Genomic DNA, 230686 nt, shown 5'->3' on the forward strand with positions numbered 1-230686 from the left:
GGAATCGTTACAAACTCCATTCCTTCATAATGAAGGCCATTAGAATCTGTCAGTTGCATGACACCATACGCGATTAAAAGAGAAACAAATGTACCTATTAAAGTTGAAATAATCGCTACATGCGTTTTTTCTTTATTACCGCTTACTAATAACAAAGAAATAACCGTAAAAAGAACGACAGCTACCATACATACAGCTAGCAAGCTCACATTTCCTAGTGCTAAATATACATTGAGGGCCCCGATTAAAAGAACAATATTAATAAATAAGCTAATGATTGAATAAAAACCTTGTTTTCTTCCAATAGCCAGCAAAATTAATATAAATAAACCAGCGACAGCGGTAACCTGCTTGTCCCGCTTCACTCCTTCAATCGTTCCATTTAGAGCATGCTGTGAATTCTTTTCTAAGGAGACAAAAAGATCTGTTCCGACAGTATACTTTTGATCATAAGCACCTGAATACGAGTACGTATTCTCTAAATGGATAAGCCTTCCTTTATATTTTCCGTTCATTATTTTAGCAACAATTTCCTGAGAGTATACGGTATCTTTGTTATGGTTTAAATCAGCAGATTTGTTTTTTTCTACAACATTCGTCTTCACTACCTCAGCTATTGGTTTTTTATAAAGAGAATAATTGTGGTTTGTTACAACGAGCGCTATACACAAACAGCAAATCCCTAATATGTAGAGAAAAATTTGTTTCCGTGATGACTTATTGGACTTTATTTTCGAAAAAAGGTTCCTTATGTGCTGAGCATACAAAGTAGACATAAATACTTTCCTTTCTGGTTATCAGTTGAACGCAGAGCTTTTGAACATGAAGAGACTGCAAAGAGATCCAAATTCCCTTTGCAGTCTTTTCATTCGTTTATTATGAGCGTTATAGAGCAAGACATACTCCAAGTACACAAGACGCTTAAACCTACTGTTTTTTCCCTTCCGTACTGTATCAGAGAAAAATGAAATTATAGTGAAAACATAGAACGATTTATCTACTTCACTAGTTTTTTATGACTATCTTATATAATCATAGGAATATAAAAACAAATAGAAAACTGGCTGCGCTATAATAAGTTGACTTTATAGCTACTAATTAGTTATAAAGCTCATGAAAAGCGACAAATAGTTGCTAAAAACAAGGAGGTTATTTCATGTTAACGAAAAAAACACTTGTCATGCTTTCTACTCTTACGCTTGCAACAACATGCGTAGCATTCAGCACTCCAACTACTGAAGCAGCTGCTAAAGATGCCTACTCACAAAAAATTGAAGCTAAAGCAGAAACGAGGCCTACGCTTCGTAAAGGTTCCCACTCTAGCTACGTAAGAGACTTACAGCAAAGTTTAAAGGATGTGAAGTATAACACATCAGTTGATGGAATTTTCGGTACGCGAACGCAAAATGTAGTAAAAGAATTTCAAACCGATCACCGCTTGTCTCCAGATGGTATTGTTGGTCCCTTAACATGGGCAGCTTTAGATGAGAACAAGGTAGAAAGAAAGCAATTTCCTGTCAGCACGGCTATTGCATTCGGTAAAAAAGAACTCGGTGACAACATTGTCTTCAGTACAGACGACCGCTTACGGAAAGATAACAACGATAAAGCTTACTATAGATTCGTAGCAAAAAATAAAGACTGGATGGATCAAGGGGGATCAGGTACCATAGGCTGGTATCATATTTACAAAAGTGGAGATGTGATTGAAGAATCCAATTAAATCTATTTGCAGATAACGGTTCGAAAAAAGCCTTTATAATCACTCTTTTGAGTGATTTACTGCCCGCCTTACAGAATGCTAAAATTTAAAGGAATCATTCCGTAGGTATTTTACTTGAACAAAAACAGCTGCTACTCCCCGTAGCTGTTCTTGTTATTTTTTTAAGTAAACATACAAAAAGCAGCATGTAAACATTCCACACGCTGCTTTTTGCAATTACATGACTACTCTGCGGGTCGAGGTCCTGCTTCTCGTCCTGAGCTTTCTACCGTTAGTATTGGCCGAACGGTGACATCTTCATTTACACGAATTTGGCATGATAAGCGCAAATGATCTTCAATTGAACTTTCTGAGTATGCATTTTTCTCTGCGTTTGTTAAGTCACAATATTCACCTTCGAGCACTTCTACCCTGCAAGTTGTGCATTTGGCTTTTCCGCCGCACCGATGAAGAATATTTATACCATTGTCTTCAAGTGCCAAGACAAGCTTTTTTCCTTTTTCCACTTCAAAACTTCCGTGTCCTAAAACGGTTACTCTTGGCATGTATCTCCCTCTTTCCCTCTACTGTGTACAAGCGATTTGAATTACACTCTATGCAGTTTTTTTATTGCATGCCTAAGTTGCAATCCATTATTTCTACTGATTGCGACGTCTGTTGTACGTTGCAAGCTCCTTTTACATGCCTAAATCCAATTAAGAAGACCATCATTTTGTAATACGGCCACTAAAACGACAAGCCCAAGTATAATAACAGGTATCAGTGCTTTTAAAATTTGGTACTTAGATAATTCTATGCGCTGAGGTTCCTTTAACAAATGACTTTGATTTAACTCAGTATTGGTTTCACTTTCTTTATGATTCATGTTCCTCTGCCTTTCTATTTTTTATAGTGCGATTCATGTCTACTTCTGCTGAAATCACAAAAATAGACATAGAATTTCTTCATAAAAACCATCTTAACCTTTTTAAGAACATGCTATACCAACAATGCTATTTTAAAACAAGTCCCTATCGCATGTTTCAAACAAACAAACTCACCTTGTTTCTTTTCTTAATAGCGTCAGATCAGAAGACTAGACTTTTTCACATGACTAAATGCATGAGCAAGGTCGTTATTTATAATCAAAAGTAAAACCCCATAACGAGTCATGGGGTTTTACTTCGTACGTTGATTTTTTGGAATTTTAATTTGTTTAATATCTCCCAGCACGTAAATATAAAAAATTAACCCTAGCAACAATACAATTCCCGCTACAATAAAGCTTAGATTAAAAGAACCAGTTTTATCCAAAAGATATCCCGTTAAAGCTGTCGCTATAATTCCACCAAACAAATTATTAGCTAAATTAACAATAGAACTGAGAAGAGAAATAGAGCCTGCAGGCGCAATTTCAGCGGAAATAGACCAGCCGATTGGTGCCGTTGCAGATATACCTGCCAGTCCAATCGAAATACAAATCATCGCTACGACGACATTATCGGTGAAAATAGAGCCTAAAAACACAAACCCTAAGCATAACCCTACTATAATGATCGTACGATATACGTTTTGACTGTTATACCCTTTTTTTATAAGGTAATCAACAAGCCAGCCGCCAACTAAAATGCCAGCAAATGTAGCAATTAGCCAAGGTACTGCCGTAAGCAGGCCCGATGACATGATATCCATACCGTATTTTTCTTTTAAAAAAGTTGGCAGCCACGTTAACAGTAAATTAAACGTATATCCATAGCCTGTAAACCCAATCATTAGCCCCCAAACTTTCCGATTCGTAAATAATACTTTTAAGGTATGTAAAAATTTTGATGTTTGCTCATCGTTTGCATTTAAATTATTTTCTTGAATATACTTCAACTCATCATCTGATATGCGTCTATGCTTTTCTGGCTTTTCGTAATAAAACCAAAACAGCAGCGTAAACAGCACGTTTATAATTCCAATGGATAAAAATGCTGTGCGCCAATCAAATTTGGTGATGAGAAATGCTACAAGAGGCGCGCCAAGTACATTTGAAAATTTGGCCGCTGAATCAAACAAAGAATTTGGTAAGCTTCTTTCGTTTGGAGGAAACCATAGCGACGTAGCTTTTGATGCTGCCGGAAATGCGGAAGCACTCATTATTCCTATTAAAAACCGGACAATATAGAGAAGAAGTTTTCCTTGCAAAAAAGCCATCGACATCGTTAATAAACTCCAAATAACCATACCGACTCTTGTCACCCATGCTACTCCGAACCGATCAAGCAAGCTTCCAGCAGGTATTTGCATGATCGTATAAGAATACGTATAAATAGAAAAGACAATTCCAAGCTCTGTTCCCGTTAAGTGAAATGCATCTTGTATTGCAGGAGCGGCCACTGACACCGCTACACGATCAAAATAGTTTAAAATAATCATACTGCTTAACAAAGATGAAATGAACCATCGTGTGCGTCCTGTTCGCTTTACTGTATGTTCACTCATAGCTAGCTCCTTTCATCAGTAGTTTGTTCGTTTTATTACCGTAGCATTCTACTTAATACCACAGCTAGAAGACACTACATAAAATCTAAGCTCACCATACCCATAAAAAATCCGAACAATGAATCGAGATTCTCAATCAAGAATCTTGATTCATCGTTCGGATCTTCTTTCACCAAAAATACTTTTGTCCAGCCTTTTTTCTCGCTAACAGTCTATTTTGCTGAAAGCTCATCTTCCGTTACCCACTTATGATTTTTCACTTTCTCTCCGCCTGTAGTCGGCGTGTAGTCTACCATATATACCGTTGTTTTTTCGGCTGAATCGATCGTTGCTTTTGCCCCTTTCATACCTTTCATATGATTTGCTTCAAGCGTCACTTCGCTACCTGGCTTTAACTGTTCGTTACCCGCATCTTTTATTTCTTCTTGAATAACCCACTTATGATTTTTTACTTTTTTTCCGCCAGTCTTTGGCGTATACGAAACGGTATAGGCCGTAGTGGCGTAAGCACCAACAATTGTTGCTTCAGCCCCGTTCATGCCTTTCATATGATCTGCTTTTATAACGGCTTTATCTCCAACTTTATATGTTGGATTCTCAGCTTGCTTTAATCCTTTTGGAACCTCTCCTGAACTAGAGTGATTCATCTCTGAATGATCGTGCATGGATTCGTTTTTGTCAGTTGAAGGCTTTTCATGACTAGAATCGTTTCCGCATCCGCTTAGTCCAATAATGACAGATGCACCAAGAATAAATAGCTGTTTTTTCATAACAGTCCCTCTTTTCCACATAATAAATTTTAAAATAAAAATCATTTAATCCTTAAAAACAACTTATCTTTGCCTACTCTTCTACTTTTCTTTATTGTAGCCAGACTTTGTGCAGATTTTGTGAAGATGAAGGTAATTGGGTACGAAAAATTCCTGTGCCTAAAAAAGGCCTTCGTATGAAACACTTACCACAAGGAAAAAGTATAAAAATAAAAGGAGGAAAGAAACATGCTAAAAATACGCTTTGCTCTATCCTCACTCTTACTTGCGTTTAGCTTGGTGATGGGAGCCCCCTTTGCTTCTGCACACTCCACGCTCTCATCCAGCGTACAAAAAATAGAAGTAACGTCCATTAAAATGAAAACGCTCAAAACATTTATCGATGAACAAGATATAAATGCATTCACCAATAGTATAAAAAAGGCACAGCATATGAACATTCTCTTAGATGAAGAATCTGCTGGGAGTATTGATTGCAAAATGACCATTACCTATGGAGATGGTTCTAGCCGTCATTATTTCATTTGGATTATGGATGATGGACGCGATGTGTTAATTGCTCATCAAAAGTATCCCGAGGACCTTCATCTTAAAGGGTATGAATTAAGCCAAAAAAATTCCTTGCACCTAACAAAGCTGCTAAAGAATATTCTTTAGCAGCTTTGTTTTACATCACTTTCACCGAGAGTGGCTCGATGACTCCAATATTTTTTAGTTTATATTGCCCACATAGCATATACTGCTATGACTGCGAGCACGTACAAAATAGCTGAGATGATCCACTTTTTCATATCTTATAGCCTCACTCTCTGCAATCGCAGTGCATTTAATACAACCGATACAGAACTAAAGGCCATCGCGGCTCCAGCGACCCAAGGAGCTAACAGCCCAACTGCTGCAATTGGAATACCAAGGGTGTTGTAGCCCATTGCCCAGAATAAGTTTTGCTTAATATTAGAAATCGTTTTTTTACTCATTTCAATCGCATCTGCAATGCTCATCAAGTCTCCTCGCATCAGCGTAATATCAGCGGCTTCCATCGCTACATCCGTTCCTGTTCCGATGGCCATTCCAATATCAGCTAACGCAAGTGCAGGAGCATCGTTAATACCGTCTCCTACCATTGCGACTTTTTTACCTTGCTGCTGAAGCTTTTTCACTTCTTCTGCTTTTCCTTCTGGCAACACTTCTGCTATAACATGCTCAATACCCGCTTGCATCGCAATAGCCTGAGCTGTTTGACAATTATCACCTGTAATCATCATCACTTCTAAGCCCATTTCTTTTAACCTGGAAACTGCTTCTTTAGAAGTTGCTTTAATGGTATCTGCAACAGCAAGCATGCCGGCATATTTTCCGTCAAGAGCAACGAGCATGGCCGTTTTTCCTTCTCGTTCTAAATTTGTCATTTCTTCTAAAGCTGCATCAATATTCACTTTATGTTGGTTCATAAGCTTTCTTGTTCCTACTAACAGCTCTCGTTCTTGTACAGTTGCCCTTACTCCATGCCCTGGAATCGCTTCAAAAGATAACGGATCTTGAATTTCTATACCTTTATTTTTTATACCTGCTACGAGTGCTTGAGCTAGAGGATGCTCCGATAAACGCTCAGCTGATGCAACTAACTGTAATAGCTCATTTTCTTCGTAGCCCTGTGCAATACGTACATCGGTTAGCTCAGGCGTTCCATTTGTAACAGTTCCCGTTTTATCTAAAAGAATCGTATCGATTTTATGCGTCGCTTCTAAATGCTCGCCGCCTTTAAACAAAATACCAAATTCTGCTGCGCGGCCCGACCCCGCCATAATGGAAGTTGGAGTAGCTAAACCTAATGCGCATGGACATGCGATCACTAATACGGCGATAAGCTTTTCTAAAGCCGGTGCAAATTCGCCAGGCACAATCCAAATGTACCAGACAAAGAACGTAAGAAGAGCAATTCCAACCACAATTGGCACGAATATACCTGAAATATAATCAGCTAATCTCTGAATAGGGGCTTTAGACCCCTGCGCTTCTTCTACTACTTTAATAATTTGCGCAAGCGCCGTCTCTTTTCCAACGTTTGTAGCTTTTATTTTTAGAAAACCATTTTTATTGAGTGTGGCTCCAATTACTTTATCTCCAATGCTTTTATCTACCGGTACGCTTTCCCCTGTCAGCATGGACTCATCTAAAGCCGATTGTCCTTCAATAATCTCTCCGTCTACAGGTACTTTTTCACCGGGTTTAATAAAAATAACTTCGCCTTTTTGCACTTCTTCCACTGGAATTTCAATTTCCGCTCCGTCTCTTACTACAACGGCCGTTTTAGCTTGTAAACCCATCATCTTTTTAATTGCTTCTGAAGAACGGCCTTTGGCATTGGCTTCAAATAATTTCCCTAAAAGAATCAGCGTAATTAATATAGCACTCGTTTCATAGTAAAGCTGAGTAGTATGAGCAGATGAGCCAAGCGATTTAAGAGAAGAGTATAAACTATAGAAATAAGCTGCGCTTGTACCTAGTGCTACTAAAACATCCATGTTGGCACTTTTGTTACGAAGAGCTTTAAATGCACCTATATAAAATTGCTTCCCTACGACGAATTGAACAGGCGTAGCTAAAGCGAGCTGAACCCATGGATTCATCAGCATATGAGGCAAAGGAATAAACGACGTAAACGTAAAATGACTAACCATTGCCCATAATAACGGTACGCTTAAAATAAATGAAAACCAAAACTTTCCTTTTTGTTTACTCAGTTCTTTTTCTCTGTAGCTTTGCTCTTCTTCTTTTTCTTCTGACTTTAGCTTGGCTCCGTATCCAAGCTTTTCAACTCGCTGCGTTATGTCTTGCGGATCTATTTGAGAAGGGCTGTATTCAACAGAAGCCGTTTCTAAAGCAAGGTTAACACTTGCCTTTGTCACGCCTTCTAATTTGTTTAACCCTTTTTCAATACGAGTCGAACAAGCGGCGCACGTCATGCCCGTAATAGCAAATTCGGCTTTTTCACTTACAACTCCGTACCCAAGCTTTTCGATTTTTTCTTCAAAGGCCTGTGGACTTGTTTTAGACGGATCAAATATGATAGTAGATCTTTCCAAAGCCAAATTCACGTTTGCTTCTTTTACACCTTCTATTTTTTTTAACCCTTTTTCAATCCGGTTAGAACACGCTGCGCATGTCATACCCGTAATTTGCAAGGTGGCTTCTTTTTGTTTGTCACTCACCGCGTTTCGCCTCCTGTTATATACCTACAAGGGGTATATTTTTCTCCTAAATCAAGCGTGCGAAGGTATTCGCACGCGATGCTGTTTATGCTACGTCATAACCTTGGTCATCAATAGCTTCTTTAATATCTTCGACCGTTACTTGACTTGGATCAAATGCAACCGTTACTTTTGCATCTTCTAAGCTTACTTCTACGCTTTTAACGCCATTAAGTTCGCCTACGCTGCCTTCAACAGCTTTGACACAATGACCGCAAGACATTCCTTGTACTGATAATGTTACGTTTTCCATTTCTAGCATCTCCTTTATTTCATTAATCGTTTAATGGTTGTTAATAATTCATCCACTACTTCTTCATCACCATCTTGCACACGTTCTACAATGCAATGCTTCAAGTGACCTTCAAGCAAAATTTTACTTACACTATTCAAAGCAGACTGCGCAGCTGCGATTTGAGTAATCACGTCGTCACAATACGTATCTTTTTCAATTAATCCTTTAATTCCTCGAATTTGTCCTTCAATTCGATTTAATCGGCTTGTTAGGTTTTTTTTCACTTCTGGAGAATGGTGACTTTTTCTTTCACTATTTATCGTACAACATTTTTCTTCACTATTCATGTGATTCGCTTCGACCATCTAACATCCTCCCTTCATAACTTCATGATACTATACCCCCCTACCCTATGTAAAGCGAAAAGCTGGCTTCTGCTTACTTTATCTTTTCACCAATTTCAGTAGCTATGCTCATATCATTTTCAACTAACATCAACCCACTTATAGCCTATTCCCCATACGGTTTGCAAGTATTCGTCTACGGGAAAGCCCGCTTTTCTAAGCTTATCCCGAACATTTCGCACATGGGAGTCAATAGTACGGTCTCCAATCTCCGCCTCATATCCCCACACTAACACAAGCAAGTCGTCTCGGCTGAACACACGATTTAAATGCTGAAGAAGTAACCCCACCAATTCAAACTCTTTAGGCGTTACTTGAATCTGCTGATCTTTATATTGTAATACGTGATTTTCCTTGCTCCATACTAACCCTTTGTAGGTGATTTCATGTTTTTCCTTTAACGAACGTCTAAGAACCGCACCGATGCGTGCAACCAATTCTTCTTCGCTAAACGGTTTGGTAATATAGTCGTCTGCCCCTATATTTAATCCTTTTACTACATCTAATGTTTGGCTGCGGGCTGTGAGCATAATGACAGGTAGATCAGACATTTTTCTTACTTCTTGGCAAATCTCCCACCCATCTTCGCTTGGCATCATAATATCTAATAACATCAAATCTGCTTTGTTACCTTCATAAAGATAGCGCAGCGCTTCTGTGCCTTTTTCAAATTTTATACATGTAAATCCGTTTGGCAGCAGATAAAGTTCTAGTAAATCCAGCATCCTTGCTTCATCATCTACTAATAAAATAGTTGCCATCCTATCCATCCTTTCTTAATACAATCTCTACAGTCGTACCTTTTCCCGTCTCGCTTGTGATTGTTATTTCTCCTCCATGAGCTTCTACAATCTCCTTTACAATTGATAAGCCTAATCCGTATCCTCCGCTTTTTCTCGAGCGGGATTTTTCCACTCGATACAGCTTGTCAAATACGTAAGGTAGATCTTTTTCTGGAATGCCTATTCCTTGATCTTTAAGAGTTATTGTCAATGATTCAGCTGATTTTTTTACACTTAAATCAATTTTGGTCCCTTCTTTTGAATAGTTCATTGCGTTATCAAGTAAATTGATAATCACTTGCTGAAATCTTTCAGGATCTAGTGAAACGTAAAGACCTTGAGGGCAGCTTATCTCCAGCTCCATCTCTTTTTCTTTTAAAGCTAAATGAAAATGCGCGCATACGGTGTGCAAATACATAGCTAGCTCTACTTTTTGTTTTTGAATAAAAAATGTATGCTGATCCAGCTGCGCCAGCTGAAACAAATCTTTGACTAACTGTGAAATTCTTCCTGCTTCTTCTTCCACAATAGCAAGGTACTTATCACGTTCTTGCGGTGTATTAGAAGGCCTTCTTGCTACGTCTGCATAGCCCTTTAAATACATCAAAGGCGTTTGAAGTTCATGTGAAATGCTGCTTAAAAATTCATTTCGCTCTTTTCGTAACCGCTGCAGCTCATTCGCTAACGACTGAATGGACATTCCTAATTGTCCAAGTTCATCTCTTGAATGAGCGCCAAGTTTCACAGACAAATCTCCTTGACTCAGCTTCTCAGTTGCTTTTTTCATTTTGATTAAAGGAGCGGTTATAAATTTAGACAGAGCAAAAATAGTCACAATGGAAAATAAAACGGACACAGCTCCCGCTACGTAAAAATGATGCTGTAGTCTCGCAATCATTTCGTGAATATCCTTTGTGTTTTTAAACATATAAACCATTCCGAACTGTTGATGGCCTTCTTTAATAGGTGATGCCGTGGCGATATAAGGTTTGCTTTTCCAGTCGCCTTGCATAATTTCACCTTTATATGTAAGAGACTTTCCTTTCCATTTCTCTACTGCTTTTCTTGCACCTTGAATTAAAGGTCTAGATGAACTGATAATTTTCCCTGTTTTATCCGTTATGATAACATCAGTTTCTGCTTCTGATTCCATCAGTGCAACATGGTTAAGCGTCGCCGAATCATGATGCTTCTCTAATACTTCCCGGTGACTGTTTCCTCTTAAACGCAAGCTTTGCAGCTCCTCTGAAATTCGTGTATTGGCAAGACCGCTATATAAATAGAAAAAGAGAGCGGCTTCAATTAGTAAAATGAACATTAAAAACAAGAGTCCAAGCTTAATAGAAATACGATTCATTTATTCACATCCCTTGCTTTCATTATAAAAGTAATAAATGAAGAAACTGTGCAGAATAAAACATACCTAATTAAATAACGGTTATTCTTTGACATTTTACCACGGGTATCTGACAGCTTAGCGTATGAAGTAAGTTTATCATACAGCAAATTTCGAACTTACGAAGCGTGCAGCAATACATAATCCAAAAGCAAAAAGAGATTGAGACATAACAAAATCACTCTAATCTAAAGACGAGCAAATTGGATAAGGGAGCTAGTATAAATTACTGGTCACACCGCAGTTGATTTCCGTGCAAGACTTCGCTTTCCGCGGGCGGCCGCTGAGCCTCCTCGTTGTTTCCGCTCCTGCGGGGTCTCACCTGTTCCGCTTTCCCCGCAGGAGTCTTCGTCTTACCCTCCAATCAACTGCTAGAAGCAACTATATACATGAAACCTACGTTCACCATACCAATAAAAAAATCCAAACGAGTTGGATTCTTCATCAAGAATCTCGATTCATCGTTCGGATTTTTCTTTAACTAAATTTGCCTCAGCCTCTTTTTATTTAACAATAATAACAGGACATTCTGCGGATTGAGCAACTTCGTGACTTACACTTCCTAGAAAGGTCTCTTTAACAAAGCCCTTTCCTCGGCTTCCTATTACAATGACGTCTTGTTGATTGTCACGTGCGTATTCAATAATTTTCTTTGAAGCGGTGCCTTCTACACCGTATGCCTCATATGGAATACCTGATTGAGTTAAATGATTGTGAGCTTCAGATAAAATATCGCGGTTTTCTTCTTCTATCAGTGCGTCCAAGTCAACGCTAAAAACAGGCTGCTGCAAGTGAATTCTTTCCTTAATATGTACAATTGTCAGCTTATTAGCATTTACGCTTTCAGCTAGTTTACTTGCATGTTGAAGAGCACGAATAGAAGGTGCGGAACCATCAAAGGCGACTAAGATTTTGTTATACATATCAAGAACCCTCTCTCTTTTTGTTCTTTCATGATGTATTACCATCTAGATGCTGTAGATGATAAAGCAAAAAATAATAAAGTAAGAGACTTCTTGATTTTTGCTTTATCATCCATACTATACTTTTACCGCTTTCAGAAAAAACAAAACATTTATCCGTTTTTTTCCATATGAAAAGCCTTTGCTCACTAGAAGCAAAGGCTGATTGTTTATGTTAGTAGGTTATTTAACAAACTTCTTTTAACTCTTCAGTTAAACGTAAAAAAGTTTCTTTATCTCTTTTTTCTAAAGACTGATCGATTTGCAGTAAAAGCTGTGCTTTTTTAAAGTCACGAAGAGATTTGTTTAGCACTAGTTGAGCTACTGTCGCGTCTGATACTTTTACTTCTTCTCGTGTCATTTTGCGGGACGTATAGTTTTCCATTACAAGTCAACTCCTCATCCTTTTCGCTATTATATAAGAAATCATATAATTATTCAAATATTTTTTCTTATTTTTCATTTTAAATTTGACCCCCAAAAACCGAGATTAAGACATAGCGAAATTAATTCAATCTAAAGACAAACAAATTGGATACATGAGCTGAACCGCTTGTGACACCGCTGTTGATTTCCGTGCAAGCGCTAGAAGCATCTACCCACATAAACGAAACCTACGTTCATCACAATAACAAAAAAATCCGAACGAGTTGGATCCTTTATCAAGAATCTCGATTCATCGTTCGGATTTTCTTTCCACTAAAATAATTTTGTCTCAGCCTCTTGTTATCACAACCACTCTGGGCGTGAAGAACCTCGAGGAACGAGAACCGTCTTATATTCCCCTGGAGTTTCCGACATTTCGATTTGTTCTGTAAGCCCTTGGTACAATCCTAAAGGTGTTTGGGCTGTAAAGAGATCCGGTGCAATGTACTCATGCTTCTCTGACGAACCAGCTGTTTGATGAGCATATGTTTTATCATAGATGCCCATTGATAAAATCCATAAAGATACGCGATCTAATGATACACGCACGCGGTAGCTGCCTCCTTCTTTTGCTCTTCTTTCTAGTGCCATTAAAGCACCAACTTCAAGCAGCCAAGAAACCGCATAATCATTTACCACTACAATAGGAGGCAGCTTAGGATTTTCTGGCGATCCTTCTAACGCCATGACTCCCGTTACGCTTCCCGCTGTTTGGTCAAATCCATTTCTTTTTGCCCAATCTCCTTGCGTTCCGTGCAGGTTAACGGTGCAGTGGATGATTCCAGGTTTTAATTTTGCACACTCTTCAGCTGTTAGACCGTATCTCTCTAGGAATCCGTAGCGACGGTTCGCAAAAAAGATATCTGCTCCTTGTAGAAGTTCAACCATTTTTTCTTTTCCTTCTTTTTCACCGATATCCAGCGTTGAAGAGCGCATACCGACATTAGACGTAGCGTAAATCGTATCATGCTCCCAATCCATTGGCTTCCAAATATTTAAGACGTCCGCACCGTGTAAAGCGAGAGCTCTACCGAATCCTGCTCCTGCAATAACGTGACCAAGCCCTAATGCTCGAATACCATCTAGCGGCGTTTTGGGATTCTTGGAAAAAGGAATTCGCTCACTTTCTCCAATCTTTTCAATTTCAATCAAAGGAAGCTGCGCTATTTCTTCATACACGGACTCATTCATAAACTCTTCAATTGTCCGCACAACAGGCATGATCACTCCTCGCTCCGCTGCAGCTTTTTCCAATTCTTCTGCATTCCATCCGCGAATCGCTTTTGCCACTGCATCAGAGTCTTCTATACAATTTAATAGCTTGAGCGTTTCATGCTTAGAGCGTGGATACGGATTCAGCGGCATTACCCATTTGCCGTCTTTTGTTTGATAAAAGCGAAAGCCTAATGGATTATAAGGATCATTTGCTTTACTCGGGGCATACCCATTAAGCTTTTCCCATTTTTTATCGTAAAAAGGTGATAATCTTCGGATCGCTTTTCGTAAATCCATATGAATATCTTGACCTTTTCCTCCGCATATTCTCCAAATTTTTGAGACAGCTACTGACTTAGCAACCAGTGCAATAGCTGCTGCTGAGGCAAGTCGCAGCGTACTAGGAACAATCGGATCTTCTCCGTAAAATGTAATGTTTCCTCCGCTGTCTTTTGCTGATAAGCCGACTCCTTGAAGCACATTTTCCAGCTCTTGATAGATATCAAAATCACTATTATCCGTTAAACGATTTTCATTTGCTTTCACAATAGATTTTGTTAGCTGACCTTTCGTAATGTTGCTCATGTGTAGTCCCTTCTTTCCTCATATAATTACCTCATTATGTCCCTGCTTGCTGAAGTTATGCCCTCATCGAGTTAAATCAAAACACTTTAAATATAACCTTTACGTTAACGTTAATATTATCTTAAAACGAATGTATCATATATCACTTGGGCGAACAAATAATTTGTTTCATAAACAAACAAAAGCGCTTTATGTTTTTGTACATAAAACGCTTTTTCCTATTTCATATTTTCTTTTTCGAACTACTTTTCGATTGGTTTTTTTAATGCATGTAAATTTTCTTCTGCAGAAAGCATGACCTGGTTCATAATATCTTCCGCATCTTTAATGGCTTGGTTATAAAAATGAGGACCTATATGTTCTTTAATAAACTCCAATACATTTTCCGCTGCAAATTCACTGATTTCTTCATCTCGTTCGTTATAAAAAAACGTTTGAATTTCATTCAGCATTTTATCTTTGTCTTCTTTTGAAAAATTAATAAACATAAACAAAACTCCTCTTTACATTGATATCTGTCTACCTGACATCATAGCAAGAGGAGCTGAGAAAATGCAGTCTTTTTTTCTTGTAATTTTTGTGTACAATGCTTGTGTTGATTTGAATTAGCTAGACACTTTCATAGCCGGTTTTTCTTTTATGCGGCTTGAGCGTTTTTTCATATCCTGTAAAATCTCTAAATATCTCTTTTCCGTCAACTCATATTTTACGAGTGGGACAAGTGATAACAAGCAAAGAATACCCGGAATAATCGTAAAGATTAAAGCAATCCAAATGAGCGTGCTGTGTGACTGAATTTGATTTGGCACGTACCCTACTGCTGAAAGGATGTACCCACCTACTGCTCCACCCACTGCTGAAGCGACCTTTGTTTTGAAAATATTCGTAGAAAACACCATTCCTTCTGCTCGGTTCCCCGTTTTCCATTCGCCGTATTCTACACAGTCAGCGAGCATAGATGTTTGAGCAATGTTACTAACCCCACCGCCAAAAGAAGCTAAAAAGCTTAAAATCATTACTGGCATAACGTGGAAACCCGTTGCAAACATTGTAAGAGTGGCTACAGCATTTAGGGCAATTCCCCCTATTGCTGCACGTTTCTTTCCAAATTTATTTGAAATGAAAGGAGACGCGATCGCTCCTACAATTTGTGCTGTAAAAAATAAGGTTAAATAAAGAGACGCGATATTCTCTGCATTTAAATTGTATTTAAAATAGTAAATAGAAAACGTAGTTCGAATTGTTAAAATCGTTTCAACTAAAAGCATTGAGAAAATTAGGTAGCGCAACGGTTTATTTTGAATAAATAAGTTCCAAACTGCTTTTGGCGTCTGCTTTTCCTGTCTTTTTACGGTATAGTTTTCTTTTACTCCTGAAAATGTAATAATCATTGTAATCATTAAGATACACGCATAAATAAGACTAAGCATAAACCAGTTTCCAAAATAATGAGCTAGTGGAAGAGTTAATAAACTAGCAAATAAAGACCCTACTGCTGCAATGGTTCTAGGAAAAGCCACAACTTTGTTTCGTTCTTTTACATCTTGTGTAATCGTTGCTGAAAGCGACCAATAAGGAATATCCATGATAGCAAAGCTTGTTCCCCACGCGATATAAGTGATATAAGCATAAATTAATTTTCCTGTGTGAGAAAGATCCGGACTAATAAAACACGCGACTGTAGCAACAGCTGCAAAAAATCCGCCTATTAAAAGATAGGGCCTAAACTTACCAAATCTCGTTTCTGTATTATCAACAATCATTCCGATAATAATGTCCGCAATCCCATCCCATATCCTAGCAATAAGAAATAAAGTTCCTACGGCTGCAGCATTTAATCCTACACTATCCGTATAAAAAATCATTAAATATGTACTTGTTAATGCATATATAATATTGTTTCCAAAACTCCCCATTCCGTATGATAATACGGTTTTGAGAGAAACTTTTGACTGTACCCCCATGTTCATGTAACCTAACTCCCTTCTCCTATAAAACGCTTTCATATCATATTATGAGTGACTAGAATCTCATTGCTTTATGAGATTCTAGTGTCCTGTTGCTACTACATGTTTTCTACAACTCGACTTTCGTAAGGCTGCAGAACAATATCTTTAAATACTTTTACTTCTGGCGTATGGTTCATAAGGAAGTAATAACTTGTCTCTCCAAGCTTGCGAGGATATACTTCAACTCCATCTTCACTTTCCGTATGCTCAATCTGCTGCTCTGTTACAATATCAAGCGCCATTTTTTCAAACGTTTTCCCTTCAATTCCACAGCCTACATAATAGACCGTCCCGCGACCAAACTGATTTTTTGTTACAGCCGCTTGATTATAAAATGGATCATCATACTCATACAGCACTTCAGCTGTTACAGGTGTGATAATGTCTCTCCACACGGACGCACTTGCTTGTTCTCCTTCATACGGTCCTTTTCCTTTAATAGCTGCTTTTTGAGTAGAAGACAGTGCTTCCACTTCATGAATTTCAATCCCTGTTATTTCTTTTACATATCCGGGCAGCGTCTGTTTAAAGTGAATATTATTTTGTTTGTCTTTAATGCCGGTTCTAAACGTAAAAACGATGACGCCTCCGTTTTCAGTAAATTCAGTAAATCTTTTACCTAGTTCTTTATCAATGATTTGCAAAGCCGGAACAACCAGTACTTTATAGCTTGAAAAATCTCTTGTAGCAGGAATAACATCAATGGGTGTATTCAACTTATAAAACGGTGTATACCCTCTAAGAAGCTCTTGCGTAAAGTCAAACCCTTCACTTTGCTGCTGAAAACGCCATGACCATATATTTTCATAGTCATATAAAACGGCAATCTCCGATTTAATATCAGACTCAAGCACATGTTCGTAATGAACGATTTCACTAAATAACGACTGAACTTCTTTGTAACGTTTTCCATAGTGATTATCGTGACCTACAATTCCGTAGCAGTATTGCTCAGCTCCTCTTGTCATTCCGCGCCAGCGAAAATACAGCATATTCGTGCATCCATGAGCAAAAGCTTGATAAGACCACATTTTTGCCTGATTAGGTCGCGGTAGATAACCGATGATATCATGACCTTGAGCACCCATTAATTCCTCTACAATCCAGAAATTTTTATGTAACAAGCCTCTATTAAAATCATGACCTAGTGCAATATGAGCCGGGGTAATCGGCTCTGTTTGACCGCCCCATACCGGATAATTATCATAGGATACAAAGTCCATTACTTCTAGGTTTTCTTCATGATCGAACCATTTATCAAAAAAGCCTCCTGATACGTTCGTGGTCAACAGCTGGTGATCACCTTTATATTTCTTCACAATCGCTGTTTGTTCGTGAGCGTATCTGTTTAACGAAAAAGAGCGAAAGCGGGCCCAGTCTAGCTTTAACGAAGGGCTGTGTGTCGTAATTGTTTTTACAGGCATAGGCACTTCGGTAAAGTCGTTATACGTTTGTCCCCAGAAAATAGTGCCATACTTTTCATTTAACTCATTAATATCTTTATATTTTCTTTCCAAAAACTGCTGAAACTCTTTATGACATTGTTCGCAGTAACACATATCACTGCCTTCATGGCCAAATTCATTGTCAACTTGCCATGCTACGATTGCTTCTTCTGAGCAGTAGTGCTTTACTAGTTGTTCTGTAATCTGAGCGCTATACTGCCGGTAAAGAGGAGAATTAAAACAATATTGACGTCTTCCTCCAAATGCTCTGACCGCCCCATTTTCATCTTTTGATAAAATAGAAGGATGCTGCTTCGCAAGCCAAGCCGGAAAAGTGGCAGTAGGGGTACCAAACATAACGTCAATACTCTGTTTTTTAAGCTTATTGATAACGCTATCAAAAAAAGAAAAGTCATATTGCCCTTCTTTAGGCTCCATAAGATGCCAAGCGAACTCCCCTATTCTCACCATATTTGATCCTAACTCTTTAATACCTTGGATATCTTCTTCTATCATATTCTCTGGCCAATGTTCAGGGTAATAATCGACGCCGATGTACATTTTTCTCTACTCCTATCTATTTCTTTATTTCATTAAATGAACGTTTTGCTGTTACTTGTTAAGGTATTCTTGGAAACGGTGATCAAAAGCAAAAAAATCACATTTCCTGTCTTCATAAATAATTCTCTATTCAACTTTTAAGATACATACTTTCTAATCTTTTAAAACGCTTACAAGTTTATTTTATGAACTTTATTCAAAATATTCAATGGTAAAAATTTAGAGAAAAACATCCTTTTTTTGCTCTTTATTAAAATAAAGAATAAAACGCTTACAAAGACAAATGTTTTTTATAATTCTTTTATATATCTTCCCTCACACTCCCCACATCCACATTTAGGTAATAAATTGCTTAAAAAACACTCTTCAAAAGTCATTTCTTTCATACATGTTATCTATCAATTAGTAAGAGTCATTTGACTTATCTATAAAATAGTAAAAATTCCAGAGCAGGTTTTTACCATTATTAACACATTGATCCTACGTTCACCATCACGACAAAAAAAAGACCGCACAATGAATCGATAATCTCGATTCATTGTGCGGATACTTCTTGGGCTAAAATACGTTTGTTCTACCTCTTACTTGCAGCTGATTATGAACACGCCCTTTTACGGATTTGTATTCATGCAGCTTCCATTTATACAAAACTCTTCAAACACAGGGTTCTTTACATTCTCCATTAACAATGGGGTTGCAACATGCTGGAAATTAGAATGACGAATTGTTAGGTTTGTAACGGGAGAACGTTCATAGGCTCGAATCCATAAGCCGTATTTCCCTCCATTACTTTGCAAATTTTCTATGTTGATATTACGAACAACGGGCGTAAAATTCCCTGTGTCTCCTTCTTCATAGTACATGTCTATTTGAATCACTTCACTGCCAACGCTTTTGACCGTATTGTTGCTAAAGTCGATATCTTCAATCGTTCCGCCGCGAACTGAATTTGTTTTAATACGCAGCGCCCGGTCTAGATTGGGACTGTCCATAACATTGTGCTGAGCAAATACGTTCCGGACGCTTCCTGATATTTCGCTGCCGATCACAACGCCCCCGTGGCCATCTTTCATTTCGTTTCCTTCAATAATAATATTTTCACTTGGTACGTTGATTCTTCTTCCATCTGCATTACGCCCCGACTTAATCGCAATACAATCATCTCCATTGTCAAAATAAGAATCTTTAATAAGCACATTTTTACTCGATTCAGGGTCTACTCCATCATTATTAGGACCATGACCTATAATTTTTACATCATCAATTAAAATGTTCTCGCTTAAGACAGGGTTGATTTGCCACATGGGCGAATTTAAAATGGTTACACCTTTTATCATGATATTTTTGCTGTGATAAGGCTGAATAAAACTAGGTCGCAAATAGTGCCCTTTGCCAAATACGCGCTCTTTAACAGGAACTTTCTCTTCTGCCATTTTAAACAGCAAATCGCGATCTTGCTGTTGATTGGGCTCGCCTTCTTTCCATCCAAACTCCTTTTTTCCTTTCCAGGGCCACCAATGTTCGTTATCACCCTGTCCATCTAACGTACCTTCTCCTGTAATCGCAATATTTTTTTCGTTATAAGCATAGATAAGCGGTGAATAATTATATAGCTCCACGCCTTCCCATCTTGTTAAGACAGCAGGTAAGTATTTGTCAGGATTTTGACTAAACTTAATGGTAGCTTTTTTCATTACATGAAGATTTACGTTGCTTTTTAAATAAATCGCACCGGTAACATAAGTTCCTGGTGGAACAACAACGCGCCCTCCTCCTGCTTTGTTAGCCGCTTCGATTGCTTTTTTAAAAGCAGCCGTTGAATCAGACTTTCCATCTCCTGCTGCTCCGTACCGCTTAATATTAAACGTACGGTTCGGAAATGAAGGAGGCTGAATTTGTTCTTTAACTGCTGTTATTTTTTCACTTGCTGAAAGAGCTTCTCCTTGGGCAGAAAACGGTAAAATAAGCATCAGAGTCATCACAAACAAAGAAAGCACATATTTTTTCACTAGCTTTTCCCCTTTCGTTTAACAATCTAGTAACCGACTTATTTATAAAGTAACGCCTGTTTTAAAAATGGCCATTTCTTTAAAATCATTTTTTTCGTTATTTACAAGCTCTCCGCTAGAAACCCCGATCATGTACTCAATAAAGCTTTCTAACGTAGCTTCTTCTGTGTCACCTTCAACCAGTACCCCTCCATTAAAATCAATCCAGTGCGGCTTCTTGTTATAAAGAGCGGTGTTTGTAGAAATTTTTATAGTGGGCACAAACGTTCCAAACGGCGTTCCTCGTCCCGTTGTAAACAGTACAATATGACACCCTGAAGCCGCTAAAGCAGTTGAGGCAACTAAATCATTTCCAGGAGCACTTAGTAAATTTAAACCGTTAGTTTGTAAGCGATCTCCGTAATTTAACACGTCTACGACTGGGGCCGTGCCTGCTTTTTGAGTACAGCCAAGTGATTTATCTTCTAACGTTGTAATGCCGCCTGCTTTATTGCCGGGAGAAGGATTTTCATACACCGGCTGTTTATGATTGAGAAAATACGTTTTAAAGTCATTAACCAGATGAACAATTTTATCAAATGTTTGTTCATCAACAGCTCTTTCCATTAGCAGGGTTTCTGCACCAAACATTTCAGGTACTTCTGTTAAAACTGTTGTGCCTCCTTGAGCAATGAGCCAGTCAGAGAATTTACCGAGCAGCGGATTTGCTGTAATACCAGATAATCCATCTGACCCACCGCATTTAAGACCTACTTTCAGCCTGGAAATATCAACGTCTTCTCTTTTATCATCTTTAGCAGCAGCATAAATTTCTTTTAACAAAGTGACTCCTGCCTCAATTTCATCCTCGACGTCTTGAGATTGTAAAAACTTCACTCTGCTTTCATCAATTGTACCTAGCGCTTGTTTAAATTCTGTTAAGCTATTATTCTCACATCCAAGCCCTAATACTAATACGCCTCCAGCATTTGGATGCTGTACCATTCTCGTAAGCATGGTTCTTGTATTAAGGTGATCATCACCGAGCTGAGAACATCCGTAATTGTGTTTTAAAACGGTTACATGTTCAAAAGGCGAGATATCACCTATTTCTTTTTGAAACTGTTTAATCATTTGTTCGGCTATACCATTTACGCACCCTACCGTTGGAATAATCCAAAGCTCATTTCTAATTCCAATGTCTCCGTTTTTGCGGCGATATCCTTTAAACGTTAGCGATTGTTTTTTTTCTTTAGGAGCTGCTAACTTTTGATGAAATTCATATTCGTTAACATTATTTAAATTTGTTTTTGTGTTATGCGTATGCACCCATTCACCAGGTGAAATAGAGTGCGTCGCATGCCCGATTGGAAAACCATATTTTATAATGTTGCCGCCCGCTGAAATTGGCGTAAGAGCTATTTTATGGCCCCTTTTTACTTCTTCTTTTAGAGAAATTTCTTTTCCATCAACCATAAGGTTCTCTTGTGCTAAAAAATCTCGTAAAGCTACTGCTACATTATCTTCCTCATGAATACGAATTACTTCTTTCATATGCTTCACCTCTTACTGTTTAGTTGCGGTTACATAGAGAATTTCTTTTATTGCCTGTTTCATTCCGAGAGTTTCAATGGCTAAGACTCCATTTGTTACGGCTTCTGTTAAGCTAGGAATCGTATTTAAATTCTCTCCCCAATGCTCTTTATATCCCAGTACTTCTTTTACAATGTAAGAAATGCTTTTTTCAGTACCGTCAAACGTATTCCAAAGAGATTCATACATTTCTAGAACTGCAGGGTCATCTGATAGTTCAATTTTTTCTCCTTCTCTTTTTCCTTTATAAAAAGAAATGAGGGCACTGAGAGAAAATGTAAGCAAAGCCGGCAGCGCTCCTTGCTTTTCAACGTACTCTTTAAGAGTTGGGATGTTTCGCGTTTTAAACTTTGTCATGCTGTTCAAAGAGATGCTCATTAATGCGTGGTGGATAAACGGATTTTGAAAGCGTTCTAATGCAGATTTAGCAACTGGCAAAGACTCTTCTTCCGAAACTGGTAAACTAGGAATAATTTCTTCATACAGACACTTTCGAATAAACGTTCCGATTACATCATCTTCGACTGCTTCTCTGACCGTATTTAGTTCCGCTAAATACGCAACAGGCATCATAGCAGTATGAATCCCATTTAAAATTCTGACTTTCTGCAGCGCATATGGTGCAATGTCGTCCACAAATTTCACATGTAAACCAGCTTCTTCCGCGGGAAACTCTTCTTTTACCCACTCAGGTCCCTCAATAACCCATAAGTAAAATGGCTCTGCGATCACAAAAAACTCATCTTCATAACTCAGTTCATTGAGCAGATTTTCATCGTTTGGATAACCTGGCACAATTCGGTCAACAAGCGTGCAGCAAAAAGCATTTGCTTCGTGTATCCATTCGGTAAACTTTTTCTCTAAATTCCATTTGTCGGCATAGCGCAATACCATTTTCTTTAACAAATCCCCGTTTCGCTCCACTAATTCACAAGGAAGGATAATAAGTCCCTTTGTTGGATCTCCTTGAAAAGCTTGAAACCGCTTATATAGAAATGCCGTAACTTTACCAGGAAAACTCGTTTGCGGTGCATGTTCCAAGCGGTCTTCTTCTAAAAATGCGATACCTGCTTCTGTTGTATTAGAAATAAGAAATCTTAGCTCTTCTTTCTCCGCTAATTGCATATACGCCTCATAATCTTCATATGGATTTAGACCTCGGCTAATAGATTCAATTACTTCATGTTCTTTGACTGCTTTACCGTCTTGAATTCCTTGAAGAGAAACCGTAAACAAACCGTCTTGCTCATTCAATTTACCTGCATTTCCCGTAATTCTCGGATTGACAGCTACTATACTGCCTTTAAATGCAGTGCGTTTGTTCATTTGATGAATTTGCCAATCAGCAAACCCTCTTAGAAATACGCCTTCTCCAAACTGCAGTACTTTTTCTGGGTATATACGTGTGTTAGCTTGCATCTGACGGTTTAACTTCATGTTAGCATCTCCTTTTTTGCACACATTAACATTGTTATTTTTATAGCTTTTTATATTGTTTTATTTCTTAAAAATGTTAACGTTAACATTTTTGGGCCGGTTATACTAAATAACCGGCTACATAGATGAGCGTGACTTTACAGACTGGCGAACCATTAATTCGGTATTAATTAAAACTTTATTTTGCAGCATCTTTTTGTCATCTTTGTCCATTAATGATAAAACTGCTTCTGCTCCGGTCATGCTGATTTTCTCGATTGGTCTTTTAACGGTTGTGAGTGAAGGAGTGGTGTATTTGGCTAATTCAATATCATCAAATCCAATAATTGAGATATCACTCGGTACGTTTAGCCCAGACTCGAATGCGGCGTTCATAGCACCGATTGCCATATCATCATTTGAACAAAAAACAGCAGTAGGCGGCTGCTTTAACCTTAACAGTGCTTTCATTCCTTCATATCCGCTTTGCATATCGTAATTTCCTTGAATCATATACTCTTGGCGAATGGAAACATTGTGATCAATTAACGAGTTAAGAAATCCTTCCTTACGCTGTTGAGTTGATTTAAAACCTTCTATTCCTTCTATGATTGCAATATGCCTGTGACCTAATTCAATCAAATATTCGCCGGCTTTGTAGGCTCCTTCTTTGTCATTTGACAAAATATTAATAATCGATGAATCGTCAACTTGACGGTTGAGCACAATCAACGGGATGCCTTTTTCTACTACGTTATATATAAAAGCGTTATCACGGTCGCTTTGACTCATTAAAATAATCGCATCAAAGCGTTTATTGTTGATGTACGTATAATCATCATAATCGTCAATGCCTCTTACAAATAAATTATACTGAACATCAATTACTTTACTTACCCCTCTAATACTATCTACTAAAAAACTTGGTGACGTACCGTTTGCCATGCTCGTAAAAAACAATCCAATTGTATGAGATTTTTGAAGCACTAAATTTTTCGCATGATAATCAGGAATATAGTTAAGCGTATTTGCAATCTCTAAAATTTTCTTTTTTGTTTTTTCTTTAATAAGCGGACTATTGTTTAATGCACGTGAAACCGTTGTATGTGATACGTTTGCTAGTTTTGCAATATCCTTAATTGTAACACCCATTTCATTTACCTTCCTTTAATGAATCAGTATCGATTTTTATTATAAGGATATCACAAGTTAGTAGGAATAATAAGCAAATGGTGAATGTTATGACAGTTTTGACTAAGACCTAGCATGAATATCTTGGACAATCTCCGCGTGTTTCTTATCCGTTAGCTTATACATAAAACCAATAATCACTGCAGCAATGGATAAAGCAATAGCAGGATATAGTAACAGCAAACTTTTAATTCCCACTAATGTACCTGCCTTTTGTGCCACGTTTGGGATATACCCAACTAACCCTAAACCAATACCTGATAAGAAGCCGGATAGCGACTGAGCAAGCTTTCGAGAAAAGTTGAACAATGAATACGTTGTGCCTTCTTTTCTTTCGCCTGTTTTCCATTCACCATAATCAATAATATCTGATACAAATGCCCATGTAATCCCGTTAGGAATGCTGATACCTATAAAGGCAATACTTGCTAAAATCGTAAAAATTATGACGTTAGAAGGCATAAAGAAATTTACTGTGTCCGCTGCAATACTGATTCCTAAGCCAATCATTGCAGCTTGCTTTTTTCCAAATCGGCTAACAAGCTTTGGCAGCATAATGACTCCTAGAAAGGATGAACCAATAATAATAAAGTTCATGTAAGCCATCAATTTAACATTTCCTAAATTATACTGTGCAAAGTAAATAAGCATAGCTGATTTAATATTGTAAGCTGAAATGGTAAATACCGTCATAAACACTAAAATTAAAAGAGGTTTGTTACTTACAAACGTTTTAAAAATAGACTTAACTGATAGTTTTTCTTTTGGACTCTCTTTTACGACAATGCGTTCTTTGCAATTGCGATAGCATACATAAAAAGCGATGATGCCAATGACCGACATAATTCCCATGACAACGGGATAACCGATTTTTTCATTTGGAAATAACAGAATGAGCGGTACAACAGCAATGCTGGTTACAAACAGTGCACCTAATGATCCTGTTTGACGAAAAGCAGCAAGAGACGTGCGATCAGAAGTATTTTGAGTCATGGATGCGCCTAGCGATCCGTATGGAATATTGACAAATGAATAGCCAATTCCCCAAATCATATAAGAAGTGTACGCATAAATTAATTTACCCGCCGGTGAAAGATTTGGCGAAATAAACGTGAGTACGGTTAAAATGGCTAACACCATACTTCCGAATAGTAAATACGGCCGGAATTTTCCTTTAGCTCCGATGTTTTTTCGGTAATCAATGGACGAACCAACAATGGGATCACAAACTGCTGCAAATAACTTACTTACTAGAAAAATCCCTCCCGCAGCCGCGGCAGGGATGCCTGCCACATCTGTAAAGAACTTCAACAAATAAAGCTGCCCTAAATCAAACATGAAACCGTTACCAAAATCACCCATACCATAAGATATTTTTTCTTTTACACTAAGATTTTTCTTTTCTACTTTTATTTCAACCTTTCTTTCTGTTGCCACAACACTCATGGTAATCCCCCTTCTCCCCTTGCAATTCTTTAAACTATTTTGCCCCTTTATTTTTGCAGCGTATAGGCTGGGAAGCTAAAGTAGTCTTTAGCATTTTCATAACATATTCCTTTTACAATTTGCTCAAGTAGCTGTTGGTCATTAGGTACTTCCCCTTCTTCTACCCACGTACCAATTAAGCTGCATACTAGTCTTCTGAAATATTCATGCCTTGTATACGAAAGAAAACTTCGGGAATCTGTTAACATACCGATAAACCGACTAAACAACCCAACATTTGATAACGCTTTCATTTGTTCTAACATACCTTCTCGTTGATCATTAAACCACCAAGCCGTGCCAAGCTGCAGCTTGCCAGGAATACCGTCTCCTTGAAAGCTGCCAATTATACTTGCTAATACATAATTATCTTTTGGATTTAACGAATATAAAATCGTCTTTGGCAAACTATTTTGTACGTCCATTTGATCAAGAAGCTGTACGAGAGGCTCTGCCACTTGTCCGTCATACATCGAGTCATACCCTGTATCTGGACCTAACTGACGAAACATTTTGGTGTTATTGTTTCTAAGAGCATGAAGGTGAAATTGCATTGCCCAACCTAGCTCATTATACAGCTTCCCTAAAAAGATTAACGTATATGACTTGTATTTACTTTCTTCTTCAGTACTTACGCCTTCACCTTTTAAGGCTTTTAAGAAAATCTCCGAAACTTCTTCTTTCGAAGTCTTCGTATATACCATTTTATTTAGTGCGTGATCAGATAAACGCCCTCCCATGGAATGAAAAAAACGAGCTCGACTTTCAAGAGCTTTTAACAAATCCTCATAGGTGTGAATGGAGCGGTTTGAACAATCTTGCAACTTTGCAATCCAGCTCTTAAACCCTTCTTGGTTGATTTCAAGCCCTTTATCCGGACGAAAACTTGGAAGTACTTGGGTCTCAAAACCTTGGACATCTCTTAGTTTCATATGATACTCTAATGAATCTGTTGGGTCATCCGTTGTACAGATAACTTTTACGTTAGAACGTGTAATAAGATCTCTTGCACCAAACTTACCGCTGCGTAATTTCTCGTTTGCTTTTTCCCAAATAAACGGTGCCGTCTGTTCATTTAATATCTCATCAATATTAAAAAAACGCTTTAACTCTAGATGCGTCCAATGATATAGTGGATTCCCAATCGTCATCGGAACTGTTTTAGCCCACGCGAGAAATTTTTCATAGTCACTCGCTGATCCTGTTATCTTTTCTTCTTCAATTCCGTTCGCTCTCATCAGTCTCCATTTATAGTGATCTCCATCTAGCCAAACGTTAGTTAACGTTTTAAACTGTTTATTCTCATAAACTTCCTGCGGGTTTAAGTGGCAATGATAATCAATAATCGGCATATCTTTTGCGTAAGTATTATACAAGTGTGCTGCTGTTTCATTTGTTAATAAAAAATGGTCATCCATAAACTGTTTCATTTCTACCTACTCCTTTACTTTTTTGTTAACGTTAACAAAATTTTATATGAGGATAAATAATCTTATTTATAGATAACTATTTTAATAAGATATAATCTTCAACAACAAAGATGTTAACGTTAACATTTTATTTAATTCTATTACTTATTTCTAAATTTTACAACAATTTATCTTTATATTTTTTCGATTTTTTTCTTTTCTTGTTTTCATATACTGATTCTTTAATTTTAAAAACACGATTTCTGACATGATTCCATAAGAATTAAAGCAAATTTTTTTACATAGAGCTTATAAGGTTACTAAGACGAATAGCTATCTTTAATGCTATAATTAGCGTCGGATGCGAAAGGAAAAAATATCACTACAAGCATTTAAATCATACATAGCCGCTCCACCTTGTTTTCGTATCATTTAAAATAAAGGAATTTTAAAGAGAAAAGTGAATAGTATAAACATGCACTTTATTTACTATCTCTTTTTAATTTTCATATATTCATTGCTTTTAAAGGAGAGGATATCATACCAGGAGCCACAAGCATGGTCGTAATCGGGATTACTGCCTTAATTGTATTTGGACCAAGTAAATTGCCGGACATAGGACGAGCATTTGGACATTCCCTGCGAGAATTTAAAAATGCAGCAGAAGGAATTATACAAGATGACGACAAAAAAACTCCAGAGGATACCACTAAAGATAAAGAGGAAAAAGCCTAATTTTTATTTAAATGAAAGTTATACAGACTAAAAAAGCCCACTTTTAACGTGCAGTGGGTTTCTTTTTTGATGTATGATAGTAAAAAATAGTAAAGAAAGAGGGTAACTTTTTGTTTAAATCGAAACTGCATTTTTGGACATTAGAACTATTAATGATTGCTTTACTGATTTACATTTGTAAACATATTTCGTTTGTTTTTCTACCAATCGGTGTGTTTATCTCCACTTTGTTTTTTCCTATTCTTGTAGCTGGTTTTCTTTTCTTTTTATTCGAACCAATTGTGTCATTTCTCACAAGAAAAAAAGTGCCAAAAACACTGGCCATTTTACTATTATACGTTGTTTTTATCGGCGTAATTGCTTCTATTGTGGGCGGTGTGGGACCTACCTTATCTAAACAATTAACTGATTTGGCTAAGAATATTCCGTCTTACATTGTAGAAACGAGAGAGTACATAAATGATTTATCTAACTCAAGATGGTTTAACTGGCTGGTTGAACAAAAATATGTGTCGCTCGATCATATTGAAGAGTCACTTTTAAACTACGCGTCTACTTTACCTACGAATCTCACAAACAGTATTTCATCTGTTTTAAGCGTCGTAACAAATATTACTCTTACGGTTGTAACCGTTCCTTTCATTCTTTTTTATATGCTCAAAGACAGCCATAAACTTCGTAAAAATACGCTGCGTATGGTTCCTGCTTCTTATCGAAAAGAAACGTTACGTACAATGAAAGAAACAACAAATACGCTAGCTACTTATATTCAAGGCCAAATGCTCGTTTGTTTGTTTGTCGGTATTAGTACATTCATTGGTTACCTCATCATCGGGTTGCCTTATGCATTAATACTCGCACTAATAGGAGCCCTTACTAATATTATCCCGTACGTCGGCCCTTTTATTGGCGTAGCACCCGCTTTAATCGTAGGCTTATTATACTCTCCTACAAAAGCGATATTAGTAATTATCGTCGTCGTAATCGTTCAACAGCTCGATGGGAACATTATTTCTCCGCTGGTAATTGGAAAGAAATTAAACACTCATCCTTTAACGATTATTATTTTATTGCTTGTTGCGGGTAATATTGCAGGAATACTCGGAATGATCTTAGCGATTCCGGCTTATGCTGTAACAAAAACAATTGTGATAAATATTGTAAGAATGATTCAATTCAGAAACAAATCTATCAAGTTATAAAATGCAAAGGCAATACAATAAAAGGACCTTCTCTTGAAGGTCCTTTTATTATTCCATAGGTTCAGCATTCACACACCATAAGATGATTTCCATCTGGATCTTTAAATATAAACCAGTGATCGTGTTCAATTCCTGTCGTTAGCTCTACTTTTTTCTGTTTCATATACTCATAAGCTTCTTTGATATCGTTTGTATTCAAATGAAAAGCCGGTGTTTTAAAAAGCGTATTTTTTGAATAAGTTTTGCTATCTAATACAATTCCTGTTCCATTCATAGGTATCACATATAAATGATCATATAAAATGTCTCCATCTACCGGCAAACCTAGCACGTCACAATACCAGTCTCGTGCTTTTTGTATATCTTCTACAGGAATAAAAATCGTGCCTACTTCATTTAATATAGGGTTCATTCATGACCTCCAGGATATGTTTAGTAGTTTTAGAAAGTATTCTCTTTTAACCGCTGATATCCTTTTATTTTAAATTGCTTGCTATTCATCCAGTAAACTCCGCAGCAGAATTAGCAGTCTTGCGAACAGAGTTACCCTCCTTACATAAGCTACGCAGCAAATGTATATACTTCATGACCAAATTTAGATTACGAAAAAAGAAAATAAGAAAATCCCCCCCTTCGCCCCCTTTGCACGTGTATAATGAAAAATAGACTATAGATAGTAGCCGTCTTTTGTTTGTGGCATCGAACTTTCGTGCATTACAATAGATTTAAAGCTACTATCCAACTAAGGATTAAAATGACTAACTTAAGATTAAGGAGGTTAGATGTGTATGGATTATTCATCTTTACTCATACGCGAAGTCATTGATAGAGTATCTAAATTACGCCTCTTATCCGTTTATAACGAAAGTATAAAAGGTGATTTAGAGAGCACCATCCTCCCTCTTTATCAGCAGCACTTTGAAAATAAAGATGTAAACGAAGCGTTGAGGATTTTAAAAAAAGACTTTCTCAATCGTACGAAACGCAGATGGTTAGATGCTGCTATACGCGACTATGAGCAAAAAAAGCCCAAGAAGAATAAAGAGCTGATTGGGGAATACAGAGCGCTAACAGCTTATTATAAAACAAACGGAAAAGAACTCTTTTGCAAACAGTTTGAAAACATACCGTCTCCGGAAGAAGTCATTAATAAACGAATTGATATCCTACGTGAATGGAGTCAAGAAGATAGCTTCTTCTTAACTGATTATCCTTATATTCATCAAAAAACCAAAACGCAGCGAGAAAAAGCAATTCATACGGATATATCTATTATTATTGGGCTGACTATACTGGACCCTAGCTTCCAAAACGGAAACCATAGTATTATTGAAAGCCCTTTTTCAACTGTAGAGAACCCTTTTTTCTCTAACTCAAGAGCAAAGCTTCTCGTCGAGCAACCCCTATTAGAGAAAGAAGGAAAAGAATATTTCTTAAGTACTTATAACTCTGAAGACGGGACAGATTACGAATTGTTAATAGAAAAAGAATACGCTGAAGAAAATGGAAATAAAATTAGTGATTTAGATCGGTTTGATTATAAAGTGTTTTTAGAGATCATGAGCCAACGCGACGAGTTGTTCGCTACACAAAAAATCATTAATGTAAAGATTGGTGACCTTGTGAAAGCACTTTATAAAACAGACAGTAAGCGCAATTACCAGATGATAGAAGAAAGAATTACAAAAATGAAGCACTACAGCATGTCAAAAGTACAGCATAATAAGACAATTGCCTATGGTATTTTTGACTTTGTGGATATTACTACGATGCCAAACGGAACGCGAATTGCTGAAATTCACGTCAATGAAGTGATATATAGAGACTATATTCAACGCCAAACGGTGCGTATTTACAAAAATAAAGTAGAAAAATTAAGTTTAGACGCCGCTTACCATTTGCTATTCGTTATGCAAAAAGAGCGTCTCATTTGCTATGAAACAAAATCTTCATACAATGTCACAAGAGATTATTTATATTTTTCGACAAGAGTCCGCTTTCGAAAGAGACGTAAAAAAGAAAACCTTGTCGAAATTGAAACAGCCTTAGATGAGCTAGTCGAACAAAAACTAGCTGTCCAATCTTATAAAAGAGTGGGCCAAGTGTTTCAGATCACCTTTATTCCTGTGGGAGAAAGTGAAGTAAAAGACTTATTAGCCGGTGATTACGAATATGCTCCCCTTTCTATCTATCAAAACGTAACAAGCTCTATAGGCTAAAAAAAGAATGCTCTTATGATCTTTATAAGAGCATTCTTTTTATCTGCCTACCATTAGTTACTGCATTTTTTGCTCCACATTTCCGTGCAAAAGTGTTTTTTTGCTCCAATTCTCCATATAAACATACTATTTCCCCTGCTGATATAGTTATTAAACTTCACCTTCCCTATCATTTTGTGAACTTTTTGTGTCTAAAAGAAGTGTTATAGCTAATTTTTGCTCCAGGTTCCCGTGCAAAAGTGTCGTTTTTCTTTCTATACTGCATTTACTATAAGTTTGGCTCCAATCTTCCGTGCAAATATGCCACTTTTACATAATTTTTCTTGAGACAGCGACTTTCCCCCTTCGTTTTCTGCATTTTTTGCTCCAAATCTCCGTGCAAAAGTGTTTTTTGCTCTAGATTTCCGTGCAAACATGCCACTTTTTTAAAAAAGCGCGATTTTTTCTGCAAATGTTCATTTATTCTTTGTAAAAATGTGAACTTTCTGTGTCTAAAAAAGGGCATTTTTTTGTTTTATGTCCCTATTTTCCGTGCAAATGTGTCACTTTGTTGCCCAAATCTTTATTTTTATCATTTTTGCTCCTATTCTCCGTGCAAATATGTCATTTTTACATCAAATTTTTTTTTGAATTTGTCACATTACGTGTATTTCATCCGTCATAATACGACATTTGTCTTAAGAATGCTGTTTTATCAACGTTTATGAAATGTAACGCTATTTTTGCTCCACATCTCCGTGCAAATATGTCACCTTGTAAATAGATGTCTCGTCCCTTGGTATCACTAGTCTTTTAAAAAAATGCACCATTTTTCCGTGCAAATATGTCATTTTACAGCCTATATGACTGTGTCTATACTGTAAAAGATGACGTATATAGTTTTGGAAAGGAGGTAACTACATGAGTATACAAAAGCTGGCACTAAAACGGCACACTCTGATAGCAAACAAGCTGCTGATTGTCATGAGTGGTTTAAATAGAGAGACGAAACGAGACAACGGCTATTACTATGAAAAACATTCATTTGGTCTAGCAAAAAACTTTGTAAACATAAAGTGGACGGGTTCTCTGATGAAGCAAATTTTAGCTTACGTAGCCAAATGTAACAGCCAAGGTCATATTTCAATTATTTCTGAGCAAGAACTGGCTAATACAATCCAATGTTCCGTTCGGACCGTTCAAAATAATAATAAGCTTTTAGAAGACTATGACATCATTCGCTGGGATCGTTTATGGGGAGACTATATTCAAGTTTCTTTAAACAACTATTTAGAGGATTTTTTAGATTTACATATAAAAGAAGCTGCTGATGCTCAAAACATATCATATACTCCGGAAATGCTTGATAAAGATCACAATACATATACTTCAAAAGGTGGTTACACTTCTGTTTCAATGGAAGTGATTTATCAATTGCTGGCTATCAAAAATATTAACATGCTGCGCCTGGCTTTACGTGCTTTGTATGTATACGAATCTGATGTAAACGTAAAGAAAGATTCAGAAGCCCTTTTATCTTACACCGAGGTAAAACACATTCTTCCGAAATACATTGGCTATAAAGCTGCTATTAAAGAAATGGCTAGTAAATTAAGTAAAATTTTCCGTATCGATGTACTAGAAAAAGATGATTGTGTCAAAACATTATTAGAAGAAAAGCAGCCAAGAAAATCGATTATTGAAAAAATCAAGGATGGTTTTATTTTAAGTTTCAATTTAACTGGTGCTCATGATAGTAAAAAACAAAAAGAAATCGAAAAAATCCGTGGAGAGCATGCATTTGCTCAGTTTAAGAATTTCTTTAAATCTTTTGGCCATTATTCTATTAAAAAAGAAGATATTCATTCCATTGTGCATGAGTTCGGTTTAGATATAATCGAAAAATCATTAACGTCCGTTCAGCGTTACCTACAACAAACTTACATAGAAGAAAGTATGGATGCATTTCGCCCTCTTGTGCATGAAATGGAGTCAAACTTCTTTACGTATATCCGCAAAATTGCCAACGGGTATTATCAGGCAAAAATTAACGCTCTATAATACTCTTTTTTGTTATGCCTTTTTTTCCTCATCTCTACTCTATTTCCCTCCTACTCTTCTTTTCTCTTTAACTTACTAAAACATATTTGTCTCTCAGCTATAATAAATCTCTTTAAATGATAATGATTTTCGTTTTCATGAAAAAAATCAACTAAATGAACAAAAAATACAATAAATAAACGTTATTTTCCGATCGACTGCGTAGAAAATATAGCTGTTATAAAAAAATCCTATATTTTTTCGTGAAAATTCTTGTAGTAATCTGCAGTTTTTTTGATTGCTTCATTCCCTATAACCTCAGTCAGCAGAAGGCTTTTGTCCATATAAGTTTTAGCAATGTTTATAATTTCTTTAATTTCTTTTTAATCTCTTATAAATGTATAGTAATTTCTATAAAATAATGAGCAGCAAATAAATAACATTTTTTATACATAGAGACATTAAGCTCATATACAAATTGTAATCATAAATTGCTTTAGTTTAATGATCATCAAATATAAAAACAGGATTTACAGCTTTTTTCTCTTCAAATAAAAAACACACAAAATTTGGAGATTTGTTTTGTGTGTTTTTTACTCATTCAAGCTATATAGGTTAAGAGCTTTTACATATTTTAAGGCAAGTCATTTAATTAGTTGGAGTTTAAATGATTTCTATCTACGGCTGCCGGTGGTGTTTCCATCCAGCCGTTTTCCATCATAATATCCGCTGCATCTTTTACAAACCTCGAGATATTTGTCATTGATTTTCCATATTCGATTTGTTTTTAGGTCGGTCTTTTCTATTTTATCTATTCTTACACTTTTGATTTAACATTATTAGGTGAGAAATGCAGGTTTTCAGTATTTCAATCTATAGTCGGACCTATTCGCTGTTTGTTTCCGTGCTTAACCTGTACGTTGACCTTCACGTTTATTGAGTCTTTTGTTAGAGGAATGGCCCCGTTGCTTTGAACAGCTTTCCATTTACGCAGTTCTTTTTTGTAAAGAACATGAGAAAGCCTGTAAACATCGCTGTTTATACTTAAGCCTTGCGCGTATGTTTCAATAATTTGTTTCTTAATTTTCTGTTCAGCTTCTTTTTTTATAGTTGATAGTTTTTCGTGCTGCGGCATAACTAAAATCGTTGCTTTTGCCCGAACTTTTATATTAAAGGTTAGATTACTACCTTTTAGAACAGGTTCGATCTTTACTTTTTTCTTGTCTACCACAAGATCAATATCGGAATGATCAGGTAGCCTTACCCGTAAACCAGCTCGTACAAATTCATCAGTTATCCATCTAAGCCCTTTGATTTTACTTTCAGAAAAAACTCCTTTTAATTCAGATGATGTAATAGCCACTGCTCCGTTTACTTGAATAGCTGTTTCACTTTTTTGATCCGTTGTTAAATGTTCTTTAGTCTGAACTAAAGGGATGTTTACTTCGTGACTTGGTTCATTAAGATGGATAATGAGCTCTCTTAAATCAACTGGTGGAATAAAGGAGTTTTGCTTGAAAATCACTTTAGGATCGCTCAAGCGAGAAAGAGCATTCGATACTTCGAACATCGGCGTAGCTAACAGCGTTTTTTTCAAAGGGCTTTTCGTAGCATACATCCAAATGTTATATCTCGTTTCCCGATAACGATCTAAAAAGTCCACCGCAGATTTGACAGCACCATGCTTTAACGCATCGTCCGTTAGAACAAGGAAAGCTAAGTGCCCAAAAAAGATTCTGCGCTGAGAAATTTGATAATATCTAAAAATAGCTTCATCAATGGTTTTTCCTGTTGCGTAGCCAACTTCTACTTTGACTTGACCCGCGCCAGCACCGCTTGCCTCAGATTTTGCCAATAAACTTAAATTGATTGTCTGCAGGTAAAGAACGTAACGATTATCTTTAAAATCTACCCCCATTCCCTGTGCGTATACCATTTGTTCCGGTTCATTCGTATCCCAGCACCCCGAAAGAAACAATAAAAAAGAGCTCATAGCAAGTATAAGTAAGTTCCTTATGGTCCTTTTCACTAACTTCCTCCTTCTTCGCGGGTGGAATCGTTTGGGTTAAGCATACTAGCTCTCGTTGCTTTTTTACTTTCGGGCAGGCGGAAGAGAGATTTTAAAATATTTTTCGCATCTAATCGGGTTGCTAATTCGAAATATGGCACACCAAACGTTCGAATGTTTGTAATATAGATCATGACTAAAAAGATGGAAATAAAAAAGCCAAAAAAACCTAAAATGCTAACACAGATAATACTAAAAAAGCGGATCAGTGAAATTGTTCCTATAAGGGACTGATTTGCTAGCGTAAAGGTAGCAATCGTAGAGCCTGCAATGACAACCAGCATGGCAGGACTTGTTAAACCGGCTCTAATGGCTGCATCACCGATAATAAGCCCTCCGATTACACTGAGTGTCTGCCCGACAGAAGTCGGGAGTCTAAACCCTGCCTCTCGAAACAATTCAAATAAAAGGAGCATTAATATTGCTTCAAGAGAGGTAGGAAACGGGACACCTCTTCTTGCTTCAACAATCGTAGCTAATAAGCTGAGAGGAAGCTGATTTTGATGAAAAGCCGTCATTGCAACCCAAAAACCGGGCAAAAAAGCAGCGATAGAAAGCCCGAAGATTCGAAGAATACGCTCAAAAGAGCTGTATAAATATGTATTTTCTTTATCCTCAGATCCTTTTAATAAGTAAAAAAGGTTAATAGGTGTAACATACGCATATGAAGTGCCATCAATTAATATAATGAACCGGCCATTTAACAGAGATTGAACCGCAAAATCAGGCCTCCCTGTATAAGCGTGGCGAGGAAAAAAGCTATACGGATTTTTATTAATGAGCTCTTCTAGCTGTGTTCCGCTGAAAATACCGTCGATATCGATATTCCCTAACTTCTCCATAATTTCGTCAAGTATCTTCTTGTCAGCTACGTCTTCCATGTATAAAATGCTTACTTTTGTTTTTGTTCGTTTTCCAATTTCTAAAGATTTTGTTAACAAGGAAACCGATTTAAGACGCTTACGAATTAAAGCAATATTCACAGGTAAGTCTTCAATAAAATTATCTCTAGGACCCAATATGGTTACTTCATTTTTCGTTTCTTCTGGACTTCTTTGAGGACGGTCAGAAATATCGATAGACACAACAGCGTTCGGTAATCCAAAATCAATGAATAATTTCCCAGAAAAAATTTCCGAAACTGCCTGTTCTTCATTTTGAACGATAGAAACTGAGGGAAGGTTTAATAATTTTATGATCTGGTCTCCTTCTACTTCCCCCTCTAGCTTAGCGCAGCATTCTTCTAATCTTTTAGGGATCATTCCATATAGCATTTCCGTACTCACTAAACCGGTACAATAAATCATAAGCACTCGTTTGTTATAAAAATAAACGGTCTCGAAGTTAATATCGCCGCATTTTCCAAATAAATCTCTTAACGTACGCTCATTGATGATCTGAGAACGAGAAGAACTTTCTTTTAAAAGACTTTCGCTCTCTTGTTTTTTAGAGCTGTAGTCTTTTTGCTTCTTAAAAAATTCCACTTTTATCCCTCCTTGTTTTATGAGAAATTAGAAAGACTATGACTACTAAGAAAAGAGAAAAAGCAACAAACAGCCAGAAAGTAGCCGGTATGATTGTAAAAAATAAAAGATTTGAAAAAGTAAAGTCTGTTATAGGAGCCAGCGTGCATACAGTGATAACCACTAAAATGAGTAAAAGAAACCTTTTGTGGCCTTTTTGAAATGGAACTAATTCTTTCATAATAAAAAGAAAGGTCGAAATGCGGATGAAGGTACCCGACAGCCACTGATAAATAGATAAAAAGTCGATATGCTCTATAAACTTTCCAAGTGATGCAATTCCCCATTCTTCATAGGGAGGGAAACGTTGCTTAGAGGCTTCTACAGGACCAAATTCAGTAATTGCCCCAATAAGAGGCCCAATTGTAAGGCCCGTTAAGAGAATTCCTGCCACCGCTAAATGCTTATAGCGTATAGGCTGCGGTACTTTGTGCTGCAAGAAAAGCAGCAGCAGCAGCTCTACCATCCCTGATCCTTGAAATACAATACTTTTAATAACCGGAAAATAGCCATTTTCTAAAACAGGCTGCAATAAAGAATAATCTTTAAATTGAAAGTTTGTAAAAGAAACAAAAAAACCTAATAGTACAATAAAAAATAAAAGAAACACGTTTACAACACTAATCGTTCTCATGCTCGTAGCGGCAAGTAAGCAACAGGTAAAACCAAATAGTAAAACGAGTATAATTAAAGGTGTTCGCTGAAGAAAAATAATATTGATCCACGTAATCGTCTCTCGTAAGGTGGCAATTTCCATAATGGTCAAATAAGCGATTATAAGAAAAATAACAACGTTGGTAAATGACTTATTCATATGTTTTTTCATCCATTGAAAAAGATGTTCGCCGTTTGTTTTTTTATTTACATATACAAGTAAAGGAACCCATATGAGTGTTAAAAGACAAGTAAGAAGAACGGTGATCCAAGCATCGCGCCCTGCCGTTTTAATTAATGGAGATATAAGCATCACATGAGTTTTTAAGCCAATAAACGTCATCGAAAGAAGGATCAGCTGAAAAACAGAAATTGAGTCTGACTTATTCATGGTAACCACTCCTTCTCTCCGGTAAATTTACTACTGGTAGCTTATCCTAAATTTCTCATAATATAATGGAGAATCATTATTCACAAAATAAAAAAGAGCTGTTTTATACGTCAAATTTCTCACGTATAAAACAGCTCGGTCTGTTATTTACTTATTTTCACGAAGTCCTATTCTCTGCCCATTATTAAGCGCGTTCAATTACTAGTTAGCTGGACTTCTTTCTTATCTTCATTTTCTTCTATTCCCGCTTCTTCTATATTCACAAAAGGTTGCTCAGCAACGGTCACTAGGTCGCCGCCACAAACGTGACGAACAACGGTTACGAGCTCTGGAAAATCGGGAAATTTTCCGTATAACGTTTTTAAAGGAAGTGCGCCTTTGCATATCTTACTGTTATGTGGTTCATACCCTTTGAGCGTGTCAAGCAATAATTGTTCTCCATTTTCAGTCAGTTTGATATAGGTGTTTCTTTTATCATTTTCTCTTTTGGATAGATACAGATACCCTTGATTTTCTAATTTTTTCGAAAAATTAAATGCTGTAGAGATATGCATAGCTCCTAAGTTAGCTAACTCTGACATAGAGATTTCTCCCGTGCTGCTAGCCAAACATAAAATATGATGCTCATTTACATTCAGACCATAAGGCTTCACCCATTGCTCCCAATCATCTTCTGCAGCTCGCCAGATGGCTTTACTTACCTGCATTAATTTAAATCCAAACAATGATGCATCTTTTATTGTGTATTCATTTTCTTGTTTCGACATACTATCATTCCTTATTTGTAGGCTATTGTAAGTTAGTTTATTTTTAAAGCGTGTAAAAACATTTTTATTTCATCTAATTTATCAGTATACCTACAAAATCAGACGAAAAAATACACGTGCAGTTTAATTTCTCAGCTTTATTCCACAATATCTCTGCAATTTTGAAGAAACGTCTACCAACTAAAAAGAGTTGCTTACCTTATTTTTATTTAAAAAAGTAATACATGTCTTTTTAATTACTAATAGGTGATGCAGATTCTAAGTGAGCAAATGCTTGTTCTAAGTCTGCAATTAAATCTTCCGTATCTTCAATTCCTACAGATATGCGAACCAGTCCTTCGGATATTCCAAGAGCTTTACGTTCTTCAAGCGTACATTCTACGTGACTAGTCGTTCTTGCCGGACCGTAAATCGTTTCAACTGCTCCTAAATTACCGGCTTTATTTGCATACGTTAACTTTGGCAGCAAAATTTTAATAGCTTCCATTTCTCCTTTTAACACAAAGCTTAATATTCCGCCAAAGCCTTTCATTTGTTTTTTGGCAATATGATGATGAGGGTGTGTTTCCAATCCAGGATAATAGACGGCTTCAACAGCTTCTTTCTTTTGAAGAAATTTAGCAATTTCCAAAGCACTTCGTTCTTGTTGACGTATACGCAGCTTTAACGTCTTCATTCCTCTTAAAATAAGATACGCTGACATAGGGTCCATGGTCGCGCCATTGATCTCACGGTAGTGATACACATGCTGCATTAATTCTTTAGAGCCGCATACTACTCCGCCTAAAGCATCGGCGTGTCCGCTTAAAAATTTTGTGGCGCTGTGAATGACAAGATCTACTCCTAATTGAAGAGGGTTTTGGTTAATTGGTGTCGCAAACGTATTATCAATAATGACCACTGCCCCTACCGATTTTCCTGCTTTCGCTATTCTTTCAATATCAATAATTTTCATCGTAGGATTTGTAGGTGACTCTAAATACAGCACTTTACATCCTTTATTTACTTCCGCTTCAATTTCTTCATGATTTCCCGTATTACATAAGGTTACATCCACTCCAATGTTAGGAAGGAACTCAGTGAAGATTTTATTTGTTCCTCCATATGTATCTTTTACCGATACGACTCGGTCTCCGGGTTTTAAAAAAGTGTACAATGTGCTGCTAATAGCCGCCATGCCGGAGGAAAATGCGACCGACTCTTCTGCTTCTTCAAGTATCCTTACTTTTTCTTCAAAAGCTTTAACCGTAGGATTACTCATGCGATTATACGTATAGCCTGGTTTGTTTCCTAACGCAACTTCTTGCCATTCGTCTACATCATCATAATTGTAAGCTACGCTGAAGACGACGGGAACTTGAGTGGCATTGTAAGCAAGCGATTCTTTTTCTCCTGCCCATACCGCTTTTGTGCCGTCTTGTACATTTCTAAACTGTTTGTCTGTCATTCACTCATCACCTCTGGTTTTGTTAATTAGATATTGATTAAATTATATATTGTATACAATATACTGTATATAGTACAGAATAATCTGATAATAAAATATGCGTACATTCTTCATTAAATTTAAAAAAGATCGAGATATAACGAAATCAATTCAATCTAACGACGAACAAATAGGATACATGAGCTGAACGCTCGTGACAGGTCAGTTGGTTCCGTGCAAGACTTCGCTTTCCGCAGTCGGCCGCTGAGCCTTCTCGTCGCATACGCTCCTGTGGAGTCTCACCTGTTCCGCTTTTCCCGCAGGAGTTTTCGTCTTGCCCTCCAATCAACTGCTAGAAGGGTCTAAACAAATCGAACGTACGTTCACCCTAAAAAAAAAACGAACCACTAATCGAAAATCTTGATCAATGGTTCATTTTTTACTTCGTCTAAATTTAAAACAGCTAAAAACTCTCAGCTTATAAATTGAATTTTTTTAGTCTGTTATAAAATGTACTTCTTGGTATATCTAACAGCTTAGCAGCAAGCGACACATTTCCCTGCGTTTTACGTAAAGCATCCATCATCAAGTCTTTTTGAACTTTTTCACGAAATGTGAGTGCGGATAGGGACGTAAAACCGTTTTCTTCTATTTCTTGTGAAGTATCAGAGTGAGAGATGTCCCTCTGACCACCAAGATGTAAAGAACTCAAATAACTCAATATTGTCTCTTTTTCTGTGTCCGCGTTTAGTGAAATTTTCAAGCGTTCAAGTACATTAAATAATTCTCGAACGTTTCCGGGCCACTGGTAATCTATCAATTTATCTACTAGTTCCTTGGGGAAATTCATATTCCAATCATTCGTTTGACAAAAGTACCGCATAAGATGCGGAATATCTTCTTTTCTTTCCCGTAAAGGTGGAACATGCACGGGGTACACGTGAAGCCGGTAGTATAAATCTTCTCGAAACTTCCTTTCATTGACAAGTTGGCGAAGATCTCGATGAGTAGCGGTAATAATCCGGATGTCTACTGGAATTTCCTGATTGCTTCCCACAGGCGTGACCTTGCGCTCTTGCAATACTCTTAACAAAGAAACTTGCATAGAATGAGGAAGCTCACCTATTTCATCAAGAAAAATCGTACCATGATTAGCCTGTTCAAACTTCCCTTGATATCCTTGACGCCGTGCTCCTGTAAAGGCTCCTTCCGCATAGCCAAATAATTCACTTTCCATAAGTTCCTTCGGAATGGCACCACAATTAAGAGCAATAAAAGGCCCGTTTTTACGCGAACTGTTTTCATGAATCGTTCTCGCCACTACTTCTTTTCCAGTACCTGTTTCCCCTAAAATATAGACCGTTGTATCCGTAGGAGCCGCCTGCTTTATTTCTTCTAATGTTCGCTGAAAGGATCGGCTTATGCCTGCTTCTCCTTTAAAACAAAATGATTGAGCAGAGATCTGTTTAGTTATTTGGTTATGAGTCGTTTCTTCTGATAAGTAAACAATCTTTCCAATAGAATGACCGTGTCTTTTTGAAATGACAGGCACTTCCATCACTATACGAAATCCCTGTTGTACAATCGTATTCAACTGTTGTCCTGACCATTTAGGTATACATTCCCGAACGGTTTTACTTGCTCCTACAATCACTTCTTTGTAATTGCAAAGCAGCAAGAGCTGCTTGCTATCGACAAAATTCATAGAAGCATGAACCAACTCAATTTCGTCTTTGTGCATTCGAATGCTTAACTCCCGTTCGATTGTATACGCAATGGATGTAACCATTCCAAGCATATAAGGATGCGCTCTGTTTACGGGACAGGAAATATTAATAATCCCAATTAAATTTCCGTCGTCATTTCGAACAGGCGCCGCCGAACAGCTCCATTGATGCGAAGCAATCGAATAATGTTCTGTACCTGTTATCATAATGGGTTCTTCCGTTTGCAGAGCCGTCCCGATTGCATTTGTTCCTACTTCTTTTTCTGTCCAACAGGCACCTTCCACAAAATTAATTTTTCTTGCTTCATTCAGTGTAAGTCTATTTCCTGTAATAGATAAAATATAGCCTTCTGGGTCAATTAATAGAGCAACCATTCCTAAATCTGCCGCTGATTGTCTGATTCTTTCTAAGTGCGGCAACGCCGTTTCAAGAAATAAAGAGTTCATTTGTTTTCGAGAATGAAAATCTTCGTTTCTTAAAATCGATCTGCCTTTATCTAGGTAAGGGTTAACATCTGCGCTTTTACAGCGGTGCCACGATTTTACAATGATGTCGTTTAACCTTGAAGATTCAAGTGCTCCTTCGTTTACAAAACGTTTCCATGTGTTTAAAGAAAGTGTGGATTCCATTTCTTACCTCTCCCCTATAAACTTAATTGAATATAGTAAATCAAGGCTTGTTACTATTATTATAAATCACAAAGAAAACGTTATCATTACCAAAGATAGATTCTTAAACTCACGTTATGTAAAAATTAATAGAAAAACTAGACGAGGATGCAGGAAAATCCCTATCCCTCTTTCATGATTCCTTCATCCTCTAGTTTACCTTTTTGAATCATTCATTTTTACTTTTCATTCTTAAAGAGCTTAATAACTTGAGCACTTGTATAATCATGAGTGAACGGCCTGACCCGCTGAATGCAAAAGAGCTTCATGAATCGCTTCGGATAATGTAGGATGAGCAGCGATAAAGTCTTCCATTACATCCGTGGTCAACTCCCCGTGCAGCATGATAGTTCCTTGTCCAATTAATTCTGTAGCATGTGCACCTACAATGGAAAGCCCAATAATTTCATTAAACTGCGGTTCTACGATTACTTTCACTTTTCCAACAGAATCATTTGCAATCATCGCTTTGCCGTTTGCCGTAAACGAAAATTCTCCGATACGAACATCACCGTATTTTTCTCGGGCCTGTTTTTCTGTCAAACCGACACTTGCAATTTCAGGATGAGTATAGATGCAGCGTGGTACAGCTCTGTAATTCACGCTCTTATCTTTTCCGCATGCATGCAAAGCAGCAACTGTGCCTTCATGAAAGGCTACATGAGCGAGCTGAATTCCGCCGACTACATCTCCACAAGCATAGATATTAGGTATATTCGTTTGCATATGCTCATTAACATCAATTCCTTGTTTTGAAAAATGTATGCCAAGCTTTTCTAAACCTAAACCTAGCACTCTAGGCTTTCTCCCAATTGAAATTAATGCATAGTCAGCCTGCAGTTCATGCAGTTCTTCTTTATGTTTAAATAGAGCCGTTTTATCTTCTGGCTGCATTTTTGTTAGCGAAGCGGATGTATAAATCGTTACGCCTTTTTTCTCTAACTCTTCCTGCAACATAAAGGCGATATCGGCGTCTTCACCAGAAAGCAGCTGATCTGCCGCTTCCACAATCGTTACTTTTGTTCCCATTTGACTGTAAATGCTTGCAAATTCACACCCAATTACACCTCCTCCTACTATCAAAAGAGATGAAGGGATAGCAGGCAGCGACATCGCTTGTCCACTGTGAATGATCCACTTTCCATCAAACGGAGCAAACGGCAGGCTAGCAGGTTCTGAACCTACAGCAATAATAAACTGTTCAGCCTCTATTTCTTCTACTTGATTTTCATTTCGCACGGCTAGGCGATGATTTGTCAAAAAAGAAGCTTCTCCTTTCATGACTTTAATACTGTTCTTTTTCATTAAATAGCCAATTCCCCTGACCAAGTTTTTAACAATGGCTGTTTTATGATGCTGAACGCCATCCCAGTTAATTTTCACTTGTTCTAAAGGAAGAGTGATGCCGAATTGCTCAGCTTGCTTTATTTTCTTATAGGCTTCCGCGCTTGCTAATAATGACTTTGTTGGCATACAACCCTCATTTAAACATGTTCCACCTAAATCTTTTTGTTCGATTAACGTAACTTGTTTTCCTTGCCGGGCGGCAGTGATTGCCGCCACATATCCTGCAGGACCGCCGCCAATGACAACTAAAGGTTTCATGGAATGCACCACCTTTCTATAAGAGTAGTAAAATAGGTTGCTCTAAGTATTGTTTAATAGTTCCAAGGAAATTAGCTGCAGGTGCTCCGTCCAGTACGCGATGATCAAACGTCAGGCTTAAAGGCAGCACGTTTCTTCTTTGTAAATCGTCTCCTATATACATAGGTACATCTTCAGTAGCTCCCACACCAAGGATTCCTGTTTCAGGCGGGTTCAATACAGGTGTAAAATACTCTACTCCGTAGGCACCGAGATTAGTAATAGTGAATGTGGAACCTTGCATGCTATCAGTATTCAACTGACCTTGCCGAGCATCCGCTGCTCGTGTTTTAATCTCTGCAGCTAATTCAACTAACGGCATTTTTTCAGCATGTTGCACAACAGGAACAACTAGCCCATTCTCTAAAGCCACGGCCATTCCAAGATGAACATGATGATAGAGATGAATTTCGTTATCGATATACGCACTGTTCATTTGCTTGTGTTCTTGAAGTGAAAGAACAACAGCGCGAGCAATAAAATCAGTTAGAGAGATTTTCACCTTATGGCGTTGTTGAATCACTTCTTTAATTTCTCGTTGAAGAGACAGCAAATCCGTCACGTCAGCTTTCATATTAATCGTTAATTGAGCACTGTTTAGTAAGCTATTATGCATTCGGCCTGCAATGACTTTCCTCATTCCCGCTACTGGAAGCGTTTCTTTTTTTGTAGCTTTATCTATTTCAACTGGTGGATGACTTGTTTCTGCAGCTTTTTCTGCCAGCACTTTCTCTACATCCGCTTTTGTGATTCTTCCTTTTGGTCCCGTGCCTTTAATCATTTCAATGTCAAGGTTTTCAGATTCTGCTATTTTCCGTGCAATTGGTGAAATGCGCACAGTTTCTTTGCTCTTCTTTGATGAAGCTACGTTTGCTGGTGGCTCTTCTAAAGAGATAGTGGCGGCTACCTCGTTTTTAGGAGCCTGAAGCTCATTTGCTGAACTGCTTTGCTCAGTAAGCTGCTCGTTTGGATTTCCAACATAACAGATAATCGTTCCAGGAGGCACACCTACATCTTCTTGCACAAGGATATCAAGAATCACACCGTCCTGCGGCGCTTCAATTTCCATTTCTATTTTTTCAGAATTAATACTTGCAATCATATCTCCTTTTGAAACGGAGTCTCCCACTTTTTTATTCCATGTCGAAACGGTTCCTTCTTTCATTGCCATACCTAGTTTTGGCATTACAACCTCTGCAGCCATTTGCTTCCTCCTCCTTTCTCTTTACTTACACGCTTAGAAGCGATTTATCTCCTAGCAACTCCGATACAACTTCAATTACTTTTTGCGGTGTTGGCAGATAAATATCTTCTAATGGAGGTGAAAATGGTACAGGTGTATGTGGTGCTGTAATTCGTTTAATAGGTGCATCAAGCATATCAAATCCTTTATCAGCAACTAACGCAGCAATATCTGTTGCGATGCTGCATCTTGGGTTAGCTTCGTCAATAATAATTAATCGGTTCGTTTTTTCTACAGAAGAAAGAATTGTCTCTTCGTCAAATGGTGATAGACTTCTAGGATCAACTACTTCTACGTCAATTCCTTTGTGAGATAATTGATCTGCGGCTGTAAGTGCAGTATTCACTTGTTTGCCAATCGCTACAATCGTTAAATCTGTTCCTTCGCGTTTCACGTCCGCTTTTCCTAATGGAATCGTATAGTAGCCTTCAGGAACCTCACCTTTCATGTTGTACAACGTTTTGTCTTCAAAAAAGATAACCGGATCATTGTCTTCAATTGCTGCTAATAATAAACCTTTTGCATCGTAAGGGGTAGAAGGCACCACTACTTTAATGCCAGGAATGCTAGTGAACAAAGCATACAAGCTCTGAGAATGCTGAGCCGCAGCTCTGAATCCAGCTCCATGAGTCGTTCGAATCGTGACGGGCACTTCTGCTTTTCCTCCGAACATGTATCTAAATTTTGCGCCTTGATTCAGCACTTGATCTAAGCAGCAGCCAATAAAGTCATTAAACATTAATTCTGCAACCGGTCTTAACCCCGTAGCTGCCGCTCCCATTGCAGCTCCTATATAAGCTGCTTCTGAAATAGGCGTATCAAGAATTCGTTCACGTCCAAATTCTTGTACAAGTCCCTTTGTCACTCCAAGGACACCGCCCCAAGCCTCATCATCTTGCAGGTGGTCAATTTCCGCTCCGCCAGCTACATCTTCTCCCAGCAGAATCACATTCTCATCTTTTCGCATCGCTAGTTTCATTGCTTCATTGATAGCTTCAGACATACTTAATTTTCTAGTCATTTTCTTTTCCCCCTTTAATTAGTAAGATACATAAACATCTGTTAATAGTTCGGAAGCATCAGGATAATCGCTTGTTTCTGCTAGCTCAACTGCGCGTTTTACTGCTTTTTCTACGTCACTTTCAATATCTCTAAGCTCTTTTTCTGTTACTACTTGTTCTGAAAGCAAATAGTTTTCAAAAAGAGCAATCGCATCTTTTTCCTGAAGATGTTCTTTCTTTTCACTGCCTGATTTATACGTTTGTGCGTCGCCTTCGAAATGCCCGTAATTTCGATACGTTACACATTCAATTAACGTTGGGCCTTCCCCTCTGCGAGCTCGTTGAATCGCTTCAGCAGCTGCTTCATAAACAGCCATCACGTCTTTTCCATCCACTCGTACGCCTGGAATATTGTAAGCTGCGGCACGGTCTGCAATCGTGCTGCAGCTTGAAGCATAAGAAAAGGGAGTTGCTTCTCCGTAGCCATTATTCTCAGCAACAAAAACAACCGGCAGTTTCCAAATAGCTGCTAAGTTAATTCCTTCATGAAACGTTCCTTCATTGCCCGCCCCGTCTCCAAAAAAGCAAACGCTTACATCTTTTGTCTTTTTATACTTAGCAGTTAAAGCAGAACCGCACGCAAGCGGAAATCCTCCTCCTACAATTCCATTTGCTCCTAAAATTCCTTTATCTAAATCCGCGATATGCATAGATCCGCCTTTTCCTTTGCCTAACCCGGTTACCTTCCCAAATAGTTCAGCCATCATTCCATCTAAATCGCCGCCTTTAGCAATACAATGACCGTGTCCACGATGAGTGCTCGTAATACTGTCACTGTCATTAAGGTGAGCGCACATTCCAACCGCTATCGCTTCTTCACCTGCATACAGATGAACAAAACCAGGCAGTACACCTTTTGCAAAAATTTGATGTACTTCATCTTCAAACTTTCGAATTTCTACCATTTTCTGATACATCCAGCTGGCTTTTTCTTTCGTAAGCTTTTCTGTTTTATTTTGAGCAGTTTTCATTATGGTAAGCCTCCTCATTTGATTATCAAACTTCACTTAATTACTCTTGCAAGTACCGTGCCAACATGAAAACCGCTTTATCTTAGCAATCCATTGTTTTATTTGTTCTCACAAAGTTAGACAAAATTGGACACTGTTCCAACTTTGTCTAACTTTGTCCGATATTAGAGGAATCAATTATGTAAACTGAATTTAAGGTGCATAATAAGCGTGTGGGTTGAAAATCACATGAATAATTAGCAAGAAAGCTTTTATGTAAATATGATATAATGCTGAAGGAATCGTCTGCATTTTGAAGAACACCAAAGCTTTTAAAGGAGGTTGGTTAAAGGAAAGCGGATTTTATAGAAGTTTCACCGTAAAGTTGGATGTAAATTAAACGATGAAAGATGAGGTGAAAACCTGGAAAACATCCAAAGTTTGCGTCATCTACACTTCGCGACGTCTAGATGACATATCGCCAGGTTACAGTTATGCACAATGCAATTCAACACATTACAAGTTTTCATGTATACGCAGCCATTATTATATTTATCATTACATATTTTCTGATTATGACTGAAAAGATCAATCGCGCTTCAGCAGCTCTTTTAGGTGCTATATTGATGATTTTGTTAGGTATTGTCGATTTTAATAATGCTATTACCGAACACATTCAGTGGGAAACAATTGTCCTTCTTATGGGTATGATGATTTTAGTCGGCATCACAAACAAAACAGGCGTGTTTCAATACGCAGCCATCAAGTCTGCTAAAATTGCTAAAGGTGATCCGGTTCGAATTCTAGTTATTTTATCGATTTTAACAGGCGTCGGATCAGCTTTTTTAGACAATGTGACAACCGTGTTATTAATTGTTCCCGTTACATTTTCGATTACTACTATCTTAAACATTAATCCTTTTCCGTTTCTTATATCAGAAGTGCTGTTTTCAAATATTGGAGGAACGGCAACTTTAATAGGCGACCCGCCTAATATCATGATTGGGGCAGCGAACCCTCACCTTGATTTTAATGCTTTTTTATTAAATTTAACTCCTGCAGTACTGATTATCGGTGTTGTTACACTGGGGATTCTTGTTCTTATCTATCGTAAAAAGTTAAAAGTAGAAGATAGTAAAAAGCAAGAGCTAATGAGTTTAAATGAAAAAGATTATATTCAAGATTCTGTTTTAATGAAAAAATCGTTAACTGTATTAGTATTAACGATTCTAGGTTTTACCCTGCATTCTGTTTTGCACATTGATGCGGCTATGGTAGCCATTACAGGTGCTGCTGTACTACTGGTAATTGGATTAAGAACTCATGATGAAGTAGAAAGCGCATTTGATTCTGTTGAATGGACAACCATTATTTTCTTTGCAGGTTTGTTTGTTCTTGTCGGAGGCTTAATCGATGTAGGCATTATTAAAAAGCTGGCTGCTGGCGCGTTGAACGTTACAGACGGCAATATCGCACTGTCAGCTTATCTCATTTTGTGGATTAGTGGCATTGCCTCAGCTGTTATTGATAACATTCCTTTTGTTGCTACAATGATTCCACTTATTCAAGATATGGCTCATGGAATGGGAATGAGCCCTGATTCTGCTCAAATCAATGTACTATGGTGGTCATTGGCTCTAGGAGCATGTTTGGGAGGAAACGGTACGTTAATTGGAGCATCTGCCAACGTCATTGTAGCTGGCATGGCTGTAAAAAAAGGACATAAATTTTCATTTATGGATTTCTTAAAAATTGGAGCTCCAATCACGCTCGTATCTCTTTTAATTTCAACGTTATATATCTTCCTTCGCTATCTTTTATTTCTGTAAGGGAGAGAGATTAAAATCTACACGATCAGTAAAAAAGACTTCTCAGCTGAGAAGTCTTTTTTGCTCTAGATATATGCGTTCAAGCAGCCCAGATGAAGTTGATAATAAAAGCGGCGCTAATGATGTACATAATCCAGTGGATTTCTTTCGCCTTGCCGGCTAACAATTTAACGAACGTATAAGATAAAAACCCTAGCGCTAAGCCTTCGCCGATACTAAATGTTAACGGCATCAAAATAATGGTGCAAAAAGCAGGTACAGCATCTGTTATTTCGTCGAGAGGAATGTTTTTAATTTCTGTTAACATGAGAGCTCCAACCATAATTAAAATAGGTGCTGTAGCAAAAGCAGGAATAATGCTGATCAATGGAGTGAACAAAATACTGACTAAAAACAGCATGGCAACAACCAGTGCTTTAAGACCCGTTTTGCCTCCTTCTGCAATTCCCGCAGCGTTTTCTACATACGCGTTCATTGCGGTAGATCCCATAGCAGCACTGGCTACAGTCGCAAGAGAATCTGCCATAAGCGCTTTATCTAACCCTTTAATTTCTCCTTTTTCATCCATTAGTCCAGCTTTTTTAGATAATCCAATCATCGATCCTAAATTATCAAATAGCTCCACAAGCGTAAATGAAAAAATAATAGAGAAAAGACCGTAATGGAGAGCAGATTTAATATCCATTTGTAAAAAAGTTTCTGACATGCTTGGCATTGAAAACGACACAACGCTGCTGATGCTTTTAGGTGCTTCTACTATGCCCAGCGCCATCCCTGCAATTGATACTAGTAAAATACTAATCAAAGCAGCTCCTTTAATTTTTCGAGCAGTTAATACAGTTACCGCGATAAAACCTAATAAAGCAAGTAATGGGCCCGGTTTTGTCAGTTGTCCAAGCGCTACTAAATTTTCTTTGTTGCTTACAATAATTCCAGCTTGCTTAAAACCGATAAAAGCAATAAATAGACCGATTCCAACGGAAATAGCACTTTTTAAAATAGCGGGTATCCCTTCAATAATCTTCTTGCGTAAGCCTGTTATGGTTAAAATAAAAAATACAACCCCTGAAATAAATACGGCTCCTAAACCTGTTTGCCACGTTAACCCTTCACCCAATACCACTGTATACGTAAAAAAAGCGTTTAGTCCCATTCCTGGTGCAACTGCAATAGGCATGTTCGCCCACAATGCAAACAAAAGAGTTGCAAAAACAGTGGCAAAAATTGTTGCCGCAATTGCCGCTTCTTTTGGAATGCCTGCATCTGCTAAAATCGTCGGATTAACAAAGATAATATAGCTCATCGTCACAAAAGTCGTAATTCCCGCAAGAATTTCTGTTTTTACATCTGTTTTACGTTCTGTTAAATGAAACAGCTTATCTACCCATGAAGGATTAGGTGCTGATTTTTTTGTTAGTTCCATATGCTGAGTTTCCATTTTTTCATTCATCGCCACTTGCTTTTCACTCCTTTAATGATCGATTGGATTTTTTTAACTAGTTTTTACAGCCGCTTTATCAACAAGTGTATATTCAGTCATTTCCCCACTCCTTTTTTATGAAAATATGTATAAAAAGAGCCGTGAAAACAGAAGGAAACCCTTCTATCTTCACGGCTCTTTGCTTCTGTAAACAGAAGATAAGCATCCGTCTTTTACGTTTTTTGCAAAACAAACGATTTCATCGAACGTTTTGCCATTTATATAGAGAAGTTATTTAAAGCAAATAACCGTACAAGAATTCTCAGTAGCAGGATCATAATCTCTAAATAAAGAAGTGACCTGGATATCGAATAATAGCTCCACTTTTTGCTTTAGCATTTTTTTATATTTAGTCGACAAAGCCGCATCAAGAGACATCACTAATTCTTTATATTCTTCACTGAGGGCGTCTAGCGCTGGCATTCTTTTTGATTGAGCTAGTATAAGAATTTTATTATCAATAATATCTATTTTTTGAGTATTCACGCCTACATTAAAAATTTCTTGGCTAATTTGAGTATACAAAGTAGCTATCTTCTTTTTAGAGATCGGCTCCATATGCTTCACCTTTTTCATTGTTAAAAATGTAGTTTTATTATGTTGTTTTCACTTGATTAGCGTCTTTTGACCAGCTGCCGATAAATTCAGGCTCATTATAGTCAAAGAAATTGGTTAAATTCTCATGGCGGTTATCAATAAAAAGCTGATTGGCGACTTCTGATACGAGCTTCGGTATCGCATATTTCAGCCCTGAAAGAGCGGAAGCAGAAATTCCACAGCTAATTAAAGCAGAATAATTAAAAGCAAAAAGGCCATATACCATTTTTTGACCTTCCCCATTGCGATTTGAAAAAGCAAAGCCATTACTAAGGTAAGGGTGGGCATCCAATACTGGATTGGCAATTTCATGCGGTGCTTTGTAATGATCGCTCCAGCGGGCGATGTGTTTTTCAACAAGACGTAATTCTGGACGAAGAGCCGGATCTGTTAGAAGGCCTGTGCTAATAATTAAATAGTCAAATGTAAAGACTCCCTGAGGAGTTGTTACAACTGCTTTGTCCTGTTTTCCCTCGACATCGAGCCACGGTGCATGTACGTGCAAATGAAAACCTGGCCATGAGGAAGCGCGTCCAAATGTATCATTCGTAGGCGGCTGATTGTATTCGAAAAAATGAGCCATTACTTCATATTTTTCAGCATCTGACAGAGCATGAAAACGCTCAATCATTCCTGAAGCTTCCATTTGTCTGATTGGATTAATACGCGGAAGTTCTTTTCGTCGAACAAATACATGAGCTTCAGCAACTCCTTCGGAAAGCGCATAGTTGGCGTTATCAAACGCCGAAGCTCCTCCTCCTAAAACAGCTACTTTTTTGTTCTTTAACGTAGTAAAATCAATCGTTTGTGAAGTATGAGAATAAAGATGAGGCGGCAATTTTTCAGAAATCATAGGCGGGACATGCCACTCTCCTCCTCCTTGAATTCCTGTAGCTAGTATAACTTTACGTGCCATCAGTGTAGGACATGCAGCTCCATTTCCTTCAATATGCAAGCGATGAATACCTGTTTCCGTCGGCTCAATTAACGTTAATTTTATTTCATTTGCCACAGGAAGGTTAAGAATACTCCGGTACCAGCGTAAATAATTCATCCAGTCTCCTCTTGGAATTTTGTCAAGAGCTTCCCAGCCCTCTGAGCCAAATTGTGCTTCCCACCACGATTGAAACGTAAGCGAAGGCATACCTAAATCGATAGATGTTAAGTTTTTGGGCGTTCTCAGCGTAATCATTCGTGCATACGTTTCCCACGGACCTTCTAAACCCGAACGGTTTTCATCAATAACAAGAATATTTGACACGCGTTCTCGCAGCAAGCCAAAAGCCGTTCCTAAACCGCTTTGACCTCCTCCAATAATGATTACATCGTATACGTGTCCACTTTTAGGGATAATTGGCTGTACTTCTGTTGGTTTCCTGAAAGAAAGGTAAGAAAGATCGGTTTCTACTCTTTTATTTAAAGCTTCTAAGCTCATCGTTATCTCTCCTTTCAATAAAGTTTCTCCGTGATAAAAAAGTTTATTTTATATCTAACATAAAATGATAGGTTTTATAACATCATTTGATTTATATTTATATTATCACTTTTGGAATATGATTGTATCTCCATTCTCTCTAAAGTTTTTTTTGCAAATTGTATAAAATCACTAATATAATTTTTTATATCTTATGTATGAAAGCATATTTACATTGTTTAAAAGGAAAAAACCATTACAAAGCTTAGTGAAGAAAGCTTTTCTGACATCAAATTTAAGGAAAACATGTGCGAGTTTGTGACAGTTATTTGTTAATTACGCTCTACTACTTGACTATCGTATTCATCAAATCTATAGTCATAATTAGTAACTCAACAAAGGGAGTCAACGTATGAGAAATTTATTTAAAATAACAGCTATATTTACAACGATTGTTATGTTTATTTTAATGATTGCCGGCAGTCTGGTCACAACCACAGGATCTGGATTAGGGTGCGGAAACGAGTGGCCATTGTGTAACGGGCAGTTAATACCCGAATACGCAGTAGCAACAATGATTGAATATACGCATCGTTTGATTACCGCATTTGCAGGTCTTCTTGTTTTAGCATTTTCTATTTGGGCTTGGATTCGTTATCGCAGAAACCGTGAAGTGAAAATTTTAGCGATCATGAGTATTGCATTTATCGTTATCGAGTCGTTGCTCGGGGCTTCTGCCGTTATCTGGCCTCAGTCAGCTGAGGCGCTAGCCCTGCATTTCGGTCTTTCGCTTATTGCGTTTACCGGTGTATTTTTACTTTCAATATTTGTTATTCAAAAGGACCGTTCGGATCATTTTATTAAAGGAGCCGTTACAGGCAAATTTAGATGGCTCGCATGGTTTACGCTTATATTTACCTACTGCGATATTTATTTAGGTGCATATGTGCGTCACAAAGGTGCAAGCTTAGCGTGTACAAGCTTTCCGGCTTGTTATGGCAACACTCTTATTCCAAAGCTATCAGGAACAACAGGCATTCACTTTGCTCACCGATTTGCTGCTCTTGTGCTGTTTGTTCTTATCATTTGGATTATGGTATCTGCTATCAAACAGTATAAAGAAACTCGCCGTGATATTTACTACGCGTCCATCATTGCAGTTGCTTTAACCTTTGCTCAAATATTTAGCGGTATCTTTGTTGTCATGTCTCGTTTAAATGTCTTTGCTACACTGTCTCACTCGGCATTTATTACAGCGTTATTCGCTACGCTTAGCTACATTTGTGTACAAACTTTAAAAGGTGAAAGACGATAAAACAAAAAACACGTGCAGTTATGAACTGCACGTGTTTTTTGTTTTAAGCTAGTTCTATTCCGCCTGTAATTCCGTAAACTTGAGCTGTTACGTAGCTTGCATCCGTTGAAGCTAAAAATACGTATACATTTGCTAACTCTACCGGCTGACCAGCACGCTGCAAAGGTGTATCTTGTCCAAAGCCTGGAATAGCGTCGCTTGGCTGCCCTCCAGAAATTTGAAGCGGCGTCCAGATAGGTCCTGGAGCAACGGAGTTAACGCGAATACCTTTTGGAGCTAATTGCTTGGCTAGTCCGCGAGTGAATCCGTTAATGGCAAACTTTGTAGCTGCATAATCTAATAAATTAGGACTTGGGCTATAGCCTTGTACAGAACTTGTGGTAATAATAGAAGCACCTGCCGGTAAATAAGGCAGCGCTGCTTTTACGGTCCAATATAAAGAGAATACATTTACTTCAAAGGTTTTGCGCAGCTGATCCGTTTCTAAATCAGCAAGATCTTCTACTGCCTGCTGTTTACCTGCTACGAGCGCTAAAACGTCTAATCCATCTAATTCTTTATAAGCTTTTTCTACTAGCTCCTTGCAAAAAGATTCTTCGCCTACATCACCAGGTATGAGTACTGCTTTTTTACTTCTTCTGCATCAGTTTGCTCTTGTGGCAAGTAATTGAGCGCAACGTCCGCTCCTTCTCTTGCGTAAGCGATAGCTGCTGCTCGGCCAATACCTGAATCCCCACCTGTTACAAGAGCTTTTCTGCCTTTTAATTTACCTGCACCTATGTAACTGTTCTCCCCGCAGTCTGGGATGACGTTCATTTCTTTTTGTACACCAGGCGGTTCTTGATACTGCTTTGGATAGTCTTCATGGAAATATTGAGTTAATGGATTATTTAACTTTGACATATTCGTCACTCCTTTATAAATCAACCTTAACCAACTAAGGAAAAGTTTTCTATATGCTTGTTCTTCCCCTCTTCTTCTTTCATAAACATGTTTGATGTGCTCTACTATCCTCACCTTTCTTTCTGCTATTCCCTTTCAATCAACAGCTAGAAACAGCTGGATACATGAAAACTACATTCACCATCACAATAAAAAAATCCGAACGAGTCACGTTCTCTCTTGAGAACCTTGACTCCTTGTTCGGATCTTCTTTTAACTAAAATACGTTTCCCCCCACTCTTTAAATAAATGAAATGGTGAGAGCTTTGTATTTTGCTGTGCACAACAAGCTTTATTTCTCGTCTGTACCTGTTACTCTGTTAGTTCTACTTGTAAAGGCTTTGATTCCTCTTCAGCTTCTTTAGGCGTGCGAACGATTAACACATCACATTTGGCATAGCGTAAAATATGCTGAGATACACTTCCGATTAAGATACGCTCTACCGCGTTTAACCCGGTTGCACCGCATACAATTAAATCAACGTGCTTATCGGGAGCAATTTTTTTAGATATTTTTGTTTTAGGAGAACCGTGTTCAATTAAGGTCTCGACTTTCGTTACTCCAGCCTTAATGGCTAGGTTACTATAGTTGGTTAAAAGTTCTTCAGCAAATTTCTCTGCATCTTGAAAGCGTGTATCCGTATAAAATGCATAAGGTGATGGACTTAACGCCTGTATATCGATAACGTGACAAATTATCAAATGAGCGTTATTTTTTTTCGCACTGTTAACTGCTTTTTTGAATGCCCACTCCGCTTCTACAGAACCGTCTACTGCTACGAGGATGTTACGATAAGCCATATTCATCATAATCTCTCCTTTAACATTCGTTTATAAAGAACTTTCTTTGCTACACTTTTATTGTACTTCTTGCGCAAGCGAAAGTATGTGATTTTTATCACAAGTTATAGAAATTAATAAAAAATGGAGCCGCGCACATCGTACACGGCTTCATTTTTATTGAACTTGAGAGTTAAAAGTCATTATCCAAACAGATCCTGCTACAATCGTAATAACAAAAACGATTCCAAGTATTAAAGCCATCACATTATAACGAGGCTTCTCTCCGTCTTTAATATGCATAAAGAAAAACAATTGAACGAAAAATTGAAGCACGGCCATTCCTAGAATGCTAGCTAGTAATATATTTTTAGCAAGTACGTGGTTTAATACCAGCAGCAGAGGAATAACGGTTAAAATAATTGAGAAAATAAATCCGGTTGTATAAGCTTTTAACGACCCGTGGTTCTCCATCTACATCACCCCCATTAAATACACAACCGTGTAAAGGAAGATCCAGACGGCATCAAGAAAATGCCAGTATAAGCTGATAATCGTCACTTTTCGTTTTGTTACAGAGGTAATTCCGTATCGTTTTAACTGGATTGTAATTGAAATCATCCAAATGATTCCAACCGAAACGTGCAGCCCGTGTGTACTAACTAGTGTATAGAAAGCCGTAAAAAATGCGCTTGTGGAAATGGTTGCTCCTTCGTGAACCATAGTTTGAAATTCATGAATTTCAAGGCCAACAAAGCATACACCTAAAAGCAGAGTTACGATCAGCCAGCCAATTAAAGACTTTATTTTTCCTTTGTGCATGCTTAACACGGCCAATCCGCTTGTAAAGCTGCTCGTTAATAAGATAAACGTTTCAGAAACAAATCCTGGGACTTCAAAAAATTCCTTTCCCGTAAGGCCTCCTGCAGTATGATTAACAAGAACAGCATACGTAGCAAATAATGCTCCAAATAAGATGCAGTCCGTTACGAGGAAAAGCCAAAAACCCATAACTTTGATTTCTTCATCATGTTCATGATGATGTTCTTCGTGGTGCGCTGTCGCATATGCCATGTTACCCGACCCTCCCTACTGAATTTTCTGTATGTCGAATTTCATCAACGGGAATATAATAATCCGAGTTGTATTGAAAAGAACGAGCTAGTAAACAAGCTCCGACTCCTGTCAAACCGAATATCGCCATCCATACCCAGTGGAACGTTAAGCCAAAACCAGCAATGAACCAAAAAACTGACATAATAAACGGGATACCTGAATTCTTTGGCATATGAATTGGAGAAAAAGCCGCTGCTTCCTTCGCTTTTTTCTTTTTTCTTTCTTCTTTTATCGTCCACCACGCATCTTGCCCGGTTACTGTTGGAATCACTGCAAAATTGTAGTGCGGCGGAGGTGAAGGAATGGACCATTCTAATGTGCGGCCATTCCAAGGATCTCCTGTTACATCTCGTTCTCCGTACTTAATGCCATGAAGAATCTGCCATGCTTGAAAGATAAACCCTATGCCCATAAAGAAGGCTCCCACTGTAGAGATAACGTTCAGCGGTCCCCATCCCATGTCAAAATCGTACGTATAAATACGGCGCGTCATTCCCATAAACCCTAGTGCATATTGAGGCATGAAGCATACATAAAAACCAATATTCCACGTCCAAAATGCCCATTTGCCAAGACGGTCATTTAACTTAAAGCCAAACATTTTTGGCCACCAATAGTACAAACCTGCAAAAAAGCCGAATACAACGCCTCCGATTAACACTTGGTGAAAGTGTGCAACTAAAAAGTAGCTATTATGATACTGATAGTCTGCGGGAGCTGCTGAAAGCATAACACCCGTTGCTCCTCCCACAACAAAGCACGGGATAAAAGCAATTGTCCATAACATTGGCTGGGTCATTTGAATACGACCGCGGAACATTGTAAATAACCAGTTGAACACTTTAACACCCGTTGGAATTCCGATAGCCATCGTCGTAATAGCAAAAAACACATTTACATTAGCGCCTGCACCCATCGTAAAGAAATGATGCACCCATGTGAAATACGATAGAACGCTAATAATCATCATTGAAAAAACCATAGATTTATAGCCAAATATCTTCTTTTGAGAAAACGTTGCAACGATTTCAGAAAAAATGCCGAATGCCGGAAGCACAACGATATACACTTCAGGATGTCCCCACATCCAAATTAAGTTAATGTACATCATCGGATTTCCACCGCCGGTCATGGTAAACAAGTGTCCGTCAAAGAAGCGGTCGATAAACAATAAAGCAAGCGTTACGGTTAATACAGGAAACGCGAAAATGATAATAATACAGCTTGCTAGAACAGACCACGTGAATAGCGGCATATGCATAAGTTTCATGCCAGGCGCACGCATTTTTAAAATGGTCATAATAAAATTAATTCCAGAAGCCAAGCTGCCAATACCTGATATTTGAATGCCCCAAATATAAAAATCTTGACCTGGTCCAGGACTGAACTGCATGCCAGAAAGCGGCGGATAACTCAACCACCCTGCATCTGGCGATCCTCCGATTACAAACGACAAATTGAAAAGCATGGCGCCAAAGAAAAATAGCCAAAAGCTTACCGCGTTTAAAAAAGGATAGGCGACATCTCTTGCTCCAATTTGAAGAGGTACAACAATATTAAAGAAAGCAAACATAAGCGGCATTGCCATAAATAGAATCATAATGGTTCCGTGCGTAGTAAAAATTTCGTTGTAATGATTAGAATCTAGAAAATGCCACTGAGGAAATGCTAGTTGCATACGCATCAATAATGCATCTACTCCGCCTCGAAACAGCATTAACAATGAAGAAAGCATATACATGATTCCAATTTTTTTATGATCCACCGTTGTGAGCCACTCACGCCATAGCCACTTCCACTTTTTAAGATACGTAAGAACAAAAATAATACCGGCTAGTGTTAACAATACGGCGACATCGGCTCCGTAAATCATTGGCTCCCCTGTCACAAAAAAATGAGATGAAAAATCTTTTAATTTGTCTAACAACTTAGTTTCCTCCTTCCTGGTGCTCGTGCTGTGTATGTGCTTGTTCATCAGAAGCCACATTCATTGTCTTCATGTCTTCATTTTTCATATGGTGATGCTGACTATAATATTGACCACCGTTTTTAATGACAGTTTCTTGGAACAAACCTTTAGGAATGGTAGAATACGATTTCTCTAAAGAAAGACCTTGTTTTGCAAGACTGTTATAATCAGCTTTTGTTAAAGCTGGTGCTGTTTCTTTTACTTGCCTTACCCACTGATTAAATTCTTTTGTCGATGTAGATTTAACTTTAAAGTTCATATGAGCGAACCCTTCACCCGTAAAATTAGCACCTGAACCAAAATATTCTCCCTTGTGATTAGCTTGTAGCCAAAGCCCCATGGCCATTCCCGGCATTGTATATAATTGTCCTCCTAGCTGGGGTACCCAAAAGGAATTCATAGGTGCATCTGACGTTAGCACGAATTGAACGGGCACATTCTTTGGAATTTCGACATAGTTGACTGTCGCAATATCTTGATCCGGATATTGGAATAACCATTTCCAATCAAGAGACGTTACTTCAATCGTTAGCGGCTTTACATCTTTTTTCGGCGGATCTACTAATTCATAAGTCGTCTTGGCCGTAGCGAAACCTAAAATGCCAATAATAATAATGGGGATGCCCCACCAAATAAATTCAAGACGCTTGCTATCGTCCCAATCTGGTCGATACGGAGCCTTGTTTCCAGGCTTATCACGGTAGCGTAAAACGATATACACAAGCAGACCTAAAACAGGAATAACGACAATTGCGCATAAAATTATGGAAAAAATAATTAACTGGTATTCTTTTTGAGCTACCGCCCCCTGTGGATTTAAAATCAAATAACGACTATCACAGCCTGCTAAAAAAATTGTGATGAATACGGAGAGAATGATTAACTTGACAATATGCATTGATTTTTGCTTTCTCACCTCAGCTCAGGCTCCCTTCCTTTAAATCTCTGTACATAATAATGGTATATAAACGTTCATATTAGAGATGCATCTCAACAGATCAAAAGGCTAAAAACCTCCTAACATATTGAAGTTTGTCATGACATATTGCTTACTCCTAAAAAATTATCATGTTGTATGTTTAAAAGGTGTGATATTTCTCACACTTGAAGCAATTTTTATTTAGTTTAAATGGCTTTACCATAATTTCGTCACATATTTGGTTAAATGTGGTGTGAAATATCTTTCTCCTAGCGCGTAGATTCTGATAAAAGTAAAAAAGCTCTTCCAGTTCTTATTAACTGGAAGAGCTTTTTGGGAGTAATGAAGTATGGAGCTTTATTTCTTACTAGTTTGTTTGCTTTACTTGCTGAAACATCCAATCAATCATTTTCTGATTCCGATACGTTGGAACCCATGAAGCATGGTCATACTTTAATTCTTTAGGATATTCCGTATATAGCGGATGCCCCCCAGATTTTTTGTAAATTCATTGCACCGTTATTTATATTTACGATAAAACACTCCTCATAAAAAAACTATATTTCTATTTTTAAAGAGGCTTATCACTATAGCAATATCCTTTAAAAAAGCTATCCACTTTCTTCATAAAGGTTACATATTAAAAACACCTAAAGATAGTTTAGGTGTTTTTGAAAGTTTTATATTCATCTTTCCTCTAAGCAAAAGCTTAATGGTTATATGGCCTTCTTACTCTTTGAAGCCTCTTGTTTTTTTCTCCACATATTTTCCATTTGTTCAAGAGTTCTACCTTTTGTTTCAGGAATAAATTTCCAAACAAATAAAGCAGAAAGTACACTCATTAAACCGTAGAAACCATATGTTAATCCTCCGCTATATTCCATCATCACAGGATACGTAGAGGAAATAAAATAGTTAGCTGCCCATTGAGCAGCTACGGCAATAGCTACAGCACGACCTCTAATTTTATTAGGAAAAATCTCTGAAATGAGCACCCAACAAATTGGCCCCCATGACATCATAAAGGAAGCTGTATAAATAATGATAAATACAAGCGTCCCTATACCAATGATGTTTGAAAAAGCCATGCTTGCTACACCGAACATTCCAATGGCCATTCCGATAGACCCTGTTATTAATAAAGGTTTTCTTCCCAAACGATCAACTGTCAAAATTGCAATTACTGTAAAAATAACATTTACTAATCCCATAATAATGGTTTGCAGCATAGAAGAACCTTTAGCTGCTCCCATGCTTTCAAAAATACGCGGAGCATAATATAGAGCTACATTGATTCCTACAAACTGTTGAAATACAGAAAGCAGTATACCTACAACGATAACTAATTTTCCATATGCCAATAATTTTCCAGACGAAACATTGGTAGAAATTGTTTGTTTAATATCTTCTAAAATTGATTTCGCTTCTGAAGACCCATTAATTTTAGTTAGTATGGCTAAAGCTTTTTGATCTTGATTCTGTATAGCTAAGTAGCGAGGCGTTTCAGGAACTAAAAACAAGAGTGATGCAAAGAGTAAAGCTGGAATAGCTCCTGAAGCAAACATGTATCTCCAACCCACATCATTAATCCATTCTAAGGTTTCCCCATTTGCAATACCCCAATTCACGAAGTAAACGACTAACATTCCAAAAATAATCATAAATTGATTAAATGATACCAATCTGCCGCGAATATCTGCCGGTGCAATTTCTCCTATATAGATGGGACAAATGGCTGATGCTAAGCCAACACCAATCCCACCTATAATGCGGTAGAAGTTAAAAGCTAGTAACAAAGAGAGTGTCGGTTCCCCTTTTGTGAAAAATAAAAACTCAGGATAAGAAGCTCCTAACGCTGAGACTATAAAAAGAATAGCTGCTAGTATAAGTGATTGTTTGCGTCCTAGTTTCGTCGCAAAATAACCAGATACCAATCCTCCAATAATACATCCTATCAAAGCACTTGATACAGTAACACCGTGTGCTAAAGATCCTAACCCTAAGCTGTCAATAAGATACACCTTTAATGATTCTTCAGCTCCAGATATTACAGCTGTATCATATCCAAACAGTAACCCTCCGATAGCGGCAACTAAGGTAATAGAAAAAATATATAATGAGTTTCGATTTTGTTTCATGCGTTGTTAAAAGCAGTTAGTTAAGAGTAACAGTAGAAGTTCTATTTCTAACTGAGTTCGCCCTTATTTGAATGCGTTTTCAAATTCTTGGAACACAAAAGAAATTTTCGTCGTCTATTGGACTAACTGCTCTTATCCTCCCCTCTAACGTACGTATTTTTCTATCGAATCAAATCTTACTACAGCATTTTCCATACTTCCTTTTGTGTCAGGTATATCGATATACAACCATAATCAAATAATACAAGCTACTTTCATATGAGGCTCCTTTTTAAAGTAAGGTTGTATATTTTGTAATCTATTACTTCCCTTTAAATTCATCTAGCTTTTTACTTAGGTCGTATGTTTGAAGATATACTTCTTTATATAATTCATAAAGCTGTTTATAGACTTGTACATGTTCTGCGTTAGGATAATATGTTTTTGAAGACGTAATAAATACGTTTGCACACTCTTCCAATGAGTTGTACCAGCCACAGCCATAAGCTGCTAGCATGGCTGCTCCTAACGCTGGGCCTTGTTCAGTAGATAACTTTACGATTTTTGCATTAAAAACGTCTGCTTGAATTTGAAGCCAGTGATCGTTTTTTGCTCCCCCGCCGATTGATACAATAGACGTAATTTCCTTTCCGTTTTCTCGAAAAATTTCAATTGATTCATTTAATGAAAACGTAATCCCTTCAATAACTGCCCGCGTAAAGTCTCTCTTTTTATGAGAGGCATCCATCCCTATAAAACTTCCGCGAATCGTAGCATCTGCATGCGGTGTACGTTCCCCGACTAAGTAAGGGGTAAATAAAAGGCCATTTGAGCCGATTGGGACATTTTTTAGGTCGGCCAACAATTCTTCAAACGTATCGTTTTCTGCGAAATTTTCCTTAAACCAGCTTAAACTGTGACCAGCGGATAATGTAACGCCCATTGTATAAAAGGCATTTTCTTTTCCATGATTAAAATAGTGGACTTTTCCACCAAAGTCTCTATTGCTTCGTTCCTCATAAGAAAGAACAACCCCAGATGTCCCAATGCTACATAGTGTTTCCCCTGATGATAAAATGCCGGCGCCGATTGCTCCGCAAGCATTATCAGCCCCGCCTGCAAATACTTTTGTTGAAGTAGCTAACCCCGTTTTTTGAGAGAATGATTCACTAATATTGCCTATGCATTCACTAGATTCGACTAGTGGCGGACAAAGGTTAATATTGACTCCTACTAATTGGCAAAGCTCACTATCCCATTTTTTCTTGCTGATGTTTAATAATAATGTACCGGCAGCATCTGAATATTCACTATGAATAAAGCCAGTCATCTTAAAACGCAAATAGTCTTTGGGTAGCATAAATACAGCTGTTTTTTTAAATATCGCCGGTTCATACTCTTTTACCCACAATAACTTAGGAAGAGTAAATCCTTCTAAAGCCTGGTTTTTTGTTATTTCTAAAAGACGTTTTTCTCCAATCACTTTATAGAGATGATGACATTGTTCTGTTGTTCTTGTGTCATTCCACAAAATGGCGTTACGTAATAGGTTATAGTTTTCATCCAGCAGCACAAGGCCATGCATCTGTCCAGAATAACTAATTCCTTCTATATCTTCGGGTTTTATATTAGCGTTAGCAATTAATTCATTTAAAGCACTAGCCGTCTGCTGAACCCATTCTTCAGGATTCTGTTCGCTATATCCTGTTTTTTCATGAAGGAGAGGATAATTTTTAGAAACCACAGCGCAAATCTCGCCTTTTGTATCAACTAAAACCGTTTTTACCGCACTTGTTCCTAGATCAATTCCAATTACATATTTCATCTTGATACCTCCGCGTTTATAAACGAGAGTAGAAATTGTTTCTACTCTCGTTTGTCCTTTAAACTTCTAAAATATATTGATTTAAAATGGCCTTTAACCGTTCTTGTCTTCCTGATTTATTCACAATATTCGGATTTTTAAACGCGTACTGCTCCAGTGTATGGAAGTTAGCTTTTCCTTCCACAATCTCAAGCCCAATTCCCTCTTTAAAGCTGCTGTAGCGCTCGTTGATAACGTTTTCGAAAACACGATCTTCTACTAATTTATGTGCTACTTTCAATCCTCGAGCAAACGCATCCATTCCTGCTACATGAGCATAGAGTAAATCGTCTTGTTCAAAAGAACCTCTGCGTACTTTGGCATCAAAGTTTAATCCTCCGCTGCCCAACCCTCCATTTTGCAGGATTTCATACATTGCTAGCGTCGTAGAATATAAATCCGTCGGGAATTCATCTGTATCCCAGCCTAAAAGAGGGTCACCTTGGTTTGCATCCACTGATCCTAATAAGCCTTGTACTCTAGCTACTCGTAATTCGTGTTCAAATGTATGCCCAGCTAACGTTGCGTGGTTAGCTTCTAGATTAAGTTTGAAGTATTTATCTAATCCGTATTGTCTTAAAAATGAAATAGTTGTTGCTGCATCGGTATCATACTGATGTGTCGTAGGCTCTTTAGGTTTAGGTTCAATTAAAAACTGCCCCGTATATCCAATTTCGGTTGCATAATCTACAGCCATATGCATAAATCTGGCTAAGTTATCTAACTCTAACTGTAAATTTGTGTTAAGCAGTGTTTCATATCCCTCACGGCCGCCCCAGAATACATAATTTTCTGCGCCTAGTTCTTTTGCTGTTTCAAGCCCCTTTTTTACTTGAGCCGCCGCATAAGCAAATACATCTGCATTACAAGAAGTAGCTGCACCATGAACGAACCGGGGATTTGTAAACATATTCGCTGTGTTCCATAATAACTTTACGTTACTTGTTTGCATGTATTCTTTGATCATAGTGACGATAACATCAAGATTTTTATTTGTTTCTTGCAACGTACTGCCCTCAGGAGCAATGTCTCGATCATGAAATGCGAAGAATGGAACATTTAATGTTTCAAAAAGTTGAAAAGCTGCCTCAACTCTCGCTTTTGCTAAATCCATTCCATCATATCTATCCCAAGATCTTTGCATAGTAGCTGCGCCAAAAGGATCCGTACCATCTGCTGTAAACGTGTGCCAGTAAGCAACAGAAAAACGCAGCTGATCTTTCATCGTTTTACCGCCTACTACTTCTTCAGGGTTATAGTATTTAAAAGCTAAGGGATTTTTAGAATCTTTACCTTCATATAAAATTTTGTTTACGCTTTCAAAAAAATTAATTTTATTAGTACTAGTTTGGACCATTTGTCATTTCCCCCTTTGATTTAAGTGAACAAGTTTATTCATCAACTATCTTATTTGAGTTAGTTTGTTTATCCAATAAACTAACTTTATCTCATCATATACAAAATAAATGTTTATTTCAATGTTTTTTTTAGAAAATTTAGTTATAATATTAGATATGATACTTTTAAATATCTAATTCAACCTTCTAAAAACACCAACTTAGTTCGATAGATAAACAAAGGAGTGGTTATTATTCAAATTGCAGATCAAGCTTTAGTAAAAAAAATGAATCAAAAATTAATATTAGATGAAATTTTAAAGAACTCCCCTGTCTCCAGGGCAACTCTCTCTGAGATTACAGGATTAAACAAGTCAACTGTCTCCTCCCAAGTAAATACCCTGCTTGAAAAAGATTTTATTTTTGAAATTGGGGCAGGGCAATCTAGAGGCGGCAGAAGACCTGTAATGCTTGTTTTTAATAAGAATGCAGGCTACTCGATTGGTATTGATATAGGAGTCGACTATCTTAACGGAATTCTAACCGACTTAGAAGGAAATATTATTCTCGAGAAGACTTCTGACTTGTCTAGTTCTTCCGCTAGTGAAGTAAAAGAGATTTTATTTGCACTTATTCATGGTTTTGTAACCCATATGCCTGAGTCCCCTTATGGTCTAGTCGGAATAGGAATTTGTGTTCCAGGCCTTGTAGATCGTCATCAGCAAATTATTTTCATGCCTAACTTAAATTGGAATATCAAAGATTTGCAGTTTTTAATTGAGAGTGAGTTTAATGTTCCAGTTTTTGTTGAAAATGAAGCTAATGCAGGAGCATACGGTGAAAAAGTATTTGGTATGACAAAAAACTATGAAAACATCGTTTACATCAGTATTAATGTCGGAATTGGAACTGGACTTGTTATTAACAACGAATTGTATAAAGGTGTTCAGGGTTTTTCTGGGGAAATGGGTCATATGACGATAGATTTTAATGGCCCCAAATGTAGCTGTGGAAATCGAGGCTGTTGGGAATTATATGCTTCTGAAAAAGCGTTACTGGCTTCGCTCTCTAAAGAAGAAAAGAATATTTCTCGAAAAGAGATTGTGGAACGCGCAAATAAAAATGATGTAGAAATGTTAAATGCACTTCAAAACTTTGGCTTTTATATCGGAATTGGATTAACCAATATTCTTAATACATTTGATGTAGAAGCTGTTATCTTGAGAAATCATATAATTGAATCTCATCCCATTGTTTTAAATACGATTAAAAACGAAGTTTCTTCTAGAGTCCATTCTCATTTAGACAATAAATGTGAACTACTGCCTTCTTCGTTAGGAAAAAATGCACCTGCTTTAGGAGCGGTTTCTATCGTTATTGATTCTTTTTTAAGTGTTACCCTTATAAGTTAGTTAAGTGAACGCAAAGGTTAGCAAACTATATCACGTTTGATCTTAAGAATGAAGGAGCTACTTTCGATTAATTGATTTTCTATAAAAGGGAAAGAATTACCCTCTTCTATTAAGAGTGTTATGTCTGTCTCCACCCTCACCTTTTCATCCCATGCAGCCAGTCACCTATCATAACGGCAACTGGCTGTTTATATGTTTTATAGGCAATCTTCTCTTTCTTATATGACGCAGAGCCTTGACTGTTAGTTTAGCTCATGTGCTTTTTAAATTATGAAGAATGTCTTGTCAGAGTAGTTACGACTTCCTTATATTCCTCTAGCTCTTTGGTCTGGGCGAGAGTATTGATTTTCTCTAGCGATAAAAGAGAACTCTGAATAATGAATGTGCGAGGCTCCGTATCATTTTGCAGCAATTCATCCGATATAAACGTAACAAATTCTAGACTTCTCTTTCGTTCCTCTTCATTTGTTAGTTTATTTTCAATCACCCGTTTTAACTTCGCAGTTACACGCGTCAGATCTGTCGAAAAATGACTTTCTGTTTTCTTATTAAATACCGCAGAGTAAACGGAAGGGTTAAATAACTGTTCTTTTTGTTCTGCTACTTCGATTATGATTTCCTCTGTACGCTTCATGCAATAATGGACAATTTGTTCAATAGGTAATGGATAGTCCAGCGCTTTGTTCATTTTAAACATATTGTTAAGCATTCCTTCTAGCAGCACAGCTCCATCAAATAAATAAGGAGAAGTCTTAGATGGAAAAACCTGCTGAAAACGTTCATATATCCAGTTGAATGTTGCAGCTTTTAATTCCTCTATATAATGAAATGTTTTAACTTCATTTAAAACGAGTGTACTTTCAATCATTTCAGGAATTTTGTTTTGCTCTGCAAAGTTCATCATAAAGATCATCTGTTCTTGAAATCCCTTCTGATTATCCTCTCTATATTCAATGGCTACTTTTTCTCTTTGTAGAATAAGTGATTCTTGCAGAGACGAAAGTAATGAAATAAGCAGTTCGCTTTTAGATGAAAAATATTTATAAAATGTTCCTTTTGAAATCCCGCTTCTTTCTAATATATCTTGTACCGAAGTGTCTACGTATCCTTTTTCCATAAAAAGCTGGTGCGTATGCCCTAAAATATCGAGCTGTTTTTGATTCATTTCTGTTACTCCTCTGTTTACAATTTACTTTTTATTTAGTATAACTTATCTGCCTTTTCCTACGTGAATTTTATCCTTTTTCCTTGATAACCAAGTAAAAATAATTATATACTATTAGTACATTTTTATACTACATGTATAAAAATGTACTAATAGTATAGGTTAATTCGACAAAGTAACTATTTATCTAGCAAGTGACAACTACTGAGCGCTATGTAGTTAGTAAATTCCAAATCTATACCTATTCTGAAGGAGGAATAAGATCATATGAACAAAGAAGTCATTCCCGTTACAGAAATTCCAAAATTTCAATCACGTGCAGAAGAGTTTTTCCCTATCCAATGGTATAAAGAAATGTTGAACAACTCCCCCGTTTATTTTCATGAAGAAACAAACACATGGAATGTATTCCAATACGAACATGTTAAACAAGTCTTGAGCAACTACGAATTTTTTTCAAGCGATGGACAAAGAACCACTATTTTTGTTGGAGATAATAGCAAGAAAAAAAGCACATCTCCAATCACCAACCTTACAAACTTAGATCCTCCTGACCACCGGAAAGCGCGATCTTTGCTTGCTTCCGCCTTTACTCCTCGCAGTTTAAAGAACTGGGAGCCGCGAATCAAACAAATTGCAGCAGACCTTGTAGAAGCGATACAAAAAAATTCAACTATTAATATTGTTGAAGATTTATCTTCTCCTTTTCCTAGTTTAGTTATAGCAGATTTATTCGGCGTACCGGTAAAAGACCGATATCAGTTCAAAAAGTGGGTAGATATTCTTTTTCAGCCTTATGACCAAGAAAGATTAAAAGAGATTGAACAAGAAAAGCAACGTGCAGGAGCTGAATATTTTCAATATCTCTACCCGATTGTCGTTGAAAAGCGCTCCAACCTTTCTGATGATATTATTTCAGACTTAATTCAAGCCGAAGTTGATGGTGAAACATTCACAGATGAAGAAATTGTACACGCTACCATGCTGCTTCTAGGTGCAGGCGTTGAAACCACAAGTCACGCCATTGCAAATATGTTTTATTCTTTTTTATATGACGACGAGTCGTTATACAGCGAGCTGAGAAACAATAGAGAATTAGCTCCAAAAGCCGTAGAAGAAATGCTTCGATATCGGTTTCATATCTCCAGACGAGATCGCACGGTTAAACAAGATAACGAGCTATTAGGCGTTAAACTAAAAAAAGGAGATGTCGTTATTGCGTGGATGAGTGCGTGTAATATGGATGAAAATATGTTTGAAAACCCTTTTTCTGTAGACATTCATCGTCCAACTAATAAAAAGCACTTAACGTTCGGAAACGGACCTCATTTTTGTTTGGGCGCCCCTCTTGCCCGGCTTGAAATGAAATTTATATTAGAAGCATTTTTAGAGACATTTTCTCACATCGAACCGTTTGAAGATTTTGAATTGGAATCGCATTTAACAGCTTCAGCTACCGGTCAATCTTTAACATACTTGCCCATGACGGTGTACAAATAAAGGTTATGTACGTAATAAAGCAGAGAAACGTGAAAGAGATTTACCTTCTCCGTCACGCTTCTCTTTTTGTTATTCCACTATTTATTGGATTTTTAGTATCTTTGCTAAGTATTTATGTAGTACACTTGAAGGTCTTCAATACCATTTACAATTGGCAGTAAGCGACACTTAAATGCCGATGAGCTCGTTAACGAACTATCACCTATTGCCTTCTCTGCCTTAATACATCTTCTATAAAATGCTGATACAAATAATTAATAAGAGCAGTCGCAATCGAGATCACAAAAAGTTGGAAACGCGTCATGTTGACCATTTTGTATACCTTTAGTTTTTCTGCCAGACTGGTCAAAGGGTAAGCAAATAGATAGTCAAATAGGACGTTAATTAACAAATATTTTTTGAAATTCCCATAGGTCAGCTTGAATACCCAAAAATTAGCTATAAAAAACGGTCCAAATATAAAAGAAACGTCGCTTGAAAGTTTAGGGAAAAGAGGTTTCCTTACTTTCCACCATGTAAAGCTTTTAGATAACTCACTGATAAAAGCAATAACTAATGAACTAAATGTCAAAACAGGTAGGTATCTTTTAAAGACAAATTTATCAACTTTTACTATAGACAGCCAAGGCAATACAAGTACTGCCAACAGCGTTAACTTTCCTTTCATTATGTACCCAACTCCTGCCGTTACGAAAGTGTAAGCTAAATCATATTCTTTTTAGTTTGTGTAATAGGTTCTTTTTTATGTGTTTATTACACTGCGTTAGTTCTTTTATTCGCCTTTTATTACAAGATTTTTTGCTTTCAGGAAATTATTGATTCTCATATTCTGCATGTGCATGGAGAAAATACGGAGGTGAATGTTTAAAGGGAGGAATTAAAAATGACCACAGTACGTGAAGTTATGACTCAAGATGTGAAAGCTTGTGCACCGCACGACCCAGTAACAGCTGCAGCAAAATTAATGCGTGATATTAATTGTGGGTCTGTGCCAGTGTGTCAAGAAAATCGAGTAATGGGAATGATCACAGACCGTGATATCGTGTTAAACTGCGTGGCGGATGGAAAAGATTGCAACACTGTGCATTGCCATGATTGTATGACTAAAGATGTGATTACTTGTTCTCCAGATACGGATATTCATGAATGTGCACGTATGATGGCCGATCATCAAATTCGCCGCATTATTGTAGTGGAGAATAATAATATGGTTGGAATCTGTGCAATCGGTGACCTTGCGACCGTGAACGTATATGTTGATGAAGCCGGTGCAGCATTAAGCGAAATTTCTAATCAAGTTCATTAAAACTTTTTAGCATATAAATCCTTAATGTTTGTACAAAATAACCCTGTCTGCAAGGAGGTGCTAATATGCCAAATTTAAACGATAACAAATTTAAAAAGATTCAGTCTGAGAGTCAAAAGCAAGGAAAGTCTCAAGAAGAATATGCGGCTGAGCTTGACGCTAATCGTGCAAAAAGCCAAAAGAAAAAGTAAGAATAAAAAAGGATTACAATCGGCAGAGGCTCGTTTGTAATCCTTTTTATCATTCCGTTTTGTTACAGGCTGCGATCAGTTATAAATGTATAGTGAGTAGATGCTTCATATTTCTCACCAGGCTTTAATACACAAGAAGGAAAATGCTTATGATGAATAGCGTCTGGTAAACCTTGTGTTTCCAAGCAAACACCGAGGTATTTCTCTGAGTGAACCCCTCTAATTTCAAATTCTTCGTCTAGATGATTTCCCGTATAGAGAACAACTGAAGGCTGATCCGTTTTGACTTCTATTTTGCGACCGCTTGCTGGATCAAATAATGACATCTGGTTTTCAGTTTCTGCTTCTAAAAGAAATGGATGATCGTATCCTTTACCAACTAATACATTTTGCGGATGTGTAGATTCCACTCCTTCCTTGAGGCTATGTCCTTCTCTAAAATCAAATGGGGTATCTGTGACACTTATCGTTTCTCCAGTAGGTAAAAGATCATCATTCAGCTCTAAGAATTCGTTACTTTTCAGCTTTAAAACATGATCTAAGACCGTTTCCTTTAGATTTCCGCTTAAATTGAAATACGTATGGTTTGTTAAATTGATAAGAGTGTCTTGATCTGTTGTTCCTTCGTAAGAGATATGAAACTCATTTTTATTAGTCAACGTATACGTAACTTTCACTTCAAGATTGCCAGGGTACCCTTCTTCTCCATCTTTACTTACATATGTAAATTCAACACCTACGTGATCACTTGCCTCGATTGTTTTTGCATGCCATATTTTGTGGCTAAACCCTTCTGAACCGCCATGCAAATGGTTGTTTCCTTCATTTTTCTCTAGACGATAGGTTTTATTATTAAGCTCAAAGGCTGCTCCACCTATACGCCCCGCTACGCGTCCGACCACAGCTCCGAAATAAGGAGAATACTTTTGGTATTCTTCTATTGAATCAAATCCCAAGACAACACTTTCAATCTTCCCTTCAGAATCCGGCATTTCAATATTTGATATCACACATCCATAGTCAAGGCAGGTAATTTTAAGCCCTTCATCATTTAATAAGGTATAAGCATGTACAGCTTGATTGTTTAGTTCGCCAAATTTCTCAAAATTCACTTTCATTTTTAATCAGTCCAATCCTCTTTTTATTCGTAAATTGCTTAACGGACCCTACATGTTATACACAGGGGATATGTTCTTATAGTTCCCTCTGCAATCCTTCCTGAATCTTCATTATTCTCATTTTATTGTAATCGTGTACATTTCCTAATTCAAGCTTGAATGATAAAGGCTGGCTACTGTTTGTCATTGCTATTTCTTTAGTATTCCTAAGTATTCTTCCCAAGGTCCTACATCTTCTCTGTATCGTTCTGCCATTACTCGAACAATTTGGGCAATATGCGTTAAATCGTGAGCAACCCAAGTCGAGAGCAACTCTCTGACTTTTACTTCCCCAAACTCCGGGTGTTCTCCTCTCACTTCAAGATGCTTTTCAGGCTTAATTAACAGCTTTAGTTGTTGTAAATTCTGCATTCTTATCATGTTGAATTCAAGAAGCTTTTCTTCAATAGAACTAGTAGATTCCTTGTGTAAATGAGCATAGCGATCAAATGGAGGGAAAGCTCCTCCTTTTCCTTCTTGAAGGATGAATTTTAGCCTTGGTATCCAATTGTTTTTTTCTGCTTCTATTAAATGTTCTATTATTTCCGAGGTACTCCAAGTTCCTTCTCCTTCATTACATTGCAGCCACCCTGCAGATAGACCCGACAAAAGTTTTTCTAGCGTCTTAGGCGTACGCTCAAGTATTTCGGTCGCTTCTTTTAAATTAAAATTCATGCTCATTCCCCTTTCTCAACGTAATGATGCTGAGCTGTCAGTTATGTAAAAATTCTTGCGATTCTAGTCAATTTTATCACAATTGACTTCTATTAAAGGAAGGAGATAATCTTCTCCTTCCTTTAATGCTTACTAAAACAAAAACAGAACACACGTTTGGTTTTTCTCTAGAAATATGATAAAATATATATAGGCTAAAACGCAGTGAGTATCAGTCTGAATAGATATTGCTCATCCGTAAAATAGATTACTAGATGCTTTTTCATCTTGAGCTTTCCGTGTGAATTGGAGTGAGACAACAGTGAGTAAAAATCAAAAACGATGGACACAAGAAGAAGATAGATTTCTCATCGAACATTACGGCGTGATGACGCTTCAAAAAATGGGTGAGCATTTACATAGAAGCAAAGAATCAGTTAACAAACGGCTTACTCGATTAGATCTTCGTGCTTCAGATACCGCTTTACGTAAAAAATGGACGCCGAAACAAGATGCTTTTTTACAGCAGAACATCGATACCATGAATAACCGAGAAATGGCAGACTCCTTAGGCAGAAGTCCTTCGTCTATTGCTACGCGCATAAAAGTCTTGGGTTTAACTCGAAAAACTGCGATGCGAAGATGGACCGTACAAGAAGACGAATATTTGCTAAGGTATTACGGAATAAAACCCCTTTCGCGCATATCAGCGAAATTGCAGCGAAGTGTGCAGGCACTAGAATCGAGGTTAAGTCGTTTAGAGGTGTATGGAGCTAAATCGCACGTAGGACATATCACAGCGTGTGAGCTAGCAGCCTGCCTTGAAGTAGATGTTCATACAATTTACAAGTGGATTCATAAAGAGGATCTACCGTATAAAATGATCATCGCCAAGACAAGAACATTCATGGGAATTGACATTCAATCTTTTTGGAAGTGGGCTGAACAAAATAAATCGTGCCTTAACTTTTTTAAAATACCTAAAAATACGCTTATTCCAGAACCAGCGTGGGTGAATGAACAAAGAAAACTAGATTATGTAAAGCGCCCTAAATACGAGCATAAAAAGTGGACAGCAGAAGAAGATGCTAAATTGTGGCGTATGTTTTATCAGGAAAAGCGCAATCAGCGAGAAATTGGGCAGCTGCTCGGGCGTTCGAGAAATAGCGTGCAGCGACGCTTAGAGCGTTTACGCAAAAAGAAACTAGCTAGTTAAACGATAAAAAGCTTGGAATAAGCTATGCTTACCCCAAGCTTTTTTTATTGATATGACTTTTGGTTAAGCTTTAACTGCTTTTTCCCAATCTGCTGCAAATTTTTCCATTCCTTGGTCAGTTAACGGGTGTTTTGCTAATTGCTCAATAACAGCGTATGGAATTGTGGCAATATGAGCCCCTGCAAGTGCTACGCGCGTTACATGATCCGGGTGTCTTACAGATGCGGCGATAATTTGAGAGTCGATGTTTTGAACGCGGAATAACTCCGCAATTTTAGATACTAGCTGTACTCCGTCTTCTGAAATATCGTCAAGACGTCCTAAAAATGGAGAAACATACGTCGCTCCAGCACGAGCTGCTAAAAGCGCTTGGTTTACTGTAAAGATTAGGGTTACATTTGTTTTTATGCCTTTTTTTGCAAGGTAGCGCGTCGCTTCCAAGCCAGCCAATGTCATAGGCAGCTTAATCGTAATATTTTTATCTCCGTCGTTAATTTTAATCAGTTCCTCAGCTTGAGCGATCATGTCTTCAGCAGAAAGTGCGTCAGGCGTTACCTCAGCGGAAACGGATTCAACCTCCGGTACCATTTGAAGAATTTCTTCGATGCGGTCTTCAAATCTTACGCCTTCTTTTGCTACTAAAGATGGATTGGTTGTTACACCTGCTAGAACACCAACTTTATATGCTTTCTTAATATCCTCAAGGTTTGCTGTATCAATAAAAAATTTCATCTCACTATTCCTCCTTATTGTTGTACATCAATCTGCATCTCAACTTGCGTGAACTATCGCCTAGCCAATTTGCTGCAGGGCATATAGATTTTCTATAGAAGCGTTTTCAATCTCTTTTGCAGTTAATACCTTTAGTTTTTCTAAAAATTGTATAGCGTCCACGCGGTCTTCGATGTCTTCCTCTGTACGAATATTCTCCGTTTTAATCTGATGGATACATTCGTTGATGACTTCTTTGTACGCATTTGTTTGGATAAACCATTCTGCTAACAGCGTTTTTGTTGCTTCTCTTTCTTCTTCACTTTTAACTGCAAACAAACTTTCTGTTTCCGTTTCACTCAGCATAAGGCTGCTAAAATCGTGATTCATACAAAGCCAAAAATAACCTTTTTGGCTATCGTAATACTTTCCTTCTCTTAAAAGAAAATACTTGATTCCAAATTTAATTTTATGAGATTGGTTCTCTGAACTCGGCATATGAATTTCTTTTATTTCTACGCTTTCTGGTACATCCAGATATGTTTCTAAACCGTACTTTGTATTCACTACTTTTGCATCCAATATGTCCATTCTCATTCTCCTTTTCTCAAGTTCTATTTATTTTTATAAAAAAACAGAGGTCTGATTTTATGTAATAACGAATCCAGTTTTTGTGGATGTTTTTCTTAACCAACCGACATGTTTTACTGTTTACGCTTTCATTATATATCAGATTATTCGAAAAATCATCAAAAACAATCAAATTCATTCAAAAAAAGTCATAAAATCGTAAAAAGTAGTCAAAAAAGGTCATATAACATAAAAATTACGTAGTCATAAAAGATTTTCACAATACAATTGTAAAAATTAGGGGTAAAGTAGCTAAACTCAACGATGTACTAATAAGCGTAGCACTTGAAACAAATTCTGGCTCAGTATCAAATTGCAGCGCATACATGGTTGTGTTTGCTGCTGTTGGCATAGCGGCCGTAATAATCATAATCTGTTTAACCATGTCATCAACTGGAAGAAACAAAGTAAGTAAATAAGCAACGGCAGGAGAAATGATCAGTTTAATTATAAGCGATAAAGAAACTTTGCTTTTGGCTAAATTTTTAACTGATATTTTTGCCAGCTGCATTCCGAGTACAATCATAACCGTAGGAATTGCTGCATTCGCAACTAAATCTACCGCTTCGAGGACTGATTTCCCTAAATGAATATTGGAAAATTGAAAAAAAGCTCCCAAAAAGGCGCTATATATAGCAGGCATGCGTTGAACAGCACGAATAGCTGAACGTATACCATTTCCTTCTGCACTTCCTTTTGCGGCGTAGTAGACTCCAATTGTACACATTGCCAGCTGTTGAATAACCATTAAAATGATTGCACAGTCAAGCCCTGAAACTCCAAAGATTAGTAAAACCACAGGAGTACCGTAATTCCCATTGTTCATAAAAGAAGAGGCTAATATCATTCCGCATGTCTCTCGAGTGGAATACTTCTGAATAAACGCCACAATATATACAACTATAATTAAAGTAAAACAAAGGGCAAACGTATAAAAAGCAAGATATAAATAATCCACCTGAAATTTTGTCGTATAAAACGTTCTAAAAACTAATATCGGAGACATTAAATAAAGCGCCATGGTGGATATCGTTTTTGTATCGAACCCTATTTTCTTTTGCCCAATAAAACCTAGTGTAAATATGCCGAAAATAGGTAATAGGATTGTTAAAAATTCCATTTTAATCACCTGTTTATATTCTATTCTTTAGAGAAACAATTGAAAAGCCTAGATAGTCAACTCTCTAGGCTTTTCATTCCCTAATTCATGTACGTTCCGCCATTCACATTAATAGATTCACCCGTTATAAAATCAGACATACTTGAAGCTAAAAACAAAACACTTTCCCCAACATTTTGAGGAGTTCCTAACTTATTTAACGGAATTCGCTTTGTTACTTCTTTCCTGTATTCATCTGTCCATTGATTGCTCATGTCCGTTTCTACAGGACCTGGACATACAGCATTTACAAAAATATTATGATGCGCCATTTCTAAAGCTAAATGCATCGTAAGGTAGTTAACTGCAGCTTTTGAAGCTCCGTAAGATGGCGCTGCATTTCTATGCGCTGTTTTGGCTGTTGTAGAACTTACATTGACAATTTTCCCATAGTTTCGCTCTATCATATAAGGTAAGACGGCTTTACAGAAATATAAAGTTCCATTCAAATTAACATCTAATACCTTTTTCCAATCATCCAAAGTCATTTCTAATGTTGAGCTGCGCATATTGATACCCGCATTATTTATTAAAATATCAATTTTTCCAAAACGCTCTACAGCAGCTCTTACAACCTCGGTTGCAACATTTGGATCTGCTACGTCCCCAGCTTTTACAATACATTCTCTACCTAAGTCCTCAACCTGTAAAGCTAATTCATTTAATAAAGTCTGATTCGTACCGTGTATAACTAATGAGGCACCATTTTTAGCTAAAGTTAAAGCGATAGCCTTTCCAATACCTCTACTAGCTCCTGTAATAATCGCAATCTTGTTTTCCAACAGCATACTTTATCCCTCCGAAGTATATGAAGCTATTAAGACTTTATGAATTCTTCTGACACACATACATATTTAATAGCTTGTCTAAAATACGTAAAAGCGATATGAATTTTTCCATCAGCGCTTTGTTTAATAGAAGGATATGAGTATTCTCTATTTAATTTTTCTTTTGAATTATTGGTCATTGCATAGCCATCCCCTATTTCAATATCCTTTTTATATGGCCATGTTCTACCTCCATCTTCTGAAATCGCAACTGTCATCGGTGCTCTAGGTGCTCCCCAAAATGCTTGTCTGCCTTCATCATCTTTTTCAGGCGTATCTTGATTAGCAGACAGAATATCCGTACCCTCTTCATCTTCAATTTCATCATAAAGCGACAGCCTGCGCTCCGTACAATTATCGGCGTTCATATTGTTAAAAACTAGCGCTAAATGCCCGTTATTTAATTTTGTGAATTGAATAGAAGAATTGTTATTAGGTAACTGCGTTGGAATGGGCTCGCTCCACGTTTTCCCGTAATCAGTTGAACGGCTGCTATAAATATGATCAGCCCAGCGGCTGCGGAATAATGCTAAAAGCGTACCATCATCTAATTTTTCAATATTCATATGAACACACCCTAAGCTATTAGGCACTTCATACTCTTCCCAAGACTCACCTTGATCTTTTGAGATTTTCACCGCGCTTATATCTTTATTTCCTGTCCACTTTTGTCCCGGAGGCGTAATGCAATAGAAAACAGGTAAAAGCCAATCACCGTTATCTAATACAACAATAGGCTGTCGAATAAAAGTACCTGGCTGATCAAATAAAGTCTCAATAGGTCCCCACGAATAGCCTTCATCTTCCGAAATACGATATCTTACAATCGCTGTGTCTTGATTACCGGATTTTTGTGCCGTGTACAATAACCATAATTTATTGTCTGGAGCACGAAATAAAATGGGGTTTTGCTCAGAACGAGCGGGATCATCTGAAAGTTTTACAGCTTTACTCCATTCTTTTTGGCCTTTTTTAAGTCTTGATAGATAAATGTGAATGTCGGCTATTCCCTCTTGTGTGCCGCCAAACCAAGTGCATAACAGGTCACCGTTGTCTAACACAAGTAAATTAGAAGCATGATTTTGTATACAATCAGAGGGAATATATGCCTCTACATGTTCCAATCCGTCTGGACACATTTTTAATTTTCCATCTGCTACAATAGTCGTTGATTGATTACTCATTACATATCTCTCCTTTTAACGTATTAACGTAAACTAAGCTATTTTCTACTTTGCATCTATATATTCTACAGTATTGGATTCAGTATTTTCAGACTTTTTATCTTTTCCACCGATAAATCGGTCAATTACCATCACAATAAATGGTGTAATGACAGCGACATACATATTGTCAATACCAAAAGGGTTTCCTAGCAAATACCATACAGTTGTGAAAATACCGGACATTGCTAAGCCGATAGTTGCACCTCGGTTTGAACTGAAAAATGGAAGATAAAATCCCATTGCAGCTACCACAGCAATAGATGTTCTCAATGCACGAGTGAAAAAAGATAAAGTTAATAGTTCTGGGGCTAAAACCACACCAAGTAAAGGAATGATACCAACAACTACAGAAATAATTCGAGTCATCTTCATCTGTTGTTCTGGAGATGGTTTAGCTTTTGGAACATAAAAATCGTCAACAATTAATGTTGTTGTAGCTAAAGCCACGGTTGAAACCCCAACGAAAATGGATGCTACTAAGGAAGTTGCTACAATTGCTGTTAATACTGGATTCATATGTTCTAAGAATACTGGAAACGCGTAGATAGGATCGATATTTGGATACAAATATCGTGCACATACCCCAATCACTCCGATTGCCAATGCAAGCGGCAAGCATAATAGTGCTGCATATAAACTTGATTTTTTAGCTGCTTTTGCACTTTTTGACGACGTAATGGCTTGAATAATAAATTGTGTAGAGAAAATAGCTCCCATATTCCCGATAAGCCATGCAAAAATAGTCCCTCCACCAATCGTTCCATCCCATGTAAAGTAGCTTTTTGGCAGTTCGTGCACGATAGGCTTGAACCCACCGCAAAGGTACAATGCCACTCCTACTGTGATCAAGACACCCGCATATTTCACGAATGAGTGAAGAATGGTTACCCAAGCAACCCCTTTCATTCCCCCAAATGTAAAATAAAATGTACTGACAATGGCTGTAATAATAGCACATGTCATTAATGGTAAACCTAACAAAGAAGCAATGGCCGCAGAACCACTCAAGTAGTTTCCTAGATTCACAAGTAAAAGAGCCGCTATCATAATAATTGATACAACCGTTTTTGTAGATCTTCCAAATTTCTGCTCAATTATACCGGAAATAGTATATTTCCCAGTCCCATAAAATTTATTAACCAAAAAGAATGAAAAGAGGAAAAAAGCAATTGTTACCGTAATAAGTGACCAAGAAGCCGCGATACCACCAGTAAATGATGATTCAGCAGTCCCTACTGTTGATTTCGTGCCGATAAACTCTGACATTAATAAGATTCCAACTACAAGCGCAGGCAATGTTTTGGCTGCGTTATTAAATTCCGCGCTGGATTTACTTCTTAATCTCATTGTTAACCATGTTGTAAATAGAATATATACAACAATTACTGCTAAAACAAAAACCAGGCTTGAAGGATTTAATGCTTTCATTATAGATTTCCTCCTATAATAACAACAGAATTTTGATATATGTCGATAAAACTTTCAATATTTTAGGATTTATTTTTCTCAATGCTTCTACCATTTTTTCTGTTCTAAAAAGATTCATTGGTCAGTAGTCAAACGTTTTTATGCGGACATTTATTAAGCGCTTTCATTTGTGTTCTGTGAAGAAGTAATAAAACATTACCAAATATAACTCACTGTCTTCGGAGTTCTTTGATTACAATTCATATTATTACTACTATACTCATAGTAAAAGATGTTCAAATTCCTCCGAAGACATTTTATAAAAAATTGATAACAACGCCACTTTTAAAACTTATTTAAAACCTTTTTAGGTGATAGCTCAGCAGCTGATTGAAGAGCAGCTAACATACTTCTTTCATCAGCAATTCCTTTTCCTGCGATATCAAATGCTGTACCGTGATCGACAGAAGTGCGAATAACGCCGCCGTTTAAACCAACTGTGATGTTGACACCCTCTTCTAACCCTAGGACTTTAATAGGCACATGTCCCTGATCGTGATAACAAGCGATGACAATATCGAAATCTCCGCGAACTGCACGGAAAAATAGCGTATCCGCAGGGTATGGACCTGTAACATTTATCCCTTCAGAAGCTGCAATTTGAATACCAGGAATTAGTTTTTCTTCCTCTTCTCCTTCTCCAAATAAACCGTTCTCTCCAGCGTGAGGATTAATTCCGCAAACGGCAATTCGCGGGTTTTTATACCCTGCGCGACTTAATGTTTCATGAGCAAGTTTGATAACGGTGTATGTTCGTTCCGGTGTAATAGCATCTATTGCTTTTTTTAATCCTACATGAGTAGTAAGGTGGATGACTTTTAGCTTTGGTGAAGATAACATCATGGAATAATCCTTTGTATTCGTAAGCTCTGCCAAAATTTCAGTATGGCCAGGGTAAGTGTAGCCGCCTTTATGTAACGCTTCTTTATTTAAAGGTGCCGTACAAATGGCCTGTATCTCTTGCTGTTTTGCTAATTCAATCGCTTTTTTAATAAATTTAAACGCTGCGCTCCCAGCTAATGATGAGATTTCTCCAACTGGAAGATCTTCCGGCACTAAGTCCAAATGAAGACAATCAATTACCCCATGAGTAAATTCTCCTTGATTTACCTCGTTAACGCGATGGACAGTTAACGAGGTTCGTGTCATTTTGATCGCTCTTTCTACTATCTTAGCGTCTCCTACAACAATAGGACGACAAGCTTCATAAACCGATGGATCTGCTAGTGCTTTTACAATAACTTCTGGACCTACTCCAGCTGCATCGCCCATTGTAATTCCGATAACAGGTTTCATCATATTCCTCCTTTAAAATTCACTTCCATTTTTATTGCACTGTTTAATTATTTGCTTAATCTTACAGAGGGTTCCCAAACATCTTTTTTCCCCTGCAGCTTCGACTTAGCTTTAAGCATAGCTACATCTGTACCAAAACTTCCTGCTTTCGTTACAGCAAAAATCTCTCTTTTATAATCTAACTTGCCAAGCGGTATACCAGGCTCCACTTCGTCAACCAAATGAAGTCTATGAACCTGTAATTGACTTAACACTTGTTGAGCCGTGTCTCCTCCTGTAAGAAAAAGATTAGTAATAGTACATTGATTAATTAGATCTACAGCTACTTCTCCCATGGCCATTGAAATATAGTCACTTATTTCAATAGCGCTATAGCCTTGTTTTTTACCAATCTCTTGTGTTTCTTTTACTTCTTCTGAAGAGAATAAAGCAATACTTTTTCCTGTTTTCAGAAATGTTAAAGCCCTCTCTATTACCTGATCTATTTCTTTTTGTCTGGAAACACCGTCTAAAATGATTTTTGATGGGTTCATTTCTACACTAATGGTGTCAGAGTATAGTAATAGTTGGTTCAGCTGATTTCTTCCAACTTTACTTACGCTTCCAATAACAAATAGCACAGGTTGATCATTTCTTAGAAAACTGACTTTCTTTGTGGATGGCTGTAGTCCATAAGCTTGAGGTAAATAGTTAATTAACCCGCTTGAACCGGACCATACAACAGAAAATTCCGTCTTTTTTATCGTTTCAACGAGACATTTAAGATCTGATTCATGAATTGAATCTACTGTGATGTATGAAATGTTTTGATTTTTGTATGCTTTAAGCTTTTTGAAGATAAATTCATATCCTGCATGAAGATCTTTGTACGAAAGATGGCCCACTTCCTTTTGCGCTTGGTTTTTAACCAGTCGGGCAATTAAAGAATCCTTTACGGGAGTTTTAGGATCGTTCGCTACTTCAGTTTCATCTAAACGTTTTTGATTCAGAAAATGTACGCCGTTAATCACTTGTCTTCCGGCGTTTGGAAAGGCTGGAGCGATAAAAACAAAATCAGGTTGAAATACGTCGTACACAGCATTAATTTCTTGTCCGATATTGCCTCTCATTGTGGAGTCAATTTTTTTGTAAATAACATCAAATGTTTCACCTTGAATTCTTTCACAAACGTTTTTAACTCTTTCGTAAGCCTCTTTCCCTGAAACAGCGCGGCTATCCGTATTAAATATAAAAGCTTCTTTTTTACTTAAATTACTATTGTCATTGGTTAAAACAACAGAAACATCTAACCCATAACGAACTAATTGTCCTCCGCAATCACTTGCGCCTGTTAAATCATCAGAAATAACGGATATTTTCATAGAATGTCATCACCTTTTTAAACAAGTAATTTACGGTAAATTCCTTCCATATCTTTCAAACTTACTTCTTTAGGATTATTATTTAATAATCGCGTTACTTTTGAAGCGGAAAGAGCTAGCTCTGGAACATCTTCTTCCTTTACTCCATATTCTTTTAGATTTTGTGGGATTTCTAAAACGTTTGTCCACTCTACAATACGATTTACTACTTTTTGAGCTACTTCCGTCTTTGAAAAACCCTCTATTTTAATTCCCATAGGCTCAGCTACGAGGAACAACCGATCTTCAATGGCATCCATGTTAAACTCCATCACATGAGGTAAAAGCATCGAATTAGCTACACCGTGAGGAATTTTAAATTTTCCGCCTAGCGGATATGCTAATGCATGAACCGCAGCAGTACCTGCACTTGTTAAAGCCATTCCGCCGTACATAGAACCTACAAGCATTTTTTCTCTCGCCTCGACCGAATTCCCATTTTGATAAGCTTCTATAATACTAGACGAGATGAGACGAATTGATTCTAATGCAACCATATCGCTTATTAAATTTGATTTATTTGAAATAAATGATTCTAATGAGTGAGTAAATGCATCCATCCCGGTTGCAGCTGTGATAGGTCTTGGTAAACTTAATGTTAGAACTGGATCGAGTACCACTAATTTAGGCAGTAAATACTTACTTACGATTCCAATCTTCAATTCTTCATCGGGCAGTGTAACAATCGCATTAGGCGTTACTTCCGAACCTGTTCCTGAAGTAGTTGGAATTAAGATAGTTGGTGTACCTGGGTTTTTAACTAAATCTGTACCTAATAGTTCACGGATAGATTGGTTATTTGTTTGTAAGACTGAAAGAATTTTTGTTGCATCCAGCACGCTTCCTCCACCAAATCCAATTAATACATCATACTGTTCTTTGCTAATGGCTTGAAAAACTTCTTCAATGTTTTCAACCGTTGGCTCTGGAAGAACATCAATATTCACATAGGCTGATACGCCTTTGTCAGATAACTGATGAATAAGCTTCTCGACAAAACCTAACCTTTTCATCGATGGTTGAGTAATAATTAAGGCTGACTTGACTTCTGTACCTAATAGAGAAAGGTATTCTCCTACTTTTTCAATTGAATTTGGTCCTGCGATAAGATGATTTGCTGTTTGAAATTGATAAAGCTTTTGCATCATTTTAACCTCTTTCCCTTATAGTTAGTTTATTTTAAAGTGCATTCTGTTTTTTATAGCCCGCAACCATTTCTTTTACCTTTTCAAGTCCCTCTCCTGATAGTTCAGAGACTGGCAGTTTAGGAGGGCCTACCGGAATTCCATATAGTTCTACAGCTTTTTTCAAAGCCGATGGAAGCGTACCGTATTGGAATGTGTCTCGAAGAGGCTGTAATTTTTTTTGAGCTTCTTCCGCTTCGTTATTAAATCCCTTTAACCAGCTGGTGTAAATAGATACGACAATATCAGGGACCATATTTGCAGTTGCAGCAACTGCTCCTACTCCTCCTGCTTCTAAGGTCTTTAGTATTAAAGAATCCGTTCCCGCAAACACGGAAAAGTCTTTGTCTTTTGTTACATGAATATAGTTTTTGATATTTTCGAAGCTGCCGCTGCTATCTTTAATTCCTACTATATTAGGAACGTCCGCTAGCTTGGCGACAGTATCGGGCTCTAAGCTCATTCCCGTTTTTGAAGGGATATTGTATAAAAGAACTGGTAATGATGTTTCTTCTGCTATTTGCTGAAAATGAACGATCACTTCTTCTTGAGTTGGTGTAACAAAGTAAGGAGTAATAACAGAAAGAGCATTTGCTCCAAGGTTTTCCATCTGCTTTGATAATTCAATAACTTCTTCTGTACTGTTCCCTCCCGTACCAACAATTACGGGGATTCTTCCTTTGACCTCATCAATGATCACTTGAGCAATTTTTAATTTCTCTTCTTTTGTGAAGAGATGAAATTCACCATTTGTTCCTAAAGCAAAAATGCCATGGACACCTGATTCAATAAGATGACTAGTTAATTGACGCAGTACCGGTTCGTTTATTTTCTGCTCTTTTGTTAAAGGCGTTAATAACGCTGGAATAATTCCTTTTAACTCCATATTCCTTCCTCCCTACACTATCTATTTGCATTTAGTTAATTGTTTATTTTTGCAACATTTATGTACAATTCACTTTTTTAAAAACGTTTACAATTTGAATTATATACATAAATGTTTAATTAATCAACAGTTAAAGAAAATAAAATTTAATATTTTCTGAATTGTTTAAAAATTAAACAACAAAAACCACTTTATCTTTACTAACTTATAGATAAAGTGGTTTTTAAATTTGACTCAATAGAATACATATAGGAAATTTTATTTTAGTTTCCGCCACAGAGTGGTTCGATTTATACCTAACCTTTCAGCTGTCTTTGTTTGATTCATACCCTCTTCTAACCATATTCTTTTTATGATTTTTCGTTCGATTTCTTCTAACGTTCCGTTTAAATCAATTTCCTGATTGTCACTTGTAACGCGAATGGTACTTATTACTTTCTTTAGATCATGAAGCTCTAAAAAAGCCCCTTCAGCTAATAGTACACTCTCTTTAATAATCTGTTTTAGCTGCTTTATATTACCAGTCCATTCAAAATTCTTTAAGTTTTCGTTTGCATCGCTACGTATCCCTACGATTTGCTTGCCGAATTTTATATTGTATTCTCCGATAAAGAAAAGAGCTAAGCTTTCGATATCTTCTTTTCTTTCTGTTAATGAAGGAAGATCCAAGGTTAAACTAGCTAATAAATAATACAACTCTTGATCAAAACGCTGTGTTTCAGTTAAGTATTCGATACTTTTACGCGATAAAGTTATAAAACGGCACGTAGTTGAATTCTTTTTTAAATAACTCGCTAATTGTTTTTGAGTATCCAATTCTAAAAAATCTATATTGTTTAAAATAACGCTTCCATGCGGATTATGGGCTAATAAATCATCATAGGAACTTTTGTCTAGAAGGCGCGCCCACTGTGCTTTTGAGAGAACTTCACAATCTATAATAAGCAGTGGATATTCACGTCTTTCACTATTAACATGAATAAGCTTTGCTAGTCGTTCTTTTCCAGTTCCTTCTTCACCGCTAATCCATACAGGTTCTTCCGTATTAGCATAAATAGTTGCAGCTTTTAAAACACCTTGCATTCTCTCATTTTTTGTGACGATAGTAGTAAGGTTACTTGCAGAGCTTGCTTCGTTTTGTAAAGACACAATTGAGATTCCATCTATACCTTGATTTTCATTGGACTTATATTGATTAATGCGAAACATAATCAATTTTGAATGTGAGGTTTCCAGAGGATATCCTTTTACTGTCCAAAAGTCATCATCCCTACTAAAGACTGTTTCAAAAGAACCTGTGTTACATACAGTCTTTACAGCCTCTTCTACATTGAGGTTTTGTTTAAAGCTGTCAATAAAATTCTTATTAAAATAAGGATTAGAAAAAATAGCTTGAGACGTTGAATTGTATACAACAATTCCTTCCATTTCATGTTGAATAATATCATAAGACATCAAGTAATTTTTTTTGAAAGACGAAAGAAATCCATATATTTTCTTTGCATTTTGAAAAGATTTTAAAACACTTTCTTTTCCAGAAGTCAGCAATATACCATTGAGTCCAAGCTTTTCAGCTATTTTTACCGTAATGGCATCTCCAATAATATTTGTATATCCATCTTGCTGTAATTGAACTAAAATAGGCTCGATTTCTTTCTCGCTTTTGACTTTGTATGCAGACATATTGATATCTAGTATTTCACAAATTGTAGAAGCTCCTTCTGAAATAGGAGAGAACCCAACAATTGCTTTTTTTCCTGGGTAACCCTTAGCAAGCGTCAGCACGCGAAGCATATCGTAACCAGAAACTTCAATTTCAACAACCGGGATAGTCAACTCTCTTTGGATGAGTTCCGCCGTTCCTCCTCGACTGATGATGATATCTATGCCATTATGTATTGCATCTTTAGCAAGAGTCAGGCCTTCTTCTAAATCACCTATCTCTACTTGCAACTCGAATTCTTCTTTTTCTCCTAGGGTAATCATTAGCTCTTTTAAACCGTTATAAGGAGCGATAGCCAGTACTTCCATTCAATCACCTTCTGTTGCATTTTTAAACACATCTATAATATATCAAAAAATTGTTTTGATGCAAAATGAATCAACTCACAAATATTTTAAAAAAAGCTTTATATCGATTAAATATAGGCAAGGCTTGAAAACACGGACAAAGGTTACCTGCTAAATGACCTCTTCTTTTATTAGTACAAACTTCTCTATATTGAAAATATATCCACTCATTTCACCGTTTTTTCACTTTAACATGATATCCTGTAGTATAATTTTGTTTCACGTGCTAATTCCCATGAATTTTTGCTATTTAAGGTTATTCGTTTTTATTAGTGGGAAAGTTACATAAATACAACACGTTATAGGGGGACTTTAACATGGATAAAAGAATTGAAACATTAAAAGAAAAACTGCCTGATAATCATAAGGAGGTTGCTGTTCTGACCTCTCATATTTTTGATGCGCTTGATAAATTAACAACTGAACATCGCAGATATGTTGATATTTCGGCAGCAGCCAAAATAAAGCCGAATCCGGATGAAGAGAAAGCTTTTTTTGATACCATCTATGAAGTAAAAACACTCATTATGTCAGAGCTCGAAAAAACCGTTGAAGATATCGAGCACAAAGGGGATAAAAACTGGCATAAGAACTATAAAGACGGAATCGAGTGATAGACAAATAAGACGTTTAAAAGCCTGTGCTTTTTGGAGCACAGGCTTTTTTCCATGAGATTCTCTACATTCTACTGGGTCGATTGGATAGCTCATGGAATTCAATCATTGAAGGTTTAATACCGTTACTTTTTCACGAGTCATCGATTCAATACTTTTACGAATACCTTGAGCGCCCATACCGGATCCTTTTACGCCGATAAAAGGAAAATGATCAGGGCCGCGTTCTGTGCGGCCGTTGATTTGAACGGAACCGACTTCCATTTTATTTGCAATTGAGAAGGCTTTATTAATATCTTTTGTGAAAACGCTTGCTTGTAAGCCGAATTCTGATTCGTTTGCGATGTCAATGGCTTCTTGGTCAGAAGCGACGCGGATAATTGGTAACACAGGACCAAATGGTTCTTCCCATGCTACGCGCATAGTATCATTCACGTCATCTAAAAGAGTAGGATAGATAAGGTTGCCTTCACGCTTGTTCCCAGTCACAACTTCTGCACCTTTTCCGAGCGCGTCTGCAATTAAAATTTGAATAAAGTCCGCTGCCTTACTATCAATTAATGGAACGATTGTGCATCCATCTTCAGGAGAACCAACTGATAGTTTATGTACTTCTTCTTTTAGGATGTCGACCAGCTCGTTTGCCACTTTTTCATGTACAAGTACACGTTTAATAGCTGTACAGCGCTGACCCGAATAAGAAAATGCTCCGCTTATAATATGTTTTGCTGCTTCCTGTAAATCTGCATCTTCACATACAATACCCGGGTCTTTTCCTCCAAGTTCTAGTACAAGAGGAATCATGCCTGCCTTTTTAGCTAACTGAGTACCCGTATTTGTTCCTCCGGTAAACGAAATCATGTTAATGCCTTTATGTTCAACCAAGTAATCACCAATTACAGATCCGCGACCCGTTACGACGTTTACAAGTCCTTGTGGAATACCTGCTTGATCAAGAGCTTCAATCATCTTAATACCGCTGATCGCTCCTTGCGTTGCGGGTTTGAAGATAACTGCATTTCCTGAAATAAGCGCAGGCGCAAGCTTAGCAGCTGACAAATTTACCGGATAATTAAATGGAGGAATCGCAAGTACCACGCCTAAAGGCACGCGTTCAACAATGGCAACTTTAGACTTAGAACCTCCAGGAAAACTATCTCCTTTCATGCTTTCTCCATTCATATGAAGGGCTTCTTCAACTGTATAGCGAATAAAATCAGCTGTGCGCACGACTTCATTCCTTGCATCTTTTAAGCTTTTTCCAACTTCTCTCATAATAATTTCGGCAATTTCACTCTGCATTTTTACCAGCTCATCTGCCCACTTATATAAATATTTGGCACGGTCTTGCAGAGAAGTTTCCGCCCACTCCTTCTGAGCTTTCTGTGCGGCATGTACCGCTTCATCGACTTCTTCTTTTGTGATAGCCTGCACTTTTCCAATCACATCATGACGGTATGGAGAAACAATATCGATCGTCTGCCCTGATTTGCTTTCTTTCCACTCACCGTTAAGATAAAAAGAATAAGTTGATACATTTAAAACCGTTGTTGTCATAAAAAGTCCCCCTTAATAAAAGTGAAATTTATTATCAAAATTTTCAGTCTTTTTTACGAATGAAAACTATGTGAATATTTGAGCAAAAAGAATTCTACTTGTATTCATTTCTATAACTTTTATATTTCGTGTAACTCCCTAATCTTATACTGCTTACTTGTTGCCTTTAAAGCAGCAGCTTCTTTCTTTTTAACTTAAAACAAACCCTCGTATAATTTAATGAATATTTCGTATTTTTAATATATATAAATTTCTTTCATTCGTACAATATAAATAAGTTATCTTAATGATTAATAATTTTAATGATTCATGCCCCGAATACGAAGAAATCTTTATGGTTTCCTACTTTTTTAAGTGAAATGTCTGTTTTAAGCTCCCTTGATTGTATTTACTTTGGATGGATATTCAGGCGATGCATACACTCTTTTTATTCTATGTGTTGAGAAAATAAAATAAGGGTATAAAATAAATATAGGAAAATGAAGATGAAAGTAGAATATATATTCTAAAGGGAGGGATTTATTGTGATTGTTACTTTAGGTTTTGTGGCATCAATTATTGCGTTGTTTATGCTTTTTACTAACCGGACGTCCAATATCCCGGAAGAAATAATCCATGAAACAACAAATGCCAATAAAGAAGAGCAGTATATGTATTATATATAAAGCGTCTTAACAGACGCTTTTTTGTTGCGCTTTTTACAAAGTCTATAGCGGTTAGAAACGGCCCTCACCTATCATTTATCTTTATTTGTCAGTGCCCGATACCCATAAATAGTTAAACAGAAACCAATAAATGAAAAAAAGATATGTTTTGGTTTAAAGTTGACTAACTTAAATAAGTCCAATCTTATGTTAACATGCCTAAATGTAATCTGATTATGCCTATATCCAAAAAACAGGGTAAGCTCTGTTACTCCGTCAGTTATTTACAACCGGTGGAACAATCATAATTAAGACAGAGCGCAGCTTCCAGCAAAACGTTTAAGAGTCAATTCTTTTTAAATGAAAATATCTGAATTCAAAATACGACAGACTTCGACACTATCTATTTGTTACTATATTTTTTAGGTTCTATTTTTAGATTTGAACCGTTTTTACATAAAAAATTCAATAATTTAAACCTTTAAAATGACGTGGCAAGTGGAGGAAACTTAATGTGTTTCAAATGTAGGCTACTGCTGATAAAGATAGAATTTATACGAAAAATGATGATGATGATTGCCCTAGAAGAAGGGTTTACAAGTAGTAATACGCTTAAAATCAGTCAGGATCTAGATGTATTGTTAAATCGGTTTGAAGCTACTTGTTAAGAAATGCTGGTTGATAACAGAAAAAGGATCTTTCGATAAGATCCTTTTTTACTGTTGATCGACAATTATTTGTTTCAAAAAAATGAAGGCAGATGTTATTTAGTAGTACATCTTGATCGTTCGTTCATATTTTATTTAATCATTCTGTGCCTCAAAAAAATCCCACATCATTTTTGAAGCATTAGGACCTTTTGAATCAGTATCTGATCCATTGTCATTTCCACCTGACCATGCATGCCCCATATCCTCTACCATAATTTTTTTCATCCAGATTTTATTTTCTGCATCTACGTAGTCATAAGTTATGTAACTATAATGATTTTCGTTTTCCCTTGAAGTGTAAGAAGCAGCATTTTCATGTAGGTCGATACCGAAATGCTTATATGTATAAATCCACTGCTGAATTAATGTAGACGCATTAATTGGATTAACTGTTGTATCTGATTGGCCATGAAACGTAATGATGGGAACAGGCCGTGCGTAAGGTCCCATTTTCTTATAAGCTTCATCACCGTCAAATTCAGGATTTAGAGATCCATATAGCATAACTTCTCCGGCTGTTATGAGGTCTACAGCATACGCATTACTGCCTGCTGAATGAATGCCTACCGCTTTAAATATATCAGGATAAGCAATAGCCATCACATTCGCCATAAAGCCTCCAGCTGACATGCCAGCAAGGTAGATATTAGTAGAATCAATCGCATATTTAGTGGTTATGTGATCAATCATATCTTTTATTATGTCTGGCTCTCCATTACCGCGAAACTGGTTATACTCATAAAACCAATTCCAGCACCCGTTGGAATTAGCAAAGTAATTCATTTGGGGATAGAGAACAATAAAACCTTTTTCTTCCGCTAGCTTATTCATTTCCGTACCCGCAGCAAAATCATCTGCGTCTTGTTGACATCCATGAAGCATAACGATTAATGGTACTTTACTTAACCCAGTATATGTACTTGGAACATATACCTTGTAGGTAAAGTAATCATCATAATTATACTCTTTCCAAATAGGGCGAAAGAACGCACTCTGTAATTCTATTAAAAAAGTTGAAGCGCTTAAAACTGGATTCATAAAAAAGGAACATAAAGTATTCACGGAGTTTACCCTCTCTCTATTTCTGATGTATATACTCTCTATTTCGTTATATCACAAAATAATCCTTTTATTATGTATCTTATCTTTCATATATGTCTTTCATTATTTTTCTCTTCACTCTTTAGTGGTACAAATTCATAGAGTAAGTTATGCTCTGCGTTGGGTAACAACTTTAGGTGATTTAGTATGTTTAATACAAGTATACGCGTGGAATATTAGACAAAGATAATGAACTTCATTTCGAATGCATCCCGCTGCTAATCAGTGGGATAAATTTGTGATAAAAGGAGACATACACATGAAATATACAGTCATCACCGGAGCAAGTTCAGGAATTGGATATGAAACGGCTCTCGCGTTTGCAAAGCGTGGCAAAAACCTTATCTTAGCTGCTCGCCGAGAAGATAAATTAGAAGAGTTAAAAACTGAAATTACAAGTAACCATCAGAACGTCGACGTTGTTATTAAATCTGTTGATTTATCAACTGCAGAAAACGCGCATGAGTTTTATAAGTCGTTGCAAGGTTATGAACTAGAAACGTTTATTAACAACGCAGGCTTTGGAGATTTTAGTTTGATTGCAGATCAAGATTTAAATAAAGTGGAGAAAATGCTTCATTTAAATATCGAGGCATTAACCATTCTTTCATCTTTATTTGTAAAAGATTATGAAAACGTTGAAGGCACACAGCTTATCAATATTTCTTCAAGAGCAGGCTATAACGTAGTAGCTACTTCCATTACGTATTCCGCCACAAAATTTTATGTAAGTGCATTTACAGAAGGCATAGCTCAGGAACTAAAAACAAAAGGAGCTAAAATGCAGGCAAAAGTATTAGCCCCTGCTGCTACGGAAACAGAATTTGCTCAGCGCTCGTTTGGTACAGACAGCTTTGAGTATAAGGGGAAAGTTGCTAAGTATCACACGTCAAAAGAAATGGCTGAATTTCTGTTAGCCCTCTACGATAGCGATAAAACAGTGGGTCTTATCGAAGAAGGCACGCGTGAGTTTAGCTTAAAAGACCCTATCTTTCCTTATTCTGAACCAACTACAAAATAAATATCTTTTAAGTGTATAAAAAAGGACTGGCTTTTTATACCCAGTCCTTTTTATGTTATCGAACGATTATTTGTTTAAGCAAAATTAAAAACTCACATTATTTGGCGGGATGTTGTCGTCTTTGTCATCTGTTTTCAACTCGGACTCTATGTATGAATCTTTAGAGGATTCTCCCATACGCCAATAAACAAGAAAGCTGATGGCAATACACCCTGCTACATAGAAGAAGAAAATTGATTCATGGCCAATACTTTTTAGCCATAGGGCGATAAATTCTGCTGTCCCTCCAAATATGGCAACTGTAAGTCCGTACGGTAATCCTACACCAAGAGCTCGAATTTCCGTTGGAAAAAGCTCAGCTTTTACAATAGCGTTAATAGATGTATAGCCTGTTACAATGATAAGTCCAACTGTCATTAATAGAAAGGCCATGACTGGGTTATGTGCTTGTTTCATAAAAAGAAACAGCGGTACAGTCAGCAATGTTCCCAAAATACCAAAGCTCATTAACAGAGGTCTGCGTCCAATTTTATCAGATAGCATCCCTGCTATTGGCTGAATGACAACAAATACAAGCAGCGCACAGAAGTTAATCCAGCTTACGACCCCTTTATCCAGCCCTACACTGTTTACCATAAATTTTTGTAGATACGTTGTATACGTATAAAATGCAACCGTTCCTCCTAATGTTAAACCAATAACGGTCAACACTGCTTTAGGGTGCTTCATGAGTGCTTTAATAGTCCCTGCATTTTCACGGCTTTCAGAGTCCATTTTAGAAAATTGCTCTGACTCATCCATCGTACGTCGCAGCCATAAAACGCTTAGCGCGCCGATGGCTCCAATAACAAAAGGAATACGCCAGCCCCATGAAATCATATCTGCTTCACTAAGAACGTTTTGCAGAATAATTTGAACACCTAATGCTACCAGCTGACCAGCAACAAGCGTTACATACTGAAAGCTTGAATAAAATCCTCTTCGCCCGCTGCTCGCCATTTCAGAAAGATAAGTTGCAGACGTTCCGTATTCTCCCCCTAAGGAGATTCCTTGAAGCAAACGTGCGAGTACTAGAATAATAGGAGATAATAACCCTATTGTGCCATAGCTAGGGGTACAAGCGATAATCAAAGAACCGCTCGCCATGATGGTAATAGATAAGGTAAGCGCAGCACGGCGACCATATCGATCGGCATAGCGTCCCATTAGCAAACTACCGATTGGACGCATTAAGAAACCAACAGCGAAGATTGCGGCTGTGTTAAGCAGCTGACTTGTTGGATCGCCTTCTGGGAAAAATTGCGATGAAAAATAGACGGCAAAAGCAGAGTAAACGTACCAATCGTACCATTCAATTAAATTTCCAACAGATCCTTTAAAAATATTACTTGTAACACGCCTGTTGTTTGCAGCTTCACTAGTATGAGCCATAATTAATCCCTCTTTTCTTTAAGTAGTGTTTTCTTCTGTACAACTTTATAGATAAAGATTTAGTTTATTTTATAATGCCTTTTTCTTCATAATACTTTTTTGCACCCGGGTGCAGTGGTAAAGGAAGTTGTTCTACCGCTTTTGCTAACGTTATTTTTTCAGCAGAGCTATTTGTTTGCTCAAGCTCTTCTATGTTTTCAAACAAAGCTTTTGTCAGTTCATATACTTTTTTTTGCGGCATATCTTTATTAGTAATCAAAAGGTTTTTAACCATGACTGTTTTTGTTTCTGTGTTGACATCCTTATATGTATCAGCCGGAATCATCCCACTCCCTAGTGGCGGGTATGATTTTTTTAATTTTTCTGTCACTTCTTCAGGCACTGAAATCAGTTCAATTTCGTTCGTTGAGGCTAACTCTGTAATTCCTGAGTTAGGATATCCAGAAGAAAGAAAAGCTGCATCTGCGGTTCCATTTTTAATTCCTTCAATCCCTTCAGAAAAAGGTAGAAACCGTGCATGAAAATTCTGAGTGCTGATGTCCATGCTGTTTAGAATTCTCATAGCCAATACCTCTGTACCACTGCCAAGCGCTCCTACTACCACGTTTTTCCCTTTTAAATCTTGAAGCGTATGAATTCTAGCCGACTTCAGAGCTACAATTTGCATATAGTTTGGATATAAAGAAGCTACTGCTCTTACATTGGATAAATCTTTCTTATTAATTACGGCTTTTTCTTTTCCCCGAGAACTTGCCAGCATATCTGCCATCGAAAAGCCGAGCTCGGCTTTTTTTTGCGCAATTTTACTAATATTTTCTACAGAAGCGTCCGTTGTCTCTACGCTGGCTTGGATTCCTAGCTTTTCTCCATAAACTCTGGCTAGAGCATTGCCTAACTGAAAGTAAACACCTGTTGGTCCTCCTGTTACAATAGTAAGCGGTTTGTCGTCAAACCCTTCACTAGCCTTTGCGTTAGAGTCAGTGCTGTTTTCTTTTTCCTTATGAATAGTTAGTAAATCTCTATTTAAGACGGCTATGATAAATAGTAAACAGAAAACGAGCGCCACCCCTATATATCTCTTCATTTATTCACCTCTATTTTCTTTGATGTGGGCGCTTACAATAATATGTTGCAATTTTCGTGCCAACAAAAAAACGCTTAAATGGCAGAGGAACTGACAAGAACCCGGCAAAAAATGCCGGGTAGAAACGGAAATATGTTCCTACTCGGCATTTTTTGCCTCCTTTTGTTGAATTGTGCGGTAAAGATGAAGTTTGTTACGGATACTTCGTTCACTGATACCGAGTGCCTGAGCTGTTTTTCTGCGGTTGCCTCCACACTCTTCAAGGACTGATTCGATAATTAGCTGTTCTGCTTCTTTCATCGTGTAGTTAATTGGAATATTAATTAATTTTGTTTCTTCGGTGAAATTTTCATTCTCATAGCGTGACAAAGAAATCTCTTGTTCGTGTTGAACAGTTATAGGTAAATCTTTTTCCATAATCGTTCCATCTTTGGTCATAGCAACTGCATATTCAAGAATGTTCCCTAGCTGTCTTATATTTCCAGGGTAATCATACGTTAAAAGCTTTTTATATGCATTTGAAGACAGCACACAAAGCGGTTTCTCCATTTCTTCTGAGTATTTTTGCAAAAAGTATGGAATAAGCAGCGCTATATCTTCCTTCCGTTCCCGTAATGGCGGTAGTGTGATAGGGATGACATTCAAGCGGAAATATAAGTCTTCGCGAAAGCCATTTTCTTTTACCATACGATTTAATTCTTTATTAGTGGCACTCACAATCCGAACATCTACTTTTCTTGTTTCCGATGAGCCAAGAGGCGTTATTTCTTTTTCTTGTAAAAATCGAAGCATTTTTGCTTGCAACGACGGAGGCATCTCACCAATTTCATCTAAAAAAAGAGTTCCTCCATCAGCTGCGGCTACTTTCCCGTTTTGATTGCGAGTAGCTCCTGTAAAGGCGCCTTTTACAAAACCAAAAAGTTCACTTTCAAGTAAAGTCTCTGGAATAGCCGCACAGTTAACGGAAATAAACGGTCCGTTTGCTCGCTTTCCCTGACGGTGAATCCCTCGCGCTACTAGCTCTTTTCCAGTACCGCTTTCACCGAATATAAGCACGTTCGAATCAATGTCTTTTACTCTATTAATAATCGAAAAAACTTGTTTCATAGCTGCACTTTCACCAATCATTTGATCGTAGCCTTTTATTTTCTCAATCGTTTCGCTTAATTCACGAACTTTATCATGAAGCTCCTGGTGTTCAAGCGTTTTTTCAATTAATATATGAAGCTCTTCAATATCAAGAGGCTTTGTAATGTAATGGTAAGCTCCTCTTTTAATAGCTTCTATAGACGATTCAATCGTCCCGTAAGCCGTCATCATAATAATGGATGTTTGAGGCTGAATGTCTTTAATTTTACTTAGCACTTCAAGCCCATTATATTCGCCGAGTCGCCAATCCAGCAAAACAACGTGGACAGGCTGACTGCGTAAAAATTGATAAGCTTCCGGTACTTCTGTAAGATTGGTCACTTCGTAGTTTGTTTCTAGAGCAAAACGAAGAGATGAACCAATAGCAGGTTCGTCATCGAGAATGAGAACAGTCGGTTTCATATGAATGGCCTCCTTTTTCTTTCGTAACAGGCAAGACAATCGTAAATGTTGTACCATTTCCTTTTTTTGTTTGCATCGTAATTTCTCCATTATTCTCTTCTATCCACTGATAGCATAGTGATAAACCAAGACCCACGCCCTGCTTTTTTGTTGTATAGAAAGGTTCCATAATATGTGGGACGTCTTTTTCATCTATGCCTTTTCCTGTATCACTAACATTAATAAAACCCAATCCATTTTCTGTTACAGCCCTGATAGAGAGCTCCTTACGAGGACTGCTTTCCATCGCGTCCAGCGCATTTAACATCAGGTTTAGCATAATTTGTTTAATTTGATCGGGATCACTGTAAAGACGCATACCCGGTTCAATATCAAGAGATAAGTGAACCGCTTTTTTTTTTAACGTAGGGCTAATAATAACCGCTACAGAGTTTATAAATGTTTCTACGTCAAAAGCTATTTTCTGAGGGTATTTAGGCCGGGCATAATCTACTAAACTTTCAACAATACGATTCATTCTTCTCAGTGCTTCTGGAACGTGCTTGGACAGTTCTTTTCGAAACTCTGGATTTTCATATTTATTTGGCAGCAAATCAATAAACGTTTTTACGGATGTAAGCGGATTACGAATTTCGTGTGCCACACCTGCGACCAGCTGACCTAACGCACGCATTTTCTCTTGAGTTGCTAACTTCTTCTCAAGCAGTCTTTCTTCAGAACGATCGGCTAGTGTCAGTAAATAACCGTTCATTTTAGTTGTATCTTCATAAAGCGGAATTACTCGATACAATACAAAATAGACTTCTCCATTTTGTTTGTGCTGAATTTCTTTTGTAAATGGCAATGCCATTTGCGATTGCTTTATCGTATTATACGTTTTAAAAATTTGCTGGATAAGCGGATGTTGATGAATATGACTAGATTGAAATGTTTTATCCTCTATGAGAAGAATTTCTTTTGCCCGCTGATTGATAGTTGTAAGGTTTAGCGATTGATCAAATGTAAGAATTCCGTAATACATATGGTTAATAACTTGTGTCTGAAATGCATGCGCCTGTGAAATTGCTTTTTGCTGAATCTGCAGCTTTTGATTCGCATCAGCAAGCGCCGATGTACGTTTTTTTACTTCTTTTTTTAATCGCTTGTTCCAAAGATATATGGTAAATAAACTACCTAGTGTTAAGACAACTATAATAAGAAGAAAAACAATCCAATTGCGCAATTCTTTTAGGCGTTCTTCTGAAGAAGAAACAAACCATTTTCTATATAGTTCTTGATATGTTCCATCCGCCTGCATACGTGAAATTGAACGGTTAATGATCGATAAAAATTTTGCGTTTTCAGGTCGAGTTGCAACCGCAAACTCTGAAGGTATTCCTACATTATCGAGTATAGTGTACTGTCCTTTTTTCTTTGATTTCTCAAGATAAAATTCCGCGGTCCACTTGTTTGAAAAAAAAGCATCAGCCCGATTTAAAAACAGGAGATTGAGCGCATCCTCTGGATTTAAAGCCACTTGAAACTCTATGTTTCTTACATTCATCAGCAGTTCAAAGGAGATTTTATCTTCCCGCATGGCAACTGTTTTGCCTCGTAAATCGGTTAAAGATGTAACCGAGGATTTTAATGAGTTTGGAATGACTACGGCATCTGCCATCGTAAAATATGGATCGGAAAACTTAAACACTTGATTTTGATTAGCCGAATACTCCAAGCCCATAATGGCATCAATTTTACCTTCTTGCAGTGCTTTTGTTGCTTGATAAAGATCCATTGGAATATATGTAAATTTCACATTCTCTTCTTTCGCTATTTGATTGAGCATATCAATACTAAAACCAGTAAATACTCCTTCATCGTTCACGTAAGAAAAAGGCGCAAGATGTTTTTCTCCAGCAATGCGGTATGTATTTTTTTCGGCTGCGTAATTTGCTTTTTTATTGGGTACAGTTTCTGCTTTTACAGAAACCGGAAGATAAGCTAGAAATAAGATAATAGATAAAATAAAACAAAACGGGCGGAGTGTAACATACATAAGATATAGCTGTCTCCTTTTAAAAAACCTTTAGTTAAGTAGATGAAAAATGTCTTTTATTATTATGTATTTCTTAAGGTATTGGAATTTCAAGAACCAAAATAAAATGATATTGAAATATTCTGTCAATCTTTTTTATAAAGAAAAGCCTCTTTCTAGAGGCTTTTTGTTATCGCAAACAAAACATATTTGTTCGGTAATTAATATTCTTTTACTCTCGGCCTTTAGCTTCTTTGATGTTAAGTTGTATGTAATTTTAGCCCTATAAATATAAGGAGCTGCTAAATGTATTATATCATATTTTGAATGCCTTTTATTTGCTTTCGTTATTGGTCATCTTGCAGCTCTCTTTTTCTTGCAATCCAAAATTTATCTCATTTAACTTTAAATTCACACAAAAATCGCTCCACTCCGGGATATTTTTCACCTAAACTTGTTATTTGGAAGCCAAACTTAGAATAAAAGTTTACTGCCTCTTTATCTGTCTCAGCAAAAATAGAATGTATATCATAGTTCTTACAAAGAAAGCGAATGATGCTGCTTCCTATTCCTTTCCCTCTCTCTTTTGGTAAAACAGCTATATGTTTTATAACAGCTTCCTTGGCGTTAAGAAATTTAACTCCTATACAGCTAACTGTGTCTCCATTTACTTCAATACTATATAATTTCCGACTTGGCAAACACGTGTATTTTTTATACTCTCCATCAACCTTCTCTTCTAAAGTTGCATAAGATAACAGCTTTTTTATTGTCGGGTTCACCATAGTTGAAGTGATTTCTTTCATCCTAGCACCTCTTTTCGCTATTATCTTATGAATAATTAGTTTGTTTTTTAGGACCTTGCGGGTTGCTCTTACATGTCGAAGAATAAACTATACAAAGTAATGAATGAGAAGAAATACCCCGAGAACTGGAGCGGCAGCTAACATAAGGTTTATAGAATTTGTTATTCTCCACTTCTTGTCTGCTTTTGATTCTGTGGAAAGGTTAGCTCTCATTCGATCACCGCTTACAGCTGCTCCAGATATGATAAGAGCTAGCCCCACTAATATAATGAAAGCGGTGAAAAGTACTGTTTCTGAATTTACGTTAGCTATTGTACATGCTACTAAAAGTATAAAAGATAAAATGAACCCACCAATAATTGATTTAATCATTTTTGTCCTCCTCCTATCCTTTTTATAAAGTTTCCATATATTAACTATATAATATCATTTTTTCTGTCTTTTTACTTTTGTTTTTGTTATTCCAACAGTAATTAAACCAACTAAAAAAGCGAAACGCTTATGTCTAAGTGCGTTTCGCTCAAGGGAACTACATTTTAACTATCTTTTGTGATGTCTGCCGGACGTATACGAATTACTTTTGATAAGTCACTTAGTGGTAGCTGTATCTGATGACCTACACGCCCGCCTGAAAAGTAAATCGTTTCACAGTCTTCTGCCGTAGAGTCAATGAAGGTTGTGAACTGCTTTTTCATCCCGATAGGAGAACACCCTCCGTGAACATATCCTGTCAGAGGCAACAGCTCTCTTTGAGGAATCATTTCTAGGGATTTTTCACCAGCTGCTTTTGCCGCTTTCTTTAAATCAAGCTCCTTTTCAACCGGTACCATGAAGACATAATGTTCTTTTGATTTTCCAACGGTCACAAGTGTCTTGAAGACTTTAGCAAGATCCTCTCCGAGCGAAGTAGCTACCTGTACTCCACTCAGATTTTTAGTTTCATAAGAATAATAATTGTACTCAATTTTTTTCTGATCTAAAATTCGCATTACGTTCGTTTTGTCTGCTTTTTTACCCATAATTATCACCGATACCATCATAACACGTTTTGTTTTCATATCTCCATATATTAGGATAGGTAGGTTAAAAAGGGCCATTCATCTATCTTATCGTGATACAATCATTGGTCGTAAGGCACTAAACTTTTTTTAATATCACCCGCCCCTATGTCACAAAAATTTCTTTTCTAAAAGAAAACAAAGGCTTTATCTAAGGAATAACTTGTAGAATAAATGCCGTAATTAAATAGTTAGAGGCAACATAGACCTTCCTTCTTTAACACAAAAAACAAGTCAATAGGCAAAACTTCTTGTTTAATATGCATCATTAAGTAAATCAATAATTTCACCTGTCTTAGGATTTACTGAGTACCATCCATAGGTAGCTTCGTGTGCTTCGCTGTAAGGTGTATTAGGGTCGTCTTTTACATCTTCAAGATCGTGGATAACATAATTCCCATCCTCATCATCGTGGTCATAAACAACAATGTGTACCGGATCATTAATAGAATAACCTTGTTGTTTTCTAACTAACTCCTCCGCTTGTTCGTGAGTCAGTAATGTTTGCGTATCCTCGGCTGGTGCGTCTTCAGCAGCAGATTTTTCGCTACCTTGTGGATTTTGTTGTGAATCCTCAGCATCATCTGTTCTTTTTGCTTTTATCTGAGGTGTTTCCGACATACTTCCTTTTTGATATTTTCCATCATAGTAAACGCCTATTCCTCCACCAGAACTGGTACAGCTTGGCTGATAATCAACTTTTATATAACTTGTATAGTTAGTCATCGTAATCATACAACCACCGTCTATATCATCCGTTATTTGAGTAGCGACATTTCCTTTAATCTTTGCAGTTCCTTCCACATCCCCTGCACTCACAATTCCAGTACTAACATCTTCTGGGTTGTCAAAATGATTTGCGTTTAATTTGAACTTAAACGTGTCGCCTTTTAAATTAGTAATATCTATTCCAGCGGGGTCTGTATCAATATTTCTGCTCCACGTGCTACCCCAGTCAACTTGACTAGGCGCTGATTCAGTTTTATCTGCTGCTTGCGTAGAATCTTCTTTCTGTTTATCCCCTGGTTTTGAGGAGTCTTTCTCTTTTTCTGTGACTTTATTTGTTTTTTTATCCGACTCTTCTGTAGCATTGTCTTGAGGCTCTTTTTTCTTGATTGCTTCGTTACTTTCTTGATTGCTTCTACGTTTTTCTTTGTTGCGTTCTCCTTGGTTTCTTGAGTGCTTGTAGCGGCTTCCTTTTCATCTGAAAAACTACACCCGGTTAAGCTACCTACACATAACAGTAGTGAAATTCCCAAAACAAAAGATCCCTTTTTCATATAAAAACCCCTTTTTATGTATATTTATAGAACTATATTATCGTTAAAATATTCGTTTTTTATATAAAAATGAATCTAATATGCTAAATAATGACTTTTCACTACCCTTGGAACCCAATGTTTTCAAAGAAAAAAGCCACTAGATGTACTAGTGACTTTTTCATTTCTATTCATTCAATTATGCTGCTGCATCAATATGTTTGTTTTCTCTATCGCTACAGATTTTCACCTTAACTATATAGATGACATTTTACTTTATGCTTGCTATCAATCACTGTATCTTCAGGTGTTTCTTTCATGCAGCGGTCAAATGCGAACGGGCATCTTTTATGAAACGCACAGCCTGAAGGTGGATTAAGAGGAGAAGGAATTTCACCTTTAACCTCAATTTTTTCACGTTTTTCATGTTCGTTAATCGCTGGGACAGATGATAAAAGAAGTTTTGTGTAAGGATGACGAGGGTTTGAAAAAATCTCATCTGTTGGTCCTTCTTCTACTAATCTTCCTAAATACATCACGCCCACGCGGTCTGCAATATGTCTTACGACGCTTAAATCGTGGGAGATAAAGAGATATGAAAGCTTCATTTCTCTTTGCAAGCTGCGCAGTAAGTTTAAGATTTGGGCTTGAATGGATACGTCCAGCGCTGAAACCGGCTCATCACAAATGATGAGCTTTGGATTCAAAATCAATGAACGTGCAATGCCTATACGCTGGCGCTGACCGCCTGAAAATTCGTGCGGATAGCGGTTGTAATCTTCTTCGTTAAAACCAAGCTTTTTTAATAACTCAATGACAAGCTGCTTTCGCTCGCTTTTTGCGCCTACATTATGAATTGTTAATGTTTCTTGAATGGAAGCTCCAATCTTTTTCCTTGGGTTAAGGGAAGTATGCGGATCTTGGAAAATCATTTGCAAATCTTTACGAATGGTTCGTAAGCGTGATGCTTTGGATTCGAAAATACTTTCTCCATTAAACTGTGCTTCTCCGCCTGTTGGTTCTACTAATTTTAAAAGCGTGCGCCCTGCTGTACTCTTTCCGCAGCCAGATTCACCTACTAATCCGTACGTTTCGCCTTCATAAATGTCAAAGGATACATCTTGGACCGCTTTGATTTGTCCCTTCGCTTTTCCTAAAGCAGAACGAACCGGATAGTATTTTTGCAGGTTGCGAACTTCAAGCAAGGGCCTCACGCTTTGCTGCTTTGCTTCACTAGACATACGCAACCTCTCCTTCTTGAATTTTTTCATAGTGCCAGCATCGAACGCGATGCGTCTCATCGGCATGCTCTAAAACAGGCACTTCTTTATGGCATTTTTCCGTTGCAAACGGGCATCTTGGTGCAAAACGACAGCCATCTGGCACGTTTGAAAGCGGCGGAACGGTTCCGGGAATGGACGAAAGTTCTTGTGTTCTGTCGCCATCTAAGTGAGGAACCGACTTAATTAAGCCCATTGTATAAGGATGAAGCGGCTTTGAAAACAGCGTTTTAACGTCCGTTTCTTCCATCACTTGTCCTAGATACATCACGGCTACTTTTGTACAAATATTAGCGACAACGCCTAAGTCATGGGTGATGAACAGCACGCCCATGTTGAGCTTGTCTTTTAAATCCATCATAAGATCAAGGATTTGCGCTTGAATGGTTACGTCTAAAGCCGTTGTTGGCTCATCGGCAATAAGAAGCTTCGGCTCGCAGGCTAAAGCCATCGCAATCATAATGCGCTGCCTCATTCCTCCCGAGATTTCATGCGGATACTCTTTTGCTCGCTGCTCTGGAGACGGAATGCCAGTTAGTCTTAAAAGCTCTACGACTTTCTTTTGCGATTCTTTTTTAGAGACTTTTTGATGCAGACGAATCACTTCAGCAATTTGTTTTCCAATTGGCATAACGGGATTTAATGACGACATGGGATCCTGGAAAATCATTGAGATTTCGTTTCCTCTTAGCTTTTGAATTTGCTTTGAAGACATGTCTAATAAGTTTTTTCCTTCAAACAAAATCTTACCATCGTAGCTTGTTAGGTCTTCATCTAATAACTGAAGAATAGATTCGGACGTTACGCTTTTTCCAGATCCGGATTCACCGACAATGCCCAATACTTCTCCTTTATTTAATTGAAGAGATACATTGTCAACAGCCGTTACTTCTCCGCTATACGTTGTAAAAGTTACTTGTAAGTCTTCTAATTTTAAAAGGGCGTTACTCAACGTTTTTTCCTCCTTTTCTTCAGCATTACGTTTTTCGGATTTAACCAATCGCGCAGACCGTCACCAAATAAATTAAGGCCAAGTACAATTAAAATGATAAATACACCCGGAAACACGGTCATCCACCACGCGTTGTAAATCGCAAGCTTTCCGTCATACAGCATATTTCCTAAGCTTGGTGTTGGCGCAGGAATTCCGGCTCCTAAAAAGCTTAGCGAAGCCTCTGTTAAAATCGTCACGGCAAACACGTATGTTACTTGAACGATTAAAGGCGATAAGACGTTTGGTGCCATATGAAAACAAATGATTCGAAGTGAGCTTGCTCCTTGAGCTTTTAGCGCTTCAATAAATGTTTTTTCTTTTACAACAAGCGCAGCTGAACGAACAATTCTCGCAATCGAAGGAATAAATACAAGGCTCAGTGCGATAATAACATTGCTTGTTTTAGGTCCTAAAGCAGACATGATGGCAATTGCTAGTAAAATAGACGGGAAAGCAAACAAGCCGTCACAAATTCTCATTAAAATATAATCAAGAATTTTATAATAAGAAGATAAAAGTCCAACGATTAAACCAAGTACAGTAGCAATAATCGTTACTGCGGCTCCAATCATTAACGATATTCTGACGCCGTACATTGTCCGACTAAATACATCTCGCCCAAAGTTATCCGTTCCAAACCAGTGCGTGCTTGAAGGCGGTGCTAATCGATTTGCAGGGTCGATTTGTAAACTGCCAAAAGGAGAAATGAGCGGAGCAAAAACAGCAATCAAAATAGATAATAAAATAAGTATCGCTCCTCTTACTAGCAAACGATTTGAGAAGAAACGCGCTGCCGCTGGGTTTCTTTTTTTCTTTGAAGTTACTGAAATGGTCTCTGTATTTTGTTGTGCGTTCACATTCATCACCCTCCTTTAATCATGATAAGAATTGCGTACACGCGGATCGATCACGGCATACAGCAAATCAACAACTAAATTGATGACCACGTAAGCAACCGTAATTAAAAGTACAGCTCCTTGAATAAGCGCGTAATCTCGGCGTTCAATTGATGAAACAATCAGCTGACCTAATCCCGGGATGTTAAATAATGATTCTGTTACTGCCGCTCCGGTCACAAGTCCCGCAAATGATTCTCCGATAACTGTTAAAATCGGTAAAAAACTCACGCGCAGCGTATGCTTAAGCATAATTGTGCGTTCATTTAATCCTTTTGCTTTTGCCGTTTTAACAAAGTTTTCAGAAATGGTATCGAGTAAAGATGAACGCGTCATACGCGTAATTAATGCAGCTTGAATCGCTCCAAGCGTAATCGTTGGTAAAACTAAATACTTTAAGTATTCAAATAATCCGGCATTTAACGGAACGTATCCTGAAACAGGGAAAATTCGAAGCTGTACAGCAAAAAGCAAAATAAGGAATGAACCGAGAAGAAAGCTAGGAATAGAGATACCTAAAAGGCTGGCTCCCATAATGCTTTCATCACGAATCGTTCCTTTATGTTTAGCTGCATATATACCAAATAGTAAAGCAAACACCACGCCAAAAATTTGCGCAAGTATAGCTAGAGAAACCGTAGGACCTACGTTATCCCAAATTGCCCCGAGCACAGGTTTATTTAAAAAGTAGGAATAACCAAAATCTCCGTGAAAGATGTTAGATAGCCAGATAAAGTATTGATTGACAACAGGCTCATCCAATCCCATTTCTTTGCTTAGCGCTGCAATTTGTTCCGGACTTGCGCCTTGTCCTAAAATGATTGCTGCGGGACTCCCAGGCGTTAAGCGTGTAATTAAGAACACAACAATAGATACAATGAATAAAACAGGAATTAGTGCAAAAAGTCTCTTAAGTGTATAAGCTCCCATCGTAAACTCCTTTCTAAAACAGAGAGCATAAGCCCTCTGTTTACTAGAATAATAAGATATTATTTTGTTAAACTCATATTGTAGAAAATTGGACCTAAATTATACTCATAGCCTTTTGAATTGTTAGAAACGGCATTGATGTTCACTTTATGACCAATAAGTGTGAACGGAAGCTCGTCCCATACGTATTGCTGGATGGCATCAATGTCACCGCGAGCTTCTTTAACAGAAGGAGCAGCTTTAATTTTGTTTAAGTAGTCCATTGATTTTTCAACTGATGTACCTTTTGTCGTCCAGAATCCTTGGAAGATGGTAGAACGAGCATTCCAGTCAACAGGATAGATGTCCCATTGGTTTGTATCACTCATTTTATCGCTGAATGTCGCCCAGTCGTATACTTCTAATTTTACATTCATACCAATGTCTTTTAATTCTTGTTGAACCACAACAGCTGTATTGTATTGATCTTGGTAATCACGAGACGCCATTAAGCGAATTTCTTCTCCGTTATAACCAGATTTCTTCAAATATTCTTTTGCTTTTTTCTTATCATGCTGGTTATATTCTTCTTTTCCAGCTGTACTGTAGTAGTTTGGATACTCTTTGTTCACAATGGATGAAGAAAGCTTGTAATAATCTGAGCTTCCGTAAGAACTGTCTAAGATATCTTTTGAGTTAAGAGCTGCGTTAACTGCTTTTCGCGCATTGATGTCTTTAAAGACGCCTTTATCTGCGTTGTAGAAAAGTCCCATAAATCCGCCTGGTGATGTTTCTACTTTTGCATTTTGACTGCCTTCAACTTGTTTGGCATTATCGCTTGATACAGATAGCGCAACGTCAAATTGTCCGGTTGTAATACCAGAAATCCTAGTTGACTCATCGCTTACGAAACTAATCTTAATTTCATCAACGTGAGGAGTTTTCTTAACTTCGCGGCCTTTCGAAGAATAATCTTTAAATTTTTCTAATAAAAGATATTGATTTTTCTTCCACTCTTTTACTTTATATGGACCTGTTCCTATGTAGTCTTTGATCCCTTCATCAGATGCATTGTCAACGACTTCTTTTGGTAAAATAGCTGCTGCGGGGATTGGATCAGCTAATAAAGATAGCGTGTTAACATTTGGTGATGGTAAATGAAGCTCTACCGTATAATCACCGGCTTTTGTCATTTCAGCACCAGAGAAGTTTGTTTTCCCAAGGGATGATAGCTTAATCCAGCGGTTAATAGAAGCGACAACGTCATCTGCAGTCATTTCTTTACCGTTATGGAATTTAACCCCTTTTCTTAATTGGAACGTGTATGTTTTTTTATCATCGCTAATATCTACTTTAGACGCTAAGTCAGGCTTAGGATTTCCTTTGTCGTCTAAAATCATTAACCCTTCATAGATACTGCGCGTTGCATCTTTTACATCTGAGTCCCCAGTGATTTGAGCATCTAGCGTTGCTGGCTCACTTTGAGACGCGACGTTTAGCGTTCCGCCTTCTTTTCCTTCTTTTTCACTTGAAGTATTTTTACTTGCGTTACCACTGCACCCTGCTACCATGAGGACAATGGTTAAAAGAGAGATGAAAAGTAAATAAGTCCTTTTCACTAAAATCACTCCTATTTCCTTGTATAAAATTTTAATCCGACTATAATAAGAAGAATAGTAGGAATGTGAACAATTGTAGCACTACCTTCTACCTTTGGCAATTAGTATTTTTGACACACAGAGGCTATTATACCATTTTCTATTAAATAAATATGGTATATATGTATAATAGTTGAATAAAAGAACCATTTATTTCTTATAAAGCAAGCGATTGAAAACACTTTATCAACGCAGTAAAAAAGAAAAAACATCTTAAGAAATGGTAATTTAACAAAAAAGGAGAAAACAACAGTGGGATTTTTAATTGGTATATCAGGAAGCATTATTGTGGATCAAGGAGGACGCTTTCCAGGCTATAAGCGAGCGTATGTGAATAACGACTATATCGAATCAACAGCGCTAAGCGGCGGAGTTCCTTTTATCTTGCCAGTACTAGAAGATGAAGAAATGATTAAAGCGCAGGCAGAAAGTATAGACGGGTTGATTTTATCAGGTGGACAAGACGTCAATCCCCTTTTATACGGTGAAGAACCGACAACCAAAACAGGTTCACCTTTTTTAGCACGAGATCAGTCTGAACATCTATTGTTAAAGCATGTGATTGATCAAGGAAAGCCCGTATTAGCGATTTGCCGCGGTTTACAAATTTTAAACGTTGCTTACGGCGGCACGCTTTATCAAGACATGTCAGACATTAAAGAGTCATTTATCAAACATGATCAATACAACAATACAAGCGACCCTTCTCATTCCATCATGATTAAAGACGGAACACGCCTACATGACCTTTACGGTAATCAAGCTCTTATTAATTCATTTCACCATCAAGCGATTAAAGACGTAGCGTCAGGCTTTGAAGTTTCCGCATGGGCAAAAGACGGAGTCATTGAAGCCATTGAAAAACAAGGAAATCAATTTGTAGTCGGCGTCCAGTGGCATCCAGAAATGATGGCAAAAGAACATAATTCAATGCTGAACTTGTTTAAGCTGTTTATGGAGCATGTGCAGCAGACAGCTACGAAAAAAGTCAGCATTTGACGTTTCAATCTACTTTGTTACCAATATAAAAAAGGCAGGCCATTGTGGCCTGCCTTTTTGTATGAACTGAAGATGCGCAAAGAAATCTAGACAAATCTTCATCTATTAATTAGATAAAATAGTGCAAGTATTTTTGGCTTTTACAGTATTTCAATATACCCTTCTGTTCCATGTACGCGAATTCGCTGACCGTCTTTTATTAGCCGAGTAGCATTCTCTACTCCGACAACCGCTGGCAATCCGTATTCGCGTGCAATGACTGCGCCATGAGTCATCAGTCCCCCAACTTCCGTAACAAGCCCCTTTATTCCTACGAATAACGGGGTCCAGCTAGGGTCGGTAAAGGAAGTGACTAATATATCTCCATCTGATAGATTAGTTTTTTCTATGTTTAAAATGACGCGCGCGCGCCCTTCTATCACTCCGGAAGAAACCGGTAAACCTACAATTGCTTGGGGCGGGAGGTTTTCTCGTTTGTACGCACCTGTAATAATTTCACCTTGAGACGTGATCACACGCGGAGGCGTTAGCTTTTCATATAATTTGTACTCTTCTTTTCGCTTGCTGATGATTTGATGATCAAGCTTATATGTGCGCACGACTTCTTGAAGTTCCTCAAACGTCAAATAGTATATATCTTCTGATTCATCAATAACGCCGGCTTTTACAAGCTGCTCGGCTTCTTTCAGCAGAGCCTGCTTATAAACAAAATAGCGATTAACCATCCCGTATTTAGGATATTCACGATAACCGATAGAATTCCGGAGGAGATTAATTCTTTCTTTTGTTTCTTTTGCTTTTTGTTCGCCATTGGGCAATTGCTTTAATCTACTTAATAGCTCTTTCTCTTTTTTTAAGGCTTCCTGCAAACCTTTTTCAAATTTTTGTTTGCTGGCGCTAGCCTCAAAGTTTTTAATATTACCAAGAATCACAGGGATAAGTGCAGCTGGCTTTTCGCCCCACCGAGTTTTCGTAACATCGATTTCGCCGGGACATCGCATTCCGTATTTGCTGAGATAATCATAGATAGCGTCTCGGGTTTCCTGTCCGCCTTCTAACTTAACCAGGTTCTCCAAAAAGTTATCATCTTTTACATGTTTTAAATAATGAATGACTTCTGGATAAGGGCGAATTACATCTGCGACATCCAATAGCGCCAGACCCATTTCTGAAGTAATATTGTTTGGGACGGATTGAGAAAGCGCGTCTGCTGCGTTTTTTTCACCTAACCATGTCTCCATTTTTTCATTAATCCATGATGAAGCATCCATAGCGGCCATAAACACAGCTGTACTTTGTGGATCAAATAAATTCTTCTTTAATGTCCCGATATCTTCTGAAATAAAATCGACTAATTCCGACCCTGACTTCGTTTGGATGGTTTGTTTTAGCTCTTTTATTGATGCTTGATTCTTCTTGATCAAGTCAAAAACGATCGTAAAGTCGTTTTCGATTTGTACCTTAGGTTTCGTAGGCGGCACGCTTTTATTGCTTTTACCGGAACTTTGATCATTAGATAAAAATTTTATGAAATCTCCTCGCTCTATTATGCTTGTAAGTGCGTCTTTCATGAGCGGATCATGCTGTCCCATGGCACCTAACATCATTTTTCTGCTGTCAGGTGAAGCCAGCATAGGGGTGACATCAACAAACAACCTTCCACCGGCTGTACGCATCGGTGCATTAGTCGTTAACAGAAAAAAAGACAATCCCAGTGGTTTCATGGCATCGGTCATCATTTGTTGGTGTCCAACAGATACATACACGTGATTTTCTTGATCAGCTGCTTCAGGAATTGGATATAAAGTAGTGATTGGGCGACTTTGGACAATGTAAAATGTATCATCAGCCAAGCACCATTCAATATCTTGAGGACAATCAAAATAAGCTTCAAGCTGTCTTCCAACGCGTTCTAATTGTAAAATTTGAGAGTCAGTGAGCGCTTGCGTTTTTTGCAGATCAAAATGAACTTCCTTGGTTTCTGTTCCACCTTCTTTTAATCCGTAGATAGCTACCTTTTTAGCTGCTATTTTTTTATCGACGATTTCTCCTTCTTGTACTTTATAGCAATCGGCAGATACCAAACCAGACACCAGCGCTTCTCCAAGTCCAAAGCCTGCATCAATGGATAACAGCTTTCGGTTAGAAGTAATTGGGTCAGCGGTAAATAAAATACCTGAAGCCTGTGGGAAAACCATTCGTTGAACAATAACCGATGCGTGCACTTGACTATGGTCAAATCCATTTTTTATCCGGTAGGTTACCGCGCGATTTGTAAACAGGGAAGCCCAGCATTTGCTAATGTGCTCAAGGATGGCTTCTTTGCCTCTGATATTTAAATAGGTGTCATGCTGACCAGCAAAAGAAGCATGTGGCAGATCTTCAGCTGTCGCACTTGAACGAACTGCATAAGCATGCTCTTCCCCAAACTGAGAGAGAGAATGAATAACTGCTTTTACAACGTCAGAAGGAATTTTTATTTCCATAATGGTTTGGCGAATTTTTTCGCTGATTTCACCAATTTGATCTCGATCATCAGCATTTAGCATCGTCAGCTGGTTCAGTAACGCTTGAAATGTTTCATTTTGTTCAAGAGCTTTTTGATACCCGGCCGCTGTCACACAAAATCCTTCCGGTACTTGTATTCCTTGAATTTTTGATAACGCGCCTAAATTTAAAGCTTTTCCTCCAACAAGTGAAAGCTGTGTATCTTTTATTTCTTGAAAGCTAAGAACTAAAGAGTTCATTCAACATCTCTCCTAACCGGTAATGTTTTATTGATTTTACCAGCAGTAAATGAGAATAAACAGTCTATATCGGCATTTTTTTATGTGGTATAATTAAAGTAGGAAGAGAAATACATACCTTTTTGTTTGCGGTTACATATTTAAAAGTTGTAATAAATAGCTTACCTAATTGATTCGTATCCTGTTTAAAGCAGGTAAGTATATGCCTAATAACGCTTCTATTCTTCCCTCCTCGTTTGACTGCAAGAGAATTTTTTTCAATGTTTTTAATCGCTTTATCTTCTCATACAGAATGAATTTCTTTTTACCCCTTCTTTCAGCTAGTCATCTGAAGAGTCTGGCCCATCAAATGACTAACTCTCTTTTTTGCTATTTTGAAACCATAGCGTTACGAATGTATCTCTTCGCTCGCTTTCTAGCAACTGTATAAACAATCATCTGCAGTACAAGCGCCGCAAGGCTTATGAGTACGATTTGCTCAACCGAAGTAACAGGCGAAAAGTATTTTTCCCATTTTGGATCAGGAAGTCTTAACGCGTTATAAAAATATGAAGTACTAAAAGAAACGATATTTCCTAAAATAAGTGACAAATCTGCTCTAATCAGCCCGCTTAGATAAGATAGTACGACTGTAACCATGGCCATGATTATATAGTTTATTTTTGAATCATCTTCAAAATCTTTTCGTATAGATAGATAAACATATGGAATGCAATAAATGGTAAAAATTATAAAAGGAAGTATTCTTCTCATATAGCAATCTCTCCAATATTTAGGATTCGACATAGTTCTCTATTATTATAAATGAACGAAGAGAATTTTTTCCAGTTTTTTGTGCACAGCGAGTGTAGAAATACCCATATGTATCATGATTGTTTGTAAAATCATTTCTTAAGGCAAAGTAAAAAGCACTCTTGTGAGTGCTTTTTTACAGCATATTTATTTAAGCAGCACATGTGTTTATTCAACTATTCTTTGTTTACTAAAGAATAGTGCGTCTTTGTATACTACCTCTTTTACTCTTGACTGTAGCTTTTTTTCTATCCCTGCTTTAGCATTTTCAAAACATACTTTAAAGCGGTAGTTAAAATATAAAAGCACGTTAACTCGGTTCTTCAGCAAGTACCCAAGGGACTTCTATCTCAAAATTCAGTTGAAGTACGGGTCTGGCAAATCCACCAGGGACAAATTCCAAATTTTTAGAAAAGCCAATATGTAAATTATTACTTATTTGGATTGCATCATCTGAATTTATAATTTCAAGAGGCGTTTGAAGAGATACCTTACCTACAAGATGATAACAGCCAATATAGAAGTGTAGCCCATTTTCTTGAGGATCAAAATGTGATAAGTGATTACATTGAGAAGGATTAATACCTAGTTGGTAAAAAAGCTGAAGCTCTATCTCTGATCTTGACTTCATAGCTTCATAGAAGTTTAGACAATATAGACAATCGCACAAATCCCACTTCTTCAAATACTGTTTTTTTGTTTCTTCAACATCAATTTCTAAAATCCAATTATTAATCTTTATAGTTTGATACATAGTCTTCACTTCCCATACTTAGGCTATTTAGAAGTTACCTTCAGCTGCAGAATTCTTTAGCTTAATTTATAAGCTGATTAGAAAGATAAATTATAACGAATTAGCAAAAGCATCTAATAATTCTTCACTTTTATCTTCTGAAATCAATTCCTACCATTAGTCTCTTCCTCTCTCTACATTCTTTCTAAGTTTAATAGATGCTAAAAAAGAGGACAGCTAGGTAGATATTAAACTACTATCTGTCCTCTTCTGACCGTACTCTTATCAAAATCTTTTAACGAAGCCATAATTAAGTAACATTTTCTACAAACTCTTCTAGAGAATCATACATTTCTAAAGCGTCCCATTCACCCATACCATGTTCAGCTGTAAAAACTGGATAATCTTCATTCGCTATATCAATAAAAAGCGGGTCACCGCCGATTTCTTCATCATACCCTATGACAAACCAGCTTTCTTGCCAATCTCCTTCTTGATTCCCTATAAGGGAATTGGCTTCTAGATCTTCTCTATAGCCTAATTGTCCATCTAAAAACTCGCTTTTAAGATAGATATAATAAGGAGTAGAAAGAATTTCTCCCACTTCATCTTCAAATTCTACTTTCACCGACGTACCTGGAAGTGCTTTAAGAATTTTATAGATTTTCTCTATATCCGGCTTTATCATTTGCTTCTCCCCTTTAATGATCTGTATGATTTATCGTGGCCATTACCCATTCTTCTAAGCTATCTGCTATTACTTCGCGCTGTTCCCAATCGTGCCAAAAGGTGATAATTTGGCCGACTTTTCCTCCTTCAGCCGGATCCAAGTCTATACAAATATCATCTCCTCCCCCATTCGTGGCAATCGAAATCCAACGCGGGTTCCACCACAATTCTTTTTTCACTGGTCCAACAGGTTCTACTTCTGGAAAATCTTCAAATTCTCCTCCGTCTAAAAGCTCTTTTAAGGTTTGCCACGTATACAGAATCTCCTCTAGAGGTAATAGAGTATAATTTTCAATAACTCCTATATACTCATCGCTCTGTCCATTATGTATCATTAACCAGTCTTTAAGGTTTTGGGGGAAGGTTAGTCCCATCTTTTGTTCAACCGCTGCAATTTCTGATTCAGCAGCTGCTTCGTTAAGTGTTCCTACTGCTTCTGGCCGATTTATTCTCAACCACTGTTCAAATTCATGCCAAACCTGCTTCATTTTAAAGGCCTCCTTATATAACATTACTAAATGAATCTATGAAAATGATCCTGTACTTTTTAAGCTTATACTAATTATGTATGGGAATCTTATGTAAATAAACTGTTTTATTACTTTCTACTACATGAAACGAACATCAATTAGCTCGCTTAACCTCATTTTATTCGCCTGGTTACCCCCCTCATCTATAAAAACAAATAATCCTCCTAGAGAATCAACAAACTGAATAACTCCTGTTTCTGTTATACACTGCCCATGCTTGTAATACGTCAGGTACACTTTTTTATGTGTATGAAGCGCTTCAATCAAAGTGAAATTAATCTGTTCCATTTGATCTTCTGTTAAAAAAGGTTGTGGTATTTCTGCTTGTTTTTTTATAATTTCCTGTAATCCTTTGTATTGCTCTGGCATAGTGGCGAACGGTCGCCATTTTTTCATTCCTCTGTTCTGCATAGCAGCTTCCTCCTTTATGCTTTATGACCTCCTAGAAGGCCGTTTCGATAACGAGCCGTTGAATGATCGAGATAGCTTGAGGCCCGTAGAACGCTATTCTTTCCATAACGAAGACGAATGTCATCGATCGTTTTTGCAAGTGCATAGGCTCTTTCCCGCTGATCAATATCCTCAAATAAGCTCATTTGTTCTTCTTCTTGAATGCGTGTGTTCGACAAGGAAATCCCAATGGAACGAATCGGCATTCCGCTATCATGTGTATGTAAGATGGTTAAACAATACGGAAAGATATCTTGGCTTAAATTCGAAGCTCTCCCCATTTTCTTTTGTCTTGAGAAGCCTCCACCTGTTTGTTTGCTGTAACCAATAGATAAATGAACAGTCTGAGCCACTACTTGATGCATGCGTAAACGAAAACATACATCGTCCAATAGCTCTAACAGCAATAACTCCACTTCTTTTCGGTTTGTATAATCATGGAATAGAATCTGACTTTTTCCAAATGAACGAGAGCTAGGAATGTACACATCAGAAATGCGACTGTAATCAATCCCATTCGCATGTTGATACAACTCTTCACCCAGAATGCCAAATTCTTTTTGTAACATCTCCTTTGAAGAAAGAGCGAGTTCTTTGATGGTGTGAATGCCTAACCGTTGTAAGCGTCTTTCCGTAGCAGACGAGATTCCCCAGAAATCCTTCATCGGATGAATGGACCACAGCTTAAAGGGAATATCCTCATACCGCCAATAAGCAACTCCTGTTGGGCTATTCTTGGCCTCATGATCTAAGCTCACTTTTGCCAGTAAGAGATTGGGACCGATTCCGGCAGTAGCTGTCAGCCTTGTTTTTTGATAAATCTCGTTGATGATTTTATAGGCTAATTCTTCTGGTGTTTTAGCGAATAAATGCAAAGAAGTTGTCGCATCAATAAACAACTCATCAATGCTGTACGCATGAAAGTCTTCAGGAGCCACATACTGTAACACCAAACTAGAAATATAGTTCGAAGCCTTGATATACCTCTCCATAGATGGATTCACGACATGGATATCTTTTCTTTTAGGAATATCGAAAAGACGGCTTCCCGTTTTGATTCCTTCTTTCTTTAGTAAGGGTGTGGCAGCTAACACAACCGATCCAGACCGTTTGATATCTCCTACTACCGCAAGCTTTGTTTTTAGCGGATTCAATCCCCGTATGACAGAAGAAACTGAAGCGAAAAATGCCTTCATATCGATGCATATAATGACTCTGTTTGGTAGCTGGGCATAATCCATTGAAAGAACTCCTTAGATAAAGAACGTTTGTTCTCTATTATATACGAACAAACGTTCTTTATTCAATGGAAATTCTAAATTTTTCCCGATTATTGTTACTGCAATATGATATATCTCTTTTTAATCAACTTACAGAAAGGTCTATATAACTATAAAAATAACAAATTATTATTTTTATGTATATTTTTGTTACATTTTCTGTTTTTGTATAGTATAATTTCTCATTGTTGACAAAATATGAAAAAGGGGAGAAAATCAAGTGGTAAAGAATCGAATTTTAGTTAAAGCCTTTTTATTAATGATTTTAGGTCTATTTTCGTTTAGCAGTATATCTTACGCAGATGAATGGAACGATGATGAATTTCAGAAGTTAGTTTTGGAAGAAAAAATTGAAGTATATGGATTAGATGAACTTAAAAATGCAGGGATTTTAGAGAACGATGCAATCAACAAAGTTACATATACTGCTTTTTTTGAAGATGGAGTTAGTTACGATATCAATTTACAAGTGACTACAAACACAAGTGGGGCTATTACGGCTGTTGTATCTGATGCTTCGACAAGTACTTTTGAAGCTTTAAAAAGAAGAGGTAAACCTAAAAAGGGAAAGAATAACACTGTTCCATATAAATTAAATGGTGGAATGAACAAATCAAGCTTTATCAATGAGCACGCATATGATAGGCATAAGTATAATCCAAAGAAAAAATCTACACCTAATGATACTCAATATGGTCGCAATGTTGATGTCAAAAAATTAAGAGAAGAAACTATGAATAATTACGATAATAAATGGTCACAAACTGATAAAAAAGGAAATACTCAAGTTTTTTACGCTAAACGTTTTGATTCTAATATTAGTACCTCAGATACTTCGACAAGAGATCATAGAGTTATAATAAATAAAAGCAACTCTGCAAAGAGTACGCAATTTCCACTAGCATTCTAATTGTGCTATAGATAAGGGGTAGACAACAAATGATTAACGTAAAAAAAAGCCAAGTTTTTATAGAGCTTGATATAGCTAATTGGGATAATACTGAGTTTGGTAGCACTTTGTATGAAATGTGTGAAACTAACAAAGAATATGAAAATGATTTAGTTGAAGTTCACCAAGTTGTTTTTCTTGGTAAACGAAAAAGCCAAGATCATTATTTAATCATTTTAAATATTACTCAGGATATAAACAATTTAGGTAAACCTGTAGAAAATTTATATAGATAATCTAAGAGGCTGGGCTTTGTCCCGGCCTCTTATTATATTCTAGTTCACATAAGTTTAATTATCGGAACCATACAAAAATATGAGCTCTTGGTATACAAGGGCTCTTTAACTTTCCATCTTTTCTTTACATAGTTATTTCGTCATTACATCATCTTCCTCAGTAACATATATTTTAAATCTTTATAAAACGCAATTTTATAACTTTCAATTGCTACTATGTTTTCATTCACAAGTGAAGCCTCTTCTTACTGTTCAATAAAACCTGCCTTAAATCATATGATTAATTCCACAACAAGTGGATTAATTTAATTAAAATAGAAAAAAATGATATTATTGGATATTAGGAGGTATTTATGTACAAATTTTTGATTTTTATTATAGTAGCGTTTTATATCGCTCATTATGTCGAAAAATACTTAAGAAAAAAGATGCACTTAGAAACCGATCCAGATATTTATAGAAAAAAAGTAAACAGGTGGCACTCAAGAATAGAAGTTGTACTATACATAATATTTTTATTTTCCCTAAGCTATTATAATCAAGTTCCTATGTGGATTATTTTAGCTGCTTTTTGTATTGTTTATCAGGGATTTAATATATTTATGGAATGGAAATTTGCAAGAGAAACAAAGGAACACCTTTTAGCCGTTATCTTCTTCTTCTTTTATTTAGCTTCTATAGGAGTTGGTACTTTGTTAAATGTATTTTAAATAGGAGTTGAATATTATTGCTAAAAACATTTTTATACCTCTTACTATTATTGTTAGTAGCATCTCTTATTACAAAGTATCTTGCTATAAAATTAAATGTTAAAGATGACCACGACACTGAAAAAATCATGTAAACAAGTGGCATAAATGGGTAGAAAAAAGTTTTTATATTGTTTTTATTATACTCTTTATTGCTTTTGAACAGCTTCCTATGTGGGTCATGTTAATTATTTTCTGTTTATGTTATTTAAGTTTCCGAATCTTTATGGAGTGAAGATATAACAGAGAAACTAGGGAATATTTAATATCATTTAGTCTCCTGATATATTTTTTAATAGCAATTATTATTGGAGCAATATTGAATGTTTTCTAATGGTTTATTTATACATACACAAAGAGCTATGTACGTTATAAAAAGCATAGAAAATAAATACACTATAATACATAAGAGCAGGTGGAAATAATTTTTATACCTATATTAGTTTTACTAGTTGGTTTGTATCTATTAATCTCGGGAATTTTAATCATCGTAAAAGATAAAAACACAAAAGGAAAGACTAAAAAAACTTTAGTTGTTTTAGCAGTAGCATCCGATATAGTTACTGATCCAGTGTCGTCTTCTGGGTTCCGTATTATGCTTGGTGCTGTTCTTATAATAGGTGGATTAATTTTATTATAAGAAATACCTATTGGTATATAACTATGTTTCAAAAGGATTCATATCGATTAACCGGTATGAATCCTTTTTTATTACTAAAAATGTTCGTAAAAGTGCATGGATTCCAGAAGACGTTCGTAATTGTTTTTATAACTTAAGCAAACGATAAAGATGATAGATTTCTTACGAAAAAGAAAAGTTCGTAAAGGTATACCTTTACGGACTATGTATTCTTTATCATTTGAATGTAAAGACTTTTACTACGCTCAAATTATTATCTCTATACAAAGAAAATTGATACTTTCCCGCAGAAAGTTTTCCTGAACTAATTTTAAATTCGTAACCCGCAGTGGCCTCGTCATTAGGAATAATTTCTTCCATTAAAACATTGCTCTTATCCTTGATATTAGCTAATTTTAGTACAAACTTTTTATTTTGTTTTTCCTTTTCCGAATTTTCTTTAAAATGTGTAGAGACGATTATTTCCTTATTTCGATCCACTTTATTCTGTGGATCAATAATGTGTTGAGATTCATCATTTGTTTTATATCCTATTTCTATATTATCTCTTTTGATTTCTCCATCTTCTTTGAGTATAAAAAAGAAAAAAGTAATAGAAATTAATAGAACAAATAAAATCAAAAACCATTTACTTTTTGACATGTAAATTACCTACTTTGTTATATTATAGTAGATTTATACCATAATAACGTTTTATTCACAACAGTATATACAAAGGAGCTTTTTTAAGATATTAGGGCATGTAATTCTGGGGATTTATGCCTTTGCGAACTGTACCTTTTTATAGGATAATCGAAAGCTACGTTATTGAAATTTTGAATTTTTGTTATCATTGATCTTTCTAAAACAATTTATTGTATATACACTCTTAGTTAATGTAGGAGAGGTTTTGAGAAATAAAAACACCAAGGTACTTTACCCTACCTTGGATTTCCTTTTTTCATTAATTATCTCAGCTAATATCCCCATATTGACTCAAAAATGTTTTTAATTCATTTAACGTAGCTAAAATAAAACTTTGATCACTTTCTATTTCAAATTGCAGTACGTTTTCCAAATAAGGCTTCTCTCTATAATAACCTTGGATAACGACTTGACCTAGATTATTAAATTCAAATTCTATTTGAAGAGACGTTTCGTAGTTTATAAAAGTGGCTATGCCTTGGAGGGTATTATAGCATTTGTTTAATGCTTGATAAAATTCATACATATCGTTTGTAGTGAACCACAATTCTCCTAATACATAGTAATTCCCAGTCTTTATTTCAACCGTTCCTTCAATATCATAACCTCCAAAATGACTTTTTTTATTGGAAAACCCATATTTCTTTTCTGACTTAATTTGAATAAAGCCCTGTTTACCTTCAATTTTAATTTGATTCTTGCATCTCTTTTCTCAACGATAGTACTTATATCTTTATTAAGATAATTGAATACCATGTTTTATTTTCTCAATCCATTCTTGAATTTGTCTATTGTCGTAGAAATATATATCGGGTTCCATCTCTAAATCGATGCCTAATAAGAAAATAAAGTATTCATGTAATTGATTCTCATTTAAGGAAAGATTACTTCTATTATCTAGATTTTGAACCCATTTGTAGGCCCACATATTAAATTGCTCTCTAGATACGTCTCCTTTGAGAACATCTTCTAGCTTATTTATCAAATCTTTGTTTGTTGGCTGACTTTCAAACATTCGTTTCACCTTTTCAAAATAGATATTTATTAAAGTTAGTAAAATAAAGACTTTCAGTAGTACTTTAACCTAATCGATCACATTCATAAGAACTTCACAATCACAAAAACCACCATGATTTTGTAAGGCCTTTACTAACTTAGACTTTTTGTTTCTTAACACGTTTATATCCAACCACTCTCTGGTATAAATTAACGTATGATTACAACCATACGATTCTAATTTTTCTTGTAGATATATTTCTAACGATTTTAATTGCTCTGATGTTATTCCAAGCTCTTTCCATTGGTTTCCGTATTCTGTTAGCATAGCTAATCTTTTTAGTAACTTTTTATCTTTTTCGCCAAGAGATAGGGCATTCTGAAGTGCCGTTAAGGCCTCGTTATAATTTAATAGATATTCTTCAGCCTCCGATAGCAATTGCCAAGCTAAAGCATTAGTAGGGTATTGGTTAACATAATCCTTTAAACCTTTTCTTGCTACTAAAAGATGAGGAATGGCCTTTTTTGAGGGAGCTCTTCTTTGATAAGACCCTTGCATAGCTAATTTTTGTCCTGTGATTAATTCAATCCGTAAATCCAGTAAATTATCCATCTACGTACCCCCTTGTTTAAAACCAATATGCCTTCATTCCTCTTAAGAATTCTTGGGTAATGGGCAATCCAGAGCTGTAACCTATTACAGAATCAATCCCGCAGTAAGGACAGATAGCAGTATCATCGTCAGTGTCTATCCATTCTTCAATTTTCATCGGATGAAACATTTTCAAACAGTAAAAACAGCCGCATATTTGATCTTGGACTAAATTCTCCTTATTATTCTTACAAAATTGATGTGCTCTTTGGAAATTCTGTAATGCTTTATCCTGTTTTTCTAGTTGAAAGGTATTTACCAGCTCTATTCCTGCATCAACAAGCCTTTTTTGAAATATTTCCTTATGTACATCACCACATTGAAAAATAATATGAAAAGGAGTCGGTTCCGTAGGGAAAGAATCATAATACCTACCTTCAGTCCATTCTTGAATAGTGTTTTTTAAAATATTGATTAAAATTTTAAAATTTTTCTTCTTCTTTTTTAAAATGAGATGTGCGTCCGTAATGAATAAGATGTATCTATCTGCAGGAAGCCAATCTAGATCATTTAAACACTCGTCAAAAGCAGCCCAATTCTCTCCAAAATAATCTGGGAATTGGAGAGCAGCAGCCCATTCATCCATTAGACCTGTGATATTCCTACACTTTTTTCCCCTAATTACTTTGAATTCTGTCTTATTTAATTCCCTAGCTTGAACCTGTAAGTTAAATAATAATGCTGTATCTCCTACAGCTATATGAAAATAGGGAGCCCCTAACTTAATTAATTGATCTAAATTCATTCTCTGCCTCCCTTGAGCATATATGTAAAATAATCCTGTTAATTTAACCTTAGTCTTCGTAAAAGGAATTCCAAACTTTATTACGTTTCACACTCTCTAATAGCATATCGACTAACTGCAAGTAAGCATTCTTCCCAACTTGGTCTGCTGCAATGTAGGAGTAATTTCTTAAGTCGATCTTCTACAGCCTTAATATTAAAATCATTCATAATAAATAAGCCTCTACTTGTTTCGATTTCTTGGTCTTTTAGCATTGAACTTAGTCTACAGGGGCTCGTAACATATATTGAAAATACTTCTATTGGGCTTTTATGTCCTTTTATTCCAATGTCAGCTTCTAATTTGACGTAAAAATCGTTATGATTCTCTCCCCATTCATCATCTATAATTGTTAAATCATATAAATGTAGTGTCAGCAATATCTATCATTCTCCCTTCTATACCAAGTAATCTAGTACTTATTCAAAATCATCAGGACACCAAATGGCGATATTATCGCCTGGGGTTGCTACTAAAAGCCAATCACAACTCCCTCCTGAAAAATGATCTCCTAATTGCCAACATTCATAGTTAGAATCGTGACCATTCACAAATAAAACTTTCCCTGATTCTAGCGTGATAATAAGGTGAGGAGATGAAGTTCCTAATACAAGATCCACTACCTTTTCTCTTCTCATGTCCCAAATATGCTTAAAATGCTGCTCTTCTGTATTAAATGGCACATCACTCTCTGATGATGGGTACGTATCATTAAATTCAGAATATACAGTCCAAGTTGTCTCGATGTTTAATACAAAATCGCCGTCTTCTTTTCTAGTGTAGTTAGTAAAATACAATAAAGTTATGGCATTATCGGTCCCAAACTTCACGCCATCTATTTGACTGCCTATAAGTAAGTGCTTCAGAATCCGTTCGGTAAATGTTTTATCTTCTATTTTCATTGTACTTACCCCTTTACGATTGTTTTGGTGTATACCCTAGAACAAATTAAGTACTGCAAATCTCTTTAGATATTAAAAAATGAGCTAAAAAGCCCACTTTACTGTAAAAATCCTTCTGACCAACCTTTTCTATTTGAAAATGTCTCATAACTACAGCCACTGTCATATTCGAATTCTTTCCCCTTTTTTAAATAATAAGCTTCCGACGAAAGAGACAGTAAGGTTTCAAATTCAGTGTCCTTGAGCATTTTTGAAGGATTAGATAAGACATCTTCAAAAACTTCTTTACCACGAGCGACTACTGCACATCGTGCATATAAGAAGAGGTCAGGTGAGAAATGTTGATCTTGTTGAGAAAAACAATATTCTCCTATTTCTTTTGCATGTTCTTCTGTATCTAATAAGAAAAGCTTATAGGAGAGAGTTTCTTCAAAATGTCTTATTTTCCATGCAGTGAAAGTAGAAAGTTCTTTGATAGCAGCCTCTACAATCGCCTCTTCATCTTCCTTACTCCAGTCTAATAAAGAAATAACCCTCCAAAAATTTTTCTCATCCAACATTTTTTTTGGTTTTGATATAGAGTTTTTTAAAGCGAGAGCTTCATCTTCTTTTTGAATTTCGAGTGCAAATCCTTCAGGATCAGTTTGTCTACGCCACTCAAAATAAACTGATAGAGCACAGTCTTTTGACCAATTTCCTCCGTATATATTAGATTCGATTCCCTGTTCCTCTGTAGTTAAGGACGTATTTCCAATAAAGATTAACTCTTTAGGAATTCTTCCATCTACCCACTTATATAATGGTTTCTTTGCATCACCTATTATAAGTTCGGTAATCAAAGCTTGATGAATTTTTTCAGAGTCAATTGTAGGTATTTGTTTGTCTATATAGCTTGTAATGCCAAGAAGATAAGAGCGATCAATTATATTCACTACTTTAACTGCACCATACTTATTCATCGGTAATGGGGTAGCAAAGATATCTCCTACTTGCACAGCTCTCTTTGAGTTCACTATATGTAATTCCTTTCAGTTAAAAGTTTAGTTATAAGTAGAATAACAAGTAATGCTAAAAGTGTATATAATAGACAGAGCTAGTTACCCTAGTAATCCCTTATATAATAATGTCCTAGAACTATATAGAAACCTTTTTATAGGAGGTATTAATATTGTTTGTACGTTTATATGTTACAGCAAAAAATAAAACTGAAGCTGAAAAAGATTTAAAATTTTTTTTAGAAAAGATAAACCAAATATTAGTTAAAGCTAACGTAGAAAGATTAGAGCCTTACTGGAAATTCGATGATGTATATGTTGTAGAACTCAATTTAATCGTGAAAAAGGATTTAAGTCTCAACGAACTAACTCAATTATTAGAGACGATTTCTGATAAATGGCAATACTATGGTGACCCAATTAATGAGTTTTTAGCTTCAAAAACGGCTGAAGGCTGTAACTATATATTAAAGGGTGTAGAAATGATCAACATTTATTTAGATGAATAAGATATAAAAAGTTAGTTAACATAGCCAATCCTTATACAAAGGAATGATTAGATTCATCTGCTAAACTAAATGCTAAAGAGCATTTAGTATCATTCGAGGAGGACATCCAAATAGTGAAGAAAATTTCATATCCATTTTATCCAAAATCAAATAGATATCTCATGCCCGGTCAATTTTGGCCCATTCCTTTAAGTGACGGAAGATTTGCTTGTGGCAGAGTATTAGAAACTAGTCCTGAATATACAAAAAACTTCATCGCTGGTTTAATGGATTGGGTAGGAGATGAACCACCTACTAGTGAGGATTTGAAAGGACGAATCATACTTAAACAAGGTGATGGACATATTAAAATGATACAAGAAACAGCCTTAGATGGCATGATTTCTGGTTATAGGGATTTAGAATTAGACAATTTAGAGGTAGCTTATTTTAAATCACAAGAAGCCTTTGCAGATAATTGTATGTTGCAAAAAGGATACACAGAAATTCGACCTATAACAAGAGAAGAACAACAACTGTATAGTACTTTTTCTACATGGGGTTACAGCGTCATCAAATTTAGGGCCGAGGATATGTTTGTTAAGAAATAAATATTACTAAAAGATAAATAGACTTTTATCAAGATAGAAAATATATAGATGAATGGGTGTTAATGATGGATAGTAAAAGAAAATACTTTAAATATAATGAAGACGATATTCTTGAAATACTTTCTGAGTACCTTTATACAGACTGTAATTCTGAAACCATAGGCTCAAAGGCAATAATACTCGGTGAACCTGGGAAAGATCTACGATTAGTTGCAGTTGTAGGGGATGGTGAAGACGAGAAGCTTTATGAAACAAACTTAGTGGAAGTTGATCAAAAAATAGATTTCAATGGTTCACATTAAAAATACAATCTAGTTGACGTAATCAGGACTATGAGAACACGTAAAAAAGAGAGGAGACACAAATATCTCTTCTCTGTCTTAATCTGTTATCTATAAAGGTTCTGGTTGATTGCCCTTTTAATAGGACCTTTTTTAGCAAAATGCCATTCAATGACATGATCTGCCAACCGATCATATAAGTCATCTTCTAAATAGGGTTCATACTCAGAAGTAAGTAGGATATTTACATCAGATTGAATTTCTAATAATATATCTGGCTCAAACACGTCGTTGTCATTTAATATTTCTAAAATATATAAACCCAACATTTCAAAACCTTCATCCCAATTCCCATTCCCATTGCTTTGAGCTTCCCATTTTAGTTTTTCAATTGCCCTAATTAGTTCACCCTCTACAATGTCTGATTGCCCATTTTTAGGGACATATTTAGTCCATATTTCTTTCGCTTGTTCAAAGTATTTCATTTGTTCTCCCCCCAGTAACTAACTGAATAGAAATATTCTTCATAAGAAATATTTAATCCAAATTTGAAATCAGGAGCAACTATGTAGAAGTGTGAATACATAAAATTATTTCCCATAAATTCTGTTATGTTGTTATATAAAGTATTGTTTAAACCTTTATCTATCATAATATTTCCTATTATATTATTCATTCCATGTCCAATAATAACGTTATGTTCTTTCAAAAAAAACATAGAGTTCCCTAATTTATTTAAAGTCTCTTTTAAATATTGTTTGTCTATATGTACTGTACCTGTCTTTTCAACAAGCTTATGGAAAATTAAAAGGTGCTTATGAGATAACCTAATGCTTCTTGATAATTCTCCGCGAAGGTGTTTATTAATTTCATTGCTATCGAGAGAATTGTACAGCTGAAATATCTCTTCATAACAGACTTGCTCCTCTAACAATCTGTTATGTTCATTCGTTTCTTTACAACTCTTAAAATCTTCAATTCTTAATTTATAGTCAAAATATTTACCAAAAAGAGCAATAACCTTTTCTCTTTCGTTTCGTACATGGTTTTGTTTTAATAACCTTTTCATTTTCTGCTGTCTACTATCCATAAAATTCTCCAAACTTAAAAATTCTCTTAGTTAAGAGTTCGATTATTTAAAGAATATCAATCTATTTCAATGATGTATACCATATAAACTTATTTACCATAACACGAATTATAAGAACCATCAGCTATTATAAATAATCTATAGGATTGTTATTTTGAACGTATCCATAAACTTTTATAGCATTATCTTTCGTTTCTCCTGGTACGTTAATTGTTCTAAGTTCATTTATCACTTGGCCCTTCTCTTCCAAATTTTCTACCTTTATTTCTAACCATTCAATGTTTTTATAATTACCTTTGAAATGATAAAACCAATCTCCATCCCAATCACTTATATACTTAGTTTTGACATCTTGTGTTCTCCAAAATGCATTTATAGAACAATCATTCATTTTATTTTTAATTTCTTCCCATTTGGTATTATTCATTACTGATTGATATTCACAAAACCTCATAAAAAAGCCACTCCCTTAGTTGTCATAAGCATAATTATCCTCAGAAAAGTTATTTGGTACATATTAAATTATTAATTATCAATAATTGGTGATTCCTTAACACCTAAAACTTCAATGCTGTTACAATAAAAATCGATATCTTGATTTTCTACATCATGCACTTGAAATCTAATATTTTCCCAACTTCTATCACGAAGATCTATTATCTCTAATATAGATAACTGTAAAGCTCCCCCACTCGCATATAGTTTGAAATTCCCTACGCTATAAAAATTCATACTAACTTCATGAAAGGTATGAGCACCTTTAGTTTTTAAAAGAAAGACTATATGTAAATTAGTTTTGTTCTCTTCATCAAACAATAAACTGTTTCTATACTCTGTAAAGTACCTTACTTCTATAATATATTTCATATCTAAAAAAGAAAAATCTGGTGAAAGACTAGTTAGCAAATGAAAGTTTTTTATTTTTAACATTTTAATAATCCTCTCTTCAATATAACTTTTCTACAGGTTCCATATATAATGAGTTATTTGTGTTGCCACGGTGGATATCTCACTAGCTACTCTTTAATTCGCATGATTGGATCTTGATCATGAAATCCTATACATAAAGGAACATCAACTTTGATGTTTTTTACAGCTTTCGCGAAAGCTACAAGCGTTCTTACAATTAAAAATAGCGTTATAACCCTTTCTTTTTCCGTAGCATCAAAACCGTTCTCTTGATAAATCTGAGCAAACTCTTTGTTACTAGGTCCTTCAATTTCGTCTATCCAATCACTGGCCCAGTCATCATCTTCTTCAAAGAGACTACTATATCCATCACAAATAAAAAATGTACTTTCCCAATCACTATCCATATCATATTCAAAATAAATGGCTTTTGCAGACTGTGCATTTACTATATGCACAGCTTCTTGAAGGCTACTCTTTACTTGCGTTTGAAAAGTATCTAAATTTATATTATGAATCCGTTCTGCTTCATTACCTTCCACGTTAGTAGAGCATAATTCATAATACTTAGCTTCCATTTCTTCGTATGATTTCTCAAACAATTCTCCTTGTAGTTCATCTAAGCAATCAAAGATATTCATTAAGTTTCTTCCTTTCCATAAGTACCGTCTAAATAATTAAAAGCTAATGATCGATACTTACTATCTAGGTAATTTTCTACGTTTTTTTTGGGGTGTATATATAGAATCTGAACTTGAAGACAGTGCTTGTACTAACGCACATTCATATAATTCTTTTAATGTATCGCTCTCCGCATAAACCTTCATATATTCAATACCGTTAGAGGCCGAAAAGCAAAGACCAACTAGCTTTTCTTTCGTAACTACATCTTTACAAAATCTAATAGCTGCAGCACTTTCTCCTGAATTAGGATTTTCCGAAATACTAGGATCATAACAGGAAGTGAAAATATTTAGCTTCTTAAGCTTTTCTGGCTCTAGAAAGATTAAGATAGAACCTCTCTGCCATCCTGTTGCATTCCAAAGTTGTTCATATCCTTTGATGACTTCCTTTTTTAAATCTAGTTTGTATTTGTTACGAGTAAAAGAAAGTATATCATTACACTGTTGAAATAATTCTGTATCTTTTTTGAGGCCATACACATAGCACTCTTTGGCACACAAGAGTAGTGGTCGGAGAATTAACTCATGTGCTGGAAGTACCTCATTTTCTTCATAATCGTAGTATCCATTTGGGATTAAGTTAACAAAAAAATGATCCAAAAAAGCTCCACCTTTCAACAAAAAATCAATTATTTTAATGGAACAAATACTGACTATAAAAATTTAGCGTTTGTTTCATTCGGATATATCTTTAATATCAAATTCAAATACAGATTTTTTCTCCTCTTTAGACATGCCAGTAAAAAACTTTTTATGTACTCTTAATTTTCTCGTCTTTTCAGGTAATATCGTTTCTAACCATGTGGCTCCTATAGGAGTATGCTCTGGTTTAGCATTTATCTTTTCGAGAAATTCTTCATATTCTTTTAAAACTTCCTCATTTATGAGTGAAACATCTATTTTCCTGTTTTCATAATCAAGCCTAGCAAGATCTTCTGCTGTAATATATCCTTCAATTGTCTTTACAACTCCAAATTCTGAAGGCATACGCTTACTATTTAAAGAAACGAAGAAATAAAGATAATTTGGTAAACGAAAAAGTCCCTTTTTTGTATCTTTTTTATTTGCAAGATAGAGCCAATCTCCCCGGCTAGCATAACAATTTAAATCTTTATTATTAAACCCCACTAACATTTTCTTGTACTTCTTCATAATAGTAACTCCCTCATACAATAATTAGCTTAATTATATATTCTAAGTTGTGAATGTTGTATAAATTTACAATATAGTCGGGCAGGTGAGCGCTCGTTAGAGTACACACTTGCCCGACTTAAGTGAAAATCTATATCTCATACAACTTATTAAACATAACTTATGTTGAGGTATAATAAGGTTACCAATTATATAAAAGTGAGGACTTATAATGATAAATGAACCCTATGGACAGCATTGGAAGGGTCATAAAGGATTTAGAGCTATTGAAGGTAGTGGTGTTTATAATCATCGTTTCGGAGGACAAGAATGGAATGTACCAAAATGTCAGTTATGTGGCGAAGATTTACATCAGATTTTATGTTTTGATCTAAAGGATGATAGATTAAGTGAACTAAGAACTTCTAAACTTGAGGAATTACCTTTAATATCATGCTTAAATTGTTCTACTGTATGGGAGCCTCAACTATTTCAATTAAATCCAACAACAAAAAATGTTACTGTTTTAAGCCAAAATGATAAGGGAAAATGGATTCAAGACGAAGAAGATAAAATACCTGTTCCTCTTCCTTATACGAAATTCAAACTTATTAATATGTTAGGAGAAGATATACCAGTCAATGAAGACGCCTACTATGATGCATTTGACTTATTTGGTCGGGAGTATATATGTAGAGTGTTGGGAGCGCCTCTATACGTGGAAAATCCAAATGATATAAGCTGTCCAACCTGTAACCATGACATGCAATATGTTTCCAGTATCACTCATGATTTTGAAGTAGATCTTGTATCCGTGGTGGACCTTTTCTTGGGAGAAATGATTATCTATTTTTATTTTTGTAAGGAATGTTTAACCCTAAAAACAGAGGTACAAGGTACGTAAGCTAAAAAAAGCCCTCGTAAGGGCTTTTTTTACTTCTAATGATAAAAATATTATGGTAACTAAAATGTATAATTTTACGAACATATACCTTTCTATTTTTTAATATAGATAATGAATTTAGTTACCATTTTCGTCAGACCATTTGTCTTCACTATCGATCCATTTGTTCTTCTTTAAATCAAAAGATTCTATATCATCATGAAAGTCTAGATAAACAGGCAGCTTTATTCTATTATCGCCAGCTTTATTCCAACAAGAAATAAACCAGTTTGAAATCAATTCTTTCTCAGCAGCAGATATTTCTTCTTCATTTTGTTCATAAAAATCCCAAAACTCATCTGAATGCTCGTCGGCTAGCTCATAGTATTCAAACTCTTCAAGTAGCTCATAACTACCTGAAAAAATGGCACGATTGTTTCCTTCATAGAAAATTTCATTCGCTTCATTGTCCATAGAAAACATCCTAATAGACAAATCAAATGGCTGAATGAAGATTTCAAAGTCTAGTAAGTCAATGTCCTTATAATAATGAAAAGTATGTACTTTTTCGATATTGTTAATTAACTTATCTTCATTTTGTTCAAGTGTTTTCTTTAATGAACCAATATATGAATCAACCGTAAATAACTTATCACCTTTATTTTCTTCTTTTGTATGCTTCCAAGTATCAAAACGCTCATTAATCTTTGTATTAATAGCCTCATAATTATTCCACGTATCTTCTACCTCATAAAGGGATTTTATATGAGGAAATATAGCTTCATAATCATCTAAATAAGTACCTTTATCGAAATCAAAGTAATCTTTTGTAAAGGCCCTTCCTTCCGCATTCAGCATATCGCTGGCAAAGACGCCATCCCATTCCATATATATTTCAGTTCCGGTCATGTTCTTTTGTTTAAACTTTATAATCTCCTGCGCAGCTTCTTCTTCAAATTCTTTGCTATATAGGTTTTCTTCAATAATCCAACCGAGATACATTCCAGTATGAACGAATGCCTGCTTTTCACTCAAGTTACTTGGAAAATCTCCTTCATAATGCCATTTAGCTTTATCATAGACGGTTATCATGGCCTCTTCCTCTTTCTCTATATCTTCTATTAAGGTAGTTTCTTCTTGTTCACGACTACTTTTTTTATTTAATGAGTCTTCGCAGCCTTGCAGGAACAAAATAATAAACACAAAAAATGGAATGCACTTTAATTTATACAAAATTCCCTCCATGAATTACATTAAAAATAAACGATATACTGCATTATATACTGTAGAGGTTAAACAATATATATTAAACCAATGAAAATAAGATTATAGCAAAAAAATGTAGTCTCTAAAAAACTGGTTTAGCTTAATCATTGTTTGCGGCTATAACTGCTTTTTAATTGCTTTGGATTTAGTGGGGGTACACGAAATAACTGCTTTAGAAAATCATCGAAAGTATCTGCTATTTTGATATACTCCCATTCTATAGTATCGTTTGTTGAAGCTGAGAAGTTTTCTGCGATATACATAACAGTAGGATCTTGTGATCTATTACGATAATCCAACACGACCCAATAGTGAAAATCCGTCCACAAAACCACAAATTCACCGGTGAGTTTGACTTCTTTTAATAGTTCTTTGGAAGATAAGATACTTATGTCATCATTTTCAAAATGTATAGGGTCAATTGAATCAATATTTGCTCTTCCTCCATAAGGAATACTTTCTGCATCGCCATCAGGTAACATAAAGTGTGGGTAGTTTAATCCCCCACCATTTCTTATTTTCAGTAAATCCAATAATGAACTAGGTAACTTAATACCTAAAATAACTTCAGCTTTCTTTATGATTTCATCATTTATCGGATAATCTATACGCTTATATTTGCTATCGTCGCTCCAAAAACTATCTCCCAAATAAAATTCTTTTTTCAAAACTTCACCTTCTTTAATTTAACTTTATACTCAGACAGAAAGTATCTCTTTTGTTATTAGCTATTTTTAGACTCACCTTAGCGCTTCACTATCAGCTCTACGCTCCTACAATAAATATTGCACGATTACACCTTATATTTAACGTGAAAATAGTTATCGGAAATGAAAACCCAAGGCTATTACACGGCCTTGGATTTTCTTCTTGTATAAATCTCGATAGCAACTATGCCAAATGCGACCCCATAAGCAGTAGAGAATGCTTTTAGGAAATCAGCCTGAGATTTAAGTAATATATTAATAATTAAATTACCTCCAAAAAAGACTAGAAAATATAACAAGAATTTTATAGCACCTTTTTTCAAAACCTGTACCTTCTTTCGCTTTACGTGTTGAGTAATTGTTTTAATTCCTTTTTAAAGCTTTTATAATGCCAATTAATATGATCAAGTTCGACCTCTATTTCAATTAATTGATCTATTAGCTTCTCTTGGTCTAGTGAAGAACTAAGAGTGTCTGTAATCAATCGATCAAGTTTATTACTACTTTCGTAAATATCGTTTAAATCAACTGCTAATTCAACATATTCCTTGCTTGAATCGAGTAAGGAAATCTTCTTTATGAGTTCATCTACAATAGTTGGTTTCATTCTATCTCCTCCCCTTTAATTAGTGTATATTCTAGGTACTTCAAGCCTTCATAAAATGTTATTGAAGATGGTTAGAAATCTAAAATTGAATCAATGTTTTCGGCATATTCATCAACTAGTTGAGACCCTTTCTCTTCAGCTTCTTCCTCCTCTAATTCCTTATCCTCCAACCACTGTTGATAATGACAAAGTTCATGAGCAATGCTTTCTAACATCGCATACAATGCATCTATTTTTCCTCTTTCTCTGATCAAGTCTTTATAATCTCCAGTAGCAATACGGATATATGGTTCAACATCTTTTTCGTAGGGAGCAAAGAAAGTGGCTGTTACCAACTCCTTTGTCGTCCGGTTCTTAATTTGATAATCCTTTTTTAGGTAAATAACAACTCGGATAGGAAACTCCATTTGCGTTCTTAACCATTTGCAAAAGTTAATGCACACTATTCTTACTTCTGGGTCTACGCCAGGCTCACTCCTTAATCTTAAGCCTGCTCTAGGATAGTCATTCATGCTTATTTCCTCGCATTCAATCTTTTAGTGACATTAGTAGTTTAATAGAATGATTTAGTTCCATAAATTTCTTTATTTGTCATATTATCGACTCATTTTATCATACATCATGTATAATAAAGAAACTTAATAATAGAAAGTCGGGAACGAATTGAAAAAATTTCTTCTTTATATGTTATATTTCTCTCTTCTTTATGATGTGGTTCATTTAGTATATAGGACTATAGCAAAATATAGCCTTGAGAACCTCGTTTATGACGCCTCTTTAGTAATAAGAGATTTAATTGTCATTTTGATTATCTTTAAGATCACTCGTCCTAAGAAAAAGCGAACAAAGTTTAAGCACTTTCATAATGCGGCTATTATTGCAGAAATGGAAAGAAAATACGAGAAAGCACTTGAGATTAGAAATGAAGGTCTAAATCTTTCAGGGTTGAGCAATGCGGAGCGCGCGGGTCTACATGCTGGAAATGGAGGAACATACCTCTATTTGAAGGATTATAACAATGCTACTTTTTGTTTTGATAAAGCTTTTGAACTAGTTCAAGAAGAGAAATTTCCATATGATAAACAATACATTGAGGTTATTGATAGTTATGTAAAAGCGAATCGAAAAGAGGATGCTCTTAAGTTAGTGGAAAGTTTATTGCAACGGCAATCTTATCATAAGAAATTCAAAAAGTTAGAACCCGTAAGAGAGAAATTATTAACAAAATATAATTAACCTTATTTACAATACATAGTCATGAGTGGGATTACCAAACCTCTTAATTCAATATAGGTTGTAAAATTAATATTTAAAAATATTGAACGGAGTGTAATTATATTGTTCATTTTAGTTAGAAACTCTTTGATACTAGCTATTGGTTTTTATTTATCAGCCATCTTTTTACCTGAGGTATTGCATATAAACGAAACTGTTTCTAAATATTTAATGGTAATACTTGCTGGCCTATTGATTCTTAGATCACGAAATAAATGGTGGTTCAATATGGTTTCTGTCATTTTAGGGCTTGTTATTTTCTTAATTTTCCTTGAGATGACCCTGTTATAAAGGGGAATGATGTATAAAAGGTAGTTTTTTTACTCATTCTTTCTTCGTTCATGCTAATCATAAATACTAATAAATCAACAATGTATAAAAAGTTGCATAAAAGAGAAAAAGAGAACTTCTTCGAACCCTTGGGGCGTAAGGGTTCTCTTTTTTGATGTCTTCCGGAAAGAGTGATTATGTTAACTATGATTGTATATGATATTCATTAACATAATTCAATTAAACACAGTATTGTACCAGACTTATTTTTTTACTTCTTTCAATGCATCTTTAATAATATCTATGATAATCTGAGGTTGATCAACGTGCAGTAGATGTCCTGCATCTTTAACAATAATATGTTTACTCTTCGTTGATAAACGTGTTAAATCACGTTGAAATAGATTCCATGCAGCAAAAGATTCCGTTGTGTGATAAGACTGTAGGCCAGCGCTCACAACTGTAAGAGGTACGTCTCCTAATGATTTAACTTCACTTATTTGTTCAAAGCTTTTTTCAATGTCATCTATAGAACCTTCGATTGAAAACTGGTTAAAATAAATAGACCTCATTTCTTCAGTGAATAATGGGGGCATAATTTTGTTTTGATCTTCATGACAGGAATCTAAAAGAATAATTCCTGCTATTTCTTCAGGATATTTGCTAGCATATAACCTTACATTAGCTCCTCCAATTGAATGACCTACAAGTACATATGGTGGTTTAATATTGGCATTTCGTAAAAGAGTATGTAAATTCTCAACGGACTGCTTACTGTCTTTTGGTCTATCGTCTTGTTCACTTTCTCCTAAGCCTGGTCTATTGTAGATAAAAAACTGTGCAAATTTTGAAATTTCCTCTTTGATTGGGTTCCAGTAATCAGAAGTGCAGCCATATCCAGATTCAAATATAATTGTCATATTTTCATTTTGTCTTTCGAAAAATTCGTAATAAAGTTTAATACCACCAATATCTTGCATCATTCCTAATTTAGTGACTTCTTTCATATAAAAAACCTCCAAATATATCCATATCATTTTTAAGTATAAGGTAAATGCTACAATAAGAGCTACATTTTATTTGGAAGTTCCTAGAACAAACATTATGTTAACTAGAGATGTATGAAATATACATTGCAAAGAACCAAAAAATAGCACTACCCATTCAAACTGGATAGTGCTATTTTTATTAATTTATTATATAAACCAATGCTGCTAACAAATTAGGAACAGCTAGTGAAATAAATCTTTTAGCGTCTTCTCTACGCCCTATTTTACGTGTTTCTTTTTCTGAAGAGAAAGATCCTTTGTTTCCTAAAATCAAGCTATCAATTAGATATCCTAATGCAAGCGCAACAGATGCTACCCCTAAGGTTCCTGATACATAATAAATATAACTCCAGTTTCCAGTAAAATAAGAAGTTCCTAATACAATGATCAATGCTATTGTCCCTGCTATGAGTCCTTTTTTAATTATAATAATCCCTCTTTTTAAAAAAATAACTTATTTGTATTTTACCGTAAGATTCCCAGAAAGATAGGGGTAAAAGGAATAATTAAACTAAACGATGACATGACTAAGAATTGTGTAAGACTTAGAACACGCATATTCATTTTCCAAACTTCCACTTTAGCTTACTTCTCTTACTTATTTATTAAATTCATGGAGGTTGAAGGATAACGATTGCCTGCTGCTCTACCAATTGGAGCAATTTCATCAATAATAGCTTTAATATCTAGGGGTAAATTTATATCTGTAGCAGCCACATTCTCTTCTAAATAAACCTTTTTCTTTGTTCCAGGTATCGGAATAAGATCATCTCCATTGGATAATACCCAAGCTAAAGCAAGTTGTGATGTACTAATATTCATTTTGTGCGCCACTTCTTCTAATTTCATAACTAAAGAGAGATTATGATTAAAATTTTCTTTTTGGAATCTAGGTGTATTTCTTCTATAGTCATTTTCCGGAAGTTTACCGATGGATTTAATTTTACCTGATAAAAACCCTCTTCCTAGGGGGCTATAAGGTACAAGAGAGATTCCTAATTTACGGCAAGTTGGTAAAACATCTTCTTCTACTTCGCGGCTCCATATCGAGTATTCAGTTTGTAAGGCATCTATGGGATGTATTTTATGAGCACGTTGAATTGTTTGAGCAGAAGCTTCTGATAGACCAATATGACGAACTTTTCCTTCTTCTATTAGCATTTTCATAGCACCTACTGTTTCCTCAATTGGTACCCTGGTATCAACGCGATGCAGATAGTAAAGATCAATATAATCTGTTTGTAGACGTTTTAGACTTGCTTCACAAGCTTGTTTTACATATTCAGGTTTCCCATTAATTTCAATAACTTTTCCAACTTTATTTCTAACAAAACCAAACTTTGTAGCTATGTTTACGCTACTTCTTTGATTTTTTAAAGCTTTTCCAATCAATTCTTCATTTTTACCTAAACCGTACTGATCTGCAGTATCAAAAAAGTTAACTCCTAGGCTCAAAGCATGGTGAATTGTTGAAATGGATTCACCTTCATTTTGATGGCCATAATATTCAGACATACCCATACAACCTAATCCCAAAGCTGAAAAAAGATCCAATACTTCTATATTTCATTTATTTTCCTCCTTTTGTTTTTCTATACATTAGCAGTATATCGATTAGAGTACGCTATAAGGCAAGGGAGAAATAGTTCATTTATAGAAATAATTGGTATTTACTAATTAAAAACAAAAAAAAGACCTCTTAAGTAAGGTCTCATTAAACAAATTTGTTAAATAATTTAAATTTTCTCCTCCAACTTTTTATAATAATCGATTTTTTCACTGATTTTTGTTAGATTACTTTCTAGTTCTTTTATTTGTTTAAGAACATTTTCTTGGTGGATTTCTAATAATTCTCGTCGTGCGGTTGCTGTAGAATCGCCTTGACGCCTTAATTCTGCAAATTTCTTCATGTTAATTATCGGCATTCCAGTTTTACGTAACTTGATAAGAAAATCAATCCATAAAATGTCGGTTTGCCTGTATGTACGGTATCCATTTTCGTCTCTCTCAATATTACTTAGTAGACCAATATTCTCATAATAACGCAGAGTATATGTACTAAGGCCTGTAATTGAGGAGATATTCTGAATTGCTAATAGTTTTTCCATGAACATTATTATAACATATTTACAATATTATACAGATTCTAAATTGATGATTATAGAAATTACTATAGTGTATTGATACAGGTGACTATAGTTTAATTCTTAAAGGGTAAACATTAATTGGAGTATAAGCTGTTTTTTATTTATTAAAAAACTTCATGATTTATAATGAAAACCTTCTGAAATACCTAAAATACATCTTGCATTAGAGCGCACTATAAGGAGTATTCTTTAATCTATATTTATATTTCAGGAGGACTTACAATGAATAAAGGAATTTTTATTTTAGCAGTTACAACATTTGTTGCCGGTACAGTGGAATTAGTAATCGCAGGTATATTAGGGATGATTGCTGAAGATTTACATGTTTCTGTAGGAACAGTGGGTCAGTTGGTTTCCATTTTTTCTTTTGTTTTTGCGTTTGGAGCACCTACACTTATTGCTTTAACTTCACGAATTGAACGACGTAAATTGTTGCTTATAGCCATGCTTATTTTCTTGGGAGGGAATATTTTATCTATATTCAGTATGAGTTTTACAGCCTTATTAATCGCTAGGGTTATTCTTGCAGCTAGTTGTTCTATCGTAGTTGTTGTCTCCGTTACAATGGCTGCTAATACAGTTGCTGCTGAATTAAGAGGGCGTGCTATAGGAATTATTTTTATGGGCTTAAGTGCTTCACTCGTGTTAGGTGTACCATTAGGCACGATAATTGGTGAAAATTTTGGTTGGAGAATGACATTTTTATTAGTTGCAGTACTTAGTATTATATCTATGTTAGGGATTATTAAATTTTTACCTAAGGTTTCTCCACAACCTACGGTATCTTTACTTAAACAAATAGCTACATTGAAAAGTAAAAAGATTGTTTCAATACATCTTATATCTGTTTTAGAGTTAACAGGACATTTTACTGTTTATACTTATTTTACACCATTTCTTCAAACTACAATGGGATTATCAACAAACATGATTAGTATTGTTTTACTGATTTTTGGTGTAGCTGGAATAGCAGGAGGATGGATTGGTGGCTGGTCTTCTGATAAATTTGGAGGAGCTAGAACTATTTTAATATCTCTCGTGTTATTTGCAACTTCTTTATTTGTATTACCATACGCCACAGGATCAATAATTAGTTTACTAATTGTAGTTATACTATATGGAGCGTTAGTTTGGGCACTTAGTCCAGCAGTACAAAATTATCTTGCTAAAGCAGCACCTGAATCTTCTGATATTCAGCTAGGTTTAAATACTTCATTTTTACATCTTGGAGTGGCTTTAGGTTCGGGATTTGGAGGTATATTAATCAACCATTACCCTGTTACAACGAATCCTTGGGTTGCAGGTATAATGGTTACTTTAGCACTTTTTTCAGCAGTTTACTCTCTTATGAAAACTAAACAAGATCGTGTTTCCACTAGATTAACGATTTCTAATAGATAAAGATAATTTCTATAAAAACAAAAAAGCACAAACCACTATAGGGGACTGACCCCATATGTAGGTTGTGCTTTTTTAATCAAAGAATAACATTTTAACGCTTTAAAGTAAAGCTTGAAATCGTTTTTAGTCATTTCTTTTCTTCTTAGTAAAAATTTAATCCCAGTAGTTATAAAGAACTTCCCCTACAGTAATTGGTTTCCAATATGCTATTTGTGCTAATTCTGCATGGTTTAGTTGGTTGTCATTTTTTATTAGAACAGATCCTTTTTTACGCATATATAGTAACCTTTCGTTCAGTGACTCTGCATTTAATAATGTTTTTATTTAAATAAAAGATCTATTTCTTCCCGGTCATAATCTAAAATCCAATGATTATATTCTTCATAAAGAAACTTTATAGATTCTTTATTAGAGGCTAATACATCACAACCTCGATCATCATACAAATGAAAAATGATTTCTTTAGAAAGATTAACAAAATAAATATCATAACCACTTTGTGGGTTGTTTTTAAGTATGCTAGATGGATGATCAAAGTCTTCATAACAAATAGCTTTTAAGAGTTGTACATATTTTAGTTCTGGTTTCTTACAAGAAAGTACAAATCGATGAGTGACAGATTGATCATCTGCCTCATCAAATACACTAGGTAAAGGATGATGACTTAATTGATATAGCTTTTCCTTATTTTTTATGTATTTTAAATATACGTTTAAAGGTCTTTTTTGGAGGAAGATATCTTTTTTTATGGAGTGTACATCCGTAACAAGAAGAATCTCATCTTCTTCTTCAAATACTGCTTCAAATAATCGGATTGAACGATAAAATGCTTGCTCTAAATGTTCCTTCTTATAATAATGTATCAAAGGATCCGATATTTCAAAACGAATGCTATTTTTCCATGAATAAAATAGAGAAGGGCCTAATATTAGTCTTTCAAAATGTTTTTCTAAAAATGAGTGTAGAATATCATGGTTCATATATTTTTCTCCGTGGTTTTTGATTTTATTTTAACATTTTTCTAAGTAAATTCTTTATATACGATATAAAAAGCTCTCTTTATAAATTCTGTTCTCAGAACACATTAAAAAGGAAATTTTATGAAACTTCAATACTCAATTTAAAGGTAGAAATGAATAGTAATAAAAAAACACCTGAATAATAATTTATTCAAGTATCTCTTGATAATAGTGATTTAATTTTCTTTAATTACACTTGAAGGGCTCTTTTTATTAGGCAAAAAGACAAACTTCGAATCAATAATGAAATGTAGTGCGATAGGAACCCACAAAGAGCCTGTCCCCACAAGAAGAAAAAACATAATGCCACCTAAATAGGAAGTGAATAGTACCCCTTTCCAGCCTTGGTATAGGTGAACAATTCCAAATAACAGACTTGAAATAATTCCAATTGCAACGGTAGATAAATGAAAAGGGAGGTGGTCGAAATAATGAAACATTGCACCACGAAAAATAATCTCTTCGCAAACTCCTGCTGTAACTGCTACCAAAAGAAAAAACAGCCTTTCCTTGAAGTTTGATGGCAACAGGAATTGAATACTCTCATCACTTAATCCTTCGGAAATTTTCTCTCTAGCATTTTTGGAAAAGGAAATCATAAAAACAATCATTATAATACTAATTCCTGCCCCCACTCCCGCAGACAGTAAAAAATCTTTATCTAAAGAAAATAAAGGTTTTTTAATAGAAAATAAGTTGTTAAACGTGTGTTTAGTCAAAAACCAATAGACTAGAAATATGATGACCAATATCCATTGAGTAATAACAATTTCCCCGTACATTCTCCATTTGTTTAGTTGATTACTTTTTATTTTCTTTAAATAAAAATAGTCCCATACTGGATACCCTACAATAATTAATAGTAAAAACAGAGTAAGAAATATCATGTTTATCACCTCTTAGTTGTTAAATATTTTCAAACCCATTTTATTATAACATTGTGATTTTTAGTAATTAGAATAAATTATGTTTTATTTTCCAATTGTAAACAATTAATACTGTAACCATTTTTGTATTGAATATTAACAGAAGACAGGTGTTAACACTGAGACAACTGTCTAGGGTTCCTATTTAATGAGCAAAAGAAGTCCCCCCCCTCTCCCAAAAGGTAGGTTCTTTTGTTTTTAAGTTCTATTTAATTTTTTTATACCTCTAGTTTTTATAAACCAAGTTATTGGCGCAGATTCAACTATATGGTAAAATAACCCTTTAAAGGATTAATAAAGAAATAGGAGTGTATTTTATTTGTTACATGTAGTAATACCGCTTTTAGTACTAACAACTGTGCTCTACTTTTTCATTTTAAGAGCTAGAATAAAAAAGGTAGGTTTTCAACCTAAAGAACTTCTCTCCAGTTTATGTTTTTATATCATATCCATTAATTGTTTTTTATCGATGTGGCTAAATTATAACGGTACAATAAGTTGGGTTGTTAATATGATGTTACTATTACTCGCTGCTTACTTTACAAAGTATTTAAAAGTAAATAAAAATAAAAATACATAAGATATTTGATTTGTAATTAATATAATGCACTTTATTGGTAGTGAAGCTAAATATTAATGACCACATCTGTGATTAGATATGGCCATTATTTATACATAAAAACTATCGATTATGAGTTTATTCTGTTTATGATTGTCGCCCTGTTTGTAGTGAAAAGTATGTAATTTTGCTTCTTAGTTTTAATGAATATTCGATCAGTTGTTCCATATGGAGGACCTATACGGATTGCATCAACTTCTTTACCTCCGTACGTCTCCCGTAACCTCAATAATATCTTCTAGTGCAATATTAAATTTAGCAAGTTGCCATTTTATGATTAATTCTTTTTCTGTTTTCTTAACGTCAATCCCCTCTGTAAGCATATTAACATCCCCTTTTTCCTTATAATTACATTTTAATACACTGTAAAGGAAGATAAATTAATGAATACAATATGCCGAGTTAATTAACATACAACGTATTATAAGAACCATAAACATTTGAAAGAAGTTTAGTTAGATGTTTCTCTTTTTGATTTGGTGAAATTCTCTAAGAAGATAAAAAGGGGGGAAGAAAGCATGAGCACAACCGAAATCATATTATTAAACATAAAAGAGATTAGAAGAAGAAGCATCAAGATACGGGAAGCAATTCCTCAAACTGAATTGGATTGGAAGCCAGATAAAGAAGCTATGACATGCATAGAGATGGTTCGACATGTCTTAGAGTCAGAATACTATTATCATCTAGCTATTAAAAATAGAGGTATCTTAAAAGAATTTGACTCTCCTTTTGAAAAAAACCATTGATTTCTGTAAAAAGTGAATTAGAATTTGCAGAGACATACCCTCAACAATTTCTAGAGATGTTAAATAACTTTTCAGATGAGGATTTAACATGTATTCAAATAGATCGTTCAGATGTAGGCTATATTCGTTCTTTAGGTGATATGTTATTGAGTATAGGTTATCATGAGTCCGTACACGCAGGACAACTCTTACAGTATTTAAGAACAATGGGAGTTGATCGTCCTAAAGTCTGGGATTAAACCAGTTAAGCGCTTATGTATACTACATATACAAACCCAGTTAACATAATCAGCATTTGAGATTCTAACTGTTTCATTAGAATCTCAACTCTGAGACATATAGTGAAATTTTCACTATACACCGCTTGGAGATATTATAAAGTGCCTTGCTGTCGATAAAAAAGTTCCAATTAATTTGACATTATCCAGTCCCTAGAAACCTAACGCGTTTTCTTTTTCAGGTTTCCATCCAATATGCCATATTCGTTTTGAGAAATTCTTTCACTTTCTGCATAGCTTATAGATTACAATAAGCAATGTCAATTCCCATTAAGTGCCCAAAATGGTGATATACGAGTGTGTTTGACATACCTTTGTTATCCACACTGTAAATTCGTTAATCATGTTAATTAACTCACGAATGTACTGGTTTTTGTGATGATCAAACTGTTTGTACGTTTCCTCCACTTTGCTAAAATCAATCCATTTCTTTAGTTTAATCATAGGCGGGTTGGTGCTCAAAAAATACGCGAGTTCTTGCAGCTGATTACTGATCCTCAGCCATGTTTCTGCTTTGATTTCTGTCACTTGGGTAGGTTGATACTGTGGCACATACTTGCAAATCGTGGTGTAGAAATAAGCAAAAGCTTCATCAGCAAAATAGACCGATTCTTTATTCCAATACTTTGCATTGTACTCACCTGGCTTCACTTCTATATAATAAGCATTTTCCACCTTATCCACATCTGTTATCATTTCAAAAGGAGATTCCATAGTAACACCTCTTCTTTAGATAACGTTAGTATGTCCGTTTTTATTAGTGATTCACCTAAAAATCACTCCAAAGTTAATATCATGTACTTTTATTTTTTTAACCATTTATAAAACATAGGTATGATTGCCCTTCCTTTGAATAGGTTAGTTGTAAAAAAACATATAGCCGAAAGGAAGTAGCAATTATGCATATAGAAATAAATACCTTATTTACTTTAGGTTCTGTAATGGGTTTATTAGTAGGTGGAGGACTTCTTAAATTAGTTAGTCACCTGTCACGAGGTAGAATTCAGTTTATGTATGCGATATGTGGAGGAATCTTATTAGGGTTGTTATTTTTTGATATCCTTCCTTCCACATGGCATCTGTATGATTTAACAGGCGTTCTATTAGGCATCGTAGCAGGATATATCGTTATGCTATGCATTGACCTCTTTTTGCATAAAACAAATAGTGCAATTTCACCTTTTCAGTCACTTATTTTATTAACGGCTGCAATCTTTTTTCATAATATTATTACAGGAATTACCTTTGGGATAACAGATCTACATCAGTCAACTTCCGTATTCGTAGCTACCCTCTTACACCAAATTCCAGAGGGTATGGCCCTAATGACCGTTCTCTCCATAGCAAAAATACCTAACGTCTTCTTTTTATTCATTATAGTCCTTCTATCACTATCTTTGGGAGGGAGTTTATTACTTGGAGAAAGTGTACAAGCTTCCTCGCTTAAAATACAAGCTTTATCGACCGGAGGAGCAATTGGCACCCTATCTTTTGTTATTTTTCATGAAATAATAGGAAAGGCTATTAGTCACTTCAGAAACCTACATGTATGGCTATTAATATCGCTAGGAGTACTAATTATTTATATTTATCACTATTCCCTTTCACTATTTCATAGTCATTAAATTTATATAGAAAATTTTAGAGATCTTAATTTATAAGGTCTCTTTTTTATCCTTATAAGATTAAGCATATTACATAAGAAATTCAAAAATCGCGATCCGAAATTTTTCTGATTTGTTAAGAAGAAGTATGAGATTGATTTGAAAACAGCTTTTGAGTGACACAAATGAAGGTTCATAAATGATTTTTGATGAAGTTGAAAATACTAAAACAAATGGTCAAATTAAATCTTTAAATGATGAAGCTTCTGTTAGGGTTTCCCAGAACTTAAAAGCACCATCCCATCATAAAAGAATTAACATTCTGTATCTACTGTCTTAAAAGGAATCTTTAGTATATAAGGCTTTCGGGGATTTAAAGATCCACCCATTGAGTTTTTTGAATAAACTACTTTTAGTGAAATCCAGAACAAGAGAAATAACGTTTTTTCAAACAATGATCATGTTTTTGCAGCAAGGAGAGATTTTTATGGGAAACAACCGCAATCACGACCACGGAGATGTATTTCACTCCCATGCTCCGATTGGGAAAATGAAATTAGCATTTTTTCTTACTTTAATTATCCTGGTAGTCGAATTAATTGGAGGATTCATTTCACACAGCTTAGCCCTACTTTCTGATGCTGGACATGTACTTACAGATATTGCAGCCATAGGGCTATCGTGGTTTGCTATGCACCAAGCCCAAAAGCCAGCTTCGGAAAATTTCACTTACGGGTATCACCGTTCAGGGATACTAGCTGCTTTTATTAATGCCATGACGTTAATTGTTATTGCTGTTGTCATACTATACGAAGCGATTGATCGCTTTAAGGATCCCCAACCAGTGGGAAGTACATGGATGTTTATTAGTGCATCTGTTGGTTTAGCCATGAACCTTTACTTAGGTCTTGGCTTAAGGAAGGAAGACAACATCAATGTGAAAAGCGCCGTACTTCATATGATTGGGGACGCAATGGCTTCGGCAGGAGTTATTATCGGAGGACTTATTATCCTATTCACTGGCTGGAATATCGTAGATCCAATCCTAAGTGTTCTTATTGCATTCTTAATTGCTTTGGGCGCATGGAAAATTGTAAAGCAGACAATAGGAATTTTAATGGAAGGTACACCGAAAGGAATCTCTTTAGAAAAAGTAATGGAAACAATTCATGCAGTTAAAGGTGTACTAAATGTCCACGATTTACATGTTTGGAGTATAACTAGTGGGAAAAATGCATTATCCTGTCATGTGGTGTTAAATAATCAAATAAGTTTCCTGGAAAGTCAGGTCATATTAAGAGAAATTGAATCCAAACTTCAACATCAAGAAATTGAGCATGCAACTATCCAGTTAGAAAACGAAGAGCACCCTCATGATGAGTCAGCTATTTGCTCTACCACCAAACGTGAAGGTCATCACTAATACAACTTGGTGTTTTTATATGTGTAAACCCTGAAGAATATTGCTGTCGATAATAAACTAAATGTATAGGTCAACAGACAAAAAAATCATGACTCACTTTTACGAATTATTATTTCCCAGCTCTTTCTTACATTATGAATGAGTTTTTGTGTTTTTAAAAAGATATATTTTCACGAACAAAATATTCAAATCTATTGCAGAGTGTTAAAGAAATTATTATCGTTAATAAAATAAAAAGCCATCTAGTATTTGAAGTAAAGGTGGCTTTTTACTATAATATGCACGTCCAGACATACATACTATATCTTTTCATACAATCACATGTAAAAAAGACTATAAGAATTTAAAGAAAGTATTAATAATAAAAATCACACTTAAAAGTGCAATAAAAACAATCAATTCAATTGTTTCCTCACTATCTTTTATTTTATACTTTAAATCTCTATCTTTAAGCTGTATGTTTTTCTTATATCCTAATTCCATATGATTAATTCCTTCCCTTTATGTATTCGTTTTAATTGGCATGTTTACTATTTGGCTTGTTTCCACATGTAAGTTAGCACCCTCTATACTGTGTTCTTATGCTAATGTATTCTCTACTTTAGCTGTTATATCATGAGCAGCGTCTACTCCCAAGATGGAATTTGCGAGAATGGAGATATCTACTACAGGACTCCATAATGTTTCCTCTCTTTTATCCTAACAAAGCAAGTTCAAGTGGGTCTATAGCAACCTTTTTGAAGGATTCTATAAAAATAAACCCCTATCAAGAAAGTTTCGTTAAGTAAAAAAAGTAACAATCTTAGATTTATCTGTTACATGTTTAATTGAATTTATTCAATATTTCATGGGACGTAGCTTAGATATAGACGATGTTCTACTTAATATGTTTGGAACAGTTATAAGTTATGTGGTTCTTTTAATAAATAAGCAAGCCAGTAAAATAAAAAAGGGCGACTATATAGATAGATGCCCTTTTTGTTCCAATAAGCTGGTTGATGGTAACTAAGTATATAATTTATAAAACAGAACAACCTCCTGTACAGGAGGTTGTTCTGTTGGGAATACGTTATTAGTCTGGCCAGATTTGTAGATTCATATACATATAACTTTAAAAATAAACATTGTGATGACTCTGTTTTTAAAAAGCAACCTTACTTAAGTTTTTTTAGTTAAGTAATTGATAAAGTATTTTATTTATTATTTATTTTTTACTATTTACACTTAGTGACGACAAAATAGTTCTTTTTCTACAAATTTTCCCAACTTGATATTACTAAATACCACTGAATTTAACGCTCATTCCGTTATCTAGATGAAATAAGAAGATACCTTTTCCTCAGAGTCCATTAGAAGAAATATTTTTTTTCATTAAAACCCTCCAACTTATATTTATGGATTTATTTCTCTGAAAAGACAACAACAATAATTTAGTGGATAGCGTAACAACGATGGTTGGTTAAATTTTTGTGATTCTAGCTGTGAACGTCTTCAGCAACACGTTCACCAATATCCAGCACACGCGAGATGTTTTGCACAATTTCAGGAAGCCCAATCACGGCCTCTTGGAACATCCAAATATAAGCTAGGACTGCAAATATGCTCTTCGTGAAATGATTTCTTAATTTATTATTTGAAAGGTTCTTTTTCAGGTAATCCCAATATGTCCGTATTTTTAGGTGTATGCCCTAATAGACGTAACATAACTACAATTTGTCCTTTATGATGTGATTCGTGAGTAATTGAATGGGTAAGCAATTGACGAGGTGTCTTTCTTACAAAACCACTGTTTGCTCTCCAAGCAAGTTCTTTTTCGATAGACTCATCAAATTTATCTGTGAATTGCTCCAATACTTTTTCTACATATCTATCAGCCTGTTGAAAATAATGCTGAATATCGTCTATTTTCATAGTATTAATTACTTCTTTTGTGAATAGTGGTGATGATGTTTCTGAAAGCACAAAAGAACCTAACCAAGCATGGTAGCAACCTGCCACATGAACTAGAGAATCTCTAATATTTTGAAAACCAAATGCAAACTCTTTCGTCAAGTCACCTTCACTCAATTCTCTACACTGCTCTAATAAAGTTTGTCGTGCTTGTTTTACCCATTCATATTCTAGCTTTTCCATAACAATCCCACCTCTCAGACATATAATGAAAAATTATTCTTTACTATACACTCTTTAGAATTATTATTACACCCATTTTTTCATTAATTAGTTAAGTAAATGATAAAGTACTTCGTGTATTAATGACAAATAGATCATTTTTCTACAAAGAATATAAAGTATACAACAAATATGGCCTAGTGACAGGATAGGAATGTTTTGTTTGAAAGGAATTTGTAACTTTTAAATAGAATGATTATGAAAATGGACAGATAATAAAATTTTACACATAAGGAGATAAAACTATGGAAAAAAACAACCTACTAAGAATGGACAATGTCAGCATCGTTGTAGAATCCCTTGATGACGCAATTTCTTTCTTTAAGGAGATTGGCTTGAGTCTCGAAGGGCGGGCCACCGTCGAAGGTCAATGGGGTGGCCGCGTAACGGGATTGGGTTCTCAGCGTGTAGAGATTGCGATGATGGTTACCCCGGATGGTCACAGTCGGATTGAACTTTCGCGATTTCTCAGCCCACCTACTATATCAGATCACCGGAATGCTCCTGTAAACGCTCTCGGCTATCTACGCGTCATGTTCACTGTTGAAGACATTGACGAAATGGTGTCCAGACTTACTAGATATGGCGCTCAGCTCGTTGGCGAAGTGGTTCAGTACGAGGACTCGTATCGTCTCTGCTACATTCGTGGAGTAGAAGGACTTTTAATCGGTTTGGCAGAGCAACTCAGTAACAAATAAGTAAGTGACGTTTTATAAAAGTCTTTACTGAAATGTACGTTTAACCTATCTGAATCTTCAATAGATCGAGATTATTTTCAGGTTTTTTCAAACCTTTATTTTACTTTTTTGCCCCCCTATATATACTTAATTATGGAATTTTTGTTTTAATATTCATAAAAAGGGTGTTTGTTCTAAGAATCAACTAAAATAGGAGGAGATCAAATGAGAAGAGCGAAACAAGCTGTTGTAGCTTCTGCTGTAGGTTTAGCTATGTTAGCGACGCCATTAGCTCTACCGAATTTAGGAGGTTCTGCTGACTCCGCAGAAGCTGCAGAAGTTGGAGGAGACGTAGCGATTGATCCAGTAGCCATAGGACAAGCGATTGCAGATGCGGCTAAAACTGCCGACAATCGAAGTGGTTTTGTTAAGGGAGCGATGGAAAAAGCTTTCTTTGAATCGGGTCAGCAGTATAATGTGATAGTAATGAATTTAAGTCAAGGTTATAATTCCGACCAGTTACAAGGTGTACAATATTTTGATACCGTAGATTATGATGGTATCACGTTCGGGGTCTGGATATTTGAAGAAGGAACGTTTATTAATGAAGGTGATGGAGGTTATGATAACTGGGCCTTTAGAGGTTGGTTTGAACGCACGGGGGACGATGAGAAAACGGTCAACTTCCATAGACCTTGATCTAATTAAACAGAACCCTATTTAATTAAATAGGGTTCTGTTTGTTTGCTATAAGAATTTTTCTGTTTAAAGAGATTGCAATAAAAAGTCTAGTATAGCGCTTTAGACAACAGTATCTCAATTAGAAATCTTGTTCCTTCCACAGTAGCCCAATTTTTTGTTTTCTCTGCAAAACCTTTTTCTAGATAACGTTCCGTTATTTTACGATCACTGTGGCCAAGCTCCTTTTGAATTAAGACAATATCAGCTCCCTGCTGGCTACTATAAATCGCATAAAATGACCAAAATAATGAAGTGAAATCAGTGAAATGGATGGGCTTGAAGCTGCCGGGAAAGGCATTTTAAGCTTTTATTAGCTTTCGTTTTCACTATCGCTATCGTTATCAATATCATTATCGTTGTCAGTATTACCATATTTAAAATCAATAATGTTTTTTCTAATTTCTTCTCTGATTTCAGGGTTTTCTTTTAAGAAAACCTTAGCGTTTTCTCGTCCCTGCCCTAAACGTTCCCCATTATAAGAAAACCAAGATCCAGACTTTTGAACAATATCTACTTCAGAACCAATATCTAAGATTTCTCCTTCTCTTGAGATACCTTCTCCATACATAATATCTACTTCAGCAATGCGGAAAGGAGGTGCCATCTTATTTTTGACTACTTTAATTCTTGTTTTGTTACCAACTATGTCATTTCCCAGTTTAAGTTGTTCAGCGCGGCGAACCTCAAGGCGAACGGAAGAATAGAATTTTAGCGCTCTTCCGCCTGGCGTTGTTTCAGGATTTCCAAACATAACGCCTACCTTCTCCCGGATTTGGTTGATGAAGATAGCAATGGTTTTAGACTTATTAATTGCTCCAGATAGTTTACGAAGGGCTTGAGACATCAAACGAGCTTGTAGACCTACGTGAGAATCTCCCATTTCTCCCTCAATTTCTTTTTGAGGAACTAATGCTGCTACTGAGTCAACAACAATAATATCTACAGCACCACTTCTAACTAATGCTTCAGCAATTTCAAGTGCCTGCTCACCAGTATCTGGTTGAGATAACAGTAACTCATCAATATCTACACCTAGTTTTCTTGCGTAAACTGGATCAAGTGCGTGTTCAGCATCAATAAAGGCAGCTCGACCTCCATTTTTTTGTACTTCTGCAATCGCATGTAAGGAAACTGTTGTTTTACCTGAGCTTTCGGGTCCGTACACTTCCATGATTCTTCCTTTTGGATAACCATTAATCCCAAGAGCGATATCTAAAGCTAATGAACCTGAGCTAGATGCCTCAACTTTTGTATGTGTGCCTTCCCCCATCTTAATAATTGATCCTGTACCGAATTGTTTTTCAATTTGTTTTAGAGCCATATCTAGTGCTGCTTGTTTATCATTCATAATTTAAAACCTCCGATTGTTAGTACGTTTACAGTAAACGACAATGTATGTGGATAAATAATAAGGATTGGCTCAAATGTTTTTGCTCCGTGCGAGAAAATTTTGTGTTTAACTGTCTTGGTTTATTCTGTTGTTCCTTTATTTATCTCTAAACCCTTAATATCGAACAAATGTTCCTGTTGTGTAATCATACAATAAACGCATCTAGTTGTAAAGGAGAAAGTTTTGTACAAACCAGCCAAAGAAATATCTTTTTTGTAAAAAGTAGGTTTATACCTTTAATACTTACAGTTATTGAAACTTCAATCTATAAAATAACCCTTATTATACGAACAAAGAATAATTCATTCTCTTATATACATTATGTTATGTACTTGGACTATCGAATAAGAAAAGGGATAAATTATAATAGATTTATTAGAGAAAATTTCCACCTAATAAATTCAAATGAAATTCGTCGTTAAAAATATGATACATTAAATACGAGACAAGATATGAAAGGAGTTTTTTTAATGAGTAACCATGAAGCACAAAATGAATTGCCACCAAAAACATGTACAATCGATCGACTTGTAACAATGCCGGATGATGTAAATAAAGTAATCAAAGGCAGCAAAACAGCAACTCGCCGAAATGGAAGATATGCTGATGTAGGAGAGATAATGGTTTTAGAAGATCAAAAATTTGTAGTGGAACGAGTTTATTCTCAATCACTAGGTGAATTAACCGATGAAAATGCTCGCCAGGAAGGCTATGCTACAGTAGAGGAATATAAACAATCTATTTTGTCTTATCATCCTGGGATGCCTTGGCTTCCGCAAATGAGGGTATGGGTGCATGAGTTCAGATTAGTTAACGATTGATAGGTAAAAGAAATGGATTTGTTGTACCGTATATTAGTATATATTCATGTTTCTAGTGTCATTTTATCGATTGGTCCTTTCTTTATTCTCTTGCCAATTGTTAAAAAATTACATAGTTCAAGAGAACAAGAAATGAATGCCTATTTGATCACATTTCAATCTGTTGTTAGGCTCGCAAAACATACGGGCCATGTTCTTGTTATCACAGGGATACTCCTCGTTATGTGTGGCCCATGGACGTGGACTACGCCGTGGATTATAATGACACTGATTTTCCTTTTTTGCTCCTTGTTCTTTCTGGCCCGTGCTTTTTCACCAACACTTCGAAAGTACAAGGAGGAAGGACAAAATGAAAAAGAACTGGCAACTAAACTAGAGCGATCTATTTGGATTTATATCATTCTATTAATGACTATGCTTTGGTTTATGGTCGGTAAGCCAACTTTTTGGTGACACCCATCCATTTGTCATCACTAAGAGTAAATAGTTAAACTGATTATTTTCATCAAATACTTTACGTTTTACTTAACATAACTCGTATTTTCGGTATGAAAAAAGATTTTTGCTTGTATATCAGATGCACATTTGGATTAAAAATTAAAAACCCCTATTAACCATATGTTAAAGGGGTTCTTACTTATTGTTTAAACTCCAAGTATGAAGTTCTTATAGAAGAATACACTAAATATCAATATGTTTCAAGTCAACCCGAGTAATTATCTACTTGTTGCTACTATTAATAGGTTGATCTATATGTTGGGTCTCAAATAGAGAGGTCTTAATGCCGATTAAAGACGCTACAATCGTTAGGATGCCTGCTGAAATAAAAATTAAAGAGACGCTAATATATTCAGCTGCAACACCTGCTAACATTCCACTAATCGGTAAAGCCAAAAAAGCTAACATACGAGTTGAACTAATTACTCTTCCCAATAAGGCTGATGGCACAATCTCTTGCCTAAGGGTAAACCAATTAATTGCTAATAATGTTACCGAACCGACAATTACAATTCTACAGACTATTAACAAAATAACTGCAGTGTTTGAAAAAGTAAGGATAGTTTGCCCTAAACCTATTATTACACCACAATAGATAATTATATTTCCCCGTGGTAATTTATTTAGTTTATTTGCAGCATAAATTGCTACAAATGACCCTAAGGTTTGTAGGGAAAATATTAAACCAATATACTGTGCCGATAAATGTAAATTATCTTTTAGATGAAACATAAATAAAGCTTCCATAGCACCATAACCCACATTGATTAAGAATATGAGAATAGTCCCTATCAAAACCTTTTTAGTATTTATAACGTATTTAACTCCTTCAGCTATTGAATTCATTATAGAACTATTAACTGGATTCTGGCTTTTATATTTCTTAGTTATTAAGCCAATGAATATTCCAGAAAGAAAATACGTAAAAAAATTAAAATATAATAAGTTATGAGTTCCAACCAAAGCAATTAAAATGCCTGCTATTGAAGGGCCTGCAAAGGTTGTAATTGTCTCTGATAACTTGAATAAAGAGTTACCCTGTATTAAATTTTCACCTTCTAAAATTTCTGGTATGACTGATTCAAAACTTGGATGATAAAATGCACTCACAGCTGATATTAAAAAAGCTACCACATATACAATCCATATATCTAACACGTTTATTGAAGCTGCAAGAGGTATGATAATAATTAAAATGGCTGATAAAATATCACCTATTAATAAAATGTATTTCTTACTTATACGATCAGCTAAGGCTCCGCCTAACAAACTAAACAATACTTGAGGCGTAATTTCTAAAACAAATGTTAATGCCATTAAACTTGGTGATTTAGTCAAATCATATACTAATAAAGGCAGTGCGATTTGAAAAAAAGACGTGCCCAACTTACTTGTTGTGGCACTTAAAAATAAGCATAAAAAATCTCTGTTCTTTAGTACTTCATAAGATTTCAACATTTACCCCCCCATCATAATTATTTACCTGCTGTTACAGGTGCGGAATGGCAAACTGGACAATCCTCTTTCTTATTCCACTCTGAAATAGGGTAAGTTTGATATGTAAGGAAATTTAATTCCATCATTTTCCCTAATGATGTTGGAGTTTGAATACCTGTTACCAACCCTAAAAATTCATTTACAATAGCACCAGCCAACATAGCTACATTAGGACTAATCGCAGCATTATTTCGTTGAAAATTTATCTGATGCATACTGTCAAGTTGCTTATTAACTATAACATCACTTTCAATTATGGTTTGTTTATGACACTCTACACACCCAGTTTTTCCTGGTAACATAGAATAAAATCTGCCCCTTGTGTTTAGGACTCCACCTGAAACTAACGGCTTTCCTAACTTCACTACTGCTTCATTTACCCAGTCCTGTATATGAAGGGTTGGTTTATCGGCTACACAAATTACATAATCACTACCTTCAATATGTGCCATTACATCTTCAGCACATTCTATACGCTTATTAGTAACGTTTAACTTAACATTAGGATTAAAACGCGATATTCTTTCCTTTGCTAATTCCGTTTTTAACTTATTAATATCTTTTTCAGAATATAACAACTGTCTATTAAAATTACTTAATTCCAAAGTATCAAAATCCAATGCATTAATGTTATGAAAACCTAATGCAGATAGATGATATAGTATTTGACTACCTAAACCTCCGATTCCGAGCAAAGCAACCTTTGTATTTATGATAGTTTCTTGCACATTGTACTTATTGTCCTCTAAAGACGTAAAAAGCGAAAAGTAATTAAGGTTTGCTTTGTATCTTTCGAGTTCATAATCTCCTATAGATTGAGGATTCAAAGAATTATCTTCTAAATATTTCTCTGTATCTAATGCCTTTATCCCTTCCAATACCTCATTTTCTTTTATGTTTGGATACTTTTCTTGGACTAAATGTATTATTTCTTCTATAGAATTTTTTCCGTTAATAAGAGAAATTAAATACTTAATACTTCCACTGGGATCTTCAATAACTCCTGCTACTCCATCTTCTTCACCAATATGGATTTCATCATTTATAAAAAATACAGGGATTGTCTCTTTGAACTTAGGTTTCATTTTCTACATTTCACTCCATTTCTCTTAATTATTGAAATAGGGAACTATCATATGATAGTTCCCTATATTTACAGACTTGAAGTTTAAACAATAAGTAAGTAGTTCACATAATGATAACGTTTTAGCCTGGAATACCGTTCAATACCGCAGCTTTATTAGTTGTTTTCTTAACTTTTACCTTCATAACTAACACCTCCATTTCTTAAAAGATATATTTATAATATTGCATTAAAAAGGCATTTTCAACAATTAAATCCAATTTTTATAATATTCAAACAAAAACAGGTAAATTATACTTTTTTTCGTTTATTTTAAACCGACAAATATTCCATTTATAATATTTTTTCTTGCATGTAAAACCAGCATAGATGAGTAATCCAGGTTTCCGCAGTTTTCCATTGAGTAGATATTTTTCTAACTTGTGATTCTGTTAATAATTCGTTATACTCATAAATCTCTCCTACTACTTTACGTATAATTAAATCTCCTGCGGGTAGAATGTCTTGACGTCCTATACCTCTCATTAGTATTGACTCTGCCGTCCATTTTCCTATACCTCTATGTTTCATTAAATAGCTACAACCCCCTTCACGATCTAATAAATATAAGCAACTTAAGTCTAGCTCTTCATCTATAATGGCTTTAGTTATTTCATGAATATATTCAGCTTTCCTTTGACTTAGCTTTAAGTCACGAAGTTGGTTTATATTTAACTTCACCACCTTGTGGGGGCATAAATCTGTATAATATTCACAGTTATTAATTATTATTTTAGCTCCTGTTTTTTCTAACAAACTCTTTTTAATCCTATGAGCAACTTTTGCACTAATTTGTTGACCGATGATTGCCCATATGATGGATTCGTAGACACTTCCTAATAAAACAGGTCTAAACCCTTCGTACATTTTTATTAATTTTCCTATCTTAGATTCATTAGCTATAGACTTTTGAGCTTTGTTTATATCTTGTTCCAGACAAAACATTGTGATAATTTTCTCCTTTACTAGTTGAACCTGATTATTCTTAACTTCTTCACCAATAACTTTAACTTCCAAGTACTTACTATCGATTCCTTCGTCCCTAACTAGTACTAGGTACGTTCTTCCCCCTATTATAAAAGCTCTACAATATGTGTTTTCAATAACCTTCTCGATTACAAAAGAGGGCGAGTTTTTTATGTACCTTAAAATTAAATCAAAATTATATATGCTTGGTTTATTAATTCTAATTATTTTTTGTCTCATAACTTCCTCCTAATTTTTAATAAATCTATATTAACAGGCTTTCTTAAAAAATTAATGATTAATCTAAATAAACAGATAATATTTATAAAACCATCCATATTTTTCATTGTAAGACTTTGGATATGTTATATTTGTAGTAAAACTAAAGGAGTGAGCGAAAATGGATGCAATGAGTTTTATTTTACTAAATTTTGAAGAAGTGAGACGTCGAAGTATAAAAGTATGGATGTCAATACCTCAAGATAGGTTAGACTGGCGCCCTGATCCAGAAGCAATGTCATGTAGGGAGATGATACATCATGTTCTTGAAGGAGAATACCTCTATCATCAAATGTTAGAAAAACCACTTAACCTTTCTCTAACAGAGGAGCATAATCCTTATAAGGCAGTAACATTTAGTTCTGTTGAAGAAGCATTAAAGTTTGCTCAACCATATAGGGAAAAATTTATAGAGTTTTTAGGCCTCCTTAATGAAAAGCAGCTAACAGAGATAAAGATAGACCGATCGGAGATGGGATATATTCGAGAGTTAGGGGACATGTTGTTACGAGTGGCTTATCATGAATCAGTACATACAGGACAACTTTTAGATTATTTAAGAACTGCAAAAGTTAAACGTCCTATAATATGGGATTAAGTTTCTGATTAATCTCCCGTTGTTTTATTTTTCTCTGCTCTAAAGAACGCTCATACAAAGCCATAAAGTTGTTTACTTAAAGGGGGAAGAACCATTGTGAATAATGAAAAGCAGTTACTTAAATTTCAGACGTTTCAACAACTTCACAAAAGACCCTATACTTTTGTATTGCCTAATGCTTGGGATGTTATCAGTGCTAAAATTTTTGAGAAAAATGGGTTTCCAGCTATTGCAACAACCAGTGCTGGCATAGCAATGTCTTTAGGATATAATGATGGTGAAAAAATCCCTTTTGAACAAATGTTAGAAGCTGTTAAGAGAATTATTAATTCCGTCAATATTCCTGTCAGTGTAGACCTAGAGTCTGGCTATGGCAGGTCTACTAATGAAGTGGTAGATAATACAAGACAAATTATTTTAGCAGGAGGAATTGGTATAAACCTAGAAGATGGGACGGGAGATTTAGATAGTCCTATTTTAGATGTTTCGTTGCAAGTAGAAAAAATATCTGAAATTAGATTACTATCCAAATCGCTAAAATCCCCATTATTTATTAATGCGCGCACTGATTTGTACTGGTTAAATACAGGAAATCCGGATCTAAGACTTCAAGAAGCCATCAATAGGGGAAAAGCATATCAAAAGGCTGGAGCAGATTGTATTTTTATTCCTGGACTATATGACATGGAATCCATTAAAAAAGTTCGACAAGAACTATCGTGTCCCATTAATCTTTTGTCTGGGCCAAACTTGCCTTCTATTAATACATTATCGCAAGTTGGTATTGAAAGATTAAGTACTGGATCCGCCCCTTTTAGAGCAACTGCTACATTATTACAAAGAATTACTGAAGATATCCTTTGTGATAATAATTTTCAACGATTAATGAATGATAATATGAGTTATGATGCGATAACAGAACTAATTGGGACTCCTGAATAGAATTTATCAAATTATATTTAGCTTTCCTTTATAGAACTGATAGGACTACTGAAATATACAGTAGTTCTTTTGCTGTTTGAACTATATTTAAACAGTTACCATAAAACGTTTTATAGATTGTTGATATAACAACTATTTTCTTTCAGGTGATTGAAGATATGATGTATAAAAAGCTCCCCTTTTATACATGTGCTCGTCATGGAAAAGATAGTCGTTATCGTATAAATATGTTATCATTTATCTAAAGTTATAGAGTTATCTCAAAAAGCAACCTCACTCGAATGCCATTAAAGACTGAGGTTGCTTTTTCTTTTTTAAATAAAATTAAAATAATTGTGTTAACTCAAAAGGTAAGTTAGTTGAATAAAATTATTAATTTACTATCTAAGTAGTAACCGCGTTTTTATTCTACAAGGAGGCCTAGAATGATGAATCTAATCGATAAGAAAGTTACACACAAGCATTTTGGAACAGGTACTATAGTTAAATATAATGATTCTAGCATTGAAATAAATTTCGCATCAGAAAACAAAAAATTTGTTTTCCCCGATGTATTTGGAAAGCACCTAAAACTGCATGATAAAAGTGTTGCTCATTCCCTGGAAAAAATTTTAGAAGAAAAGGAAACGGAACGAAAAGAGGAAGAATGGAAGAAGGAAGAAGAAAAAAAATTACAGCGAAAAAATCAGGAACTTCGCTGGGGACATGAAAAACTTATGAAAAACCATAAACTTCATCCCGAATCACAAATGGTTTTTTGGTGCGACACAGAAGAACAGAATAGTTCTTTTTCAGAGTGGACGGTTTTTTCAGGCGTAATAAAAAGTGGTAATTACAAGGGGAAGCTAACAAAACCCACCCGCCTACATCAAAATAGCGCTGTCTTGTTAACAGCAATAGATTCCAGTATGCCTGAAAAAGACAGACGCATCTTAGGTGTCTATATGGTCAATGAAAATTTTATCGGTAAGCTTTGCGAAGATGGATATATTCCTGCTCATTCAACGTACAGACTCCAACTTACAGAACAAGAATCCAATCAGATGCTTTTCTGGAAATATTATATAAACGAAAAGAACTCCCAAAAAATGGTGTGGAATACAGGTAAATACCGTTATTTTGATAATTCATGGATGGCTCAAATTTTGCTTGATATAGTTTCATTGAAAAGTGACTCAAACGAACGAGAGCAGGCACAGCAATTTTTTGAACATTTTTGCAAAATGAATTTGATAACGGATCAAGATTTACCAAAGCCTAATGGCGCATTAATGCGTATTTAGACGTTAGCCCACAGGTAATTAATTAAGAATGAAAAAAGACAGACGCACTTTTCTGACCCATTGCTAATGACGAACAGTGCCGGGCTCTGTTTGCCAATAAAAGCGTAAATAAAGAATCTACTGCTACGTGTAAAGTAAAACAAGCAGGCTCTTAATAATTAAGAATCTGCTTGTTCTGCTCTACATAAGGACTATCAGTAAGTTATTTTATTTTTCTCTAAACAGATACATATCTAACAACATATCAACAAGCAATAAATTAAGCTAGTACGTTTATTTTAATATACAGTTGAGCTAGATAGAATATCTTTATGAAAACGTACTGTTTCAGAACTATAGGCAGTCATATTTAGTACACTTTTTATAGAATATGATATGAGGACTACCCCATCTTTCAGTGTACTCACCCAACAAGGATGAAAGGGTATTAAAAAATAAAATTGCTTATCAAGTTTTTCTAAAATAAATGGTGCTGGGGGAGCTTTTTATTTTTGCTACAATTCTTAGAAAGAAGTATTTGATATTATTAAACACGCTAGTTACAGCAATTATAGGAGGTATTCATTTTTTAAACTTTTGTAAAATTATCCACTTGAGAGAAAGCAGACAAAGAAAATATAAATCATATTATACATAGCTTTTCCTTTTCTATTATCTTCCTTACCCTACTCCTAGTTACTGACACCTTCCCTTAAAAAACAAAGAACAGCTAATACTTTTAAATAAGGAGTTTTTAAATGAGTAATTATGAAAAAACTAAGAATAACAAAAATATAATTTTAGGTATTATATATGCTCTAATTGTAATATCTGTATATGCATTTAACTTACATCTACAAATAGCTTTGTCTATACTTACTCTTGTCATAATATTTGAACTTGTAACTTCAATAAAAGAAGATGACAAAGCTAAAAATGTTATAAACATTATTACCATATGTTTATTTATACTTGGAATTGTTTTTCTCTAACTAGTACTTACTAATAGCTAACAATATAAAAAGAGCAAAGGCTTCTTATAAATGAAGAAGCCTTTGCTCTTTTTATATCTTTCCCACTCTTTTTCTAGACGGTTAGTATGCTTTTGAATATCGCTAACATGTTTTAATTTAAGATTAAGGTTGCCTGATATAGATAGTCAGCAACAGTATACTTTTACGGGCTTTTTTTTGAGATAAGAAAACTATCATTTTCTAGTTTAAGTAAGTTGAAGCTCGTCCTTAGTGAACCATAAAAAATCCCCACTAAATATAGTGTAACCCTCACTCTCAAAGAGTAATTTCTTTACACTATACTTAGAGGAGATAATACCAAATTTTACTGTTTTTCTTGCATTACTTGAGCTACTTCAGTAAAAATTACACCTAAGCCATGTGCACCTGCGTCCGGATAACCAAGGCTTCTTTCTCCAACCGTACCAGCACGACCCATACGTGCAACAATCTGTTCAGTTGATTTTGCTCCTTCAACAGCAGCTTCCGCTGCTTTAACAAGCGCATGTTTCAAGCTTTCACCTTCAGCAGCACTTGACGTTAACGTATCTGCATAAGGTACTAAGGCATCAATTAAAGTTTTATCTCCCACAACAGCTCCACGTCCAAAAGAACGTTCTCCTGTTGCTTGAATTCCTTTTACAGACGCTTGGATCATTTCAGCAAATTCTGTTAAAGTCAGTTCGGTTTTAGATTCAGTGTTCTTTCCAGCCGCACGAAATGCTGATCCCCAAATAGGCCCTGATGCCCCGCCACAGTGCTCCATGATAACAATGGAACATGCCTCTAGAAAGTTGCCAATATCATTTGATTTATTTTCTAGAATTTCGTGCCATTCAGCTTTCAATTGTTTGAATCCTTTAGCAACACTCATACCAAAGTCTCCGTCACCAGCATGGGAATCTAATTCACAAAACGGTATTTCATTTCTAATAATACATTCACTCATTTGGTCTACCATAAAAATAATATTATTCAACGTCAATCGATTTTCCGTTACTACGGAATATTCTTTGTTGGTTTGCACCTCATAAGACACTTTCGGGGCCTCTACGCTACCGATGATTTCATCATAAGTGACAGCTGGTACTTCACCTTTGATTTTTAACGCAGGAGTATCGCACTCTTCAGATAGGAGACTCTTTAAGTTTTCATCTAATTTCATAATCGAAATAGAAGCACCGGTCATATCAATGGCTGTCATATAGTTTCCGACAAACGTTCTTGCAATCGTTACTTTTCTACGTGACAATTCACGAATGACAGAATGATTTAATAAATACAGTTCTTGAAGAGGTGTGCTTCCAAATCCATTAATTAGGACAGCCACTTCTCCTTTTCCGTCTTCTATCCCTATTTCTTTTAATAATGCCGTTACCATACGCTCTGCAAGTTCGTCTGCTGAAATAATTTTTTCACGACGGATACCAGGTTCTCCATGAATGCCAACGCCAAATTCCATCTCATCTTCTGCAATCTCAAAAGTAGGAGTTCCTTTAGCGGGAACTGTACAAGAAGTTAATCCAATACCAATGCTTTTAACATTTGCAATAGCGCTTTCTGCTGCCTCTTTCACTTTTGGTAGATCATATCCGCGTTCTGCTGCAGCACCTGCTATTTTATGGACAAGAACAGTACCAGCCACTCCACGTCTTCCAACTGTATATAAGCTGTCCTGTACAGCAATATCATCATCTACTTTTACATAATCCACTTGAATTCCATCTTCTTCTGCTAGATAAGCAGCATTCTTGAAATTCATCATGTCACCACTGTAGTTCTTAATCACGAGTAGAGTTCCCTTATCGCTAGCTGTTTCTTTAATGGCTTGATAAATCTGTATTTGAGAAGGTGAGGCAAATACATCTCCACAAACTGCTGCATCTAACATACCCTTCCCAACATACCCAGCATGAGCAGGTTCATGTCCACTGCCGCCCCCGCTAATTATGCTTACTTTATTTTTATTAATTTGCTCTTTTTTAATGACTTTATATTTTTCAATTAAATTCAGTTCCGGATGTGCTAGAACCATTCCTTTACACATCTCAAGTACGACATTTTCTGGTTTATTAATAATTTTTTTCATCTTATATTAACCTCTTCTTACAATGATTTCCAATTTGATCTGCTGCAAGAATAGCTGCAGCTACTGACTCTGGAGTAACAGGGAATGGCATAGAATAAATAGATTCCTCTGGAATACAAGCTTTGTTAGCTACTTCCATTAACTCTTCTTGTGTAATTTGTTCTACTCCAATATCAGCAAGACAAACTGGGAGTCCTACTGCTAAACAGAAATCTAACACTTCTTCTATTTCCTCAGTTGGCGCATTTTCCAATACCAATTGTGCTAATGTACCAAAAGCTACTTTTTCACCGTGGAAGTAGTGATGCGCACTTTCTAAAAGAGTAAGCCCATCATGAATGGCATGTGCTCCAGCTAATCCACCACTTTCAAACCCTAATCCTGATAATAAGATATTGGCTTCAATAATGTTTTCTAAGGCTGGAGTAACAACATTATGATCGCTTGCAGCTTTTGCTTTAACCCCGTCCTCTAATAGAGTGTTGTAACAATGTTCTGCTAAAACTAACGCTGCATTTGTACCTTTTGCTGGTGCACATAAGTCCTCACGCACTCCACAAGGTAATCCAGCATTTACATTAGAGAAAGAACGTGCTGTTGCTCTTGCTTCGAAATAAGTAGATAACGCATCCCCCATACCAGATACTAAGAATCTAGTAGGTGCATTAGCGATGACTGTTGTATCAATTAATACAACACTTGGGCTTTGCTTAAAGTATGCGTAATCATCAAAAGCACCCTCTGGTGTATAGATAACTGCGGAATGACTTGTAGGTGCATCCGTAGCAGCAATTGTTGGGACGATAATTAATCCCTCTCCCTCTGCTACACATTTTGCCGTATCAATTGCCTTACCGCCACCTAAACCAATCGTACAATCACAGTTGTTTTCTTTTGCTATTTCCTGCAATCTAGAAATTTCTGGTCTTGAGCATTCGCCATTGAATCCGCCTTCAAAAAATGTAATACCATATTTTTCTGCTGTTGCATCTAATTTGTCTTGTACACGTTTAATATCTTCAGGATGTGCTATTAAAAGTGCAGAGGTACCAAATGTTTTCACAAAATAACCTAAATTTAAAATTTCATCTTCACCTTGAATGTATTTTGAAGGACTAATAAATGCTTTTCTCATAAATAAAACCTCCTAATTAACTTTGTAATCCCTTACAATCGAAATTTTACTATCTTTTGTGTAAGATTACATTAGTCTTAAATGACGAGTTTTTACAACTTTTTATCGTATTTTTTTGCTCTCTTCATTTAATATGGTATTATTATGACATTATTTCAGGTGAAAATACTACTAAGTTCACGTTGAAAAGAGGTTACCTTTATCGCTGAACACTCTTTTATTTTACAAACTCAGGAATAAAATAAAGGTATTTTCAATTAGGTAATCCAAACTACCACACGGGAAGTAGAAGCAAGGGAGATAAAACATCATTGAAAACTACTTACATGAATTTAGATAAAATACTAGATTTAAAGAAATGGCGAAACCTTCAAGATTCGCTTGCGCTTGTTACAAAATTAGCGATTGTTACGGTTAACTATAAAGGAGTGCCCATTTCTCAACACAGTGGTGTACGTCCATTTTGTGAGACTATGCGTAAAAATCCTGATACGGCAAAACTTTGTGAAAAGTGCGATGCGCGGGGAGGATTAGAGGCAGTTAGAACCAATGCTCCTTATATCTATTTATGCCACTGGAATATTGTCGATATTGCCATTCCCATTATAATTGATGATAAATATGTAGGCGCTATCATGGCGGGAGAAGTAAAAATTGAGGATGGTGACAAACATCCTCAATTAGAACAAATGCTTACTGTTCCATCAAAGGGATTTGAACAGAAGTTAAATAATAATGAAGAAATACAGCATCTATATGATTCTATTCCTACTCTATCCTATACAGAAATTAACGAAGCTGCTCAAATGTTATATAGGCTTTGTAACTACATTGTAGAGGAAGCTATGAATAAAAATTTGATTTTAGAAGTATATGAAAAGATGGCTCCAGTAAAAGAAGACGTTTCTACTGAAGATATTTCTTACGGTTATTCTCTAGATAATATTCAAAATATAAAAAAGGAATTAGCCAACACAGTTACTAATGCTTATGTAAAAACGTCTATTAACGATCACTTAGTTTGTAAAAACAAAGTATTACAGCCAGCCTTTGACTACATTTATAAACATAAAAGAGAAAAAATATCTCAGCAAAAGATGGCTGATTTATGTCACATTAGCACAGGTTATTTCAGCCGTGTATTTACCAAAGAAACGGGTATGAATTTTTCTGTTTTTATTTCGCTCAAAAAAATAGAGTGGTCCAAGCAATTATTAGAAAAAACGGATTTGTCTATTGCACAGATTAGCGATGAATTAGGTTTTAATGACCCTGGATATTACATCAAGACATTTAAAAAATATGAAAACATAACTCCTAACGTCTATCGGAAATATTATCAAGAAAAGATGTAAAGTTTTCATTCCTGACGTAAGAAACATATAACTTTTCCATACTGATACTAGTATTCTGAAAAAGGGTGCTTTTCAGTATGGAAAAGCAATGAGACACAGTCATGTGCTGGCCTTTACGCTATAAATAATATATAAATATCTATTCCGCATGCTTATAAACATTGGGTCTCAGGCCTTCAAATATTGGGATGTTTTTTTGTTGTTCTGTAACTTTCTGTATATGGATTTCTGCTGTTATGATTTCTTCTTTGTCTCTCCCCTCTTCTATAATGTTTCCATTTGGATCGATGACCATTGAATGTCCAGCGTATGTGTTGCCGACATGATTTTTATAATTCACATTCCCCACGCTGTTACATGCAATGACGTATACACCATTTTCTATAGCTCGTGCTTTCAATAGTGTTTTCCAATGGTCTATATTTTTAGTAGTCCATTGTGCAACGTAGAATACAATTTTTGCACCTTGAGAAGCCGGAAAACGTGTGATTTCTGGAAAACGTAAATCGTAACATATAATTTGACTAGCTTTGATACTGTTAATCTCAAATACTTCTGGAACTTTATCTCCACCCGTTAAATAATGATGTTCATCTAACATCGGCACGAGATGTATCTTATCTTTTTGATAGAGCAGTTCGCCCGTTTTTGATACTGCAAAGGCTGTATTATAAATATTTCCATTCCTTTTATTCGAAACTGAACCTGCAATGATATTCACCTGATACTTAGTTGCTAAACTTTGGATAAATGGAAAAGCCCTCTTTAAATCAATGTCTGCTTTTTCTGCTACATTTTCTAAATCATAACCCGTATTCCACATTTCAGGTATTACAACAATTTCCGTATCTATATCCAGCTTTTCTGCAAATAAGGATACAATACGGTTTTCGTTTTGCTTAACTTCTCCTTCAATAATCTCCATTTGAAATAATTGTATTTTCATGTTTTTCCCTCTCATTCATAGATAAATTTATAAATAGAATATAAATCATTGCTGTATTTGACATCTTCGCCATGTGAAGAAGAAATAATAGAGGGTTTAATTTTATCTATAATTCGCCCGCTATTAATATTTTCATCCATATCAACTGTGAACTTTCGAATCGGTGGATGTAAGGATTCGGTATTAGAAAAGAATAAGTCTCCAGTTAGCAGCACATTGTCATCTTTATGATGGTATATGACATGTCCTGGGGTATGGCCGGGTGTTAGATATACGTCTACGGGTAACGTTTTAATGATATTGTCACTTAAACCTTCAACTTGATGTTCTACGCCTGTTGTTTCTTTTTCTGCCTTGTTTGGATACGGTTTTTCGCCATTGATAAAAGGCGTTTCAATTTCGTGTGCGTAAATAGGAATATTTAAATGATCTTTTAAATACTTGGCACCATTAATGTGATCCAAATGGCCATGTGTCAGCAAGATACTTTTGGGAATACCTAAAGATTTTGCTGCATTCAACTGCGCATATGCATAGTCTTCCATTCCGGTATCGATGAGATAAACATCCTCACCATCCACTATGTACCATGTATTGATCTTAACTCGGATACCAACGACGGTTTCATAAGTGAGTCTATAAATATGTTCAGAGATTTGAACAAATTCCAATTCATACACCTTCTTCTGATTTATTTGATATCATAAGTGTAATCAGAAAAAATAGGAGTAACAAGAAGGCACAAATTTGTTACTCCCCATTGAGGTGAGGAAATGTCAGAGTTTAAAAGTGATCAATACGGCCCTTGTACGTTAACTGTAAAGCAAGCCTGTCCAATTGAATTAGCGATGCATATTATGGGCGGTAAATGGAAAGGCATTATTTTGTCTTTGTTATCAAAGTCACCTATGTATTATAATGCAATGCGCCGTGAAATACCGGGTATTACTCAGCGCATCCTTACACTCCAGCTTCGCGATATGGAAAAAGACGGATTAATAGAAAGAGAAGAAACAAATGATAACCCTAAAAGAGTTTTATATTATTTAACAGAGCTTGGAGAAAGTTTTATCCCAATACTTAAATCTTTAGAGAAATGGGGCAATGCTTATATAAGCAAGCAGGAAGAAGGAATAAAAGAGTCTCAATAATTAAGGAGAGTTGGCATTTTTATTTTTGGTAACAGACTCTTTAGAATTTAGCCTATACATGGCTATAAACTCCCAAATTTAGTTTTCTATACATAACATCTATAGCTATTTTAATGAAGATTAAGAAATAGTGATAACGATACAAATACTAAAGTTTCTACTATTTTTTTTAGAATGGCATGATTTTTTTCATTTTCCTTTCGAAAAGGCATATGTTAGTTAATAAAAGATACCTTTATTGTTGAAAGGAAAATTGATCCTATGATTGCGTCAAAGGTTAAATTTGCTGCCTCGTTCTATGCAATAATGTCTATTAGTTTTTGGGGAATTTCCTTTGTCTCTACCAAAGCTGTTTTAGATAAACTAGATCCATACACACTCCTTGTTCTTCGTTTTGGAATTGGGGCACTTTTTTTATTGGTATTATTAGTGCTAAAGAGATATCCATTAAACATTCCGCTTAAGTATATTCCTCATTTGATTGTGTTAGGTATCCTTGGAGTATTCATTCATCAAGTTATTCAGGCAACAGCACTTCTCACAATAAATGCTTCTGCAGCAGGGTGGATTATTTCGTTTTCTCCTGTATTTACGGTCATTCTCTCCGTATTTTTTTTGCATGAAAAGATGACGTTATTAAAAGCATCAGGGATTATTGTAGCTATTATTGGCGTTCTACTGGTGACCACTTCTAGCAATCAGCATTCACTTCAGCTTCCGGTTAATATCGGTTACCTGTTAATGATTTTAAGTACATTAAACTGGGCAATCTATTCTGTCCTATTAAAAAAGCTGGATATCCAACTTCCCTCTCTTGTTGTTACGTTTTATATGTGTTTAATAGGATTTACTCTAACAACTCCTTTTCTCGTAAGAAATAAAGGATGGGAGATCATGCCTTTTTTAACGAGCGTGGAGTGGGCTCATTTATTATTTCTCGGTGTATTCGTTTCAGGTGTTGCCTATTGGTACTGGGCAAAGGCATTAGAGGTTTTAGAGGCGTCCCAGGTATCTGTGTTCCTTTATTTAGAACCAGTAGCGACATTGATAACAGCTGTTTTACTGTTACGGGAAAAGATTATTCCCGTCAGTATATTAGGAGGAGTCATAATTATAGTGGGAGTAATTGTAGCCAATGGAAGACTACTAACTTTTTTAAGGTACTTGCCGTGGAGAAACAAAAAATTGTAGCTATGCAGAAAACCCAAAAATTTGTGCTGCTCATAAGGAGGTAATGCGTGTATGAGCTTAATTGAACAGGTAAAGCATATTTTAGATAACTTGGACTCCCCTACCAAATTGGAACTGAGAGAGGCTCTTTTGGCTTTAGATATAAACTTTAATGATTTAAAACCACTATTGCAGTCGGCAAAAGACAAGCCATACTATAGAAAGCTTCTCTACCAAAATGACGAAGTAGAATTACTTGTTATGAATTGGTCAGAAATAGAGTGTGCTCCTCACGATCACGGTCATTCGCATGGATGGATTCAAGTAGTAAATGGTACAACTATAAATACGGTTTACGAAGTTAAAGAAAACCAAATGCCAGAAGAGCTGTTTTCTCAGCATCAGGGAAAAGGAAAGCTTTTTTTTGCACCCAAGAAAGGTGTGCACAAGATGAAGAGTGCGGAAGGCAGGGGTCTGGTCACTCTTCATCTCTACTCTCCCCCAATCAAGGAGATGATGGTTTATGATTTCAAAACATGCGCTGCTTGCATTGTATCCGATGATTGTGGAGCGTGGTGGCCAGATCATCTTCGTCAAAAGGTAAGAGAGATTCAATTAAAGAAGCAAGAATGATGTTTGTTGACCCTTGGAATGTTTCTCATACAGAAACAAAATAACTGCTTAGTCGAGTTAAAGGACGTGCATCACGAAATTTTCTTGTTTACAGTTAGCTGTCTTAGCAAGAAAACTCCGCTAAACATAATCGATTTTATGCTAAATAAAAAAGACAGAAAGAGTCTACTTCTTCCTGTCTTTTTTGTCATTTAAGCATCAGCAACATGAGTTGCTTGCAGGTGACTTTTCATTCACTCCAACGCTATCCTCAGTCTTATGAACCTCACTATCAGATTTCGTATAAAAAAACTCCCACTCGTTCCCGTCAGGATCTGTTACCCAAAACTTATCTTGCACAGCATAGCAGCAGGTCGTATCTATTTCTTCACGAGCAAAGAACCCCTCTTTTTCTAGTCGTGATTTATGAGAATGAATCTCCTCAGGAGTTTCTACTTGGAAGCCGAAATGATTCACTTGATTACCTTTTACATCGTCACGTACGTTCAAGGTGAAATTTAATCCGGGTTCATCTAACAAGAATTTAGCATAATCTATTTTCGTTTTCACAGGTTGAACGCCAAATACCTTTTGATAAAACTTAATGGACGCCTCTAGATTCGTTACATTAATTCCTACATGAACATATTTCATTTACACTTCCTCCTTCGCATGCTAAATAATATTATTTGGAATGTAGTAAATTAAGAGCATGGGCCGCTTTTACTTGTATCTTTTCTAAACAAGCAGCATAGTTCTTCTGATAAGAGGTGGTTCACCTCTTTATCATTTAAATCATAATAACTCCATGTCCCTTTTGTTTCTTTTGTGATGAGGTTTGCTTCTAATAAAATCTTTAAGTGGTAGGAAAGTTTAGATTGAGACATCCCAAAGAATTCAGTTAAATCACATACGCATGTCTGTCCTCGCTGGCAGAGCTCATACATAATTTCTAATCTCTTTTGATCAGCAAGAGCTTTAAATTTTTGTTCGTACTGTTTAAATGGGTGCTTTCCTTCCTTGACTGTTTCCATTGTCATTCTCCTTCATCAATTTTTTTTGATTTAAAGTTCGAAGCTCTCGGCAGCTTTTTTAAAGTTACTGTATGTAGTTTCCCCTCTTAACGTAGGATCTTGATGAAAAAAACGCTGAAAGATTAGACTTTGTGCTTCCTTATAGTTCATCCCTTGAGTGTTCATAACTAAATGAAAATAGGCTCGAAAGTACGTAACCGATAAGTTTCCAGAGTTGTTGACTCTCACTGCTTTTCCCCTCACTTTTATAAATCAATTTTTTTTGATGTATTCATCATATCTGGAAAATTTAGATAAATCAAGACATTAATCAAATTTTTTTGTTTAATAGTAGTGTATATTTTTGTTGAATGTATAATAAAATACTTATATAATTATATTTGGAAATAAGGAGGTGAGTTGGATTGGATGTAAAAGTACAAATAGAAATGGAGAAAGCAGCACAGATACTGAAGCTGCTTGGCGATAAGACAAGATTATCTATGATGAAACTGCTCCAAAATAACGAGTGCTGTGTTTGTGAGCTAGTTGAAATTTATAAAGCAAGTCAACCGGCTATTAGCCAACACTTGCGTAAATTAAGAGATATCGAACTTGTAAAGGAAAGACGACAAGGACATTGGATTTTCTATTCATTAAATAAAGAAAACGGCTATTATCAGTTTGTCCTTAATATACTTGAATCTTTACCAAGCGAAGATGGACGATTAAAAGAACTAGAAAAGCAAGGATTACGCATTAGTTGTTGCTAATAGTAGGAGGTTTGTAAAGTGGTATCAGTTATAGTAGCCTCCCTCATCTTCTTAGTGACATTGATTTTTGTCATTTGGCAGCCAAAGAACTTGTCTATTGGTTGGTCAGCGTGTGGAGGCGCAGTAATAGCTCTTTTAGCAGGTGTGGTTGATTTCCATGACGTGCTGGATGTAACTCAAATTGTATGGAACGCAACGTTAACGTTTATTGCAGTTATTATTATTTCTTTAATTTTAGATGAAATTGGATTTTTTGAGTGGGCAGCGTTACATATGGCACGAGCTGCAGGAGGTAATGGCGTTCGCATGTTTGTATATGTATCCCTCCTAGGAGCTGTAGTAGCCGCATTATTCGCTAATGATGGGGCAGCCTTAATTTTAACACCTATCGTACTTGCTATGGTGCGGGCACTCAAATTTGAAGATAAAATGGTCTTTCCTTTTATTATCGCCAGTGGATTCATTGCGGATACAACATCGTTACCTCTTGTAGTAAGTAACTTGGTCAACATTGTATCAGCTGATTTCTTTGGTATTCGTTTTTCTGAATTTGCCTCACGCATGATTGTGCCAGATTTATTTTCACTTTTGGCAAGTATTACTGTCTTGTATTTGTATTTTCGTAAAAGCATCCCGAAGAAATACAATCTAGATGATTTACAGAAACCGGTTGAGGCCATTAAAGACATGAAAATGTTCCGTTTATCAGGAATCGTTTTATTTATTTTAGTTCTTGGTTACTTCATTGGTGAGTTCTTCAATGTTCCAGTTTCTATTATCGCAGGTATTATTGCCATTTTATTCTTAGGAATAGCAAGAAAAAGCCCAGCTGTTCACACAAAAAAAGTGTTAGCAGGAGCTCCATGGGCAATTGTTTTCTTTTCCATTGGTATGTATGTTGTTGTGTATGGATTACGCAATGTGGGGCTAACTGAAGTACTAGCAAGCCTTATTCAAACAACCGCTGATCAAGGATTATTTGCAGCAACCATTGGTATGGGATTTATTGCAGCCATTCTCTCATCGATTATGAACAACATGCCAACCGTGATGATTGATGCTTTGGCCATTGATGCAACTTCTGCAACAGGTACGATTAAAGAAGCTCTGATTTATGCAAATGTCATTGGTTCGGATCTAGGACCAAAGATTACACCTATTGGCTCTCTAGCGACGCTCTTATGGCTTCATGTTCTCTCGACAAAAGGAGTTAAGATTTCTTGGGGAACTTATTTTAAAACAGGTATTATCTTAACCATCCCAACATTGTTTATTACACTTGTTGGTTTATATATTTGGTTATCAATTATTTCTTAACACATCATAAAGGAGATTTTACACATGTCTAAAAAAACACTTTATTTCTTATGTACAGGTAACTCTTGCCGTAGCCAAATGGCTGAAGGATGGGCAAAAAAATATCTAAATAACAATGAATGGGATGTACGCAGTGCAGGATTAGAAGCTCATGGATTAAATCCTAACGCTGTAAAAGCAATGAAAGAAGCTGGTGTTGATATTTCAAACCAAACATCTGATATTATTGATTCTGAAATTTTAAATAATGCGGATTTAGTGGTTACATTATGTGGCCATGCAGCTGATCATTGCCCCGTAACACCTCCTCATGTGAAGCGTGAACACTGGGGATTTGATGATCCTGCAAAAGCAGAAGGAACAGATGAAGAGAAATGGGCGTTCTTTCAACGTGTCCGTGATGAAATTGGTGAGCGTATTCAGCGTTTTGCCGAAACAGGTAAATAATTAATCAAGAAGCAGTCTATTTGTGTAGACTGCTTTATTTTTTCTCCACTAATAAGGGGGCTTTTCACTTTTATAGTTCATGAAAATAATAGGCTCTTGTTTAGTACCTGAACGGCTAATAATTAATTATTCGTAATAAATACCACCTCTGATGTAAACCGTAGTTCCGGGTTGAGCTGCTTCACTTGCCTTCCTTAATGTTCTAAAAGGTTTGCTTTTAGTACCTAAGTTTTTGTCGTCCCCTGTAGGAGAAACGTAGATCTCATGATGTATAGGTTCTACTGAAGGCTGATTAGCTGCCTCAACCCTTTGGTTTATACAACACAGTAAAATAAGAAAAATACCAACTGCTTTTTTCATAAGATACTCCTTAAAGTTAATGAGTTTCACTTACAAGATGTTTAAATTATACTATGGCTCTTTTAATAAGTATGTAAAACATCGCACTATGTCTTGTTATTTTTTTAAACTACAGCAACTTTTACATTTAAAACGGAAAGTGCTAAAGTAGTGCTAGAATATGGAGGTTTGAGAAATGAATAAGGAACTTAAGTTACGTCCTTTGGAAAGAGAAGATTTAAAATTTGTCCATGAACTCAATAATGATGCAAATATTATGTCTTATTGGTTTGAAGAGCCTTATGAAGCTTTTGTAGAGCTACAGGACTTATATGATAAACATATTCACGATCAAGGTGAGCGTCGGTTCATACTAGAAAAGGACGGGGATATGCTTGGATTAGTGGAATTGGTCGAAATTGATTATATTCATCGTAGAGCAGAGTTTCAAATTATCATTGACCCTACATATCAAGGTCATGGTTACGCCATGGTTGCCACAAATCTAGCAATGAATTATGCCTTTTCGGTATTGAATATGCATAAACTTTACTTAATTGTAGACAAGGAAAACGAAAAAGCAATTCATATCTATAAGAAGGTCGGTTTTTCTATTGAAGGTGAGTTAAAAGATGAATTTTTTGTCGATGGAAGCTATCATAACGCTATAAGAATGTGTATGTTTCAAAAAGAATATTTACAAACCAAAAGTAAAAACTAAGGTTGAATTAGTATAAGTTTCCTGCTCACTAAAAGAGAAGAAAGAATGAGATCAGGCTTCTGTTAATGCAAAGAGAAAAACTCCTGTTCAGACGCAACAGGAGTTTTTCTCTTTTTAAGCTAAGCTGTAGATGATATACAAATTTCTATTCTGCATGCTTATAAACATCCGGTCTCAGGCTTTCAAATATTGAGAAGAGCCTTTACCATGACGGTAAAGGCTCTATACGATCTTCCCTGATGGGAATCATGTATTATCTTCATCTCTATTTTTAATTAAGGTCTATGAAAATTGACTGTTTTTTCGTCATCTCCTGTGCGTTCAAACCAGCCTCTAAAGGCCCAGTTATCATAACCTCCGTCACCTTCATTAATAAATGTTCCTTCTTCAAATATCCAGACTCCATACGTAATACCATCATAATCTACGGTATCGCCTAATTGGAAAAAGTTGAGGTAGCTCATTCAATATGATAGTCAACTATTATTTAATAGATTTAGTCGCAATATAACAAGGCATATATTCAGTGATTTCTCCCTTGTGGTGATGATCTTCATAAAGATCTTGTAAGGTGAATCCAGCTTTTAGCTGTCCGCCAATTTGAGTTTCTAATGAATGGCTAAACTGTACACCGCCATTTTTTATAAGTTCTTCATCATTTTCTACGGTGTTTTTAGTTCCATCATAAGGTAATTTATTAACCACTTGTAATGCATTCTCATCTTCTCCAAATAAATAAAGAGCAGGATTTGCAAAGCCAGATAGCAGAACGCCACCTTTTTTTAGAACTCTAAAACATTCTTGCCAAACGTGTTCAACATCTTGAATATAGCAGTTTGATACAGGGTTAAAAATCATATCGAACGTCTCATCTTCAAATGGAAATGTCTTACTCATATCCCCTTTAATTAAGTCAATAGAATAGCCTTCTCTAGTGGACACCATTTTTTCTAATTCTAATTGCTTATCAGAGTAGTCAAAAACCGTAACTTCCGCATGTTGCGCTGCAAAGACTGGGCACTGCTGTCCTCCTCCGCTAGCAAGTCCCAATATTTTTGCTTTTTTAAATGGAATAAACCAGTTATGCGGAACAGGCTTACAAGGTGTCAAGTAGATATCAAAATTACCTTGAGTTGCATCTGCAAAATCTTGATGATTAATAGCTAATGACCATTCTCCTCCAGCTGAAGCCCATTCATCCCACATTTCGGAGTTGATTTTTGTATAATTAGATTTTTGCGCCATAGTTAATCCCCCTTTACCTTTTTACGTTCCATGTTTAATTTTACCATGTCACTAGAAGAATAGTTTAGATGTACTAATTAATTTGTTCTTTTTCAGATAATTAATCTGTACTGGAGAAGTACTTAATAGATATTTTTAAAAATAAAAAACACCCTTTTGAAAAATCAAAAGGGTGTTTGTATCTTAAATATAAAAGCTTGTATATAAACAAGGTACGAGTTTTATTTTTAATGGCTTGTCTCGAAGCTTTCAGCCATCATAAGGTCATTTTTGTAGGCAGCCATTGCGAGTTCATATCGCACCTTTTGGCTCGCTTCTACAAAATCAGCTTCCTTCACAAGGCCTGATAATGAATATTGGTGACCTTTAAAACCTACGTTCAGTTCAGTAATTTGATTGAATTGAAAGCTCTCTATAGGAATTCCATCCACATCTTTCAACAAATATTGACCATATTTGTTGTTACATATTTGTGCTACTTGCTCCATTACTTTGAAGGCATCGTCCGGGTTTTGCCTATAGTTGAGAATAAGACTTTCATTTACCCGGCGTCTTCCTCGGGTTCCGTTCTGAAGTTCCGTGATATTGCTATATGAGACGGTATAGAGGTAGCCGTCATATTGACGAATCTTTAAGTAGCGCATCGTAATTTCTTCTATTTTCCCTTGACGGTTTCCGTTGAGAATAACATAATCTCCGTGGTGGATCTGGCGTTCAAACAAGTAAGTCAGTCCCATTATATAATCACGGATGATATGCTGGAGGATTATTGCCAGGGCACTGGCTAACACTACCGAACTAGTGAGAATCTTTCCGAAGTCAAAGAAATGGCTAAGCACATAAATAAAGAAAAAAGCCAGCCCCAATACTCTTGTGACCTGATTAGAAAAGTGCATGAGCGTCTCTTCTCTTTTTTCATCTAAAAAGCTCGTTTTATCAAAGAAAAGCTTAATGAATTTGCGAATAAAATAAACGATAAGTACAATCAGCAGCCCTACCGTTAAAACCTTTACGGGAAACTGCTGGAAAAATTCAGTGAAAACCAACTTACCCACTCCTTATTTCTAACACTATACCAAAAAAATGTACGGAAAGACAAAAATCTTCTGTTCCTTACAAACCTTAATGATAATAGCACGGTTTCCTCAAAAAAAGAAGCATATTCTATGCTTCTTGAAGGTCGGTCATATTCGGCGACAGTCTTTCAAATTGTCTTCCATCCTTATATATCTTTTGAATGTTGGAGGCTTTCTAATAAAGACATTCCTATATGTTCATCCTTATTTCTACTTAGTCTATAATTAGCTAAAACGACGGAAGCAACTTTCTTTTCTTTATCAATCCCTAAAAATGAGCTGAAGCATCCTGTTCCACCGCCGTGCAATATCACATTATTGTTTTTCTTTAAAAGCAACCATCCAAGACCCATATCAAACTTCTTTGTTCCATTGGCGTATTTTTCATGACAAAAAGACAGATATGGTTTATATTCATCCATATTTATTTTTGCGTATTTAAGTAAATCATCAGCGGTTGAGGATACTGCGCCCGCAGGTGATATAAAATTCCCCTTGTCCCACTGCCAGTTGCCACAATCATTATTTTTGCGGTCATAGCCATGTAGATTATCGTTTGAAGCGCCTAAACAAGTATCCTTTAGTCCAAGCTCATTAAGAAGAAAGTCATTCATAGTATCCCAATACCCCTTGCCCGATATCATTCCCAACACGTATCCAATAAGGGATATACCGAAATTGGAATACTTCCATGAATAATCTACTTCTTTTAATTTACTTTTTTCGATCAGCATCTTCATTTTGTTAAAATCCATATGTAACGGATTATTTTTATTCAAATCACTTCCGCCAAAAATCAAATTAAAAATTATTTTAAAATATTCCCGTTTATTTAAAGGTAAGCTTCCCGAATATCCAGAAGAGTGAGTAGCGAGGCGGAGCAATGTAGGATAATACGTGTCTTCCTTAAGTTCTTTTATGTACTTTCGTATAGAATCGTTTAGTGTCAACTTGTTTTCAGATATGTATTTTGATAGCAGCGATATAGTGAAAGTCTTAGTAATAGAACCAATTTCATAATGATATTTTTTGGATGAGTCAATTTCACCGCTTTCATTATAAATTTTGATAACATATTGGTTGTCCGTTAAATAGCCAACGGTTAATTTCAAATTCTTTTTTCCTCTACAGGTCTTGTTAATTAATCGTACTGTTTCATCACTGATTTCAAACATAATGAGTGCTCTCCCTTATCCTTTATTTCGAAAATCATTAAAAGGATTGATATGCTTCAAAGTAAAGTAGCCTATCAAATTTATTTTTATAAGTTCTTTTTTATATTATCAATTGCTTGAACTCTTCGACTTTCAAGCTCCCTTATCACTCTCAACTGTAATTCATTGTGATCTTCATCCATTTTGATGTTGCCTTCTTCTTCAAATCCATCATGTTCTTCCCCGTCAAAGCTATAAAGTTTCTTTAAAAGCTTCCACATTATTTCCAACTCTTCGGTTGAAAACTTTTTAAAAAGGTCTTCCAAAAAGAAAATTCCTTTTTCTGAAACAACAAGCAGCGCTTCTTTTCCCTCTTTGGTGATTTTTACGTTAACTGCACGTTTATCTTTACTGCTAGGAACCACGTCAACATACCCCTTCTTTTCCATAATGGTAATTAACTGCTTGACGCTTTGTTTTGTGGTTCCTAATTTTCTAGCAATATTATTTAACGTTGTTTCATCTTCAGGTAAATGAGCAATTGCCACCATCGCCATATGCTGTCTTGATGTTAAGAGCTCAAGAGACTGATCTCCTTTCACCTGGACTTTATTTGCCAGAGAAAATAAGGTAGCGTAAGTTTGCTGCATTAAAAAAAGATCTTTATAAATATCCATATTAACCCTCCATTTTAGACAATATATTGTCTAAAATAATAGTATATTTTGGTAATTAAGTCAATGTACTGTTTATTTTAATTTTGACTATTCTGTTACACTAAAGCAGGCAAAGAAATAGTGGCCTTTCGTAAGCAAAAGTTGTCCTTTCTATATCTAATTAGATATACTAAAAAGGCACTCTAATTTAATATCACTCTAAAAAAATGTAAGAAAACCGATACGAAGTAAAGGAGAAAAAACATGAACCAACACACACAACCTTTAAACCCTATCGCCTTCCACCTTGGTCCACTTGAGGTCCATTGGTATGGAATTATTATAGGGATAGGAGCTTTTTTAGGCTTTTTGTTAGCCTCGAAAGAAGGAAAGAAACGAGGTATCTCTTCAGAAACCATCTCTGATTTACTTCTGCTAGCACTACCCATTGCTATCGTTACTGCTCGAATTTACTACGTACTTTTTGAATGGAGTTACTATAAAGACCACCCAGGCGAAATTATAGCAATTTGGCATGGAGGCATAGCTATTCACGGTGGAATTATTGGATCTGTATTAACAGCTATATGGTTTTGCAGAAAAAAGAATCTTTCTTTTTGGAAAATGGCTGATGTTTTAGCTCCTAGCTTATTATTAGGCCAAGCTATTGGCCGGTGGGGAAACTTTATGAATCAAGAAGCACATGGCGGACCTGTTACACGTCAGTTTTTAGAAACTTTACATTTACCTGATTTTATTATTAATCAAATGTATATCAATGGAACTTATTATCATCCTACATTCCTTTATGAATCCCTTTGGAACATAATAGGTGTTCTTGTCTTGATCGTACTAAGAAAATCTTTGTTAAAAAGAGGCGAAGTCTTTCTTACTTACCTACTATGGTATTCGATAGGACGATTTTTTATAGAGGGATTGCGTACAGATAGCTTAATGCTAACTTCTCATATCAGAATAGCTCAGCTCGTTTCTTTCCTTTGCGTGCTAGGCAGTTTGATCCTGCTATGGTATAGACGTAAAAAAGGCTTAGCAACTAGTAAGGCTGTATCTCTCTCATAAGCACATATATTTTTGTATGAATGATTTTTTAAAGAATTAAAGGATAAAAACATACAAAAGGAGCAAATTGATTTTCAGTAACTCTGAAGATCAACTTGCTCTTTTTTTGTTTTGTTTATTAATATTTTTAATCTTAATAATGATTTATCTATATTTTACTAATAATAAAATGTCTTTTATAGTTAAATCATACACTTCTTGTGTGAAGCCGCGCTTGATAAGAATTCATATTGGAGATGAAATGTATGATAAATATAAATAAAGCTCAAAAGCGGACTCTATTCTCACGAACAAATGCCCGGACGTCATCTAATGTTTCTTTATGGGCCGGAGGAATTGCTTTTACTTTTCTTTTTGCTTTACTTGCTTATGGATTAGCGAAAGTCCCGGGATTTAATCATATCGGTCCACTAGCCTGTTCAATTATAATGGCAGTCATTTATCGTCAAATTTGGGGATACCCTGAAAAAATAAGATCTGGAATTGAATTTTCTTCTAAAAAGCTGTTACGTTATGCGATTGTTTTATATGGACTAAAGCTTAATCTTGATGTTGTTATTCATCAAGGGCTAGGACTGCTACTTCGCGATGTGGGAACGGCTGTATTTGCGATTGTTTTAACAATTCTTCTAGCCAAATGGATGAAGGCTGATCGTGGTTTATCTCTTCTTTTAGGAATAGGAACAGGAATATGCGGTGCGGCAGCTATTGCAGCTGTTTCTCCGATTGTGAAAGCAAAAGAAGAAGATACAGCTATTGGAGCTGGTGTTATCGCTTTAGTGGGAACTCTATTTGCCATTGGATATACCATTTTAAGACCTTATATACATTTAACGAATATTCAATATGGAATTTGGTCAGGCGTTGGTCTCCATGAAATTGCCCATGTAGCTCTAGCTGCAGCACCGGCTGGACGCGACGCCCTAGCTATTGGCCTGTTGGCTAAGTTAGGCAGAGTTCTTTTACTTGTGCCATTAAGCTTTATCTTAATGTACTGGATGAAGCGAACAGGAAAAATTGAAAAGGATACGAAGATTGAATTCCCATGGTTTTTAATAGGCTTTATCATCATGAGTATGTTTGGGAGTTATGTTGTTGGTAAGCACCTTATAATATCTAAATCGATCATGAATGATATTTCAACTCTAACTACCTTTCTTTTAACAATGGCTATGGTCGGCTTAGGGTTAAATGTAAGTATGAAGGCTCTTCGAACAAAAGCATTAAAGCCGTTGATTGCGATGTTTATTACCTCTATACTCTTATCATTTCTTACGTTTTGGACGATGTAAAGACCAGTAAATTAAAATGATTAAGTAACAGCTAATACTTCGTATACAATTGTTAATGTGAAAAAAGTCTTTTATTTCTCAGGTTTTAAATATCTTTCCAAATTTATGGATTAATTATAGAGAAATCTAAACCTATATTAGATACTGATGACAGTACCTCTCCTTAATAAACGGTTTCAATTAAAAAACACCCTTTATTGCATTAAGTAGTGATGTAATAAAGGGTGTGTTTGTATATACTAGGGGTTGTAGTGCTGAACTTGGTGTTGTTTTAAGAGCATCAAGCGGATAAAAATCCGAAGCATCTCCTACCATGAAATACAGTAAAGCAGAGAAACATTTAGAAAATACATTGACGCCTCTGAATCAGTCATGGTATAAACACAATAGGAGAGTTTAGCACTTAAAAGCATAAAAGCGATAAAGTTTAAAACAGTATTTATATAAATAGAATACATAGGAGGAAACAACTACCATGGAACATAATAGCAAAATTATAGACTGTACCATTCGTGACGGAGGTTTAATTAATAATTGGGATTTTAGCGTTGAATTTGTGCAAGACTTATATAACGGCCTAAGCGCAGCCGGCGTTGAATACATGGAGATCGGTTATAAAAATTCACCTAAGCTTCTTCAAGCAACTGAGCCCAACCCATGGAGATTTCTTGACGATAACTTTCTCAAAGAAATTATTCCTGAGAAAAAGTTCACGAAGCTATCTGCCTTAGTAGATATTGGGCGTGTAGATCCAAATGACATCTTGCCGCGTGAACAAAGTATGTTAGATATGATTCGAGTGGCATGCTATATTCGCGAAGTAGATAAAGGCTTAGAGCTTATAAAAATGTTCCACGATTTAGGCTATGAGACTTCACTTAACATTATGGCACTATCTAGCGTACCGGAAAATCAGCTTATTGAAGCATTTGAAATGGTAAAGAAAAGCCCCGTAGATGTTGTGTATATTGTTGACTCCTTTGGAAGCCTAGACCCTGCCGATATCGAGCATCAAGTGAAAAAGTTCCAAGCCATGATTCCTAGCAAGCAGCTTGGGATCCATACGCATAACAACATGCAGCTAGCTTTTGCTAATACATTAACTGCGATGCGTAATGGCGTTACATTCCTTGATTCATCTGTTTATGGTATGGGCCGTGCAGCTGGTAACTGTAACACAGAGCTGCTTGTTAGCTACATACCAAAACCAAGCTATGAGATGAAGCCGATTCTTGGCGTAATTGAAAAGCATATGCTTGAAATGCGTCAAAAGTGGGAATGGGGCTATATCATTCCTTACATGATTTCTGGTGTGCTGAATGAACATCCACGTGTTGCTATGGCTTACCGTGATAGCGAGGATCGTGACAAATTCGTAGATTTTTATGACAAAGTAACGTCTCCAGAAGTTACTACGTCTCCAGCATCAAAATAAGTTAAAATACTAAAAGTACCTCTGTTAACCGGGGTACTTTTTTGTTTTCGTACAAAAAGCCCATGATTGTATAGCATATCCTTAAACTTTGATACCCTCGATCTCGACAATTAACTAAATGTAAACAGTCGTGCTCTTCTTAAACTATTATTTATGTATATAAACCGGCGTTCCAATAGGAACTGCAGAGGAAAGTTCTAGAATATCTTCATTATCCATTCTGACACATCCATGTGACATATCTCTGCCAATAGAAGCTGGATCATTGGTCCCGTGTATTCCATATGTAGGCTTTGACAGTCCCATCCATAAGGGGCCAAATACAGCTGGAGGAGTAGTATCTTTATTAATGATTTTAAATTTTCCAGTTGGAGTTGGAGTAATCATTTTCCCTACAGCAATAGGATATGTCTTTACTAATTTAGCTCCATCATATAGTTTTAATTGATGCTGCTTTATTGAGACATCTATCCTTTTTGCCATAGAAGAACCCCCCACCCTCTTATAATTTACTATACATGAAATTTTCTGGATTGATCCATAATGACTACTGCTATTTATACCGTTCTAATAGTGAAAAATTTCTTTAAAAGCCAAGGCCCTGGCGTAAATCCAAGTGTTAATTGCCAAGCTCCTATTGCTTGCAAGCCGAATTGACGAACTAACACCATTTTTTCACTCATGCTTCTTACATCTTCAAACCATACTTCATGCATCTGCCCCGCTTGATCTTTATATCGAAAAAATGGGGATTTGTACTCCTTTGAATATTGGATGGGCGACTGATATCTCATCGCTGTTTTAATCGCATTTTGATTGGATATAGCGGGTGCTACCGTGCCGGGCTTGTAAGGAATTGACCAATTGTATCCATACAAAGGAACGCCAATGATGAGTTTTATTCGCGGAACACTTTTTATCGCAAATTCTACTGTTCTTTTTACTTCAGTAATAGGTGCAACAGGTCCTGGTTCGCTGCCTGCATGATGCCAATCATATGCCATAATGAACATATAGTTAACAACTGCACCTATTCCCCCGTAATCATACCCTTTTAACCAAGGAATATCTTCGCTTGTCTTGGCTGGAACCGCTATGGTCAACACGTACCCTGCAGGTTTTAAACGTTCACCCAACTGACGTAAAAATCCTGTAAAAAGATCTCTATCCTCGGCCTTTACACGTTCAAAATCAATATTCACCCCTCCGTATCCTTTTCTAGATACTAAATAAAAAATATTATTAACAAGATTGTTTCTTGCCTGAGGATTATTTAAAACTTGGTGGGCAAGATCAGAACTAAATCCTTCAGAAGTTAGATTAGTAATCGTAACTAACGGTGTAACTCGGTTTTTCCAAGTCGTTTCAATCGCTACTAAATCGTTTAAATTATTTATAATATCTCCATTGCTGCCAAAATGATATTCAAAAATAGAAATGGACGAGGAATAAGTTGCAAAATCAGTAATTAAATTGCGATCTAATTCTGGATTTCGAACAGCATAGTATTGCAGTGTACCTGCAATGTAGTTGGATATATTAGGGATTTTTATTTTCATTCCCACCTGCAAATAATTATAATGAACTGAAGAATTAACCCTTTTTAATTCTTCTAAGGATACATAAGCTTTTTTAGCAATGCTGCTCATTGTATCACCAGGTTGAACTGTGTATACATAAGAAGCTATAAGTAAGGCCTGACCTGGAACAATATTCGTTTCTTCTAACCCATTTACACTTCTAAGCTGTGCAATGGGATAATCATATCTGCTGCTTATTGAAGACAACGTATCACCAGGTTGAACTATATAAACAAACATGTTTTCTCCTCCTATTTACTCTTTATCGAATTATGTTTTATTTCGTGATAAGTTTAAAGAAGCCATTCAATAAATGTATATGAGGATTGTTTGTTTATATAACTGAGTTAAGTAAGGGGTAACTTCTTTACACACTCCCCCTCTATGGCGCCCCTAATACGGGTAGAAATGTTCCAGAAATGATCTCAAAATCTATGTATCATAAATGTATGTTTTTGGTGTACTTGAAACAGGCTGTTTTTTTGTCAGATAGGATTATATTAAGAAATAAAAAGAGCAAGCTCTCTATCATGAGAGCTTGCTCCTTCCATTTAAAGATTAAATGGAATTGTTCATAATTCCCCACACCTTTTTCTCATGTTTCTAAGCCTCTTGTGATTACTGCAGAGAAAAATTTTTGTCCTACGGCTAAGAGTTAATAGAGGAGAAGCACATGCTGAAGGCACCAACTCAAGCATGTGAAATATCTTAACCGTATCCTAGAGCAGGATCATCAGGGGATGATATTTTTAGAAGCTATCTCCTATTTAATAAAGGAGTTTTTTGTAAAGAGGAAGTCAGTTCTTTCTTAACCTTTTACCTTGTGTTTCTTTTATTTATTTCTTTTTTTCCATTTTATAACCTCGATGTTAACGCCATGATCTTCTTGAGATGATATGGTGAATTCGTCCATTAATTTTTTTACCCCTGATAAACCAACGCCTAATCCCCCTGACGTTGTATAGCCACTTTCTAGCGCTTGTTGAATATTTTTAATGCCTGGTCCTTTATCTATAGCTATTATTTTGAGTCCTATTTCAAGTTGATTCTCTATTATTTCCATTATAATTTTTCCCGTCGTGGCATATTTATATATATTTCTGGACAATTCTGAAATAGTCGTAATAATTCGGGCTTGATCAAGTGTGCTGAAGCCTAAGCAGTTAGAGAACATCCGTCCTTTCTGACGCGCTTCTACTATATCCACTTCCGTGTGTATCTCAACAGTTAAAGGTTCCTTTCCTTCATCCGATTGAAATAGCATCATTATCACCACTTTCTTTATTTTAATAGGAGGGGAAAAACAATAGGCCAAAAAGAAAGGTTAGATAACCTTTCTTTTTGGCCTACATCTAGTTCAGTGCCTAGCTTATCAGTGCCGTTATGAAGTTGGGTTTAAAATCAGAAGAATTGTACTTTTATCTTTATGAAAATCCCATGCGACTAGTATATCTGTTACCTTTGAATCTAAAATTACTTCTAATGATTGGCTATGCTCATGAAGTAGCCTTTTTTCGAGATTTCTTTTAGCCAATGTAAGGTTTTCTTCAAACCCTAATTGAACTAATTCTTTCTCTACATTTACCATAATACCTTCCCTGATTATAAGGAGTGTTCTCTGATCTAATAAATAAGAAGAAACATCTTGAGGAAGTTTTTCTGCTTTTTGAGTCACTTCCTCAACTTCTTTATGCAGCAATTTCTGATTTTTATAGGAATGGTTGACTATGTTATTTTTATCAGAATGGATCATGATAAACATGCCAGACTGCAGCTCTAAATTCCAATCATAATAAAATTCTTCAATATCTAAATGTATATTTAATTGGATATATCCTTTTATCTCTTCAATTAAAGTCTCCATCAACAAATCACGTGTTTTTTGAACATAGATAACTTGTCCCTTGTCTAGCAAAGCCTTTTCTAAAGGTAATAAAAAGGCTTTAAAATAAACGGTTATAAAAGGAGGAGAAATGACGGTGAATACACCTCCAGGACCTCTTCCAAAATTTTCACGAAGTAACCTTCCCATATAACTACTTAATTCTTTTTCCAGTTTCGTTTTATCCATAGATGGTGCACCTAGTTTCTAGTTTCATAAGGTATACTATTCGTGATGTTTTATGAAAACTCCTTCTTCATCATAAGATCATTTTAGGTAATAAGAATTCACTTTCTATAAAATGTAAACTAGTCATACTAGTACATTTTTAATAGATTGGTTTCTGTTTACCTTTGTATTTTCTATGTTTAAAGATTCTTCTTTTATTTGAAATTCTAATTTTACTTCCGTAGATAATGGTACTTAAAAGTATTATATCCTTGCTAATTTCTTCTTTGTAAAATTCATTGTCATACTTTTGGTAATCCTGCAACAATCGACGAAGCTCTTTTATAAACAATACAATCTCATGATTATCAGCCATACCGACCAAATCCTTTCTGTTGGCACATCCTATTTTCAGATGCTATTTTAGGGGATTATTCCGTTACAAAAGGACTTACTCTTTTGAAACAACAAAAATAAGCCGAAAAAGAAAAGGTATGAGCTTTTCTTCCTCGGCTTATGTTTGGCACAATGTGTCCAATTCATTACTGCCTCATTAATTTTTTGGTTTTAAGATAAGAGTAATAATGCTATTATCCTTTTCAAAATCCCAATCCACAAAAATATCAAGAATGTCTGCATTTAATATCTCATCATAGTCATCGTTTTGTCGTAAGATTCCTTTTTCCAAAGGGCGTTTAGAGATGCGTAAGGTGTCATCAAAACCCAACGAAATTAGCTGCTTTTCAATAGCCACCAGTATTCCTTCTCTTACGATGACCAATGTACGATCACTTAATTTATACGAAGAGATTTTCTCAGGCCCTTTTTGTGCAATTTCACTCATCTTTATAATCCGATCATGAATTGCTTGTTTTCCTGGGTAAGGGTCACCCTCAGTCAAATCGGCTTTCAAATCGTCCAGACAAACTCCCACAAAAATTCCGGAGTGATGATCTAAATTCCAATCATAATATAAGTGCTGGATGTCAAGGTCTGTAATCCCTTTAATTTGACCAGTGATTTGAGGTTCAAGAGTCTTTACCAAAAGCTCTCTTGTAGTCATAACCTGAAGTTCTTCATTCTGGTTTAACAGTACTTGTTCCATCGGCGATACAAAGCCACTGACATAAATAACAACATAAGGTTCATAAATCGTAACATGAACAGCCTCGGGGCCTTTTCCAAAGTTATCTCGTAACAATTTGCCCAAGTTATTCGCCAATTTTGTTTGCTGAGCCTTAATATCCATATTTCTTCATCCTTTATTAAGAAAGAAGCATCATATCTTCTTTCCATCATTTTATTGTACCATTACGAACGAATAATTTAAATATGCAGAATAAATAAAAAATAATTTGTTACTTCATGTTTAACCGAATTATAAACGTTCAAAACCTCTTCTTTCTATTGCTTGGTACGTATTTTGAATGTCACCGAAAAATACGTACCCGTTGGATTCGTACTGATGTTTTCAATGAAGTGAGTTATAGCATGTAGTCAAATTATTGTTGGGGAAATATAGCTTTATCTTTTAATTGATGCATCGGAGGGACATATTAAAAAATAAACAGAGGTGCAGCATGAAAGAGAAAAAAGAGCCACTTATTTTACGCAAGTGGCTCTTTGCTATGTGGATTGAATTCACTTGAACCTCTAATAAATAGTGGCAAAACGCAATCTATAATCGATTTAGATTATTCTTTGACTAATTTAACAAGCATATGAGCAAGATGATGTTGTTCTTCCTCGTTTCCAACTTTCCATAACTCATGTAACAAGTATTGCTCTTCATTTTGTGGCTCCTCATGGGTTGCGAGATAGTCAGCTATTTTTTTAGCTGCTAGAGCTAGTTGATTATCATTTAACCCTAGTTTCTCACCTTTTGTGACTTTATCTCCTAAGTAACTTTTAAATTCGTTAAAACTGGAAAGGATGTTGTCTTTCTTCTCTTGACTCATTTCATTTAGTTTATCCTCTACTTTATTCTCAACGGTTTCAGTATTATTGTTCATTTTTCATTCTCCTTCCAATTAGGTATCAATGTTCTTATATGGTAAATCCCCCATTTACAGGTATATAAACATTTCGCAGCCTATTCATATGTTAAGTAGAATAATAGTAAACCTTGAATAAAACTCGAGTATTTGTAATAAAGTTTAGTGAAACACCTTTTTGATAACAGGATGTATTTCTTAGGATGTTAACAACCTAGGTTAGTTCCACAAAACTTAACGGGTTATTTAGATGAGGAACGGAGTGAATACAAATGAGTTTAGCTACTTATATAGGTTCGAACGTAGAATTACCTATTAATAAGGAATTAGATGATTTAGTTACTATTGGGAATTGCTTTTCAGATGAAAGAAATCGATTGAACATAAAGAAACACCAATTTACTACCCTTTATGTTTATGAAGTTGCAAGTGACTGGGGAATTGAGATTACGGAATATATGAATAAGAGCAGGCGCAAAGAATCAAAAGAGAAACTAATTGCACTATGCAAATTGATGGACCGCTATCTTAAGTCAGGAGACTTTTTTGAATTGTATAGTTGTTGGGTAGGAGAAGAAGCTGAAGAACCAGAGAGGAAATTAACGTTGAACATCCATTACTTTGACATCGACGACATTGACATGCCAGAAAAAACATTAGTTAGAATTGAAAAATGAGTTTGCCCTATTATTATGGTGAAATTACCCTTATATAGTATACATAAAAACAGAAAAACTCCCCTAATGCCTTAAGGGAGTTTTTCTGTTTAGTTAAATATTAAGGGTGTAATTGCTTGTTACTTACATATCATTTAATATTTTTTGTAGATATTTATTATAACCTATCAAATGATTTCGGGAAAGCAAAAAATGAAAGCGATTACTTTTAATTAACCCTGCTTGTTATTTGGCTATCACTTTCACTACCATTCCACTATTGAAATAATACCTACATACCAGTTCATATGTACCGGGATTTTAAGGTTTCACGGTAATGGTTTTTTCTTTTCCAGGCTGAACTTTAGCGTCAATTCCGAGTTTTTCTACTTTGAAGGTATGCTCTTTCTAACCTTTATAGTGAAGTGAGTATGGATAAATAAAGTTAGAAAGATCACATTAATTTAAGTTTAAGATGTCTCTATTGGGATAATATAATAAATAAGCTAGATTTAATGATAATCTGGTTTATTTTCTACATTCTAGGAGGCAACAAAAAATGGAACACGGTAAAGTGAAATGGTTTAATGCTGACAAAGGTTTTGGATTTATCGAGCGTGAAGGTGGAGAAGATGTATTTGTTCACTTCTCAGCTATTCAAGGTGAAGGCTTTAAATCCTTGGATGAAGGTCAAGAAGTGACTTTTGATATCGAACAGGGGCAACGCGGACCACAAGCGACAAACGTAAATAAAGCATAAAAACCATACTAAAAAGCAGACTCTATTTTCAGAGTCTGTTTTTATTTAAAAAGATTTTTATATCAAAACTTATTTATCAATAATTATAAGTTCATGTTTTTTACATAATGATTTTTTAAGATTGTTACTGATTCATTCGATACTCTTATAGTTACTATTTCTCCATTACTAAATATTTTCTCAATCATAGCCTTTATCCTTTTTTGCACCTGTGTAAATTACATACAAAATAATAAGCGTATTAAGAAACCTGCTGTTTTTGTGTATATAAAATTTTTCATAAAATTGATATCTTGGGCATAATACAGGATAGACACTTGGTAGAGGGGCGATTATTTGAGGCTGAAGGATGGAAACTTTTATACAGATAGTAGAACCAATAAGGTATATAGATTAAATGAAGATGACAAGGGAAGCTGGTACCTGAGTACACGTGATGATGAAGATCATCATCAAATGTCAAAAACCTCGGGGCGTAACATGATGAAATTGATAAAGAGTTTTTATACCAAAGTGAACGACAGTTGAAAATTTACCGCTCTGCAAAACAGCATAAAAAAATAAAGCTAGCTTAACACAGCTAGCTTTATTTTTAGTTTATAGAGCTAATTATCATAATGTTTTTTTAGGAATTAAGCAACGATACGAACAAAAAAATTTTAGCCCGGCCCTTGGCAACGACCTATTATTTAATTTCGATTGCAGAAGCCTTGTTGTCCCCGACGCCATAATACCATTTCTATATTGTTTTTTGAAAAATCATCTATAATTGATATTGTTTTAATCTCATATTGAGATATATAATAAAAGTAAGAAAAAAAGAAAACGCTTTCTAAATTTAAATACATTGTTACTTTTCAAACTATAAGGAGGATTTAAAATGAGCCAAGTGGAAAGAAATTCTAAAGTACAGAAATTAGTTGAGTATAAAAAATTCAATGAAGAAGAAGTTTTAAAAATGACAGATCCGCAGGTTGAATATTATCACTGGCTCTATTTTGATGATTCCGCTTATGATTATATGTAAACTATAAAGTAAGAAAAAAGCACAAAAACGTTTGGTTCCAACGGGTTTGTGCTTTTTTCTTTTCTTTAATTATAGGATTACTCGTTTTCAATACCATTTCCTGTGACAACAAAGTGAGGGCTGTCTTCCTTTCGGTTGAAAAGTCTCCAGAACTCACTATACTCATCGTCTTCTGACGTATCCGGAAATCCCTCCACTAAATAACCTTGAGATAAAAAGATCTTTAGCCCTCCTACTTCATCCGAGTCAACTCTTTCAACAATCGTGTGTTCGTTTATACCTTCTATAAAAGATTCAATTCGTTCATCGAATCGATTATTTCCTTGGACATCCCATTCAAAGTACTCATTTTCATCATCCAATCCTGTTCTTGGAGAATAGAAATCCCGTGAGGCTACTACAATTTTATTACCTTTGACAATACGCCATGAACATTGAATATGTAAAGCGTATTCAGCTACCTCTTCCGTTTTCCCCCTTCTGGTTACTAAAATCTTTTCTCCAAATCCTAGCCAAAACAAATTTGAGGCTCTCCCCGCGCATCTTACATTTAAGCCCACTAATTTGTCTAATTTTGATATAGTTGCTTTTCTCATGCTTTTCTCCTTTTATTTGCAGCTAAAGCTCACTTTTACTGCTCAAATTAACACTTGGCATATTCATACTAAACATAAGCTACATTAAAAAGCTCTTTATGAAAACACAGTCTGTTTATTTCTGCTTTTTTCCTTCTCTTACTTCGCTGATTGTCTTTATAAATTCACGCTCAGTTACTCCTAGATAGGAGTCGGAACGACGAACATATACAATCCTAAGGTTTCTGTAAGGTTCAGGTATTGAAAAGAGTTGTACTAACCCTTCCCTCTCATATCTCTCCGCTAATGACCGGGCTATAAGTGTCACACCAAGACCAGAAACTACTGTCCCCATAATCGTTTCGAGTGTAGCAAATTCCATAATTTTCGGGGATACGATCTGTTCTTCTTTTAACCATTGCTGTAGTCTTTCTCTATATTGGCAGCCTTCATTAAATAAAATGAATGGTAGGTGCAGTAACTCTCTGGCAGACTGAATCTGCTTCTTCCCTTTTTCATTTGCACTGCATACAAGTACAATTTCTTCATCAAAAGCCGGAATTTGATCAAGCGTTGACACATTTACTGGTTCTGCTACAAATGCCCCGTCTAGCTGGAACTTAAGAACTTTCTCTATTAATTGTGTACTTACTCCTGATACTAGAGAAATATCCACATTTTTGTGCTTATTATGATAGGAAGAAATGATTTCAGGAAGCCCTACTACCGTTTCAACTAATCCAATACATAATGATCCAACAAGGTTACGCTCATCTTGAAATGCTTTCTGTATTTCATCCATTAGCCTCATCATTTGTTCTCCGTACGTTAAAAGTTTTCGACCTTCTACATTTAATGTCATTCCGCGTCTGTGACGATGAAACAATGGGTGTCCAATTTTTCGTTCAAGAGATCGAATACGTGCTGTTACATTTGGTTGGACATAACCTAGCTTATCAGCAGCAAGGCTTACACTGCCGTATTCTGCCACAGCCATAAATATACGTATATCTTCTACTTCCATAAACATCCTCCTTTCCACTTACATTCATTTAGGTATTAACAATAGTGATATCTACAATCATTTATCATTATTTTACAAGATATCAAGCTCTAGATAAAATAATGACATCCGAGTGCTACTGCAATTATTTAGTAGCCATTACGTAAAGTTCTTAAAATGAGGTGACTAAAAGGAGGAAATCTGATTGTTTTATTTACTATTGTTTCTTGCCATCATCTTGGAGGTAATCGCAGTATTTTTTCTTAATCTTACAAATGGATTCACAAACTTTGTTCCGACTGTTTTAGCCATACTATTTTATTGTTCTTCGATTGCTGCTTATATGCTCCTTAACGCCAAAGGTGAAGTAGGAGTAGCAAGTGCTTTATATGCAGGAGGAGCAACCGTACTTGTTGTTGTCACAGGTATTATTTTTTTTGATGAAACTATTTCCTTATCTAAAATCTTAGGAGTTTCTCTTATTGTAATTGGTGCAGTTTCTCTTAACATTAAAGGAAGTTCTAAAGAAAGAAGGGCAGCGTAATGGGATACGTATTTTTAACGATTGGCTTAGTTTTAGGCATTGCAGGGCAAATGTGTGTAAAACTATCTAAAGGCTTTAGACAAACTGTTCCCACGATAGGCGCATTCTTATTGTTCATTGCTTGTATTTATTTCATTTCTCTAACAACACACTATTTTGAAATGGGCATCATTTTTGCTATATGGGCAGGGCTAACGATTGCTAGTACAACGCTGTTAGGTATTTATATATTTAAAGAATCAAAAAACAAAAGAAAGATTATCTCCGTTACTCTTATTATTACAGGGGTTATTATACTGAAAGCTTTCTAATAAAAATAAGATAAATAAGGCCCTTGAGTAACCTCGGTTCCGGCTACTTCACAACATCTGGTGTAATAATACTCTTCAATTCTATTAAGAGCATAATGTTGTAGCTGTTCCTGCAATTCATCTAATTGTTCGTATATATTGCTCATTTCCGACACCCCCTACTGTTATATATTTTCTTCATTCTCTGGAGACCAAACTGCCACATCTCCACCTGGACATGCAACGACTAACCAATCTTGTGAATCTGTACCGGCTTGCCAACTTTCATAGAGGTTATCTACTCCAAAGATTGTTAAGAGCACACCGCTTGTAAACTGTAACGTTAAATGAGGTTCTTGTTCTCCTAAGAATATGTCTGTGATTTCCTCTTGTTTGGCAATAAGTGAAAAAAAGGAACGTATAGGTGAAACAGTCCACTTGTTTTCCGCAGTAATAACAAGTGGTTGACCATCAGCAGCTTGTATTTTGAGTCTAAAATAATCAGAACGTATTCCATCTCCAACGTGCTTAATTTTTCCACCTTTAAACAACCGGCACAATACTTCTTCTGCTTCCACTTTTTCTTCTTTTTTCATCGTATCACCTCATTTGGTGTTTATTGTTGTTATCATCAACTATATAATAGTTTTACTTCTTCCAGATAGTTTATTTGTGCTTTACCCTACGAAAGGTTGGTTTTATGGACATTCGATTAGTTTATTACGAAAAATATAAAGGTACCGTCACTTCTGAATTTCACTATATTCCCTCTGAACAATCAAATCCACCATAAAGAGGATTTGCAGATGCCCAGATATATCGCATCCCTAAGAAACATTTAGCATATGATATAATTCCATTTGCATTTTTCGAAGGTGCCGGCTCTTTTACTGATGTTGGCGATGGAGCTGTATTGTGAGCTGAAACGCTGCCATTTGAGCTAACATAAGTTGCACTTGCCGTTACCCATCGGTTTTGTCCAAGGTTGTACATGCCATTTTTCTTCGCGTACACATTATAATGCTCGCCTTTATGTAACGTACGAACTACTTTTGCATTAAAACTATTTCCTGCTCGAAGATATAACGAATGAGCTTTAACCTGAACCGTACCAATCGGAGTACTAGCATGCACTTTCGATTGAGACGAAATAATAATCAAAGACGCTGCAATTCCAATAGAAATTAACATCTTTATTCGTTTTTTCATCCTGAACACCATCCTTTTTATAACCAATTGAAACATTATGTGTTACCTGTTGAGTCTTACTTCATACTATAAGGGACATCTCCCATAACATCAGACTGGTTGCAAAAAAAGACTGTTCATCGGTAAAGATGAATCAGCTTTTCTTACCTTCACCCCAACTTCTGCACTCTCCTTATTTCTTTTTTACCATTTTTCCTTTTTTCTCCAAATTGGAAGCATCCTAGAACATTTAAACTCCTTACCTCTGTAACTATCTTTCACATTTTTCCTTGATTCCCATATATATTCCATGTAACATAAACACTATCATCTATCTTGGAGGAGTATAATGAATAAATTAACAAAAACAAGCATCATGTGTGCCGTTTTAGTCTCTGGCCTTGCTGCTTGCGAAAGTGGAAAGAAAGAAAACGAAGTAACCGTAGAAGCACCTGCCCCAAAACATACCGCTAGCCTTGAGCACGCAACAAACGTTAGACCGGCAGAAGGCAGCCTATCTTATCATGAAAAATCTAAACACCATAAATACTATATTTCAACCAACAGCGCATCTTACGTGGATGATATCGATAGCATTAACGGAACTTCAACATTTATGAATGTATCTGTACGTTTAGAAAATACGTTTGAAGAAGGAAATTCTGTATCGCTAAAAGACCTTCACTTTACATTAGAAGACGTAACAGACAGTAAGACCTATGAACCAGCTACTAGAGAGGCTTATACAAAAGAGGGATATACGCTTCTTACAACAAATTATCCAAACATGAAACTAGAAGACAAACCACTCGATTTAAACATTGTTTTTAATATTCCAGATAAGCCTGACCATCTCTATCAATTAATGGTTGTTCAAGATGAGGCAGATGCTGATTATTTTTATTTAGATACAATTAAATCGGCATATAAATAATTAAAAAAGCCACTAACTCTGCACATGAGATAGTGGCTTTTTTGCGTATATCGCACATATATTTTATTTAATTCCAGGTAAAAATCATCATAACATAACTACCTAAAATAACGGAAATGATTGCTCCGTATACAATAACACCCGTTGTATTTTCTTTATTATGTAGTTTCTTCAAAAACGTAGCAAATGCAATATACAGCAAACCCAGGAACAACGGGAAGGTAAGACTTAGAAAGATCATAGGACACCTCACTCACGTCAAAACATAACTTTATTTTATAATCTATACAATATAAGGTAAAAAAAATTGTGATTATTTAGCTGCTGATTTTATTTTAAATAGTTTATTTAAAACATAGATTAATTCAATTTAAATCTCTAAGATGTGTTTAATGTCTTCTGCCGTTAACTCATGGGTTTCCAAATATTGATGCGCTAATTGACAAATGAACCCTCGTTCCTTTAACGAAAAATGGGTGATTTTCTTTTCCATTGAGCGAAATGGAGGAATGGTTTTATCTCCTTTAATAGACAAACCTTCTTGGTCGAAGGACACGAGAGCTCCGTTTTCCTTGTAGTATGTCAACACTTCTTTTGGTGCTTCTGGTGGTCCATGTTGACAGTATTGTTCAATTGTCATTTCTTCATCTAGAATAACTAACATTACTTCTTCTTGTGAAATCCCCAAATGGGCCATAAAACTTATCTAGTCGCCATTCGGTACATATGTGTTAAATACGTTTTTTTGTTGTTCAGTCCAATTCATACTTTCACCTCATGTTTTTTTTTTACTTATAGATAGTAAGGTGTAGGTATTATGTAAACATACACTTATACTTGTCGATACTCTTTTTAAGGAGCGGTTTATATGCGCACAGAACAAATAAATATTAGTATTGAAAAACCACTTGCACTTGAATTGGATAAAATCCTTAGTCAAGATACTTTAGACTACGACACACTTAATGAGACACTCGACTATTACATAGTTGAATACGATTCTTTGCTTGAAAGTCGCACCATACTGTTTTCAGACCTATGTGTTATGAGTATTTCGGTATACGTAGAGGACGACAAGGCGCATATTGGCTATTGGCTTACCAGTCCATCTGGAGAAGAGATAGAAGGCACAACTGTCACGACCATTATTCGTTCGTTCTCTATTTCATATCAAGGAAATCTCTATATAGTTGAAATAACCTTTGAGGATTAAATGAATTGTAAAAAGAGGAAAAGTTCTGTATTTAATCGAAGATTCGCTGTGTTTTTTACATATATTTTACATTAAACCATATTTAGTAATATAAAGGTGACTTACAAACAAAAAATTGTGATTGAGACTATTTATTTTAGTGGCTTTGTTATAGTAAATTGTTAATCACAGAAGTACATATATTAAACTAATTTGTGTTAGACTGTTACAAGATTAATACTTCGAAAAAGAAAGGCCGGAAAAAACATGACACAAACAAATACAGCATTTCGTGATGCACTTATCAAATCACTGCGAGGTGAAAGAGGTCATCTTCCAACAATTAATGCAATAACCGACATTAATATGGAACTTGCTTCACATAAACAAAAGGAATTACCTTACTCTATTTATCAATTAGTGAAGCATATGAGCTATTGGCAAGACTTTTTACTTGCTCTTGCTAAAGGAGAAAACCCTGAGAGACCGAAAAGTGTAAGTGAAAGCTGGCCTGAACATCCTGCCCCGGTTGATGAGGAAGAATGGGAAAAGACGATCCAGCATTTTTGTGATGGAATTGACGAAGCTTGTCACTTAGCTAAGACGTTATCAATCGAAGAACCTCTGGATGCTTGGCCAAGTGAAACCCCAGGGGGATTACTGCGTAATATTGCTTCTCACAACAGCTATCATCTAGGTGAAATTGTTATAATGAGAAGGTTAAACGGAGCATGGCCACCGCCAACAGGAGGCTTTCCTGCTTAGATTGAGACATGATGCAGAAATAAAGCTCTAAAAATCGTCCATTAAACACTTTTAGAGCTTTATTTTAGTTGTGTACTCTTATCTTTATGAATAATGTATGGGATGAAACAAGTCTTCCTCTGCATTTCTGACACTCGAAAAGTGTTCAACGTTGTAATGACCATGTAAAGTTTCACTATAATGCTTTATGATTTGTTTAGCACTTAAACCATTACTGTCCATTGTTGAATGTCCATCACCCACTAATGTCACATCCACCCCATTGATTGTAGGTGTTCTGACTGCACTATCTATACAGTGTTGTGTCTAAATCAATGAGCAACTTAGCGGATTTTCTTGCCCCCTTGGTCTCTTGACCAGCTCCCCTTCACAGTTAGGACAAATATACATCGCACTTTCACTACATTTATCACAGAATGTACATTCATGTGTACAGATATAAGCAACAGAGCTATTATGGAGCTTCTTATTGCACTTTTCGCATGTATTTCTCATTTCTAAAGCCATTAAATCCCTCCTTTTGATATAATTAAATTGTATTGTATAAATTTCTATTTTCACATATCTATTTTATTGTATTACTAATTAATAGCTTTAATATTGACGGAAAATTCATTATTTTAACTTATAATTTAAAGCGGGGTATGTTTTATGGATGAAATTGATAAAAATATATTACTACATCTACAAGAGAATGCTCGTTTGTCCGTTACACAGTTGGGAAAGCTGGTTGGTTTATCCACCCCTGCTGTTAATGAAAGAGTAAAAAAACTTGAAGAGAAAAACATAATAGATGGATATAGAGCAATAATTAACCCTGAAAATTTCAACAAACCTGTAACTGCTTTTATTTTATACAGCAATACAAAATGCAAGCAATTCGTAGAATATTGTAAAGAACACCCTGAGGTTATCGAATGTCATCGTTTGGCGGGTCAATACAACTATCTAGTAAAAGTTTTAACTACTTCCGTTCAATCTCTGGAAACATTTATTGATGAATCTATGGCTTTTGGAGAGCCGTCTACATTGATTAAGCTTTCCTCACCAGTTGTCTATAAAGCAATAAAATAGAAAGGGAGAAATATCCAATATGAAAAAGCGGATTTTGAGTTGGAGCATTCTTGTTGGGGTTATTATTATTTTAGCTATTGGTATACCAAGGATAACAGCTAATGAAGCAAGCGCTTTAGGTTCATCAGAAGAAAAAAAGAAAGTAGAAGAACTCGAAGAAAATTTCCGAAAGTGGTCACTTGAACCACTGGATAAGTTTATGGTGCAAAGTCACCAAGCAAAGCCGAATGGACATCAGTGGAATAGTGTGAAACAAAAATCAATTAAAAATTACCGTGTCACATATTACACGTTTTTTGGATTTCGTTACATGGAAGCAGAAGTTAGTTGAATCTAACATGGAAAGATAAGATTTGCGCAGAATATTATGCCACATGCCCGTTTTTTTTCTTTATCATGATCCATTCGATGTTACATAGATATAAAAAATAAACGTACAAAAAAAGGTAATGCAACATGCACTACCTTTTTTGTATTGTAATGGGTCTCTAAAACATCTGAAATTATTTTAAAACTACAATATTATAGATTAAAAGGATTTTATTACCTTTTATGGTATACTCAAACCTGAACTAGTCTTAAGGAGTAAACGAATTGGAAGTGAATAACCAAATTCAAATGAGAACAGTTATTGAGTAGATGTCTAATGCAAATACTAATTTTAGAAAAGGTGATGTGTGTAGATGAGTCAAAGATATGTTCAGCATCGTTTATTTCCTTACTTATTGGCCGTGTTTTCCGTATATTTACTTATCAGTAAAAGTAGCTTTATACCATGGTCCATTCTTGCATTTATAGTAGTTAGCACAAGCGTAATAGATAAAAGATATAAGTCTTCAGAAAACACTAAGAGATATATTTTTGCTAATAAGAGACTAGATTTTGTGTACAGACTTTTTTTATCTATCAGTGTTTTATTTATTATGATGAATCTACTTGTCTTAAAATTAGGTACAATATCTGTACTATATGTTCTTCTTCTACTATTTTTGACATCCATATTACTGTTCACTAGTCATATGGAATAATACGCTGTCTGTAGAATAACGAATGGTAGAGTTTTATCAATTAGAGAGGAGCATAAAATTGCAATCAACTTTTCAAAGAAGATTTAAAGACATACTATTCATTATTCTAACCTTATTACTTGTCATCTCCGTATTAGTAAATTGCGCTAGTTATTTTAATAGCAAGCAAATCGAAAGCATCAGTTCACAATGTTACGATAAAGGCGGAGAAGTCATACTTGAGATACATAACCCTTTTACCAATGATTATTCTTTTATGTGTAGGTAGGCTTTATCTATCTACTCCAGTGTTTTTTCATAAATGCAGGGACATTTTCATTTTGCATTTTAACGAACGGTCTTTGCAAAAATAAATAAGCGCAGCTGCTTACTTCAGCTACGCTTATTTATTTAAATCTTTATGTTGATATTGACCTATAAACCACTCAATTCTCTACCTATACCTTATCTAGATGAAAATCTCTTCATTATGGTCTGTACATGTCATAGCTCTACTGTTTAGTCTCAAATTAACTCCAACGTTTTTCGAGACGCAATATGATGGTAAACTGCACCAATCATACCTGATTGATTTCCAAAACTAGTAGATCTGATAACAGCACAGAATGCTGGATCAATTTCTAAGATTCTCTGTTTTAATTCGTTTATGAATGTTTTTCTTGAAGTAATTCCTCCCCCGATATAAAAAGTAGGAAGAGCAAACACATAATATAAGTTTAAGATGTTCATTGCCAATCCACTATATAAGTCACTAACCAGAAGCGATGCCACTTCTTCCCCTTGGTCGTAAGCTTCAAAGATTTGTTCACCTGAGACATTTTGAAAAGGTATATTCATACACTCTGCATATTTTTGGCGAATAACCGCCAGCGTAGCTGTTTTGTTAAATTTATGATTTTCTGCACTATCACTCGTAACGTGTTCACTGAACATATGTCCAAACTCACCAGATTGGTTACGTCTCCCTCTATAAAGAGCGTCGTTCAAATAAATTGCGCCTCCAATTCCTGTTCCAATAGTTAGACAAAGAAAGTCAGTCTCTTCTTTTGCACTTCCTTTCCATTTTTCTGCTAGAGCTACACAATTCGCATCGTTTTCTGCACTTATTTCCAAATCAGGAAATTGTTCTTTAAAATATGCAAAGATATTGAACCCATTAAAATCTTCAATAGCACCGCCCATTTCAATAAAACCTGTATTAGGATTAATAAAACCAGGTATGCTTAGAGCTAGCCCTACTACATCAGAATCCATTCGGCTTTCAATTTGAGTAAGAATAGTCTGCCCTTTCCTATTGGCTAGAGGTATTTTTACGGATTCAACAAGATCACCGGAAAGAGAAAATTTCCCCATTTTTAAATCGGTACCACCAATATCACAAGCTAATACAAATTTCATTGTATATCCTACTTTCTTCTTCAAAATATTGACTATAACTTCATTATAAGTGCATAAATAAAGAATTTCCCCCTATAAAAGTATACGGGGGGTAATTCTTTATTTAGTTGTTTTAAGCAATATTACTTTCTGATTGTTTTTTTGCTTCGAGCTCTTCATTGTAAGAAATACTATCTTGCATTCTGACAAAAGGAAGATAAATCATTACTGACATTGCAATGGTTACTATTTGCAATAAAGCCCCTCTCCAGCCGCCAATCAAGAAGCCAGAAACAACCGGCGGTGTGGTCCAAGGAACCTGAAGTGCATTGAAAGGCTCTACCCATCCCCAAATGATAGAGAAGTAAACCATAAATGATGCGATTGCAGGAACAATAATAAAAGGAACAAACATTATTGGGTTAAATACAATTGGCATACCAAAAATGATTGGCTCGTTTATATTGAATAAGCCAGGAGCTAAAGATAATCGACCGAGCTGCTTTAAGTGCGATGATCGGGCCACTATAAGGGCTGCAATAATAAAACCAATGGTAATACCTGATCCCCCTAGTTTCGTAAATACATCCAAGAATTGAATGGTTACAACTTTAGCATTCTCGCCTACAACAAGCTCTTTACCAGAATCCAATATTGCTTGGTTTTGTAGAGCATTGGCTGTTAGAAGCGGTCCCATTACTCCCATAATAATGGCAGCACCATGAATTCCACACCACCAAAGAAGTGACATTAAGACCATGATAAGAACTGCACCAGTAAGCGTGTCCGTCAAATTTTGCACGGGTACTTGCAGCAGTTTATAAACAATTTCAGTGAATGTCTTATTTGCAAAAGCTTGGCATAATCCAAAGACAATGGCAGCTACTGTAATGATGGCAAACCCAGGAATTAGTGCAGAGAACGAGTTTGCAACGCCTGGCGGAACACCTTCTGGCATTTTAATACGAATATCACGCTTAATAAACTGCGAATACACAAAACCAACAAATAGACCAACTACAATCGAGGCTAGTACACCCTGCCCGCCGGTCCAAACTTTGGGAATAACACCTGTGACGGTTTCTCCGCTTTTTGCCAAGACAGAGGACTGAGTGATAATAAGGAAGGCAACTACACCTAAAATACCAGCTGGCGTACCTTCAATTTTTTCGTTCCGGACGTATGAATAAGCGATTCCAAACACACCAATAAGAGCCAGAATATCAAATGTAGAACCGACAACCTGGGTAAGTGGAAGGTTCCACTGTTCTCCAAATAATTTCACCATAGCCTCTTCCCAGCCTGGAATAGGGGCAGCGAGAATTAATAGAAAGAGAGAGCCGATAATTGTCATCGGCATTGTTAAAATAAACCCATCCTTAATTGCAAGTGTTGGTTTTGCATTTGCAAATCGAAGGAAGAACGGGGTGAACTTTTCAAATACACTTTCTAAGCGACCCATAGGGGTACCTCCTTAAAGTTCTTCTGCGCGTGTAGCGATAATATCCTTGTACCAAAAGAATGATTGCTTTCGTTTTCTTGCAAGATTATTTTTGTGATCGACATAAATGAATCCGTATTGTTTTTTATAACCATTTAACCAGCTAAGCAAATCAATGACAGACCATGCAAAGTATCCTGAGACGTTAATTCCTTCCATGACAGCTTTTTTGACAGCGCTTAAATGATTTTCAATATAGTCGATTCGAGGTTGATCATGAATCTCTTCACCAACGATAGGATCTTCATCTCCTAAACCGTTTTCCGTGATATACATTTTGATGTCCCCGTAGCGTTCTTTAAGCATACGCATCCCTTCTAGAAAAGCATCAGGAGCGATTTCCCATCCCCATTTGGTATATACCTTTTCTTCCATCATGACTGTTTTGTATACACCGTCAAATGAAGGATTTCCAGGTTTACCTGTTGAGTTCTCACGTCCACCAGACAATACGAGGGCTGAATCGTTTTTCATTACGCGCTGTGGGCAGTAATAGTTTAATCCGATGAAATCATTCATAGGTGCCGTTCTATGAAGCAAATCCAGTTCCTCTTCTGTCATTTGCGGGAGTAGCCCTTTAGCTTCGAGCTCTTTTATTACATATTGTGGGTAAGCTCCTTTCAAAATTGGATCATAATACCAATGTGTCGAATATGCATTCGCATGTCTTTCTGCAAATTTGTTCTCTTCGTCTTCATCAATGCTAAACGCCGGGTTAAAAACATGAGTAATGCCAATTTCCCCCTCATAGCTTGACTGTTTGAAAAGTTCAACCGCACGGGCATGAGCCACAAACACATTATGTGTCGCCTGAAAGTATGCTTTCGCATCCCCTTCAATTCCTGGTGGATGAGCACCGGTTAAATAGCCTAACGAACAAAAGATAACCGTTTCGTTAAAGGTAATCCAATTCCGTACTCGATCGCCGAATGCTTTAAAACAAACATCAGCAAACGTGACAAATGCATTGGCTGTTTTAGGATTTAGCCAGCCGCCTTCTTCTTCAAGCGTTTGAGGAAGGTCCCAGTGATACAATGTGACGAACGGAACAATTCCGTGTTTTAAACATTCATCAATGACATTATTATAGAATTCCAATCCTTTTTGATTTACTTCACCTGTACCGTTGGGAAGAATACGTGTCCAGGCAATGGAAAACCGATACGATTCCAATCCCATCTCTGCCATAAGTGCGATGTCTTCTTTATATCGGTGATAATGATCAATGGCCACATCACCGTTTGTTCCTTCAAATGTTTTACCGGGAATCTTTGAGAAGACGTCCCAGTTCGAAACCCCTTTACCGTCCTTGTTCCATGCCCCTTCTACTTGATAAGAAGCTGAAGCTGCGCCGAACAAGAAATCTTTTGGCATTTTCAAATCATTCACCCCGTTTATTTATTCGCTAATTTAATCGCGTGTTCAAGTACTTTTGCACCATTCATCATGCCGTAATCCACCGTGTTAATAACATCAATAGCGACACCTTTTGGTTCACAAACAGCTTTTCCTTTGTTTAACAAATACTTTACCTGAGGACCTAATAAAGCAACATCGATATTATCAACATACTTTTCCATCTCTGACTCAGGGTAAGCTGCAATCTCAGCTTCTACACCACGCTCACCAGCAAACGCTTTCATTTTCTCCACTAACATACTTGTTGACATACCTGCTGCACAGAATAATCCAATCTTCACCATATCAATTCATCCCTTTCAATAAGTTAATTTCTTTTTGCATGGTCATCATATGATCCAATAGCTCTTTTACTAAGATCGTGTTCATCAAATGGTCTTGGGCATGAACCATCAATACACCAACCCGTGCCGATTTCCCTTGGGCCTCTAGTGTGACAAATTTTGTTTGAATAGCATGTGCTTCGTTTAAAATTGAATTCGCTTTTGCTACTTCTGCTTCTGCCTCTTCTACTTTGTTTTCTCTGAGCAGATGTAAAGCAGCGTGATAGCTCGCTTTAGCATCACCTGAAAATGCAATTAATCCAAAAATATCTTCAGAGCTAATCTCAATCGATTCTTCAACCATATATGTACACCCTTTCGTAAGTACAAATCTAATTTGTTGGTACAAATTTTATAAATTTATAATAACTTACTCAGATTCATATGTAAACTATTTTTTTTATTTTCAGACAAAAAAAAAGAGCCCTGAGCTCTCTTTGCACCTTAACTACCCTTCATATTTGATACTTTTAGCAATTTTACATGTTTGAAGTGATGCACTGACTGTGAATAATCAAAAATAGCACCGTTTATTAAATAAACCGTATTATCTACCACCAAAGCCGGATCATTCTCTTTTAATCCCAATAAATCAGCTTGCTCACACATAAGATAATCGGCACGAATAACACGATCTGCAAAGCCAATTGCTAGTTGCTGGTCATTGCGTAAATATGTATAAATGGATTTTTTTACAATATTTTCATCAAGATATTTAACAAGATTTTTGTTAAAATATGAAGTTTCAATTGAAAATGGATCTCCATCAACATATCTTAGCCTTTTCACATAATAAATAGGTGATCCAATCTTGCATCCCATATTTTGAGCGAGTTCCTCCTCCGCAGTAATTACTTTAAAATCTAGGAGCTTGTTTTCTACAAGACGGTCACTAAAGTCATTGGTAACTCCTTGTAGCTTTTCAAGATTAACGTATCCATTGTTGTGATGATTACGAATAAATGCACCGCTGCCCTGAACTTGATATACATATCCTTTATTTACGAGAATTTCAATTGCTTTTCGTACTGTATTACGGCTCACCTGATACTTTGCTGCATATTCATCTTCAGTCAAAAGTTTATTTGTTTTTTGATAAACATGCTCAGTAATATCAGATTCAATTTGGCCAGCTACTTGCAGATATTTTGGCATCATTCTGTTTTACACCTCTCTATACAAACTAAAAAACTAGGGATTATTATAGCATAAAATACGGAAAGAAGTGCTTTTATGAATATACTTGAAAGAAAAAAGCTTTATACCCTTGTTCAATATGAAGATAGCGCTACTACTTATATTACTCCTAAAGTACTGGAGTTGACGTATTGTAAAACATCTAAGATTTTGCAAATCATTATACTTACGGATCAAAAATGAAGTTCGATGGCTTTATCTAATTGCTTTTTTAATACAAGTTAAAGTTAGCTTTAAGTCAAGGTTTCCAAGAATAATTCCAAAAAAAAACGATTTTTCAAATCATAAAAATAAGTCTACACCTTAACCGTACGGACTTAAAGTTAAGTTAATTCATTGTTTTATTTTTTTGGGGGTTCTTGATTTCCTGCTTTACTGATTATCGTAAAGGGAACAAAAATAATAAATAAAATAACTAAGTTCGTTTTCACAATCGTTTCAATTAAAAAGTGCGTTAACCCTGCTTGGGTTAACGCACTTGATCGTTAGGCTTGAAACAGCAAAACTCACTTTTGTATAGAATCTAAACATCCTTTCAAATGCTGAAATAGGGATCCATTTTGACGGGAAGAGTAAGGGTAATTAGTAAATTCAGGGTGCGCATTACGCTCGATTACTTTTAAGCCGATGATTTTTCTGATGACTTATTGCCCGGTGCAAACCAACCCAATAGCGCGATACCAACTAATACCCCATAGAAAATCAGTGTCCAAGCAGTGCTATGAGGGAAATGAGAATCTAAGACCCCGATATCTTTATGTGCAAAAGTAATAACCGCAAGTTTCACACCGACCCAGGCAACAATTGCATATGCTGTCGTTTCTAAGGCAGGTCGCTTTTCGAGAAGTTTTACAAACCAGGTTGCTGCAAACTTGATTAAGATAAGACCTGCAACTCCTCCAAGAACTACAACTGCAAACTGTCCTCCATCCATCCCACCGATTTCTCCAAACTGTGAATCCGGAAGCCCAAGAGCTATGGCCACTGCAGCTAAAATAGAATCTATGGCAAAAGCAAGGTCAGCTAACGCAATTTTCCCCACTGTTGGCCAGAACCCCTTTCCAGCAGACTCCTTCTCATCATCATCATGAATATTCTCATTATGTTTCCCAAACCGCGCCTGAATGACATGCTTCAAACCTAGATACAGGAGATAAACGGCTCCTATGGCCTGTATCCACCAGACGTTGGCGATAAATGAAATGGCAAAAAGAGCTCCAAATCGAAAAATAAATGCCATCAGAATTCCGTAATTAATCGCTCTTTTTTTCTGATCCTCGGGTAAATGCTTGGCTATAACTGCCAGTACAAGAGCGTTGTCAGCTGATAATAATCCTTCTAATCCAATTAGGATCAATAATGCCCATACGTATTCGAGCCAAATAGATTCCATCCGCTTCTCCCCTTTCCAAAATGTAAGCTGCTATGCTAAAGGTTTTGTTTACAATAGAATAACCATATATGCTAAAGGCAACCCTAAAAGATAGGATTTTCATTATTTTAACACTAACCTTCTATAAAATACTGCTTTAAATACAAATAAAAACCAAATTATTAAATTTTTACGTTTTTTATCATATAACTTCGCTTTTTTACATGATTAATGAAAACTTCGGGCCAACATCTCCATAAGTTGGATGGTTAATAGGTAATGGGTATTATTTCAGACTTTTTTTTACAAAGTGCTTGCGACCAATGAAAAGAACGGCTAAAAAATATTGATGAATATTTTTTAGCCGTTCTTTATTTCTTCTTTGTACCATGCAATAAAACAGGTCAATTAGGACTAATCCCTACCCAAAAAAGATCTACTAGAGCCTGAGCCGTTTTTTCAGGGCCTCCTAATTCAGTTATTAATTCTTTTTTATTCCGAATCATTGTGACCATAGAAAATGTATGCGCAAGCAAGCGAGGGCTTGTTACGACAATTTCACCGTTGTTTGCAGCTTGTTTGAATACGTTCTCCAATGCCTGATGTATGGCTTTCTCTGCTTCACGAATTTCATGAATATGATCTTCTGTAAGCGAAGAAGTAGCTTCCTGCAATAATGTTTCAAAATCAATATGCGGTCTCTTTAAGTGATCCAATGTTACCTCGTATAATCTATGTTTCAGCCCTTTGGAATTTTGTAATAATTTCTCTGTCTGTTTTGTAATACGTTGGAACATGCTTGATACCGAAACGGTAAATAAAGTGGCCTTATTTTTAAAGTAGTAGTAAACACTAGCCTTAGTCACATCGCTAGCCTCAGCTACTTGCTCCATTGAGACTCTTTCATATCCATATGCCATAAATAAATGGGCAGCAGTCTTTAAAATTTGCTCTCTTGTTATATTATTTTCAGTTGTTATTTTGGGTCTGCCAGGCTTTTTTTTTGGTGTCTTATCAGTATTCATAAGAGGGCCTCCTTCTAGTTCAAGAAATTGCCACATTTAAACTAGTTGATTAATTAACCTTCTGGTATATATAATTATTGAAGGTTCTATATATATATTGTAATAGAAACAAACAGATTTGGAAATGAGGGAGAATTAATGAAAGAATCACCTTTAGCAACATTCAGTCGATATATGACTGGGAAAGTGAGTCGATGGATTGTAATTGCCGTATGGATTTTGGCAACTGTAGTCCTCACGATTGCTTGGCCTGCTGTGAATAAGACGGAAGTAAACAATGCACCAAACTTAAGTGAGAATTCACCTTCCGTAGAAGCTGAAAATCTTATAAAGAAAGAATTCCCTAATTCATCAGGGGTTCCTGCCTTACTTACATGGCACAAAGAATCAGGTTTGAATAATGATGATCTAAAATCTATTCAGCAAATGGCGGCGGATTTAGAAAAGAAACCATTAGAAGCACAAACGTCTACTCCGCCTTTGCATAAATTACCGTTAGCAGCTCTGCAAAAGATGGTTTCGAAAGACGGAACAACTCTTGTACAGCCTATTTTCTTTGAAGAAAACGTTGAAACGGATGTACTAGAAAAAAACCTAGATACGATTAAAAAACAAGTAAAAGAGAATGTTTCATACGATTCTTTTGCGACGGATATCGATGAAAAAGATAAGCTAAGCACGCGCGTTACAGGACCTGTAGGAATTCAAGTAGATGCAACCAGCCTATTTGAAGGAGCAGACGTTTCCTTACTAATCGCGACAGTTTTATTAGTCTTAATTTTACTTCTTGTCATTTATCGTTCCCCAATTTTAGCGATTATTCCTTTGATCGGTGTAGGTTTTGCCTATGGGGTGCTGAGTCCAACTCTCGGTATTTTAGCAGATAAAGGATGGATTACGGTCGATTCACAGTCCATATCCATTATGACCGTTTTATTATTTGGAGCCGGAACAGACTATTGTTTATTTTTAATTTCTCATTATCGCGATGAGCTTCGCAAAGTAAAAGATAAGAGACAAGCACTTATCAACGCCTTTAAAGGTGCTTCAGGTGCTATAGCGATGAGTGGCTTTACGGTTGTCATCTCTCTTTTAGCTTTAATCGTAGCAAAGTACGGGGCTTACCACCGTTTTGCAATCCCGTTTAGTTTATCTATTCTGGTTATGGGATTAGCGAGCTTAACTCTTATTCCTGCCCTGCTTGCAGTTATGGGAAGAGGTTCTTTTTATCCTTTTGTTCCTCGCACTCCCGAAATGGAAGAAGAATTGGCGAAAAAGAAAGGAAAACCGGTGCGTGACCGAAAAGAGAAAAACCGTTTCGGGAATTGGATCGGTAATGTGGTGACGACTAAACCATGGACAATCATTGTAGCTTGTCTAGTCTTTTTTGGAGCTTTATCCATATACTCTAGTCAAATCAAGTACACGTATGATTTATTGTCTTCTTTCCCTGAAGATATGCCTTCTCGTGAAGGATTTACGATTATCTCTGACGCTTACTCTCCTGGTGAACTAGCACCAGCACAAGTAGTAATTGATACAGAAGGAAAATCGGTAAATCTAGAAAAAGAGTTAAAGAAAAACGATCTTATTAGTACCGTTTCTGCACCTCAAAGCGGTAAAAGTAATAAGGATTTAAAGGTATATGACGTCACGTTTAATGTAAATCCATATAGTATAACAGCTATGGAGGCTATTCCAGACTTGAAAGATGCAGCCGAAAAGGCACTGTCACAGTCCGGAGTTTCCTCAGTAAAATCCAAAGTATGGATTGGCGGTCAAACAGCGACGCAATATGACACGATGACTGTTAGTGATAAAGACAACAGTATTATTGTCCCGTTAATTATTATTTTTATATCACTGCTGCTAGTGGCTTACTTGCGTTCTATTGTAGCTATGCTTTATTTAGTGGGAACCGTTATCCTCTCTTACAGTGCAGCTTTAGGCTTAGGCTGGCTCATCATCCACAATATCATGGGAGCAGATGCTATCCAAGGAGCGATTCCTTTATACGCATTTGTATTCTTAGTGGCGCTTGGTGAGGATTATAATATTTTTATGATCTCAAGCATCTGGCAGAAAAAGAAATACATGCCGTTAAAACAAGCGATTAAAGAAGGCGTAAGTGAAACAAGCGGTGTTATCACATCAGCTGGAATTATTTTAGCTGCTACATTCGCGGTTCTAGCAACACTGCCTATTCAAGTTCTGGTTCAGTTCGGAATTATCACGGCTTTAGGTGTTCTGTTAGATACCTTTATTGTGCGACCATTCCTTGTACCTGCGATCACTACGGTTTTAGGAAGATTTGCTTTCTGGCCAGGTAAAGCTGAAGTGGTATCAGAAAAAGAGAATTAAGTAGTAAAACAAAGGTGTTTTATAATTGATTTACTATATGGCTTCTATGAATGTAAAACCAAGAAAAAAGCAAAGAGAATATTAATATTCTCTTTGCTTTTTTAATTTACTTCCATCTGTGCTCTTCTTTATCTGTTAGCTTTACGATAAACGGAAATAAACCAATAAGAGATATAGCAACAATCCCACTTAAATAACCTAGCCCCATTAAAGAACCAGCACCTTTAAAGGAGATAAATTGTCTGGTATGGCATTTAGGACACTTCTTTCCTTTCTTAGAAAACCCAAGTAACCATACATTTTTAGCGTTCCATTTGTAATTGCAATGATTGCAACAAGCCATATATACTCTACCTTTCTTGTCTTATGCTTTTATTTGTTTTTATGTAATTTTTGAGCGGAATTATAATGTTAGTTCATATTAGTCTGATGATGATTAAAAGTCATATTTATAATTTCTCCAAGCAACAGTCCTACAGCTGCTACTGGTATAAACACTTTAAACATACTAATAGAAACATCTAAGCCTAAAATCAGTAAAAGAAAATAACCAAATAAGAATCCTGTACAGATAAATGAATATTTTTTTATCAATTTTCTCAAAAAAACACCTCTTTTGCTTGAATACTCCATTCACATCTTTATGTATAAAAGGATCATTCATTCTTAACAAAACGTTTATTTCTTTTTTTAACTTGAACGACTTTATAAATAAACAAACCTAAAGAAACCAATAAAATTAACCAAAAGATTTGAAAAGCTACGTCCGCCCAATTAACACTTGATATATCCATATTATCGCCTCCTATATCTTTTACGAACGAATTTCATAAAAGTTCCATATTTGTATTATTTATTGTGTTTTCTAAGTGATATTCTCACTTGCACTTTAGAACCTCCTATAATCAGTCTTAACTTTAAATGTATTAAAAAAGGGGAATACACTTTGTAAAAAGGTGTGATTTTATTAACTTTTTACGTATTACCACAACGGCTGTTGTTCTTTCTTTTTTTGGTGTGATATTCAGAATCATTTACGGCCAAATAATTGGGGAAAAAGATTTTCAATTAGAAAGTCTCGTTGGTCTCTTCGTTGGATTTTTTGTGAGTATTTTTTTCATTTATTGTTTTAATGATTATCGTAAAAAGAAAAAACATAATTAATTCACTAATTAGCAAACGAAGCACTCAATGCAAATTTTAATAATCTAGAATGGCTTTCCGCACAACTTTCATAAAAGCAGCTATTTAGGATAAATTATTACTGAAGAAACATATGCTACTGGAGGTCGTAACTTGTTAATAGGTGAGATTGTTCAAAAGCTAAATAATGGTGCTTCTTATGAAGATATTGCTTCTTCCATTAAAATTAGTGAAGATATCTTGAAAGATGATTTAAAGAAATTCGGATTTCACTACGATGATAAAGAAAGAAATCTCGTATTTACAGGATACGAATCTGAATATGAAAATACACTTTGTATTTGTTACTCTGATATCAGGAAACTTTCTACTTAACATTTTTGCGTTAAAATGATATTACTTCTATTAAATTATAAAAGCGCGGGCTGCATTCAGTCCGCGCTTTTAACCCTCTTCATTTCAGTTCTCTTTTTAATACTTTACCGAGCTGATTTTTAGGGAGTTGATCAATAAAATAAACTTCTGGAACTTTGTAACTTGCCAATCGTTCTCTACAATAGTTTAGAATATCTTCTTTTGTTAAAGGAGAAACAGGATCTTTTACCACGTAAGCTACAGGTTTTTCTCCATAAACAGGATCTTCTACGCCTACTACAGCAGCTTCTATAACAGTATCCATTTGCTCAATGATTTCTTCGACCTGATCGGGATAGATATTATCACCGCCATATACGATAACATCTTTATAGCGTCCCATAATATATAAAAAGCCGTCTTGATCTATCTTTCCAGCGTCCCCCATATAGAACCAGCCGTTTCTAAGAACTTTGTCAGTCGCCTCTTGATTATGCCAATAGCCTTTAAAACAATAGGGGCTTTTTATAATAATCTCTCCAACTTCTCCCGTTTTCATTTCTTGTCCTGAATCAGGATCCATAATTTTTACTTCTACACCAGAAAGAGGCTTACCCGCCGATTCAATTTTTTCATTTCCCATATCCGGTGTCCATACACTCACTGTCCATGCTTCTGTACTTCCATACCCTTGGATCATTCTAATGCCTAATTTATCATATTCCTTAATAAGATAAGCAGGAACTTTTGCTCCTCCTGCAATAGCAACCTTTAGTGAAGAGTTCTTTGACTCTGCATTTTTCACTCTTTCAAGCATTTGCATATACATAGAAGGAAACGCTAGCATCATAGTGATCTCGTGAGTTTCAATCGTTTCCCACATGATTTCTGGTGTAGGATCTGACAACAGAAACAACCCCATTCCGTTGGAAACAGATTTTAAAATATTGTTAATAGAACTCATATGATAAAAAGGATGCGAGGCAAGAAATCGACCATCCTCTTCATAGTCTATTCGTTGACTCGATGGTTGTATATAAGAATACACGTGACCATGCTCAATCATACAGCCCTTTGCATTGCCAGTTGTTCCAGAAGTAAAAAGAAGCATCGCAATGTCATCTTGAGAGACCTGTATATTTGGATTTAGTATAGAATACGCAGAAAAAATGTCATTATATTCTTCAACTGTCTCCACACTATTTTCTCTTCCTACTTGTAAAGTAATAACGTCATTTAATATTTCAGAATCAAAAGGAATAACCTCATGAAATTTTTGGTCGTAGAAAATAACTTTAGGTTGTGCACTGTCTAAAATATCGATAATTTCATACTTCGTCAGCTGCCAGCTAATAGGAACCGCTACGGCTCCAATTCTTAATGCAGCTAGCAGAATGGTAGGAAACGGATGATTATTTTGACATAGAATTGCAATTCGATCTCCTTTTTTAACATTATGGCTTAACAGGTAATGAGCCAGCTGATTGACACGTTCATTATATTCTTTAAATGTATGGAAAGATGTACTCCAAATTAAAGCCTCTTTTTCAGCAGATTGTTTAGCTCTTTGCTCTAATAGTTCTCCAAGTGTATACATGATAGCTCTCTCCTTTAATGATAATTACCAGTTTGAATCATATTTAAATGGTCCTTCATTCTAATTATTTTTAACTCTATAAACTACATTACCCAAACTTAACGTTAACGAAAACGTCAATTATAGACGTTTGAAAAATTCATATCTTTTGAACATGTAAAAGATACATATTAGTTATTCAGAAAAGACTATTCAGTATACTTTGAAGCTTATGCTGAGGAGTTCATAACGTTTGATCTTGTAAGGTTCTTTTCTTTTTTTAACTTTAGTCTCCTTTTGTAGCAGCTATTACGTATGTTCTCTTTCTATGCATCGAGTTAATTGCTAGTTGCACTCTCCATGTGAATAACAAAAGTCTTAAGAGTTATATTAATAAAAACGCTAAGATAATATAGAGCTTCTCTTCTTGCTATAGGATCTATAAATGACCATGGAGGAAAATATGAATAAAGTCTTTTTTATTTTTATGATTATTGGTGTACCTCTTTCAATTATTGGCAGCATGTTTAATTGGAATTATATTTTCATGTTTTTTATTTATTGCGTGACATTAATTAGTTTGGCTAATTACATTAGACGTTCCACTGAAAGCCTTAGCGTTGTAGTAGGTCCAACAGCAGGCGGATTACTGAACGCTACGTTTGGCAACGCTGCGGAAATTATTATTTCATTTTTTGCATTAAGTAAAGGATTAAATACAATCGTTATTTCCTCCATTACGGGAGCAGTTCTTGTTAATCTTCTTTTTGCCAGTGGAATATCCATGATCGTTGGAGGTATTCGATTTAAAAAGCAAAAATTTAGTGTGTTTAAAACACGACATAATACTTCCCTCTTAATGTTTGCTATTATCGTAACTTTTGTATTGCCGTTTATCTTTGCAAAACGCTTGGATGATAAAGATATGCAGGTTCTATCCACTTCTTTTGCTATTGTGATGCTGACCATTTACCTGCTTGCTCTTCTTTTTAAACTTGTCACGCATAAAGGGATTTTCACCGGAAACGCAGAAGAAAATGGAGAGGAACCAGAATGGGGAAAAAAGAAAGCAATCGTTGTGCTTGGACTGGCGACAATTGTACTAGCTTATATTAGTGAGAAACTTGTTGGCACCATTGAGCCAGTAGGTGCTGCTTTAGGCTGGAGTCACGTTTTTATTGGAATTATTGTTGTCGCCATAGTGGGAAGTGCTGCAGAGTACGTGTCAGCAATTGCCATGGCCTATAATAACAGAATGGACGTAATGGTGGAGATCTCCATTGGTTCAACCGTCCAAACGGCCATGTTTGTTGCTCCTATACTTGTTCTGTTCTCATACTTGTATGATTTCTTGCCTCTTGTGTTTAATACAGCGGAAATGATTGCGATGATTCTTGCCGCTCTCATGACGGTGACCGTTGTGAACGATGGTGATTCCAACTGGTTCGAAGGTGTTTTACTTGTTGGTACCTACATTGCGATAGGCTTTAGTTTTTACCTTTTATAGAATTTTTTCAAGAAAAAGATGAAAATTTCAGCTTACATAAAGACAAAGCTTGATCATCTTTTTAAATCTTGACGAATAATATATACACAAAAATTTGCTTTTCTTTTGCATGGTTTTCAACTTTAAACACAATTAAAGTATTGCTGTATTGATAATATATAATCGTATATGAACAAGAAAAACGAGCTCTTATCTGCTAAGAGCTCGTTTTTTATATTTATTTTATCTACCTTACATATAACCGTTTCAAATAAACAAAAGACACCAGTAAACCTAAAATGTATGTACATATTTTGAAGCGAATGACATATTAATAGCTCAAGAGACAGTGTTTACTAATAAAAGTTAGAGGAGATGAGAGTGAGAATGGATAATTTTAATTCACAATCATCCACTGATCATCCAAACCCGCAAGTATGGAATTTTGTTTCAGCTCCTAATTTACATCCCATGAAGGTTACCATTAATACTAATAAGCCTGGAACAGCTCCCGGCCTATTATTTGTTGCACCTTATACGGTATATGGAGCAGCGATGATTGGACAGACTGGCGCACTAATTATGGATCAGACGGGTAATCCAGTGTGGTTTAGACCGCTTGCTAGTAGGTATATCCAAAATACAGACTTTCGAGTACAAATATACTGCGGGAACCCTGTTCTTACGATGTGGCAAGGGACAATTTCAGGCACTCAAACTTCAAACCCTAACCTTCCAGTAGGTGAACCTGAGCCTGGTGCTTATTTTCAAATTATCAATCAGCATTATGAGGTCATTAAAAAGTTATTTGCTAAAAAAGGGTTTACCTCTGATTTGCACGAGTTTACAATCACCAAACGGAATACGGCTTTATTTACGGCGGTAAAACAAGTACCTGCAGATTTATCTAAGTATGGAGGACCCTTAAACGGGTATTTTAGTAATTACTCTATTCAAGAAGTAGACATTGAGACGGGAGAGCTTCTTTTCTTTTGGGATGTACTTAAACGTATTAATCCAGCTGATTCGATGGTACCTGCTTCATCCGCAACAAGCTCTAATAATATATGGGATTGTTACCACGTAAATTCAGTCGAAGAAGGTCCAAACAATACACTTTTAGTGAGCATGCGTAGTATGTGGGCTATTTATAATATTGACAAAGAAACGGGAAAGGTAATTTGGCAACTTGGTGGAAAGCAAAGTGATTTTAAGCTTGGACCGAACGCTAAATTTTCTTGGCAGCATGATGCGCGCTACAGGTCCGAAAACAGGATAAGCTTGTTTGACAATGCCTGCTGTGCTTCTCCTGATTCTCCACCTCAAGGGCAAGCGCGTGGTTTAATTCTTCACTTAGATTATAAACACAAGGTTGCAAATGTAAATCGAACATATTATCATGACCCCGCTTTATATGTTCCAAGTCAAGGAAATGCGCAAAAGCTTTCCAATGGAAATCAACTCATTGGGTGGGGACAAGAACCGTACCTTTCGGAATTTAGGAAAGTTGGCAATACACGGAGAAACCCTTCATTTAATTTGTTATATGATATGCAGTATCCAAATCAGAATCTTTCGTATCGAGCCTTTAAAAATAAGTGGGTAGGTCTCCCACTTTATCCGCCTAGCATAACTGTAGACTTATTGCCCGACGGTGAAGCTACAGTTTACGCATCATGGAATGGTTCAACAGAAACAGTCGCTTGGCAGGTGCTGGCGGGACCAACACCTTTTAAATTGTCAGTAGTGGTATTTAGTACCCCTCGTACTGGATTTGAAACAGATATTCATGCTGAGGCAGGTGGTCCCTATTTTCAAGTCAAAGCATTAGATTCATGCGGGAACGTCATTGGTACATCACCAACTACTTACGTGAAAATAAGACGAAATAGACGAAAGTGAGCATTAATAATCCTCTATTAGATTTTTAAAAATGTTCGTATAGTGCCCCTACTCTGAAGACCTGGGGGAATACTTGATATAGATGAGTATGGGGTGCTTTTTCTCTCGAATTACTTACCTTTTAAAACAACATCTTCTGATTTGTCATTCCATTTAACAGTTAAAATCAAATGTTTAGATTTCATTATACCTTCACTAGCGTCAACCTTTACTTTCTCTTTAAAATTCCCTTCTTCATTTAACCTTGCGTCTCTCACTGCAATTCCATTTTGATTATTTGAAGTGTCTAAATTAATTCCAAAATCCCCTACGTTTTCTACCTTACCACCTAGATAATTTAAGTTAATTTGAGCTGTTTCTTTACTATTTTCAACGGGATATAACGTAATAGTAGCTGACCAGCTTTGAGTTTCACCTGAAAACTCTAAAGGATCCCCAGCTTTACTTTGACATCCAACTAATGAAACAAAAAAGAAAAGACTAAATAAAGCAATACAAAACTTTCTCATCCTCGTCCTCCATGTAAACAGCATAATGTCATTTTTACTAACTTATATTTTATTGAAATATATCCTTAGTCAACTTGCCGTAAGATATTATCTAGCAAAGAACATATGTAAGATCTTTTTTAAAAACTGTTCGTAGATTTTGAAAGATGCGCTAAATGCGGAACGTTTCTTTTCACTTTCCATTATAATTTTATCCCCTTTTATCCTCAGGCATATTCTACACAAAACAAATTGCCGTTAGTTGAAAAAATGAAAGGTCTCCCAGAAATAATTCTGAGAGACTAGTAAAAAAATTAACCTGTGAAAAAACTTACAACACCTATCAGCACAAAAAATATGAGAATTGCAGATAGAATGAGTACAACTATAAAGATAGGTTTATACTTTGCTCTATTTTCTTGATTACTTATCTTATTATGTAAATCATCTAATTTTCTTTCAATTTCATCCAGACGTTTTTCAGTGTTAATATCCATCACCTCCTACCTTTTATACGAATTACTTCTCTAAAAGTTTCCTAATTACTGTATTTTAAAGAATATATATGTAAAAAACACTTTAAATTGTATGTATAGTTAGTTACCAAAATCTTCTTTTCCCATAGTAAACGTTCATTAAAAAACAAAAATCTTAATCTAAATCAAAAGTGAAAGGGACTTACTTGTTTGATAATAAACGAAATAATAAACGAAACAGCAATTGTTGCCGCTAGCTGCTTTGGAATTTTGTAAAAGACTACGCATAAAACAGCATACATAATGAATTCTTCAATATAGTTTACATGTATATAAAATATTCCAACCGCTAAAGAAAGACTTAACAATAACCCCATAGGCAAAGCTGGTAATATCCAAGCTAGATGTAAATTATTTTTAGCGATCCATACAATAGCTGCTAGAAACGGAGACGCTAGTGCGATACTTCCCCACAGTAAAAAATAACTGGTTGGAAAAAATCCAAATAAAAAAGCTGAATATATATAATAGCCTGTTAGCATTCCTATAAAGAACACGAATGTATTAAGAGCCGCACTAATTTGGGTTTTACTATACGCGGCTATAAGAGTAGCAATCAGTACCCAAATCCCTGTCCTTGAACACAAACCTCCCAAATATGGCAGAATATTCATCCTCCCAACTTCCATCAACACCTGCAACAGTATCTAAATATTTGGCTACTATCCCCAAAGCTGTACCGAAGACTAAATATATAATAGAAAATGCAAGTTTGTTTGTAGACTTAAATATTCCAATAGTAAACTCCCCCTAACCAAAGCAAACCTATTAAATTGTTTTAACTCTTTCGTCCAAAAGCTTTTGTATCAATATTTTTGTCATCTAGAAAATTCTCTATTTTTTTCTGTTCCCTTCCATTTACACCTTCATTTTTATTCATAATTGACTCAATTTCTGTTTCAGAAAAATCTCCTTCGCTCATACGCTCAACCATGTCATCGATTGCTTGATCCAGTTCATCCAAAATTTGATTGGAACCCGTAATAAAGCGGCTAATTCTCTCTGACTCTTTTTTATATCCTTCTGGTAAAGTATTGTGCGAGATATAGGTGGAAAAGTTACGATCATTTTCTCTGACCAGATCGTTTAGTTGTTCGAGTTTTTTCGCTTCAGCTTTAGTTAGCTGTTGATCAGAATCCATAATTTCTTCAAATTGGTCACTGATATTGGATAAATCTTCGCTAGTATCTAAGTATGTCTTTATACTTTCTTTCATTTCCTTTTCATCAATTACAGTATTATTTTTCGATGAACTAAATATGGAAGTTGGTAATACAATTTTTTCACTAGCTTCTTTTGTACTTTCCTGATAAGAACAAGCGCCTAATAAAAAAATAATTATTAAGCTAAAACAAAGTTTCTTCAATTCAAACGCTCCCTTTAACAATGTATTAGTGCCATTAATTTACATAGAAAATTTTAACATTAAAATTCTCTTAGGACTATACATCTAGAGGCGTATATTACAAAAATATCCTCATCTAAATGAATATAGCAAAAAATGTTAAGAACAAAGATTTGTTTGCTGTTATAGTGAACGTAAGGTAGGTGAATGTAAATGAATTATGTAACTTGTATACAGAGAACGCTAGATTACATTGAGGAGAATTTGGAGACACAAATTACTTTAGAAAAGTTAGCAGAAATTGCTTGTTTTTCTCCTTTTCATTATCACCGTGTCTTCCAAGCCATGGTTGGAGAATCAGTGATGGATTATGTGAGGAAACGAAGACTTACGCGCGCAGCAGAACGCTTATTTTTCACAGATGAAAAAGTGATTGATATCGCCCTTGATGTTGGTTTCCACTATCAAGAGTCCTTTAACAGAGCGTTCAAAAAATTTTATGGTGTTTCACCGAAACAATACCGTAACGCAAGAAAAATATCTGGACCGCTACGGGGAAAAGCCTACCTAACTACCACACTTTTGTCAGGAGGAAATAAAATGGAACCAAAACTAGTCACTAAACCTGCTTTTTATGTCATTGGATATGAGCTAAAAACGAAGAACGAGGGTGGCCAGAATAATAAAGACATTCCTGAATTTTGGCAACAGTACATGCAAAATAGATTGGGATCTAAAATTCCCAATCCCATAAACGAAAACACGGAGCTTGGTATTTGCACTGATTTTAATCCTGAAACGGGTGCGTTTGTTTATGTAATTGGCATGGAGGTAGAGAAAGACACTCCAGCGCCTGAAGGAACAGTTTATAGAAGCTTCCCTGAGCTAGAATATGCGGTATTTACTACGCCAAAATCAAATGAAGAATCCTTTACTTCTTCCATTCAGTCCACATGGAATTATGTTTTCACAGAGTGGTTTCCAGAATCAGGTTATGAGCACTACGGATCAATGGAGTTTGAACTGTATGATAAGAGATGCTATGGTTCAGAAAACAAAGAGATCGACATCTACATTCCTGTGAAAAAACAGACCATTAAGGCATAAAAAAGAAAAGCATTGCAAGTAGAAATTCACTTATAATGTTGAAAATATTCCTATACAAAAGCCCAATCTCTAAGCAATTAAATTTAAGAGCGGGCTTTTTATTCTTTTGCATTGGGAATTTTGGAATCAGCTAATTTGAATATTCCCTTCATTTTTAGTTATCATAATGTACGATATCGGCAATAAAAACATCAGATATACAGAGAAATACGATGTGCTTTTCTCTCCAATTACTTAATTCTTAAAACAATATCTTCTGACCTGTCACTGGATATAAGGTAATACTAGCTAACCCGCTTTGATCTTCTTCTAAAAACTCTAAAGAATCCTCGGCTTTATTTTGACATTCAACTAATGCGACAAAAAAGAAAACAAAATTAGATACATTTACTATCATTTTATTTTATGTATTTTCCTCACGTGCATATTTTTTACATTTTATAGGAATGATAACGTTACTCGTTGTATAACAAATATTCACTCATATAAAAGGTGGTAAAACGTGCGACAAAGATATCTTCTGAAAAGCTCTAATAAAGAAAAGACAACAGATTGTTCAGCAACTCCCTTATATGATGATGTAAATAAAAATATAGAGAGACTATTGAGCGAATTAGGAAATAGCTCCGATGTATTGGTTCGAATGGTTGAGTCTCCGTATCAAAACACGTTAAAAGCAGCCGTTATTCACCTTGATGGATTAGCAGATGAAAACATTATAAATGAGAATATCATGACTCCTCTTATTCAGTGGCTTAAGGAAAGTAATCAAGTAGTAACCGCCAAAGAGATAGAAGCACAAATACCCCAGATGTTAACTGTATCTCAATTGACTATAAAAGAGAATTGGCATGAATTTATGTCAGCCGTTTTAACTGGTGATACAGTCATACTACTGAATGGAAGTTCTAGAATTTTCATTGGCAATACAAAAAAACTTCAGTCCCGCGCAGTAACAGAACCAACCAGCCAAACTGTTGTTAGAGGACCTAAAGATAGTTTTACAGAGAATTTAAGGACTAATACATCTTTGATAAGAGCTAGAATTCAGGATTCTAATTTACGCTTAGACAGCATGAAAATTGGAAGCGTAACCCAAACAGATATAGGGATCATGTATATTCAAGGGAATGCAGATGAACGTATTGTAGAAGAAATCAAAGAACGTTTAAAAGGGGTTGAGGTAGATGGGATCCTTGAGTCGAACTATATTGAAGAATTTATCCGGGATGATAGGACCACTATTTTTCCACTTCTATTAAATACAGAACGACCTGATGCCGTTGTAGGAAATTTATTAGAGGGACGAATTGCTATTATTGTACAAGGAACACCTTTTGTTTTAATTGCACCCGCTATTTTTTCTCAATTTTTTCAGTCTCCCGAAGATTATTATCAAAATTATTATATTGCTTCCTTTTTAAGGATCTTGAGATTTGGTTCTTTTTTTCTTTCTATGTATGCGTCTGCTATCTATTTAGCATTGATTACGCATCATCAGGGACTTATTCCAAACACATTAATGGTCAGCTTAATGGCTCAAAGAGAACGAGTTCCTTTTCCAGCAATTGTAGAAATATTAGTGATGGAACTAGCTTTTGAGATGTTGCGAGAGGCAGGAATCCGAATGCCTAGAGCAATCGGACCAGCAGTCTCCATTGTAGGAGCACTGATTTTAGGACAAGCAGCTGTAGAAGCAGGTTTTGTATCAGCGGCTGTTGTGATCATTGTTGCTATTTCTGCCATCAGCAATTTTACACTGCCATCTACTAGCATTGTCAATGCGGCCCGGGGTTTTCGATTTATCTTGATTCTAATTTCAGCATTTATTGGCTTATATGGAATTTTGCTTATGACCTTATGTATATGGCTTCATATAAGTAGTCTAAGATCTTTCGGTGTCCCCTACTTTTCACCTTTTGCCCCCTTTGATTTTAAAGAGCAAAAGGATACTTTAGCTCGATTCTCTTTACCATCTCTTTTAAGAAAACAACAAAATAAATAGAAGCCACATAAAGATGAATGAGGATGAAAAATGAAAAGTTACCTTTCACTTTTATGGATCACTGCCCTTTGTTTATGTGTTTCAGGGTGTTCGAATTATCGAGAATTGAACCAAATAGGAGTCATTATAGGACTGGGAATTGATGAGAATAAAAATTCGGAAGAACCCTATAAAGTAACCTATCAGATTATTAACCCAAGTGGTTTGTCACAAGGCAGTTCGTCGGGAGGACAGGGTCTTCCTGTCATTAACTACACAGTAACTGCCAAATCGTTAGTGGAAGCATTAAAAAAAGCCTCTGTCGTCATTCCAAGAGAACATATTACTTCTCATCTTTCGCTTATCGTCGTAGGTGAAAAGTTAGCAAGAAATGGTCTTAGCTTATTATTTGATGCCTTGGATCGAGGCAAACAAGCTCGTACAAGTATTCCAGTTTTTATTGCGCGTGATGGAACTGCTGAGAAATTGCTTGGTGTGATTGAACCTTTTGAGGTTACTCCAGTCAAAAGTATCCTAAGTACAACCCAGAACAATCAAAAAATGTATGGAATAGTTAGTAATGTACAAGCATATGAAGTTATTTCTATGCTTTTGAGTGAGGGAAAAGATCTATCTCTTCCTGGAATCAATATTAACAAACCCTCTCAGCAGTCAGAAGAAGCAGGCAATTTAGAGAATACCAGCCCAAGTGCTATGCAGGTAAAAGGATTAGCTATGTTTAGAAAAGGAAAATTAGTTCGATGGCTGGATGGGGATGAAGCTCGATCTGTTCAACTTGTTACGTCTGAAGTGAAGAGCACAGCTCTTGTTTTCCCTTGTAATATAAATGAGAATATCACAGTTACAGCGACTGGAATAAAAAGTGAAATAAAAACAAAAATCCGCCGTGGACAACCTTTTATTCATACAGATCTGAATGTGATGGGAGAAATTACGGAAACATCATGCCAAAAAGATTTAAGCAACCCTAAGGTATTAAAAGAGTTGGAAAAAGAAGTCCAAAATGAACTACAAAAGGAAATTACAAAAACTATTAGCATCGCACAAAAAGAAAAGGCAGATATATTTGGCTTTGGTGATAGCTTATCTCGAACCAACCCTAGTTATTGGCGTCAGCATAAACAGAATTGGGAGAGTCTATTTTCAAGTGCGAAGGTATCGATGAATGTGAACGTCACTATCGTAAATACCGGAATGCGTACAAATCCTTATGAGGTAAATTAGATGAGGAGCTGAAAAAGCATTGACTAAAATAAAAATCGATGGGTTTCAATTATTTTGTATGATGTTTATCTTTATATTAGGCAGTACGTTGCTTTTAGATATAGGAAAGGCTGCTAAGCAAGATGCATGGATCGTTCCCTTTTTGGCTACTATTTTTGGATGTGCACTGTATTTAGTCTATATCTCCTTATATAAGAGATACCCTAATATGCCTTTAACCGGCTATCTTATTAAAATCTGGGGTAAATACGTAGGCAGTGCTATCAGCTTTTGTTATATTATATATTTTGTTTATATTGCTTCTAGAGTACTACGTGATTTTGAAGAATTACTAATTAGCTCTTCTTACTATGTTACATCGATTATTACGCTCGGCATATGCATGACCTTTGTGTTAATTTATAGTATTCACTTGGGAATAGAAGCATTCGCACGAGTTACATGCTTATGTTTTGTTGTTATTTTACTGACTCTTTTTATATTAAATGTTTTGTATGTAGTAGGAGGTTATATCAAAGTGGAAAACCTTCAACCCGTATTAGCAAATGGATGGGGAAACATAGGGAAAGAGTTAGTCCCTCTTGGCATTACTGTCCCTTTCGGAGAATTGATTACCTTTACTATGCTTCTTCCTTATTTGAATAAAAAAAGTCAGGCTGCAACAATTGGACTATCCGCCATTATAATAGGAGGGATTGTCTTAACCATTAATTCAATTATTCTTTTATGTGTACTCGGACCAGAGACTGTTTTAAGATCTTCTTTCCCAGCTCTTACAGCTGTGAGTTACATTAACATAGCCAGTTTTATTCAAAGGCTGGATACCTTTATTCTTATTCTCATGGTCATTTTAGGTTTTGTTAAAATATCCATCTATTTCTTTTGTGCCGTGATTGGGGCAACTGATTTGTTTCGTATGAAACCTTCTGTTACAAACATTTATCTAATTGGTGGTGTTATTTTTTTCTCCTCACTGATGATTGCTCCTAGCTACCAAGCTCATATAAATGAAGGGCTCAAAGTTGTTCCTTATTTATTACACCTCCCTTTTCATATAGCAATTCCTATCCTATTGCTGATTACAGCATATATTAAGCAAAAAATAAAGCCTACCCTTTCATGACAAGGGAGGCTATTGTTTTTTTAAAACAGGAAAAATGCTAACAGTAAGGAATATTAAAGCAAATAAAACAATCAAAAAATAATCTTCTCCACGTGCAATTACAAAATATTGTTTTAGGTTATAAAACGATTGAAACATATAGTTTCCCTGAAAAACGTCGATGAATACAATAAGAGCATAAGCCCCCAGCAAAATACATAAGGATGAAATTATTTTAGCCATTATATCAGCCTCACCTTTTTCTTTTAAATTGCGGTAAATAATATAAAAATATACAAGGCGTCCATGAGATTTAATACTATTTATTAAATAATGAAAAATAATTGATCTTCTGCAAAGCAATCTGTTATAAAAAATTTAACGTAACAAGAATTTTAAAAATTCACCTACAAGGAGCTTTATTTATTTTAATGTACGGCTCTATTTTTATAGATTCTCACGAAGTAGTACAAGCCAAGCAGAAGTAATCCTACATTTGTATAAACATAAAAAATAGACCCATACCAAAAGTTCTTTTGAGCCAATGAATCAAAAAAATAATGCAAAAAGTGGTATAGCGCTACATAGATTAAACAAAGACTCTAGAAAATATTTTCTTCTCTAGAATAAATCTCTCTTAGTAATAAAAGAATGATCCACCAAAACACAAGTATGGATAATGTACTGAGTAAGTTAATTGGATAAGTCTTATAGTAAAAAGAATACGCGCTGCTATAAAATAAAAGCATCGATAGTAACAACATGAATAGTGGCTTTCTAGAGTGCTTATTGGTGATAAAAAAGTACAAGCCAATTAAAATGGCCATAAAAAAATAAATGTAATTCAACAAATTCCCCATCTCAAACCTCAACATTTTTATAATTTAATACTATGATATTTACGTTTCTCATAAAATCTTTTATGTAGTAGGTCAAAAACACAGCATCTTATGCTTCCTTGCCTCTTTTATGTGTACAATACCCAAAGATAGCAATTCCAAAAGAAACTCCAAAAGCGGTTGAAAATGCTGTTAAAAGATCAAAATTAGAGGTAAACAGCATATTAATTATTACGTTTCCTCCAAAGAAAATTAAAAAATATACCAAGAATTTCAAAATAACTTTTTTCAAGAACTACCCTACTTTCATAGATGTCGTTTAGATTGACTGCTGATTCAACACAGAATTTAAAAATCACGAAATTATAAATATAGCCAATATATGATTATATTACCATATATTTTTACTGACCATAAAAAAGAACCTCTTTAAAATAGAGGTTCTTTTTATAACAGAGAAGATATTTAGTTAGGGTAATGACAAGAATTAAAATGTCATTTGTGAGCTTTAATAAATATAGTTCTCGTACTACTTATAGCTTCTCTACCAATTCATCAACACGGACACAAGTGAATCCTTTCGTTTTCACTGTTTTTAACACATCTCTTAACGCATTAATTGTATTTCTTGGAGCTTCAGATTCCGCCCCTAGCGTATCACCGCAGTCGTGCAGCAAAATCACGTCCCCGCCTTTTATATTTGCTAGGCGCTGTTTAATCTTTTCGCTTCCGCCAGAGGTTCGCCAATCTTCCGCCATGATTGACCATAGAATAATCTTATATTTACCTCTTTTGATAAAATCGAAAAGATTAAGCATTCCCCAAGGCGGGCGATAATATCTAGGCTCGACTCCCGTGATAGCTTCAATCACCTTGGCTGTATCCTTCAGTCCTTTTTGAACTTTCCAAGGCGACATAAACCAGTTGGAGTGATGTACGTAGTTATGAATTCCGATTAAGTGGCCTTCATTATGCATTCGCTGAATCAGTTCAGTGTACTTTTCTGCTTTGGTACCGACCACAAAAAAGGTTGCCTTCACCTCATTTTTCTTCAATAAATCAAGAAGTATCGGCGTATAAATAGGGTTCGGACCATCATCAAACGTAAAAGCAATTTTCGATAAATCCCTTCCCCTTTTAACTACGTTTACTCCTAGACCACGTGATAGGAAATACGGAATAACGGTGTATAATAAAATTAAAAAAATAATAGCAGAAATCATGAACTCCATATTATATACTCACCTCTATCTCCTTTTGCTTTTGTATTGTTCTATCATTTACGTTTAGTAATGGACTACGTCTTGCTGCTTCGACAATGACATGGAGAGCGTCTATGGATGACGTTTTAGTTTGGTATTTTTTTATTCTTTGTTTCATCCATTTTAAAGGTGCTGAATCATGAACCAGATTTTCGACCCGCGCAACCAACTCTTCTTCTGTTTTTACAGAAAGTGCGAATCCTGAACGACATAAATACTCTGCATTGTCTTCTTCTTGTCCCGGTAACGAATGGTAAATTAATATGGGTAAATCCATCGCCATTGCCTCAGACGTTGTCACTCCCCCCGGCTTGCTGATCATTAAATCTGAAATAGCCATTAATTCTTCAACCTTTTCACAATATCCCAAAATTCTCACGTCATGCTTCGAGTCTTTTAATTCCGACTCTAATTGTGTTTTTAACTTCTTGTTTTTACCGCATACTATAAAAAGTTGCATCGGTGTAGAAATGGATTCTAAGGCCTTAAAGGTTGAAAGTCCTTTCCCAAAAAATCCGTCGCCCCCTCCCATGATGAGCAGGGTGAATATATTGGGATCAATCATATATTTTTCTAAGAGAAAATCCTTTGGAAGAACATCCATAAATCTTTTCCGTACAGGTATTCCAGTATTTTTAATTTTATCTGCCTCTACCCCTAACGCAATTAATTGATCACGCAATCGAGCAGACCCTACCACATATTGATCTGTAGAGGAATGAATCCAATAAGAATGATCCGTATAATCTGTGATGATGGTTACCGCTGGAATATCAATTAACCCTTGCTCTTTTAATTTGGATATAATTCCCGCGGCAAATGGGTAGGTACTAACCACTACTTTCGGCTTTATTTCCTGTATGATTTTAAGCACGGTTTCCATACCCGATAAAAAGATCGAATTTAACTTAACAGAAAAAGAATTTTTCACACGAGTTTTTTCATACAAAAAGCTATACACTTGTGGAAACTTCTTAATTCCTTTTTTATAAATATAATGGCTGATTGGATAAAGGTTGGGATGAACCCACTCCATGATATCAATGGTAATAGGTTCAGCATCAGCAACCACATTACTTACTGCTTCACTTATCGCATTTGCCACTTGTTTATGTCCTTCTCCAAACGTAGCGGAAAGAATTAAGTATTTATCCCGTTCACGGTTATTCATGACTTTTCCCTCCTTGTAGTTTGTATGCTTTTGCTGTGGGGTAAAACTTAGACTTTTCAGCACATCTTTTTGTTCTTTTGTTTAGGCGATTAAAGAATTGCTCTGCTGATAAAAAAGTAATAATGGGTAGTTCCCCTTTTTAATCGATTTGTAGGGTATATCTTTTCTTCTTTTTCGTTACATAGATTGGTTAAGAACTCCTTACACTATTTATTAGAAAAACAAACAGTCTTAAGTTGAGCTTTCAAATAGCACATTTTCAGTCTACGTTTTGTAATTAAAAATAGGCTAAAAATAACATTAAAAATTAATGAAAAATCCAGTTTTTTTAATAAATAGTGCTACATTAAAAGAAATACAAAGGTGAAATTAATCTTTTCACCTTTGTATTTCAATCGCATGTAAGCATATTCGCCTTACCGACTGTGCTTTAGATACATACATACTATGAAAGAAGGACAAACCATGGATTTTATCACATCTTATATAAATCAATACGGATATATCGTGCTGTTTCTAGCATTGATGCTGGAACTTCTTGCACTTCCTCTTCCAGGGGAGCTGCTCATGGGCTACGCTGGGGTTCTTGCTTTTCAAGGACATTTGAGCTGGGTGGGAAGTATCTTGGTGGCTGGTATGGGGAGTATGGTTGGAATGACCATAGCCTACGGGGTAGGTTATAGGTTAGGGACTCCCTTTTTTGATAAATACGGAAAAACCCTTCATATGGGGCCAGAGCGAATTGAAAGAATGTCAAAATGGTTTGGTGTACATGGAAACAAGCTGTTGATTATTGCTTATTTCCTCCCGGTTATTAGACATATTACAGGATATTTTTCAGGAATTACTCGGCTTCCCTTTCGTACGTATGCACTGTATGCCTATAGTGGATCATTTCTTTGGGTCACCACATTTATTACTTTAGGAAAGTTATTAGGACCTCAGTGGGAACAGTTTCATCATTCTATTAAGAAGTATTTTGTCATTGGGCTGATTGTAGCTGTAAGTTTGTTCGTAGCTATTTACATTTATAAAAAGTTCAAAGTAACGATTAAAAAGATAGCAATTAATTGCCTCAAGTGGATAGTAAACGCATTTCATACGCGGAAACGGGCGGGTCTTGTTTTTATATTTACAGCATTAGTTACGTTAGGGTTTATTCTGCTTATGATTGGAATGACGCAAGACTTTATCGCAAACGAGTTTGGAGATTTTAACAAAATAACGAGTTTATTAATAACAGCTCTTTTTAATAAAGATTGGAATGTACCAATGCGGGTGTTTTTCATACTGGGATCCAGGCAGGTTCTGGTAACATTGATTTTCTTTACACTTGTATGGATTTTATGGAAAGGCAGAGATAAAAAAATTGAATTATTATCTCTGGTAGTTGTTGCAGGCGGCGGAGAGCTATACGAAGAAAGCCTGAGACGAATGTTCCATCATTTCTCCCCTATTAGAAAGTCGTTGATAGAACAGCTTTCATACACCTTTCCAAGCGAGCAGTCTTTAATTGCTTTTGTTATTTATGGGTTTGCTGTATTTATGCTGGTTCGACACTCTAAAAGATTGTGGGTTCCTACAGTAGCACCAATAGTGGCCATTCTTATTTTATTGCTTATTGCCATTAGTCGTTTGTATCTGAGCATACAATACCCCAGTGACATTGCAGCAGGATATGTATTTGGAGGAGTATGGCTAGGGTTAAACGTTTTGCTTCTTGAAACCTTCCGTCTTATGAAAGGTATTAATCTATAAGTGATACTGTCAAAAAACTTATTTCTGATGTTTCCCATGAGAAAAAACACCTCCAAGTGATTGCTCGGTACCCCTTACCCAGTTATCAGCTTGAAGGTGTTTTTTATTTATATAAAATCAGAGCCTGTCCAAATTATTAGCAATTACGTTTTCTTAATCTGCGAACGCTGATACTTTCTAAACTAGTCGTATTTCTATTACCTGAATTATCTTCCCATACTAAAAATCCGCCTTCTGCTCGAATAAACGTACCATTTCCATCAAGCTGTCTTCCAGCAGAAAAAACTTGAATTTTATCTCCTCTTCGAAAATTATCTACTATAGAACGAGATTGAGATTGAGATTGAGATGTACGACGATCTCCACTACGACGTCCTGGCATAACTCCACCTCCTTATACACTTATAGTACATACTATGAAGAAAGCAAAAATTGGTATAAGCAAAACGCGTAAAAGTATAAAAATATTTTATAAAATAAAAATTTGGCTATACCTGTCTTTAGTATTTCTGCAAGGTTTCTTACATTTATCCACAGTCCCATGAGACCCCTGAATCTCTTTCATCTTGTAACGTGACCTAGATTCAGTGAGTATAAAATACATAAGGGATGTTTAAGGTGTTTGATGTATATAGTCTGAGAAGTCTTCTTTTAGACATAAAAAAAGAATCCTCCATGAAAAAGAGGATTCAACAGGGTAAGTAAGAAAAAGAAATATACATGCATGTTCCTGGGGGGGCTACGCTTGTATAATCAACTTATACCCGCTATTCACTGATTGAAACAGCTAAAAACATTTTATAAAAAAATTGATAGTTAACCTATTAAATTAGCCCTATAGATTCTTGAACTACTCCCCCACGGATGATAACCATCGCCTATATATGAAAAGTCATACTTTTCATAGTATCCAACGTAGTCGGTGCATAAATAAAGATTATCAAATCCGGCATTTTTCGTATCTTCTTTCAGCTTTAAAAGAAGTTGCTCACCTAAGGATTTACCTCGATAACTTTCTTCAATGTAAAGAGAACACACCCAGGGCCATAAATCCATTCGACTTATAAAATCGTTGGTGATAAGCCCTGGGCAGCCGATAATTCCTCCTTCGTCTTCTAACAGGTACCAGACTGGAAGACAACTATTTGTGTTTAAGCTATGTATAATACAGTCTTCGTAAAGCTTTAAATTCTCTTTACTCGCCCACTTACGCTGAGTATATTCAATAGCTTTGTCTTTGTACTCTACCTGTTCTCTAATATTAATAATTCGCATGACAAGGGCTCCTCTATTAAAATTAAATCCATTCTTTTGTATGTTCATAAATGAATTTGATATCGTTTTGATAATGCTCAAGATGCCCTTCGTCTATCATTTTTTGAAACGCAATATCACCTTCACTAGCTTTTCTTGTAATTGTTTTACATAACCCCTCTAATCGCAGCAATACCATTTCCAAATAACCTTCTTGTAATTCTTCGCCATAAGATTCAAAAAATAATTTCACTCTTCGCTTTCTATCTTGAGCATGCTGTGATGAATTATAATGAATTTTCTCACCTATTTCAGAAAGATAAAATCTACTCAAAGGGACGCACGTATAAAGAGTATAAGCAATGTCCCAAAGTCTTGGCCCAGGTGCAGCAACATCAAAATCAATAATTCCTATTGGTCTCTCATCATTAAAAATAATGTTGTATATAGCAAAATCATTATGACATAGTATTTCAAATGGTTTAGGCGTGTTATCTATTGATTTCCAGCTGTCATCAAATGAAAAATCACTCACTGAATCATGATAAAGACGGAGCATTTTTCCTATTTCTATCAAAACATCATCGGACCACATATATTTCTTCAAGGGATAATTACCAGCTTCACCTTCAATAAATGACAAGACCTCTCTCCCTTTTTCGTCAATGCCTAAAAATTTTGGTGCATAAGTAAACCCCTTGTTTTCTAAATGCTTTAATAGCTTATGAAATTTATGACTATCTGATTTTAATTCTCGTCGCACGGTATTTCCCAAGCGGTAAACGTTAGAAACATTCCCTCCTGTTAGTACTTCTTCGTCCTTAAAGCCTGACATATAAATATTCCCCCTGAATATACCCGATTTGTCGTTAATAAGTGAAAGTGATAAAACATTTACCATAATGTTCACCATCTATTTAGAACAGCCCGTACTTTTCCCTTCATAGCCCATTAATGTTACTTTACATTATAAAAAAAGAATCTTCATTCGAAGATCTTTTTGACTGCTTATTTCATACAAAAATCCGCTAAAAAAGCGGGAGACCGCTACTATGTTAAATCACCAAAAGCCACCGTCTGAGTGGATAATTTGTCCGGTAATCCATTCTGCTTCTTCGCTTGCTAAAAAAACAACTAATTTTGCGGCATCCCGGGGCTCACCAAGTCGACCCATTGGGAACTTCGGCAGTAAATCTTCCTTCAACTTACTGCTCATCCACCCAGTATTAGTTGGTCCAGGATCTACAGCATTAACAGTAATTTTAAGAGGTGCTAATTCAATAGCAACTGATTTAGTAAATGTAGAAACGGCACCTTTGGTGGCAACATAAGCCAAATTGCCAGGCTCAGGTGACTTATCTTGACCTGATACCATATTAATAATTCGACCGCCATGCTTGCCTTCGATTAGACGTGCAAACTCAACAGTTAAAAGACATGTTCCTCTAACATTCACGTTATAATGAGCGTCGAGAACATCAGCATCTATCGAACGAAAATCTACGTCTACAGAATGTGTTGCATTATTTACAAGGATTGATGGAGAACCCAGTTTGGTTTGAACTGTATCAAGCAGTTTTCTTGATGCATCGGGCTGTGATAAATCCAATTCCATCGATTCACATCGTACTCCCAGACTGCGTATCTCCTCAATCAGATGCTTCGACCAATTAAAATCATCCTCATTACAATAATCCATTAAACGATCATAATTTGACCAATGAGTGAAAAAAATATCTGCGCCTTCTTTAGCTAACTCCCTGCATATTTCAGTACCAATACCTTTTGCCCGACTAGCACCAGTAACAATCGCAATTTTATTTATTAATCGCTTCATAAAGCATCTCCTCATGGGAACGCTGAATTTATATGCTCACCAATAGCACACGATTTCAGCAATCCTGTATATGTATATTAATCTATCAAGTTGTAATGAATGAAAAAGGTAATCAAAGTTTAAATGGTATTACAATGTCTATATTCTGCACTCATAGACAGAGAATGACATGCCTTCTCCGTAGCCATCTTTTACTTCATGAACAGTAAGATTGTTAAATCCATTAGAGCTAAGGATACGTTCAAACTCTTCTGAGCCATAAAGTCGAAGAGGGAAATCCATTATCTCCACCTTTTTTGTCTGATTTCCTTGAAGTAGCTCATATTTTATCTTAGTATTCAAAGAGCTCGCTTTTCTATCGTAGAAGCTTTTTTTGTAAACGACGATGATTTCTTTATTAAAAGATACTCTATTTGTTTCAGTCCAATCTACTAGTTCTTCAATTTCACTTTTTTTCTTTATAATCGTTAAAAGTATTTTCCCACACATCGGTTCTAATACTTTCATATTTTGGTCTTTTACAAAGGAAAGATAAAACTCCAGCTCTTTTCTCTCTGCAACGGATTTATCAACTTCGTATAACCTTGTGCAAAGCTCTCCATAGTAATCATCCATTCTTATTTCACCTCACATAAGTAGTTTTCCATACGTACATTCAACTTTCCTGCTCTATTCTAGTCAATAAGGTAACAGACGGAACAATCGATTACCTAAATAAAATTCAAAAAGGAAATATTCTCATTTTAGAGAAGTGAATAAAGGGCTGCTTTTCATTTTTCTAACACTTAAAAGGAGGTACACAAATGAATGAACAAATACTAAAAATAGATAAAGTAGAGATTTGCACAGAAAGTTTTGGGAACCCTAAAAATCCGGCTATTCTTTTAATAATGGGAGCAATGTCCTCGTTAGATTGGTGGGATGAAGACTTCTGTCTTCGCCTCGCTGAAAGGGAGAGATTTGTTATTCGTTACGACCATCGTGATTTAGGCCGCTCTACCACTTATCCACCCGGTACTTCTAACTATACAATAACGGATATGGCTGATGACGCAATTGGCGTTTTAGATGCTTATTCTATAGAAAAAGCTCATATTGTTGGAATGTCGTTGGGCGGGATGATAGGTCAGATTCTTGCTCTTAGATATCCAAAACGCATAGATTCCCTTACTTTAATTGCATCAAGCATTTTTGGAACTGAGGCGGAAAAATTGCCTCCAATGGACCAGCGTATACTTGATTATCATACAAAAAGTACTTCCATAGACTGGTCAAATCAAGAGGCAACCGTTCACTACCTTGCAGGTGGATGGAAAACGTTAAGTGGAACAAAACCTTATGAAAAGGAAAGAATGTATAAGCTAGCAAAAAGAGAAGCTGCCCGCGCCAAACAGTTGCCGAGTAGATTTAATCATGCTTTACTTCAAGGAGGAGGCCAATATTATGACAGATTGAGTGAAATTAGCACACCTACGCTGATTA

At 35.8% G+C, this 230686-nt stretch carries 234 protein-coding genes and 8 pseudogenes (2 of these 242 running past the window's edge); 70 read left to right on the plus strand and 172 right to left on the minus strand.

Annotated features, from left to right (window positions below; translation table 11 throughout):
- On the minus strand, positions 1 to 776 hold the 5' portion of the coding sequence (locus ACWATA_RS14805; protein ID WP_487725552.1) for a YibE/F family protein. It extends 388 nt beyond the left edge of the window; 776 of the gene's 1164 nt are visible here — the first part of the coding sequence; its start codon is at positions 774 to 776; the stop codon falls past the left edge of the window.
- A gap of 380 nt (positions 777 to 1156) precedes the next feature.
- Between ACWATA_RS14805 and ACWATA_RS14810 the strand changes: the two genes are divergently transcribed.
- Positions 1157 to 1723: a peptidoglycan-binding domain-containing protein gene (locus tag ACWATA_RS14810; RefSeq protein ID WP_033578741.1), complete on the plus strand. Its 567-nt coding sequence runs from the start codon at positions 1157 to 1159 to the stop codon at positions 1721 to 1723.
- A 224-nt stretch (positions 1724 to 1947) separates the two neighbouring features.
- Here the strand turns inward: ACWATA_RS14810 and ACWATA_RS14815 are convergent, their stop codons facing one another.
- The 4 genes from ACWATA_RS14815 to ACWATA_RS14830 form a co-directional block, all read right to left on the minus strand.
- On the minus strand, positions 1948 to 2268 hold the full coding sequence (locus ACWATA_RS14815) for a 2Fe-2S iron-sulfur cluster-binding protein (RefSeq protein ID WP_014460509.1): 321 nt from the start codon (positions 2266 to 2268) through the stop codon (positions 1948 to 1950).
- A gap of 140 nt (positions 2269 to 2408) precedes the next feature.
- Positions 2409 to 2588, minus strand: a complete 180-nt coding sequence (locus tag ACWATA_RS14820; protein WP_028413682.1) for a hypothetical protein — start codon at positions 2586 to 2588, stop codon at positions 2409 to 2411.
- Positions 2589 to 2881: 293 nt separating this feature from the next.
- Positions 2882 to 4189: an MFS transporter gene (locus ACWATA_RS14825; RefSeq protein ID WP_028413683.1), complete on the minus strand. Its 1308-nt coding sequence runs from the start codon at positions 4187 to 4189 to the stop codon at positions 2882 to 2884.
- A 212-nt stretch (positions 4190 to 4401) separates the two neighbouring features.
- Positions 4402 to 4959, minus strand: coding sequence for a YdhK family protein (locus ACWATA_RS14830; RefSeq protein WP_473049930.1), 558 nt, complete (start codon positions 4957 to 4959; stop codon positions 4402 to 4404).
- A gap of 228 nt (positions 4960 to 5187) precedes the next feature.
- On the opposite strand from ACWATA_RS14830, the gene ACWATA_RS14835 reads away from it, so the two are divergent.
- Entirely contained in the window at positions 5188 to 5616 is a 429-nt protein-coding gene (locus ACWATA_RS14835) for a YhfM domain-containing protein (protein WP_014460513.1), read from the plus strand.
- A 137-nt stretch (positions 5617 to 5753) separates the two neighbouring features.
- On the opposite strand, the gene ACWATA_RS14840 is transcribed toward ACWATA_RS14835, so the two are convergent.
- The 17 genes from ACWATA_RS14840 to uxaC all read right to left on the minus strand — a co-directional run bounded on the left by ACWATA_RS14840 (position 5754) and on the right by uxaC (position 27333).
- On the minus strand, positions 5754 to 8171 hold the full coding sequence (locus ACWATA_RS14840; protein WP_473049931.1) for a heavy metal translocating P-type ATPase: 2418 nt from the start codon (positions 8169 to 8171) through the stop codon (positions 5754 to 5756).
- Positions 8172 to 8256: 85 nt separating this feature from the next.
- Positions 8257 to 8463, minus strand: coding sequence for a copper chaperone CopZ (gene copZ / locus ACWATA_RS14845; protein WP_099330866.1), 207 nt, complete (start codon positions 8461 to 8463; stop codon positions 8257 to 8259).
- Positions 8464 to 8477: 14 nt separating this feature from the next.
- Positions 8478 to 8810 carry a metal-sensitive transcriptional regulator gene (locus tag ACWATA_RS14850; protein WP_013056612.1) on the minus strand — a complete coding sequence of 111 codons (333 nt, stop codon included), beginning with the start codon at positions 8808 to 8810 and terminating at the stop codon, positions 8478 to 8480.
- A 119-nt stretch (positions 8811 to 8929) separates the two neighbouring features.
- On the minus strand, positions 8930 to 9610 hold the full coding sequence (locus tag ACWATA_RS14855; protein ID WP_028413687.1) for a response regulator transcription factor: 681 nt from the start codon (positions 9608 to 9610) through the stop codon (positions 8930 to 8932).
- Between the two features lies 1 nt (position 9611).
- Positions 9612 to 10988, minus strand: a complete 1377-nt coding sequence (locus tag ACWATA_RS14860; protein ID WP_473049932.1) for a sensor histidine kinase — start codon at positions 10986 to 10988, stop codon at positions 9612 to 9614.
- Between the two features lie 542 nt (positions 10989 to 11530).
- Positions 11531 to 11950: a universal stress protein gene (locus tag ACWATA_RS14865; protein WP_028413689.1), complete on the minus strand. Its 420-nt coding sequence runs from the start codon at positions 11948 to 11950 to the stop codon at positions 11531 to 11533.
- A gap of 226 nt (positions 11951 to 12176) precedes the next feature.
- Positions 12177 to 12374 (minus strand): IDEAL domain-containing protein, encoded by a 198-nt coding sequence (locus tag ACWATA_RS14870; protein WP_033578732.1) that lies wholly within the window; start codon positions 12372 to 12374, stop codon positions 12177 to 12179.
- Positions 12375 to 12718: 344 nt separating this feature from the next.
- The gene (locus tag ACWATA_RS14875; RefSeq protein ID WP_154991440.1) at positions 12719 to 14215 is read right to left on the minus strand and encodes a CoA transferase; all 1497 of its coding nucleotides are present in this window, start codon (positions 14213 to 14215) and stop codon (positions 12719 to 12721) included.
- A 242-nt stretch (positions 14216 to 14457) separates the two neighbouring features.
- The gene (locus ACWATA_RS14880; protein WP_013082790.1) at positions 14458 to 14703 is read right to left on the minus strand and encodes a DUF2164 domain-containing protein; all 246 of its coding nucleotides are present in this window, start codon (positions 14701 to 14703) and stop codon (positions 14458 to 14460) included.
- Positions 14704 to 14820: 117 nt separating this feature from the next.
- On the minus strand, positions 14821 to 16185 hold the full coding sequence (locus ACWATA_RS14885; protein ID WP_033578731.1) for a glycoside-pentoside-hexuronide (GPH):cation symporter: 1365 nt from the start codon (positions 16183 to 16185) through the stop codon (positions 14821 to 14823).
- Positions 16186 to 16280: 95 nt separating this feature from the next.
- Entirely contained in the window at positions 16281 to 18230 is a 1950-nt protein-coding gene (locus ACWATA_RS14890) for a beta-galactosidase (RefSeq protein ID WP_154991441.1), read from the minus strand.
- A 611-nt stretch (positions 18231 to 18841) separates the two neighbouring features.
- Positions 18842 to 20239 carry a glycoside hydrolase family 28 protein gene (locus ACWATA_RS14895; protein ID WP_223546531.1) on the minus strand — a complete coding sequence of 466 codons (1398 nt, stop codon included), beginning with the start codon at positions 20237 to 20239 and terminating at the stop codon, positions 18842 to 18844.
- Between the two features lie 42 nt (positions 20240 to 20281).
- Entirely contained in the window at positions 20282 to 21772 is a 1491-nt protein-coding gene (locus ACWATA_RS14900) for a UxaA family hydrolase (protein WP_034264545.1), read from the minus strand.
- Positions 21773 to 21784: 12 nt separating this feature from the next.
- Positions 21785 to 23248 (minus strand): tagaturonate reductase, encoded by a 1464-nt coding sequence (locus ACWATA_RS14905; RefSeq protein WP_099330863.1) that lies wholly within the window; start codon positions 23246 to 23248, stop codon positions 21785 to 21787.
- 117 nt (positions 23249 to 23365) lie between these two features.
- A complete protein-coding gene (locus ACWATA_RS14910; RefSeq protein WP_099330862.1) occupies positions 23366 to 24379 on the minus strand; it encodes a LacI family DNA-binding transcriptional regulator in 1014 nt (337 codons plus the stop codon).
- A 102-nt stretch (positions 24380 to 24481) separates the two neighbouring features.
- Positions 24482 to 25864, minus strand: coding sequence for a glycoside-pentoside-hexuronide (GPH):cation symporter (locus ACWATA_RS14915; RefSeq protein ID WP_099330861.1), 1383 nt, complete (start codon positions 25862 to 25864; stop codon positions 24482 to 24484).
- A 47-nt stretch (positions 25865 to 25911) separates the two neighbouring features.
- Complete coding sequence (gene uxaC / locus ACWATA_RS14920; protein ID WP_099330860.1) at positions 25912 to 27333, minus strand: glucuronate isomerase; 1422 nt, start codon at positions 27331 to 27333, stop codon at positions 25912 to 25914.
- Positions 27334 to 27852: 519 nt separating this feature from the next.
- On the opposite strand from uxaC, the gene ACWATA_RS14925 reads away from it, so the two are divergent.
- Positions 27853 to 28047 carry a twin-arginine translocase TatA/TatE family subunit gene (locus ACWATA_RS14925; protein ID WP_047751147.1) on the plus strand — a complete coding sequence of 65 codons (195 nt, stop codon included), beginning with the start codon at positions 27853 to 27855 and terminating at the stop codon, positions 28045 to 28047.
- 110 nt (positions 28048 to 28157) lie between these two features.
- Positions 28158 to 29249 carry an AI-2E family transporter gene (locus tag ACWATA_RS14930; protein WP_025751972.1) on the plus strand — a complete coding sequence of 364 codons (1092 nt, stop codon included), beginning with the start codon at positions 28158 to 28160 and terminating at the stop codon, positions 29247 to 29249.
- Between the two features lie 61 nt (positions 29250 to 29310).
- Here the strand turns inward: ACWATA_RS14930 and ACWATA_RS14935 are convergent, their stop codons facing one another.
- The gene (locus ACWATA_RS14935) at positions 29311 to 29661 is read right to left on the minus strand and encodes a VOC family protein (RefSeq protein WP_154991442.1); all 351 of its coding nucleotides are present in this window, start codon (positions 29659 to 29661) and stop codon (positions 29311 to 29313) included.
- Between the two features lie 376 nt (positions 29662 to 30037).
- On the opposite strand from ACWATA_RS14935, the gene ACWATA_RS14940 reads away from it, so the two are divergent.
- Complete coding sequence (locus ACWATA_RS14940; RefSeq protein ID WP_028413700.1) at positions 30038 to 31468, plus strand: hypothetical protein; 1431 nt, start codon at positions 30038 to 30040, stop codon at positions 31466 to 31468.
- Positions 31469 to 32368: 900 nt separating this feature from the next.
- Positions 32369 to 33508, plus strand: coding sequence for a hypothetical protein (locus tag ACWATA_RS14945; protein ID WP_098626751.1), 1140 nt, complete (start codon positions 32369 to 32371; stop codon positions 33506 to 33508).
- A 631-nt stretch (positions 33509 to 34139) separates the two neighbouring features.
- On the opposite strand, the gene ACWATA_RS14950 is transcribed toward ACWATA_RS14945, so the two are convergent.
- The 12 genes from ACWATA_RS14950 to ACWATA_RS15005 all read right to left on the minus strand — a co-directional run bounded on the left by ACWATA_RS14950 (position 34140) and on the right by ACWATA_RS15005 (position 47630).
- Entirely contained in the window at positions 34140 to 34268 is a 129-nt protein-coding gene (locus tag ACWATA_RS14950; protein ID WP_323874009.1) for a DUF3231 family protein, read from the minus strand.
- A gap of 87 nt (positions 34269 to 34355) precedes the next feature.
- Entirely contained in the window at positions 34356 to 35516 is a 1161-nt protein-coding gene (locus tag ACWATA_RS14955; RefSeq protein ID WP_228123047.1) for a Ger(x)C family spore germination protein, read from the minus strand.
- Complete coding sequence (locus ACWATA_RS14960) at positions 35516 to 37039, minus strand: spore germination protein (RefSeq protein WP_154991443.1); 1524 nt, start codon at positions 37037 to 37039, stop codon at positions 35516 to 35518. The genes ACWATA_RS14955 and ACWATA_RS14960 overlap by 1 nt, the downstream gene beginning before the upstream one ends.
- On the minus strand, positions 37026 to 38123 hold the full coding sequence (locus ACWATA_RS14965) for an endospore germination permease (RefSeq protein WP_473049933.1): 1098 nt from the start codon (positions 38121 to 38123) through the stop codon (positions 37026 to 37028). Before ACWATA_RS14965 ends, ACWATA_RS14960 begins: the two co-directional genes overlap by 14 nt.
- 194 nt (positions 38124 to 38317) lie before the next feature.
- A complete protein-coding gene (locus ACWATA_RS14970; RefSeq protein WP_154991445.1) occupies positions 38318 to 38890 on the minus strand; it encodes an HTH-type transcriptional regulator Hpr in 573 nt (190 codons plus the stop codon).
- 232 nt (positions 38891 to 39122) lie between these two features.
- On the minus strand, positions 39123 to 40337 hold the full coding sequence (locus tag ACWATA_RS14975) for a cystathionine gamma-synthase family protein (RefSeq protein ID WP_063247235.1): 1215 nt from the start codon (positions 40335 to 40337) through the stop codon (positions 39123 to 39125).
- 145 nt (positions 40338 to 40482) lie between these two features.
- Entirely contained in the window at positions 40483 to 40665 is a 183-nt protein-coding gene (locus ACWATA_RS14980) for a hypothetical protein (protein ID WP_176544759.1), read from the minus strand.
- Between the two features lie 129 nt (positions 40666 to 40794).
- Positions 40795 to 42672, minus strand: a complete 1878-nt coding sequence (locus ACWATA_RS14985) for a sigma-54-dependent Fis family transcriptional regulator (protein ID WP_098626750.1) — start codon at positions 42670 to 42672, stop codon at positions 40795 to 40797.
- 264 nt (positions 42673 to 42936) lie between these two features.
- Entirely contained in the window at positions 42937 to 44316 is a 1380-nt protein-coding gene (gene lpdA / locus ACWATA_RS14990) for a dihydrolipoyl dehydrogenase (RefSeq protein ID WP_099330855.1), read from the minus strand.
- A 16-nt stretch (positions 44317 to 44332) separates the two neighbouring features.
- Positions 44333 to 45559 (minus strand): dihydrolipoamide acetyltransferase family protein, encoded by a 1227-nt coding sequence (locus ACWATA_RS14995; protein ID WP_099330854.1) that lies wholly within the window; start codon positions 45557 to 45559, stop codon positions 44333 to 44335.
- Positions 45560 to 45584: 25 nt separating this feature from the next.
- Positions 45585 to 46619, minus strand: coding sequence for an alpha-ketoacid dehydrogenase subunit beta (locus tag ACWATA_RS15000; RefSeq protein WP_034264586.1), 1035 nt, complete (start codon positions 46617 to 46619; stop codon positions 45585 to 45587).
- Between the two features lie 18 nt (positions 46620 to 46637).
- A complete protein-coding gene (locus ACWATA_RS15005) occupies positions 46638 to 47630 on the minus strand; it encodes a thiamine pyrophosphate-dependent dehydrogenase E1 component subunit alpha (protein ID WP_154991446.1) in 993 nt (330 codons plus the stop codon).
- 473 nt (positions 47631 to 48103) lie between these two features.
- Here ACWATA_RS15005 and ACWATA_RS15010 point away from each other — a divergent pair, with 473 nt between their 5' ends.
- Positions 48104 to 49438 carry an ArsB/NhaD family transporter gene (locus ACWATA_RS15010; RefSeq protein ID WP_154991770.1) on the plus strand — a complete coding sequence of 445 codons (1335 nt, stop codon included), beginning with the start codon at positions 48104 to 48106 and terminating at the stop codon, positions 49436 to 49438.
- A gap of 79 nt (positions 49439 to 49517) precedes the next feature.
- Here the strand turns inward: ACWATA_RS15010 and ACWATA_RS15015 are convergent, their stop codons facing one another.
- From ACWATA_RS15015 to ACWATA_RS15025, 3 genes are all read right to left on the minus strand, one after another.
- Complete coding sequence (locus tag ACWATA_RS15015) at positions 49518 to 50894, minus strand: NCS2 family permease (RefSeq protein WP_049164121.1); 1377 nt, start codon at positions 50892 to 50894, stop codon at positions 49518 to 49520.
- 255 nt (positions 50895 to 51149) lie between these two features.
- Positions 51150 to 51476 (minus strand): Na-translocating system protein MpsC family protein, encoded by a 327-nt coding sequence (locus tag ACWATA_RS15020; RefSeq protein WP_014460548.1) that lies wholly within the window; start codon positions 51474 to 51476, stop codon positions 51150 to 51152.
- Between the two features lie 37 nt (positions 51477 to 51513).
- The gene (locus ACWATA_RS15025; protein WP_154991447.1) at positions 51514 to 52950 is read right to left on the minus strand and encodes an NAD(P)-binding domain-containing protein; all 1437 of its coding nucleotides are present in this window, start codon (positions 52948 to 52950) and stop codon (positions 51514 to 51516) included.
- Positions 52951 to 53341: 391 nt separating this feature from the next.
- On the opposite strand from ACWATA_RS15025, the gene ACWATA_RS15030 reads away from it, so the two are divergent.
- Positions 53342 to 54244, plus strand: coding sequence for a COX15/CtaA family protein (locus ACWATA_RS15030; protein WP_049164113.1), 903 nt, complete (start codon positions 53342 to 53344; stop codon positions 54242 to 54244).
- A 43-nt stretch (positions 54245 to 54287) separates the two neighbouring features.
- On the opposite strand, the pseudogene ACWATA_RS15035 reads toward ACWATA_RS15030, so the two are convergent.
- The 9 genes and pseudogenes from ACWATA_RS15035 to xylA form a co-directional block, all read right to left on the minus strand.
- Positions 54288 to 55147 (minus strand): annotated as a pseudogene (locus ACWATA_RS15035) (SDR family oxidoreductase).
- 351 nt (positions 55148 to 55498) lie between these two features.
- A complete protein-coding gene (locus tag ACWATA_RS15040) occupies positions 55499 to 55993 on the minus strand; it encodes a universal stress protein (RefSeq protein WP_026106550.1) in 495 nt (164 codons plus the stop codon).
- A 150-nt stretch (positions 55994 to 56143) separates the two neighbouring features.
- Positions 56144 to 56440: a cytochrome o ubiquinol oxidase subunit IV gene (cyoD, locus tag ACWATA_RS15045; protein WP_028413717.1), complete on the minus strand. Its 297-nt coding sequence runs from the start codon at positions 56438 to 56440 to the stop codon at positions 56144 to 56146.
- The gene (gene cyoC / locus ACWATA_RS15050) at positions 56441 to 57040 is read right to left on the minus strand and encodes a cytochrome o ubiquinol oxidase subunit III (protein ID WP_108674616.1); all 600 of its coding nucleotides are present in this window, start codon (positions 57038 to 57040) and stop codon (positions 56441 to 56443) included. It lies immediately after the preceding gene.
- 1 nt (position 57041) lies between these two features.
- Positions 57042 to 59009: a cytochrome aa3 quinol oxidase subunit I gene (qoxB, locus tag ACWATA_RS15055; protein ID WP_049164100.1), complete on the minus strand. Its 1968-nt coding sequence runs from the start codon at positions 59007 to 59009 to the stop codon at positions 57042 to 57044.
- Position 59010: 1 nt separating this feature from the next.
- Positions 59011 to 59949 carry a cytochrome c oxidase subunit II gene (locus tag ACWATA_RS15060; RefSeq protein ID WP_049166357.1) on the minus strand — a complete coding sequence of 313 codons (939 nt, stop codon included), beginning with the start codon at positions 59947 to 59949 and terminating at the stop codon, positions 59011 to 59013.
- Between the two features lie 737 nt (positions 59950 to 60686).
- Positions 60687 to 62108: a D-xylose transporter XylE gene (xylE, locus tag ACWATA_RS15065; protein ID WP_049164097.1), complete on the minus strand. Its 1422-nt coding sequence runs from the start codon at positions 62106 to 62108 to the stop codon at positions 60687 to 60689.
- Positions 62109 to 62409: 301 nt separating this feature from the next.
- Complete coding sequence (gene xylB, locus ACWATA_RS15070) at positions 62410 to 63912, minus strand: xylulokinase (protein ID WP_049164094.1); 1503 nt, start codon at positions 63910 to 63912, stop codon at positions 62410 to 62412.
- 58 nt (positions 63913 to 63970) lie between these two features.
- Positions 63971 to 65308, minus strand: coding sequence for a xylose isomerase (gene xylA, locus ACWATA_RS15075; protein ID WP_049164092.1), 1338 nt, complete (start codon positions 65306 to 65308; stop codon positions 63971 to 63973).
- 234 nt (positions 65309 to 65542) lie between these two features.
- Between xylA and xylR the strand changes: the two genes are divergently transcribed.
- Entirely contained in the window at positions 65543 to 66700 is a 1158-nt protein-coding gene (xylR, locus tag ACWATA_RS15080; protein WP_064504598.1) for a transcriptional repressor XylR, read from the plus strand.
- Between the two features lie 268 nt (positions 66701 to 66968).
- On the opposite strand, the gene ACWATA_RS15085 is transcribed toward xylR, so the two are convergent.
- Positions 66969 to 67865, minus strand: coding sequence for a TetR/AcrR family transcriptional regulator (locus tag ACWATA_RS15085; RefSeq protein ID WP_034264617.1), 897 nt, complete (start codon positions 67863 to 67865; stop codon positions 66969 to 66971).
- A 267-nt stretch (positions 67866 to 68132) separates the two neighbouring features.
- Here ACWATA_RS15085 and ACWATA_RS15090 point away from each other — a divergent pair, with 267 nt between their 5' ends.
- On the plus strand, positions 68133 to 69365 hold the full coding sequence (locus ACWATA_RS15090) for a cytochrome P450 (RefSeq protein WP_049164087.1): 1233 nt from the start codon (positions 68133 to 68135) through the stop codon (positions 69363 to 69365).
- A gap of 202 nt (positions 69366 to 69567) precedes the next feature.
- Here the strand turns inward: ACWATA_RS15090 and ACWATA_RS15095 are convergent, their stop codons facing one another.
- Positions 69568 to 70032 carry a hypothetical protein gene (locus tag ACWATA_RS15095; protein ID WP_049164084.1) on the minus strand — a complete coding sequence of 155 codons (465 nt, stop codon included), beginning with the start codon at positions 70030 to 70032 and terminating at the stop codon, positions 69568 to 69570.
- A gap of 216 nt (positions 70033 to 70248) precedes the next feature.
- Between ACWATA_RS15095 and ACWATA_RS15100 the strand changes: the two genes are divergently transcribed.
- Both ACWATA_RS15100 and ACWATA_RS15105 read left to right on the plus strand, forming a co-directional pair.
- Complete coding sequence (locus tag ACWATA_RS15100; protein ID WP_047751169.1) at positions 70249 to 70671, plus strand: CBS domain-containing protein; 423 nt, start codon at positions 70249 to 70251, stop codon at positions 70669 to 70671.
- A 65-nt stretch (positions 70672 to 70736) separates the two neighbouring features.
- Positions 70737 to 70862, plus strand: a complete 126-nt coding sequence (locus tag ACWATA_RS15105; protein WP_013056562.1) for a hypothetical protein — start codon at positions 70737 to 70739, stop codon at positions 70860 to 70862.
- A 62-nt stretch (positions 70863 to 70924) separates the two neighbouring features.
- On the opposite strand, the gene ACWATA_RS15110 is transcribed toward ACWATA_RS15105, so the two are convergent.
- Together ACWATA_RS15110 and ACWATA_RS15115 are read right to left on the minus strand one after the other, a co-directional pair.
- The gene (locus tag ACWATA_RS15110; RefSeq protein ID WP_033578708.1) at positions 70925 to 71980 is read right to left on the minus strand and encodes an aldose epimerase family protein; all 1056 of its coding nucleotides are present in this window, start codon (positions 71978 to 71980) and stop codon (positions 70925 to 70927) included.
- Between the two features lie 189 nt (positions 71981 to 72169).
- The gene (locus ACWATA_RS15115; RefSeq protein WP_033578707.1) at positions 72170 to 72694 is read right to left on the minus strand and encodes a DinB family protein; all 525 of its coding nucleotides are present in this window, start codon (positions 72692 to 72694) and stop codon (positions 72170 to 72172) included.
- Positions 72695 to 72995: 301 nt separating this feature from the next.
- Here ACWATA_RS15115 and ACWATA_RS15120 point away from each other — a divergent pair, with 301 nt between their 5' ends.
- Positions 72996 to 73889: a sigma-70 RNA polymerase sigma factor region 4 domain-containing protein gene (locus ACWATA_RS15120; protein WP_033578706.1), complete on the plus strand. Its 894-nt coding sequence runs from the start codon at positions 72996 to 72998 to the stop codon at positions 73887 to 73889.
- A gap of 63 nt (positions 73890 to 73952) precedes the next feature.
- On the opposite strand, the gene fsa is transcribed toward ACWATA_RS15120, so the two are convergent.
- The 11 genes from fsa to ACWATA_RS15175 all read right to left on the minus strand — a co-directional run bounded on the left by fsa (position 73953) and on the right by ACWATA_RS15175 (position 86706).
- A complete protein-coding gene (gene fsa / locus ACWATA_RS15125) occupies positions 73953 to 74621 on the minus strand; it encodes a fructose-6-phosphate aldolase (protein WP_154991449.1) in 669 nt (222 codons plus the stop codon).
- A 60-nt stretch (positions 74622 to 74681) separates the two neighbouring features.
- Positions 74682 to 75191, minus strand: a complete 510-nt coding sequence (locus ACWATA_RS15130) for a hypothetical protein (RefSeq protein ID WP_033578705.1) — start codon at positions 75189 to 75191, stop codon at positions 74682 to 74684.
- Between the two features lie 256 nt (positions 75192 to 75447).
- Entirely contained in the window at positions 75448 to 76350 is a 903-nt protein-coding gene (locus ACWATA_RS15135) for an AEC family transporter (RefSeq protein WP_049164078.1), read from the minus strand.
- A gap of 80 nt (positions 76351 to 76430) precedes the next feature.
- Positions 76431 to 77177, minus strand: coding sequence for an SDR family NAD(P)-dependent oxidoreductase (locus ACWATA_RS15140; RefSeq protein WP_033578703.1), 747 nt, complete (start codon positions 77175 to 77177; stop codon positions 76431 to 76433).
- A gap of 29 nt (positions 77178 to 77206) precedes the next feature.
- Entirely contained in the window at positions 77207 to 78400 is a 1194-nt protein-coding gene (locus ACWATA_RS15145; protein WP_033578702.1) for a sialidase family protein, read from the minus strand.
- 45 nt (positions 78401 to 78445) lie between these two features.
- The gene (locus tag ACWATA_RS15150; protein ID WP_033578701.1) at positions 78446 to 79870 is read right to left on the minus strand and encodes a sodium:solute symporter family protein; all 1425 of its coding nucleotides are present in this window, start codon (positions 79868 to 79870) and stop codon (positions 78446 to 78448) included.
- Between the two features lie 324 nt (positions 79871 to 80194).
- The gene (gene pdxA, locus ACWATA_RS15155) at positions 80195 to 81208 is read right to left on the minus strand and encodes a 4-hydroxythreonine-4-phosphate dehydrogenase PdxA (RefSeq protein ID WP_033578700.1); all 1014 of its coding nucleotides are present in this window, start codon (positions 81206 to 81208) and stop codon (positions 80195 to 80197) included.
- Between the two features lie 44 nt (positions 81209 to 81252).
- Complete coding sequence (locus tag ACWATA_RS15160; protein ID WP_033578699.1) at positions 81253 to 82566, minus strand: four-carbon acid sugar kinase family protein; 1314 nt, start codon at positions 82564 to 82566, stop codon at positions 81253 to 81255.
- A gap of 17 nt (positions 82567 to 82583) precedes the next feature.
- Positions 82584 to 83750, minus strand: coding sequence for an iron-containing alcohol dehydrogenase (locus tag ACWATA_RS15165; protein WP_033578698.1), 1167 nt, complete (start codon positions 83748 to 83750; stop codon positions 82584 to 82586).
- Positions 83751 to 83784: 34 nt separating this feature from the next.
- Positions 83785 to 84675: a 4-hydroxy-tetrahydrodipicolinate synthase gene (gene dapA, locus ACWATA_RS15170; RefSeq protein WP_033578697.1), complete on the minus strand. Its 891-nt coding sequence runs from the start codon at positions 84673 to 84675 to the stop codon at positions 83785 to 83787.
- 258 nt (positions 84676 to 84933) lie between these two features.
- Positions 84934 to 86706 carry a PrpR N-terminal domain-containing protein gene (locus tag ACWATA_RS15175; RefSeq protein WP_049164073.1) on the minus strand — a complete coding sequence of 591 codons (1773 nt, stop codon included), beginning with the start codon at positions 86704 to 86706 and terminating at the stop codon, positions 84934 to 84936.
- Positions 86707 to 87062: 356 nt separating this feature from the next.
- Between ACWATA_RS15175 and ACWATA_RS15180 the strand changes: the two genes are divergently transcribed.
- Positions 87063 to 87359, plus strand: a complete 297-nt coding sequence (locus ACWATA_RS15180; RefSeq protein ID WP_028413740.1) for a hypothetical protein — start codon at positions 87063 to 87065, stop codon at positions 87357 to 87359.
- Positions 87360 to 87464: 105 nt separating this feature from the next.
- Here ACWATA_RS15180 and ACWATA_RS15185 read toward each other — a convergent pair whose 3' ends face one another.
- Positions 87465 to 88916 carry an NADP-dependent glyceraldehyde-3-phosphate dehydrogenase gene (locus ACWATA_RS15185; RefSeq protein ID WP_049164067.1) on the minus strand — a complete coding sequence of 484 codons (1452 nt, stop codon included), beginning with the start codon at positions 88914 to 88916 and terminating at the stop codon, positions 87465 to 87467.
- 524 nt (positions 88917 to 89440) lie between these two features.
- On the opposite strand from ACWATA_RS15185, the gene ACWATA_RS15190 reads away from it, so the two are divergent.
- Both ACWATA_RS15190 and ACWATA_RS15195 read left to right on the plus strand, forming a co-directional pair.
- The gene (locus ACWATA_RS15190; RefSeq protein ID WP_165573386.1) at positions 89441 to 89581 is read left to right on the plus strand and encodes a hypothetical protein; all 141 of its coding nucleotides are present in this window, start codon (positions 89441 to 89443) and stop codon (positions 89579 to 89581) included.
- Between the two features lie 491 nt (positions 89582 to 90072).
- A complete protein-coding gene (locus ACWATA_RS15195; RefSeq protein ID WP_473049937.1) occupies positions 90073 to 90228 on the plus strand; it encodes an aspartyl-phosphate phosphatase Spo0E family protein in 156 nt (51 codons plus the stop codon).
- A 135-nt stretch (positions 90229 to 90363) separates the two neighbouring features.
- Here the strand turns inward: ACWATA_RS15195 and ACWATA_RS15200 are convergent, their stop codons facing one another.
- Positions 90364 to 91332 carry an extracellular catalytic domain type 1 short-chain-length polyhydroxyalkanoate depolymerase gene (locus tag ACWATA_RS15200; RefSeq protein WP_049164062.1) on the minus strand — a complete coding sequence of 323 codons (969 nt, stop codon included), beginning with the start codon at positions 91330 to 91332 and terminating at the stop codon, positions 90364 to 90366.
- A 298-nt stretch (positions 91333 to 91630) separates the two neighbouring features.
- On the opposite strand from ACWATA_RS15200, the gene ACWATA_RS15205 reads away from it, so the two are divergent.
- Positions 91631 to 92392, plus strand: coding sequence for an SDR family NAD(P)-dependent oxidoreductase (locus ACWATA_RS15205; RefSeq protein ID WP_049164060.1), 762 nt, complete (start codon positions 91631 to 91633; stop codon positions 92390 to 92392).
- An 84-nt stretch (positions 92393 to 92476) separates the two neighbouring features.
- Here ACWATA_RS15205 and ACWATA_RS15210 read toward each other — a convergent pair whose 3' ends face one another.
- From ACWATA_RS15210 to ACWATA_RS15275, 14 genes are all read right to left on the minus strand, one after another.
- Positions 92477 to 93823: an MFS transporter gene (locus ACWATA_RS15210; protein ID WP_049164058.1), complete on the minus strand. Its 1347-nt coding sequence runs from the start codon at positions 93821 to 93823 to the stop codon at positions 92477 to 92479.
- A gap of 64 nt (positions 93824 to 93887) precedes the next feature.
- Entirely contained in the window at positions 93888 to 94907 is a 1020-nt protein-coding gene (locus ACWATA_RS15215) for a TAXI family TRAP transporter solute-binding subunit (RefSeq protein WP_080974249.1), read from the minus strand.
- A gap of 138 nt (positions 94908 to 95045) precedes the next feature.
- Positions 95046 to 96458 carry a sigma-54-dependent transcriptional regulator gene (locus ACWATA_RS15220; protein WP_049164051.1) on the minus strand — a complete coding sequence of 471 codons (1413 nt, stop codon included), beginning with the start codon at positions 96456 to 96458 and terminating at the stop codon, positions 95046 to 95048.
- The gene (locus tag ACWATA_RS15225) at positions 96430 to 98493 is read right to left on the minus strand and encodes a transporter substrate-binding domain-containing protein (protein ID WP_098999833.1); all 2064 of its coding nucleotides are present in this window, start codon (positions 98491 to 98493) and stop codon (positions 96430 to 96432) included. Before ACWATA_RS15225 ends, ACWATA_RS15220 begins: the two co-directional genes overlap by 29 nt.
- Before the next feature lie 374 nt (positions 98494 to 98867).
- Positions 98868 to 99278, minus strand: a complete 411-nt coding sequence (locus ACWATA_RS15230; RefSeq protein WP_049164040.1) for a GNAT family N-acetyltransferase — start codon at positions 99276 to 99278, stop codon at positions 98868 to 98870.
- Between the two features lie 87 nt (positions 99279 to 99365).
- On the minus strand, positions 99366 to 99650 hold the full coding sequence (locus ACWATA_RS15235; protein ID WP_028413748.1) for a DUF5316 family protein: 285 nt from the start codon (positions 99648 to 99650) through the stop codon (positions 99366 to 99368).
- 164 nt (positions 99651 to 99814) lie between these two features.
- A complete protein-coding gene (gene ybaK, locus ACWATA_RS15240) occupies positions 99815 to 100297 on the minus strand; it encodes a Cys-tRNA(Pro) deacylase (protein ID WP_045289895.1) in 483 nt (160 codons plus the stop codon).
- Between the two features lie 294 nt (positions 100298 to 100591).
- Positions 100592 to 101140 (minus strand): hypothetical protein, encoded by a 549-nt coding sequence (locus ACWATA_RS15245; protein ID WP_154991450.1) that lies wholly within the window; start codon positions 101138 to 101140, stop codon positions 100592 to 100594.
- 101 nt (positions 101141 to 101241) lie between these two features.
- The gene (locus ACWATA_RS15250) at positions 101242 to 101616 is read right to left on the minus strand and encodes a hypothetical protein (protein WP_154991451.1); all 375 of its coding nucleotides are present in this window, start codon (positions 101614 to 101616) and stop codon (positions 101242 to 101244) included.
- A 230-nt stretch (positions 101617 to 101846) separates the two neighbouring features.
- Complete coding sequence (locus ACWATA_RS15255) at positions 101847 to 102836, minus strand: ABC transporter ATP-binding protein (protein ID WP_098112787.1); 990 nt, start codon at positions 102834 to 102836, stop codon at positions 101847 to 101849.
- Positions 102829 to 103827 (minus strand): ABC transporter ATP-binding protein, encoded by a 999-nt coding sequence (locus tag ACWATA_RS15260; RefSeq protein WP_098626723.1) that lies wholly within the window; start codon positions 103825 to 103827, stop codon positions 102829 to 102831. The genes ACWATA_RS15255 and ACWATA_RS15260 overlap by 8 nt, the downstream gene beginning before the upstream one ends.
- On the minus strand, positions 103824 to 104732 hold the full coding sequence (locus ACWATA_RS15265) for an ABC transporter permease (RefSeq protein ID WP_034264721.1): 909 nt from the start codon (positions 104730 to 104732) through the stop codon (positions 103824 to 103826). Before ACWATA_RS15265 ends, ACWATA_RS15260 begins: the two co-directional genes overlap by 4 nt.
- A 9-nt stretch (positions 104733 to 104741) precedes the next feature.
- Positions 104742 to 105695 carry an ABC transporter permease gene (locus ACWATA_RS15270; protein ID WP_028413754.1) on the minus strand — a complete coding sequence of 318 codons (954 nt, stop codon included), beginning with the start codon at positions 105693 to 105695 and terminating at the stop codon, positions 104742 to 104744.
- A gap of 59 nt (positions 105696 to 105754) precedes the next feature.
- Complete coding sequence (locus ACWATA_RS15275; RefSeq protein WP_473049938.1) at positions 105755 to 107293, minus strand: ABC transporter substrate-binding protein; 1539 nt, start codon at positions 107291 to 107293, stop codon at positions 105755 to 105757.
- Positions 107294 to 107584: 291 nt separating this feature from the next.
- Here ACWATA_RS15275 and ACWATA_RS15280 point away from each other — a divergent pair, with 291 nt between their 5' ends.
- Positions 107585 to 108331, plus strand: coding sequence for a gamma-glutamyl-gamma-aminobutyrate hydrolase family protein (locus ACWATA_RS15280; RefSeq protein ID WP_108674599.1), 747 nt, complete (start codon positions 107585 to 107587; stop codon positions 108329 to 108331).
- A 140-nt stretch (positions 108332 to 108471) separates the two neighbouring features.
- Here ACWATA_RS15280 and ppsA read toward each other — a convergent pair whose 3' ends face one another.
- The 7 genes from ppsA to ACWATA_RS15315 form a co-directional block, all read right to left on the minus strand.
- Positions 108472 to 111078 carry a phosphoenolpyruvate synthase gene (gene ppsA, locus ACWATA_RS15285; protein ID WP_473049940.1) on the minus strand — a complete coding sequence of 869 codons (2607 nt, stop codon included), beginning with the start codon at positions 111076 to 111078 and terminating at the stop codon, positions 108472 to 108474.
- A gap of 369 nt (positions 111079 to 111447) precedes the next feature.
- The gene (locus ACWATA_RS15290; RefSeq protein ID WP_033578688.1) at positions 111448 to 111831 is read right to left on the minus strand and encodes a hypothetical protein; all 384 of its coding nucleotides are present in this window, start codon (positions 111829 to 111831) and stop codon (positions 111448 to 111450) included.
- 349 nt (positions 111832 to 112180) lie between these two features.
- Entirely contained in the window at positions 112181 to 112624 is a 444-nt protein-coding gene (locus tag ACWATA_RS15295) for a hypothetical protein (RefSeq protein WP_063247207.1), read from the minus strand.
- 289 nt (positions 112625 to 112913) lie between these two features.
- Entirely contained in the window at positions 112914 to 113291 is a 378-nt protein-coding gene (locus ACWATA_RS15300) for an SMI1/KNR4 family protein (protein ID WP_154991455.1), read from the minus strand.
- 13 nt (positions 113292 to 113304) lie between these two features.
- Positions 113305 to 113820 (minus strand): SMI1/KNR4 family protein, encoded by a 516-nt coding sequence (locus ACWATA_RS15305; RefSeq protein WP_154991456.1) that lies wholly within the window; start codon positions 113818 to 113820, stop codon positions 113305 to 113307.
- 120 nt (positions 113821 to 113940) lie between these two features.
- On the minus strand, positions 113941 to 114273 hold the full coding sequence (locus ACWATA_RS15310) for a YolD-like family protein (RefSeq protein WP_098112796.1): 333 nt from the start codon (positions 114271 to 114273) through the stop codon (positions 113941 to 113943).
- 14 nt (positions 114274 to 114287) lie between these two features.
- A complete protein-coding gene (locus ACWATA_RS15315; RefSeq protein ID WP_155017190.1) occupies positions 114288 to 115553 on the minus strand; it encodes a Y-family DNA polymerase in 1266 nt (421 codons plus the stop codon).
- A gap of 259 nt (positions 115554 to 115812) precedes the next feature.
- On the opposite strand from ACWATA_RS15315, the gene ACWATA_RS15320 reads away from it, so the two are divergent.
- From ACWATA_RS15320 to ACWATA_RS15330, 3 genes are all read left to right on the plus strand, one after another.
- The gene (locus ACWATA_RS15320) at positions 115813 to 116502 is read left to right on the plus strand and encodes a hypothetical protein (RefSeq protein WP_154991458.1); all 690 of its coding nucleotides are present in this window, start codon (positions 115813 to 115815) and stop codon (positions 116500 to 116502) included.
- A 29-nt stretch (positions 116503 to 116531) separates the two neighbouring features.
- The gene (locus tag ACWATA_RS15325; RefSeq protein WP_228123044.1) at positions 116532 to 116777 is read left to right on the plus strand and encodes a hypothetical protein; all 246 of its coding nucleotides are present in this window, start codon (positions 116532 to 116534) and stop codon (positions 116775 to 116777) included.
- A 353-nt stretch (positions 116778 to 117130) separates the two neighbouring features.
- Positions 117131 to 117487, plus strand: coding sequence for a DUF4181 domain-containing protein (locus ACWATA_RS15330; RefSeq protein ID WP_048021439.1), 357 nt, complete (start codon positions 117131 to 117133; stop codon positions 117485 to 117487).
- A gap of 895 nt (positions 117488 to 118382) precedes the next feature.
- On the opposite strand, the gene ACWATA_RS15335 is transcribed toward ACWATA_RS15330, so the two are convergent.
- From ACWATA_RS15335 to ACWATA_RS15375, 9 genes and pseudogenes are all read right to left on the minus strand, one after another.
- Positions 118383 to 118808 carry a hypothetical protein gene (locus tag ACWATA_RS15335; RefSeq protein ID WP_033578676.1) on the minus strand — a complete coding sequence of 142 codons (426 nt, stop codon included), beginning with the start codon at positions 118806 to 118808 and terminating at the stop codon, positions 118383 to 118385.
- Positions 118809 to 119118: 310 nt separating this feature from the next.
- Positions 119119 to 119541, minus strand: a complete 423-nt coding sequence (locus tag ACWATA_RS15340; protein ID WP_443951612.1) for a WapI family immunity protein — start codon at positions 119539 to 119541, stop codon at positions 119119 to 119121.
- A gap of 45 nt (positions 119542 to 119586) precedes the next feature.
- A complete protein-coding gene (locus tag ACWATA_RS15345; RefSeq protein ID WP_033578673.1) occupies positions 119587 to 119865 on the minus strand; it encodes a YxzC family protein in 279 nt (92 codons plus the stop codon).
- A 69-nt stretch (positions 119866 to 119934) separates the two neighbouring features.
- On the minus strand, positions 119935 to 120459 hold the full coding sequence (locus tag ACWATA_RS15350) for a DUF2695 domain-containing protein (protein WP_049164023.1): 525 nt from the start codon (positions 120457 to 120459) through the stop codon (positions 119935 to 119937).
- 16 nt (positions 120460 to 120475) lie between these two features.
- On the minus strand, positions 120476 to 120760 hold the full coding sequence (locus ACWATA_RS15355) for a hypothetical protein (protein WP_049166355.1): 285 nt from the start codon (positions 120758 to 120760) through the stop codon (positions 120476 to 120478).
- Between the two features lie 126 nt (positions 120761 to 120886).
- Positions 120887 to 121243, minus strand: a pseudogene (locus ACWATA_RS15360) (barstar family protein); the annotation flags it as partial.
- Positions 121244 to 121323: 80 nt separating this feature from the next.
- A complete protein-coding gene (locus tag ACWATA_RS15365; RefSeq protein ID WP_033578671.1) occupies positions 121324 to 121662 on the minus strand; it encodes an Imm8 family immunity protein in 339 nt (112 codons plus the stop codon).
- Positions 121663 to 121701: 39 nt separating this feature from the next.
- Positions 121702 to 122184: a hypothetical protein gene (locus tag ACWATA_RS15370; RefSeq protein WP_154991460.1), complete on the minus strand. Its 483-nt coding sequence runs from the start codon at positions 122182 to 122184 to the stop codon at positions 121702 to 121704.
- Positions 122185 to 122282: 98 nt separating this feature from the next.
- Entirely contained in the window at positions 122283 to 123197 is a 915-nt protein-coding gene (locus ACWATA_RS15375; protein ID WP_049164020.1) for a DUF4240 domain-containing protein, read from the minus strand.
- A gap of 155 nt (positions 123198 to 123352) precedes the next feature.
- On the opposite strand from ACWATA_RS15375, the gene ACWATA_RS15380 reads away from it, so the two are divergent.
- The 3 genes from ACWATA_RS15380 to ACWATA_RS15390 all read left to right on the plus strand — a co-directional run bounded on the left by ACWATA_RS15380 (position 123353) and on the right by ACWATA_RS15390 (position 124580).
- Complete coding sequence (locus ACWATA_RS15380; RefSeq protein WP_033578669.1) at positions 123353 to 123688, plus strand: hypothetical protein; 336 nt, start codon at positions 123353 to 123355, stop codon at positions 123686 to 123688.
- Positions 123689 to 123801: 113 nt separating this feature from the next.
- A complete protein-coding gene (locus ACWATA_RS15385; RefSeq protein ID WP_228123043.1) occupies positions 123802 to 124278 on the plus strand; it encodes an immunity 26/phosphotriesterase HocA family protein in 477 nt (158 codons plus the stop codon).
- A 65-nt stretch (positions 124279 to 124343) separates the two neighbouring features.
- The gene (locus ACWATA_RS15390; RefSeq protein WP_033578667.1) at positions 124344 to 124580 is read left to right on the plus strand and encodes a hypothetical protein; all 237 of its coding nucleotides are present in this window, start codon (positions 124344 to 124346) and stop codon (positions 124578 to 124580) included.
- Positions 124581 to 124666: 86 nt separating this feature from the next.
- Here the strand turns inward: ACWATA_RS15390 and ACWATA_RS15395 are convergent, their stop codons facing one another.
- The 7 genes from ACWATA_RS15395 to ACWATA_RS15425 all read right to left on the minus strand — a co-directional run bounded on the left by ACWATA_RS15395 (position 124667) and on the right by ACWATA_RS15425 (position 128393).
- Positions 124667 to 125044 carry a hypothetical protein gene (locus ACWATA_RS15395; protein WP_154991461.1) on the minus strand — a complete coding sequence of 126 codons (378 nt, stop codon included), beginning with the start codon at positions 125042 to 125044 and terminating at the stop codon, positions 124667 to 124669.
- Positions 125041 to 125649: a YxiF family protein gene (locus ACWATA_RS15400; protein ID WP_154991462.1), complete on the minus strand. Its 609-nt coding sequence runs from the start codon at positions 125647 to 125649 to the stop codon at positions 125041 to 125043. The genes ACWATA_RS15395 and ACWATA_RS15400 overlap by 4 nt, the downstream gene beginning before the upstream one ends.
- Before the next feature lie 127 nt (positions 125650 to 125776).
- Positions 125777 to 126103 (minus strand): DUF6678 family protein, encoded by a 327-nt coding sequence (locus ACWATA_RS15405; protein WP_154991463.1) that lies wholly within the window; start codon positions 126101 to 126103, stop codon positions 125777 to 125779.
- A gap of 71 nt (positions 126104 to 126174) precedes the next feature.
- A complete protein-coding gene (locus ACWATA_RS15410) occupies positions 126175 to 126579 on the minus strand; it encodes a hypothetical protein (protein ID WP_033578663.1) in 405 nt (134 codons plus the stop codon).
- A gap of 86 nt (positions 126580 to 126665) precedes the next feature.
- Complete coding sequence (locus ACWATA_RS15415) at positions 126666 to 127199, minus strand: hypothetical protein (protein ID WP_033578662.1); 534 nt, start codon at positions 127197 to 127199, stop codon at positions 126666 to 126668.
- A gap of 60 nt (positions 127200 to 127259) precedes the next feature.
- The gene (locus ACWATA_RS15420; protein ID WP_033578661.1) at positions 127260 to 127841 is read right to left on the minus strand and encodes a hypothetical protein; all 582 of its coding nucleotides are present in this window, start codon (positions 127839 to 127841) and stop codon (positions 127260 to 127262) included.
- A gap of 75 nt (positions 127842 to 127916) precedes the next feature.
- Positions 127917 to 128393: a hypothetical protein gene (locus ACWATA_RS15425; protein ID WP_033578660.1), complete on the minus strand. Its 477-nt coding sequence runs from the start codon at positions 128391 to 128393 to the stop codon at positions 127917 to 127919.
- A gap of 211 nt (positions 128394 to 128604) precedes the next feature.
- Between ACWATA_RS15425 and ACWATA_RS15430 the strand changes: the two genes are divergently transcribed.
- Positions 128605 to 129276: a hypothetical protein gene (locus ACWATA_RS15430; RefSeq protein WP_033578659.1), complete on the plus strand. Its 672-nt coding sequence runs from the start codon at positions 128605 to 128607 to the stop codon at positions 129274 to 129276.
- Between the two features lie 648 nt (positions 129277 to 129924).
- On the opposite strand, the pseudogene ACWATA_RS15435 reads toward ACWATA_RS15430, so the two are convergent.
- From ACWATA_RS15435 to ACWATA_RS15450, 4 genes and pseudogenes are all read right to left on the minus strand, one after another.
- A pseudogene (locus ACWATA_RS15435) lies at positions 129925 to 130347 on the minus strand (DUF7832 domain-containing protein); the annotation flags it as partial.
- A 278-nt stretch (positions 130348 to 130625) separates the two neighbouring features.
- Positions 130626 to 131189, minus strand: coding sequence for an SMI1/KNR4 family protein (locus ACWATA_RS15440; protein ID WP_033578658.1), 564 nt, complete (start codon positions 131187 to 131189; stop codon positions 130626 to 130628).
- Positions 131190 to 131571: 382 nt separating this feature from the next.
- Positions 131572 to 131835, minus strand: coding sequence for a hypothetical protein (locus ACWATA_RS15445; RefSeq protein WP_033578656.1), 264 nt, complete (start codon positions 131833 to 131835; stop codon positions 131572 to 131574).
- 71 nt (positions 131836 to 131906) lie between these two features.
- Entirely contained in the window at positions 131907 to 132347 is a 441-nt protein-coding gene (locus ACWATA_RS15450) for a hypothetical protein (protein ID WP_049164015.1), read from the minus strand.
- 151 nt (positions 132348 to 132498) lie between these two features.
- Here ACWATA_RS15450 and ACWATA_RS15455 point away from each other — a divergent pair, with 151 nt between their 5' ends.
- Positions 132499 to 133071 carry a hypothetical protein gene (locus tag ACWATA_RS15455; protein WP_052191885.1) on the plus strand — a complete coding sequence of 191 codons (573 nt, stop codon included), beginning with the start codon at positions 132499 to 132501 and terminating at the stop codon, positions 133069 to 133071.
- Between the two features lie 572 nt (positions 133072 to 133643).
- On the opposite strand, the gene ACWATA_RS15460 is transcribed toward ACWATA_RS15455, so the two are convergent.
- The 4 genes from ACWATA_RS15460 to ACWATA_RS15475 all read right to left on the minus strand — a co-directional run bounded on the left by ACWATA_RS15460 (position 133644) and on the right by ACWATA_RS15475 (position 136537).
- Positions 133644 to 134387 carry an alpha/beta fold hydrolase gene (locus ACWATA_RS15460; RefSeq protein ID WP_154991464.1) on the minus strand — a complete coding sequence of 248 codons (744 nt, stop codon included), beginning with the start codon at positions 134385 to 134387 and terminating at the stop codon, positions 133644 to 133646.
- 181 nt (positions 134388 to 134568) lie between these two features.
- On the minus strand, positions 134569 to 134820 hold the full coding sequence (locus ACWATA_RS15465; RefSeq protein WP_228123041.1) for a DUF5316 domain-containing protein: 252 nt from the start codon (positions 134818 to 134820) through the stop codon (positions 134569 to 134571).
- Between the two features lie 203 nt (positions 134821 to 135023).
- Complete coding sequence (locus tag ACWATA_RS15470) at positions 135024 to 135950, minus strand: aldo/keto reductase (protein WP_155017188.1); 927 nt, start codon at positions 135948 to 135950, stop codon at positions 135024 to 135026.
- A 215-nt stretch (positions 135951 to 136165) separates the two neighbouring features.
- Positions 136166 to 136537 carry a MerR family transcriptional regulator gene (locus ACWATA_RS15475; RefSeq protein WP_033579506.1) on the minus strand — a complete coding sequence of 124 codons (372 nt, stop codon included), beginning with the start codon at positions 136535 to 136537 and terminating at the stop codon, positions 136166 to 136168.
- A 261-nt stretch (positions 136538 to 136798) separates the two neighbouring features.
- Here ACWATA_RS15475 and ACWATA_RS15480 point away from each other — a divergent pair, with 261 nt between their 5' ends.
- Positions 136799 to 137977 (plus strand): MFS transporter, encoded by a 1179-nt coding sequence (locus tag ACWATA_RS15480; protein ID WP_033578650.1) that lies wholly within the window; start codon positions 136799 to 136801, stop codon positions 137975 to 137977.
- Positions 137978 to 138297: 320 nt separating this feature from the next.
- On the opposite strand, the gene ACWATA_RS15485 is transcribed toward ACWATA_RS15480, so the two are convergent.
- The 3 genes and pseudogenes from ACWATA_RS15485 to ACWATA_RS15495 form a co-directional block, all read right to left on the minus strand.
- A complete protein-coding gene (locus ACWATA_RS15485; protein WP_033578649.1) occupies positions 138298 to 138957 on the minus strand; it encodes a DUF3885 domain-containing protein in 660 nt (219 codons plus the stop codon).
- A gap of 215 nt (positions 138958 to 139172) precedes the next feature.
- Complete coding sequence (locus ACWATA_RS15490) at positions 139173 to 139883, minus strand: type II CAAX endopeptidase family protein (protein WP_049164005.1); 711 nt, start codon at positions 139881 to 139883, stop codon at positions 139173 to 139175.
- A gap of 728 nt (positions 139884 to 140611) precedes the next feature.
- Positions 140612 to 140864 (minus strand): annotated as a pseudogene (locus ACWATA_RS15495) (SunI/YnzG family protein).
- A 195-nt stretch (positions 140865 to 141059) separates the two neighbouring features.
- Here ACWATA_RS15495 and ACWATA_RS15500 point away from each other — a divergent pair.
- Positions 141060 to 141529, plus strand: a pseudogene (locus ACWATA_RS15500) (DinB family protein).
- A gap of 309 nt (positions 141530 to 141838) precedes the next feature.
- Here the strand turns inward: ACWATA_RS15500 and ACWATA_RS15505 are convergent.
- On the minus strand, positions 141839 to 142282 hold the full coding sequence (locus tag ACWATA_RS15505; RefSeq protein WP_033578648.1) for a hypothetical protein: 444 nt from the start codon (positions 142280 to 142282) through the stop codon (positions 141839 to 141841).
- Between the two features lie 185 nt (positions 142283 to 142467).
- On the opposite strand from ACWATA_RS15505, the gene ACWATA_RS15510 reads away from it, so the two are divergent.
- Together ACWATA_RS15510 and ACWATA_RS15515 are read left to right on the plus strand one after the other, a co-directional pair.
- Entirely contained in the window at positions 142468 to 143193 is a 726-nt protein-coding gene (locus tag ACWATA_RS15510) for a ZIP family metal transporter (protein WP_473049941.1), read from the plus strand.
- Positions 143194 to 143659: 466 nt separating this feature from the next.
- Positions 143660 to 144595: a cation diffusion facilitator family transporter gene (locus ACWATA_RS15515; protein WP_473049943.1), complete on the plus strand. Its 936-nt coding sequence runs from the start codon at positions 143660 to 143662 to the stop codon at positions 144593 to 144595.
- Between the two features lie 333 nt (positions 144596 to 144928).
- Here the strand turns inward: ACWATA_RS15515 and ACWATA_RS15520 are convergent, their stop codons facing one another.
- Positions 144929 to 145078, minus strand: a complete 150-nt coding sequence (locus ACWATA_RS15520; RefSeq protein ID WP_155017187.1) for a hypothetical protein — start codon at positions 145076 to 145078, stop codon at positions 144929 to 144931.
- 316 nt (positions 145079 to 145394) lie between these two features.
- Here ACWATA_RS15520 and ACWATA_RS15525 point away from each other — a divergent pair, with 316 nt between their 5' ends.
- The gene (locus ACWATA_RS15525) at positions 145395 to 145604 is read left to right on the plus strand and encodes a VanZ family protein (RefSeq protein ID WP_081732881.1); all 210 of its coding nucleotides are present in this window, start codon (positions 145395 to 145397) and stop codon (positions 145602 to 145604) included.
- A gap of 620 nt (positions 145605 to 146224) precedes the next feature.
- Here ACWATA_RS15525 and ACWATA_RS15530 read toward each other — a convergent pair.
- Positions 146225 to 146728, minus strand: a complete 504-nt coding sequence (locus ACWATA_RS15530; RefSeq protein WP_028413792.1) for a DinB family protein — start codon at positions 146726 to 146728, stop codon at positions 146225 to 146227.
- A 284-nt stretch (positions 146729 to 147012) separates the two neighbouring features.
- Here ACWATA_RS15530 and ACWATA_RS15535 point away from each other — a divergent pair, with 284 nt between their 5' ends.
- Together ACWATA_RS15535 and ACWATA_RS15540 are read left to right on the plus strand one after the other, a co-directional pair.
- Positions 147013 to 147465: a VOC family protein gene (locus ACWATA_RS15535; protein WP_047751219.1), complete on the plus strand. Its 453-nt coding sequence runs from the start codon at positions 147013 to 147015 to the stop codon at positions 147463 to 147465.
- Between the two features lie 204 nt (positions 147466 to 147669).
- Positions 147670 to 148143, plus strand: coding sequence for a stress protein (locus ACWATA_RS15540; RefSeq protein ID WP_473049944.1), 474 nt, complete (start codon positions 147670 to 147672; stop codon positions 148141 to 148143).
- A gap of 352 nt (positions 148144 to 148495) precedes the next feature.
- Here ACWATA_RS15540 and recA read toward each other — a convergent pair whose 3' ends face one another.
- Entirely contained in the window at positions 148496 to 149533 is a 1038-nt protein-coding gene (gene recA, locus ACWATA_RS15545) for a recombinase RecA (protein ID WP_028413795.1), read from the minus strand.
- Between the two features lie 512 nt (positions 149534 to 150045).
- Between recA and ACWATA_RS15550 the strand changes: the two genes are divergently transcribed.
- Complete coding sequence (locus tag ACWATA_RS15550; RefSeq protein ID WP_033579502.1) at positions 150046 to 150396, plus strand: ASCH domain-containing protein; 351 nt, start codon at positions 150046 to 150048, stop codon at positions 150394 to 150396.
- A gap of 12 nt (positions 150397 to 150408) precedes the next feature.
- A complete protein-coding gene (locus ACWATA_RS15555) occupies positions 150409 to 150849 on the plus strand; it encodes a hypothetical protein (protein ID WP_432231618.1) in 441 nt (146 codons plus the stop codon).
- Between the two features lie 267 nt (positions 150850 to 151116).
- On the opposite strand, the gene ACWATA_RS15560 is transcribed toward ACWATA_RS15555, so the two are convergent.
- The 3 genes from ACWATA_RS15560 to ACWATA_RS15570 all read right to left on the minus strand — a co-directional run bounded on the left by ACWATA_RS15560 (position 151117) and on the right by ACWATA_RS15570 (position 154720).
- A complete protein-coding gene (locus tag ACWATA_RS15560) occupies positions 151117 to 152349 on the minus strand; it encodes an MFS transporter (protein WP_473049946.1) in 1233 nt (410 codons plus the stop codon).
- 20 nt (positions 152350 to 152369) lie between these two features.
- Complete coding sequence (locus ACWATA_RS15565; protein WP_033578641.1) at positions 152370 to 153476, minus strand: HesA/MoeB/ThiF family protein; 1107 nt, start codon at positions 153474 to 153476, stop codon at positions 152370 to 152372.
- A gap of 332 nt (positions 153477 to 153808) precedes the next feature.
- Positions 153809 to 154720, minus strand: coding sequence for a DNA-3-methyladenine glycosylase family protein (locus ACWATA_RS15570; RefSeq protein ID WP_473049947.1), 912 nt, complete (start codon positions 154718 to 154720; stop codon positions 153809 to 153811).
- 160 nt (positions 154721 to 154880) lie between these two features.
- On the opposite strand from ACWATA_RS15570, the gene ACWATA_RS15575 reads away from it, so the two are divergent.
- The 4 genes from ACWATA_RS15575 to ACWATA_RS15590 all read left to right on the plus strand — a co-directional run bounded on the left by ACWATA_RS15575 (position 154881) and on the right by ACWATA_RS15590 (position 158553).
- Positions 154881 to 155357, plus strand: coding sequence for a DinB family protein (locus ACWATA_RS15575; protein WP_033578639.1), 477 nt, complete (start codon positions 154881 to 154883; stop codon positions 155355 to 155357).
- Between the two features lie 96 nt (positions 155358 to 155453).
- Positions 155454 to 156299 carry an isocitrate lyase/PEP mutase family protein gene (locus ACWATA_RS15580; RefSeq protein ID WP_432231622.1) on the plus strand — a complete coding sequence of 282 codons (846 nt, stop codon included), beginning with the start codon at positions 155454 to 155456 and terminating at the stop codon, positions 156297 to 156299.
- 428 nt (positions 156300 to 156727) lie between these two features.
- Positions 156728 to 157582: a malate synthase gene (locus ACWATA_RS15585; protein ID WP_473050224.1), complete on the plus strand. Its 855-nt coding sequence runs from the start codon at positions 156728 to 156730 to the stop codon at positions 157580 to 157582.
- A gap of 737 nt (positions 157583 to 158319) precedes the next feature.
- A complete protein-coding gene (locus ACWATA_RS15590) occupies positions 158320 to 158553 on the plus strand; it encodes a hypothetical protein (RefSeq protein ID WP_028413804.1) in 234 nt (77 codons plus the stop codon).
- A 346-nt stretch (positions 158554 to 158899) separates the two neighbouring features.
- Here the strand turns inward: ACWATA_RS15590 and dhaK are convergent, their stop codons facing one another.
- Positions 158900 to 160663: a dihydroxyacetone kinase subunit DhaK gene (gene dhaK / locus ACWATA_RS15595; protein WP_473049948.1), complete on the minus strand. Its 1764-nt coding sequence runs from the start codon at positions 160661 to 160663 to the stop codon at positions 158900 to 158902.
- Between the two features lies 1 nt (position 160664).
- Positions 160665 to 161798, minus strand: coding sequence for a glycerol dehydrogenase (locus ACWATA_RS15600; protein WP_473049949.1), 1134 nt, complete (start codon positions 161796 to 161798; stop codon positions 160665 to 160667).
- A 311-nt stretch (positions 161799 to 162109) separates the two neighbouring features.
- Here ACWATA_RS15600 and ACWATA_RS15605 point away from each other — a divergent pair, with 311 nt between their 5' ends.
- Positions 162110 to 163153 (plus strand): PocR ligand-binding domain-containing protein, encoded by a 1044-nt coding sequence (locus tag ACWATA_RS15605; protein WP_473049950.1) that lies wholly within the window; start codon positions 162110 to 162112, stop codon positions 163151 to 163153.
- A gap of 139 nt (positions 163154 to 163292) precedes the next feature.
- Here the strand turns inward: ACWATA_RS15605 and ACWATA_RS15610 are convergent, their stop codons facing one another.
- Both ACWATA_RS15610 and ACWATA_RS15615 read right to left on the minus strand, forming a co-directional pair.
- Positions 163293 to 164099, minus strand: a complete 807-nt coding sequence (locus tag ACWATA_RS15610) for a carbon-nitrogen family hydrolase (RefSeq protein WP_473049951.1) — start codon at positions 164097 to 164099, stop codon at positions 163293 to 163295.
- Between the two features lie 11 nt (positions 164100 to 164110).
- A complete protein-coding gene (locus ACWATA_RS15615; protein WP_154991472.1) occupies positions 164111 to 164770 on the minus strand; it encodes an MBL fold metallo-hydrolase in 660 nt (219 codons plus the stop codon).
- A gap of 102 nt (positions 164771 to 164872) precedes the next feature.
- Here ACWATA_RS15615 and ACWATA_RS15620 point away from each other — a divergent pair, with 102 nt between their 5' ends.
- From ACWATA_RS15620 to ACWATA_RS15630, 3 genes are all read left to right on the plus strand, one after another.
- Complete coding sequence (locus ACWATA_RS15620) at positions 164873 to 165250, plus strand: winged helix-turn-helix transcriptional regulator (protein WP_047751227.1); 378 nt, start codon at positions 164873 to 164875, stop codon at positions 165248 to 165250.
- 261 nt (positions 165251 to 165511) lie between these two features.
- Positions 165512 to 166441, plus strand: a complete 930-nt coding sequence (locus ACWATA_RS15625) for a DMT family transporter (protein WP_033578633.1) — start codon at positions 165512 to 165514, stop codon at positions 166439 to 166441.
- 51 nt (positions 166442 to 166492) lie between these two features.
- Positions 166493 to 167053, plus strand: a complete 561-nt coding sequence (locus ACWATA_RS15630; RefSeq protein ID WP_205663986.1) for a cysteine dioxygenase — start codon at positions 166493 to 166495, stop codon at positions 167051 to 167053.
- Positions 167054 to 167251: 198 nt separating this feature from the next.
- On the opposite strand, the gene ACWATA_RS15635 is transcribed toward ACWATA_RS15630, so the two are convergent.
- Positions 167252 to 167686 (minus strand): ArsI/CadI family heavy metal resistance metalloenzyme, encoded by a 435-nt coding sequence (locus tag ACWATA_RS15635; protein ID WP_033578632.1) that lies wholly within the window; start codon positions 167684 to 167686, stop codon positions 167252 to 167254.
- 50 nt (positions 167687 to 167736) lie between these two features.
- Positions 167737 to 168066, minus strand: a complete 330-nt coding sequence (locus ACWATA_RS15640) for an ArsR/SmtB family transcription factor (RefSeq protein ID WP_033578631.1) — start codon at positions 168064 to 168066, stop codon at positions 167737 to 167739.
- Between the two features lie 404 nt (positions 168067 to 168470).
- Here ACWATA_RS15640 and ACWATA_RS15645 point away from each other — a divergent pair, with 404 nt between their 5' ends.
- Genes ACWATA_RS15645 through arsC form a run of 3 tightly spaced genes read left to right on the plus strand, consistent with a single transcriptional unit; the run spans position 168471 to position 170582 of the window.
- On the plus strand, positions 168471 to 168818 hold the full coding sequence (locus ACWATA_RS15645; protein ID WP_014460639.1) for an ArsR/SmtB family transcription factor: 348 nt from the start codon (positions 168471 to 168473) through the stop codon (positions 168816 to 168818).
- An 18-nt stretch (positions 168819 to 168836) separates the two neighbouring features.
- Entirely contained in the window at positions 168837 to 170135 is a 1299-nt protein-coding gene (locus ACWATA_RS15650) for an arsenic transporter (protein WP_165635777.1), read from the plus strand.
- 24 nt (positions 170136 to 170159) lie between these two features.
- Entirely contained in the window at positions 170160 to 170582 is a 423-nt protein-coding gene (gene arsC, locus ACWATA_RS15655; protein WP_473049953.1) for an arsenate reductase (thioredoxin), read from the plus strand.
- 126 nt (positions 170583 to 170708) lie between these two features.
- Here arsC and ACWATA_RS15660 read toward each other — a convergent pair whose 3' ends face one another.
- A complete protein-coding gene (locus tag ACWATA_RS15660) occupies positions 170709 to 170942 on the minus strand; it encodes a DUF1565 domain-containing protein (RefSeq protein ID WP_224980019.1) in 234 nt (77 codons plus the stop codon).
- Positions 170943 to 171117: 175 nt separating this feature from the next.
- Between ACWATA_RS15660 and speG the strand changes: the two genes are divergently transcribed.
- Positions 171118 to 171642 carry a spermidine N1-acetyltransferase gene (gene speG / locus ACWATA_RS15665; protein WP_028413819.1) on the plus strand — a complete coding sequence of 175 codons (525 nt, stop codon included), beginning with the start codon at positions 171118 to 171120 and terminating at the stop codon, positions 171640 to 171642.
- A 275-nt stretch (positions 171643 to 171917) separates the two neighbouring features.
- Here the strand turns inward: speG and ACWATA_RS15670 are convergent.
- From ACWATA_RS15670 to ACWATA_RS15690, 5 genes and pseudogenes are all read right to left on the minus strand, one after another.
- Positions 171918 to 172100 (minus strand): annotated as a pseudogene (locus tag ACWATA_RS15670) (stress protein); the annotation flags it as partial.
- Between the two features lie 25 nt (positions 172101 to 172125).
- Positions 172126 to 172887: a class I SAM-dependent methyltransferase gene (locus ACWATA_RS15675; RefSeq protein ID WP_473049954.1), complete on the minus strand. Its 762-nt coding sequence runs from the start codon at positions 172885 to 172887 to the stop codon at positions 172126 to 172128.
- Positions 172888 to 173114: 227 nt separating this feature from the next.
- Entirely contained in the window at positions 173115 to 173933 is an 819-nt protein-coding gene (locus tag ACWATA_RS15680; RefSeq protein WP_099330840.1) for a mechanosensitive ion channel family protein, read from the minus strand.
- A gap of 176 nt (positions 173934 to 174109) precedes the next feature.
- Complete coding sequence (locus ACWATA_RS15685) at positions 174110 to 175138, minus strand: serine hydrolase domain-containing protein (RefSeq protein ID WP_473049955.1); 1029 nt, start codon at positions 175136 to 175138, stop codon at positions 174110 to 174112.
- Positions 175139 to 175224: 86 nt separating this feature from the next.
- A complete protein-coding gene (locus ACWATA_RS15690; protein ID WP_028413823.1) occupies positions 175225 to 175794 on the minus strand; it encodes a MarR family winged helix-turn-helix transcriptional regulator in 570 nt (189 codons plus the stop codon).
- 243 nt (positions 175795 to 176037) lie between these two features.
- On the opposite strand from ACWATA_RS15690, the gene lgt reads away from it, so the two are divergent.
- The 3 genes from lgt (at position 176038) to ACWATA_RS15705 (ending at position 179580) form a co-directional block, all read left to right on the plus strand.
- Positions 176038 to 176853, plus strand: coding sequence for a prolipoprotein diacylglyceryl transferase (lgt, locus tag ACWATA_RS15695; protein ID WP_325077868.1), 816 nt, complete (start codon positions 176038 to 176040; stop codon positions 176851 to 176853).
- Positions 176854 to 177098: 245 nt separating this feature from the next.
- On the plus strand, positions 177099 to 178145 hold the full coding sequence (locus ACWATA_RS15700) for a YeiH family protein (RefSeq protein ID WP_432231629.1): 1047 nt from the start codon (positions 177099 to 177101) through the stop codon (positions 178143 to 178145).
- Between the two features lie 475 nt (positions 178146 to 178620).
- Positions 178621 to 179580: an aldolase catalytic domain-containing protein gene (locus ACWATA_RS15705; protein WP_034264917.1), complete on the plus strand. Its 960-nt coding sequence runs from the start codon at positions 178621 to 178623 to the stop codon at positions 179578 to 179580.
- Positions 179581 to 179727: 147 nt separating this feature from the next.
- Here the strand turns inward: ACWATA_RS15705 and ACWATA_RS15710 are convergent, their stop codons facing one another.
- The 7 genes from ACWATA_RS15710 to ACWATA_RS15740 form a co-directional block, all read right to left on the minus strand.
- On the minus strand, positions 179728 to 180063 hold the full coding sequence (locus ACWATA_RS15710) for a L,D-transpeptidase (RefSeq protein ID WP_013056432.1): 336 nt from the start codon (positions 180061 to 180063) through the stop codon (positions 179728 to 179730).
- A 74-nt stretch (positions 180064 to 180137) separates the two neighbouring features.
- Positions 180138 to 181400, minus strand: a complete 1263-nt coding sequence (locus ACWATA_RS15715; RefSeq protein WP_473049956.1) for a glycoside hydrolase family 18 protein — start codon at positions 181398 to 181400, stop codon at positions 180138 to 180140.
- 592 nt (positions 181401 to 181992) lie between these two features.
- Entirely contained in the window at positions 181993 to 182424 is a 432-nt protein-coding gene (locus tag ACWATA_RS15720; protein WP_033578618.1) for an ATP-binding protein, read from the minus strand.
- A gap of 117 nt (positions 182425 to 182541) precedes the next feature.
- The gene (locus tag ACWATA_RS15725; protein ID WP_033578617.1) at positions 182542 to 183231 is read right to left on the minus strand and encodes a Na-translocating system protein MpsC family protein; all 690 of its coding nucleotides are present in this window, start codon (positions 183229 to 183231) and stop codon (positions 182542 to 182544) included.
- Positions 183232 to 183370: 139 nt separating this feature from the next.
- Complete coding sequence (locus tag ACWATA_RS15730) at positions 183371 to 183586, minus strand: hypothetical protein (protein ID WP_473049957.1); 216 nt, start codon at positions 183584 to 183586, stop codon at positions 183371 to 183373.
- A gap of 177 nt (positions 183587 to 183763) precedes the next feature.
- Positions 183764 to 184459 (minus strand): Na-translocating system protein MpsC family protein, encoded by a 696-nt coding sequence (locus ACWATA_RS15735; protein WP_014460656.1) that lies wholly within the window; start codon positions 184457 to 184459, stop codon positions 183764 to 183766.
- 445 nt (positions 184460 to 184904) lie between these two features.
- Positions 184905 to 185222 carry a DUF3243 domain-containing protein gene (locus tag ACWATA_RS15740; protein ID WP_014460657.1) on the minus strand — a complete coding sequence of 106 codons (318 nt, stop codon included), beginning with the start codon at positions 185220 to 185222 and terminating at the stop codon, positions 184905 to 184907.
- Positions 185223 to 185476: 254 nt separating this feature from the next.
- On the opposite strand from ACWATA_RS15740, the gene ACWATA_RS15745 reads away from it, so the two are divergent.
- A complete protein-coding gene (locus tag ACWATA_RS15745) occupies positions 185477 to 185881 on the plus strand; it encodes a hypothetical protein (protein ID WP_028413830.1) in 405 nt (134 codons plus the stop codon).
- A 225-nt stretch (positions 185882 to 186106) separates the two neighbouring features.
- Here the strand turns inward: ACWATA_RS15745 and ACWATA_RS15750 are convergent.
- Positions 186107 to 186268, minus strand: a pseudogene (locus ACWATA_RS15750) (cupredoxin domain-containing protein); the annotation flags it as partial.
- A 151-nt stretch (positions 186269 to 186419) separates the two neighbouring features.
- On the opposite strand from ACWATA_RS15750, the gene ACWATA_RS15755 reads away from it, so the two are divergent.
- A complete protein-coding gene (locus tag ACWATA_RS15755) occupies positions 186420 to 186620 on the plus strand; it encodes a cold-shock protein (protein WP_013056409.1) in 201 nt (66 codons plus the stop codon).
- 880 nt (positions 186621 to 187500) lie between these two features.
- Complete coding sequence (locus ACWATA_RS15760; protein WP_014460666.1) at positions 187501 to 187647, plus strand: BH0509 family protein; 147 nt, start codon at positions 187501 to 187503, stop codon at positions 187645 to 187647.
- A 77-nt stretch (positions 187648 to 187724) separates the two neighbouring features.
- On the opposite strand, the gene ACWATA_RS15765 is transcribed toward ACWATA_RS15760, so the two are convergent.
- Positions 187725 to 188243, minus strand: coding sequence for a hypothetical protein (locus ACWATA_RS15765; protein ID WP_154991477.1), 519 nt, complete (start codon positions 188241 to 188243; stop codon positions 187725 to 187727).
- 115 nt (positions 188244 to 188358) lie between these two features.
- Complete coding sequence (locus tag ACWATA_RS15770; RefSeq protein ID WP_154991478.1) at positions 188359 to 189246, minus strand: LysR family transcriptional regulator; 888 nt, start codon at positions 189244 to 189246, stop codon at positions 188359 to 188361.
- Positions 189247 to 189430: 184 nt separating this feature from the next.
- On the opposite strand from ACWATA_RS15770, the gene ACWATA_RS15775 reads away from it, so the two are divergent.
- Both ACWATA_RS15775 and ACWATA_RS15780 read left to right on the plus strand, forming a co-directional pair.
- Complete coding sequence (locus ACWATA_RS15775; protein WP_098999953.1) at positions 189431 to 189769, plus strand: DMT family transporter; 339 nt, start codon at positions 189431 to 189433, stop codon at positions 189767 to 189769.
- The gene (locus ACWATA_RS15780) at positions 189769 to 190080 is read left to right on the plus strand and encodes a DMT family transporter (protein ID WP_047751245.1); all 312 of its coding nucleotides are present in this window, start codon (positions 189769 to 189771) and stop codon (positions 190078 to 190080) included. Before ACWATA_RS15775 ends, ACWATA_RS15780 begins: the two co-directional genes overlap by 1 nt.
- On the opposite strand, the gene ACWATA_RS15785 is transcribed toward ACWATA_RS15780, so the two are convergent.
- The 3 genes from ACWATA_RS15785 to ACWATA_RS15795 form a co-directional block, all read right to left on the minus strand.
- A complete protein-coding gene (locus tag ACWATA_RS15785; protein ID WP_186807931.1) occupies positions 190077 to 190226 on the minus strand; it encodes a hypothetical protein in 150 nt (49 codons plus the stop codon). The two genes, ACWATA_RS15780 and ACWATA_RS15785, sit on opposite strands and share 4 nt — an antisense overlap.
- 18 nt (positions 190227 to 190244) lie before the next feature.
- A complete protein-coding gene (locus ACWATA_RS15790) occupies positions 190245 to 190655 on the minus strand; it encodes a hypothetical protein (protein ID WP_051418576.1) in 411 nt (136 codons plus the stop codon).
- A gap of 163 nt (positions 190656 to 190818) precedes the next feature.
- Positions 190819 to 191268, minus strand: coding sequence for an SH3 domain-containing protein (locus ACWATA_RS15795; protein ID WP_154991480.1), 450 nt, complete (start codon positions 191266 to 191268; stop codon positions 190819 to 190821).
- 328 nt (positions 191269 to 191596) lie between these two features.
- Between ACWATA_RS15795 and ACWATA_RS15800 the strand changes: the two genes are divergently transcribed.
- On the plus strand, positions 191597 to 192181 hold the full coding sequence (locus ACWATA_RS15800; RefSeq protein WP_033578601.1) for a hypothetical protein: 585 nt from the start codon (positions 191597 to 191599) through the stop codon (positions 192179 to 192181).
- 370 nt (positions 192182 to 192551) lie between these two features.
- Here the strand turns inward: ACWATA_RS15800 and ACWATA_RS15805 are convergent, their stop codons facing one another.
- On the minus strand, positions 192552 to 192845 hold the full coding sequence (locus ACWATA_RS15805) for a hypothetical protein (protein WP_154991481.1): 294 nt from the start codon (positions 192843 to 192845) through the stop codon (positions 192552 to 192554).
- 204 nt (positions 192846 to 193049) lie between these two features.
- Between ACWATA_RS15805 and ACWATA_RS15810 the strand changes: the two genes are divergently transcribed.
- Both ACWATA_RS15810 and ACWATA_RS15815 read left to right on the plus strand, forming a co-directional pair.
- Positions 193050 to 193394: a hypothetical protein gene (locus ACWATA_RS15810; protein WP_154991482.1), complete on the plus strand. Its 345-nt coding sequence runs from the start codon at positions 193050 to 193052 to the stop codon at positions 193392 to 193394.
- Positions 193395 to 193640: 246 nt separating this feature from the next.
- Complete coding sequence (locus ACWATA_RS15815; RefSeq protein WP_154991483.1) at positions 193641 to 194138, plus strand: DinB family protein; 498 nt, start codon at positions 193641 to 193643, stop codon at positions 194136 to 194138.
- Between the two features lie 84 nt (positions 194139 to 194222).
- Here ACWATA_RS15815 and ACWATA_RS15820 read toward each other — a convergent pair.
- A pseudogene (locus ACWATA_RS15820) lies at positions 194223 to 194444 on the minus strand (cysteine hydrolase); the annotation flags it as partial.
- Entirely contained in the window at positions 194445 to 194645 is a 201-nt protein-coding gene (locus ACWATA_RS15825) for a DUF1272 domain-containing protein (protein ID WP_028413848.1), read from the minus strand.
- Between the two features lie 144 nt (positions 194646 to 194789).
- On the opposite strand from ACWATA_RS15825, the gene ACWATA_RS15830 reads away from it, so the two are divergent.
- Positions 194790 to 195212, plus strand: a complete 423-nt coding sequence (locus tag ACWATA_RS15830; RefSeq protein ID WP_047751251.1) for an Lrp/AsnC family transcriptional regulator — start codon at positions 194790 to 194792, stop codon at positions 195210 to 195212.
- Positions 195213 to 195231: 19 nt separating this feature from the next.
- Positions 195232 to 195543 (plus strand): hypothetical protein, encoded by a 312-nt coding sequence (locus ACWATA_RS15835; protein ID WP_154991484.1) that lies wholly within the window; start codon positions 195232 to 195234, stop codon positions 195541 to 195543.
- Between the two features lie 1201 nt (positions 195544 to 196744).
- Here the strand turns inward: ACWATA_RS15835 and ACWATA_RS15840 are convergent.
- The 8 genes from ACWATA_RS15840 to ACWATA_RS15875 all read right to left on the minus strand — a co-directional run bounded on the left by ACWATA_RS15840 (position 196745) and on the right by ACWATA_RS15875 (position 204454).
- On the minus strand, positions 196745 to 197638 hold the full coding sequence (locus tag ACWATA_RS15840) for an ROK family protein (RefSeq protein ID WP_155017177.1): 894 nt from the start codon (positions 197636 to 197638) through the stop codon (positions 196745 to 196747).
- 112 nt (positions 197639 to 197750) lie between these two features.
- A complete protein-coding gene (locus ACWATA_RS15845; RefSeq protein ID WP_098627288.1) occupies positions 197751 to 199079 on the minus strand; it encodes a PTS sugar transporter subunit IIC in 1329 nt (442 codons plus the stop codon).
- Positions 199080 to 199091: 12 nt separating this feature from the next.
- A complete protein-coding gene (locus ACWATA_RS15850; RefSeq protein WP_155017176.1) occupies positions 199092 to 200498 on the minus strand; it encodes a GH1 family beta-glucosidase in 1407 nt (468 codons plus the stop codon).
- Positions 200499 to 200512: 14 nt separating this feature from the next.
- Positions 200513 to 200821: a PTS sugar transporter subunit IIB gene (locus tag ACWATA_RS15855; protein WP_014460687.1), complete on the minus strand. Its 309-nt coding sequence runs from the start codon at positions 200819 to 200821 to the stop codon at positions 200513 to 200515.
- Between the two features lies 1 nt (position 200822).
- Entirely contained in the window at positions 200823 to 201164 is a 342-nt protein-coding gene (locus ACWATA_RS15860) for a PTS lactose/cellobiose transporter subunit IIA (RefSeq protein ID WP_014460688.1), read from the minus strand.
- Positions 201165 to 201304: 140 nt separating this feature from the next.
- Positions 201305 to 202018, minus strand: coding sequence for a GntR family transcriptional regulator (locus tag ACWATA_RS15865; RefSeq protein ID WP_473049960.1), 714 nt, complete (start codon positions 202016 to 202018; stop codon positions 201305 to 201307).
- Positions 202019 to 202676: 658 nt separating this feature from the next.
- Positions 202677 to 203450, minus strand: a complete 774-nt coding sequence (locus ACWATA_RS15870; RefSeq protein ID WP_033578590.1) for a TerC family protein — start codon at positions 203448 to 203450, stop codon at positions 202677 to 202679.
- 383 nt (positions 203451 to 203833) lie between these two features.
- The gene (locus tag ACWATA_RS15875) at positions 203834 to 204454 is read right to left on the minus strand and encodes a TetR/AcrR family transcriptional regulator (RefSeq protein WP_033578589.1); all 621 of its coding nucleotides are present in this window, start codon (positions 204452 to 204454) and stop codon (positions 203834 to 203836) included.
- 138 nt (positions 204455 to 204592) lie between these two features.
- Between ACWATA_RS15875 and ACWATA_RS15880 the strand changes: the two genes are divergently transcribed.
- Complete coding sequence (locus ACWATA_RS15880) at positions 204593 to 206815, plus strand: MMPL family transporter (protein ID WP_154991486.1); 2223 nt, start codon at positions 204593 to 204595, stop codon at positions 206813 to 206815.
- A 106-nt stretch (positions 206816 to 206921) separates the two neighbouring features.
- On the opposite strand, the gene ACWATA_RS15885 is transcribed toward ACWATA_RS15880, so the two are convergent.
- The 3 genes from ACWATA_RS15885 to ACWATA_RS15895 form a co-directional block, all read right to left on the minus strand.
- On the minus strand, positions 206922 to 207158 hold the full coding sequence (locus ACWATA_RS15885; protein WP_154991487.1) for a hypothetical protein: 237 nt from the start codon (positions 207156 to 207158) through the stop codon (positions 206922 to 206924).
- 68 nt (positions 207159 to 207226) lie between these two features.
- Positions 207227 to 207418: a hypothetical protein gene (locus tag ACWATA_RS15890; RefSeq protein ID WP_033578587.1), complete on the minus strand. Its 192-nt coding sequence runs from the start codon at positions 207416 to 207418 to the stop codon at positions 207227 to 207229.
- A gap of 53 nt (positions 207419 to 207471) precedes the next feature.
- Positions 207472 to 207609 (minus strand): hypothetical protein, encoded by a 138-nt coding sequence (locus ACWATA_RS15895; RefSeq protein WP_165635762.1) that lies wholly within the window; start codon positions 207607 to 207609, stop codon positions 207472 to 207474.
- Positions 207610 to 208111: 502 nt separating this feature from the next.
- On the opposite strand from ACWATA_RS15895, the gene ACWATA_RS15900 reads away from it, so the two are divergent.
- Entirely contained in the window at positions 208112 to 208333 is a 222-nt protein-coding gene (locus ACWATA_RS15900; protein WP_028413859.1) for a hypothetical protein, read from the plus strand.
- A gap of 79 nt (positions 208334 to 208412) precedes the next feature.
- Here ACWATA_RS15900 and ACWATA_RS15905 read toward each other — a convergent pair whose 3' ends face one another.
- Positions 208413 to 209909, minus strand: a complete 1497-nt coding sequence (locus ACWATA_RS15905; RefSeq protein WP_154991488.1) for a class I adenylate-forming enzyme family protein — start codon at positions 209907 to 209909, stop codon at positions 208413 to 208415.
- Between the two features lie 442 nt (positions 209910 to 210351).
- Between ACWATA_RS15905 and cax the strand changes: the two genes are divergently transcribed.
- Both cax and ACWATA_RS15915 read left to right on the plus strand, forming a co-directional pair.
- Positions 210352 to 211395 (plus strand): calcium/proton exchanger, encoded by a 1044-nt coding sequence (gene cax / locus ACWATA_RS15910; protein WP_154991489.1) that lies wholly within the window; start codon positions 210352 to 210354, stop codon positions 211393 to 211395.
- A 366-nt stretch (positions 211396 to 211761) separates the two neighbouring features.
- Positions 211762 to 213276: an arylsulfotransferase family protein gene (locus ACWATA_RS15915; RefSeq protein WP_473049961.1), complete on the plus strand. Its 1515-nt coding sequence runs from the start codon at positions 211762 to 211764 to the stop codon at positions 213274 to 213276.
- A gap of 110 nt (positions 213277 to 213386) precedes the next feature.
- On the opposite strand, the gene ACWATA_RS15920 is transcribed toward ACWATA_RS15915, so the two are convergent.
- The 4 genes from ACWATA_RS15920 to ACWATA_RS15935 form a co-directional block, all read right to left on the minus strand.
- Positions 213387 to 213785 (minus strand): hypothetical protein, encoded by a 399-nt coding sequence (locus ACWATA_RS15920; RefSeq protein WP_034327810.1) that lies wholly within the window; start codon positions 213783 to 213785, stop codon positions 213387 to 213389.
- 293 nt (positions 213786 to 214078) lie between these two features.
- The gene (locus ACWATA_RS15925) at positions 214079 to 214261 is read right to left on the minus strand and encodes a hypothetical protein (protein WP_325077853.1); all 183 of its coding nucleotides are present in this window, start codon (positions 214259 to 214261) and stop codon (positions 214079 to 214081) included.
- A gap of 164 nt (positions 214262 to 214425) precedes the next feature.
- A complete protein-coding gene (locus ACWATA_RS15930; RefSeq protein WP_473049962.1) occupies positions 214426 to 214914 on the minus strand; it encodes a hypothetical protein in 489 nt (162 codons plus the stop codon).
- Between the two features lie 164 nt (positions 214915 to 215078).
- Complete coding sequence (locus tag ACWATA_RS15935; protein ID WP_473049963.1) at positions 215079 to 215666, minus strand: NDxxF motif lipoprotein; 588 nt, start codon at positions 215664 to 215666, stop codon at positions 215079 to 215081.
- Positions 215667 to 215858: 192 nt separating this feature from the next.
- Between ACWATA_RS15935 and ACWATA_RS15940 the strand changes: the two genes are divergently transcribed.
- The 4 genes from ACWATA_RS15940 (at position 215859) to ACWATA_RS15955 (ending at position 221104) form a co-directional block, all read left to right on the plus strand.
- Positions 215859 to 216752, plus strand: coding sequence for an AraC family transcriptional regulator (locus ACWATA_RS15940; RefSeq protein ID WP_473049964.1), 894 nt, complete (start codon positions 215859 to 215861; stop codon positions 216750 to 216752).
- Positions 216753 to 217254: 502 nt separating this feature from the next.
- The gene (locus ACWATA_RS15945; protein ID WP_473049965.1) at positions 217255 to 218757 is read left to right on the plus strand and encodes a spore germination protein; all 1503 of its coding nucleotides are present in this window, start codon (positions 217255 to 217257) and stop codon (positions 218755 to 218757) included.
- A gap of 30 nt (positions 218758 to 218787) precedes the next feature.
- Complete coding sequence (locus ACWATA_RS15950; protein WP_063246975.1) at positions 218788 to 219981, plus strand: Ger(x)C family spore germination protein; 1194 nt, start codon at positions 218788 to 218790, stop codon at positions 219979 to 219981.
- Positions 219982 to 220000: 19 nt separating this feature from the next.
- Entirely contained in the window at positions 220001 to 221104 is a 1104-nt protein-coding gene (locus ACWATA_RS15955) for a GerAB/ArcD/ProY family transporter (protein WP_033578576.1), read from the plus strand.
- Positions 221105 to 221113: 9 nt separating this feature from the next.
- Here ACWATA_RS15955 and ACWATA_RS15960 read toward each other — a convergent pair whose 3' ends face one another.
- The 4 genes from ACWATA_RS15960 to ACWATA_RS15975 all read right to left on the minus strand — a co-directional run bounded on the left by ACWATA_RS15960 (position 221114) and on the right by ACWATA_RS15975 (position 224355).
- Positions 221114 to 221326, minus strand: coding sequence for a YczF family membrane protein (locus ACWATA_RS15960; protein WP_473049966.1), 213 nt, complete (start codon positions 221324 to 221326; stop codon positions 221114 to 221116).
- Positions 221327 to 222031: 705 nt separating this feature from the next.
- The gene (locus ACWATA_RS15965) at positions 222032 to 222214 is read right to left on the minus strand and encodes a hypothetical protein (RefSeq protein ID WP_154991493.1); all 183 of its coding nucleotides are present in this window, start codon (positions 222212 to 222214) and stop codon (positions 222032 to 222034) included.
- A gap of 241 nt (positions 222215 to 222455) precedes the next feature.
- Positions 222456 to 223154 carry a polysaccharide deacetylase family protein gene (locus ACWATA_RS15970; RefSeq protein WP_473049967.1) on the minus strand — a complete coding sequence of 233 codons (699 nt, stop codon included), beginning with the start codon at positions 223152 to 223154 and terminating at the stop codon, positions 222456 to 222458.
- Position 223155: 1 nt separating this feature from the next.
- Positions 223156 to 224355 carry an MGDG synthase family glycosyltransferase gene (locus tag ACWATA_RS15975; RefSeq protein WP_473049968.1) on the minus strand — a complete coding sequence of 400 codons (1200 nt, stop codon included), beginning with the start codon at positions 224353 to 224355 and terminating at the stop codon, positions 223156 to 223158.
- Between the two features lie 465 nt (positions 224356 to 224820).
- On the opposite strand from ACWATA_RS15975, the gene ACWATA_RS15980 reads away from it, so the two are divergent.
- Positions 224821 to 226113, plus strand: a complete 1293-nt coding sequence (locus ACWATA_RS15980) for a VTT domain-containing protein (RefSeq protein WP_473049969.1) — start codon at positions 224821 to 224823, stop codon at positions 226111 to 226113.
- A gap of 136 nt (positions 226114 to 226249) precedes the next feature.
- Here ACWATA_RS15980 and ACWATA_RS15985 read toward each other — a convergent pair whose 3' ends face one another.
- From ACWATA_RS15985 to ACWATA_RS16005, 5 genes are all read right to left on the minus strand, one after another.
- On the minus strand, positions 226250 to 226495 hold the full coding sequence (locus ACWATA_RS15985) for a hypothetical protein (protein WP_240962050.1): 246 nt from the start codon (positions 226493 to 226495) through the stop codon (positions 226250 to 226252).
- Positions 226496 to 226929: 434 nt separating this feature from the next.
- Positions 226930 to 227388: a GNAT family N-acetyltransferase gene (locus ACWATA_RS15990; protein WP_221818229.1), complete on the minus strand. Its 459-nt coding sequence runs from the start codon at positions 227386 to 227388 to the stop codon at positions 226930 to 226932.
- Between the two features lie 22 nt (positions 227389 to 227410).
- A complete protein-coding gene (locus ACWATA_RS15995) occupies positions 227411 to 228202 on the minus strand; it encodes a phosphotransferase (protein ID WP_473049970.1) in 792 nt (263 codons plus the stop codon).
- 225 nt (positions 228203 to 228427) lie between these two features.
- Positions 228428 to 229204, minus strand: coding sequence for an SDR family oxidoreductase (locus ACWATA_RS16000; protein ID WP_033578569.1), 777 nt, complete (start codon positions 229202 to 229204; stop codon positions 228428 to 228430).
- A 138-nt stretch (positions 229205 to 229342) separates the two neighbouring features.
- A complete protein-coding gene (locus tag ACWATA_RS16005) occupies positions 229343 to 229819 on the minus strand; it encodes a hypothetical protein (RefSeq protein WP_310877334.1) in 477 nt (158 codons plus the stop codon).
- Positions 229820 to 230007: 188 nt separating this feature from the next.
- Between ACWATA_RS16005 and mle the strand changes: the two genes are divergently transcribed.
- Positions 230008 to 230686, plus strand: the 5' portion of a protein-coding gene (gene mle / locus ACWATA_RS16010; protein WP_367077333.1) for an alpha/beta fold macrolide esterase. 161 nt of this gene lie beyond the right edge of the window; only the first 679 of its 840 coding nucleotides appear in the window; the start codon lies at positions 230008 to 230010; its stop codon lies beyond the right edge, outside the window.

This window comes from Priestia sp. USM5, assembly GCF_058323215.1.

What these genes read in the sequence shown, in the direction of transcription:
- ACWATA_RS15700 (WP_432231629.1), top strand. Translation starts at nt 177,099, where the DNA reads ATGATAAATATAAATAAAGCTCAAAAGCGGACTCTATTCTCACGAACA.
- ACWATA_RS15990 (WP_221818229.1), bottom strand. Translation starts at nt 227,388, where the DNA reads ATGCGAATTATTAATATTAGAGAACAGGTAGAGTACAAAGACAAAGCT.
- ACWATA_RS15640 (WP_033578631.1), bottom strand. Translation starts at nt 168,066, where the DNA reads ATGGAAACAGTCAAGGAAGGAAAGCACCCATTTAAACAGTACGAACAA.
- ACWATA_RS15130 (WP_033578705.1), bottom strand. Translation starts at nt 75,191, where the DNA reads ATGGACATATTGGATGCAAAAGTAGTGAATACAAAGTACGGTTTAGAA.
- ACWATA_RS15710 (WP_013056432.1), bottom strand. Translation starts at nt 180,063, where the DNA reads ATGGCAAAAAGGATAGATGTCTCAATAAAGCAGCATCAATTAAAACTA.
- ACWATA_RS14820 (WP_028413682.1), bottom strand. Translation starts at nt 2,588, where the DNA reads ATGAATCATAAAGAAAGTGAAACCAATACTGAGTTAAATCAAAGTCAT.
- ACWATA_RS14880 (WP_013082790.1), bottom strand. Translation starts at nt 14,703, where the DNA reads ATGTTTATTAATTTTTCAAAAGAAGACAAAGATAAAATGCTGAATGAA.
- ACWATA_RS15230 (WP_049164040.1), bottom strand. Translation starts at nt 99,278, where the DNA reads ATGAAAGAAATCACTTCAACTATGGTGAACCCGACAATAAAAAAGCTG.
- ACWATA_RS15840 (WP_155017177.1), bottom strand. Translation starts at nt 197,638, where the DNA reads ATGAAATTTGTATTAGCTTGTGATATTGGTGGTACCGATTTAAAAATG.
- ACWATA_RS15880 (WP_154991486.1), top strand. Translation starts at nt 204,593, where the DNA reads ATGAAAGAATCACCTTTAGCAACATTCAGTCGATATATGACTGGGAAA.
- ACWATA_RS14870 (WP_033578732.1), bottom strand. Translation starts at nt 12,374, where the DNA reads ATGGAAAACTATACGTCCCGCAAAATGACACGAGAAGAAGTAAAAGTA.
- ACWATA_RS14945 (WP_098626751.1), top strand. Translation starts at nt 32,369, where the DNA reads ATGAGTATACAAAAGCTGGCACTAAAACGGCACACTCTGATAGCAAAC.
- ACWATA_RS15345 (WP_033578673.1), bottom strand. Translation starts at nt 119,865, where the DNA reads ATGTTTGAAAGTCAGCCAACAAACAAAGATTTGATAAATAAGCTAGAA.
- ACWATA_RS15250 (WP_154991451.1), bottom strand. Translation starts at nt 101,616, where the DNA reads ATGAAAAAGGGATCTTTTGTTTTGGGAATTTCACTACTGTTATGTGTA.
- ACWATA_RS14825 (WP_028413683.1), bottom strand. Translation starts at nt 4,189, where the DNA reads ATGAGTGAACATACAGTAAAGCGAACAGGACGCACACGATGGTTCATT.
- ACWATA_RS15590 (WP_028413804.1), top strand. Translation starts at nt 158,320, where the DNA reads ATGAGTAATTATGAAAAAACTAAGAATAACAAAAATATAATTTTAGGT.
- ACWATA_RS15950 (WP_063246975.1), top strand. Translation starts at nt 218,788, where the DNA reads ATGAAAAGTTACCTTTCACTTTTATGGATCACTGCCCTTTGTTTATGT.
- ACWATA_RS15215 (WP_080974249.1), bottom strand. Translation starts at nt 94,907, where the DNA reads ATGAAGAGATATATAGGGGTGGCGCTCGTTTTCTGTTTACTATTTATC.
- ACWATA_RS15310 (WP_098112796.1), bottom strand. Translation starts at nt 114,273, where the DNA reads ATGCAGAACAGAGGAATGAAAAAATGGCGACCGTTCGCCACTATGCCA.
- ACWATA_RS15475 (WP_033579506.1), bottom strand. Translation starts at nt 136,537, where the DNA reads ATGGAAAAACTATTAGCAATTCAGAATATCTCCTCAATTACAGGCCTT.
- ACWATA_RS15255 (WP_098112787.1), bottom strand. Translation starts at nt 102,836, where the DNA reads ATGTCTAGTGAAGCAAAGCAGCAAAGCGTGAGGCCCTTGCTTGAAGTT.
- ACWATA_RS15685 (WP_473049955.1), bottom strand. Translation starts at nt 175,138, where the DNA reads ATGTTTGAAATCAGTGATGAAACAGTACGATTAATTAACAAGACCTGT.
- ACWATA_RS15765 (WP_154991477.1), bottom strand. Translation starts at nt 188,243, where the DNA reads ATGAGAAAAGCAACTATATCAAAATTAGACAAATTAGTGGGCTTAAAT.
- ACWATA_RS14995 (WP_099330854.1), bottom strand. Translation starts at nt 45,559, where the DNA reads ATGGCTGCAGAGGTTGTAATGCCAAAACTAGGTATGGCAATGAAAGAA.
- ACWATA_RS15985 (WP_240962050.1), bottom strand. Translation starts at nt 226,495, where the DNA reads ATGCCAGGACGTCGTAGTGGAGATCGTCGTACATCTCAATCTCAATCT.
- ACWATA_RS15635 (WP_033578632.1), bottom strand. Translation starts at nt 167,686, where the DNA reads ATGAAATATGTTCATGTAGGAATTAATGTAACGAATCTAGAGGCGTCC.
- ACWATA_RS15760 (WP_014460666.1), top strand. Translation starts at nt 187,501, where the DNA reads ATGAGCCAAGTGGAAAGAAATTCTAAAGTACAGAAATTAGTTGAGTAT.
- ACWATA_RS15875 (WP_033578589.1), bottom strand. Translation starts at nt 204,454, where the DNA reads ATGAATACTGATAAGACACCAAAAAAAAAGCCTGGCAGACCCAAAATA.
- ACWATA_RS15575 (WP_033578639.1), top strand. Translation starts at nt 154,881, where the DNA reads ATGGATGCAATGAGTTTTATTTTACTAAATTTTGAAGAAGTGAGACGT.
- arsC (WP_473049953.1), top strand. Translation starts at nt 170,160, where the DNA reads ATGTCTAAAAAAACACTTTATTTCTTATGTACAGGTAACTCTTGCCGT.
- ACWATA_RS14940 (WP_028413700.1), top strand. Translation starts at nt 30,038, where the DNA reads ATGGATTATTCATCTTTACTCATACGCGAAGTCATTGATAGAGTATCT.
- ACWATA_RS15785 (WP_186807931.1), bottom strand. Translation starts at nt 190,226, where the DNA reads ATGAGCAATATATACGAACAATTAGATGAATTGCAGGAACAGCTACAA.
- ACWATA_RS15620 (WP_047751227.1), top strand. Translation starts at nt 164,873, where the DNA reads ATGTCAGAGTTTAAAAGTGATCAATACGGCCCTTGTACGTTAACTGTA.
- speG (WP_028413819.1), top strand. Translation starts at nt 171,118, where the DNA reads ATGAATAAGGAACTTAAGTTACGTCCTTTGGAAAGAGAAGATTTAAAA.
- ACWATA_RS15835 (WP_154991484.1), top strand. Translation starts at nt 195,232, where the DNA reads ATGAAAAAGCGGATTTTGAGTTGGAGCATTCTTGTTGGGGTTATTATT.
- ACWATA_RS15430 (WP_033578659.1), top strand. Translation starts at nt 128,605, where the DNA reads ATGATAAATGAACCCTATGGACAGCATTGGAAGGGTCATAAAGGATTT.
- ACWATA_RS15370 (WP_154991460.1), bottom strand. Translation starts at nt 122,184, where the DNA reads ATGAAAATAGAAGATAAAACATTTACCGAACGGATTCTGAAGCACTTA.
- ACWATA_RS15555 (WP_432231618.1), top strand. Translation starts at nt 150,409, where the DNA reads ATGGATTTGTTGTACCGTATATTAGTATATATTCATGTTTCTAGTGTC.
- ACWATA_RS15600 (WP_473049949.1), bottom strand. Translation starts at nt 161,798, where the DNA reads ATGAGAAAAGCATTTATTAGTCCTTCAAAATACATTCAAGGTGAAGAT.
- ACWATA_RS15565 (WP_033578641.1), bottom strand. Translation starts at nt 153,476, where the DNA reads ATGAAACCTAAGTTCAAAGAGACAATCCCTGTATTTTTTATAAATGAT.
- ACWATA_RS15235 (WP_028413748.1), bottom strand. Translation starts at nt 99,650, where the DNA reads ATGATTAAATCAATTATTGGTGGGTTCATTTTATCTTTTATACTTTTA.
- xylA (WP_049164092.1), bottom strand. Translation starts at nt 65,308, where the DNA reads ATGGTCCAAACTAGTACTAATAAAATTAATTTTTTTGAAAGCGTAAAC.
- ACWATA_RS15720 (WP_033578618.1), bottom strand. Translation starts at nt 182,424, where the DNA reads ATGCTATTTCAATCGGATGAAGGAAAGGAACCTTTAACTGTTGAGATA.
- ACWATA_RS15730 (WP_473049957.1), bottom strand. Translation starts at nt 183,586, where the DNA reads ATGGCTGATAATCATGAGATTGTATTGTTTATAAAAGAGCTTCGTCGA.
- ACWATA_RS15295 (WP_063247207.1), bottom strand. Translation starts at nt 112,624, where the DNA reads ATGTATCAAACTATAAAGATTAATAATTGGATTTTAGAAATTGATGTT.
- cyoD (WP_028413717.1), bottom strand. Translation starts at nt 56,440, where the DNA reads ATGGAGAACCACGGGTCGTTAAAAGCTTATACAACCGGATTTATTTTC.
- ACWATA_RS15425 (WP_033578660.1), bottom strand. Translation starts at nt 128,393, where the DNA reads ATGAAGAAGTACAAGAAAATGTTAGTGGGGTTTAATAATAAAGATTTA.
- ACWATA_RS15330 (WP_048021439.1), top strand. Translation starts at nt 117,131, where the DNA reads ATGTACAAATTTTTGATTTTTATTATAGTAGCGTTTTATATCGCTCAT.
- ACWATA_RS15005 (WP_154991446.1), bottom strand. Translation starts at nt 47,630, where the DNA reads ATGAAAACTGCTCAAAATAAAACAGAAAAGCTTACGAAAGAAAAAGCC.
- ACWATA_RS15630 (WP_205663986.1), top strand. Translation starts at nt 166,493, where the DNA reads ATGAGCTTAATTGAACAGGTAAAGCATATTTTAGATAACTTGGACTCC.
- ACWATA_RS15745 (WP_028413830.1), top strand. Translation starts at nt 185,477, where the DNA reads ATGAGTTTAGCTACTTATATAGGTTCGAACGTAGAATTACCTATTAAT.
- ACWATA_RS14810 (WP_033578741.1), top strand. Translation starts at nt 1,157, where the DNA reads ATGTTAACGAAAAAAACACTTGTCATGCTTTCTACTCTTACGCTTGCA.
- pdxA (WP_033578700.1), bottom strand. Translation starts at nt 81,208, where the DNA reads ATGATGAAACCTGTTATCGGAATTACAATGGGCGATGCAGCTGGAGTA.
- ACWATA_RS14850 (WP_013056612.1), bottom strand. Translation starts at nt 8,810, where the DNA reads ATGGTCGAAGCGAATCACATGAATAGTGAAGAAAAATGTTGTACGATA.
- recA (WP_028413795.1), bottom strand. Translation starts at nt 149,533, where the DNA reads ATGAATGATAAACAAGCAGCACTAGATATGGCTCTAAAACAAATTGAA.
- ACWATA_RS15690 (WP_028413823.1), bottom strand. Translation starts at nt 175,794, where the DNA reads ATGGATATTTATAAAGATCTTTTTTTAATGCAGCAAACTTACGCTACC.
- ACWATA_RS15915 (WP_473049961.1), top strand. Translation starts at nt 211,762, where the DNA reads ATGGATAATTTTAATTCACAATCATCCACTGATCATCCAAACCCGCAA.
- ACWATA_RS15110 (WP_033578708.1), bottom strand. Translation starts at nt 71,980, where the DNA reads ATGAAAGTGAATTTTGAGAAATTTGGCGAACTAAACAATCAAGCTGTA.
- ACWATA_RS15020 (WP_014460548.1), bottom strand. Translation starts at nt 51,476, where the DNA reads ATGGAGCCGATCTCTAAAAAGAAGATAGCTACTTTGTATACTCAAATT.
- ACWATA_RS14855 (WP_028413687.1), bottom strand. Translation starts at nt 9,610, where the DNA reads ATGGCAACTATTTTATTAGTAGATGATGAAGCAAGGATGCTGGATTTA.
- ACWATA_RS15770 (WP_154991478.1), bottom strand. Translation starts at nt 189,246, where the DNA reads ATGGAAGTAGAAGATATACGTATATTTATGGCTGTGGCAGAATACGGC.
- ACWATA_RS15865 (WP_473049960.1), bottom strand. Translation starts at nt 202,018, where the DNA reads ATGATGCCAAAATATCTGCAAGTAGCTGGCCAAATTGAATCTGATATT.
- ACWATA_RS15460 (WP_154991464.1), bottom strand. Translation starts at nt 134,387, where the DNA reads ATGAAAGAAGTCACTAAATTAGGAATGATGCAAGATATTGGTGGTATT.
- ACWATA_RS15870 (WP_033578590.1), bottom strand. Translation starts at nt 203,450, where the DNA reads ATGGAATCTATTTGGCTCGAATACGTATGGGCATTATTGATCCTAATT.
- ACWATA_RS15660 (WP_224980019.1), bottom strand. Translation starts at nt 170,942, where the DNA reads ATGAAAAAAGCAGTTGGTATTTTTCTTATTTTACTGTGTTGTATAAAC.
- ACWATA_RS14905 (WP_099330863.1), bottom strand. Translation starts at nt 23,248, where the DNA reads ATGAAGTTAAACCGTCAGATGCAAGCTAACACACGTATATACCCAGAA.
- ACWATA_RS15675 (WP_473049954.1), bottom strand. Translation starts at nt 172,887, where the DNA reads ATGGCGCAAAAATCTAATTATACAAAAATCAACTCCGAAATGTGGGAT.
- ACWATA_RS15980 (WP_473049969.1), top strand. Translation starts at nt 224,821, where the DNA reads ATGGATTTTATCACATCTTATATAAATCAATACGGATATATCGTGCTG.
- ACWATA_RS15735 (WP_014460656.1), bottom strand. Translation starts at nt 184,459, where the DNA reads ATGGATATTAAGGCTCAGCAAACAAAATTGGCGAATAACTTGGGCAAA.
- ACWATA_RS15185 (WP_049164067.1), bottom strand. Translation starts at nt 88,916, where the DNA reads ATGACAACAACGGTTTTAAATGTATCAACTTATTCTTTTTATCTTAAC.
- copZ (WP_099330866.1), bottom strand. Translation starts at nt 8,463, where the DNA reads ATGGAAAACGTAACATTATCAGTACAAGGAATGTCTTGCGGTCATTGT.
- ACWATA_RS15395 (WP_154991461.1), bottom strand. Translation starts at nt 125,044, where the DNA reads ATGAAATACTTTGAACAAGCGAAAGAAATATGGACTAAATATGTCCCT.
- ACWATA_RS15470 (WP_155017188.1), bottom strand. Translation starts at nt 135,950, where the DNA reads ATGGGTATGTCTGAATATTATGGCCATCAAAATGAAGGTGAATCCATT.
- ACWATA_RS15830 (WP_047751251.1), top strand. Translation starts at nt 194,790, where the DNA reads ATGGATGAAATTGATAAAAATATATTACTACATCTACAAGAGAATGCT.
- ACWATA_RS15195 (WP_473049937.1), top strand. Translation starts at nt 90,073, where the DNA reads ATGTGTTTCAAATGTAGGCTACTGCTGATAAAGATAGAATTTATACGA.
- ACWATA_RS14970 (WP_154991445.1), bottom strand. Translation starts at nt 38,890, where the DNA reads ATGTCGAAACAAGAAAATGAATACACAATAAAAGATGCATCATTGTTT.
- ACWATA_RS15105 (WP_013056562.1), top strand. Translation starts at nt 70,737, where the DNA reads ATGCCAAATTTAAACGATAACAAATTTAAAAAGATTCAGTCTGAGAGT.
- ACWATA_RS15315 (WP_155017190.1), bottom strand. Translation starts at nt 115,553, where the DNA reads ATGGATTATGCCCAGCTACCAAACAGAGTCATTATATGCATCGATATG.
- ACWATA_RS15960 (WP_473049966.1), bottom strand. Translation starts at nt 221,326, where the DNA reads ATGGCTAAAATAATTTCATCCTTATGTATTTTGCTGGGGGCTTATGCT.
- ACWATA_RS15920 (WP_034327810.1), bottom strand. Translation starts at nt 213,785, where the DNA reads ATGAGAAAGTTTTGTATTGCTTTATTTAGTCTTTTCTTTTTTGTTTCA.
- ACWATA_RS15135 (WP_049164078.1), bottom strand. Translation starts at nt 76,350, where the DNA reads ATGGAATTTTTAACAATCCTATTACCTATTTTCGGCATATTTACACTA.
- ACWATA_RS14935 (WP_154991442.1), bottom strand. Translation starts at nt 29,661, where the DNA reads ATGAACCCTATATTAAATGAAGTAGGCACGATTTTTATTCCTGTAGAA.
- ACWATA_RS16005 (WP_310877334.1), bottom strand. Translation starts at nt 229,819, where the DNA reads ATGGATGATTACTATGGAGAGCTTTGCACAAGGTTATACGAAGTTGAT.
- ACWATA_RS15180 (WP_028413740.1), top strand. Translation starts at nt 87,063, where the DNA reads ATGGATAAAAGAATTGAAACATTAAAAGAAAAACTGCCTGATAATCAT.
- ACWATA_RS15535 (WP_047751219.1), top strand. Translation starts at nt 147,013, where the DNA reads ATGGAAAAAAACAACCTACTAAGAATGGACAATGTCAGCATCGTTGTA.
- ACWATA_RS14830 (WP_473049930.1), bottom strand. Translation starts at nt 4,959, where the DNA reads ATGAAAAAACAGCTATTTATTCTTGGTGCATCTGTCATTATTGGACTA.
- ACWATA_RS15450 (WP_049164015.1), bottom strand. Translation starts at nt 132,347, where the DNA reads ATGAATGACTATCCTAGAGCAGGCTTAAGATTAAGGAGTGAGCCTGGC.
- ACWATA_RS15485 (WP_033578649.1), bottom strand. Translation starts at nt 138,957, where the DNA reads ATGAACCATGATATTCTACACTCATTTTTAGAAAAACATTTTGAAAGA.
- ACWATA_RS15740 (WP_014460657.1), bottom strand. Translation starts at nt 185,222, where the DNA reads ATGAACAATAATACTGAAACCGTTGAGAATAAAGTAGAGGATAAACTA.
- ACWATA_RS15335 (WP_033578676.1), bottom strand. Translation starts at nt 118,808, where the DNA reads ATGTCAAAAAGTAAATGGTTTTTGATTTTATTTGTTCTATTAATTTCT.
- ACWATA_RS15930 (WP_473049962.1), bottom strand. Translation starts at nt 214,914, where the DNA reads ATGAATATTCTGCCATATTTGGGAGGTTTGTGTTCAAGGACAGGGATT.
- ACWATA_RS15755 (WP_013056409.1), top strand. Translation starts at nt 186,420, where the DNA reads ATGGAACACGGTAAAGTGAAATGGTTTAATGCTGACAAAGGTTTTGGA.
- ACWATA_RS15175 (WP_049164073.1), bottom strand. Translation starts at nt 86,706, where the DNA reads ATGGAAGTACTGGCTATCGCTCCTTATAACGGTTTAAAAGAGCTAATG.
- ACWATA_RS14875 (WP_154991440.1), bottom strand. Translation starts at nt 14,215, where the DNA reads ATGAGCAACATTACGAAAGGTCAGCTAACAAAATCTATTGTGAAAGCA.
- dapA (WP_033578697.1), bottom strand. Translation starts at nt 84,675, where the DNA reads ATGGAGTTAAAAGGAATTATTCCAGCGTTATTAACGCCTTTAACAAAA.
- ACWATA_RS15410 (WP_033578663.1), bottom strand. Translation starts at nt 126,579, where the DNA reads ATGTTAAAAATAAAAAACTTTCATTTGCTAACTAGTCTTTCACCAGAT.
- ACWATA_RS15225 (WP_098999833.1), bottom strand. Translation starts at nt 98,493, where the DNA reads ATGTATGTTACACTCCGCCCGTTTTGTTTTATTTTATCTATTATCTTA.
- ACWATA_RS14835 (WP_014460513.1), top strand. Translation starts at nt 5,188, where the DNA reads ATGCTAAAAATACGCTTTGCTCTATCCTCACTCTTACTTGCGTTTAGC.
- ACWATA_RS14885 (WP_033578731.1), bottom strand. Translation starts at nt 16,185, where the DNA reads ATGAACATGGGGGTACAGTCAAAAGTTTCTCTCAAAACCGTATTATCA.
- ACWATA_RS15860 (WP_014460688.1), bottom strand. Translation starts at nt 201,164, where the DNA reads ATGGTTGAAGAATCGATTGAGATTAGCTCTGAAGATATTTTTGGATTA.
- ACWATA_RS14815 (WP_014460509.1), bottom strand. Translation starts at nt 2,268, where the DNA reads ATGCCAAGAGTAACCGTTTTAGGACACGGAAGTTTTGAAGTGGAAAAA.
- ACWATA_RS14900 (WP_034264545.1), bottom strand. Translation starts at nt 21,772, where the DNA reads ATGAAAGAAGTAATTCGTATTCATGAGGAAGATAATGTAGCAGTAGCT.
- ACWATA_RS15725 (WP_033578617.1), bottom strand. Translation starts at nt 183,231, where the DNA reads ATGGATAAAACGAAACTGGAAAAAGAATTAAGTAGTTATATGGGAAGG.
- ACWATA_RS15095 (WP_049164084.1), bottom strand. Translation starts at nt 70,032, where the DNA reads ATGAAAGGAAAGTTAACGCTGTTGGCAGTACTTGTATTGCCTTGGCTG.
- ACWATA_RS15505 (WP_033578648.1), bottom strand. Translation starts at nt 142,282, where the DNA reads ATGGAATCTCCTTTTGAAATGATAACAGATGTGGATAAGGTGGAAAAT.
- ACWATA_RS15115 (WP_033578707.1), bottom strand. Translation starts at nt 72,694, where the DNA reads ATGAATTTTAATTTAAAAGAAGCGACCGAAATACTTGAGCGTACGCCT.
- lpdA (WP_099330855.1), bottom strand. Translation starts at nt 44,316, where the DNA reads ATGAAACCTTTAGTTGTCATTGGCGGCGGTCCTGCAGGATATGTGGCG.
- ACWATA_RS15530 (WP_028413792.1), bottom strand. Translation starts at nt 146,728, where the DNA reads ATGGAAAAGCTAGAATATGAATGGGTAAAACAAGCACGACAAACTTTA.
- ACWATA_RS14965 (WP_473049933.1), bottom strand. Translation starts at nt 38,123, where the DNA reads ATGAATAAGTCAGACTCAATTTCTGTTTTTCAGCTGATCCTTCTTTCG.
- ACWATA_RS15625 (WP_033578633.1), top strand. Translation starts at nt 165,512, where the DNA reads ATGATTGCGTCAAAGGTTAAATTTGCTGCCTCGTTCTATGCAATAATG.
- ACWATA_RS15610 (WP_473049951.1), bottom strand. Translation starts at nt 164,099, where the DNA reads ATGAAAATACAATTATTTCAAATGGAGATTATTGAAGGAGAAGTTAAG.
- ACWATA_RS14890 (WP_154991441.1), bottom strand. Translation starts at nt 18,230, where the DNA reads ATGTACATCGGCGTCGATTATTACCCTGAACATTGGCCAGAGAATATG.
- ACWATA_RS15810 (WP_154991482.1), top strand. Translation starts at nt 193,050, where the DNA reads ATGCGCACAGAACAAATAAATATTAGTATTGAAAAACCACTTGCACTT.
- ACWATA_RS15905 (WP_154991488.1), bottom strand. Translation starts at nt 209,909, where the DNA reads ATGTATACACTTGGAGAACTATTAGAGCAAAGAGCTAAACAATCTGCT.
- ACWATA_RS14910 (WP_099330862.1), bottom strand. Translation starts at nt 24,379, where the DNA reads ATGGGTGTTACAATTAAGGATATTGCAAAACTAGCAAACGTATCACAT.
- ppsA (WP_473049940.1), bottom strand. Translation starts at nt 111,078, where the DNA reads ATGAACTCTTTAGTTCTTAGCTTTCAAGAAATAAAAGATACACAGCTT.
- ACWATA_RS15515 (WP_473049943.1), top strand. Translation starts at nt 143,660, where the DNA reads ATGGGAAACAACCGCAATCACGACCACGGAGATGTATTTCACTCCCAT.
- ACWATA_RS15085 (WP_034264617.1), bottom strand. Translation starts at nt 67,865, where the DNA reads ATGAATCAAAAACAGCTCGATATTTTAGGGCATACGCACCAGCTTTTT.
- ACWATA_RS15325 (WP_228123044.1), top strand. Translation starts at nt 116,532, where the DNA reads ATGATTAACGTAAAAAAAAGCCAAGTTTTTATAGAGCTTGATATAGCT.
- ACWATA_RS15210 (WP_049164058.1), bottom strand. Translation starts at nt 93,823, where the DNA reads ATGGCTCATACTAGTGAAGCTGCAAACAACAGGCGTGTTACAAGTAAT.
- dhaK (WP_473049948.1), bottom strand. Translation starts at nt 160,663, where the DNA reads ATGAAAAAAATTATTAATAAACCAGAAAATGTCGTACTTGAGATGTGT.
- ACWATA_RS15415 (WP_033578662.1), bottom strand. Translation starts at nt 127,199, where the DNA reads ATGAATATCTTTGATTGCTTAGATGAACTACAAGGAGAATTGTTTGAG.
- ACWATA_RS14975 (WP_063247235.1), bottom strand. Translation starts at nt 40,337, where the DNA reads ATGACAGACAAACAGTTTAGAAATGTACAAGACGGCACAAAAGCGGTA.
- ACWATA_RS15100 (WP_047751169.1), top strand. Translation starts at nt 70,249, where the DNA reads ATGACCACAGTACGTGAAGTTATGACTCAAGATGTGAAAGCTTGTGCA.
- ACWATA_RS15520 (WP_155017187.1), bottom strand. Translation starts at nt 145,078, where the DNA reads ATGGAATTAGGATATAAGAAAAACATACAGCTTAAAGATAGAGATTTA.
- ACWATA_RS15845 (WP_098627288.1), bottom strand. Translation starts at nt 199,079, where the DNA reads ATGGGTCGCTTAGAAAGTGTATTTGAAAAGTTCACCCCGTTCTTCCTT.
- ACWATA_RS15000 (WP_034264586.1), bottom strand. Translation starts at nt 46,619, where the DNA reads ATGACTAGAAAATTAAGTATGTCTGAAGCTATCAATGAAGCAATGAAA.
- ACWATA_RS15305 (WP_154991456.1), bottom strand. Translation starts at nt 113,820, where the DNA reads ATGAAGCAGGTTTGGCATGAATTTGAACAGTGGTTGAGAATAAATCGG.
- ACWATA_RS16000 (WP_033578569.1), bottom strand. Translation starts at nt 229,204, where the DNA reads ATGAAGCGATTAATAAATAAAATTGCGATTGTTACTGGTGCTAGTCGG.
- ACWATA_RS15150 (WP_033578701.1), bottom strand. Translation starts at nt 79,870, where the DNA reads ATGAAAGCATTAAATCCTTCAAGCCTGGTTTTTGTTTTAGCAGTAATT.
- ACWATA_RS15800 (WP_033578601.1), top strand. Translation starts at nt 191,597, where the DNA reads ATGAATAAATTAACAAAAACAAGCATCATGTGTGCCGTTTTAGTCTCT.
- ACWATA_RS15925 (WP_325077853.1), bottom strand. Translation starts at nt 214,261, where the DNA reads ATGGATATTAACACTGAAAAACGTCTGGATGAAATTGAAAGAAAATTA.
- ACWATA_RS15145 (WP_033578702.1), bottom strand. Translation starts at nt 78,400, where the DNA reads ATGAGTAATCAATCAACGACTATTGTAGCAGATGGAAAATTAAAAATG.
- xylB (WP_049164094.1), bottom strand. Translation starts at nt 63,912, where the DNA reads ATGAAATATGTAATTGGAATTGATCTAGGAACAAGTGCGGTAAAAACG.
- ACWATA_RS15570 (WP_473049947.1), bottom strand. Translation starts at nt 154,720, where the DNA reads ATGAGACAAAAAATAATTAGAATTAATAAACCAAGCATATATAATTTT.
- ACWATA_RS15060 (WP_049166357.1), bottom strand. Translation starts at nt 59,949, where the DNA reads ATGCATATTGTCAAGTTAATCATTCTCTCCGTATTCATCACAATTTTT.
- ACWATA_RS15790 (WP_051418576.1), bottom strand. Translation starts at nt 190,655, where the DNA reads ATGAAAAAAGAAGAAAAAGTGGAAGCAGAAGAAGTATTGTGCCGGTTG.
- ACWATA_RS15445 (WP_033578656.1), bottom strand. Translation starts at nt 131,835, where the DNA reads ATGAAACCAACTATTGTAGATGAACTCATAAAGAAGATTTCCTTACTC.
- cax (WP_154991489.1), top strand. Translation starts at nt 210,352, where the DNA reads ATGAATAAAGTCTTTTTTATTTTTATGATTATTGGTGTACCTCTTTCA.
- ACWATA_RS14985 (WP_098626750.1), bottom strand. Translation starts at nt 42,672, where the DNA reads ATGGAATCCACACTTTCTTTAAACACATGGAAACGTTTTGTAAACGAA.
- ACWATA_RS15490 (WP_049164005.1), bottom strand. Translation starts at nt 139,883, where the DNA reads ATGATATTTCTTACTCTGTTTTTACTATTAATTATTGTAGGGTATCCA.
- ACWATA_RS14915 (WP_099330861.1), bottom strand. Translation starts at nt 25,864, where the DNA reads ATGAGTGTTGTGGCAACAGAAAGAAAGGTTGAAATAAAAGTAGAAAAG.
- ACWATA_RS15090 (WP_049164087.1), top strand. Translation starts at nt 68,133, where the DNA reads ATGAACAAAGAAGTCATTCCCGTTACAGAAATTCCAAAATTTCAATCA.
- ACWATA_RS15705 (WP_034264917.1), top strand. Translation starts at nt 178,621, where the DNA reads ATGGAACATAATAGCAAAATTATAGACTGTACCATTCGTGACGGAGGT.
- ACWATA_RS15855 (WP_014460687.1), bottom strand. Translation starts at nt 200,821, where the DNA reads ATGGTGAAGATTGGATTATTCTGTGCAGCAGGTATGTCAACAAGTATG.
- ACWATA_RS15480 (WP_033578650.1), top strand. Translation starts at nt 136,799, where the DNA reads ATGAATAAAGGAATTTTTATTTTAGCAGTTACAACATTTGTTGCCGGT.
- ACWATA_RS15165 (WP_033578698.1), bottom strand. Translation starts at nt 83,750, where the DNA reads ATGCAAAAGCTTTATCAATTTCAAACAGCAAATCATCTTATCGCAGGA.
- ACWATA_RS15390 (WP_033578667.1), top strand. Translation starts at nt 124,344, where the DNA reads ATGGATAGTAAAAGAAAATACTTTAAATATAATGAAGACGATATTCTT.
- ACWATA_RS15025 (WP_154991447.1), bottom strand. Translation starts at nt 52,950, where the DNA reads ATGAGCTTAGAAGCTTTAAATAAAAGAGTAGAAACCGATCTTTCTTAC.
- xylE (WP_049164097.1), bottom strand. Translation starts at nt 62,108, where the DNA reads ATGAAACAAAATCGAAACTCATTATATATTTTTTCTATTACCTTAGTT.
- ACWATA_RS14865 (WP_028413689.1), bottom strand. Translation starts at nt 11,950, where the DNA reads ATGTATAACAAAATCTTAGTCGCCTTTGATGGTTCCGCACCTTCTATT.
- ACWATA_RS15350 (WP_049164023.1), bottom strand. Translation starts at nt 120,459, where the DNA reads ATGGATAATTTACTGGATTTACGGATTGAATTAATCACAGGACAAAAA.
- ACWATA_RS15220 (WP_049164051.1), bottom strand. Translation starts at nt 96,458, where the DNA reads ATGAAACCGACTGTTCTCATTCTCGATGACGAACCTGCTATTGGTTCA.
- ACWATA_RS15715 (WP_473049956.1), bottom strand. Translation starts at nt 181,400, where the DNA reads ATGTTTGTTTATATAGTTCAACCTGGTGATACGTTGTCTTCAATAAGC.
- ACWATA_RS15290 (WP_033578688.1), bottom strand. Translation starts at nt 111,831, where the DNA reads ATGAGAAGAATACTTCCTTTTATAATTTTTACCATTTATTGCATTCCA.
- ACWATA_RS15510 (WP_473049941.1), top strand. Translation starts at nt 142,468, where the DNA reads ATGCATATAGAAATAAATACCTTATTTACTTTAGGTTCTGTAATGGGT.
- ACWATA_RS15815 (WP_154991483.1), top strand. Translation starts at nt 193,641, where the DNA reads ATGACACAAACAAATACAGCATTTCGTGATGCACTTATCAAATCACTG.
- cyoC (WP_108674616.1), bottom strand. Translation starts at nt 57,040, where the DNA reads ATGGCATATGCGACAGCGCACCACGAAGAACATCATCATGAACATGAT.
- ACWATA_RS14860 (WP_473049932.1), bottom strand. Translation starts at nt 10,988, where the DNA reads ATGAATCGTATTTCTATTAAGCTTGGACTCTTGTTTTTAATGTTCATT.
- ACWATA_RS15550 (WP_033579502.1), top strand. Translation starts at nt 150,046, where the DNA reads ATGAGTAACCATGAAGCACAAAATGAATTGCCACCAAAAACATGTACA.
- ybaK (WP_045289895.1), bottom strand. Translation starts at nt 100,297, where the DNA reads ATGGGTAAAAAAGCAGACAAAACGAACGTAATGCGAATTTTAGATCAG.
- ACWATA_RS15825 (WP_028413848.1), bottom strand. Translation starts at nt 194,645, where the DNA reads ATGGCTTTAGAAATGAGAAATACATGCGAAAAGTGCAATAAGAAGCTC.
- ACWATA_RS15140 (WP_033578703.1), bottom strand. Translation starts at nt 77,177, where the DNA reads ATGCTGTTGGAAAACAAGATTGCGATTATTACAGGAGCTAGTAGAGGT.
- ACWATA_RS15405 (WP_154991463.1), bottom strand. Translation starts at nt 126,103, where the DNA reads ATGAGGTTTTGTGAATATCAATCAGTAATGAATAATACCAAATGGGAA.
- ACWATA_RS15895 (WP_165635762.1), bottom strand. Translation starts at nt 207,609, where the DNA reads ATGGATATATCAAGTGTTAATTGGGCGGACGTAGCTTTTCAAATCTTT.
- ACWATA_RS15885 (WP_154991487.1), bottom strand. Translation starts at nt 207,158, where the DNA reads ATGGCTTGTTGCAATCATTGCAATTACAAATGGAACGCTAAAAATGTA.
- ACWATA_RS15300 (WP_154991455.1), bottom strand. Translation starts at nt 113,291, where the DNA reads ATGATAAAGCCGGATATAGAGAAAATCTATAAAATTCTTAAAGCACTT.
- ACWATA_RS15400 (WP_154991462.1), bottom strand. Translation starts at nt 125,649, where the DNA reads ATGGATAGTAGACAGCAGAAAATGAAAAGGTTATTAAAACAAAACCAT.
- ACWATA_RS15160 (WP_033578699.1), bottom strand. Translation starts at nt 82,566, where the DNA reads ATGAAAATATCCGTTATTTCTGATGATTTAACAGGCGCAAGTGATTGC.
- ACWATA_RS15805 (WP_154991481.1), bottom strand. Translation starts at nt 192,845, where the DNA reads ATGTTAGTTATTCTAGATGAAGAAATGACAATTGAACAATACTGTCAA.
- ACWATA_RS15940 (WP_473049964.1), top strand. Translation starts at nt 215,859, where the DNA reads ATGAATTATGTAACTTGTATACAGAGAACGCTAGATTACATTGAGGAG.
- ACWATA_RS15010 (WP_154991770.1), top strand. Translation starts at nt 48,104, where the DNA reads ATGCACAATGCAATTCAACACATTACAAGTTTTCATGTATACGCAGCC.
- ACWATA_RS15975 (WP_473049968.1), bottom strand. Translation starts at nt 224,355, where the DNA reads ATGAATAACCGTGAACGGGATAAATACTTAATTCTTTCCGCTACGTTT.
- ACWATA_RS15995 (WP_473049970.1), bottom strand. Translation starts at nt 228,202, where the DNA reads ATGTCAGGCTTTAAGGACGAAGAAGTACTAACAGGAGGGAATGTTTCT.
- ACWATA_RS15540 (WP_473049944.1), top strand. Translation starts at nt 147,670, where the DNA reads ATGAGAAGAGCGAAACAAGCTGTTGTAGCTTCTGCTGTAGGTTTAGCT.
- uxaC (WP_099330860.1), bottom strand. Translation starts at nt 27,333, where the DNA reads ATGAAACAGTTTATGGATGACCATTTTTTATTAACAAATGAAACAGCA.
- ACWATA_RS15030 (WP_049164113.1), top strand. Translation starts at nt 53,342, where the DNA reads ATGAGAAATTTATTTAAAATAACAGCTATATTTACAACGATTGTTATG.
- lgt (WP_325077868.1), top strand. Translation starts at nt 176,038, where the DNA reads ATGAACCAACACACACAACCTTTAAACCCTATCGCCTTCCACCTTGGT.
- fsa (WP_154991449.1), bottom strand. Translation starts at nt 74,621, where the DNA reads ATGAAATTTTTTATTGATACAGCAAACCTTGAGGATATTAAGAAAGCA.
- ACWATA_RS15970 (WP_473049967.1), bottom strand. Translation starts at nt 223,154, where the DNA reads ATGGAGTTCATGATTTCTGCTATTATTTTTTTAATTTTATTATACACC.
- ACWATA_RS15795 (WP_154991480.1), bottom strand. Translation starts at nt 191,268, where the DNA reads ATGAAAAAACGAATAAAGATGTTAATTTCTATTGGAATTGCAGCGTCT.
- ACWATA_RS15205 (WP_049164060.1), top strand. Translation starts at nt 91,631, where the DNA reads ATGAAATATACAGTCATCACCGGAGCAAGTTCAGGAATTGGATATGAA.
- ACWATA_RS15780 (WP_047751245.1), top strand. Translation starts at nt 189,769, where the DNA reads ATGGGATACGTATTTTTAACGATTGGCTTAGTTTTAGGCATTGCAGGG.
- ACWATA_RS15270 (WP_028413754.1), bottom strand. Translation starts at nt 105,695, where the DNA reads ATGGGAGCTTATACACTTAAGAGACTTTTTGCACTAATTCCTGTTTTA.
- ACWATA_RS15040 (WP_026106550.1), bottom strand. Translation starts at nt 55,993, where the DNA reads ATGAATATGGCTTATCGTAACATCCTCGTAGCAGTAGACGGTTCTGTA.
- ACWATA_RS15585 (WP_473050224.1), top strand. Translation starts at nt 156,728, where the DNA reads ATGAATCTAATCGATAAGAAAGTTACACACAAGCATTTTGGAACAGGT.
- ACWATA_RS15265 (WP_034264721.1), bottom strand. Translation starts at nt 104,732, where the DNA reads ATGAATGTGAACGCACAACAAAATACAGAGACCATTTCAGTAACTTCA.